The sequence below is a fragment of the Thioclava sp. IC9 genome, from assembly GCF_002213225.1.
GTDB classification, from domain to species: Bacteria; Pseudomonadota; Alphaproteobacteria; order Rhodobacterales; family Rhodobacteraceae; genus Thioclava; species Thioclava nitratireducens.
In genome coordinates this window covers 1-224,881 of record NZ_NBNX01000006.1, presented here as the reverse complement: position 1 = coordinate 224,881, position 224,881 = coordinate 1, and the positions used below count along the sequence as shown (strand labels likewise).

Below are 224,881 nucleotides of genomic sequence, written 5' to 3'. Positions count from 1 at the left end.
TTCAGGGAGGTCCCATTTGTTCTGGACGATGAAGAGCTCGCGACGTGCGCGCAGCATGTTTGCGAATAGCTCACCATGATTATGGAAATTGGTGAACGAAAGCGTAGTGGTCTGCATGTCTTCCTCCTGCAGGTTTAACACAGTACAGCCGTGCGGAGGGTCAACAACACTATAACAGGCGGAAATCCTTTGCGCGCTGAATAGCTTCGGCGGTCGTCCGAGCCATCAGTCTTGCGCGCGCAGAATTCAGCCGCGCCTTGAGCGCGCTTTCCGAAATTCCAAGTTTCGCGGCCGCCGCCGCGTGTCGGTCACCCCCAGCAACACAGCGCAGGGCTTCGATCTGAGCTCGCGTGAGTTCCTCAGGCGGTTGAGTCATATCGTGCATTTCACGCACGATAAGCTCGAAGGTCTCGATCTCGGTAAGGTCGAATTCCCGATCATCGCGCGCCATGCTTGCGATAGTACGGGACCGGATCGGGCCGCATGAGACTGTCGCCCCGTAAATAAGACCGTATTTCTTGGCCTCATCGAAGAGACGGAAAGGATCGGGTAGCCGCGGGTCGCTCCACCGGATTGCGCCGGTCTCGCTAAACCCCCAAGCAGTCATTGGGTCGCGGAGCACATAGCCGTTTGCGGTGTAATGATCGAGCCAAGCCTTGTCGTAAGTCTGGAACGTCATCAGCGGCGCCGTAAAACGAATATGCAGTCCAACAAAATAACCACCTGGAGCTAAACGATCCAAGTCACGGAGTTTCAAATCGATTCTGCTCTGTATCGACATATCTTTTTAGACAGTTTGGAATTAACCCGGTCAACTTAAAAGTGTTCGCGCCCTGCGGAGTTCGCTCCGACAGTGGCTTTACGTCCCCACTCGCCCTCGCGTTTACACTCGCGAAAGCTTCACACCTGCGCAATAACCTTTTGCGCGAGAATTGCGTGAAAATGCAGGCGGAAATAAGAAAATCCCGCCCAAAAGGCGGGATTTCCCAGTACTCGTTGATTTCGAAGGGAAATCATCTGCGAGGATCAATCCTCTGCAGCCTCTTCGGCTTCGACGCGTGCTTTATCTGCAGCACCTTTGGCGTCCAGATCGCGGTCGACGAATTCGATGATCGCCATCGGCGCCATGTCGCCGTAACGGAAACCGGCTTTCAAAATGCGAACGTAGCCGCCCTGACGCTCCTTGTAGCGCGGGCCGAGGATGTCGAACAGCTTCGCGACATACTGGTCCTGCTTGAGCTGCGAGGCCGCCTGACGGCGAGCGTGCAGATCGCCGCGCTTGGCGAGCGTGACCAGCTTCTCGATGACCGGGCGCAGTTCTTTCGCCTTCGGCAGGGTCGTCTTGATCTGCTCGTGCTCGATCAGCGAGCCAGCCATGTTGGCGAAGAGCGCCTTGCGGTGCTCATGGGTACGGTTGAGGCGGCGGTAGCCACGTGCGTGACGCATTGTCATTCTCCAATCTTGCGTTTTGCTTTGTCAGGCCGGCGATGCGTGTCACCGACTCACCTTGGGGTCTTGTGACCCAGATAGTCCCCGGCAGTCCGGGCATTGGAGGGGCGTTTAGCCAACGCCCCTCAATTCGTCAATCAGAACTGGTCTTCGAAACGCTTGGCCAGATCTTCGATGTTCTCCGGCGGCCAATCTTCGACTTCCATCCCGAGATGCAGGCCCATGCCCGAGAGCACTTCCTTGATCTCGTTCAGCGACTTGCGGCCGAAGTTCGGGGTGCGGAGCATCTCGGCTTCGGTTTTCTGGATCAGGTCGCCGATATAGACGATGTTGTCGTTCTTCAGGCAGTTCGCCGAACGCACGGACAGTTCCAGCTCGTCCACTTTCTTCAGCAGAAGCGGGTTGAACTCGAGACCGTCGTCCTGGTCCTGCTTGCCAGCCGATTCCGGCTCTTCGAAGTTGACGAAGATCGAAAGCTGGTCCTGCAGGATGCGGGCAGCGAAGGCCACCGCGTCCTCGGCCGACAGCGAACCGTCGGTCTCGACCTTCATGGTCAGCTTGTCATAGTCCAGAACCTGACCTTCACGGGTCGGCTGCACTTCGTAGGCGACTTTCTTGACCGGCGAATAGATCGCGTCGACGGGGATCAGGCCGATGGGCGCATCCTCGGGACGGTTCTTGTCGGCGGCGACGTAGCCCTTGCCGGTGTTAACGGTCAATTCCATGAACAGGTCGGCGCCATCGTCGAGGTGGCAGATCACGTGATCCTTGTTCAGGACCTCGATGCCCGCGGTCTCGGTAATGTCGCCAGCGGTCACGACGCCCGGGCCCTTGGCCGAGATCGAGAGGCGCTTCGGACCTTCAACGTCCATACGCAGAGCCACGCCCTTGAGGTTCAGGACGATATCGGTCACGTCTTCACGAACGCCCGCGACCGACGAGAACTCGTGCAGCACGTTGTCGATCTGGACGCTGGTGATCGCGGCGCCCTGAAGCGACGAGAGCAGTACGCGGCGCAGCGCGTTGCCGAGCGTCAGGCCAAAGCCACGCTCGAGCGGTTCGGCGACGATCGTCGCCTGACGCAGCGGGTCGTTGCCGGGCTTGATTTCAAGCTGCGTCGGCTTGATGAGTTCAGCCCAATTCTTGTGGATCATGCGTTTGCCTCCATACCTGTCCCAGACCCATGCCCAAAGTCGGGGACGCCCGAGGATAAAACCGAAAAATGCGGGCGGGCCGCACGGGAATCCCGCACGGCCCGACCGTCGTAATCTAGATTAGACGCGGCGACGCTTCGGCGGGCGGCAGCCGTTATGGGCGATCGGGGTCACGTCACGGATCGAGGTGACGGTCAGACCGACCGCAGCCAGCGCGCGCAGCGCCGATTCACGACCCGAACCCGGACCCTGAACTTCGACGTCCACGGTGCGCAGACCGTGTTCCTGAGCCTTCTTGGCCGCGTCTTCCGCAGCCATCTGAGCGGCGTAGGGGGTCGACTTGCGCGAGCCCTTGAAGCCCATCGTGCCAGCCGACGACCACGAGATCGCGTTGCCCTGCACGTCAGAGATCAGGATTTTGGTGTTGTTGAACGAGGAGTTCACATGAACGACGCCAGCGGCGATGTTCTTGCGTTCCTTGCGCTTAGCGCGAACCTTATCACGAGCCATTTGTCCTGCCTCCCCTTACTTCTTCTTGCCAGCGATGGGTTTCGCCGGGCCTTTGCGCGTGCGCGCATTCGTATGGGTGCGCTGACCGCGCACGGGCAGGTTGCGACGATGACGCAGGCCACGGTAGCAGCCGAGATCCATCAGGCGCTTGACGTTCATCTGAACTTCACGGCGCAGGTCGCCCTCGACGGTGTAGTTGGCGTCGATATGTTCGCGGATCGCGAGCACTTCGGAGTCCGAAAGCTCGTTGACGCGACGGGTCACGTCGATACCCGTGGCTTCGCAAATCTGCTTAGCCGAATGGGGACCGATCCCGGTGATGTAGGTAAGTGCGATCGGGACGCGTTTCCCGGTCGGAATGTTGACGCCAGCAATACGAGCCAAAGCGTGTATCCTTTCGTTGCGAGCCCGTAACCCCAGGCCCTTTTTTCACAACACGAGGCCCGAAACTGGCGCTTCGGACCCCACGATTAATCCCCGAGGGAATCTCTCCCTTTTCGGAAACGATTCTCATCGGAGACGCCGTGACCTAGAGGTAAACGCCCTCCGGGTCAAGGCTTCTTTTACGATTACCCTTGCTGGTCGAGAATCCGCGCGATCGAGGTCGCTACGGTCTCGATTTCGGCCAGCCCGTCGATCGTGAACAGATCGCCCGCGTGGTAGTAGTAGCCGATCAGTGGAGAGGTCTTCTTGTAATACTCCATCAACCGGGTGCGCAGGCTTTCTTCGTTGTCATCCGCACGACGCTTCACGTCGGTGCCGCCGCACTTCTCGCATTTGCCATCCGCGGGCCAGGGCTTGGTCTGATCATGATAGACCTCGCCGCAACCACCGCAGGTCGAGCGGCCGGTGATGCGGGCGACAAGCGCCTCGTCATCGACCTGCATCTCAATCACCGCGTCGAGCTTGGTGCCCATCTTGGCGAGCAGCTTGCCCAGGGCGTCGGCCTGGCCCAGCGTCCGCGGGAAGCCGTCGAAAATGAAGCCTTCGCCACCGGCGGCGAGCTTTTCCTCGATCAGACCGATGACGATCTCGTCGGTCACCAGCTGGCCTTTGGCCATCACCTCGGCGACGACATTGCCCATCTCGGTGCCGGAGTCCTTCGCCTCTCGCAGCATGTCGCCGGTCGAGAGCTGGACCATGCCGCGCTCTTCGACGAGACGGCGGGCCTGGGTGCCCTTGCCCGCGCCAGGCGGGCCGAGAAGAATAATATTTGCCATGTCGGCTCCCCCTGAAAACGCTTGGCGGATTTAGCGGCGCGCGGGCGGCTTGCGCGGCCCCTTCTTCTTCTTGCCCGAACGGCCGCGAAGCTGCGAACGCTCGATCAGACCCTCGTATTGGTGGGCCAGAAGATGCGACTGAATTTGGTTGATGGTGTCCATCGAAACGGTGACCACGATCAGAACCGAGGTGCCGCCGAAGTAGAACGGGATGGACAGCTGCGAACGCAGGATCTCGGGCAGAAGGCAGACCGCAGCGAGATAGGCAGAGCCGATCACCAGAACGCGGCTGACAACGTAGTCGAGATATTCCTCGGTCTTCTTGCCGGGACGGATGCCGGGCACGAAGCCGCCCTGATTTTTCAGGTTATCCGCGACCTCGTCCGATTTGAACGACACGTTCGCGGTGTAGAAATAGGCGAAGAACACGATCATCGCGACGTAGAACAGCAGATACAGCGGCTGCCCCGGGCCGAAATAGGCGAGGATCGTCGACATCACGGGACCGGTGTTCTGGCCCGAGAAAGTCGCGATGGTGGTCGGCAGCAGCAGGAGCGACGAGGCGAAGATCGCCGGGATGACGCCCGCCGGGTTCACCTTGATCGGCAGGTGGCTGGAGCCGCCGTCATAGACCTTCATCCCCACCTGACGGCGCGGATACTGGATATGGATCTTGCGCAGCGCGCGTTCCATGAAGACGACGAAGGTGATCACGATCGCGATCATCAGGATCACCCCGAGGATCACCGGAGTGGAGATCGCACCCGCACGCCCCTGCTCGAGGAAGCGGGCCAGAGCCGCCGGGATTTCCGCGACGATACCGACGAAGATGATGAGCGAGATGCCGTTGCCGATGCCGCGTGCGGTGATCTGCTCACCCAGCCACATCAGGAACATTGTGCCGCCGACGAGCGTGATGACCACGGCTGCGACGAAGAACAGGCCCGGATCGTGTGCCAGATCGCCCTTCTCGAGCGAGACGGCCAGCCCCCATGCCTGGAAGGTCGCCAGGGCCACGGTCGCATAGCGCGTGATCTGGTTGATCTTCTTGCGGCCCTGTTCGCCTTCCTTCTTCATCTGCTCGAGTGCGGGCACCAGAGCGGTCAGAAGCTGGATGATGATCGAGGCCGAGATATAGGGCATGATGCCGAGTGCGAAGACACCCATCCGACCGAGCGCGCCGCCCGTGAACATCGACAACACGCCGCCAAGGCCGGAGCCCGCGCTTTGCATGAATTCGCGCAGTGCCTGCGCGTCGATGCCCGGAACCGGAATATAGGTGCCAAGGCGGTAGATGATCAGCAAACCAATGGTGAAGAAGATGCGCTGGCGCAGCTCGGTGGCTTTGCCCAGGGCGTCCCAGCTGAGGTTCGCCGCCATTTGCTCTGCAGCAGATGCCATATGCTCGTCTCTTTCATGTAAAGCGCCGCCCAACCGGTTCCCGGTCGGCGGCGCCTAGAAAACCTTCGCCTATGTAATCGGGCCGGGGCCCGCTCACAACAGCTTATTCAGCGGCCTGCGCCACCGTGACCGAGCCGCCAGCCTTCTCGACAGCCTCGATGGCCGATTTCGAAGCGCCGGTGACCTTCAGAGCCACTTTCGACTTGATGTCGCCCTTGGCGAGAACACGCACGCCATCGAGCTTGCGGCGCACGACACCGGCCGCGACCAGAGCGTCTTCGGTGATGTCCGATTTCGCGTCGAGCTTGCCGGCTTCGATGAATTTCTCGATCTGGCCGAGGTTCACGACGTTGAACTTCTTCGCGTTCGGCTTGGTGAAGCCACGCTTCGGAAGACGACGATAGAGCGGCATCTGGCCGCCTTCGTAACCGTTCAGGGCCACACCCGAACGCGACTTCTGACCTTTGATACCACGGCCAGCCATCTTGCCCTTGCCCGAGCCGGGACCGCGGGCGACGCGCTTTTTCTTCTGGGCCGCGCCTTCGTTGTCGCGCAGTTCATTGAGTTTCATATCGCTTCTCCTTGCCGGAACACCTTCCCGAAGCGAGTGCGGAAGGGACACGGCTTTTTGCGTTGATTCTGATGCGGCCGTCGGGCCACCGGGGGCGTATAGTGCGTTTGCCCCGCGCACGCAACTCCCGCGTTCGCGCTTCGAGCAGTGGCTTGGGCTGCCGTTCCCCCTCGTCTGCCCGGGGACATTTTCTCCGCCTCGCTTGACCTTCCCACCCCCCTCTCGCTACTGCAGATGCAGTATTTGCGAGGGACATTCATGACGCGCATCCTGATCACCGGCACCGCGGGCTTCATCGGTTACCATCTGGCGAAGCTGCTGCTCGACGAAGGTTACCGGGTGCATGGCTATGACGGGATGACCGACTATTATGATGTCGCCCTCAAACAGCGCCGCCATGCGATGTTGCTGCAGAACCCGAATTTCTCCGCGACCGAGGGGATGCTCGAAGACCTCGAGACCTTCGACGCGATGGCGGATGAGTTCAAACCCGAGATCATCGTCCATCTCGCAGCTCAAGCCGGCGTGCGCTACAGCCTCGAACAGCCCCGCGCCTATATCGAGGCGAATATCGTGGGCACCTTCAACGTGATGGAGGCCGCGCGCCGCCACGAGGTTAAGCACCTGCTGATGGCCTCGACCTCGTCGGTCTACGGCGCGAACGAGGACATGCCCTATGCCGAGACCGACAAGGCAGACACGCAGCTGACGATCTATGCGGCGACGAAGAAGGCGACCGAGTCGATGGGCCATTCCTATGCTCATCTGTGGAACCTGCCGACGACCATGTTCCGCTTCTTCACGGTCTACGGGCCGTGGGGCCGTCCCGATATGGCGCTGTTCAAGTTCACCGATGCGATCCTGAACGACCGCCCGATCGACATCTATAACCATGGCGAGATGTATCGCGACTTCACCTATGTCGAAGACCTCGTGCGCGGCATCCGCCTGTTGATCGATGCAGTCCCCGAGCGCCCCGCCTCGCGCGACGAGATCGCCGAGGGCGACAGCCTTTCGCCCGTGGCCCCCTACCGGATCGTCAATATCGGCAATTCCGACAAGGTGAAGCTTCTGGATTTCGTCGATGCGCTGGAGACCGAGCTGGGCCGCCCCGCAAAGCGCAATTACATGGAGATGCAGAAAGGCGACGTGCCCGCGACATGGGCCGATGCCTCGCTTCTGCAAAGCCTTACCGGATACCGGCCGCAGACGAATGTCCGCGAGGGGATCGCGAAATTCGTGGCGTGGTTCCGCGACTATTACGGGAAATAACCGGGCCGCCCCTTGCCGCAGCGCAGCAATCGCCTAAGTCACGGGGCTGATACTCGCGCTACACGCCTATTTTCGGAGACTACCATGACGCTCGAACCCCGCCACGCGCGGGCCGTGATCCTGTCGCTGGCCCTTGGCACTTTCGGTATCGGCGTGATCGAATTCGCGTCCATGGGGCTGCTGCCCTATTACGCGGCCGATTTCGGGATCACCGAGGCGCGGGCCGGTCATGCGATCTCGGCCTATGCGCTTGGCGTCGTGATCGGCGCGCCGCTTCTGGCGGTGATCGGCGCGAAAATCCCGCGCAAGCAGTTCCTGATCGGGCTGATGGGGTTCTATGCGGTGGCGAACCTGCTGGCCGGGTTCGCACCGAATATGGATAGCTTCATGGCGGCGCGCTTCGCCTCGGGCCTGCCGCATGGGGCCTATTTCGGGATGGCGATGCTGTTCGCCGCTGACCTGATGCCCGTAGGCAAACGCGCGCAGGGCATCGCGATGGTGATCTCCGGCCTGACGATCGCGAATATCGTGGGCGTGCCGCTGGCGGGGGCGATCGGCCAGAATTTCGGCTGGCGCTGGGGCTTTGCCATCGTGGCGGTGATCTGCGCGGCTTCGGCCCTGATGATCGCGCGCGTCGCCCCTGCGACACCGCGCGATCCGAACGCCAGCCCGATGCGCGAGCTCGGTGCTCTGGCCAATCGCTCGGTCTGGCTGACGCTTCTTGTAGGCTCGATCGGCTTCGGCGGCATCTTCGCGGTCTATTCCTACTTGTCAGCGGCGATGATCGACACGCAGGCAGGCCCCGCCTGGACGATCCCTGTGGCACTGTCCGCCTTCGGGGTGGGCGGCACGCTGGGCAACTGGATTTCGGGCAAGCTCTCTGATTGGTCGCGCTTCGGCGCGGGGGTGATCCTGCTTTGCGGGATGATGGTGATGTCGATCCTCTACACCTTCACCATCGGCAACTGGGTCGCGATGTCGGTGGCGATGGTCGCGCTTGGCTCGACCGCCGGGATGGTGATCCCGATGCAGATGCGGCTGATGGAAGTCGCGGGCGAGGCTCAGACGCTCGCCGCTGCCCTCAATCACGCGGCCTTCAATCTCGCCAACGCGATCGGGCCGTTTCTTGCCGGGATCGCGCTGGCGGAAGGCTATGGCTGGACCGCCACAGGTTATGTCGGTGCGGGGCTGGCAGCGGCGGGGCTTGTCTTCCTTGCCATCGCGTGGATCGACAGCCGTCGCCCCGCCGCCGTTCCCGCTTAGGCTTTCTCGATACGCACCGGGACGCCCTTGGAGCCGGGCGTCTTCGACAGCTCGTCATTGAGCCCCACCGGCACCAGCACGTTGCACTCGGGGTAATAGCCCCCGACCGTGCCGCGCGGCAGCTCGAACGTGACGACCTTCAGCCCGGTCTTGCTGCGTGCGACCCCATCATCCATGTCGCCATGGACAACCACAGGGTCGCCGTGCTCGAGCCCCAGATCGGCCATGTCGATCTTGTTCATCAAGAGCACGTCACGCGTCCCCTCGATCCCGCGGAAGCGGTCCGAATAGCCGTAGATCGTGGTGTTGAACTGGTCGTTGGAGCGCATCGTGATCATCCGGTAGCGGCCCGGTTTGTCGTCGAACCCCAGCGCGTTGAGCTTGGACGGCGTCGTGAACTCCAGCTTGCCACTCTCGGTCTTCCAGATGCGATCATGCGCCGGATTGCCGCGCCAGAACCCGCCCGGCTCGTTCAGCCGCTCGTTGAAGCCGCGGAAATCGTCCGGGTAGGTCGCCTCGATCAGGTCGCGGACCTGGGAGTAGTCCTTCACCCACTCGTCCCATTTCAGCTTCGGGTTAGGCTCGCAGATCGCCTTCGCGATGCTACAGGTGATCGCCAGCTCGGATTTCAGCTTGTCCGACGCGGGCGCACCCTTGCCGAGAGAGCCATGGATCATCGAAAAGCTGTCCTCGACCGAGACGTATTGGTTACCCGTTTCCTGCTCGTCCTTTTCCGACCGGCTCAGACAGGGGAGGATATAAGCCACCTCGCCCGGATAGAGATGGGAACGGTTGAGCTTCGTCGAGATCATCACCGTGAGCTTCTGCTTCGGCCACGCTTCTTCTATCCGGTCGCTATCGGGTAGCGCGCGAACCAAGTTGCCGCCGAGCGAGAAGGTAGCCGAGACCTTGCCCTCCAGCATCGCCTGCGCGGCGTCGACGATGTGGAAACCGTCTTCCTGCGGCGGCTCGAAATCGTAGAGCTCGCGCAGCTTGTCCATCGGGATCAGCTTCGCCTTTTCGGCGATGCCCACCGTACGCTGGCCCTGAACGTTGGAGTGGCCGCGCACCGGGCAGCACCCCGCGCCCTTGCGCCCGATATTGCCGCGCAGCGCGAGGAAGTTCACCAGCATCCCTATATTGGTCGCCCCATGCGCGTGCTGAGTAAGCCCCATGCCATAGACGCCAATGACCTTCTGGGCGTGGATGTAGACATCCGCCGCCTGCCGCAGCTCGGCCTCGGACAGCCCGCATTCCTCGGTGATTTGTTCCCACGACGTCGTGCGGCAGAAGGTCAGGAACTCGTCGTAATTGATCGCGTGCTCTTTCAGGAACTCCCAGTCGACGACCTCTGGGCGACCCTGCGCCTGGGCTTTCTCGTCCTCTTCGAGCACCGCCTTGCACAGGCCAGTCAGCGCCGCGATGTCCGAGCCTGCCTTCAACTGGTGATACTGGTCGGAGATCTTGGTTTCGTGGCCCCGCGCCATATCGTAGAGGTTCTGCGGATCGACGAAGCTGACGAGCCCCTGTTCCTTCACCGGATTGAAAGTGACGATCTTCGCCCCACGATCCTTCGCCGCCTTCAGCGGATGCAGGAAACGCGGCGAGTTGGTGCCGGGGTTCTGACCGAAGAAGAAGAAGCAGTCGGTCTCTTCGAGATCTTCCCAGAGAATGGTGCCGACCGGCGAGCCGATCACCTTCTTGAGGCCGACCGAAGTCGTCTCGTGGCACATATTGGAGCTTTGCGGCAGGTTGTTGTTGCCGTAGGCGCGCGCCATCAGAGCCCAGAGATAGCTCGCTTCCAGCCCGGCATGGCCCGAGGAATAGAATACGACCTCTTTCTTCGGCAGCCCCTTCACGATCGAACCGATCTCTGAGAAAGCCTCGTCCCAGCTGACCTCGACATAGCGGTCGGAGGCGCGATCGTAGCGCATCGGCGCGGTCAGGCGGCCGGTCTTTTCCAGCTCGTGATCGGGCCAGTCCTTGAGTTCCGCAACCGTATGATCATCCCAGAACTCGGGCGTGTGGCGCGATTTCGTCATCTCCCAGAGCGTCGCCTTCGCCCCGTTTTCGCAGAATTCGAACGGGTGGTAATTGGCAGGTTTCGGGAAGGCGCAGGAGGCGCACATGAAGCCGCCCGGCTTGTTCTGCCGCTCGAGTTCGCGCAGCACGTCAGGCGAAGAAGGCCAGGATTCACCGAAGATCCGGGCGATACCCTTCAACGAGCCCCACCCGCCCGACGGGCCGCTTTCTTCGGGAAGTTTATCTAGCTTGTCAGACATGGCGCGCAGCTCCTCCGGTTTTGGTCCGCGCAGATACGAGCACGCGCGCCCCGAGGGACGCGCGTAGGCCGGACTTACCGGCTGAAGGCGACATATGGAAAACGTCGGGCATGAAATCTGTACGCGGGATATGGATCACGCAGACCCAACCAAGCGTCTGCGCCCCCGGTTCCAGCGGTTCTCGCGCTTCACTCAGTAGTGATGTTCATGCTCGGACGTCTTGCCGCGGAACACCCAGTAGGCATAGGCCGTATAAGCAAGGATGATCGGCAGGAAAATCGCCGCGCCGACGAGGATGAAGCCCTGCGACATCGCCGGTGTGGAGGCCTCGCGGATGGTGATTGAGGCGGGCACGATATAGGGGAAGATCGACAGTCCCAGTCCCGCGAAACACAGCACGAAGATAGCGATCCCCGACAGGTAGGCGACGACGCCTCGGTCCGAGCGGATCGCCGTCCAGTAGCCGAAGCCCGCCACGAGCAGCAGAAGCGGCACCACCGCGCTCCAGATCACGCCCGGCCATTGGAACCAGCGGTGATAATATTCCGGATGCAGGAACGGGGTGGCGAGCGAAGCGAGGCCGATGAACCCCAGCGTCGCGATCAGCGCGCGCTCCCCGATCCGGCGCGCCAGATCATAGAGCCCGTGCGAAGTCTTGATGACCAGCCAGGCCGCCCCCAGCATCACGTAGCCCGCCACCAGCGCCAGCGCGGTGCCGAGCGAGAAGAAGCTCACCCAGTCGAACGGGCCGCCGGTAAAGGTCCGGGCGGTCACTTCGGGGCCGCGCAGCAGCCCGCCGAGGATCGCGCCCTGCGCCAGCGTCGCGACGAGCGAGCCGCCGAAGAACGCCCGGTCCCACAGCCGCTGCCAGCGCCGGGTCTTGCCACGAAACTCGAAGGCCACACCCCGGAACGCGAGAGCGAGCAGCATTATGACGATGGGGATATAAAGCGCGTTCAGGATGATCCCGTAGGCCAGCGGAAAGACGGCAAGCAGACCGCCGCCGCCCATCACCAGCCATGTCTCGTTGCCGTCCCAGACCGGGGCGACCGAGTTCATCGCGCGGGTGCGGTTCTCCTCGGAGCCGAGGAACGGAAACAGGATGCCGATGCCGAGATCGAACCCGTCGAGCACCACGTAGGTCAGGATCGCGAAGGCGATGATCGCGGCCCAGATGTCGGGCAGGTAATGCGCAAAGCCGGTCATGCGTGGGCCCCCTCTTTCTCGGTCGTCACATCATTGGCGAGCATCGCGCCCGCCACGCCGCCTGCGCGCTGCGGCGTGTTCTCCACCGGCTCGGCACCTTCCGGTCCGCGCCGCATCAGCCGCAGCAGGTAGAAGGTGCCCGAACCGAAGAGGAAGGCATAGACCACGACGAACCCGATCAGCGCGGCCCAGGCCTGCCCCGCCGTCAGCGAGGACACGGACTCCGCCGTCGTGAAGTGACCGTAGATGGTGTAGGGCTGGCGGCCGAATTCGGTGGTGAACCAGCCCATGATGATCGCGAGGAAGCCGCCCGGCGCGAAGACCAGCGCCACCTTGTGGAACAGGCCCGGCTCGTGCAGGCGCTTGCGCCACATCAGCCAGCCGCCCCAGAGCCCGATCGCGGCGAAGGCGAAGCCGAGCCCCACCATGATCCGGAAGGTGAAGAAGACGATCGTCATCGGCGGGCGCTCATTCGGCGGGAAGTCCCCGAGGCCCGGCACCTCGCCATCGAGCGAGTGGGTCAGGATCAGCGAGGACGCATAGGGCACCTCGATCTTGTAATCGGTGCGCTCCTTGCTCGGGTTCGGGATGCCGAAGAGGATCAGCCCGGCACCCTTGCTGGTCTCCCAATGCCCTTCCATCGCCGCGATCTTGGCAGGCTGATGTTCGAGCGTATTGAGCCCGTGCTGGTCGCCGGCAAAGATCTGGATCGGTGCGGTCACGAGGATCATCCCGATCGCCATGCGGAACATGGTGCGCACGGCATCGTCCGCATTGCCCCGGATGTGATGCCACGCGCCGACACCCGCCACGACGAGCGCGGTCGTGAGATAGGCCGCCAGCACCATGTGAACGAAACGATAGGGCAGCGAGGGATTGAAGATCACCTCGAACCAGCTGGTCGGAATGAATTGGCCGACATCGTTGATCTTGAAGCCCTGCGGCGTCTGCATCCAGCTGTTCACAGAGAGAATCCAGAAGGCCGAGATCAAGGTGCCGACCGCGACCATCGTGACCGCGAACATGTAGATCCACTTGTTCACCCGGTTGCGGCCAAACAGCATGATCCCGAGGAAACCGGCCTCGAGGAAGAAGGCCGTCATCACCTCGTAGCCCATCAGCGGCCCGATCACCGGGCCCGCCTTGTCGGAAAAATGCGCGAAGTTCAGACCGAACTCGTAGGACATCACGACGCCCGAGACGACACCCATCCCGAAGACCACCGCGAAGATGTGTTTCCAGAACTCGAAAATTCGCTGGTAGACCTGTTTGCCGGTGATCATCCGCAGGGCTTCCAGCACCATCAGGTAGCTCGCCGTGCCGATCGAGAAGGCCGGGAAGACGATGTGTGCCGCGACGACGAAGGCGAATTGCGCCCGCGCCAGATCGAGTGTCGGTATGTCGAATATGCTCATGGTCGTCCGCGTTTCTGCACGTTACGTGATAAGAACTAGACTTACCCGAGGGTACGGCAACCGCCGGGCCATGGTTCAAACGTCGCAGCGTGGCGGGATGTCGCAGGCTCAATGAAAAAAGCCCGCGCGGAGTTCCGCACGGGCTTTATACAAAGTTGGCGTCACGTCTTTCACGCAACTTGCTTGAGGGCGCTTTCTTCCGGGATGAACTCCTCGTGGAGCGCCTTGATCACGGGTTTTAGATCGTCCCGTTCGAGGACGAATTGCACGTCCACATTCCGCGGCCCCTGGGTGGCGCCGAGGCTTTCCATATCCGCTTTCGCGATCGCCTGCAGGCCACGGGTCAGTACCGAGAGACCGCTCAGGTCACGCCCGATGACCGAGGCCATCGAGAGCATCCGGGCCGAGATTTCCGCCGAGGGATAAATCTCGCAGAGATCCTTCTCGACGCGCTGCAGCACACGGATCGGGGCATCGACGTAATGGGTGATCGTGTTCGCATTCGAGGCCTTGGACACGATACGAACGTCGTGGCGCGTCAGCACCTCGAGGATTTTGGCGTCGTAGCCCTTCACGCCGACCATGTCCTGTTCGAACACTTCGAGCGCGATGATATCGAGGCCGGTCACCATTTCGACCGCCGCTTCCTTGGCGGGCTTGTCGTCGATCAGCGTGCCCGGATCGCCCGGGTCGAACGCGTTGGTGACACGCAGCGGAACGTCCGCCTGGCGCAGGGTCTTGGCGGCCTTCGGGTGGATCGCCTCCATGCCCATGTTCGACATCTGGTCGGCCACGTCGTAGTTCGTGTGACCCAGCTTGCGCACCTTGCCCTCGCCCACCAGCTTCGGGTCGGCGGAAGACAGGTGGAATTCCTTGTGAATGATCGCCTCGCGCGCGCCGGTGAGGGCTGCGAGCTTGGAGAAGGTCACTTCGGAGTAGCCACGGTCGAATTCCCGCATCAGGCCTTCGGCACATTGCGCATAGCCCGTCACGATCGGAAGCTCGGATTTCGGATCGATGTCCTTCATCGCACCCATGATCCGGCCTTCTAGGTCGTGATCGGTCTCGTCGCGCCAACCGGACAGGTCGACGAGACGTGCGTTCACGCCGTTGCGCTGCAACAGGAGCGTCGTGACGAAAGCGGAGTGCGCCTCGCCCAGACCCGACAGCAATTCGCGGATCTGCAGCATATGCTGCGAGAGCCGGAAGTGCCCGTAGGAGCACAGACGCTGCAGGTCGATCAGGCAGTTGCGCGCGCCTTCGGTACGCTCGCGGACGAACTCGGTCGCCTGCGCGATGTCGCCGGGATGCTTGAGCACATTCTCATGGGCTTCGATCATCGCGGTGGACACGCGGCTCAGCGCCTCGTGCCAGCCATGTTCGCTGTCGGCCTTTGCGAATTGCGCATAGACACCCGCCTCGCCCGATTTCTTGTGTTCGAGCAGCAGATCGGTGATGCCACCGAACGCCGAGACGACGAAAATGCGGTTATAGAGATCGGCGCCCTTGCGGTCTCCGATGAACAGCGTGTCGAGCAACTCGTCCACGCGGCTCATGGAGGTGCCGCCAATCTTTTCGACCGTGTGATTCTGGTGGGTCAATTTGGCCCCCTTACGAATTTTCCAGTTCTTCGGCCGGCGCGTACGACCCGTCTTCACGGTGAACCTCGTTACCGGTCACCGGCGGGTTGAAGCAGCAAGCCATGACGAGGTCTTCGTCCCCCGCGACGAGGCGGTGATGGTCATGCAGGTTAAGCGCATACATCACGCCCGGTTTGATTTCGTGGCGCGTGCCGTTGTCGAGCTCGGTGATGTGGCCGTTGCCCGAGATGCAGTAGACGCTCTCGAAATGGTGCTTGTAGTGGAACGTGTGATCCGAACCGGCCTTCAGCGTGGTGATGTGAAAGCTGAAGCCCATCTTGTCGTCGGCCAGCAGCATGCGCACGCTGCTCCAGTCGGCATCGGACACGTCGCGGTCTGTGTTCTTGAGCTTGTTGAAATCACGAACGATCATGATCGTTTCTCCGTACTTGAATTTGTTGGATCGCCGGGGAGGGGGCGGATTATTCCGCCGCGATGTCCGTGCGTTCGCCGGTCACCTCGGTGGCGGCTTCACGCAGGATTTCCAGCCCCTTGCGGAATTGTTCCATCGGCGTGGTCAGCGGTGCGAGCACCTTCACGACCTGGTCGTCATTGCCCGAGGTTTCGATCACGAGACCCTTCTCGAAGCAGCGACCGCAGATCGCCGAGGCAAGCTCGCCAGTGCCGACATCGACACCCTGCATCAGGCCCCGGCCCTTGAGGAAGGCACCCGGCACGAGATCGGCCACGGCGGCCAGACCTTCACGCAGGACGTCCGATTTCACGGCCAGTTCCTTCTGGAACTTGTCGTCGGCCCAGAACTTCTCGATCGCCACGGTGGCGGTCACGAAGGCATGGGTGTTGCCGCGGAAGGTACCGTTATGCTCGGCCGGGCCGAACACGTCGTAGTCGGGACGCACCAGAACCAGCGCCATCGGCATGCCGAAGCCGGAGATCGACTTCGCTTGGGTCACGACGTCCGGCATCACGTCCATCTCCTCGAAGGAGAAGAAGGTGCCGGTGCGGCCGCAGCCTGCCTGAATGTCGTCGATGATGAACAGCGCACCGTGCTTGCGGGCGACTTGTTCGACGCCTTTCACGAATTCCGGGCTTGCGGCGTTGAGGCCGCCCTCGCCCTGAACCGTCTCCAGCATGATCGCCGCCGGAGCGTCGATCCCGCCCGAGGCGTCCGAGAGCATCTGGTCGAGCAACGCGACCGAATCGACGCCATCGGCATAGGCGTCATAGGGCATGCGGGTCACGCCATGCGTGTCCATACCGGCGCCGCCACGGTGATAACCGTTACCGGTCGCCGCCAGAGCGCCCATGGTCACGCCATGGAAGCCGTTGGTAAAGGTGATGATGTTGGTGCGGCCAGTCGCCTTGCGCGCGATCTTCATCGCGGCTTCGACGGCGTTCGCACCGGTCGGACCGACGAACATCAGCTTGTGGTCCATGCCGCGCGGCGCGAGGATATGCTCCTCGAAGGCGCGCAGGAACTTGCCCTTGCTGTCGGTGTGCAGGTCGAGCGCGTGGCCCATCTTGTTCTCGGTCAGGTGCTCGATCAGCGCCTGCTTCATGTCCGGGTCGTTGTGGCCGTAGTTCAGCGACGAGCAACCGGCGAGGAAGTCAATATAGGTGTTGCCCTCGGCGTCGGTCAGCTCCGAGCCTTGCGCGCTGGTGAAAACGGTATCGAAGCCGCGGCAGTAGGAGCGGGCTTCAGATTCGCGTTGGGTAAAGATCGTCTTATCCGTCGAATGAACGGTCATGGGGGACTCCGTAGAATTGGGGAAAGAGGAGGGTGCGCGGCCTGAGATCAGGCGGCAGCACGCGCCTCCTCGGGGAAGGTGATGGTGACCATATGTTCGGTCGAGGCGTGGCCGTCGAAATGGTCTTCTTCGTGGAAGTGCGCCTCATCGGTCAGCTCGCCGCCCATCGAACGGGCGAAGGAACGGAAGAGCGCCCAGCTGGCTTCGTTGCTCTTGGTGATGGTCGTCTTCAACTTGGTGCAGTCTTCGGCGACGTCGCGCTGGATGAGGTGGCGCAGCATACGCTTGCCAAGACCCAGCCCCCGCGCGTCGGGGGAAACAGCCACTTGCCACACGAAGAACGTGTCCGGCTCGGACGGGGCGATGTAGCCCGAAATCCAGCCGACGACCTCGCCTTCGCGCTCCACGAGGACACAGGTGTCCCCGAAGTGATCGCACTGCAGAAGGTTGCAATACATCGAATTTTCATCAAGCGGCTTGCAGCGGCGGATCAGCTTCCAGATTTCGCTGCCGTCTTCGGACTCCGGCTTACGGAAGACCAGTTCAGAACCCTTCTTGATCGACTCGACTTGCGGCACAGCTCTTTCCTCTCGTTTGCTTCGGTAGCCTAAGTAGTTCATGTAGTCGAAAATTTCAACCACCTAACTAATGGAACCCGGAAAAGTTCCGCTTACAGCCTTATATTCTTGCTTATAAGCCCTAAATACCGTTAGTATGACAAAGCAAATGAGTAGAAGCGAACGAAATAAGCTTAGCAAAGCCAAGCAATTGCAGAACACGGAACTCTCTGCGATACTGGGTCGTCTTGATAAAAAAGGGGCCCGCCGGCTGATGGAGCGTGTCGATACGAGCCTGATCGCTTTGCGTAGAATCCTGCGCGCGACCGAAATGTTCGGTCGCGACCTGGCGAAGGCTGCCGGACTGACGCCTGCGCAGTTCCGCGTGCTTCAGGTGATTTCCGAAAAAGGCTGGTCGACCCCCAAGGCCATCGCACAGCGCATGGGCGTGAGCCAGGCGACGATGACAGCGCTGATCGACAAGCTCGAGCGCAAGGGCATGGTGACCCGTCAGCGCTCCGAACGGGACCGCCGTCAGACCGACATCGTGATTACGGAGCTCGGCGCGAGTGCGATCGACGAGGCGCCCGACGCCCTGCAGCAAATCTTCGTCCGCCGATTCGAGGCACTGGAAGATTGGGAGCAGGCTCAGATCATCGCCTCGCTCGAGCGCGTCGCCTCGATGCTCGACGCGCATGAGATCGACGCCGCCCCCGTTCTGGATTGGGGCGACATTTCCGGCAAGCCGAACTGATCAGGCCCGGATCCACGTCCCGTCCGGGGCGCGGATGAACCTCTCGTTCTCGATCGGCTCGAAGCTCATGTCCCGCGCCCCGTAAAGCGTGATCGACAGAGCGTCGCGCCCCCCTTCGATCACGTTGAACGTATTCGGCTCGCCGCGCAGGCGCGAGGACAGGCCCGTCCCCGCCTGCACGAACAGTATGCCCGGCACAGCCGAGAAGGGGGCCACCAACCCGGTGTGCAGATGCCCCGACAGCACGAGATCCGCACCGCATTCCGACATGCCCTGCAGCGCGTCCCCTGCCCCCTCCATGAGAGCCTTGTCGACCTCGGGGCCGTGTTCGAGCGGATGGTGCATCACTGCGACTCGCAATCTCTCGCCCGCTTCTTCGAATTCCTGACACAGACGGGAGATCGTGCGGTCGGGCACCTTCCCGCGCTGCCACGCGAAGCGGTTGACCGTGTTCACGCCCACCACCTTGAAGCCGTCGGTCTCGTAGACTGGTTCGAGATCGTGATTGATAGCGGATTTGTAGCGCCCGAAGGGCTTGAGCATCCGAAGAACGATATTGTCGAGTGGCGTGTCGTGATTGCCGGGCACCGATAGCGTCTCACTCTCGATCTGCTCGAGGAACATCCGAGCTTGCATGAACTGACCGCGCCGGGCGCGCTGCGTGAAATCCCCCGAGATCACCGTCAGATCGGGTTCGAGCTGGTTCAGTGCCGTAAGAAGCGGCATCTCGAGTTCGGGCAGGCTGCGCCCGAAATGCAGGTCGGAAAGGTGAACGATACGTGTCATGCAGTTGCGTCTTGGGGTTCGGTCTCGCCATGCGTCGCGGGCAGCACGATCCAGAGCGGCTCGTCGGACATCTTGAAGCGGAATGGGCTCTCAGCGCGGCATTTCTCACCGTCATAGGCCAGAAGGCCTCGCCGGCGCGCGGTTTCGATCTCGAAGGACTTCGCCCGGATCAACTCGTAATCCTCGCCCTGCTTTGTCTTGCGGCGCACAAGGCGCATGGAGAGACGGAAGAGATCCCGGCGGGTCTGCGCCTTTGCCACGAGCACCGCGAAGGCGTCGTCGCTGATCACGGTCGCCCCGTCGAGCCCGAAGAAATCGAGCTGATAGGCGGAGCGGGCGATGAAGACGAGCGCCGTGCGTCGACTCAGCTTTTTTCCGTCAGCCGTAATCTTCAGCTGCATCGGGCGCTGGAACCGAAGGAAGGTCTTGAACACCGACCAATGCGCGACGATCCGGCGGCGCCCCCAGCGCGCATAGATGTCCTCGCGCGCCTTCAAGATCGACGGGTAGATGCCGAGCGAGGCATTGTTCAGAAACACCTGCCCGTTCACTTCGCCGACGCGGATCGAGTGCGCTTTGCCTTCGCGGATCGCGCGCGCCGCCTCTTCCGGATCCTCGGAGAGACGCAGGCCTCGGGCGAAGAAGTTGAAGGTGCCGAGCGGCAGTACGGCCATCGGCACATCCTGCCCTAACAGCGCACCCGCGACAGCCATCGCGGTGCCGTCACCACCCGCCGCCACGATCATCTCCGCGCCCTCGTCGAGCGCTTTACGCACGGTCGCCACGATGTCGCTTTCCGGCGACCATCGATAAAGCGACGCACCGTCACCAAGCGCCTCCATCGCGCGGCTGATCGCTTCCTCGTCCTTGGCATTGCCCCCCGAAGAGGGGTTCGCAATCAGCGCGACCGCTTCGCGACGCAGCGCGGCGCTCGGCTGCGGCGGGGCACCGGAATCGGGGTCAGCATCGGAATTTCCGACGTTTTTCCCGTGACTTATACCGGACGGAAGCGCGGAATCCGCACCGGGGGTCACTGTGGCGGAAAACCCCGTGTTATTCTCCGACGAAACGGAGTCCTTGGGCTCGGTTGTCATGCTTTCACCTCTTCGTGCGGCTGTAACGCCGCACGGAGCCGGAAAGGTCCGTGAAAAGGTTGCGCGCCTCGACTTGGTTATTTACGACATAGAAGTGTCGGAATTTGGCAAGTCCTGCGCGCGTTCTCACGTGAGCGTGACTTCATGAGGATTCCAACCCGGGAAAATCCGGGACTTATCGCGACCGGTATCACGGCGGCAGCCCGCGCGGATCGCTTCAAATCAAAGCTGCCACAACAGGAGGACCTGTATGAACAAGAAAGCGCTTGCCGCGCTACTGACGGCGCTGCCGCTGGCGACCTTCTCGGCGCCTGCCTTCGCCGCCGACGGCGAATGTGGTTCCGTCACCGAAGCGGAAATGAACTGGGCTTCGGCCGGTGTCGCCGCTTGGGTCGACAAGATCATTCTCGAAAACGGCTACGGCTGTGACGTGACGCTGGTGACCGGCGACACGATGCCCACCTTCACCTCGATGAACGAGAAGGGCGAGCCCGATATCGCGCCCGAGCTTTGGGTGAACGCGGTGAAGGTCGCGCTCGACAAGGCCGTCAGCGAGGACCGCCTCGTGATCGCCGCCGAAATCCTCAAGGATGGCGGCGAAGAAGGCTGGTGGATTCCGAAATACGTCGCCGACGAGCACCCCGAGATCAAGACGGTCGACGATGCGCTGAAGCATCCCGAGCTGTTCCCCGATCCCGAAGAGCCGTCGATCGGTGGCGTCTACAACTGCCCGTCGGGATGGAACTGCCAGATCTCGACCGCGAACCGCTTCAAGGCCCACAAGGCCGAAGAGAAGGGCTTCAAGCTGGTCGACACCGGTTCGGCTGCGGGCCTCGACGGCTCGATCGCCAATGCCTACGAGTCCAAAAAGGGCTGGCTGGGTTACTACTGGGCACCGACGGCGATCCTCGGCAAATACCCGATGGTCAAGCTCGACGCAGGTGTTCCGAACGACAAGAAAGCCTGGGACGAGTGCAACTCGCAGGCCGATTGCGTCGATCCCAAGCCCAACGCCTACCCGACCTCGGACGTGTTTACGGTCGTGACCAAGGAGTTCGCCCAGAACAACGCGGTGGCCATGGACTACCTTGGCAAGCGTGAATGGTCGAACAAGATCGTGGGCGAGTTCCTCGCTTGGCAGGCCGACAACCAAGGCACCAATGAGGACACCGCTTACTACTTCCTCGAGAACTATCCGGATGTCTGGAAAGCGTGGCTTTCCGACGACGTGATCAAGAAGGTCGAGGACGCGCTCTGAGCGGGCGAACCGAGATTTTGGCGCGCGTAAGGGGAGCCTTGCGCGCGCTTTCTTTTAACCGGCGCAAATAATCGACCGGAGGACATAACAAGATGGCATCTTCATGCTGGGGCTTGCCGGAACTGCTCTGTGAGTTCCCTTCCCTTCCCAACTCCACCCTGCGCCACATGCGCATGGGCATCGACGACGGGTTCCGCGGCATCGTCCGCGCCTATTCCGATCAAATCGACGCGGCCACGCGGCCGCTTCAATGGTTTCTCAACACTCTCGAACACGCCTTCGTGGACACGCCGTGGTTCATCATCTTCGCGCTGATCCTCGTCGTGGTGTGGTTCGCCTCGCGCAATCCGAAGATCGTGATGGGCTCGGCCATGGGCCTTGCCTTCATCGGCATTTTCGGCCTGTGGGAGGACACCATGACCACCCTCGCGATGGTCACCGTGGCGACGCTGATCGCGATCATCCTCGGACTGCCGATCGGCATCCTGATGGCACGCTCGGACCGGATGCAGCAAATCCTGACGCCGGTGCTCGACGTCATGCAGACCATGCCATCCTTCGTCTATCTGATCCCGGTCGTCGTGATCTTCGGGATCGGCAAGGTGCCCGGCGTGATCGCGGTGGTGATCTACGCGATCCCGCCGATGATCCGTCTGACCAATCTGGGCATCCGCCTCGTGGACAAGGAAGTCATCGAAGCCGCGGACGCCTTCGGCGCCAACCCGCGTCAGAAACTCTGGGGCGTCCAGCTTCCGCTGTCGCTGCCGACGATCATGGCGGGCGTCAACCAGACCATCATGATGGCGCTGGCGATGGTCGTCGTGGCCTCGATGGTCGGTGTCGGCGGCCTCGGTAAAAACGTGCTGCAGGCGATCAACAACCAGTTCTTCACCATCGGCTTCCTGAACGGCTTCGCGCTCGTCGCGATCGCGATCATCTTCGACCGCGCAAGCCAGGCGTTCGGCAAGCGGCTGCAGAAACATTCGGAGGCTGGCCATGACTGATGCGACGACAAACGCAGCGGACGAGACCCGCTCGGGCATCGAAATCCGCAATCTCTACAAGATCTTCGGGGCGCGACCCAAAGATTACGTGGAGGTCGTGCAGGGCGGCATGGGCAAGGAAGAGCTCAACGACAAGCACAACCATGTGCTCGGTCTGCAGAACATCAACCTCGACCTGCCGCCGGGCAAGATCTCGGTGATCATGGGCCTCTCGGGCTCGGGCAAGTCGACGCTCATCCGCCATATCAACGGGCTGATCATGCCCACGGCCGGGGAAATCCTCTATAATGGCCGCGATGTGGTAAAGATGAACGAAGAGGAGCTTCGTGAATTCCGCCGTCACGAGACCGCGATGGTGTTCCAGAAATTCGCGCTTCTGCCGCACCGGACCGTGCTGGAAAACACCTGCTACGGCCTCGATATCCAGGGCATCGACCGCAAGGAGTCCGAGCCGATCGCGAAGAAATGGATCGCGCGCGTTGGTCTTGCGGGCTACGAGGACAACTACCCGAACCAACTCTCGGGCGGCATGCAACAGCGGGTGGGTCTAGCCCGCGCGCTGGCCAACGATGCCGACATCCTGTTGATGGATGAGGCGTTCTCCGCGCTCGATCCGTTGATCCGGATGGACATGCAGAAGGTGCTTCTTGACCTGCAGGCGGAGCTGAAGAAGACGATCGTCTTCATCACCCACGACCTCGACGAGGCGCTGCGGCTGGGAGACAAGATCGCGATCCTGCGCGACGGTGCGCTAAATCAGGTGGGCACTGGGCAGGAAATCGTGCTGCGCCCGGCGAATGAATACATCGCCGAGTTCGTCCGCGAGGTGAACCGGGGTCGCGTGATCCGGGCGGAGACCATCGCGATGCCATTGCCGGAAGGCGAGCTGCCGAAGATGAAGGTAAAAGCCAGCTCGGTGCTCGAGAAGATCGCGCGCCGGATGGCCGATGCCGAGGTGCGCATGGCGACTGTTGTCGACAAGGCGAACAAGCCGATCGGCGTGGTCGACATGCCGACGATCCTGACGGCCATGGTCACGCCCGCAAGCGTCGAAGAAGGCGATGACGCGGTCGAGGAAGACAGCGCCGCCTGAAGACTACGGGGCCGCCGCGCCAGCGTGGCGGCCCTGCCCGGCTCAACCCATCAGAACCAGCTGGGTCCGCGGCGCGACAATCGTATCATGTTGGCGCTGGTGTGGTTTCCGATCTGCGTCATCGAAGCCGAAATCGCCCGATCTGCCGTCTGTCCGCGCATCAGCGCGAAAGCTGCAGCCTCTGCCGCCGCCGCAACCGCCACTGGCTTTTCCTGCATCATCTGGAACGATTCGAGCGGGGAAACATCCCAAAGCCCCATCATCCCCGCGACTCGCATCGAGATCACCGCTTGCGCCTCGACGCCGATCCGCGCGGCCTCGAAACCGATGCGCAAAAAAGAAAGGGGATCCATGCAAACTCCTAGAACCAGACACCGCTGCAAAGCGACGCGGGGCCGTCAGGATCGCAGGTACAAGTAAAGATAATGCACGTTTCTTGGCGGTCGAGGCGGAAAAAATCAGATTTCCGCGATCTTGACGTTACAAAACGCCAAGTATTGCTTGGCCGCACCGGTTTTCCACCTTGCCTTCACGGCACTGTGACCCATCCTTTTAGCGTCGCTCGCGTATTGACAGGGCGCAGACGTGAACCAAATGGTTCAAAAATCGCGCGCGGGTCGGTCGGCGGGGCCGAAACCATGCGCAAACAGGGATTTTGACGGGACATCCAAATGATCAAACGCCTCCTCATCGCTCTCGTCGCCCTCATCCTCGTGGTGGGTGGCGTCGTCGGCTACAATCTTTTCCGCTCCAAGATGATCGCGCAGTTCTTCGCGAATATGAAGCAGCCCCCCGTGGCGGTTTCGGTCAGCGAGGTGAAGCCCATCACCTGGGAGCCGGGCCTCGAGGCGATCGGGACCGCCGCCGCCGTGCAAGGGACCGAACTTGCCGTCGAAATGGGCGGCACGGTGCAGGCGATTCATTTCGAAGCGAACGACAAGGTCGAGAAGGGCGAGGTGCTCTTGCAGATCGACGACAGCTCCGAGCGCGCCGATCTGGCCTCGGCCAAGGCCGCTCAGGACCTCGCCGAGACCAATCTCAAGCGCGCGCGTCAGCTTGCCGACCGGGGCGTGTCCGCCACCTCCAATCTCGATCAGGCCGAAGCAAGCGCACAGGAAGCGCGCGCAAGCGTCGCGAAGCTCCAGGCCTTGCTCGAGAAGAAGCGCCTGACAGCGCCGTTTGCGGGCATCATCGGCATTCCGCGGGTGGAGGTCGGCCAATATGTCGGAACCGGCACCACTTATGCGACGCTGCAGGATCGCGATCATATGCGGGTCGACTTCACACTGTCCGAGCAGCAGGCGCGGCTGGCCGAAGCGGGTCAGACCGTCAAGGTGCAAACCGAGGACGGCTCCGTCGACCTGAAAGGCGAGATCACCGGGATCGAGCCCAAGATCGACCCGAATTCGCGCCTCGTGACGCTGCGCGCCGAGGTTCCCAATGGCGAAGGCAAGCTGACGCCCGGCCAGTTCGTGCATGTCACTGTCGTGCTGCCCGCAGAGGATAACGTGATCGCCCTGCCGCAGACCGTGGTCAGCTCCAACCTCTACGGCGATTCCGTCTACGTGGTGCGCAAGGAGACCCCCGAAGGCGCGGATAAGCCGCAGTTGGTCGCCAAGCAGGTCTTCATCACGCTCGGACGCCGCTCCGGCCAACTTATCGAAGTCACCAAGGGTCTCAAAGCGGGCGACATGGTCGTCAACGCGGGTCAGAACAAGCTGAACTCCGGCGCGACGGTGAGCATCGACAACGCGATTTCGCCCGATCCCGATGCGCCCTCGACCGAAGAGGTGATGAAAGCCCTCGGCATGGAGGGCAACGCCGCGGCAAACTCCGAGACGTCTTCGGACGGCAACTCGAGCGCCAGCGCGGAGGGGGACTCGGACACCACGTCGGACGCCTCATCGGACACGACCTCAGACGGCGCGAAGGCGCAGTAAGGCCAAGCCCATGAATATCTCCGAGATCTTCATCCGCCGCCCCGTCCTCTCGATGGTTCTGGGCGCGTTCATGCTCCTGCTGGGGGCGCAGGCCTATTTTAACCTGCCCGTCCGCCAATATCCGGAAGTCGAGGAAACGGTGGTCACCATCACCACCGCCTATCCCGGCGCCTCGCCCGAACTGATCCAGGGCTTCATCACCTCGCCGCTCGCTGCTGCCGTGGCGACCACTGAAAACGTCGATTACGTCACCACCCAGTCGCGGCCGTCGGCCTCGGTTATCTCGGTGCATATGAAGCTCGGGTCCAATTCCGACGCGGCGATGACCGAGGTGCTCTCGAAAGTGCAGCAGGTGAAGGGCCAACTGCCCTCGGCCGCGAAGGACCCGGTAATCCAGAAGGGCACCGGCCAGACCTTCGCGCTGATGTATCTCGCGGCGCTCAACCCCAACATGACCCCCGAGCAGCTGACCGAATATCTGCGCCGGGTGATCCGTCCGCGCATGTCCACGATTCCGGGCGTCGCGCAGACCCAGATCATCGGCGCCTCCGATTACGCGATGCGGGTCTGGATCGATCCGGACAAGCTGGCTGCGCGCGGCGTCACGGCGTCGGAAGTGGTGGGCGCCATTCAGGCGTCGAACTTCCTCTCGGCCCCGGGCAAGACGAAAAACGAATACGTCGCCCAGTCGATCACGTTGCAATCCACGCTGCAGACGCCCGAAGCCTTCGGCAAGCTGCCGATCACCGGCAAGGGCGATGACGTGGTGCGCCTCCGCGATGTCGCGAAGATCGAGCTCGCCAAGGCCTCCGAGAACGAGATCGTCACCTTCGAAGGCAAGGAGGGCACGTTCCTCGGCGTCTACCCGACGCCGGCTGCCAACCCGCTCGATACGGCGGCGGCGGTGCGCAAGGCGCTGCCCGATATCAACGCAACGCTTCCCGAAGGCATGAAGATCGAGCTGGTCTACGACTCGACCGAGACGATCTCGGCCTCGATCCACGAGGTGTTCAAGACCATCGGCGAGGCGGTCGCGATCGTGACCGTGGTGATCCTTCTGTTCCTCGGCTCGCTGCGCTCCGTGGCGATGCCCATCGTGACCATTCCGCTCTCGCTGATCGGGGTGCTCGCAGTGCTTCTGGCGCTGGGATACTCGATCAACCTTCTCACACTGCTGGCAATGGTGCTGGCGATCGGCCTCGTCGTCGATGACGCGATCGTGGTGGTGGAGAATATCCACCGACATATCGAAGAGGGGATGAAACCGATCCCCGCCGCCGTGCGGGGCATGAAGGAGATCACCGGGCCGGTCATCGCGATGACGATCACGCTGGCCGCAGTGCTCGCGCCTCTGGGCTTCACCGGCGGGTTGACCGGACAGCTGTTCCGTGAATTCGCCTTCGCACTCGCGGGGTCGGTGATCCTGTCAGGGATCATCGCGCTGACGATCACGCCGATGATGTCGGGCCGCCTGCTGAAACATGGCGAGTCCAAGGGCTTCCAGGCGTTCGTCGACCGCAATTTCGATCGGCTCTCGGGCTGGTACGGGCGGCGTGTCGACGGCTCGCTCGACCTGCGCGGGATCACGCTGCTCATCGTCGTTTCGCTCGTGGGCGTGACCGGGTTCATGCTGATGAACACCAATTCCGAGCTTGCCCCGGACGAGGATAACGGCGCGCTCTTCGCGATCCTGAACGGGCCACGCTACGCGACCAGCGACTACACGCAGAAATATATCGACCAGGTCGGACGCGACACCGCCGACATCCCCGAAGTGCGCACCGATTTCTCGATCGCGGGCTTCGGCGGCGACAGCTCTCAGGGTATCTATATCTGGGCGCTCAAGGACTGGGCGGATCGCACCCGCAGCCAGAAGGAAATCCAGCAGGAGATCCAGAGCGATCTGGGCAAATCGACCGGCCTGAAGGGCTTCGCTTTTGCGCCGCCGTCGCTGCCGGGCACCGGGGGCGGCCTGCCGATATCGGTGGTGATCCAGTCGATCCACTCCGCAAAACGCGTCGCCGAGGTGGCCGAGGAGATCAAGAACAAGGCGCAGGCCACGGGCAAGTTCATCGTCGTACAGAACTCACTCAACTTCGACAGCCCGCAGGTCAATGTCACGATCGACCGCGACCGGGCGGCGGCGCTGAACGTGCCGGTCTCGGATATCGGTTCGACGCTGGGGCTGTTGGTCGGCGAAGCGTCGGTGGCGCAGTTCGACCGCGACTCCAACAGCTACGACATCATCCCGCAGGTGCCTCAGGAATTCCGCGCGAATCCCGAGGAGCTGGGCCGCTACTTCGTCCGCTCCGCCTCGGGTGCGATGATCCCGCTGTCATCGCTCGTGAAGATCGACACCGGCGTGAACGCCGCCTCGATCGAACAGTTCGACCAGTTGAACGCGGCGACGATCACGGCGCTCCCCCTGCCCGGCGGCTCCACCGGCGAGGGCGTGCAGACGATCGTGGACATCGCCAATCAGGTGATGCCCGACGGCTTCTTCGTGAACTATTCGGGCCAATCTCGGATCGAGACTCAGCAAGGCAATACCATCGTGATCGCCTTCGCGGCGGCCGTGCTGGTGATCTATCTGGTGCTCGCCGCCCAGTTCGAGAGCTTCCGCGACCCCTTCATCATCATGATGACGGTGCCGCTGACGATCTTCGGCGCGGTGCTGCCGCTGAACCTCGGCTTGGGCACGCTCAACATCTATTCCGAGGTGGGGCTGATCACGCTGGTGGGGCTGATCACGAAACACGGGATCCTGATGGTCGAGTTTGCCAACCAGCAGCGCGAGCAATCGGGCCTCACCCGCCGGCAGGCGATCGTGAAGGCCGCGCAGACCCGTCTTCGTCCGATCCTGATGACCACCGCCGCAATGGCGCTGGCGGTGGTGCCGCTGATCCTCGCGCAAGGCGCGGGCGCAGAGGCACGCAAGGCGATGGGCCTCGTGATCTTTTCGGGGATCCTGATCGGGACGATGTTCACGCTGTTCGTGGTGCCGATGTTCTACACTTTCATCGCGCCTTCGGACAAAGCCTACAAAGCGGCCGAGGAAAAACGTCTGGCCGCCGGCTGAGACGGAAGGCAAAGTCTGGGGGCTTCGCGCCCCCAGCCCCCCGCGGAAAATGTGTGCCAAGGCGAAGGCTTACCTCTTTCGCCTTGGCGTAAATATCCCGGGGTGAATTTCCGAAGGACAGAGGGGGCGGCGCCCCTTTTTTATTGCGACCTCAGAGGCCCCCGCGCCTGTCAGAGATGCGCGAGGTAGCTCGTTACCGCGGGGCGCACAGTGGATTGCCCTGCATTGCGCGCCTGCTGGATCACCTGCCGCAGTTCCCCCAGATCGGCGCGGCGGATCAGATGTTTGACCGGACCGATCGAAGCGGGTCGCATCGAAAGCGTACGAATGCCGAGCGCCGCGAAGGTCAGCGCCTCGATCGGGCGCCCCGCATCCTCGCCGCAGAAGCTGAGGCTCGTGTTCGAAACCGCGCAGCGTGCGATGATCCGCTCAAGGAAGTTCAGGAAGGACCCGTCGAGCGTATCGTAGCGGCGACGCACCCGTTCGTTCTCGCGGTCGGCGGCGAAGAAGAACTGCTTCAGATCGTTGCCGCCGATCGAGATGAAATCGCAATCGCGATAGAAGCTGTCCGGCGCGAAGCCGAGGCTCGGGGTTTCCAGCATCGCGCCGATGCGCAACTCTTCGGGCACGGTGCGGCCCAACTGGGCCTCGCGATCGCGGACCCGCAGCAAGGTATCGCGCGCGGCGTAGAATTCCTCGGGGAGCGCGATGAAGGGAAACATGATCGACGTCGGGCGTCCGTCGGCTGCGCGCAAGAGCGCCTGCAGCTGCATTCGCAGGATACCCGGCTTGTCGAGCCCCACCCGCAGCGCGCGCCAGCCCATCGCCGGGTTCGGCTCGTCCTGCGGTTTCATGTAGGGAACCACCTTGTCGGAGCCGATATCAAGCGTGCGGAAATTCACCCGTCGGCCGTCGGCCGCGTCCATCACCCGCTTGTAGAGCTGAACCAACTCGTCGCGGCGTGGCACCTTTGTGCGGGTCAGGAATTGCAGTTCGGTGCGGAACAGCCCCACCCCATCAGCGCCGGAGCCCTTCAGGGAGGGCAGATCCGCCATCAGCCCAGCATTCATCATCAGCGAGACAATCTGGCCCGATCGATCGACCGCAGGTTGGTCGCGCAGCGAGGCATAGCGTTTCTGCGCCTCGGCCTGCATCGCGATCTTGTCGCGGAATGCATGCGCTACACTTTCCTCTGGCCGCAGGTGCACCACACCCTGATCGCCGTCGACGAGGATCGGGTCACCGTTCAGTGCCTCCGCCGTAATCCGGCCCGCATGGATCACCAGCGGAATCGAGAGCGCGCGGGTGACGATCGCGGCATGCGAGCCGACGGAACCTTCCTCCAGCACCACGCCCTTGAGTTTGCGATCATAGTCGAGAAGTTCCGCCGGGCCGATATTGCGCGCCACGAGCACCGGGTTTTCGGGCATCTCGGCACCGGTATCGCTGCCCTGCCCCGTCAGCTGCCGCAGCAGGCGGTTCGACAGGTCGTCGAGATCGTTGAGCCGTTCGCGCAGGTACGGATCGGGCGCCTTGCGCATCCGGTCGCGCGCGGCGTTCTGCTCCTTCTCGACCGCAGCTTCGGCAGAGAGGCCCGCTGCGATGTCTTCGAGCATCCGCCGCTTCCAGCCCTTGGAGGCGGCGAGCATCTTGAAGGTTTCCAGCACCTGCCGCTGATCCTTGTCGATCAGGGTCGGGCTGGCGAGCATCTCGTCGATCTTGCCGCGCAGTTCGGTGATGGCCTCCTCGAGGCGCGCGGCCTCGGCCTCGGGATCTTCGGCGACCGGGTTCGTCACGACGACGCGCGGCTCGTGCAGCCAGACGCGCCCCTCGGCGGCGCCTTCCTGACCGGTCGCACCGCGGAACATGACCGGGAAGCGGTGAGTCGCACCGATCTCGGAATTCTCGCCGCCGGTGAAAGCGCCAAGCTCGGTCATTTCGGCCAGCACCATCGCGACCACCTCGAGCCCATAAAGTTCGTCATCCGAGAAGCTGCGCTCGTCCTTCGACTGCACGACCAGAACGCCCAGCTTTTCGCCCACGCGCTGGATCGGCACGCCGACGAAGCTGGAGTAAATCTCTTCGCCTGTCTCCGGCATGTAGCGGAAGCCCGGCTCGGAGGGCGCATCGGCGGAGTTGATCGGGCGGCCCGACCGCGCCACGCGCCCCACGAGACCTTCGCCCAGACGCATCCGCGTGTGGTGGACAGCCTCTGCCTTCAGACCTTCGGTTGCGCAAAGCTCTAGCGTTTCGGGATCGCGGAACAGATAGATGGAGCACACTTCGGTGCCCATCGAATCCGCGATGATCTGGGTGATGTGGTTGAGCCGGTCCTGCCCGTCGCCCTCCGTGGCCAGCGTATCGCGCAGGCGTCGCAACAGCGTGCGACTATCACTTTCGCTCAGTTCCACCATCCGCGCAGGTCGTCCCTGTTGCTGCGGCCCTTCGGGTTACTCAGGCCTTGTCGAGTTCGAAGGCATCATGCAGGGCCTGAACCGCCAGTTCCAGATATTTGCGGTCGACCAGCACCGAAATCTTGATTTCCGACGTGGAGATAACCTTGATGTTGACGTTTTCGGCGGCCAGCGCCTTGAACATCTTCGCGGCGACCCCCGCGTGGGAACGCATGCCGATCCCGACGACGGAGATTTTCGCCACGTCCTCGTCTGCGACCAGCTCGTCGAACTGGATCAGACCGGCGTCGCGAGCGTCTTCCATCGCCTTGCGGGCGCGGGCCACCTGATTGACCGGGCAGGAGAAGGTCATGTCGGTGACCTTGACCTCATGCTCGGCCTGACGCTCGGAGATGTTCTGGACGATCATGTCGACATTCACACCGGCATCCGCGAGCGGCCCGAAGATCGCGCTGGCGATACCGGGGCGGTCTTCGACCGTCACGAGGGTCATTTTCGCTTCGTCGCGGGAAAAGGCGACGCCGGAGACAACTTTCGATTCCATGATTTTATCCTCGTCGCAGACCAGAGTGCCCGAATTCTCCGTGGTTTCCTCGAAGGAGCTTAGCACGCGCAGCGGCACCTTGTAGCGCATCGCGAGCTCGACCGAGCGGGTTTGCAGAACCTTCGCCCCGAGGCTCGCGAGTTCCAGCATCTCCTCGAAGGCGATGCGGTCGAGCTTGCGCGCCTTCGAGGAGACGCGCGGGTCGGTGGTGTAAATGCCGTCGACATCGGTGTAGATGTCGCATCGCTCCGCGCCGAACGCAGCGGCGAAAGCCACAGCGGTCGTGTCCGAGCCGCCCCGGCCGAGCGTCGTGATCCGGTTCTCCGGCGACAGCCCCTGGAAGCCGGCGATTACCGCGACCTTGAAGCCTTCGGAGAATTTCTGGTCAAGATTTTCGCGCGGGATCGACACGAAGCGCGCCGCGCCATGCGCAGAGGTCGTGTTGATCGGCACCTGCCAGCCCTGCCAGCTGCGCGCGGAGACGCCCATCTCCTGCAGGCGCAGCGACATCAGGCCGGCGGTGATATTCTCACCCGAGGAGACCACAGCGTCGTATTCGCGCGCATCGTAGAGCGGCGACGTGGTCTCGACCCAGTTGACGAGTTCGTTGGTCTTGCCCGACATCGCGGAGACGATCACGATGACATCGTAACCGCGCTCGACTTCACGCTTCACCTTTTCGGCGGCGTTTGCGATCCGGTCGAGATCGGCGACGGAAGTGCCGCCGAATTTCATCACCAGAATGGGCATGGAAATCCCCCTTGGGCAGAGTCGCGCCTCTGCTAGCTCAAGCCGTTGGGGCACGCAAGAGATTTGGCGTTTCCGGGCCTGCAGATCGGCTCGGGGGCGCTGCCCCTCTTCGCGTTCGCGAACTCACCCCGGGATATTTGGAAAGAGCGAAAAGGGTCAGTTCGTCTTGCGAGTCGACAGGAAGGGCAGCGGCAGAACCGGGAGCCCGTCCTCGAGCATCTTGCGCGCGTCGTCGAGTTTCGCTTCTCCGTGGATCGCGCGTTTCTTGGCGGTGCCCTCGTGCATCGCGCGCGCTTCGGTAGCGAAGTTCATGCCGACGTAATCGGAGTTCTTCTCGATCTCGCGACGCATCGCGGCAAGAGCCTGCTCGGCCTCGGAATGCGGCTGCGAGAGGGGGCGTTCAGGCACGCCCTCCTGCGTTTTGCGTGTCTGCGCGACGGGCGGCGCCATCAGCGATTTCTCGACGTTTTTCGAGCCGCAAACTGCACATTCCAGCTGGCCTGCCGATTTGAGCGCCTCGAACCCGGAGGCCGAGGGAAACCAACTGTCGAAGCGGTGCTCATTCTCGCATTGCAGCGTATAACGGATCATCTCTGCATCTCCCGAATGGGTAAGCAAATAGGCTATTTAACCCGCGATGCAAGCATATTGGCGCAGGTCATAGACGCGCGATGAGCGCGGTTGCGATGCTTTCGACATCGGCTGGCGGCCCAAGCGCCGCCCGCGCGGCGCGCGCCATTTCCGCCTGTTCGTCGGCGTCGAGCGTGGCGAACGCAGCGGCGAGATCCGACTCGGTCGCGCAAAGCCGCGCGCCGCCTGCCGCGTCGAGTGCGGCATAGGCTGCGGCGAAATTCGCGACATCCGGACCATGCAGCAAAGCGCAGTCGAAGCTCGCCGGTTCATAGGGGGTATGACCGCCCTTTTCGACAAGCGAGCCGCCCACGAAGCACAGGCCCGCGCTCGCATACCAGCGGCCCATTTCGCCCAGCGTATCGGCCAGATAGACCTCCGCGGTCGGGGGTCCGTCCTTCGAGCGGGTGGTATGACGCAGCCCGGCCTTGGCGATCAGAGCTGCGATCTGGGGCGCACGGCGGGGATGGCGCGGAGCGAGGATCAGGCGCAGGCCCGGTCGGTGCGTGCGCGCCTTCGCAAAGGCGGCGAGGATCGTCGCGTCTTCCCCCTCATGGGTCGACGCGGCCAACACCGTGTCGCTGCGCGGCCAGTCGAGCGGCACGCCCGGTGCGACGGTTATCGAGGTCTTGAGGTTGGCGGGGGGCATCAGCCGCTCTTGCGGCAGGCCAAGGTCGAGGAACCGCGCCTCGGACCCCGCATCCTGCGCCGAGAGCGCGGTGATCTGCGACATCATCGGCTGCGCGATGCCAATCTTCGCCCAGCGCGCCGCCGAGCGGGCCGACATCCGGGCACCGATCACAAAGATCGAACGCTGTGCATCGGCCATCAGCGCCATGCGGTTCGGCCACAGCTCGTTCTCGATCACGACCAGCGCGCGGGGGGCATGGCGCGACAGGAACCGCCGCAGCACCGCACGATGGTCGAGCGGCGCCATACGGATCGCGATGCGGGCATCGTTCCAGCCCTGCCCCAGCGCGCGCGCCGTCACCGTGTTCACCGTCACCAACAGCCGCAACGCAGGATCGGCGGCCAGCAGCGCTTCGATCAAAGGCTTGGCGGAGGTCAGTTCACCATTCGAGGCCGCGTGCAGCCACAATCGCCCCGGCGCGGCCTCCCCACCGCCCAACCGCTCCAACAAAGCGACCCGGCTTTCGCGTCCGCGCAGAACGCGCCAGAGCAACGCCGCCAGAACAGGCAGGCTCGCGATACTGACGAGAAGGCGGTAAAGGACCATGAAAGGCTCCGGCGAGATTTGCGCCATAGAACGGATCACCCCCCTCACAGGCAAGCCCCTCCTTGCGTTTTCGCAAAGCGACTTTGCGCGAATGAACGGTCCATGGCCTTGTTTCCCGGACGGCAGCTTGCGAAAGTCCTGCCCGGAGGCGCAGTTCGGGAGGGGCTTATGGAGCAATACGATTACATCGTGGTCGGGGGCGGCAGCGCAGGCTGCGTTCTGGCCAACCGACTGTCGGAGAACCCCAAGCACAAGGTGCTGCTGCTGGAGGCCGGCGGGCGTGACAACTACCACTGGGTCCACATCCCCGTCGGTTATCTCTATTGCATCGGCAACCCGCGCACCGACTGGGGTTTCAAGTCGAAAGCCGAAGCCGGACTGAACGGGCGCGAACTGCTCTATCCACGCGGGCGCATCCTCGGCGGCTGCTCCTCGATCAACGGCATGATCTACATGCGCGGCCAGGCCCGCGATTACGACATGTGGGCGCAGGCGGGTAATCCCGGCTGGGGCTGGGACGACGTGCTGCCGCTGTTCAAGAAGCAGGAAGATTTCTATCGCGGCGAGAGCGACCTGCATGGCGCTGGCGGCGAATTGCGGGTCGAAGAGGCCCGCGTGCGCTGGGAGATGCTCGATACTTTTCTCGAGGCCGCCGAAGAGGCCGGGTTCCCACGCACCGACGATTTCAACACCGGCACCAATGAGGGCGGCGGCTATTTCCACGTCACTCAGAAATCCGGCTGGCGCTGGAGCGCGGTGAAAGCCTTCCTGAAACCCGCGATGCAACGCCAGAACCTGCGGATCGAGACCAACGCGCAGGTCGAGAAGCTCCTGATCGAAGAGGGGCGCGTAATCGGCATCCGCTACAACCAGAACGGACAGAGCCACGATGTGAAGGCGGGCGAGACGGTGCTCTCGGCGGGCTCGATCGGCTCGGTCCAGATCCTCGAGCTCTCGGGAATCGGGCGCGGCGACGTGCTGTCTCAGCACGGCATCACCCCGGTGGCCGAAGTGAACGGTGTGGGCGAGAACCTGCAGGACCACCTGCAACTGCGCGTGATCTACAAGGTCTCGGGCGTCAAGAGTCTCAACACCATGGCCTCGACCCTCTGGGGCAAGGCGAAGATCGGGATGGAATATGCGCTGTTCCGCTCGGGGCCGATGTCGATGTCGCCGTCGCAGGTGGGCATCTTCACCCGCAGCTTCCCCGAGAAGGAGACGCCCGATCTGGAGTATCACGTCCAGCCGGTCAGCCTCGACAAGTTCGGCGACGCGGTCCACGCTTTCCCCGGCATGACGGCGAGCGTGTGCAACCTGCGCCCCGAGAGCCGCGGCCATGTGCATATCACCTCGCCCGATTTCCGCGCCCATCCCGAAATCGCGCCGAATTACCTCTCGACCGAGGGCGACCGCCGCGTCGCCGCCGAAGCGATCCGGCAGGTCCGCCGTGTCGCCTCGCAACCGGCCTTCGCGAAATACAAGCCCGAGGAATATAAGCCCGGCCCGGACTATCAGACCGAAGCTGAGCTGGTGAAAGCCGCGGGCGATATCGGCACCACGATCTTCCATCCCGTCGGCACTTGCCGGATGGGGCCTGATGACGGTGCCGTGGTCGATCCGCGGCTACGGCTGAAAGCGCTGAAAGGGCTGCGCATCGCGGATGCCTCGGTGATGCCGACGATCACCTCGGGCAACACCAACGCACCGACGATGATGATCGCCGAAAAGGCGGCGCAGATGATCCTGGAGGACGCGAAGGGCTGAGAAGCTGCTCTCGCCTAGTGGTACGTAGGGGGGCGCTGCCCCCGCTCCTTCGGAGCCCCCCGGGATATTTTCGACAAGAGGAAGCGAAGCTACCTTCCTCTTGGTCTAAATATCCCCGCCGGAGGCATTCGACGGAAAACAGGGGCGCGGCGTCGCGATCACTTGGCGATGCGGGCGACAAGCTCCTCGCGCAGAACGCCCTCATCGGTGCCGGTGTCCCGGGCAAGGCGCTTCAGCCCAAAATGGACGCGGGCGATTTCCTGATAATAGCTGGTGAAGGCGTAATTCACCGCAGCGCCCGCGACTGCGCCCAGAAGCGGCGCGGCCTGGGCGGCGAGTTTCTGACCCAGCACGATCGACAGGCGAGGCGCGACCTTTGCGATCAGCGACTTCATGCTCGACCCGGTGATCGTCGCGCGCGCGGCGAGGAAGCTCAGATCCATCCCGTCATCATCCTCGAGCGGCCCGGCAGATGCGAAGACCCGCAGACATTCGAGCCGCACTTCCTCGGAGGCCGGGTCAAAGCCGTGTTCGGCGGCGATGCCCTGTATGGCGCGCAGTAGCATCGTGACCGTGAAGGGCAACTCGGCGAGCGAACTGCCCAGACCGCCGACGCCGCCTGCGGCCCCCATTGCGGTGGTCAGCGTGCGGTTCATCCAGTCGGGCCGGTCCGCGACGATTCCGCGCGAGCGCTCGGCGGCTGTCATCGCGCCCGAAAGCGCGCGCTCGGTCGCCCCATCCAGACCGTTGCGCACGGGCCCCGGCAATTTGCTCAGAAGCCCTTCGGCGGAACCTCCGACATAGCCGATCAGCTGCATCACCACGCCGCCCGCTGCGCGGTGGCGTTTCGCGAGGGTGTCGAGCTGGCCCAGAATCGCAGGGTCGCTTACGGGGGGAAGAATATCTGCCATCATCGCCTCCTTGCCTTTTCCAGATATGGGGCGGCGGGAGCGCTTCGGCAATCAGTCGTCTTTCTCGACCTGACCGTGCACGCCCTCCCAGGCACCGGGCACCAGTTCGAGCCCCAGAACGCGGTCGGGATTGGTTGGCGGCGGCATCTCGACTTCGTCGAGCTTTGAAAAGCCAAAGCGCTGGTAATAGGGCGCGTCGCCCACCAGCAGCACACGCTCCCAGCCGAGATCGGCGGCGCGCGAGAGGCTTTCGTGCATCAGAATTCCGCCCAGGCCTTCGCCCTGCCGCGTCGGGTGGACCGCGATCGGCCCGAGCAGCAGGACGCGCTTGTAGCCGACCCGCACCGGCCAGTAGCGGATTACGGCGGCAAGGATGCCGTCCTGACGCAGCGTGAGGCAAAGCTCCCGGACCGGTTCGACGCCGTCGCGAAGGCGATAGGAGGACAGCGCCGTGCGGCCCGGCGCGAAGCAGAGGTCGTAGAGCGCCTCGACCTCCCACCAGTCCTCTGCCGTCTCTTGCGCGAGCTCGTGCATCGCTGCCCCTTTCAGGCTGCCCCTTTCCTGCGCGGTAGCATGCGCTAAGTTCGGGATCAAACAGGAGAAAGCATGTTCTATCGCACCTCGGATGGCCACCCGCTCGCGCATAACCCGTTCAACTCCATCGTCGCCCCACGCCCGATCGGCTGGATTTCGACGCGCAGCGAGATGGGCGACAATCTCGCGCCCTATTCCTTCTTCAACGCGGTCGCCTACACGCCGCCGCAGGTGATCTTCGCCTCGACCGGGGTGAAGCCCGATCGCGACGGCACGAAGGACAGCGTCTCGCAACTGCGCGAGGCGGGGGTGTTCTGCGCCAATCTCGTGACCTATGCGCTGAAGGACCAGATGAACGCCTCCTGCGCCAACTATCCCGCGGGCACCGACGAATTCGCCGAATGCGGGATCGAGAAAGCGGAATGCGAGACCATCGACTGCCCGCGCGTGGCGGCGGCGCCCGCCTCGCTCGAATGTCGCGTCGTGCAGGTCATCAAGCTCTTGGGCGAGGGTAATTACCTCGTTCATGGCGAAGTGACCGGCATCCATATCGCCGATGATTGCCTGAAGGACGGGCTCTATTCGCCGCCCGACCGTCTGGTGCGGCTCGGCAATCGCGGCGATTACGCGGCCGTGTCGGAAACCTTCGAGATGCTGCGGCCTAAGCTCTGACCCGCGCGCGGATCCGGCTGCGGCGGCCTTCGACCAACGTGTAGAGGCCGCTCGCCACGATCAGCGCCGCGCCGAAGATCATGGCGGTGTCAGGCCGCTCGCCGAACACGACCGCCCCGAGGATCAGCGCGAAGATCAGGCGGGTGTAGCGGAAGGGCGTGATGACCGAAACCTCGCCCATACGCATCGCTTTCGTCAGCGACCAATAGGCGAGGCTGCCGAAGGCCACCGCGCCGGCCACATCGCGCAGCGAAACAAGATCGGGCGTCGTGACGCCGCCGAAGATCAGAAGGATCAGTACGCCGGTCGGGATCAGCATCATGAAGCCGTAGAAGCTGAGCTGGAAATTCGACAGGACCGGCGGGCAGGCGCGCGTCGCCAGATCGCGCCCCGCAAAGCCCAGCATGCCCAGAACGGTCCAAAGGGCAGCCGGAACGAAACCGTCGAGGCCGGGGCGCAGCACGATCAGCACGCCGATGAACCCGATCCCCACCGCGACCCAGCGCCGGATGCCGACACGCTCGGAAAACACCACCGCCGCGCCCGCGACGACGACGAGCGGTGTCGCCTGCAGGATGGCGGAGGCGTTCGAGAGCGGCGTCAGCGCGATCCCCAGCGTATAGCCGAGACGCCCGATCACTTCGAGCGCGAGCTTGATCAGCAGCGGCTTCGAGGCGAGCGCCGGGTGCAGCAGCCGCTGACCGCGCGCGGTGATAAGTACGCCGAAGACCGCCATCCCGCCGAGGCCGAACAGCATCAGCACCACGCCCACCGCGAGATGGGTCGAGGCGGATTTGACGAACATGTCTTCCATCGCGAAGGCCGCCATCGCTATGACCATCAGCACCGAGCCGCGCAGGTTTTCCATAAATTCTCTCCCGTGAGGGCTCCCATTTCCCTCGCTCATCGGCGATAGACCGCGCGGCAAGTGGCTGCAATCCCTCTTTCCTCCCGCGCGCCCGGGCCTTAGGCTCGCTGCGACGCGGAAAAGACAGGCGGAGGATGCGCGGAATGGACAGGATGATCGGGGTGATCGGCGGCTCGGGCGTCTATCAGATCAACGGACTGGAGGCGGCCGAGTGGGTCACCGTCGAGACACCTTTCGGCGCGCCCTCCGATCAGGTACTGACCGGCAGCCTCGATGGCGTGAAGATGGCTTTCCTGCCCCGCCACGGCCGCGGCCATGTCGAGACGCCGACCACCGTCCCCTACCGCGCCAATATCGCCGCGATGAAACAGCTGGGCGTGACCGATCTCGTCGCCGTCTCCGCCGTGGGTTCGCTGAAAGAGGCCTATGCGCCGGGCGATTTCCTGATCGTGGACCAGTATATCGACCGCACCTTCGCCCGCGAAAAGACCTTCTTCGGTCCCGGCATGGTCGGTCATGTCTCGGTGGCCCATCCCGTCTGTGCGGAGCTTTCGACCGCCTGCGCCGAGGCCGCGCGCAAGACCGGCGTCACCGTCCACGAGGGGGGCACCTATGTCGCGATGGAAGGCCCGCAATTCTCCACCAAAGCCGAGAGCGAGCTTTACCGCCAATGGGGCGCTGATGTGATCGGCATGACCGGCATGCCCGAGGCCAAGCTCGCCCGCGAGGCGGAACTGCATTACGCCTGCGTCGCGATGATCACCGATTACGACTGCTGGCACCCCGATCACGATGCCGTGGACGTAGCGCAGGTCGTTGCCGTCGCGATGAAAAATGCCGATAAGGCGCGCGCTCTGGTCGCGGCCCTCCCGGGTCTGCTGAACGGGGCCGCGGGCGATTGCGCCACCGGCTGTACCCGTGCCCTCGACAGCGCAATCATGACCGCCCCCGACAAGCGCGACCCCGAGATGGCGCGCAAACTGAAGACCATCGCGGGCCGCGTGCTCGAGCTCTGAGGATCCCATGAACGTCAAAGACTATATCCGCACCATCGCCGACTTCCCGCATGAAGGGATCATGTTCCGCGATGTGACCACGCTTTTCGCCGATCCGCGCGGCTTCCGCATGGCGATCGACCAGATGCTTCACCCGTGGGCGGGCCAGCAGATCGACAAGGTCGTGGGGCTGGAGGCGCGCGGCTTCATCATCGGCGGCGCGATCGCGCATCAGCTGTCGAAAGGCTTCGTGCCGATCCGCAAGAAGGGCAAGCTGCCCGGCCAGACGATTTCGCAGGCTTACCAGCTGGAATATGGCGAGGCGGTGATGGAGATGCATGAGGATGCGATCAAGCCCGGCGAGAAGGTTCTGGTCGTCGACGACCTTCTGGCCACCGGCGGCACGGCGCAAGCGGGCATCCAGCTGATCGAACGCGTGGGCGGCGAGATCGTGGGCCTCTCCTTCATCGTCGACCTGCCGGAACTGGGCGGGCGCAAACTGCTCGAAGACCGCGGCATGAATGTAAGCGTGCTCTGCGAATTCGAGGGGGCGTGAGCCCCCGTCCGGTCCCCGCCATTCTCGCCGTCGTGATCCGCGACGGACAGGCCCTGCTGGTGCAACGGGCCAACCCGCCCGATGCCGGGCTATGGGGCTTTCCCGGCGGCAAGGTCGAGCTTGGCGAAACGCTTCTCGCGGCGGCAGAGCGCGAATTGCTGGAGGAAACCGGCGTGCAGGCGCGGGCCACCCATGCCTTCAATGCGCTCGATGTGCTTGCCCATGACGATGCGGGCGCGCTGGAGCATCACTTCGTGCTGATCGCGGTCGAATGTCAGTGGCAGACCGGAGAGCCGATCGCCGCCGATGACGCTCTGGATGCGCGCTGGGTCGATGTCGACCGGATGGAGAACGACTTTCCCCTAAGCCGTGATGTAGCACGGATCGCGCGGCAGGCCGCCGCGCTGGGGCCGCGTTAACGTCTTTCTTACGCAAATCGACCTAACCTGACCGGGCCAGATGGTTCGGCTGCTTGCAATGACACGTGAACCAGAACGCCGCGCTCCGCCTGCTCTCCTGGCGGCGCGTTTCTCTTGGCCCTCAGCGCTCCGCCAGCACCGCGCCGGGGTTCAGGATGCCCTTGGGATCAAGCGCCGCCTTGATCGCGCGCATCGCGGCCAGCTTGCCCGGATCGCCGTAGCGCTCCAGATCGCCCACCTTGAGCCGCCCGATCCCATGCTCGGCCGAGATCGAGCCGCCGAAACGGTCGACCAGATCGTAGACCGTCTCGGGGATCGCACGGCGCAGGTTCTCGTATTCCTTGCGGTCGCGCCCCTCGGCGGGGAAGGCGTTGAAATGCAGATTGCCGTCGCCGACATGGCCGAAGCAGTTGATCCGGATATTGCCGAGGTCGAGAAGAGCGCCACGCGCCTCTTCGATGAAAGCGGCCAGCTTCGGCAGCGGCAGCGAGATGTCGTGGCTCGATATCGACCCGATCCGCTTGTTCGCTTCCGGCAGGCTCTCGCGCAGCGACCACATCTGGGCGCGCTGGCTCTCGGAGCTTGCGATCACCCCGTCGCTGACCAGCCCCTCGGCGGCCTCGAACAGCTCCGCAAGCGCCTCTTCCGGGGTGAGCCCCTCGGGCAGACCGATCTCGATCAGCACCGACCAGTCGGGGCGCACCTCGAAAGGTTGATGTACCTCCGGTCCGACCTCGTCGAGGAAACGCAGCCCCTGCCCCGAGATCAACTCGAAGGCCGAGACACAGCCCGGCATCCGGGCCTCGGCCAGTTCCAGAAGTTCCAGCGCTGCGGCGGGGCTTTCAACAGCCATCATCGCCGTGCCGACCGCCGCCGGGCGCGGGAAGAGCCGCAGCGTCGCGGCCGTGATCATCCCGAGCGTGCCCTCGGACCCGATCAGCAGGTCCTTCAGATCGTAGCCGGTATTGTCCTTGCGCAGATGCTTGAGGCCGGAGATCACCGTGCCATCGGCCAGCACCGCCTCGACGCCCAGACACAGCTCGCGCGCGTTGCCATAGCGCAGTACGTTCACCCCGCCCGCATTGGTCGCCAGCACACCGCCGATCCGGGCGGAGCCCTGGCTCGCGATGGTCAGCGGAAACAGCCGCTCCACGCCTTCCGCCGCCTGCTGCGCCTCAAGCAGTGTCGCGCCTGCTTCGATCTCCAGCACATGGCCGCTGACCGCGCGAACCGCGTTCATTTTCTCGAGGCTCAGGATCACCGGCGCGGGGCCGTCCTCGGTGATCTGGCCGCCGACCAGCCCGGTGCCGCCGCCATAGGGCATCACAGCGACGCCCGCCGCGTGGCAGTGCCTCAGCACCGCCGCGACCTCTTCGGTCGACGTCGGCTTCACCAGCACCCCGCCGATACCGTGATAGCGCCCGCGCGGCTCTTCGAGAAAGGACGCCCCCGGCGCGCCGAGGCTCAGGCCCGGCACCGCTTCCCGCAGCGTCTCGACGAAACTTTCATCAGCGGCGGTACGCATCTCTGACTCCTTCGGCTTGGCTTAAGTATCCCGGGGGGCTGGCTGCGCCAGCGGGGGCAGCGCCCCCTCTGCCGTTCGCCCCGCAACATGTCGCGCGAGCGCAGGCGCCCCTATCGGACATCCGTCCGTCCCCGGCGATCCGAGCGCAGGTTGGAATAGAGGACGTGATTGCGCCAGCGCCCGTTGATCTGCAGGTAGCTCTGCGCGACTCCCTCGTATTTGAAACCGGATTTCTCCAGAACCCCGCGCGAGGCCGCATTCTCGGGCAGGCAGGCCGCCTCGATCCGGCTGAGGTCGAGCTTGGTGAAGGCGTAATGCACGACGGCCTCGATCGCCTCGCGCATGTAACCCTGACGCGCGTGACGCTGGCCGATCCAATAGCCCAGCGTGCCCGCCTGCGCCGGTCCGCGCCGGATATTGTCGAGCGTGATCGCCCCGAGGAACGTCTCGTCGCGGCGCGAGAACAGGAAGACGGGGACCGCGGTGCCATTCGCGATCGCGCGCGCGGCCCAGTAGACCCGGTTGGAGAAGGCCTTGCGCCCGAGATGGTCGGAGGACCAGCTCGGCTCCCACGGGGTCAGGAAGGCGCGGCTGTCCTCACGCAGGCTGGCCCACGGGCGATAATCCCCATGCTGCGGCGGACGAAGGATCATCCGATCCGTATCGATCCGCAGCTGACGACGGCGCGCGAACATCAGGCGGCGAGCCTTTCCCGCAATGCGCCCAGTTCGGGAGCATCCTTGACCGGACCGTAAAGCGCCATCGCGGTGCGACCACCGATCGCGAGCCGTTCCCCGAAATCGCGCACCGCGTCACGGGTGACGCTGTCGATCCGGGCCGAGGCCTCGTCGATCCCGGGCACCCGGCCCCAGATATAGAGGCTGCGCGCCATGCGTTCTGCGCGCGCCGAAGCGCTTTCCAGCCCCATCAGCAGCCCCGCCTTGATCTGGGCGCGGGCGCGGGCGATCTCGACCTCGGTCATGTCTTCGGCCGCGCGTTTCAACTCGTCGATGGTCAGCTCGGCCAGACCGCGAATCTCGTCGCCCGACGTGCCCGCGTAGACGGTGAACATGCCGGTGTCCTCGTAGGCGCCGGCCTGCGAGAAGATCGTGTAGCACAGGCCCCGTTCTTCGCGGATCTTCTGGAACAGGCGCGAGGACATGCCTCCCCCCATCGCGACCGAATAGACTTGCGCGGTATATAGATCGGCGTCGCGATAGCTGGGCGCTTCGATGCCAAGCGCGAAATGCGCCTGTTCGAGCTGTTTGATCTCGCGCCGCTCGTTGCCAACCCATTTCGCCGGATAAGGCGCGGGGTTCAGCGCGGGGCGCAGGTCACCGAAGATATCCTCGGCGCGTTTCACGATCTCCGCGTGATCGACATTACCGGCCGCCGAGAGGATCATCTGATCCGGGCCGTAATGCTCGGACACGAAGCCGGACAGATCGTCGCGCGCGAAGCTGCGGACCTTCTCCGCCGGGCCGAGGATGGTGCGGCCCATCGGCTGATCAGGGTAAGCTGCCTCTTGCAGCCAGTCGAAAATCACGTCGTCGGGCGTGTCGAGCGATTGGCCGATCTCTTGCAGGATCACGCCGCGCTCCACCTCGATCTCACGCTGATCGAAGACCGGGTTAAGCAGTATGTCCGAAATAACGTCGAGTGCGAGCGGCACGTCTTCGGCCAGCACGCGGGCGTAATAGGCGGTCATCTCGCGCGAAGTATAGGCGTTGATATAGCCGCCCACATCCTCGATCGCTTCCGCGATCTGCAGCGCCGAGCGGGTCTTGGTGCCCTTGAACGCCATATGTTCGAGGAAATGTGCGATGCCGTTCTGCTCGGGGCGTTCGTGGCGGCCACCGGCAGTGATCCAGACGCCGATCGCGGCGGAGGCAAGGCCCGGCATCGTCTCGGTGATGATACGCAAGCCGTTCTTCAGGGTGGTCATTTCGATCATGTGCGGCGACGCTCCCGGATCAGCGCTTCAAGGTCGGCGAGGTCGTTCGGCACCCGGGTCACACGCTCCTCGCGGGTGAACAGGTCGGCCATGCGCGGCGGCAGATCGGGGCGGATGCCCGTCGCCTCTTCTACGGCATCGGGGAACTTCGCGGGATGCGCGGTCGCGAGCGTGATCATCGGCGTGGCCGGGTCACGCGCGACGGCAGCTTTGCCCACGTTCACGCCGACCGCCGAATGCGGGCAAAGCAATTCGCCGGTTTCCTTGAGCGTATCGCCGATCTCTTCCATCGTGCGCGCCTCGCCGACCGAGCCGCTGTCGTAGATATCGCGCAGCGCACCGATGGCGTTTTCGGAGACGGTGAAGGAGCCTTCGGTTTTCAGCTCGTCCATCAGCTTCTCGATCGCGGCCCCGTCCTTGCCGTAGGCCCAGAACAGTGCGCGCTCGAAGTTCGAACTCACCTCGATATCCATCGACGGCGAGATCGAGGGCGTGACGCCCTGCTTGGTGTAATCGCCCTTCTCGAGGCAGCGATGCAGGATGTCGTTCTGGTTCGTCGCGATCACCAGACGCTCGACCGGCAAACCCATTTCCTTTGCGAGAAAGCCCGCGAAGATATCACCGAAATTGCCGGTGGGCACGGTGAAGGACACCTTGCGGTGCGGCGCACCGAGCGCCACGGCCGAGGAGAAGAAATACACGATCTGCGCCAGCACGCGGGCGAAGTTGATCGAGTTCACGCCCGCCAGACCGACCTCGTCGCGGAAGTCGAAGTCGTTGAACATGTCCTTCAGGTTCGCCTGACAATCGTCGAAATCGCCATCGAGCGCGAGCGCGTGGACGTTGCCCTCGACGGGCGTCGTCATCTGGCGGCGCTGCACTTCGGACACCCGGCCATGCGGGAAGAGGATGAACACGTCGACATTGTCGAGCCCGCGGAACGCCTCGATCGCGGCCGAGCCGGTATCGCCCGAGGTGGCGCCGACGATGGTGATCTTCTGATTGCGCTTTTGCAGTTCGATCTGGAACAGCTGTCCGATCACCTGCATCGCGAAATCCTTGAACGCGAGCGTGGGGCCGTGGAACAGCTCCAGCAGGAAATGGTTCGGCGCCAGCTGCACCATCGGCGCGCGGGCGACATGGCCGAAGCCGGAATAGGCGCGGGAAATGGCGCCGCGCAGCTCCTCGTCCGAGAAGGTCTCGGAGACGAAGGGCTTCATCACGCGGAAGGCGATTTCCTCGTAGGGCTGCCCTGCGAGCGCGGCGATCTCGTCGGCGGAAAACTGCGGCACGGTCTCGGGCACGTAGAGCCCGCCGTCACGGGCAAGCCCCGTCAGCATCGCATCGCCGAAATTCAGAACCGGGGCTTTGCCCCGAGTGGAAACATAACGCATCGTCAATCCTCAGGCCTGTTGCCGCCTGATACGCCAGAGAAGAAAGATTGTCATCCCGGCCCAGACGATTGCGAGCAAAAACCAGGTGATCGCGTAGCCGAGGTGATCGTTGGGGATGCCGGTGATCGTGACGGGGACCGGCGTTATGCCCTGCGCCGCGCCTTGGACGGTGCGGGCGACGATCAGGATCGGCTCGGTGCCGAGCTTCGCGGCCATCGCAGGCACGTCGCGGGCGAACCAGATGCCAGACTTCGCGTCGGGCTTGGGCGTGTAGCTGTCGGCTTCTTCGGGCCAGTGCAGGTTTCCGGTGACGGTCAGATCCGTTGCGGGGCGGTCGGTGCCTTTCTCGCCCTCAGGGATGAAGCCGCGATCGAGCAGGATCTTGCGGCCCTTATCGGTCTCGAAAGCGTCGATGACCCGGTAGCCCGCGCCGACGCCCTTCTGGCCCGAAAGCACGAGAATCTCCTGCCCCGTCGTGCGCCCGCTTACCGTGACGGGTTCGTATTTCAGCGGCTTGGTGTCGGTGCCTTCAGGCGGCAGCGCCTGCGGCTGGCCTTCGATCTTGGCGGAAATCTCGGCCAGCATCGCCTCTTTCCAGCCAAGGCGCTGCACCTGCCAGATGCCGAGCGAGATCAGGATCGCGCAGCCGACGACGCCCAGCAGCAGCGGAAAGATAAAGCGTTTCATCAAGCCTCCAAGAAAGCGGCGCGAGGGTCGCCCCCCGCGCCGATCTGCGCATTTTGCGTGTGATGGCCGGGGGCGCTTACGCGCTGCCCCAGATATAGATCGACGCGAACAGGAAGAGCCAGACAACATCGACGAAGTGCCAGTACCAGGCGGCGGCCTCGAAACCGACATGCTCGTTCTGGGTCATCTGGCCGCGCACGATACGCAGCAGGCAGACCAGCAGGAAGATCGTCCCGATGATCACGTGCGCGCCGTGGAAGCCCGTCGCCATGAAGAAGTTGGCGCCATAGATATTGCCCGCCAAACCGAAGGCCGCGTGGCTGTATTCGTAGGCCTGCAGCACCGTGAAGGACGCGCCGAGGATCACCGTGAGGATCAGCCCCTGCTTGACCTGGCTGCGGTCGTTCTCATGGACCAGAGCGTGGTGCGCCCAGGTTAGCGTCACGCCCGAAAGCAGCAGGATTACGGTGTTGATCAGCGGCAGGTGCCACGGATCGAAGGTAACGATGCCCTCGGGCGGCCAGACGCCATCCTTGAGCGGGCTCATCGGGCCCATCGGGTACATGGCGTGCTTGAAGAAGCTCCAGAACCAGGCCGCGAAGAACATCACTTCGGACATGATGAACAGGATGAATCCATAGCGCAGGCCGATCCGGACGACGGGCGTGTGATCGCCGGTCTCGCCTTCGTGGACTACGTCCGACCACCAGCCATACATGGTATAAAGCACCACGAGCAAGCCGCCGAAGAAGACGTAATGGGTGATGCTCTGCATCCAGAGCACCGCCCCGAAGAGCATGATGAAGCCACCAACGGCACCGAGGAAGGGCCAGATCGAGGGCGGTAGGATGTGGTAGTCGTGGTTCTTTGCGTGGGCCATGCGTCTCCCTCCGATGGCTAGTTGACCGTCTCCGTCTCCCTTTGACGGACCGAGGCGGTGTCTTCCGGCTCGGGAAGGTCGGTTTGATAGAAAGTGTAGCTCAACGTGATCGCGTGAATCCGCTTCGCATCCGCATCATCGACGATGCCGGGATCGACGAAGAAGCTCACCGGCATCTGTACCCTCTCCCCGGGTTGCAGCACCTGTTCGGTGAAGCAGAAGCACTGGATCTTGTCGAAATAGTAGCCGGCCACATCGGGCGAGACGTTGTAGCTCGCCGTGCCCGCGATGACGTGATCGGTCGGGTTGTAGGCCTCGTAGAAGGCCAGCCCGTTCTGGCCGATCTTCAGCTTCATCTCGGTCTGGACCGGCTTGAATTTCCACGGCATGCCCGGTGCCACGTTGGCGTCGAAACGCACGAGAATCTCGCGGTCGAGAACCTTGTCGGGCAGCACCTCGGCAGTGTTGGTCGTGCCGCCATATCCGGTGGTCTTGCAGAACCAGTTGTAGAACGGCACCGCAGCCCAAGCCCCTGCCCCCATCACGACGATCACCGCGAGCAGCGAGAGCAGCACGCGCGTATTCGACCGATCTGTGGGGCGCTGGGTCATTTCGAGGCGCCCTCCGCCGGCAGCACCGAGGCGCGCGGCTGGTGGTCGTAGGCTTCCATCTTCGAGCCGTTCTCGACCTTGACCACGGTCAGGCCGAAGACGATCGCGACGAACCCGAGAAGAACCGCTCCAAGCCCCACATTGCGGGTGAACCGGCGGATATGGAGGTCACTGTCCCGGGTGATTGCCATCGCTTACCAAGCTCCCAAACCGATATAGCTCAGCCCCGCTTCGGCCAGCAAAGCCGCGAAATGCGCGAAGAGGTAGATGAGCGAGAAATAGAAGAAGCGCTTTTCGACCGCGTATTTGTCGGCCTCCGCCTGCGCCTCGGTGCGGGCGTGAATCTCGATCGCGCCCTTGATGAAGAGCGCATTCATGATCAGCGCCGTCGCGAAATAGACCGGGCCGCCGATCGAGGTGAAACCGATGCCGACAGCGATGGGGGCGAGAATGAAGGCGTAGAACAGGATGTTCTTGCGCGTCACCACCCGACCGTGGGTCGAGGTCAGCATCGGCACTTTCGCCTCGTCGTAATCGGACTTCATGAACAGCGCGAGCGACCAGAAATGCGGCGGCGTCCAGAGGAAGACCAGCAGGAACATCGCCACGGATTCGATCGAGATGCCACCCGTCGACACGGCCCAGCCGATCATCGGAGGGAAGGCGCCCGCAGCGCCACCGATCACGATGTTCTGCGGCGTCGCGCGCTTCAGCCACATCGTGTAGACGACGACATAGAAGAAGATGGTGAAAGCAAGGAACAGGCCCGAGAAGATATTCGTGGCCAGCGCCAGCATCACGCAGGAGATGCCCGAGAGCGCCAGCCCGAAGCCCAGCGCCTCGCGCTCAGAGATGCGGCCCGCCGGGATGGGACGACCGCGAGTGCGGCGCATGATCCGGTCGATATCCGCGTCATACCACATATTCAGCGCGCCCGAGGCGCCACCGCCCAGCGCGATGAACAGGATCGCGACGAAGCCCACGAAGGGATGCACCGGATTCGGCGCCACCACGAGACCGACGAAAGCGGTGAAGACCACCAGCGACATCACGCGCGGCTTCAGAAGCGCGATGTAGTCGCCGAGCCGCGCCTCGTTGTCCTGTTGGCGAATATAGCTGATGTCACTCATGAAAGCGTTCCTCGGGTGTTATCGCACGATGTATTCAGTTCTGTGCGACCCGAACCGCCCCATCCGTCTCGACCGAGGCGAAGTCATTCTTCGCACGCTCGAGCCAGTTAGCGTAAACTTCCGGTGAGACAACTTTGACCACAATGGGCATGTAAGCGTGGTTGGTGCCGCAAAGCTCCGAACACTGGCCGAAATACACACCTTCTTGATCGGCCTTAAACCACAATTGCGCGATCCGGCCCGGCACGGCGTCCTGCTTCACCGCGAAGGCCGGCACGGTCCAGCTGTGAATCACGTCCGCGCCAGTGACTTGCACGACGATCGTCTTGCCTTTCGGCACCACCATCGCGTTGTCAGCTGCCAGCAGGTATTCGTCAGGTGCATAGCCATGCTCTTCGAGGTCTTCCTTCGCGAGCAGAAGCGAATCGAACGAAATGCCCTCATCGGGGTATTCGTAGCCCCAGTACCACTGGTAACCGGTCACCTTCACGGTGATGTCGCCCTCGGGAATTTCCTGCTGGTTCCACAGCGCGGGCAACGAGAAGGCCCCGATCGCCACGAGGATCACGATCGGCACGAAGGTCCAGGTGATCTCGAGAGGCGTGTTATGGGTGAAGCTGCGCGGCGTCGGGTTGGCGCGGCTGTTGAAGCGCAGCAGCGAATAGATGATCAGGGCGAAGACCAGAACGCAGATCGCGGCGATGATGACCAAAAGCATATGGTCGAGCCATTGCTGGTCTTCCGCGAGGTTGGACGACGCTGGCTGGAACCCCGTCCCGCCCAGATGCGGCTTACCGATTACCGGCAGCCCCTTGATCATGTCCTGAGCCGAGGCCTGCCCGGCGACGAGCGTCGACAGAACAGCCGACGTGACAGCGGCCGCGATACCGCGGCCCTTGCTTGCAAAGCGCATAAGTCCCATGTCTCCCTTTTGGCGGCGTTTCTCCCTGCCGCCCGACGGCGTCCGGCTCTCCCAAACCGTTCACCGTTGCGTGTTCTCACTTTAAAATCATATTGGGAGGATGGCGCAAGCAAAAGCTGCGACATTTTGGCAATTTTGATCGCTATCCGAGGAGAGACGATGACCCAGCCCGACCGTTTCGCGCCATTCGAGGACAAGCTCGACAAGGACCGCGCCCTGCAATTGCTGCGCGAGGCGACCGCGGGGGCCGAGGATGGCGAGTTGTTTCTCGAACAGCGTCGGTCCGAGGCGCTCGTGTTCGATGACGGGCGGGTCAAGACCGCCTCTTACGACGCCTCCGAAGGATTCGGCCTGCGGGCGGTGAAGGGCGATGTCGCGGGCTATGCCCATTCGACCGAGATTTCCGAAGCCGCGCTGAAACGGGCGACCGAAACTGCGCGGCTGGCCGTGGGCGACGGCGGCGGCACGATGGCGCCCCCGCCCAAAGGCACGAACCTGCATCTATATAGTGATACCGATCCGGTCTCCGACACGCCCTTCGCGGCGAAGATCGACATACTGCGCGAGATCGACGCCTTCGCCCGCGACCTCGACCCGCGCGTCGTGCAGGTCTCGGCCTCGATGGCGGCGAGCCTGCAGGAGGTCTTCATTCTTCGGCCCGAGGGCGGGTTGGTCTCGGATATCCGCCCGATGGCGCGGATCAACATCTCGGTGATCGTGGAAGAGAACGGGCGGCGCGAGTCCGGCGGTCATGGTGGCGGCGGACGCTTCGGACTGTCGGGCCTGATCGAACCCGCGCATTGGCAACCCGTCGCGCGTGAGGCGCTGCGGATTGCGCTGGTGAACCTGCGCGCAGAACCAGCGCCAGCGGGCGTTATGGATGTGGTGCTTGGCCCGGGCTGGCCGGGTGTGCTGTTGCACGAAGCAGTCGGGCACGGGTTGGAAGGCGACTTCAACCGCAAGAAATCTTCGGCCTTCGCCGGGCTGATGGGCCAGCAGGTCGCCGCGAAAGGTGTCACCGTGCTTGATGACGGCACGATCCCCGATCGGCGCGGTTCGATCACGATCGACGACGAGGGCACGCCCTCGGGCAAGAACGTGCTGATCGAGGACGGCGTGCTCGTAGGCTACATGCAGGACCGCCAGAACGCGCGGCTGATGGGCGTCGAGGCCACCGGCAACGGGCGGCGCGAGAGCTTCGCCCATGCCCCGATGCCGCGGATGACCAACACTTATATGCTCGGCGGCGATGCCGATCCGGGCGAGATCCTCGCCGATCTGAAGGACGGCATCTATGCGGTCGGCTTCGGCGGCGGTCAGGTCGACATCACCAATGGCAAGTTCGTCTTCAACTGCACCGAAGCCTATCGAGTGAAGAACGGTGTCGTAGGCGCACCAGTAAGAGGTGCGACGCTGATCGGCGACGGGCCGACCGCGATGCAGCATATCCGCGCCATCGGCAACGACCTCGCCCTCGACCCCGGCATCGGCAATTGCGGCAAGGCGGGGCAATGGGTACCGGTCGGCGTCGGCCAGCCGACCCTGATGATCGGCGGCCTCACGGTGGGCGGCTCGGCGGCGTAATCGTTTCCGACAAATACGGGCGGGACGGTCCATGAAGACCGCTTCGCCCGCGCGATCACCAGCTGCAAATCGGCGACGCCGAAAATTTGCAGTCAAAACGCAGAAAATTCCTTCCAAACGCCGCGCACACCGAGTTTTGGTAACAACTTATTAAGAATAACACGGCAAGAAGGGTGGGCGATTGAGGCGGAGGGCCGGATGGAAACAGATTTGTTTTCTTACCCCACCCCCTTCACCCCACCCACCACGGAAGAAGACGAACTATCTGCTCTTCGCCTCATTCGCTCCCGACGTGTCGGGCCCACAACTTTCCACAGATTGATCGGCGAACATGACTCCGCGACGGCAGCGCTCGCGGCCCTGCCAGAGGTCGCACGCGCGGCGGGCGTCACCGATTACACCCCTTTCCCCGAGAAACAGGCCCGCGCCGAGATCAAGGCGGGCAAGGCCGCAGGGGCGCTGCTCCTGATTCATGGAGGGCCTGACTATCCCCCCGCGCTTGCGCAGATCGACGATGCGCCACCCGTGCTCTGGGCGCTTGGCCAGCCGGAGCTGCTCGCCCGCCCGATGATCGCGCTAGTCGGTGCGCGCAACGCATCCTCGCTGGGGCTGCGCATGGCGAAGCGGTTGAGCGAAGGGCTGGGCGAGGCGGGCATCTGCGTGGTCTCCGGGCTGGCGCGCGGGATCGATGCCGCCGCCCATGAGGCCGCCCTGCCCACCGGGACGATCGCGGTGCAGGCGGGTGGAATCGACGTGATCTACCCGCAGGAGAACACGACGCTTGCCCGACAGATCGCGGAGACCGGGCTGCGGCTGACCGAAGCCCCGCCCGGCACGCAGCCGCAGGCGCGCCACTTCCCTGCGCGCAACCGGATTATCTCGGGGCTCAGCGCCGGTGTCGTCGTGGTCGAAGCGGCCCTGAAATCCGGCAGCCTGATCACTGCGCGCGATGCGCTCGATCAGGGGCGCGAGGTAATGGCCGTCCCGGGACACCCGATGGACGGGCGCGCGGGCGGCTGCAACGCGCTGCTCCGCGACGGCGCGACATTGGTGCGCGGGCCCGAGGACGTGCTGGCCGCGCTCAATGCGCGGAGAGCGACCGTTGCCCGGACCGCACCCGAACTCAGCCCCCGGCGTTCCTCCGGAAAGCCGGCTCCGGAACCCGCCGATCTGGGCACGAAGATCCTCGAACGGCTCGGCCCCTCCCCCACCGCCGAGGATCAGGTGATCCGCGATCTCGACGTGCCGGCGGCGGCCTTTTCACAGGCCCTCACCGCACTCGAAATCGAGGGCCGAATAGAGCGCCATCGCGGCGGGCTGATCAGCCGCCCGGTTTAAGGCCTGCGGGATTTCCTCAGCGCCAGGGTGCATTGACAATCCCCACCAAACCCCCACATGTTCCGCGCCCAGACCCTTTAGCGCTGAATAGTGAGGACCTTATGGCCGTTGTCGTCGTCGAATCCCCTGCCAAGGCCAAGACGATCAACAAGTATCTAGGGTCCGATTACACCGTTCTCGCCTCCTTCGGTCACGTCCGCGATCTGCCTCCGAAAGACGGTTCGGTCGATCCCGAGCACGATTTCGAGATGAAATGGGAAGTCGCGAGCGACTCGAAAAAGCACATCAAGGCGATCACCGACGCGCTGAAAGATGACGACACGCTGATCCTCGCAACCGACCCCGATCGCGAAGGCGAAGCCATCTCGTGGCACCTGCAGGAAGCGCTGGAGAAGAAGCTCAAGGGCAAGAACGTCTCCCGCGTCACCTTCAACGCGATCACCAAGACCGCAATCCAAGAAGCGATGAAGCATCCGCGCGATGTCGATGCCCCGCTGGTGGAGGCCTATCTCGCCCGCCGCGCACTCGATTACCTCGTGGGCTTCAACCTCTCGCCGGTTCTCTGGCGCAAGCTGCCTGGCGCGAAATCGGCGGGCCGTGTCCAGTCGGTTTGCCTGCGCCTCATCGTCGAGCGCGAGATGGAGATCGAAGCCTTCAAACCGCGCGAATACTGGACGGTGAAGGTGATCCTGACGACGCCGCGCGGTCAGGAATACGAAGCGCGCCTGTCGGTTCTCGGCGGCAAGAAGCTCGAGAAATATGACCTCGAGAACGAGACCGCAGCCGAGATGGCGGTGCAGGCGATCACCTCGCGCGATCTCAGCGTGACCTCGGTCGAGGCGAAGCCCGCCAACCGCAACCCCTACCCGCCCTTCATGACCTCGACGCTGCAGCAGGAAGCCAGCCGCAAGTTCGGCTTCGGTGCGCGCGCCACGATGTCGGCGGCGCAGCGTCTCTACGAGGCGGGGCACATCACCTATATGCGGACCGACGGCATCGACATGGCCCCCGAGGCGGTGATGCAGGCGCGCGATGCGATCAAGGACAAGTTCGGCGACAGCTACGTCCCGAAAAGCCCGCGCATGTACAAGAACAAGGCGAAGAACGCGCAGGAAGCGCACGAATGTATCCGCCCCACGGATATGTCGAAATCGCCCGACAAGCTGAAGCTCTCCGACGATCAGTGGAAGCTTTATGATCTGATCTGGAAACGCACGATCGCGTCGCAGATGGAAGCGGCCCGGTTCGAGCGGACGACCGTTCTCGTCGGCTCCGGCGACGAACAGGTGGAACTGCGCGCGACCGGCTCCGTCGTTGTGTTCGACGGCTTCCTGAAAGTCTACGATCAGGGCCGCGACGACGATGAGGGCGAGGACAGCAACCGTCTGCCGCAGATCCACGAGGGCGAAGAGGCGAAGAAGGGCGACATCACGCCCGAGCAGCACTTCACCCAACCGCCGCCGCGCTACACCGAGGCGACCTTGGTCAAGCGGATGGAAGAGCTCGGCATCGGGCGCCCCTCCACCTATGCCTCGATTGTCACGACGATTCAGGATCGCGGCTATGTCCGCAAGGACAAGAACCGCCTGATCCCGGAAGATACCGGGCGCTTGGTGACGGCCTTCCTGTCGAACTACTTCAAGCGCTACGTGGAATACGATTTCACCGCCGATCTGGAAGATCAGCTCGACGATATCTCCGCAGGCGATCGCGACTATAAGGAAGTGCTCAAGCGCTTCTGGCGCGATTTCTCGGCAGCGTTGGAAGAGACGTCGGAGCTGCGGATCTCGGAAGTGCTCGACAAGATCGACGAGGTTCTGGCGCCGCATCTCTATCCGCCGCGCCCCGACGGGTCGGACCCGCGCATCTGCCCGCTTTGCGGCAGTGGCAAGCTGCACCTGAAGACCGCGCGTTCCGGCGGGGCCTTCATCGGCTGCGGCAACTATCCCGAATGTCGTTTCACCCGGCCTCTGTCGGCGCCCGATGGCGACGATGAGGTTCAGGCGCTCGACGGCAAGGTGCTGGGCTATGACGAGGAGCAGGCGATCACGCTGCGTGTGGGTCGTTTCGGCCCTTACGTCCAGAAGGGCGAACCGACCGAGGATGTGCCGAAACCCCCTCGCGCTTCGCTGCCCAAGGGCTGGAAACCCGAGGAAATCGACCTCGAAAAGGCGCTGCTGCTCTTGAGCCTGCCGCGGGAGATCGGCCCGCACCCCGAGGACGGCGAGTTGGTCGAAGCCGGGATCGGCCGCTACGGGCCCTACGTCAAGAAGGGCCGGATCTACGCGAACCTGCCGGAAGTGGACGAGGTGTTCACCATCGGCATGAACCGCGCCGTGGAAGTGATCGCCCAGAAAGCCGCCAAAGGCGGGCGCGGTGCCGCCGCGAAACCTCTCAAGGAGCTGGGCGAACACCCCGAGGGCGGCCCGATCGCGGTCATGCCGGGGCGCTACGGGCCGTACGTCAAATGGGGCAAGATCAACGCGACCCTGCCGAAAGAGCTTGAACCGGAAGCCGTCACGCTTGAAGACGCGCTTCCGCTGATCGAGGCGAAGGCGGCCAAGAAGGGCGGCACGAAGAAGAAAGCCGCACCTAAAAAAACGACCGCGAAGAAGCCTGCGGCCAAGAAACCGACCGCCAAGAAGACCGCCGCGAAGAAACCCGCGGCGAAAAAGACGGCGGCCAAGAAGACTGACGAGGAGTGAGGCGCCCTCGCCCACGTCGTCTTGATGAAAATATCCCGGGGAAGCGCGACAGCGCGGGGGCAGAGCCCCCTCCCGGCGCGCTCGCGCGCGAAGTTGACCCCAACACACCACCCTCGCCGCATCGCAGCAATTGACTCCCCTCCGCCCCGGCGTCATCTTCACGCGCATATGAGCGGAGGATATCCATGAACAAGATTTACGGTTCCGCGAAGGAGGCTCTCGACGGGCTTCTCTTCGACGGAATGCTGATCGCGGCAGGCGGCTTCGGCCTCTGCGGCATCCCTGAAATGCTGATCGACGCGCTGGTCGAGAGCAAGGTCAAGGACATCACCGTCGCGTCGAACAATTGCGGCGTGGACGGGTTCGGCCTCGGCAAGCTGCTCGACACGAAGCAGATCAAGAAGATGATGTCGTCTTACGTGGGCGAGAACGCCGAGTTCATGCGCCAGTATCTGAGCGGCGAACTCGAGCTGGAATTCAACCCGCAGGGCACTCTGGCAGAGCGCATGCGCGCCGCCGGCCACGGCATCCCCGGCTTCTACACCAAGACCGGCTACGGCACCCAGATCGCCGAAGGCAAAGAGGTGAAGGTGTTCAACGGCGAGCACTACATCCTCGAAGAGGGCATCTTCGCTGACGTCTCCATTGTGAAGGCGTGGAAAGCGGATGAGACTGGCAACGCTGTGTTCCGCAAGACGGCCCGCAACTTCAACCCACCGGCGGCGATGTGCGGCAAGGTCTGCGTGATGGAAGTCGAAGAGATCGTGCCCGTGGGCTCGCTCGACCCTGACTGCATCCACCTGCCCGGCATCTACGTGCACCGCCTGATCCAGGGGGAACATGAGAAGCGCATCGAGAAAGTCACCACCCGCGAAAAGAAGGAGGCCTGACCCATGGCATGGGATAGAAATCAGATGGCCGCCCGCGCGGCGCAGGAGCTTGAAGACGGCACCTATGTGAACCTCGGCATCGGCATCCCGACGCTGGTCCCGAACTTCATCCCCGAGGGCGTGCACGTCACGCTGCAATCGGAGAACGGCATGCTGGGCATGGGCCCCTTCCCCTATGAGGGCGAAGAGGATCCCGACCTGATCAACGCTGGCAAGCAGACGATCACCGAACTGCCCAACACGGTCTATTTCGACAGCGCGATGAGCTTTGGGATGATCCGTGGCGGCAAGATCGCGATGGCGATCCTCGGCGCGATGGAAGTGGCCGAGAATGGCGATCTGGCGAACTGGATGATCCCCGGCAAGCTGGTGAAGGGCATGGGCGGCGCGATGGACCTCGTGGCGGGCGTGAAGCGCGTCATCGTCGTAATGGATCACACCAACAAGCATGGCGACAGCAAACTGCTGAAGGAATGCACCCTGCCGCTGACCGGCACCGGCGTCGTCAACCGCATCATCACCAATCTCGGTGTCCTCGATGTGGTCGAGGGCGGGCTGAAGATCGTCGAATGCGCCGAGGGCGTCACCGAGGACGAGATCCGCGAAGCGACCGAGGCGACGATCGTCAACTGATCGCCTCCATAGGTTAGTTACGGAAAGAGCGGCCTTCAGGGGCCGCTCTTTGCCATTTGGGTGACCCGGAAAACGCAACCGTCGCTCACCAGCTGCGGGCGCGTCGCACAGAGCCCCCGCGCCACGTTCCACGCCGCCAGCACCTTGGGCACGTAGTCGCGCGTCTCCGCATAGGGCGGCACGCCGTCATTGCGCTTCACCGCGTTCTCGCCCGCGTTGTAGGCGGCGATGACCATCAGCGGATCGCGGTCGAATTCCTTCATCAGCCAGTCGAGATAGCTCACCCCGCCCGCGATGTTCTGCGCCGGGTCCTTGCTGTCTTCGACTTCGAACCGCTCTGCGGTCGCTGGGATCAGCTGCATCAGCCCCACGGCCCCTGCATGGCTTTGCGCGTCATGCCGCCCGCCCGATTCCACCGCGATCATCGCCAGCACCAGCGCTGGCGAGACCTCGGTCCCGATGGTCGAACGCAGGATATCGGTGCCATGCGCCCGTGCGATCTTCGCCAGATCGTTGAGCCGCGGCTCGCGCACCCGCGTACCTTTCGGCCCTTGCGACAGAGCGGAAATCGCCTGATCGAACCGCCCCGCTCGCTCGCCCAGACGCGGCGAGACCTTGTTCCAGTACCACGCGTAATGCGCGGGCACGCGCGGCGTCGGCGTAGAGGCCGGAGCCTCGCCCGTTGCGCTGTCGTCCGCGGGAGGCGCCGTTTCCGGCTCCCAGGGCTGCTTCGCCATCGCGGCAAGCTGGCGCTTCTGTTCCTCAGGGTCGATCTGGATGGTGATGAAGCGTTTGGTGCCCGGCGCGGGCGGTTTGACCGTCTTGGGCTTCACGCTCTTGAAGAGGGGGGCTGCGGGCTCGGCCCCCACGGGCGCGACCACGGCCACCATCGCACTGCAGAGAATCCCTGCGAAAACCTTGCGCATCTGCGCCACCTGCTCACTGCCTCGCGCGGCTCTCGAGGGCCGCTTTGGCCCGACTATCCCTGAAAACCTGGAAAAATTCCAGAAAATCCGCCCCTTTCAGTCCCGCGAATCGCGGTGTGATGACCGGAATCCTGACGCAAAATGCAAATGTTCCAAAAAATTTGGATTTTTATTTCCTTATTTCACAATGGGTTAGATTTCGCGTCAGCCTGAATTTCCATTTTCGCGAAATCGCCTGCGATGCGCCCAAATCGCGCCACGTTCCGGAGGCCATATGTCCCCATACCGCGAGACGGAAACCGGCACGGACGCCAACCGGGACCGCGGGGCAGAGACAAAACCTTAGGAGAGACACCATGATGAAATTCTTCAAGCTCAAGAAGTTCCACGACGAAGAAGACGGCGCTGTGACCGTTGACTGGGTTGTGCTGACCGCTGCCGTCGTCGGCCTTGGCGCCGCCGCGCTGGCCCTGGTCCGCACCCAGACCGCTGGCCTGTCGGATCGTATCGCCACCTACCTGAACGGCGCGCAGGTTGCAGACTCTTTCTCGACCGATGAGATCACCGCCGGCGCCACCAAGACGACCACTCCGTAAGCGAGTTTGAACGGCACACAATGTTAAGCCGCTCGAGAGAGCGGCTTAACATCTTAAAGCAAGCCTATTCGGCAAGGCGCTCCAACTTCTCTCGTTTCGGAGCCTTGCTTCGCGTCGCCCTCCGGCGATCGCCGGAAGAAAACGAGGATGCTTCATGTTCCGGAAAAAAATATTCGACATACTTGAAGCGGAAGATGGCGCTGTCACTGTCGACTGGGTTGTTCTCACCGCCTCGGTCGTTTCGCTCGGATTTATCGCAGCATCTTTCATCTGGGATGAAACTGGCGGAGCCTCGCGCAAAATTGCGAACTACATCAGAACGCAAGAGCTTGCCACGACATTCACAGATAGCGAGCTGGGCAAATAGAACCAGCTTTCAATCTTGGGCCCGACCCACGCCAACGTTTCGCCATCTTTGCCTGCAACAAAGCGACTCTCGCCGCAGCGTTGTCGTCGAAATGAAAACAGAAGGATGAACCAATGCGACTGATCTTCGTTCTCTTCCTTGTTGCTGGCGTCGGCCTCGCAGGCGTGGCGGTCATGATGGCGCAAGGTCAAATCGCGCAGTTCCAGGCCGAACGGGACCAGTTGGTCGCTATGCAGAAGGATGCACCGAAGCTCGCCGATGTCGTCGTTGTGCGGAAAGAGCTGAAATACGGTGAGCATTTTGGCCCCAAAGACCTCGCCACCATCAAGATGCAAGCCAACGCGGTGCCGAAAAACGCCTTTACTGTAATCACCGCGAAGCAAGGCACGCCGGAAGCCGCACGTGCTGCGTTCCTGGAGGGAGAAACCCGTGATCGGGCGTCGATGCGCGCGCTTACTCCCGGAGAAATGCTGCTCGCCTCGCGTGTCACCCAACCGGGCGAGAACGCGGGCATCATGGCGAGCCTCCCGGACGGTCGTCGCGCGTTCACGATCCAAGTTTCGTCGACTTCGGCAGTTTCGGGCTTCCTGCGTCCGGGAGATTTTGTCGATGTCTACTGGTCCGGCTCAATCAACGGGGAACCCGTCACGAAGCTGATCGACAGCAACCTGAAACTGATCGCGATCGACCAGAGCACCGATCCCGACCGCACCAGCGCGACCCAGATCGCGCGCTCGGTCACGGCAGAAGTCAGCCCCGAGCAGGTCGCGGCCCTGACGCTCGCACAGAACACCGGTCGCCTGACCCTTTCGCTCGTCGGTTTGGAGAACAGCGCGCAACTCGGCCAGATCGAAATCAACCGCGATGAGCTGCTTGGCATCAAGAGAGAAGAAGTCAAACAGGTCGAAAAAGCGCAGGTTTGCACGATCAAGACCCGCAAGGGCACGGAAGTCATCGAGACGCCGATCCCCTGCACGAATTAAATAAATGACAAATATCAGTCGCTTGCGCGGGGCTCTACGGGGCCCCGCTTTCATATGTGACACGTTTTCCACATCAAGAACGACGCTCAATCCATTGATTCTTGCAAAAAAACAGGTCTTGCCGCATTCTTTCCCGCAATAATGGACCATAACAGTCCCTAAGCAGGCAGAAGATTTGCGAGTGGCGTGATCGGAGAGGCAGGGTCACAGATGAAATTTAGAACTTTGATGCAGGCCTGCCTATGTGGCATGGCGTTGAGCATCGCGGCGATGGGCCCGGTGCAGGCAGACACGTTGCGGATCATGTCCGGCGCCACTCAAGCGCCGCTGACCGTTCCGCTCAACCGTGCGGTGGTCGTGGAAAGCGACACGCCGTTCTCGGAACTCTCGATCGCCAACCCTGGCATCGCGGACATCCAGACCCTTTCGGACCGCTCGATCTATGTGCTCGGCAAGGTTCCGGGCCGGACGACGCTGACGATCCTCGGCGCTGACGGCAAGCTGATCTCCAATGTCGACGTTCAGGTGACCCCGGACCTCGCGGAGTTCAAGGAACGCCTCAAGCAGATCCTGCCCGGCGAAAACATCCAGGTCCGCACCGCGAATGACGGTATCGTGCTGTCGGGCACTGTTTCCTCGGCACAGAAACTCAGCCGCGCGTTGGAACTGGCCAATCGCTACGCGCCCGACCGGGTGTCGAACCTGATGATGGTGGGCGGTACGCAGCAGGTGATGCTGAAAGTGCGCTTCGCAGAGATGCAGCGCTCGGTCGCGAAAAGCCTCAGCTCCTCGATCAATGCCAGCCTCGGTCCGAACGGAGGCTTGGGCGCGGGGGCTGGCTTCGGAGGCACCACAACGACTGCCTCGAACGCTGCCTCGCAGAGCTACGAGAACGGGATCGGCATCGGCCTGACCCGAGGGACCTTCCAGCTGGGCGTTCTCATCCAGGCGCTTGAGAACAAAGGCGTCGTTCGTACCCTCGCCGAACCGAACCTGACGGCGCTTTCCGGCCAGTCCGCAGACTTCCTCGCCGGTGGCGAATACCCGATCCCGGTGCTCAACAACGGTGACGTCTCGATCCAGTACAAGCCCTTCGGCGTCGAGATGTCCTTCACCCCGCGCGTCGTCGATGGTGACGTTATCAACCTCGAAATCGCCGCCTCTGTCTCCTCGATCGACACGGCGAACGGTTACACGAGCGGGACCTTCAACGTCAGCGCCTTCAAGAAGCGCTCGACCTCGACCACCGTCGAGATGCGTGATGGCGAGAGTTTCGCGATCGCGGGCCTGCTGCAGGACGACTTCAACGATTCCGTGGGGCAGATCCCGTGGCTCGGCGATGTGCCGGTGCTCGGCGCGCTGTTCCGTTCGACCGAGTTCGAACGCAAGCAGTCCGAACTGGTGATCATCGTCACGCCGCATCTGGTCTCGCCCGTGAAGGGCGACACGCTGGTGCTGCCTACGGATCGCCTGAAGCCGCCAACCGAGTCCGAGCTGTTCCTCAACGGCAGAACCTCGGGCGGTCGAGCACCGCAGAAGGGTCCTGCCGCGGAAGTCGCCAAGCAGGACTTCTCCGGGTCCTATGGCTATGTGATGGAGTGAGCGAGATGGCTGGGAACATGAAACTGCGCACCCTCGCGATCACCATCGGAACTCTGGCTCTGCTGGCGGGCTGTTCCGAAGGCACCAAGGTCTTCAACTCCGAGGTCGGCTCGACCACGGAAGGCTCCCTCGGATTCGGCTCCGCGATCGCGCAGAACCAGGCGATGATGAGCGGCAATCAAAGCTACGTCATCAACATGACACGCAAATTCGCCGCCGACGTGCCGAACACAGTGCATTTCGCCTTCAACTCCTCGGTGCTCGATGCGCAGGCGCGCAATGCGCTGCTGATGCAGGCGAACTGGATCCGACAGAACCCGGAAGTACGCTTCCGGGTCTATGGGCATACCGACCTCGTAGGCTCCGACGCCTATAACAAGGCCTTGGGGATGCGGCGCGCCCGCGCCGTGGTGAATTTCCTCGTGTCGCAAGGCATATCCCGCGCGCGGCTGGAGGCGGTCGTTTCCTTCGGCGAAACGCATCCGCTTGTCTACACGCAGGCTCCGAACGCGCAGAATCGCCGCACCGTCACCGAGGTCTCCGGCTTCGTGACCAAGGGCCGGCCTATGCTGCTCGACGGAAAATACGCGGCGGTAATCTATCGCGACTATATCGCCTCGGCGACAGCCGGCGGCGGCAACAACAATAGCGGCGGCGGCAACTAAGCCACTGAATTCGCTAACCTTGTCGCAACATTTCGGCAAATGAGACCCATAGACGGCGGGCGCTTTCAACAAAGCCCGCCGTTTTTCTTTATCGTCTCTCAATATCCCACAATTGAAACAGTCTGGCCCCAATGTCGCCCAGATTAGAAACGAGATTGAGCCTCGACGGAATAGGCGCGTCCAGCGAGTCGCGTCCGGTCCGCGGCGTATGAACAGAGTTAACCGAACCGCGCCACGGGTCACGAAAAAGAGGACAGAGGCAATGACTGCAGCAGCTATCATGACTTCGGAGCCGGCCCCGATCCAGGCGTGCACCGTGTCCCGCGATGTGTCGAATTTCGATCTGCTGATCGAGGATATGGAAACCGAGCTCGGCGAAAGCTGGGGCGATCTGACCTTCGATGAAGCGGTCATCTTCCTCGGCCAGCCCGACGCGGAACAGCTCGAGTTCATCGCGATCGCCGTGAATGGCGAAGACGAGGACGAGCTGACCAAGATTTCCGGCATCATCACCGAGGCGAAGGACCGCAACATCCGCGTTATCCTGATCGCCGATGAGGTGAGCCCAATCGCGCTGCATCAACTGTTGCGGCTCGGCGCGGATGATTTCGTCCCCTACCCGCTTCCCGAAGGCGCGCTGCACGACGCGATCGAGCGTCTTGGCCAAGCCGCCCCGCCGGTCGAAGCCGCGCCCCCCGTCCACGCGCCGACCTTTGCGGCGACCGGCAACCACGATGGTGTCGTCCTCCCGGTTCACGGCCTGTCCGGTGGCGTCGGTGCAAGCACCTTCGCGGTGAACCTCGCCTGGGAAATGGCGACGATCCACGACGGTAAAAAGAAGAAGAAAGCCCCGTCGACCTCGCCGAAAGTCTGCCTGCTCGATCTCGACCTGCAATTCGGCGCCGCCGCGACCTATCTCGACCTGCCGCGCCGCGAGGTGATCTACGAAATGCTCGCCGATACCGAGCATATGGACAAAGAGACCTTCCGACAGGCGATGCTCAGCTTCAACGACAAGCTCGACGTGCTGACCGCGCCGACCGACATGCTGCCGCTGGACCTTCTGAGCGGCGACGATCTGGAGCGCCTGATCGACATGGCGCGGGCACATTACGATTTCGTCGTGATCGACATGCCCTCGACCGTGGTCAGCTGGACCGAGACGGTGCTGAACAAGGCCCATCTCTACTTCGCGCTGATCGAGCTGGACATGCGCTCGGCCCAGAACGTGCTGCGGATGCAGCGGGCGCTGAAGTCCGAGGGGCTGCCGACCGAGAAGCTGCGTTACGTGCTCAATCGCGCGCCGAAATTCACCGATCTCAACGGCAAGGCCCGCGTGAAGCGACTGGCCGAGAGCCTCGATATCTCGCTCGAGCTGCTGATGAGCGATGGCGGCAAGCAGATCACTCAGGCCAACGATCACGGGCTGCCACTGGCGCTCTCGGCACCGAAAGTGCCGCTACGCAAGGAATTCCAGAAGCTCGCCGGCTCGCTGGTGGAGCTGAACGAAGCCGTCGAAGCAGCCGCCTGACCCGAAAGGACACGTCCAGATGTTTTCGCGCTACAAGAAAGACGGGGCAAAGCCCACCAACGGCAAGGCCGCCCCCCCGCCGCCCGCGCCCGGTGCCGCCAAGCCGCCGCCGATCGACGCTGCGCCGAAGACGCAGGTGGTCCATCGCAAGATGGGCCCCGCGAAGGTTGCTGCCGACCCGGTGGCCGTCGACAAGGAAAAGAAACGCAAACAGCGCCTTCAGGAACTCAAGGTGGAGCTGCACAAGCGGCTGCTGGAGAACCTGAACCTCGCCGCACTTGAGCACGCCTCCGAACGCGAGCTGCGCGCCGAGATCGCCGACATCACCGCCGAGGCGATGACCGAGCTTTCGGTCGCGCTGAACGCGCAGGACCGCCAGGCGCTGCAACAAGAGCTTTACGATGAGGTCATGGGGCTCGGCCCGCTCGAGCCGCTTCTGAAGGACGACACCGTCAACGATATTCTCGTGAACGGCCCGCAGCAGATCTTCATCGAGCGCAATGGCAAGCTCGAACTGAGCGACATCACCTTCAAGGACGAACGCCACCTGCTGCGCATCATCGACAAGATCGTGTCGGCAGTGGGCCGTCGCGTCGATGAATCGAACCCTTATGTGGACGCGCGTCTCGCCGATGGCTCGCGCTTCAACGCGATGGTGCCGCCGATCGCGGTGGACGGCTCGCTCGTCTCCATTCGTAAGTTCAAGAAGGACAAGCTGGGGATTGACGATCTCGTTAGTTACGGCGCCTTCACCGAGGAAATCGCGGCCTATCTGCAAGCCGCCGTCGCGACCCGTCTCAACGTGATCGTCTCGGGCGGGACGGGTTCAGGTAAAACGACGACCCTGAACGCGCTTTCCTCATTCATCGACAACTCCGAGCGCATCCTGACGATCGAGGATACGGCGGAACTTCAGCTGCAACAGACCCATGTGGGCCGGATGGAAAGCCGCCCGCCGAACGTCGAAGGCAAGGGTGCGGTCACCCAGCGCGACTGTCTCAGGAACGCGCTGCGGATGCGTCCCGACCGGATCATCGTCGGCGAAACGCGCGGCGAGGAAGTCATCGACATGCTGCAGGCCATGAACACGGGCCACGACGGCTCGATGACCACAATTCACGCGAACTCCGCCCGCGATGGCGTGGCGCGTCTGGAGAACATGATCTCGATGTCGGGCATCGAGATGCCGATGAAGGCGATGCGCAGCCAGATCGCTTCGGCTGTGAACCTGATCGTGCAGGCCTCGCGTCTGCAGGACGGCTCGCGCCGCATGGTTTCGGTCACCGAAATCACCGGCATGGAAGGCGACGTGATCTCGATGCAGGAAGTCTTCCGCTACGAGCGTCTCGGGCTTGCCCCCGACGGCAAGATCATCGGCCGCTTCACCGCGACCGGCGTGCGCTCTCATTATTCCGATCGGTTCCGGCAATGGGGCTACGACCTGCCGGCGTCGATCTACGAACCCGTGCAGGACTAAGGACACTCCGCCATGGCGACCCCCATTATCTACCTGCTGATCTTCGTCGCGGTTCTGCTGCTCGTCGAAGGCGTCTACCTGCTGGTCTTCGGCAAATCGATCTCGCTCAACAAGCGGGTCAATCGCCGCCTCGAGATGCTCAACAAGGGCGAACGGCGCGAAGAGGTGCTGGAGCGTCTGCGCAAGGAAGCGTCGCAGCATAGCGACGCGCGCTCGATCCCGCTCTATTCGCTGCTGGCAGACAAGGCGCAGAAGGGCAACATCGCGTTCTCGCCGATGGCGCTGATCGGCATCATGGCCTTCGCCTGCTTCGCCGCTTTCATGGCACTCACGCTGAGCTCGGATGCCGGCATCTTCATCCGCATCTTCCTCGCGCTGTTCATGGGCGTGGGCGGCGTTTATTTCTGGGTCAACTCGAAGGCCAAGAAACGCATGGCCCTGATGGAGGAGCAGCTACCCGACGCGGTGGAACTGATGGTGCGCTCGCTTCGCGTCGGCCACCCCCTGCCCTCCGCGATCCAGGCGGTCGCGCGCGAGATCCCCGATCCGCTGGGCACCGAATTCGGCATCATCGCCGACGAGGCGGCCTACGGTCGCAACGTGGCCGAGGCGATCTCGGAAATGGCTGAACGGCTCGACATGCAGGATCTGCGCTTCCTCGCGGTCGCCGTGTCGATCCAGCAGACCTCGGGCGGGAACCTCGCAGAGGTTCTCGACGGTCTGTCCAAGGTGATCCGCTCACGCTTCCGGCTGTTCCGCAGGGTGAAAGCGATTACCGCGGAGCCGCGCTGGTCGGGCATCTTCCTCTCGGCCTTCCCCGTCGTGGTGATGGTGATCATTCAGGTCGTCTCGCCCGACTATTACGACGAGGTCAAAACGACCGCCGCCTTCATTCCGGCCGCGATCGTGGTGTTCCTGCTGCTCGGCGCCAACGTGATCTTCATGAAGGTCATGACAACCATCAAGGTCTGAGGAGAGCCCAATGGATTTCGCTGCCATCAACCAGATGCTGATCGATGCGCTCGGGCCGATGGGTCCGATGATGGCGCTCGCAGGACTTGGCGGGCTTCTCGTGCTCGCTGCAGTCCCCGCGCTCCTGAAGAAGCGCGAAGACCCCTTTGACAAGATCCGTGGCAATGCCCCGCGCCCGCCGCGTCAGGCACCCAGCACGAACAACGACAGCCCCAGCCAGAAGCTGCGCGACACGCAAAACGACAAACTGCAGAAATACGCGGCCTTCCTCGAACCGCAAAATGCCGAGGAACTGTCGGAGTCGCGCAAATGGCTGCAATCGGCCGGCTATCGCGGTCCGAATGCAGTGCGCACCTTCCACGCGGTTCAGTTCGCGGCTGGCATCGGCCTGCTCGCGCTCGGCTCGCTCTATGTCGTGCTCTACAACTCCAGCGCGCCCGAAGGGCAGGCGATGGGGATGCTGGGCACCGTGCTCTGGGTGCTCGGGCCCGGCGGCGTGGGCTATTACGGCCCGAAATACTGGGTAAACAAGCGCGTGGCAGCGCGCACCGACGAGATGCAGAACGGCTTCCCCGACGCACTCGACATGCTCCTCGTCTGCGTCGAGGCGGGCCAGTCCCTCGATCAGGGGATCATCCGCGTCTCGAAAGAGCTGAACAAATCCTACCCAGCACTGTCGGAAGAATTCGCGATGGTCGCGCACGAGATCAAGGCCGGTCTCGACAAGGCGACCGTGCTGCGCAATTTCGGCGAACGCTCGGGCGTGCCGGATATCGCGAGTTTTGTGACCGTGATGATTCAGTCGCAGCAATTCGGCACCTCGATCGCAGAGGCCCTGCGCCTCTATGCCGCCGACATGCGCGACAAGCGGATCATGCGTGCCGAGGAAGCCGCCAACAAGATTCCCACCAAGATGACGCTGGGCACAATGATGTTCACCGTGCCGCCGCTTCTGATCATTCTTGTCGGCCCGTCGATCCATGATATGCTTGAGACCTTCAAGAATATAGGCATTTGACGGCATGATCCCAAAGCGCCGCGACCTGATACTGGCCGCGCTTACCCTGAGCACATTGGCCGCCTGTAACCCGGGCGGCCTTTCGGCTGAGAAACGCGGCGCGTTCGCCCCCAGCACCAAACCCGGAGCGGAGGCGGTCGACGGGCTTCTGGTCGGCCATCGGCTGATGGAAGCGGGCGAATACGAGCTTGCCCTGAAAGCCTATTACCGCGCGGCAGGCCAGCATGGCGCCACGGCGGAAATCCTCTCGGGCGTGGGCTCGGCCGACCTGAAGCTCGGGCGTCTCAACCAGGCGGAACAGATGCTGCGCCGGGCGACCGAGGCCGATCGGACCTTCGTGCCGGCGTGGAACAACCTCGGCGTCGTTCTGATGGAGCGCGGCAAATACGCCGAAGCCGCCCGCGTCTTCAAACTGGCCTTCGCGCTGGACAGTGGCCAATCGGACGCGATCAAGCAAAACCTCACGCGGGCGCTCGCAAAAATCGAGGAGCCGGGTTACGCTGCGCCACAGGACAAGCAGTTCACGCTCGTCAGGAAAGGGGTCGGTGACTACCTGCTGCTGACGAAGCACTGAGGCTCGAGCAAAAAGGACGCAGGTAACATGCGCCACCCGATCTTTCTGGCAGCCTTGGCTGGCTGTGCGATGACTCTCTCTGGCTGTATGGGCAATAACAGCGACGCCGAAGTCGCACGCGCGATGAAAAGCGTGAATGCCGTCGACGAGACCAACCTCACCGACATCATGCTGACGGTCGCCGACCCGAACGAGGCCGTAACCTATTTCACCCGGCTGTCCAACGACAACCCCGACCGGATCGACGCCAAGCGCGGCCTCGCGAAATCGCTCGTGCGCGCTCAGAAGCCGGTGCAGGCCGTGAAGGTCTGGCAGGAGGTCATCGCCATGCCGGGCGCGACCAATGACGACCGCGTGTCGATGGCCGAGGCGCAGATCCGCTCCAATGACTGGTCCGGAGCGAAGGCGACGCTGGACACCGTGCCGCCGACCCACGAGACCTACGACCGCTACCGGCTTGAGGCGATGGTCGCCGATAGCGAGAAAAAGTGGAAGAAGGCCGACAGCTTCTACGAGACCGCGGCGGGCCTGACCACGAAGCCCGCGGGCATCTACAACAACTGGGGCTTTTCCAAGCTCAGCCGCGGCGATGCGGCGGGGGCCGAGAAACTGTTCAAGGAAGCGCTCACCTACGACCCGACGCGCTTCACCACGAAGAACAACCTCGTACTCGCCCGTGCGAGCCAAGGCAAATACGACCTGCCCGTGATCGACATGACCCAGACCGAGAGGGCGCAATTGCTCTATACGGCGGGTCTCGCGGCGGTGAAGCGCGGCGACGTCAATATCGGCAAGACGCTTCTGCAAGACGCGATCGACACCAATCCGCAATATTTCGCGGAGGCCGACCGGGCGCTGAAGGCGCTCGATCAGGGATCCTCGAGCGCGCTGAAGGGCTGACGGAATGCTCGGTCTTGCTCCGCCTCTGTCGGCGCTGATCTTTCTGGTGCTGATTACCCCGGTTTGCGCCTGGGTGGTCTTTACCGACCTCAAATACATGAAGATCCGCAACAAGGCGGTACTGGCGCTGCTGTTGATCTTTGCGGTGGCGGGGCCGCTCCTGCTGCCGCTCGACGTCTATGGATGGCGTTGGACCCATGCGCTCGTCGTCTTCGCGATCGGCTATATCCTGAACCAGATCGCGCATTTCGGCGCGGGAGACGCGAAATTCGCAGCCGTCGCCGCGCCATTCTTCTCGCATGACCTGTTCGACGTGCAACTGACGATGTTCCTGCTCTGCGCCTTCCTGTTGGCCGCCTTCGCTGCGCATCGCATCTTTCGTGCAATCCCGGCAGTGGTGAACGCGACCCCCGACTGGGTCAGCTGGAAGCGCAAGGACTTCCCGATGGGCTTGGCGCTGGTCGGCACGCTCTGGGCGTATCTGCTGCTCGCGGCCCTTGGCTGATTGTTCGGCCCGCCGACCAGGTATCGCGACGATTACCCTGTTTTTCCAACTTTTGGCCACAATCGCCAGCAAGATTGGCCCGGACCGATCTTCGCCCCGTTTTTGATCAGACGGGACGTATAGCCGAGAGGATGCGCCAGATGAACATGATGACCGCGAATGTCATCGCCCCTGTCCCGCCGCGCGCGCTGGAGGAAACGGGGCTAAATGTCGTGGTGATGCGCGACATCCTCCTGAAGACGATGTTCCGCACCAATACGGACACGGCCTCCGCGCTGTCGAAGCTGGTCTGCCTGCCGATTACCATGGTGCAGGAATTGATCGACATGTGCCGCAAGCACGGTCTGCTGGAGGCGATGGGCACGCTGCACGCCAATTCCGGCGGCGAGATGGGATTCCAGCTGTCCGATAGCGGCAAGGCCCGCGCGCTCGATGCGCTCGCACAGTCGGAATATTACGGCGCGATGCCTGTCCCGCTGACGATCTATCGCGAGCAGGTCAAGCGCCAGTCGATCCGCAACATCCAGCTGACCCGCCAGCAGCTTCTGGGCGCGATGGGCCACCTGATCCTGCCGCCCGACCTGATCGGCCAGCTTGGTCCGGCGGTCTCCTCGGGGCGCTCGATCCTGATGTACGGTCCGCCCGGCAATGGCAAATCCTCGATCTCGAACGGTATCCGCGACGCGATCGGCGACAATATCTTCATTCCTCGCGCCATCGAATATGCCGGTCAGATCATCACTGTCTACGACCCGATCGTACATACCCCCGTCCCCGTCGAGGAGGACGATCCCACCGCCCTGCGCAAGCGCGGGATGCAGTTCGATCAGCGCTACGTCTATTGCGAGCGCCCGACCGTGATCACCGGTGGTGAACTGTCGCTCGACATGCTCGATCTGAAATACAACGCGACCGCGCGCACCTATACCGCGCCGCTGCAGTTCAAATCGGCGGGCGGCGTCTTCATCGTGGACGACCTTGGCCGTCAGGCAGAGCCGCCGCAGAAGCTGGTGAACCGCTGGATCGTGCCGCTGGAAGAGAACCGCGATATCCTCTCGCTTCAGTCGGGCGAGAAGTTCGAGGTGCCCTTCGACACGCTGGTGATCTTCTCGACCAACTTCCACCCGAACGATATCTTCGACAAGGCGGCGCTGCGTCGTATCTTCTTCAAGATCAAGATCGACGGGCCGAACCAATCCGACTATCTCAAGATCTTCCAGATGGTGGCGAAGAAGCGGCAGATGCCACTGGATGAGAAAGCGCTGCTGCACTTGCTCAAGGTGAAATATCCCACCATCGACAATGTCTACGCCAATTATCAGCCGATCTTCTTGATCGACCAGATGATCTCGATCTGCGAATTCGAGGGCATCCCCTATCAGATGACACCGGAGCTAGTGGATCGCGCCTGGGACAACATGTTCGTGAAAGACGAGGTGATCGTCCACTGACGGCGCTACTGCGCGGCCATCCGCTCCGCTCCGGAAGGCGGGAAGCCCGCAGCCTCGACGCGCGGCTGGTAGGTGCGCGAGACAGGCACCTCTTCGCCGTCGGACATCTCCAGAAAGACCCGCCCCTTCTCCTTGCGCATCGCGCGCACCGCTTCGCGCGCCACCCAATGCGAGCGATGGACCTGCAGGCCTGGCGCGCCCTCGGTCTCGGCGATCGCATCGGCAAGCCGGATCAGCAGACTGGTCTGCCCGGCCTCGGTGACCACGTCGACATAGTGGTCATTCACCGCAAGCCGGATCAACGGCGCGCGCAAGTCCGGCTCGAGCCGATAGAGCAGACGTGGCGCGGGCCGTGTCAGAGCTTTCTCGGCGGACGGATCGGCCCCGCTCGGCGCTTCTGTCGTATAGGCAGCGGCATGGATCTCACGCGACCGCGTCCGGCGCCCCTGCTCGGGCGCCATCCAGTGCCGCAGGATCGATCCCGCCATCGAGAGGCCAAAGATATATGCGGCCATGTGGAATATCTCGAACCCGCCGAAATTCGGCTTCTCCGCAAGCAGCAGGACGAGCAGGTAAAGCGGCGCGGTCAGCACGAGAGCCGAGAGACCCGCGAGGGTCGGAGCCTCGTATCGGAAACAGCGTAAACCCAACTTGCGCCGCACGAAAATGCGGATTGCCGCGCCTATCAGAATGCCCACGGCGATACTGGTCGGCCAGAAAACCAAGCGTGCGCCGAAGGACATGGATTCGAGAGAGTTGAACGGACCGGCGGCGACGCCGAAAAGCGATGCGACGATCCAGATCACCGGCAGAGCCGGAATCTTCAACGCCCGCCAATATGTCTTCCAGAATCCTGCCATAGCCGCCACGCCTCAATTGACGCTTGGGTAACGCAAGCATCACAGGTCCGACAACGGCAAAGGCCGTTTTCTCCTGTCCAACCTGCGGAAATCCTTACCTACTTTCGTCAGGCAGTCAAACCCTCGGGTTCGGGCAGATTGTTCGCGCGGCAGCAGGCAGTGACCGTGTTGGCAAGCAGGCAGGCGATGGTCATCGGACCGACGCCGCCTGGCACCGGGGTGATCGCGCCGGCGACCTCCTTGGCGCTGTCGAAATCGACATCGCCGACCAGCCGCGTCTTGCCCTCGCCCTTCTCGGGCGCGTCGATCCGGTTTATGCCGACATCGATCACGGTCGCGCCGGGCTTCACCCAGTCGCCCGGGATCATGCGTGGACGGCCCACGGCCGCGACAAGGATATCGGCGCCGCGACAGACATCCGCGAGGTTCTTGGTGCGGCTATGGGCGATGGTGACGGTGCAGCTGTCGCGCAGCAGCAGTTGCGCCATCGGCTTGCCGACGATGTTGGAGCGCCCCACCACGACGGCGTTCAGCCCCGAGAGGCTACCCAGTTGATCGCGCAGCATCATCAGGCAGCCCAGCGGCGTGCAGGGTACCATCGATTTCTGCCCAGTGCCGAGAAGGCCCACATTGAGGATATGGAAGCCGTCGACATCCTTCGCGGGGGTGATCGAATTGATCACCTTCTCCTCGTCGATGTGATCGGGCAGCGGTAGCTGCACGAGGATGCCATGCACCGCCGGATCGGCGTTCAGCTTCTCGACCAGAGCCAGCAGATCGGCCTCGGAGGTCTCGACTGGCAGCTTGTGCTCGTAGGACTTCATCCCGGCTTCAAGGGTCTGCTTGCCCTTGTTTCGGACATAGACCTGACTGGCCGGGTCTTCGCCCACCAGAACCACTGCGAGGCCCGGCGTGATGCCGTGTTCCTCCTGCAGCCGAGTGACATGCTCGGCCACTTTCTCGCGCACGCTCGCTGCGAAGGCCTTCCCGTCGATGATCGTCGCCGTCATTTCATTCCTCCGTCACTCCGCCGCCGCGAAGGTCGCGCGGTAATGGTCCATCTGCATGCGGGTCGCGCGGACCGCGTTGTTCATCAGCGTAGAGACCGTGACCGGCCCCACCCCGCCAGGCACGGGCGTGATCCAGCCCGCCACCTCTGCGCAGCTGTCGAAATCGGCGTCGCCCACGGTGCGCCCCTCGACCCGGTTGATGCCGATATCGATCAGGGCCGCGCCGGGCTTGAGCATTTCGCCGTGCACCAGCCCCGGCTTGCCCACAGCGACGCAAACGGCGTCCGCGGCGCGCGAATGCACCGAGACCTGCCGCGTCATGTGGTGACACACGGTGACGGTGGCGCCGAGCCCCATCATCAGGAAGGCGATCGGCTTGCCGACGATCTCGGAGTGGCCGATCACGCAGACATTGAGCCCTTCGGTCTGGAGCGGCAGGGATTTCAGGATCTCCACCGCCGCGACGGCGGTACAGGGGCCGAGCTCCAGCTCGTTATAGACGATGTTGCCGATCGAGGACGGATGCATCCCCTCCACATCCTTGAGCGGATGCACCGCCTTTTGCAGCGCCTTGACCGGGATATGTGCGGGCAGCGGGCGCTGGATGATGATGCCGTTGACGCGCGGATCGGCGTTCAGCCCGGCCAGCACGCCCTGAAGCTGTTCGAGGCTGATCGTCTCGGGGTAGTTGCGCACCTCGAAGTCCACGCCAGCTTTCTCGGCATATTTCCTCTGGTTGCGCACATAGAGTTCGGCGGCGGCGACGTCACCTACCGAGATCGAGACGAGGCACGGCGCCCAGCCTGCCTCCGAGAGCCGCTGCGCCTCGGCATAGGTCTCGTCCAGCTTGCCCTGCGCAAACGCCTTGCCGTCAATGATCGTGGCGCTCATCGGGATCTCCCTTGCCCAGAACCTGTTCTTCCTGCCCGATGAAATGCTCGATCATCTCGCGCCAGAGGCGGTCGGCGAGATCGGGATCGAGCCCGGCAGGCTCCGCTGCGGCGCGCACCTTCGAGACCACGTCCTCGACCCGGTCGGGGATGCGTGCGGGCCAGCCATTTTCCTGTTTGAGTTCCGTCGCACGGGCGATCAGCCGGGTGCGCGCGGCGAGCATTTCGACCAGCTCCCGGTCGAGCGCATCGATCGCGACGCGCAGCTCTTCCATCGAGTGTAGTTCGGACGGGGTTTTCATCGACAAGGCTCCCGGAACACTTGCGCCCCCTATCGCAGCTTGGCCCAACAAGCTCAAGACCGCGCGCCTAGAACAAACCCGTGATGCGGCAGTCGGCATCGAGGCCGATCGTCTCCGCAGCCGGGTGCCGGGGGAGGCCCGGCATGGTCATGATTTCACCGCAGATCACCACGACGAACCCCGCCCCGGCCGAGAGCCTCACCTCGCGGATCGGCAGCGTATGGCCCGAGGGCGCCCCGCGCAGCGTCGGGTCCGCGCTGAACGAATACTGCGTCTTGGCCACGCAGATCGGCAGGTTTCCATAGCCCGCGGCTTCCCAATCACGCAGCTGGTTGAGAATCTTCTGATCGGCATAGACGTCGCTCGCGTGGTAGATGCGCGTGGCAATGGTCTCGATCTTCTCGATCAGCGGCATGTCATCGGGATAGAGCGGCGCGAATTGCGAAGGGCGCTCGGTAAGCGCGACGATCTTCTCGGCCAGCGCCTCGGCTCCGGCGCCGCCTTCCGACCAGTGTGTGCATAGAACCGCCTCCACGCCCTGCGCCTCGGCGGCGGCGCGCACCGCTGCGATCTCGTCCTCGGTATCGGCAGTGAAGCGGTTGATCGCGACCACGACCGGTACGCCGAATTTCTTCATATTCGCGATGTGACGGTTGAGATTAGCGCAGCCCGCCTCGACCGCGGCAACATCCTCCGCGCCAAGATCCGCTTTAGCGACACCGCCATTCATCTTCAGCGCTCTAACCGTCGCCACGACCACAGCAGCACTCGGCGTCAGTCCGGCCTTACGGCATTTGATGTCGAAGAATTTCTCAGCACCCAGATCGGCGCCGAACCCCGCTTCGGTCACGACGTAATCGGCCAGCTTCAGCGCGCTTTGCGTCGCGATCACCGAGTTGCAGCCATGCGCGATATTGGCGAAGGGCCCGCCATGGACGAAAGCGGGAGTGCCCTCCAGCGTCTGCACGAGATTGGGCTGCAGCGCGTCTTTCAGCAGCACCACCATCGCACCATCCGCGCCGATCTCGGCGCAGGTCACCGGCGAGCGGTCGCGCCGATAGGCCACGACGATTCGACCGAGCCTCTCTTGCAAATCCGTCAGGTCGCGGCTCAGGCAGAGGCAGGCCATGACCTCGGAGGCGACGGTGATGTCGAAGCCGGTCTGGCGTGGGAAGCCGTTCGCGACGCCGCCGAGGCTGACGACGATGTCGCGCAGCGCCCGGTCGTTCATGTCGAGCACACGCCGCCACGTGATCCGGCGCGCGTCGATCTCGAGCGCGTTGCCCCAATGGATGTGATTGTCGATCATCGCCGCGAGCAGGTTATGCGCCGCGCCGACCGCGTGGAAATCGCCAGTGAAATGGAGGTTCATCGACTCCATCGGCACGACCTGCGCGTAACCGCCCCCTGCGGCCCCACCCTTCATCCCGAAATTCGGGCCGAGCGAGGCTTCGCGCAGGCAGATCGCGGCGCGCTTTCCGATCCGGGACAGCCCGTCGCCCAAGCCCACGGTCGTCGTCGTCTTGCCCTCACCCGCGGGGGTCGGCGAGATCGCTGTGACGAGGATCAGCTTGCCGGTTTCGCGCCCATCCAGCCCAGCGACAAACTCCGCCTCCAGCTTCGCCTTGTCGCGACCATAGGGGATCAGGGCGTCTTCAGGAATGTCCAGTTTCGCTGCGATCTCCGGCATCGGGCGCAGCGTGGCGGCACGGGCAATATCGAGATCACTGGTCATCTGGTCCTCCTGCTGACGGAGGGTAACCATTTGACGACGCGGCGAAAGGGAAAGAAGCGACCGTTGCGGGAATAAATCGCCTCAGCGGACCTCGTCCATCAGCTCCCAGGCGCGCTGATCGGGGATGTGCAGCCGCAGCGTCTCACCGACCACCAGACGGCCCGGACGTTCGACCCATGCGGTGACGCCGCGCCGTCCGTGCGCTGCGGGTTTGTAGCGCTTGCCTTTATCTGGATAGTGCTCTTCGATCACCCGGCCCGGCAGGACGCAGGGGCGGTTTTCCATATCGACGACGAGGGTCAGCCCGGTCTCGTTCTGAAGCCGCGCCGAGGGCGGGATATGGGTCAGATCCGGCAAGCCGCGCAGCACGATCGTCGCGCCGACCCAGGACGGATCGATTTCCGGCACGCCCATCGCGAAAGAGGTCTCCGCGAGCTCCTCGGCCGACAGGATCGTCAGCTGGCGGACATTGGCGATCTCGGTGCCCTTGGGATGCTGATCTGTGACCCGCGAACAAGAGGGACGCGTGCGTCCGCCATGCAGTTCTCCCACGGGACCGTCGAAGGTGAATTCGATCTCTTCGACCGGGGTCGAGGTCAGCTGTCCCTCGGTGGTCACCAGCCCGAGCCAGACGACCTCCCCTTGATATTGCGTGGGTTTCAGCGCGGCCATCAGCCCCTCTTTGACAAGACGACAAACAGACGACGGAACGGGAAAAAGACGCTACCGTCGTCCCGCAAAGGATAAACCGTCTCCAGCGCGGTTTCATAGCGTTCGATGAGAACCTGCGCTTCAGTGTCGCCCAAGAGCCGCAGGAAAGGTCGCATCACCGTGCTTTCCGTAAAGCGGCGGACCGGATGCGCGCCCGGCGTGGGCTCCAGTTCCTGCAGATATTCGGTGTGCCAGATGTCGACCTCGCCGAGGGGGCTGAGCATTTTCGCGTAATCCACCGCCGGGGCCACGGGCGGCACCCAGCCAGCGAAGTTGAAGCGGTCGGGAAACATCTCCTGCGACAGGTCGCGCAGGATGCGATGCGACGGCGCGCCATGCTGGGCGGGCATCTGCACCGCCAGAACGCCGCCCTCGCGCAGCTCTCCGGCCAGACGCGGGAACAGCTTCGCGTGATCGGGCAGCCAATGCAGTGCAGCGTTGGAGAAGATCATCGCGGGTGGCTTGTTGGGCGTCCATTCGGAAATATCGACCAGATCGCAGCGATGATAGGCGCCGGTCGCCGCAGCGCGCTTGAGCATCGCCTCGGAATTGTCGACGCCCACAATCTTACGCTTGGGGTACTGGTGGTTCAGCGTCTCGCCCACCGCGCCATTGCCGCAGCCCAGATCGATGATCTTGCCGCGCTCTGGCAGATGCGGAACCCGCGCCAGAAGGTCGAGTGCCGGGCGCAGCCTCAGATTGCGGAACCGCGCATAAGCGTCGGGATCCCAATCGGCTGCGCCCGGCACTGAAGCGTCACGCGTGACCATTCTCGCGAACCTGCGCGATCAGGCCGAAGGCTCGGGGGTGGTTTCCGCCCCGCCGTCGCCCTGATCCTTTTTCTTGGACGTCTTGGGCAGCGCGGTCACCGACGGCAGGCTTCCCGAGGAGCTGTCATCGTCGTCACCGCCCAGCGGCTCTCCGGAGAGGACCTTCTTGATCTCGTCGCCCGTGAGGGTCTCGTATTCCAGAAGACCCTGCGCCAGACGTTCCCAATCCTCGATCCGCTCGGTGAGGATGCGTCGGGCCTCCTGATAGCCCTCTTCGATCAGGCCGCGCACCTCTTCCTCGATCAGCTCTTTCGTCTTGGTCGAGACCGAGAAGCCAGCGGTGTTGCCCTGATAGCCCTCATGCGCCTCGGCGTAGTCGATATTGCCGACCTTGTCGGACATGCCCCAGCGCATCACCATCGCGCGGGCGATGGCCGACGCCTGCTGAATGTCACCGGCCGGGCCGTTCGAGACATGTTCCTCGCCCCATTTGATGATCTCGGCAGCCTTGCCCGCCATCGTCATGGTGATTTTCTGCTTGGCCTCGTCCTTGTGGTAGTTGAGCTTGTCCATCTCGGGCAGCGAGACGACCATACCCAAGGCCTGACCGCGCGGAATGATCGTGGCCTTGTAGACCGGATCGCATTTCGGCAGCGACAGTCCGACGATGGCGTGACCGGCCTCGTGATAGGCGGTCATTTCCTTCTGCTCGGGGGTGAGGACCATCGAGCGGCGCTCGACACCCAGCATCACCTTGTCCTTCGCGTTCTCGAAATCTTCCATCGAGACGAAACGACGCCCGACGCGCGCCGCCATCAGAGCGGCCTCATTGACGAGGTTCATCAGGTCGGCGCCCGAGAAGCCCGGCGTGCCGCGCGCGATGGTGCGCAGGTCGACATCGGGCCCAACCGGCACTTTGCGCGAGTGAACCGTCAGGATCTTCTCGCGGCCCTTGATGTCGGGGTTCGGCACGTGGATCTGGCGATCGAAGCGGCCCGGACGCAGCAGCGCGGGGTCAAGCACGTCTTTCCGGTTCGTCGCCGCGATGATGATGATGCCTTCGTTTGCCTCGAACCCGTCCATCTCGACCAGCAGCTGGTTGAGGGTCTGTTCGCGCTCGTCATTGCCGCCGCCGATGCCGACGCCACGAGCACGGCCCACCGCGTCGATCTCGTCGATGAAGACGATACAGGGCGCGTTCTTCTTGGCCTGTTCGAACATGTCGCGGACACGCGATGCACCGACACCGACGAACATCTCGACGAAGTCGGAGCCCGAGATGGTGAAGAACGGCACACCCGCCTCGCCCGCAATCGCGCGGGCCAGAAGCGTCTTACCGGTGCCCGGAGGGCCCACCAGAAGCGCGCCTTTCGGGATCTTGCCGCCAAGGCGCGAGAATTTTTGCGGGTTGCGCAGGAATTCGACGATCTCTTCGAGTTCTTCCTTGGCCTCGTCGATGCCAGCCACGTCGTCGAAGGTCACGCGGCCATGTTTCTCGGTCAGCAGTTTCGCCTTGGACTTGCCGAAGCCCATCGCGCCGCCTTTGCCGCCGCCCTGCATCCGGTTCATGAAGAAGATCCAGATGCCGATCAGCACGAGGAACGGGAGCCAGACGCCCAGCAGCGACATGAAGCCGGATTGCTGTTGCTTGACGACGCTCACCGCGATGCCCTTGTCGATCAGCTTCTCTGCGATCTGATCTTCCAGAGGCTTGACGGTGGTGAAGCTCGTGCCGTCGGCGAGCTGGTAGCGCACCTCTTCGCCATCGAGGCGGACGTTCTTCACCTCGCCTTTGTTGACGGCGTCCATGAACTCCGAATAGGTCGCTTGGGACGAGTTCATCGAAGATTGCCCATCACCGAAAAGGTTGAACAGGGCCAAAATCAGCAGGAACAGCACCGCCCAAAAGGCCAGATTGCGCGCATTACCCAAGGAATATCCTCCAATCGTATCGGGCGGCTGACCTGCGGTCGCCGCCTCTTCCTCAGTGAAAATAGGCATTACGCGCCCGGGTTCAACGTCGAATTAGCCAAGTGTCGAATGCGTCGCGGCAAATCCGCGCCTGCCAGCCGGTCCCGAAGCCTGCGAGCGGTGCCGCGACAAGCGTTTCGCCCCGCCATATGGCCGGGCTTGCGGCAAGCGAGGCACGTGGAAGGCCCGTTTCGCGCCAATCGGGGCATTGGCGTAATCCCGCCTCCCCCAGCGCCGCGACTTCCGTGGCGTCCATGGCGGGCCCGGTGACCTCCCAGCGGTCCCAGGTCGCGGCGCCATCTTCGAGGGTCACGCGCAGATCGGCCACCGCCTGCGCCTCGCGGGTGATGCGTAGCGCGCCCTTGGCGGAGGTGATACGGCAACCGTGCAGGGTGCGGTCGCCTTGCCGGGGCAACTCCGCCAGCAGGGTCTGCACCTTCGCGGCGCGTGGCGCGTAATCCGCGCCAGAGATCCAGCGCAGCGCTGCCACGATCAGGCGACGTTGCAACTCCGGATCCATCACGGAAAAGCCCGTCGCGTCGATCAGCAGATCTCCCGATTGCTCGGAGACATGGCGCTCGACCTCCGCCATCAGCAGTCGATGCAGCGCAGCGTTGGCCGACGCAAGGTTTGTCGTCACCCCGGCAATCGCCTGCGCATCGACACCCAAAGATTTCAGCGTGCCAAGCGCCTGTCGCGCCTTCACCCGGTCGAAGCGTTCATTTTCGTTGGACGGATCGTCGACCCATGCGATGCCCTGCCTGCGCAGGTAATCGCGCAACGCCTCTCGTGTCTGGGCCAGAAACGGGCGGTGCCATGTCACCCCCTCGGCCTCGAAGCGTGGGCGCATGCCTGACAGCCCCTCCAGCCCCGCCTCGCGCGCGAGCCGCATCAGAAAGGTCTCTGCCTGATCGTCGGCAGTATGCCCAAGCGCGACATGACCGATCCCGGTCGAGCCCGCCCATGCGCCGATCAGCCCAAGGCGCGCCCGGCGCGCGGCGTCCATCAGGTTACCTTCGGCGCTGGCTCCGTCCCAGCGCAGGATCGTGTGCGGAATACCCCGATCTGCGCAGAACCGCCCGACAAATGCGGCTTCCTCGGCAGCCTCGGCGCGCAGCCCGTGATCCACCGTCACCGCGGCGACCTCGAAATGCGCAGCCAACAGCGCCAGCGTCGCCATCGAATCCGAGCCCCCGGAAACGGCAACCCCGACGCGCCGGGGCGCATCGGGGTCAAAACCGTGTCTTGCGATGTCGTCCAGCGTCACCGGAGAACGCTCACTGGCATCCCAGCGATTGCTGCGCGTTCTGCGCCTCGCCCGCCGCCGACGAACCCGGGAAGCGTGCGCTCACCTGACCCAGCGTAGTGCAGGCCTCGCTCTGCTGTCCGAGCTGCCCCAGCGCCTTGCCGAGCGACAACAGGTTGTCCGCGGCGCGCGAGCCTTTCGGGTCGGCGGAGAACCCGTCGAGCCATGCCCGCGCAGCGCCCGCCTCATCACCCTGCTTTTGCAGTGCAAGACCGCGATAATACATCGCGTCGCTGGTCAGCGGGGAACCGGGATAGGTCTGCCGGAAGGTCGTGAGAAGATCGGCCGCAGAGGCGTAATCGCCATCCTCATAGGCCTTCTTGCCCGCCTCGAAATCCGATTTCTCGTTGATCGCAAGATCGGGTCCGGGCGTGGAATCCGGAGCCGGACCCGTGACCGACGCACCGGTGTTCGGCGCTTCGCCTCCCAGCGGCTCTGTCTTGCCAAGCTTCGAAATGTCGCAATTCTCTTCCATCTCGCAGACCCGGAAGTTCAGATCGCCGATCCGCTTCGTGCCGTCGGCGACGACGCGGTTGATCTTGTTTTCCAGCTCCTCGACGCGGTCGGTCATATGCGACAGCGACAGCTCCATCGAATCCATCCGCTGCAGAGCGGAATCGCCGCCCGCCTTCTGCAGACCGGCTTGACCAGAGGATTTCAGTTCCTGGCGCAGGCTACCGATCTCGGTCTGAAGCTGTCCCAGTTCGGTCTTGATGTCAGCCAGCGTCTGGGCGCGGTTCGCGTCCTGAGCCAGCGCGGGCGCGGCTGCCAGAACAGCCGCACCGAGAAGCAAAGCTCTCAGCATCGCGATCAGCTCCCGACCGCCGATTGCGAGATCACCGTCACGGCGCGACGGTTCTTCTGGTAGCACTCTTCGGTCGAGCAGACTGCCAGCGGACGTTCTTTACCGTAGGAGACCGTGCGCAGACGGTTGCCGGCCACGCCTTGGCTGATCAGGTATTCCTGAACCGCAGAGGCACGACGCGCCCCAAGCGCGAGGTTATATTCGCGGGTGCCCTGCTCGTCGGCATGGCCTTCGATGATCGCGGTGTAGCTCGGGTGGCTCACCAGCCAGCTCGCCTGCTGGCTCAGGATGCCGCGCGCGGTGTCGGTCAGCGTCGACTGGTCGACCTGGAAATGCACCATGTCGCCGATGGTCTGGCTGAAATAGGCCGGCGAGTTCGGATCGTTGATCCCGCCTTGGCTGACGTCGCCCATGCCAGCGCCGCCCGGGCCGAGCGCGCCGCCGGGACCGGTCGCACCGGAGCCGTATTGATCGGGGTTCGAACAGGCCGCGAGGCCCAGCATCGAGATGGCCAACACGGCCTTCACTGCAAATTTCATTGGTTCCGCCTTTGTTGATCTGCCCATTGCGGGCGAGCCTACCAGTTTCTCTAACGCTTGTTAATCCGCCCTCACGGCAGAAGCGGCGACCAGGCCGGGTCCGACGCGGCGCCCGGCGTGGAGACTTTCTTCAGGTTGCGCCCGGAGATGTCGACCGAATAGAGCGAGGCCGAGCCTTCGGCGCCGGGGCTCTCCCGGGTGAACATGATTACGCGGCCATTGGGCGACCAGGTTGGGCCCTCGTCGAGGAAGGACGAGGTCAGCAGCCGCTCTTCCGAGCCATCGGTGCGCATCACGCCGATATGGAACCGGCCTTGGTTCTGCTTGGTAAAGGCGATCATATCGCCGCGCGGCGACCAGACCGGCGTCGAATAGCGCCCGTCGCCAAAGCTGATCCGCGTCGCCTCGCCGCCGCCGACCGGCATGATGTAGAGCTGCTGGGTACCCGAGCGATCGGACTCGAACACGATCCGCGAGCCGTCGGGCGAGAAGCTGGGCGAAGTCTCGATCGCGGGCGAGGTCGTCAACCGTTGGGTCTGGCCCGTGCTGACATTCATCATCCAGAGGTCGGTATTGCCGTTCTGCTCCATCGAGTAGACGATCTTCTGCCCATCGGGCGAGAAGCGCGGCGCGAATGTCATCGTCCCGGGCACTTCAGGCAGCAGCCTCGCCGAGGCGGTCGCCACGTCGAGCATCTTGATGCGCGGGAAACCGGTCTCGAAGGTGGTGAAGAGCACTTTCGTCCCGTCGCGCGAGAAACGCGGTGCGAGCACGATGGTCGAGGCATCGGTGAGATAGGTCACATTCGCGCCATCGTAATCCATCACCGCGAGGCGCTTCTGGCGGTTGTCCTTCGGCCCGCTTTCCGAGACGAAAACAACGCGGCTGTCGAAATACGGCCCCTCGCCCGTGATGCGCGAATAGATCACGTCCGAGACCTTATGTGCCAGACGCCGCCAGCTTGCCGGCGAGGCCGCAAGTTGCTGCCCGTCGCCCATCTGCTGTCCGGAGAACACGTCGAACAGGCGGAACTTCACGACCACCTTGCCGCCCTGCATCCCGACCGATCCCACGACCAGCGCTTGTGCGTTGATCGCCTGCCAGTCGGAATATTTCACCGGCGTGTCGAAGCTCGACACGTTCTGGATATAGGCGGATTTCGGAATTTCGCGGAACAGCCCGGTCCCGGTCAGATCGCTCGAGATCACCTGCGTGATCTGGCTCGCCATTTGGCCAGCGTCGGGGGTCTCGGGGATGAAACCCGCGATTGCGAACGGCATCGGCTCGATCACACCATCGGTGATCTCGATATGCAGCGGCTCGGAATCCTGCGCGATTGCGGCGATGGGTGCCAGCATCACAGCGGCCAGCAAACTTAGAACGAAACGCATCATGTCACACACTCCCTTTCCGGGTCTTGCCCGGTTTGTAACGCGCTGCGGCACGATCGTGCATCACAACCCCATGACACCGCGCGGAAATTCGCCGATCAGCCATCATTTCATCCTCATTTTTTCGGGATTGAAGTCGATGGTGATCGTTTTCCAGCGGTCATATTTCTCCGGCGGCAGCGGGAACCCGTCCGAACCGCACAGAACGATGGCGCGTCGCCCGGCCTCGAAGGCCTGATCGACCGCGTTGCCGGTGCCGCCCGTCGCCCCGACCAGCTTGATCGAGGAGATGATCGGGTGGCCGTCGGGCTGCATGTCGACCGACAGCGTCACTGTGGTGCGCAGCGCATCCGAGCTGAGCGCGCCGGTGTTCCAGCACTGCTTGATATCGACGATCAGCGCGTCTTTCTCGCCCGCGGTGATCGGCGGACCCGTCGGCGCAGAGCCGGTGCCACCCGTGCCTTCACCGCCCAAGGCAGCCGCAAGCGCATCGTTGACCGAGGCGCTGTCGACTTTCTTCGGCTCGCTCGGCGCGGGCTTTTTCTCAGCCTGTTTCGGCTCAGCCGGTTTCTTCTCGGCGGGCTTGGGCGCTTCAGGCTTCTTCTCTGCCGGGGACGCAGCCGTCTGCGTCTCTTTCGGCGCGGGCGGTTTCGGCTTGGAGCTCGGCCGCGGCGAGGCCAGCGGCGCGGAGCTTTCCGGCTTGTCCTTGGTCTTGTTCGCCTCGGTCACGATTTCGGTGGAGGCTTCGGGCGGCGCCGTCGCCTCCTTCGGCTTCTCGGTGGGCTGATCGGGCGTGTCGGCGGGTTTGGGGGCCTCTTGCGGCTGAGCCTGCGGGTCGACCTTCGCCTCGGGCGGCGGCTCGGGCGCAGGCGTGGGAGCAACGCGCGGCGCCTGTTTCGGCTTCGGCACGGGCGAGATATCGGGCGTGACCGTCGGCGAAGGCTCCTCGACCGGCGGCACGATCTCCGGCGGCGTGTCGCTAACTTCGGCAGGCGGCGTCGGCTCTTGCAGGGCCGACACATCGGGCTGCGCATCCGGTACGGGGTCGGGCTGCTGCATCGCCTGCGGTTCCGGCTCGGGCTTGGCCTGCGGCTCCGGCGCGGGCGGCTTGGGCGGCGGGGCCGTCTCGGTTGGCGTATCGGGCGCCGTGGGCGCGACCGGATCCGGCGTGGGCTGCGGCGCGTCCTTCGGCGCCGAGGCCATCATCGTGTTGAAGTCCTTCTCGGACATCACCGCGACCTGAGAGATCACCACCGGCTTATTCGGTTTCGGGAAGAACCACTGGCCCCCGGCAATGACCCAGAAGAGCACGCCCAGATGCAGCGCGCCCGACAGGCCGTAACCGATCTTGTCCGCACGGTTCATGCGATGCCCCCTGGGCTCAGTTCCCCGCAGGCGCCGTCAATTGCGGCCCCCCGGTATCGGTGACGAGCGTGATGTTCGAGAACCCCGCGCCGTTGAGCGCGCCCATCACCTGCACCACCTGAGAATAGGAAATCTTGCCATCCGCACGCAGGAAGACCTTGTCGCTCTTGCGCTCGGCCGCGATCGCCTTGAGGCGGTCGATCAGCTGATCCTGCGGCACTTCCGAGTTCATCAGCGAGACCTTCCCGTCCGCCTGGATCGACACCGTCAGCGGCACTTCCTGCTCGGTCGGTACGGCCTTGGCCGCCGTCTTCGGCAACTCGAGCGGCACGCCCACCGTCATCATCGGCGCGGCGACCATGAAGATCACCAGCAGCACCAGCATCACGTCGACCATCGGCGTGACGTTGATCTCGCTCATCGCGGCGTGACGCCCGCGCCCGCTCCTGCGGCGCCGCGATCCGCCCGATCCGCGTTTTGCAACACCCGCCCCCATGATCAGCTATCCAACTGGCGCGACAGGATGGTCGAGAATTCGTCCGCGAAGGCCTCATAGTTGCCCGCAATGCGATCGGCATCGGACGACAGCTTGTTGTAGAAGATCACCGCCGGAATTGCCGCGAGAAGACCCAGCGCGGTCGCCACCAGCGCTTCCGAAATGCCGGGCGCCACGACGGCGAGCGAGGTATTCTGCGAGATCGCGATCTCCTCGAAGGCGACCTTGATCCCCCAGACCGTACCGAACAGGCCCACGAAGGGCGAGATCGAGCCCACGGTCGCAAGGAAGGTCAGCCCGTAATTGAGGTTTTCGGTCGCCTTCTGGATCGCGACATCCATCGAGCGTTCGATCCGCGCTTGCGCGCCGGTGATCAGCGCCCCGTCCTGACGATGCGACCGGCGCCATTCCAACATGCCGGCGGCGAAGATCTTCTGGCTCGCGCCTTCGGGCGCGGGGCCGATCTGGTCGAACAGCTCGTCGAGCGGCTCGCCGGACCAGAAGGCCCGGTCGAAGGCTTCCGCCTCGGAGCGCGCCGCGCGATAGGCGATGAATTTGCGGATGATGATCGCCCAGGACCAGAAGCTGGCCACGACGAGGATGATCATCACGAGTTTGACGGTCAGCGATGCGCGCAGAAAGAGCGCCAGCAGGGAGAAATCGATCTCCTGCGCCATCGCAAGCGAAGAATGGTCCATAGGTACTGCTCGCCGGTTGGGGCCACGTTATCGGGCCTCTGATTACCAGCGATTCTATATCAGCAGTAAGGGGAACGCCATAACAACAATGTAACCGGCGAAACCCCGCCGCTTTTCAATGCAGTTTCGGGGCCAGTTTCCGGCGAATATCGGCGGGAAGCCGCTGAGCCGCGCCCGCCTCGTTGAGACAGACGATGGTGACCTGCGCGGTGAACAGCACCTCGCCGTCGCGCTGCACGGTCTGCTCCATCACCAAGCGCGCGCCCGTTTCGGTGACGAGGTCGGTCGTCACCACCAGTTCGTCGTCGAATTTCGCGGGACGCAGGTAATCGGCCTCGACGCGGCGCACCGCGAAGACCACCCCGTAATCGGCCTTCATGGCGACCTGATCTACGCCCAGCGCGCGGACGAATTCAGACCGCCCGCGCTCGATGAACTTCAGGTAATTGGCGTAATAGACGATCCCCGCGAGGTCGGTATCCTCGTAATAGACCCGGATCGGAAACTCATGCGCCATGCTCGTTCTCCCGATCGTCCGGCTCCGCCTCGCCCACTTCGCGCGACAATTCCCGTACCGCCTCTGCGGCCTCGCCCTGACGCAGGCCGGCGCGGGCCGCGAGACGCAGCGCGTGGCTCGGATCTTTCGCCACAGCCGGCATCGTCGGGTCGTAGGCAGCTGCAATCACCGCAGCGATCTCGGGACGCAGCACGGTCACCCTGCGCGCCACCGCAAGCGGCGAGCGTTTCACGAAGGCCTTGTCGGACCAAAGCAGGATCATCTGCACCGCCTGGCTGAGCGCGATTACCTCGGCGGGCACCTCATCGAGCCCCGCATCCATCCGCACGAAGGCGAAACAGGCGCGGATCGCGCCCTCCTTGTCGAAGCGGAAGACGCGATACTGGTTCGCCCCCTGATCGTCGAGCCGGATCACCAGATCCTGCAACCCGTCGATCAGGTGATCGAGATTGGGCACCTCGAGCAATTCCTGCCAGTCGCGGAAGAAGAAGATCATCAGGTTCGCGCCCAGCTCGGGATCGGTCTCGGCCATCTTGTGCCCTGCAAGCGCCACCACCGCCTCGACCGCGCCCTTCACCGTCGCAAGCGTCGCCGCCTCGACCCCGAACACGACGGGAACGACGGGGCGCCCCCAACGTGCGAATAGATATTCGTCGGAAGAGCGCCGGAAGAGCTGCTCCACCATTTCGCCCGTGATTTCTGCCTGTTCCGCCATGCTGCCTCCCTCGCTTCGCCCCGACCCTAAGAGATCGCGACCGAGGGGGGAAGGGGGCCAGCCCGATCGGCCGCGCATCCCCGGCTTTTGCCTGCAACGACGTTTCGGCTTGGCACAAATATCCCGGGGGAGCGCCCGACCGGGCGTGGGGGCAGCGCCCCCTCCTCTTCGGCGATTGCGAACCCACGGTGACGGGCGGCAGCCCTCCCTGATCTGCGCTTGCCGCGCTTGCACCTCACGCCTATAAGGGCGGCATGTTCTTGCTGGCTGCATATCCGCGAATTATTTGCCCGGCGCTCTGACGCGTCAGGGTAGCCGGGATATTGCGCCAAGCCTCGCGGCGTGCGCGCGCACGCCCTTCCCTTTCCCAAGGACGACCTATCCATGAGTTCCGACCAGACCACCGAGACGACCGCCCCCGACTATCGCGGCACCGTCTTCCTGCCGAAAACCGATTTTCCGATGCGCGCGGGCCTGCCTGCGCGTGAGCCCGACTGGCTGGCGCGCTGGGAGAAGATCGGCGTCTACGATCGCCTGCGCGAGAAGGCCGCGAAGGAGACGCGCCCCGGCTTCGTGCTCCATGACGGCCCTCCCTATGCGAACGGCCATCTCCATATCGGTCACGCGCTCAACAAGATCCTGAAGGATTTCATCACTCGCTCTCAGCAGATGATGGGCCGCGATGCGCGCTACGTGCCTGGCTGGGACTGCCACGGCCTTCCGATCGAGTGGAAGATCGAAGAGCAGTACCGCGCCAAGGGTCTCGACAAGGACGCTGTCGACGTGGTGGCGTTCCGCCGCGAATGCCGCGCCTTTGCCGAGAACTGGGTCGACATCCAGCGCGAGGAATTCAAGCGTCTGGGTGTCTATGGCAACTGGGCCGATCCCTATCTGACGATGAACTACCATGCCGAGGCGGTGATCGCCGAGGAGTTCATGAAGTTCCTGATGAACGGCACGCTCTACCAAGGCTCCAAGCCCGTGATGTGGTCGCCGGTCGAGAAGACCGCGCTGGCCGAGGCAGAGGTCGAGTATCACGACCACACCAGCCACACGATCTGGGTGCGCTTCAAGGTCCGCCGGGGCGGCAATGCCGACATGCCGACCGAGGATGCGGTCGAATATGACGCCGCGGATCAGGCGCTGCTGGCCGATCAGCTGCACGCGGCGAGCGTCGTGATCTGGACCACGACCCCGTGGACGATCCCGCAAAACCGCGCCGTATCCTTCAATCCGGGCATCGCCTACGGGCTCTACCGCGTCGACACGCTGGGCGAGAAATCGACCGCCGAGGAAGGCGAACTGCTGCTGATGGCCGATGCGCTGGTGCAATCGGTGATGGATCAGGCGAAAGTCGAGAGCTTCACCCGCGTGCGCAATGTCAGCGCGGCAGAGCTTGAGGGGCTGACGCTCTCGCATCCCTATGCCGGCGTCGAGGGCGCGAATGGCGAGTGGGATTACGACGTCCCGGTCCTGCCCGGCGACCACGTCACCGACGAGGCCGGGACGGGCTTCGTTCACACCGCACCGAGCCACGGCGACGACGACTATCAGATGGGCCTGAAATACGGGCTGCAGATGACCTATAACGTCGAGCCCGACGGCAGCTACCGCAAGGACCTGCCGCTGTTCGGCGGCGAGGCGATCGTCTCGGCTGATGGCAAGGACGGGCCGGCAAATGTGTCGAACATCAAGCAACTGGCCTGGGCCGGGGCGCTTCTCGCCAAGGGCAAGATCAAGCACTCCTATCCGCATAGCTGGCGTTCCAAGGCCCCGCTGATCTATCGCAACACGCCGCAATGGTTCGCCGCGATCGACCACACGCTGAGTGACGGCATGAACGAGTATGGCGACACGATCCGCGCCCGCGCGCTGACCTCGATCGAGGAGCTGGTGACCTTCACGCCCGAGAAGGGCAAGAACCGCCTGCATTCGATGATCGAGAACCGTCCCGACTGGGTGCTGAGCCGTCAGCGCGCCTGGGGCGTGCCGCTCACCTGCTTCGTCAAGAAAGGCGCCAAGCCCACCGACGAAGACTTCCTGCTGCGCAACGCCGAGGTCAACGCGCGCATCACCGCCGCCTTCGAGACCGAGGGCGCGGACGCGTGGTACGAGGACGGCTTCAAGGCGAAGGTTCTGGAAGGCGTCGTGAACCCCGACGAGTACGAGCAGATCTTCGACGTGCTCGACGTCTGGTTCGATTCCGGCTCCACCCACGCCTTCGTGCTGCGCGACCGCGCGGACGGGACAGAGGACGGCATCGCCGATGTCTACCTCGAGGGGACCGACCAGCACCGCGGCTGGTTCCACTCCTCGTTGCTGCAGGCCTGCGCCACAAAGGGCCGCGCGCCCTACCGCAACGTGGTGACGCATGGCTTCACGCTCGACGAGAAGGGCATGAAGATGTCCAAATCGCTCGGCAACACCGTCGCGCCGCAGGAGGTGATCGAGCAATACGGCGCCGATATCCTGCGGCTCTGGGTTGCGCAGTCGGACTTCACGGCCGATCTGCGCATCGGCAAGGAGATCCTGAAAGGCACCGCCGACAGCTATCGTCGTCTGCGCAACACGCTGCGTTTCATGCTGGGCAATCTCGATGGGTTCTCCGACGCCGAGCGCGTCGATCCGACCGAGATGCCGGAGCTGGAGCGCTGGGTACTGCATCGTCTGGCACAGCTCGATACCGAGGTGCGCAAGGGCTATGACGCCTTCGATTTCCAGGGCGTTTTCCAGCAGCTGTTCAACTTCTGCACGGTGGACCTGTCGGCCTTCTATTTCGACGTCCGCAAGGATGCGCTCTATTGCGACCCCGAGGACAGCCTGCGCCGCCGTTCGGCGCGCACGGTGCTGGATCTGCTGTTCCATCGCCTGACGACCTGGCTCGCGCCGATCCTCGTTTTCACCATGGAAGACGTGTGGCTGTCGCGCTTCCCGGGCGACGATGCCTCGGTTCACCTGCAGGACATCCCCGAGACGCCCGAAGCCTGGGCCGACGCGAGCCTTGCGGCGAAATGGGATGGCATCCGCCGCGCACGTCGCGTGGTGACGGCAGCGCTGGAGGTGCAGCGTTCGGCCAAGGTGATCGGAGCCTCGCTAGAGGCCGCACCAGTCGTACATGTCGAGGATGCGGACGTTCTGGCGGCGCTGAAATCGGTGCCCTTCGAGGATCTCTGCATCACCTCGGGCATCGCGCTGACCGCCGATCCGGCTCCGCAGGAAGCGTACCGCCTGCCCGAAGTTTCGGGCATCTCGGTGGTCTTCGAGAAGGCCGACGGTCAGAAATGCGAGCGCTGCTGGAAGATTCTGCCCGATGTCGGCACGCATGAGCATCCCGGCACCTGCAAACGGTGCGATGCGGCGCTCGACTGAGCGGCGCGTATCCGGTGACGGAATGAAGGGCACCCGCTTGGGTGCCCTTTTATGTCAGGTCAGGACGGCATCTGGTGCGGCGGCAGCGGCGGCGGCCCGAAACGGTTACCGCGCGGCGAGCCGCGCTGGACGGTGAAGAAGAGCAGGACCAGCGTCCCGATCAGCGGGATCAGCATGATCAAGGCCCACCAGCCGGTTCGGTCGAGGTCGTGCAGCCGCCGCACCAGCACCGCGAGCGACGGCAGGAACACGACGAGCGAGAAGATCGCCCCCAGCAGCGACGCTTCGCCGCCCCGCATCATCATCGGACCGAAGAGGATGCGATCCAGCAAGCCGAAGACGATGTTCCCGAGAAAGACGAAGAGCACGAACCACCAGAATTCGGGCCGGGCCGCGCGGCCGGTGAAAGTCACGTAGTTCGAGAAACATTTTCGGATCGCTTCGCTGAACTCCATCGGGCGTCTCCCTTCGTGGATGAGCTGTCGAGGAAGCTTAGCCTCAGGACGACGCGTCACGCCAGCGTGAATCCGGCGGGGCAGGTGCGGTGGGCGCGTGATGCGTCAACGCGCGACGTGCATTCTTCTTATTTGCGTCAAGATTCGCGGCTAACCTCGCGGAATGACCCAAAGTGAAAGCCATCCGTCCGCCCCGCTTCGCCCCCTGTTTCGCAGTTGGGGCTTCTGGGCGTTGCTGGCGGGCGCGGCCGCGTTGGTTCTCGTTTTCGTGCAGATCTCGGGTATTGCGAACGGGCCTCAGCCCTCTGCCGGAAGTCAGATTGGCGAGATCGCTGGCGAGATCAAACGCTCGGCTTGGCGGTCCTTCTTCGGCCTTGCGCCGAAGCCGGTGGAGCCGCAACCACTCCCGGCTTCCAGCTACCTCGGCCTCGCGGCGCCGGTCCTCGGGATCCTAGCGATCGTGCTCGCGGGGATCGCAGCGGCACTCCGCGAAAACTGGCGACTGCCGAGCTATGCGGTGAGCCTCGGAATCGCGGCGATCGTCTTCCAATATGTCTGGTGGATCGCGCTGCTCGTTGCGGGCGTTGTCCTGCTCGTCACGATCATCGCCAATCTCGGCGAGATTTTCAGCTTCTGACCGCATCCCTGTCGCGCAGCCAGCGCTGCAGCGTGCGCTCCTCGGCCTGTGCCTGCTCGCGCTTTGCCAGCTCCGCCGCGCGTTCGGCGCGGGCACGGTCGAGAAGCGTGTCATAGGTCTTCGCCTCTCGGAACAGCTCTCGCATCCGGTCTTCGAGCGGCACGCGGCGTTCGTTCAGCGTGCCGATCTCCTGATCGAGCCACGAGACCGTCTCGCGCACCGCCTCGCGGAATCCGGCGGCGTAAGGCGCGGTCTCAGGCGAGGTGACGTGAAGCTCGGCGCGGGCGCGCGCTGTCAGCGTATCGCGCTCGCTTTCCAGCCGCGCGACCTGCGCATTCAGCTTCGATAGCTCGCCGGCCTGCTCTTCGAGCTCACGCCGCCGCAGCCGCCCGATCACCTCCAGGGCCGCGATCCGGTTGCGGGCCATGGCGCGGTTACGCCGTCTGCGGCAGGTCTTTCTGCGCCTGCTCGACGGCGTAGAAATCCGGCTGATGCGCGGTTGGGATGCTGCCGCGCCCGATCTCGACGCAGATATTCGGCGGGTGGTCGCTCACAAGCGCAACGAAGATGTCGCGGATCACCGCATAGAACGCGGAATCTTCTTCCTCGATCTGGCGCAGACGGCCAGACATCGGCTGCACGAAGCAATAAGCAAGGAACACGCCGAGGAAGGTGCCGACAAGCGCGCCGCCGATCATACCACCCAGGATCTCCGGCGGCTGGTCGATCGCACCCATGGTTTTGATCACGCCCAGAACGGCGGCGATGATGCCGATGGCAGGCAAGGCGTCGGACACGGTCTGGAGCGCTGAGGCGGGGGCCAGAACCTCGCGGTGATGCTTCTTCAGTTTGCGGTTGATGACGTCCTCGGTCTGGTACTTGTCGTCGAAATTCATCGCCAGCATCCGGAAGCTGTCGGTAATCAGCTGGATCGCGAAATGATCCTTCAGGATACGCGGATAGCGGCTGAAGATCTCGCTCTCTTCCGGGGCTTCGACATGAGGATCGAGCGCGATGATACCCTTGTTGCGATAGAGCCGCGACAGCTCGTAGAGCAGGTTCAAGAGGTCGGTGTAATCCGCCGTCTTCCACTTGCTGCCCTTGAGCACCTTTACGAGCCCCCGGCCCGATTGCTTGATCATCCCGAACGAGTTGGCGATCAGGAACGACCCGAGCGCGGCGCCACCGATCATCATCCCTTCGAACGGCAAGGCATGAATCAGAACGTCCATGCTGCCGCCGGACAGGAGGAAGCCGCCGAACACGAGGCCCACGACGGCCAACAGGCCAAGGATGATCGTCATTATACTTTGTCCGTATGCTTCGCGCCCCCAGTCTTTCACCGGCAGGCGCAGTTTCCCCAAAATCTCGAGCAAATCTCCGGTGACGCTCTCGTTAAGTCAAGTATAAATGCCAAAATCATTAACAAGAATAAGCACAGAACACACCATGTCATCTATAGACAAGGAAACTTGACCGATTATTCATGAATAGATAGGATAATTCCAACACTGATCTTGGATTCAGGGCATCGAATGAGCGCCAGTGCGGAAGCCATAGCCTTTCTGCTCGAAGAGCAGGATCTGCGCCATCTGTTCCAGCAATGGCCGCAGCACATGTGTCTGGCCGTCGGCCTCGACCCGGAAGGCGGCTGCGCGATGCTGGTCTTCCACGCGAGCGAGGCCGAGCGCGTACTGCCCCGACTCGCGCGGTCGATGAACTGGCGCGCGGATGAGTTCAGCGTCATTCCAAAGATCGACGGCTACCAGACACGGCGGATGCTGTTCTCCGACGAGCAGAAGATTCTGTCGCTCGTGCAGGACACCGACAACCTTCCGGAGATCGCCCGCGATTACGCGATCAATTTCGCCTATGCCGCCGACGAGGGGCTCGACCCGGAAGCGCTGACCGATGCGAAATCCGCCTCGGTGTCGCCCGCGTTGCGCGAGGTCGAGCGGCTCCTGTCGGAGTTGAGCCCGACAAACTCCGCGACATCGAGCGCTCCGCCGACGAGCAGGAACGCGGCCTCTGTGCCTACCGATCGATCGGAAACAACGGCCCCGGTGAGCGCGGATGGCGGCCCGCCCGGCTTCCGGCGGCTGAGCGATACGCACCGGGCCGAGGCGCTGATGGCGACTTGCGAATTGAGCCTCGATGCCGACACCGTCCGGATCACCATCGACGAGGCCGGCGCCGATGCGCAAAGCTTCGGGGTGCGAGACGTCTATTTCCGCGACGATCTTCGCAGCTTCGCCATCCCGGTGGAGGAACTCGCGCGTCAGGGGGCAACCGCCCTGCCCGGCCAGATCCACGCCGCGGCGGATCACTTCCCGGCCCCGCTTCTCGCGACCTTGCGGCAGGCGCCGCTGACGGCACGACTGACCGCGCTCGACCACTACATCTTCATCGCCCCCGAAGCCGCAAAACCGCGCGCCGCTGCCCTGTCTGCCCCGGCGCGCGCGGAGCCAGGCAAGTTTCCAGCAAAGCGCGAGGGCGCGAAGCCGCAGATGCGCACGATGTTGGGCGGCGCCGCGTTGATCTTCTTCTCGGCGCTGGCGCTGCAACTTGGCCTGACGCCTGCGCTCAGCCATGGCGAGGCGCGGAAGGTCTCGCTCGATACGATCCGGGAATCCGTCTTCCAGTCGCTTGCGGATGAACAAAGCGGCAAGGAGCGCTGAGCCATGGATTGCGCAATCATCACCCCGATCGGCCCCGGCCATCGCCAGTTGTTCGAAGAAAGCTGCGCGCCCTCCGTCGAGACCGCGATCGGCTTTTCCAAGGGGCCGTTCGACCATGTCCATCACTACGCGATGGATGACATGCAAGGGCTGCACGGCCGGTCTGCACGTCGCAATACCGCGATCCGGCAAGCGCAGGAGGCGGGCATCGAATGGATTTTCTTCCTCGATGCGGACGACGTGCTGACCCCTAACGCGTTCGAGGCTTTCGGCGCGCGACTTGCCGATGAGCCCACGCTCGATGCGCTTTGGGGGCTGATCTGCGAATTCGACGCGGCGGGCGAGCCGCAACTGCGCGACGGTCAGCCGGCAGAGCTTTCCAGCTATGCAGAGTTTCTCGCCGCAGCACCCTTCTTCGCGGTTCAGATCGGCGCCTTCATCCGCACCGAACTCGCGGCGCGCTTCGGCTTCGATGAGGCGATGGATACGGGCGAGGATTACAAGCTTTACCTGCAACTCTGGCAGAACGGGCACTGCGCGAAACGCCCGGAGATCTTCTTCATCAACCGCCGCGATCAGCACTCCACCGGGCCGCGCTCTGCGACCGGAGCCGATTGGGCCCGACAGGTCGAGCGGATGTGGGCCGACGCGGTCGAGCGCGATCCGCTCTGGGCGCTGCTCGAACATCGGGGCGTGGCGGCGAAGATGCAAATCACCAATCCGCTCGACATCATCCAGAACACCCACCTTCAGGGGAGGTTCTTCGAGGATAGCTCGCTCGAGAAGCTGCGCGATTTGATCGGCGTGAAGCACCCGCATATCGTCGAGGTCGGCGCGAATATCGGCAACCACGTCGTCTGGTACGCACAGCATCTGAACCCGGCGCGCATCTATCCGGTGGAGCCGAACCCCGCGGCGCTGACCCTTCTGGAAGGCAATATCGCCGCGAACGGGATCGACGGCCTGATCGACCGGCGCGGCATGGGCTTCGGCGTGGGCCGCGCGGAGGGCAGCTTCCGCGCAGAGACGACGCAGGAAAACAACCTCGGGGCCACGACACTGATCGCTGACGAAGCGGGCGAGTTGAAGGTCGTGACGCTGGATGCGCTGATGGCCGACGCCCGCGCCGACTTTCTCAAGATCGACGCTGAAGGGATGGAGCTGGACGTGCTCGCCGGGGCCGAGGGGCTGATCGCGCGCGACCGCCCGCTGATCTGGGTCGAGACCCGCCGCGACAACCTCCTCGCCTTCGCGCAGGAATGGTGCCGCGCGCATGACTACGTGCTGGTCGACAGCGTGTTCTACGTCCATTCGATCGACTACTTCGCCATTCCGAGGGAACGCGCATGACCCAGACCACCCTCTCACGCAAGGACCGGCGCGCCCGCGCCGCGAAAGCCGCGAAGTATTACGGTATCGCGGACAGCGCAGCGGCGCTGACGATGCACGAAGCCTATGAGGCGCTCGCTGCGGCTGACGGCCCGCACGCGGCGCGGCTGGCGCATGAGGTCAGCCAGGCGCATCCGGCGAACCGTCACCCGTGGCTCGTGCTGGGCACCGTGGCGCTCGACCGCCGCGAGGCCGAAGCCGCGACGAAGTTCTTCGAACGCGCCCTGCTGATCGCGCCCACCGATCCGATGGGGCTTGCAGGGCTGGGTAAGGCGCGGGTTCTCAAGGCCGACATCTTCGCGGCCATCGATCTGTTTGCGCAGGCAATCGAGCGTGGCAGCGAAGACGTTCCGATGGCCCGCCTCTATGCCGATCTGATGGGGCGGCTCGACCGGTCGACCACGGCCGGACGAAATCTGCGCAAGATTGCTGAGCGCATGAAGACGGCCGAGATCTGGTTCATCACGGCCGACGCCTTCGCCACAGGCGAAAGCAATGCCGAAGCCGCGCCCGCCTACGAGGAAGCCGCGCGACTTTCGCCGGCGCCGATCGCGCACCGCATCGGCTTGCTCAAGGCGAAACTCTTCCGCCAGAACTACAGGGGCCTCATCGTCGGCGCCGATGCCTTGCTGGCCGAGGCCGATCTGCCCCCCACGCATCGCGACGAAATCGTAACCCTTCGGATGGCGGCTCTACGTGCGTGCGGCGAGACCGAGCGCGCCCTCGAAACCCTCTCGCATCGCTTCGAAGATCCCGCGCAGTTCCAGCGGGTTTTGGGATTTTCCGGCAATTGCCACCTCGACCGGGAAGACTTTCGCGCGGCGCGGATCGCGTTTCGCGAAGCCCTTCACCTCGTTGACGGGGGCGGGCTCTGGGTGCGGCGCGCCTACGGCACCTTCCTGATGGGCGAAGGCGATTTCGCGGCGGGAGCCCCCTATTACGCAGGCCGCCAGCCCGACGCGAACCGCCGCCGCATTCCCTATGAAAATTCCGAGCCCGAGCGGCTCGCCACCCGCGATCGCCTCTTTCTCGTCGACGAGCAGGGGATCGGCGACCAGCTTGCGCTGCTGCCCATCATCGGGCGCGCTCCCCTGCCCGCCGGCGCAAAGGTGACCTTCGTCGGCGAGGCCCGGATGAAGCCCTTGATCGAGCGTTCCGGCCTTGGGATCGCCTTCGCGGAGACCACCGAGGTCGACAAGATGGGCGTCGCTCCGGAGGAAATGATCTTCGTCGGTGACCTCGTGCGCTATCTCAGCGTCGAGGCGCTCGCGGCGCGACCGCTTGGCGGGTATCTGAACGCCGATCCGGTGCAGGTCGAGATGACCCGGGCCCGCTATCGCGAGATGGCGCAGGGGCGACCAATCGTCGGCGTCGCATGGCACAGCAGCGACGCGATCACCGGAGCGCATCGCTCGCTCGCGCTCGAAACGATGCTGAGGGCCCTGCCCGAAGGTGCCTTGGTGGTGAACCTGCAATATGGCGACCGCGAGGCGGAGCTGGCGCAAGCCGCCCGCCGCCGTCCAGACCTGACTCTTTTCCACGATGCCGCAATCGACCAACTTGCCGATCTCGACGGGTTCGCGGCGCAGATCATGGCGCTCGACCGGGTGGTGAGCATCGACAACACCACCGCCCATCTCTGCGGTGCGCTGGGGCATCCCGACACCCATGTGCTGATCCCGAAAGGGGCGGCGTGCATGTGGTATTGGGGCCGTCAAGGAAGCCCGGATCGTTGGTATGGAAACCTGCAACTTCATCGCCAGGCGCAGCTCGGCGACTGGAGCGGCCCACTGTCGGAAATCGCCGCGCTTTAAGAGGCGCTCGGGACCGCGGGCTTACGCGCCCTCGCCATCTACCTCTTCGGGAAGCGGCACGTCGAAACCCGCTTCCAGTAGCAGCCTGTAGGTTTCCGCGAAGGCCCGCATCGATCCAAGCTGCTCCGATTTCCGCTGCGACAGGAAAACCGTTGCGCTTTGGTGGAAGCGGATCGCCGCATCTGTGTCGGGATCGGCGCCGGGACGGTAAGCGCCCACCCGGATCAGGTCTTCCATATCGGCATATTTCCCCAGCGCGCGCCGGGCCGCCTGCATGATGCGATACTCGGCATCGGTATGGCAGTCGGGGAGCATCCGCGAGATGCTTTTCTGCACGTTCACCGCCGGGTAGCGGTCCTGCTCGGCAATGTGACGGTCGAGCACGATATGCCCGTCCACGATCCCGCGCACGGTATCGGCAATGGGCTCGTTCATGTCGTCGCCGTCCACCAGCACCGTGTAGAGCCCGGTGATATCGCCCGTCCCTTCGACGCCGGGTCCCGCCCGTTCCAGCAGATGCGGCAGTTCCGCGAATACGGTGGGCGGGTAGCCCCGGGTCGTCGGCGGCTCGCCCCCGGAGAGGCCGATCTCCCGCTGCGCCATCGCGAAGCGGGTAACGGAATCGATCAGCAGCAGCACCTGCTTGCCCTGATCGCGGAAATGCTCGGCCACCGCCGTCGCGGTCCAGGCCGCCTGACGACGCAGCAGAGGTGGCTCATCACCCGTCGCCACCACGACCACCGCGCGCGCCATCCCCTCTGGGCCGAGGTCGTTCTGGATGAAGTCCTGCACCTCCCGGCCACGCTCGCCCACCAGCCCGATCACGATCACATCCGTATCGGTATTGCGCGCGAGCATCGCCATCAATGTCGATTTCCCGACGCCGGAGCCCGCGAAGACACCCATGCGCTGGCCACGGCAGATCGGGGTAAAGATGTCGAATACTTTGATTTGCGTCTCGAGCTTCGCGCCGACCCGCTTTCGGTCGAAGGCGCGCGGCGGGGCGGCCTTGAGGTCGCGCGCCATCTCCCCCGGGGTCCAGCCAGTGCCGCTGCGCACAGGCCGGCCCAGCGCATCCACGACCTGACCGATCCAGCTTTCATCGGGGTGGATCAGATCGCCGTGCTGGTCGAGTTCGACCCGATCCCCCACCGAGACGCCATCCCAGCTGCCGAACGGCAGAACGCGGGTTCCAGCCTCGTTCAAACCGACCGCCTCGGCGAGAACCGGACCGCGCCGCCCGTGCACGATGCAGCGCTGGCCGATTCCCATCGCGCGTTCGAGCCCGACGACAGTCAGCGACAGGCCCGTGACCGAATGGACATGACCGACAATTCTTGCCTCATCGGCCTCGTCAACCGCATAATTCAAGGAAGAAAAAATCGTATTCACAAGGATAAACCCTACCAATCCATTCTCACACCAGTATACTATCCATGAAAACGGAGCGATCCAACGTGAAACTTGATACGATATCCTTTTTTAACCTCGCCTCGGATCGGATGCAGTGGCTTGCGGCCCGCCAGAAGGTGCTGGCCGAGAACATCGCCAATGCCGACACGCCGAATTACCGCGCGCGGGACGTCACCGACTTCCAGAGCTTCCTCGAGAAGAGCGACGCGGCGCGCGCAACCGGCGGCCCGTCGCACGAAACCACCGTCGAGACGGTGAATGCCAGCGGCGCATGGGACAGCAGTCTCGACGGCAACGACGTGGCGCTGGAGCAACAATCCGTGATCGCGAGCGAGAATGCGGACCAATATAGGTTGGCGGCGAACCTCTATCGAAAGGCCTACCAGCTTATCAACGCCGCCAGCGGCAAAGAGTAACGTGCGGAGCAGACTATGAGCATGGACCCTCTGAAATCAATCGGTGCGATCGCGGCAAGCGGGCTGCGCGCGCAGGGCGAGCGACTGAAGGTCGTCTCGGAAAACGTGGCCAACGCGGATTCGACCGGCTCGACGCCGGGCGCGGATCCCTATCGCCGCAAGACCATCTCCTTCGGCGAAATGGTCGATGACGCGACAGGCGCCTCGATGGTCGATGTCACCGAAGTCGGTCGCGACACCTCTGATTTCGTGTTGAAATACGACCCGGCTCATCCGGCGGCGAATGCCGAGGGTTTCGTGAAACTGCCGAACGTCAACCCGATCATCGAGATGAGCAACATGCGCGAAGCGGCGCGCAGCTACGAGGCCAACCTGAACATGCTCGAGACCGGTCGCCAGATGCGCCGCGAGATGATCGACCTTCTGAAATAGGTGACGCATGAGCGATCCAGTCCTCTCCAACGCAGCGATCCGGGGCGCCTATGGCGCCTCGCGCAACCTGAGTGGCGGTCCTGCTTCCGCGCAGGAGGCCAAATCCGCGGGACAAAGCTTCGGCGACATGCTCAAGAGCGCCGCCGAAGACGCGGTCCAGACCATGCGTGCGGCCGATACCACCGCGCAGGCGGGTCTGACGGGACAGGCCAGCACGCAGCAGGTCGTCGAAGCGACGATGGCGCTGGAATCCACCGTGAAGGTCACCGTGGCGATGCGCGACAAGCTGGTCGAGGCCTACCAGGAAATCATGCGGATGCCGATCTGAGGCAGGCGGGGGCGTCATGGAAGAAGCCGATGTCTATGCGATCATGTCGGACACGATCTGGACGATCCTGCTCGGGGCCGGCCCGATCCTCGCGCTCGCGCTGCTTGTCGGCCTTGGCATCGCGATCTTCCAGGCACTGACGCAGGTGCAGGAGATGACGCTGACCTTCGTGCCGAAGATCGTCGCGATCTTCGTGGGCCTCGTGCTCGCCCTGCCCTTCATCTACGCGACGCTCTCGCACCTGTCGGATACCGTCTTCGATCTCATCATGAACGGGCCCACCTGATGGCGCGGGCGGGGTGGTTTCGCGCCTTGGCGGCGCTTGCAATCGCGAGCTTCGCCGCGACAGGCCCCGCGCGGGCCGAGGGCTGGGCGGGGTTCTACACCTCCAGCCGCTCCGTGCCCGAGGCAACCACAGTCGTCCCCTCCAAGTTCGGCAATGACCAGCAATGCCTGCGCCAGATTTTCGCGGCGCAGGACCGCTACGGCATCCCCGACAACCTGCTGCTCGCGATCGGGCTGCAGGAGGCGGGGTTTCGCAATGAAGGTCGCTTGACCGTCTGGCCGTGGAGCGTGAATGCCGCGGGCGAAGGGCGCGTGTTCGACAGCCGCGAAGCGGCGATGGCTTGGGTCCACCAGAAGCAAGCAGCGGGCGTCACCTCGATCGATACGGGCTGCATGCAGGTGAACCGCAAATGGCATCCGGACGCGTTTGACTCGCTGGCCCAGTCCTTCGATCCGGCGGCGAATGTGGATTACGCGGCGCGGTTTCTGGTCGATCTGCATCGGCGGACGGGGGATTGGTGGCTCGCCGCAGGCTCGTATCACTCCTTCACCCCGGAGGCGCGCCAGACCTATCTGACCGCGCTCAGGCGCAATCTCGCGGTGGCGCAGAAACGGGGCGACTATTTCGTACGGCTCGCAGGCGCCGCCTCCGTGGACGCGCCCACCATGACCGCCTCGCCACGCCCCACGCGCCGCAAGCTGCCCGTCTTCTGGTCGGCCGATCTGACGGCGGATCAGGACATGCGGCTTTCGATCTATTCGACGAACGACCTGCAACCCGTGCTTCCCAATTTCATGCGAACGAATTGAGCGCGCAATGAGCCAAAAACAAACCAGTCTAGGCCAGAACCTCGTGGGGCTCGGCTTCAAGAACCGCGATATCGGCTTCGCGATCGGCGTGACGCTGATCCTCGGGATGCTGTTCGTCCCGCTGCCACCGATCATCCTGGATTTCGGCCTCGCGATCTCGCTGTCGGTCTCGGTGCTGATCCTGATGGTGGCGCTGTGGATCCCGAAGCCGCTGGAGTTCAACTCCTTCCCGACACTGCTGCTCGTGGTGACGATGCTGCGGCTGTCGCTCAACATCTCCTCGACGCGGCTCATTCTCAGCCAGGGCCATACCGGCCCCGGCGCGGCGGGCGGCGTCATCGAGGGGTTCTCGCGCTTCATCGTGGGCGGGGATTTCGTGATCGGTATCGTGATCTTCGCGATTCTCGTGGTGATCAACTTCGTCGTCATCACCAAGGGCTCGACCCGGATCGCCGAGGTTTCCGCGCGCTTCTCGCTCGATGCGATGCCGGGCAAGCAGATGGCGATCGACGCCGATCTGGGCGCAGGACTGATCGACGAGGTGGAGGCCAAGCGCCGCCGCAAGGAGCTGGAGGACGAGAGCGGCTTCTTCGGCGCGATGGACGGTGCGTCGAAATTCGTGCGCGGCGACGCGGTGGCAGGGATCATCATCACGCTTATCAACGTTGTCGGCGGCATCCTGATCGGCGTCGTCCAGCACGGGCTGAGCGTCTCTCAGGCGGCGGGCAACTACACCGTTCTGACGATTGGCGACGGGCTGGTGACGCAGATCCCGGCGCTGGTGGTGTCGCTGGCAGCGGGCCTGATCGTCACGAAAGGCGGCACCGAGGGCGCGGCGAACGAGGCGGTCCTCGGGCAGCTGTCGAACTTCCCGAAAGCGCTCTACATGGCGGCGGTGCTTCTTGGCGGGATCGGCCTGCTGCCCGGCTTCCCGATCGTGGTGTTTTTCGCGCTGGCCGGGCTGCTCGCCGGGCTGGGCTATGTGATGCAGGAGCAGGCCGCACTGCGCGCCAGCGACGAGGCGGCAGCAGAAGCCCGCGCGGCGCAAATGGAAGAGACCTCGGCCGAGACGACGCAGCAGCAACTCAAGCTCGACGAGCTGCGCCTCAGCCTCGGTGCGGGGCTGGTGCCGCTGATCTCGAGCATGGATGCCGCCCTGCCCGGCAAGGTCAAAAGCCTGCGTAATCTCTTCATGAAGGATTACGGCTTCGTCCTGCCCTCGGTGCGCATCAAGGACGACCCGATGCTGCCGACGAACAGCTATTCGATCCTCGTGCAGGGCGTCGAAGCGGCGAAAGGCGAGCTGCGCCCCAACCTCGTGATGGTGATCGACCCGTCCGGCGATCAGGTGAAGCTGCCCGGCGAGCGGATCAAGGAGCCCACCTTCGGGCTGAGCGCGGTCTGGATCGACCCGGCGCGCGCGTCCGAGGCCGAACAGCAGGGCCATACGGTCGTGGACCCCGAGAGCGTGATTACCACCCATCTCACCGAGATCATCAAGGAGCATATGTCCGAACTGCTCACCTATGGCGCGGTGAAGAAGCTTCTGGCCGAGCTGGACCGGGACTACCAGAAACTCGCGAGCGACATCTCCAACCCCGCCCCGGAAATCCTGCTGCAGCAGGTGCTGCAATCGCTGCTGGCCGAGCGCATCTCGATCCGCAACCTGCCGCTTATCATCGAGGCGGTGGCCGAGGCCGCGCCATCGAGCACCAACCCTGCCGTGATCACCGAGCGGGTCCGCGCCCGCCTTGCGAACCAGATCTGCCGCGCGCTGGCGGATGGTTCGGGCTTCGTGCCGGTGCTGACAATGTCGGGTGCGTGGGAGCATGAATTCGGCGAAGCGGTGAAGATCAACGGCAAGGAGCGGACCTTCCTGATGTCGCCGCAGCGCGTGCAGGAATTCGTGCTGGAGGCGCGTCAGGAAATCCAGCGCCACGCCGCACGCGACGAATGGCCCGCGCTGATGGTTGCGCCGGAAGTGCGCGGCTATGTCCGCTCGATGCTCGAACGCGTGAGCCCGATGACTCAGGTGATCTCGCATAACGAGGTGCACCGAAAGGCCGCCATGAAGACGGTCGGGACGATCGGGGCCTGAGGGGTGAGCGGGCTGAGCACATTTCTCGACGCGCAGCTATTCGGCTATCTCATAGTCTTCGCCCGGCTGGGCAGCGCTATGATGTTCATGCCGGGCTTCGGCGAGATGCAGGTGCCGACCCGCAGCCGTCTGGCGATGGCAGTGGTGTTCAGCCTCGCGCTTTATCCCGCGACGCCAGTATTGCCGATGCAGCCCGACAATCTCGTTACTTTCGCGATCTATCTCGGGTTTGAGGTGACGACGGGTCTCTGGATCGGGCTGACTGCACGGGTGCTGTTCAGCGCGCTGCAATTTGCGGGACATCAGGCCGGGCAGGTCTCGGGTCTCGCCAATGCTTTCGCGCCGAGCCTCGGGTCGTTCGAGGGCTCCACGATGATCGCGAGCTTCCTGCTGATCTCGGGCGTCGCGCTGATTTTCGTCACGAACACGCATCACGTGATCATCCGCGCGTTGCTCTATTCCTACGACGTCTTTCCGCCGGGCACCCTGCTGCTGGGCGACATGGCGAAGCAGATCGTGAAGGCCGCGTCGGCCAGCCTCTATATCGGGGCGGCTATCGCGGCGCCGTTCTTCGTCATGGGGCTGATCTTCAATCTCGGGATGGGGCTTGCAAACCGGATGATGCCCGCGCTGCCTGTCTTCTTCGTCGCAGCACCCGCGCTGATCGCGTCGGGCCTGCTGATCCTTGCGGCGGCGTCGCCCAGCATGCTGCATGTCTTCCTCGGCCGGTTCACCGACTGGCTCGGCACTTTCGTCATACCCTAAGGAGCGCGCTGTGGCCGAAGGCGACGAACAGGATAAATCCTCCAAGACCGAAGAGCCGACAGACAAGCGGCTGAAATCGGCGCGCGAGAAAGGCGACGTGCCCTCCTCGCGCGAGACCGGCAACATGATGTCGGTCTTCTCGCTGCTGACGATCGTGATGTTCATCCTGCCACTGGTGGCGGGCCGGGCGATGACCTCGCTTGGTCAGGTCTTCGCCGGGGCGGGCCAGGTTAAGATTGGCCAAGGGTCGGCAGGCGCGCGCGATATTGGCGACATCCTCAGCATGCTCTTCGGCGAGATAGCGGGATGGGCCGCCCCGATCTTCGGCGTGATGCTTCTGGCCGCGCTGTTCGGCGTGTTGATCCAGGGCGAAACCGTGGTCTCGTCGGAGCGGATGAAGCCGAAACTGTCGAAGCTCTCGCCGCTCGGCGGGCTGAAGAAGATGTTCTCGCCCGGCGCACTGGTCGAGTTCGCCAAGAGCGTCACCAAGGTTCTCGTCATCGGCGTGCTCGCGCTGTGGGTGGCGAAACGCGCGGTCACCGGGATCTGGCAGGGCGAGAATTTCCTGCCCGAGAACATTCCGAGCTACGCCGCCCATTGGGCCGGATGGCTGCTGAGCGCAGCGATGGTGTTCCTCGTGCCGATCACCATCGGCGACATCATCTGGAAACGGTTCGAGTGGCGGCGCAAACTGCGCATGTCTCTCAAGGAAATCCGCGACGAGATGAAGGACTCCGAGGGCGATCCGCAGATCAAGGGCCGCCGTGCGGAGATCGCACGCAGGCGCGCCCGCCAGCGCATGGCGCAGGCCGTGCCGACCGCCAGCGTGATCGTGACGAACCCGACGCATTATGCCGTGGCGCTGAAATACGAACAGGGCAGCGACGCCGCACCGGTCTGCGTCGCCAAGGGGGCCGATGCCGTGGCCGCCCGCATCCGGCAGATCGCGCGCGAGAACGAGGTGCCGATCGTCGAGAATAAGCCCCTCGCGCGTACGCTGCACGCGACGATCGAAGTGGATGACACCGTGCCGGTCGAGCATTGGCAGGCGGTTGCGGAGATCATTGGCTATGTCATGGATCTGCGTCGCAACATCCGGCGCGCGCCACCGAAAGGGTCGGTCCTGCGGGTTGACGAGGAATGAGAAAAGGGGCTGAACGTCCCTTTTCCCAAACCGGATGCAAATTCAGGTAACTGCGCGGGCCGGAACGCCCGCGCTTTTCAGTTGAGCTTGACGTTGACCAGCTTCTGGTCGCCCGGCAGCTTCGAACGTTCGAGAATGATCTTGGAGACGGCCCGCGCGCGCACCGGGGTCATCGCGGCCATAATCGGGGCGACGTCGCGCTCATTCATCGTGGCCAGCACCATGACCGTCACCTCTATATCGAGGTCGTTCATGATCGAAGCCGCCGCCGCCGGCTTCATGTTCTTGTAGATCGACACGAGGCGATCGACGTCGGCGGTATGCGATTTGTCGACCTGGTCGAGCAGCTTGGTCACCTTGTCCTTCAACTCGGTGAGATGCTGCGACTGGGTGTCGAGCCCCTGCTTGGCAAGCTCGATCTCGGCGCTGCGGGCGTCGAGCTTCTTCTTCTGTTCCGCAAGAAGGTCGCGCTCCTGCCGCACGGACATCAAAAGCTCCTCCGGCGTCGGGGGGCAGCTGCTCTTGGCATCGCCGGGAGCGTCCGCCGACGAAGCCTTTGCCGCGGTCGGCTTTTCCGCCCCGCTTGCGAGAGCCGCTTGCAAAAGCGAGTCCGGGAACGGGATCATGTCCGAGGGAAGACTGGTCGCGAGCTTCGCGCCGCCCGAAAGCAGCAGCACACCGACGAGAACCTGCAGGGGGCGGCTCTTCACCATTGCCCCTGCGCCTCCCGGCGCACGCGGGTCTGCTCGAAGAAGCTTTTCACCAGCTCGGCCTTGCCGGTCACACGGGTCAGCCCCATCGGCGCTTTCGGCGCGGCGCGGCGCGAGTTGAAGGTCAGGGCGGGCGCAGCCTCTTGCGCGGGCGCCGGTTCGGGCGCGGGCGCTTTCTGCGCCTCGGCGACCGCGTCCTTCATCTCCTCGACGGAGAGCTGCGATTTGTCCACGGCCGCGGAGAAAGCGGCGACGAGCGGCTCCATTTCCTCGAGCACGAGCATCAGCTTCTTGACCCGTCGCGTGATCACCACGCCATAGGCCATCAGCCCCACAAGAGACACGAGAATAATCGCGTTAATCAGCATCGACATCATTGCTCCACTCGTCCTTTCCCATGAGGTTCGCGGTCACCTTCAGCGCCATCGACCCGTTCTGCTTCTTGCCCATTTCGCCTTCGAGAACCGGACTCCCGGCACAGAGCAGAAGGACCGGCTGGGTGTCGTCGATCCCGAGGTCGAGCGTGTCGCCCACTTTCCAGTCCAGAATCTCGCGCATCGGTACCACAAGCTCGTGCAGCTGGGCGGTCAGCGCCACCGACGACCCTTCGATCTTCTGTTTCAGCTGCGTACGCCACGAGCTGTCCGCGCCCAGCCGATCCCCGAAGAATATCTTGGTGAGCAGCGGGCGCACCGGCTCCAGCGTCGAGTAAGGCAGGATCAGATGAACCTCGCCGTGGTAGCCTTCGAGGCTGACCTTGAGCGGTACGCGGACCGTGGGACTGTTGGGCTGAGCGATGTTCGCGAATTGCGGATTGCTCTCCATCCGGTCGACCTGGAATGAGACCTCGCAAATCTGACGGAAGCCCACCGCCATGTCGGCGAGGATGCGTTCGGCGACCTGCTCTCCCATCCTGCGCTCGATCGTCGTGAAGCCGTTCTTGGCATCCTTCGCCCGCCCCGTCGGCTGCCCGCCCAGCATCAGTTCGAGCGCAGAGAACAGGAAGACCGGATCCTGCGAAAGGATAAACTGGTCATCCCAAGGATCGGCCTGCGCGACCGCGATCAAACCATGCTTGGGCAGGCTTTTCATCGCGTCGGCGAAGGGCAGGTATTCGACGTCGCCCAGCGTCACGTCCAGCACCGAACCCGTCAGCGACTTGAGCGAGCTGGAGAAGGACAGAACGAAGCGCTCGAAGATCACGTCCAGCATCGGCAGACGCTCGTAATTGAGCATCGACATGCGGATGATCTCGTCCTCGACCTCCGCCGTCGTCGTCGCCGCCATCGCCATGTCCGCCTGCTCCGCCATCGTCACTGCACCACCAGATCGCTGATGAGAACCTCGCTCGGCGTATTGTCCCCGACGACCGCGCGGGCGCGCTTGAGCAGCTCCGCCTTGAGCTTGATGAGACCGATGCTGCCGCGCAGATCCTCGACCGTCATCTGCCGGAGGAACCCGGTGAAGGTATCGCGGATGAAGGGTTTCTTCTCGGCCATCGCGGCTTCGGCTTCTGGCGATTCGGGATAGACCAGCGCTAGGTGAATCTTGAGGTAGCGCGCGGCGGAGGCGCCGTCCGCGGTCGTCCCGGTGATGTTCACCACGATGTCGTCGAAATCCAGTAGCGCGTCCCCGCCAGCCGCGGCACCCGCGCCCGTACCGCCATGGCCTGCCGACTCTGCGGGTTTGCCCCCGGTGAGGGCAGAGACGCCACCGAAAGCGACGAATCCACCGCAGAACATGGCCACGACCGCGAGGGCGCCCGCCGCCATCACGAGACGCTTGTGGTCACGCAAGACACGCCAGCGCCCGGCAGGCGCTTCGGCAAGCTCTTCTCCATCAACCGCCGCATCTGTCATCGGCTACCGCGCCTCTCTTCGTCGAACTTAAAGATAAAACCCGATCTTCATTAGATGTCGTGAAGTATATACATCCGTACTTTACTTGCAATACAAAGATAGAATAGATTCTATTGCGTAGATGAAGAATAACTGGTGTTCGCCGTGCAGCAATTCTTGCGGAATCTTCAATCCTTGGGACGGCGCAAGCTGCTGATGCTTGGGACCGTCGGCGTCGTCAGCGTGTTCGCGCTGGTCTTCGGCCTATCCGTCGTGACCGCCCCGAACTACAAGCTGCTCTACAGCCAGCTTTCGCCCTCCAGCGCAGCCGGAATCGTCGACGCGCTCGAACAGGCAGGGTTCAAGACGCAACTGTCTGCAGACGGCAGCGCGGTGTCGGTGCCGGAGGGAGACATGGCCCGCGCCCGCATGGCGCTGGCCGAAAAGAACCTGCCAGTGGATGGCGAACCCGGTTGGGAGCTGTTCGACAACGCAAGCGGCTTCGGAATGAACACCTTCATGCAGCATGTGAACCGTCTGCGCGCGATGGAGGGCGAGTTGGCGCGCTCGATCCAGACCATCGACGGGGTGCGCAGCGCCCGCGTCCATCTGGTTCTGCCCGAACGCGAAGCCTTCTCGCGCACCAGCCCCGATCCGAGCGCCAGCGTCATCGTGCGCGCCGCCTCCACCCGCGGCATCAGCCGCAAGGAGGCGCTGGCGATTCGCAACCTGATCGCGGCGGCAGTGCCCAATCTCGACGGCAACCGGGTGACGGTGCTCTCGGCCAGCGGCGAGACGATCCTCGCGGAGAATTCCGACGCCGCCGGGCAAGCGACACTCCAGTCGAACAAGGCCGCGACCGAAGACCGGATGGCGCGCTCGATCGAGCAGATCCTGACGGCGCGTGTCGGTGCGGGGAATGCCCGCGTGCAGGTCAATGTCGACCTGTCCAACCAGCGTGAAGTCGTGGTGCAGCAAAGCTTCAACCCCGATCAGCAAGTCGTGCGCTCCACCCAGAACAACGCCGAGCAGCAAAAGGGTGTGCAGAATGGCGATGCGGGTGTGAACACCGGGAACAACATCCCTGGCGCGCTTGGCGGCCCCGGCGCGAGCAGCACGACCGACAGCCGCAGCAAGAACGGCGAGTCGGTGCAATACGAAATCGGCAACACCCGGCGCGAGACCACGACCGAAGCGGGTGCAGTCAAGCGCGTGTCGGTCGCCGTGCTGGTCAACGGCATATACAACGTGCAGGACGACGGCTCGCTGAAATACGAACAGCGCTCGCCCGAGGAAATCGCGCGTCTCACCGCACTGGTGAAATCGGCGATCGGCTACGACCAGAATCGCGGCGATACAGTCTCGGTCGATAGCCTGCGCTTCATCGATTACTCGATGGAAGTCGGCGGCCCGGTCGGCCCGACGCTGATGCAGCGGCTCTCCGACAATATCGTGTCGATCCTGCGCTGGGTCTTTGCCCTTCTGATCGTGGTCGCGGTGCTTGTCTTCGGTCTGCGCCCGTTGCTGAACCGGGCCGACCGCGAACGCGCGCGGCTGAGCGAGGCGACCGGCGCCGGGGCGCTCGCAGCCCCCGAGGGCGAGGCGGAAGCAGCGGCACCCGCGGGCAACAACCTGCCCGCAGCGCCCGCCAGTGCCGTCGCGCCCCGAACGCAGGAGGCCGCCGAGCCCGCAGCGCCCGTCCAACGTGCGGAGCGCTACGACCCCGCCAGGGACGAGGAGCTCGTCACCAACTTCGCGATCAGCGGCGCGATCCTGAAGCGCAAGGTCTCGGCAATCCAGAAGATCGCCGAAGAAGAACCGCAAGAGGCCCTCAAGGTCCTGCGCGGCTGGCTGCTCAACGAGGCATGACATGACGGTTTTCCAGCGAGACTTCGATGAAGAGATGCAGGCGGAAGACGCCCGCCGCGCCGCCGAACGCCTGAAGGTCTTCACTCAGGCCGATCTCGATGCCGCGGCGGCGGCCGCGCGCGCCCAAGGGTTTGAGGCGGGCCGTGCGCAAGGCCGCAACGAGGCTACCACCGAGATCACGAGCTCGCTCGAGGCACGCCAGACCGAGGCGCTGGAAAAGCTCTCGCCGGAGCTCACCGCACTTCTGGGCAACCAGCTCGCTCATCAAGCGGCGCTGGAGCGACACCTTTGCGGCTTCGCGCTGCGCGTTTGCGAGAAGGTTTTCCCCGAATTCATCGAGAGCTGCTCGACCGCGCGGGTCGAGACCCAGATCCGTCGGGCCATGGAAATCGCGCTGCGCAAACCAAGCCTCACGATCCGCCTCTCCCCCGCCAATGTCGCGGGGCTGACGCCGGTGATCGAGGCCAGCGCCGGGCCGAACAGCCCCGCCCTGAACATCGTCGCGGACCCGGCGCTTGCCGATGGCGACATCCATGCCGACTGGGAAGACGGCGTGATGGATTACAGCTTCGAGACGGTCTGCCGCAGCATCCTCATCGCCCTGCGGCAGACGATCTCTCCCCAAGCCACACCAATCAGGAAAGCCGTGTAAATGTCCGACAACGATATGCCCGAATCCACGCAGCCGCCTGAGACGCCGGAAACCGGAACCCAGCCGACGCAGGACGAAGCCCGCGCCGCTGCAGCCGAGACCCTGCTGCATACGCTCGCCAGCAAAAAGGCCGAGAGCGATGCCGACGGGCAGAACGTCAACGCGATGCTCAATGTCGGGCTCTCGGTGCAGATCGTGCTGGGTCAGAGCCGTATCCCGATCTCGCAGCTTCTGAACCTGAGTCGCGGCTCGGTCATCGAGCTGGAGAAAAAGATTGGCGAGCCGGTCGACGTGGTGATCAACGACCGGCTGGTGGCGCGGGGCGATCTGGTGAAAGTGGGCGACAACCGGCTCGGCGTCACGCTCACCGAGATCGTCAAAGACTACGTCCCGAAACGATGATCCACCTCACGAAGCGATTTCTGACGGCGCAACCCGGCCTGCCACTTGTCGCCCTGACGCTCGTAGCGTCGCTCGCTTTCAGCAGCGGCGCAGAGGCGCAGGAGGCGGGCGGGTTGCTGAGCGACCTAGCGCAGGGGCTGAACAATGCCGCGCCAGGCAGCGATGCATCGGCCAGCCTGAGCGGGCGGATCATTCAGCTGATCGCGCTGATGACCGTGCTCAGCATCGCGCCGGGCGTCCTTGTCGTCATGACCAGCTTCACCCGCTTCGTGATCGTCTTCTCGATGCTGCGCTCAGCGCTGGGGCTGAACCAGACGCCGCCGAACATGGTGCTGAGCGCGATGGCGCTGTTCATGACCTTCTTCGTGATGCAGCCGGTCTTCGACGATGCCTGGACCGGGGGGCTGCGGCCGCTTCTGAACAACACGGTGACCGAGGAACAGGCGCTCGTCGGGATCGGCGCGCCGTTCAAGGCCTTCATGTTCGCCAATACGCGCCCAAAGGATCTGAAGCTCTTCGCCGATCTCGTCCGCGACAACGAAGCGGGGCAAAACGCCGAACCCGCGCCCGAGACGCCCGCGCCTGCCACGGCGGAGGAGGCGAACTGGCGCACCCTCGTCCCCGCCTTCATGATCTCCGAGCTGCGGCGCGCCTTCACGATCGGCTTCCTGATCTATCTGCCTTTCATCGCGATCGACCTCATCGTCGCATCGGTGCTGATGAGTGCGGGCATGATGATGTTGCCGCCGGTGATGATCTCGTTGCCTTTCAAGGTCATCTTCTTCGTGCTGATCGACGGCTGGTACATGCTCGCAGGGAGCATGATGCAATCTTACGTCGCCTATGGCGGGGGTGGCTAAGCCTCTGCGCCGCCCCTATCCTTAGAAAACACATCACTACAAAGAATAGCGCGCGATCTTGATTGAGAATACAAGGATAGACTGCTATCCTTGCCGAGACCTCAGAACAGATCGAGCGCCGACGATGAGAACCTCCCGGGATTACAAGAAACTGCGTGGCCCAGAGAAGGCAGCGATTCTTTTCCTCTGCCTCGGGGAGAAACACGGCGCAGGGCTCATGCAGCGGCTCGACGATTACGACATCCATTCGATCACCCATGCGATCTCGTCCCTTGGTACGATCCCCGCCGATATCGTCGAAGAGGTGATGAGCGAGTTCATGGAAACCGCAGGCGATGGCGGCGGCCTCGTGGGCTCGATGGAGATGGCGGAGAGCATGCTCAAGGGGTTCCTCCCCGACGAGCGCGTCTCCGACATCATGAACGAGATTCAGGGCCCACTGGTAGGACGCAATATCTGGGAAAACTTCTCGGCGCTTAACGAGCAGATCATCGCAAATTATCTCAAGGAAGAGCACGACCAGACGGTCGCGGCGATCCTGAGCAAGGTGAAACCCGAGGTCGCCTCGAAAGTGCTGCCGCTTCTGGGCGAAGAGCGCATGATGGAAGTGCTGGAGCGGATGATCGGCATCGAGACCGTTCCCCGTTACGTCTTCCAGAACATCGAAGAAACGTTGCAGAAAGAGTTCATGAGCTCGGCGACGCGCAATACCGGGCCGGACCCGCAGCAGCGCATGGCCGATCTCTTCAACAAACTCGATAGCAAGCTGTTCGACGACATCACCCAGCGTCTGGAAAAGCGTATTCCCGAGGCGTTCGGTGCGATCAAGGCGAAGATGTTCACCTTCGACGATCTGTGCAAGCTCGACCAGCAGAGCCTCGTCAAAGTCATGCGCGGGGTCGAAGGGCAAACGCTTCCGCTCGCCTTGCGCGGGGCCAAGAAGGAGGTACGCGACTACTTCCTGAGCGCCCTGCCCGCCCGCTCGCGCGACATGCTGAACGAGGAAATGACCGCGATGGGCCCGGTGCGCGGGCGCGAGGTGCAAGAAGCGCAATCCGCGCTTGTGGACTATGCGCTCGAGCTGTCGCGCGAGGACGAAATCCGCATTCCGCTCGACGATGATGACGTGATTATCGACTGAAGCCGTCCGTGACCGGCGACCAGCTTACCGGTAGCGCGAAGCCGAGAAGGTAGCGATCGCAGTCAAATCGAAGGTCGCGGGCACGAATTGGCCCGAGCCCCCCTGCACCGCGCCTTGCATCAGCGTCACCGCAGCATTCCCCGCCGCCCCTCCGATTGAGAAGTTATTCGCATCGGACACAGCGACGAAACGGGAGACCAAATCATCGACCTCTTTCGGGTCTTTGAGTTTCGCAAGATCGAACTTGTCCTCGAAAATCTGTCTCTGCCGCTCGACATCGAGCTTCACCACGTCATTCGGGATCCCCAAAGCGGTGCGCATGAACTGCGCCATATTCTTGTCTTTCAGGACCGAATACCATGTTTTGACGCCGCCGAGCTTCTGCCGGAATTCGAGCACAGACCCGACGGTCTCGTTCTGGTCGCGCTCACCATTGATGAACTGCTGGCTGACATATTGATCGACGATCTTGTCCTGCCACGAGGCCGAGGAGGTATTCGCGTTTGCAGTGCCGCCATTGGTGAACCCGAGCGCATCGTAGAGCTTGCGAAACCGCGGATCGGTGAGCCTGTTGACGAGGGAACTTTTGTCATTGGGATCGCTCGACAGGATTTCGCGCATCATCGCCTTGCCGAACATCTGGTCTTCCAGATCGAAGGCCTTCATCACGAAACTATAGGCGTCGTAATCCTTCACCAAGTCGGCCGCGGTATGGATATCCCCGATCTTCTCGCGGAAACGGCTGATCGCGCGCGCATGCTGCGGCTCTTGCGCCAGTTGATCGAGTTGCTTGGCCTGCGTCCGATCGATCAGGCTCAGCGCGAGCCGACTGCTCATGCCCGAAATCGTCAGCATTCTTCGCCCTCCAGCGCCGCCGTCGCGCTCGTGTTTGCCGACAGGCGGGCGAACAGTTCTTCTTCGCGACGCATAACCGGGCGCAGCGCGCTCAACGCTTTGTAATAATCACCCTGAGACACCCAGTTCGCGGCTTCGAAAACACCGCCAACCACGGCGGCACTGAAGATCGTGGCAAGATCGGCGAGCTTTTCCTGAATGACCGGCACCAGCGTGTCGCGCGTGTCGGCGCGGATCAGCGCGGTCTGGATCAGGAAATAGGCCTGCTTCACCGGGGTCGGCTCGCAGTTTTCATCCAACAGATCCTCCGCCCGGATCACGTCGGCAGTGTTCTCGATCTGCAGCGTCTGTCGGCGGTTGGCATTCCGGATGACGCATCCATTGACCACGATCCGCTCGTTCGGTTTCAACGTCAGTCGTAATGCCATGACCCGCGCCCCTCTTTATTCCGCAGCCACCGGCTCGCCCGCGTCGCCGCTGAGCCCACGGATGATGTTGCGGTTCACCTCGACCAGCGGCGCAACCGCGCCGCCGCCGCCCATCACCATCTGCGTCTGCCGCTCGACCCAGAGCGCGAGCGAGATCAGCCCGGCCTTCAACTCGGCGGGAAACTGGTTCGCAGGCTCCGCGAGGTCATCGCGCAATGCCGTCCAGATGCGTTCGTTTTCCCAGAGCGCGGTGCGCAGCCCCTGCGCGAGGATCGCCCCCCGTCCGGCCCGTGGCGCCTCGTCATAATCGACGAGAAAGGCCTCAAGCTCGCCAGTGACGCGCGACAGGATACGACGCTCGATCTGCCGCGGAGACTCGGTTTCGGAAATGGTTCGCTTATACGCGGCGACGCTCATGCAAGCTCTCCTCTCGATATTCTTTTGTTCTCTTTGCCCGAACTTAGCACAACCCGGTTAAAGGCGTTTTTAAACTTTGGGAGAAAAGAAAACTCAGACGCGACAAAAGAAAAGGCCCCGCACTGCACGGGGCCTTTCCATTCAGTTCATCGCCACCGATTAGCGGAACAGGCTCAGAAGGTTCTGAGGACCCTGGTTCGCGATCGAGAGCGACTGCGTCGCGAGCTGCTGCTGAACCTGGTAGGACTGCAGGCGAGCCGCCTCCTGCTCCATGTCCGCATCGACCATGTTGCCGACACCGGTGTCGAGTTTGTCGGTCAGCTTGCCAAGGAAGTTCTGCTGAGCTTCCAGCGACTTCTCCGCAACGCCCAGCGAGGTCGCGTTGTCGATCGCCGTCGAGAGAGCGCTTTGTGCGCTCGTCAGCGCGCTGGTCAGAACCGCCGCCGAACCACCAGAGATGTCGATCCCGCTCAGCGTCGCCTGAAGCGATGAGAGATCGACCGCCTGGAAGGTCATCGACGTCGTTGCGAAGGAACCGCTTGCGCGGCTGATCCCGGTGACGACCGTCACGTTGGCCGAACCGTCGACGAGGCTGTCACCGTTGAAGGTTGCCTGGCTGATCGTGGTGCCGATCTGATCAACGATGCTGCGCAGTTCCTTTTGAACCGCAGCATGATCCACCGCATCGCCTTGCGCGAACGAAACACGCTCGACGAACTGCTGGGCGAGATCCTTTACCGACTCTGCGCCGAGACGTGCGGTCGAAACCGAGTTCTTGGTCAGGGTCAGGCCTTCGTTGATCGACTTGTACATGCCGCTGTCGCTGTTCATCGATTCCGAGATCGAGAAATACGCGGCGTTGTCTTTCGCCGAGTTGATCTTCTTGCCGGTCGAGATGCGGTTTTGCGTGTCTTCGAGACCTTTGTTCACCGAACGCAGGGTCGCAAGAGCATTCATCGCGGAGGTATTGGTAAGAATGGACGACATTTCTGGTCACTCCTCATTCTGAAAGATATTTTGTTTTCGTCTTCTGACAGAAAAACGGCGCGAGCCGTGGAGAGGAATTTTGGACCGAAGATTAAGCGCGGGTTAACGTTTGGCCGAAACCTAGAATTCCTTATCGATGTGCATCTGTGGACCATCCTGTCCTGTGACCGGTTTGCCACTCTTTCCATAGAGACCGTCGAGGCTGTGCCGGTTCCGGATTTTCTCGATCTCGCGCACGATGTCCCGGGTCGCGTCGGACATCCGCGACAACAGAACGCTATTGTCCTGCACGGCGACCTTCAGCTGGCGGAGCTTCTCGCGAAGTGTGGGCGCGGCATGCTCAGACGCCTCCAGAAACGGCTCGATCACAGGGATCTTCAGCTCGATCCGCTTCAGAAGGTCCGCCTTGCGATCATAAAGCTCCGTGACGCGGTCGAGATGCCCCGCACCGACCGCCGCGATTTCCTCATGCAACAGATCGAGCGTCGCATCGATATTCGCCTCGAAAGCGGCGAGGTTGGCGTCGTCCTCCTCGGTCAGGACGGGCCCGTCGGCGGAGATATCGTCGCGCCGGGCTTGCATCCGCTTGCGAAAACGCGACGGGGTTTCTTCAGCCATGATCTTCTCCGTTCGAAGTATAGGCGCCGATCATCCGCTCGACGCTTTGCGCGATTCCGGTCCGGCCCGAGGCGGCGATCTCATCCGCGATGCCGCGCGCGAGGAAGGACTTCCACATCTCCTCGGCGTGGCCGCCATCCAGCCCGCCCATCTTCACGGTCTTCATCATCTCACCCACGGCCTGCTGCAGGAAGGTCGCCTCGAAATTCTTGGCGATCTCCTTCGCGTTCTGCGACTTCGCACCGGAGGCGGCAGGCGCCTTGAGCGACGCAGCCGAGAGAAATGGCTTCGACGGACCGAGCGGGTTCATCAGATAATCTCCAGATCGGCATGAAGCGCGCCGGCGGCTTTGATCGCCTGCAGTATCGAGATGGTTTGCCGCGCGCCGACACCGATCGCATTGAGACCGTCGACGAGGTCCTGAAGGCTGACATCACCCCCTTGGAGCACGCTGAACTGAGTGTTGCGCTCTTCGACCTGCACATCCGTTTCGGGCACCACGACCGTCTGCCCGATGGAGATAGGCTTCGGCTGGCTGACCGCGTAGCTTTCCTTGACCTTCACGGTCAGCCCGCCCTGGCTGATCGCGACCTGATCGATCCGCACATTGGCGCCGATCACGATCGTTCCGGACTTCTCGTCGACCACTACTTTCGCCACGGAGTCGGGCGTGACGGGGAGGTTCTCGATCATCGCCAGAAGCTCCGGTACACCATATTTGCCCTTCGCCTGCACTTCGATCGTGGAGGGGTCGAGCATCTGCGCGGTGTTGTGGCCGAGCTTGTCATTGATCACCCCTGCGACCCGGGAGGCCGTCGTGAAATCCGGCTCGCGCAGGGAGAGACGCACCGAGTTCATGGAGTTCAATTCGAAATCGATCTCTTTCTCGACGATTGCGCCATTCTCCATGCGCGCGACCGTGGGCACACCGTCCACGATGCTCGCCGCGTTGCCCTTCGCGCTGTAGCCTGCAACCGAGATCGGCCCCTGCCCCACGGCGTAGATCTCACCGTCGGCGCCGACGAGCGGCGTCACGATCAGCGTGCCCCCCCGCAGGCTGTCCGCATTGCCGAGCGAGGAGATCGTCACGTCGATCGTCGAACCACGGCGGGCGAAGGGCGGCAGCTTGGCAGTCACCATCACCGCGGCCGTATTCTTCGTCTTGATCGCATCGCCGGAGAGATTGCCGACCCCGAGCCGCTCGAGCATCCCCTCGATCGACTTCTTCGTGAACGGGCTGCCGTTGAGGGTGTCGCCAGTCCCGTTCAGGCCAACGACGAGACCGTAGCCCACGAGCTGGTTCTCGCGCACGCCTTCGAAACTGGCGATGTCCTTGATCCGGACCTGTGCGGTGGCCGGGATCGCGCTGAGCACCCCCGCAAAGACGGAGAGCGCGACGAGCGCTCCGCGAAACCCGGCGCAAGAAAGCGACGCCCGACGACTTTTTCGGCACAAGGCAGCAAGCATAGTTTCCTCACGTCACCGACACATTTCATTAAATTAAAGTAAAACGCGAATAGTGTCCAATATAAATCGGTACTATTCTTGACTAATCCTTTGTGGCAACTTAGCGTGAGCTTGCCGCTTGTGCGAGAAACTTGCCCGGGATGGAGACCTGTATGAATATTTACGTCTTTGAGCCTCGCGATGGCCGTGTTCGCGGCCTGCTCGGCGAGCTGGAGAGCGTTGGGTTGCAGCCCGTCCTCATCCCTGCGTCCTTCTTCGCGTCCGATCTCAGCACGCTAAACCAGAAGGGGGTCGACACGCGGGCGATCCTGATCGGCGACTGCCCCGAAGTGACCGATTACATCCGGGCCATCCGCAGCTGCGGCTGCCGCAACCCGGTACTGGTGATGCGGGACTTCAAGAACTCGCGCGACGCCTCCGAGGCGCTCGATGCCGGGGCAGACGATGTCATGGTCAGCCCGATCAAGGGGATCGAGGCGCTGTCGCGGATCAACTCGATCATCCGGCGTTCCTATGGCCACGCCGCCGAGAGCATCAGCGTCGGCGAAATCACCGCCTTCTTCGACGGGCGCGACCCGCTTGTCTCCGGTGTGCGGCTGAAACTGTCGAACCGCGAACACGCGATCTTCCAGCACTTGGCACTGAACGCGAACAAGGTGATCGCAAAGGGCGCGATCTATGACGCGGTCTACGGGATGAGCGACGACCAGCCCTTCGACAAGGTGATCGACGTCTATATCTGCAAGCTGCGCAAGAAGATCGCCGACGCGGCCGAAAGCGGCCACCAGTATATCGAGACGGTCTACGGTCGCGGCTACAAGTTCAGCGAACTGGACAGCACGAGCGACGTGAAAATCGCCGCTTACGAGCAGACCGACTCGCGCCGCACGGTGGCCGCGCGATAAACGCGCGGCTCAGAGATAATTCAGGATCGACAGTTTCGACATCTGCGCGGCAACGCTGTAGCTCGCGTTGAGCTGCGTCTGGAGTGCCGTCATCCGCGTCGCGGCCTCATATGGATCGACCGAGACATAATCCGACAGCCGACTGTTGAGCACCGCATCCATCGATTGCTGCTGCGTCAGCTTGATGTCGAGCCGCTTCTGCTTCGCACCCAGGGCGGTCTCGGAATTGCGCAGCCCCTCTACCCCATCGCTCAATGCTTTGACCCCGGCCGCCACCCAGCTTTTATAGGCATCCCGATCCGTGATCTTCGAGACGTCGGTCGAGGCGAAGAGTGCGAGCCCCTTGATGATGTTGCGGAATTCGGGATCGTTCGCCTGCATCCCGTAATCAAGCGTCTCGCCATCCCCGATCAACGCCGACTTGCGCGCCGCTCCGCTCGTCGCGTCGCCCTTGAAGAAGGTAGAACTGAAGCGCTTGGCCGGATCGGCATTGCTGTCGTCGAACACGCTGTCGATCTGCGACAGCATCGCCGCCGCCTGGGTCGCATCCGCTGGGCCACCACCGACGATGCCCGCCAGGACATCCTTTGCCGACAGGCCCGTCGCACCATTCGCCACGTCATAGCCCCGCAGCGCGGGCTTGTCCGACGCGACGCCGGAGAACAGGTGCTCGCCGTCGAGCGAGATGTTCAGGCTCGTCATGATGGTATCGAGCGCCGCGCGGGCGCTTTGCTGCAGGGTCGCCGCCGCGGCGCCGGGTTGCTCGAGGTTACCGACGGCGAGCCCGAGCACATCCTGCGCGGCCCCGCGCGCCGTCGACGCGCTCGATGCAATCATATCGAGCTTGCTTCCGAGGAGCTTGTTCGAGGTGACGTAATTCGAATTTGTGGTCGCGCGATCTTCCAGAGCGAGGACGAAGGCCGATTTCGCCCCCATATCCGCGTAGACATCGGATTTGCGCCCGGTCGCGACCTCGTCGCTCGTGCGTTGCAGCTCTGCCGTGGTGCGGTCGACCGAGCGGCGCGAGATGATGCTCATCTGCAGGGTCGACAGCGAATTCCGGATCAGGGGGATCATCGTTCAGTCTCCTCAGACGGCGGCGAGCAGCGTGTCCATCATCTTCATGACGGCGGTCATCATTTTCGAATTGGCGGCGTAGCTTTGCTGAATCGTGATCAGCTTTTGCATCTCGTCATCGATATTCACGCCCTGAATGCTCTGACGCGTACCGTTCACGGTTTCAGCGGCGGTGCGGGCGGCAGCGAAACGCTCCTGCGCGCGGGTGCCCTCGAACTCCTGCGCGGAGATCATGCTGCTGCCGTAGTCGCGCAACGACAGGGACGCCGCCAGCCCGGTGTCCGGATTCGCCGAAAGCGGGGCGTCGAACATCGACACAAAGGCCTCGATCTGGGTCGAATCCCCGGCCGCGCCCGGCGTGGTCGCACCGATCCCGTCGCGCAGTCGCGACAACTGCCCGCCCTGCGCAGGGTCCACGGCTGCGCTCACGGCGATCCGTCCGGCAAGCCCGTCGAGCTTCGCGGGATCGTAAGCCGCACCAGCGTCAGTAAAGAGACCCGCCTGCCCCGGAGCGAGCGAGGCATCCGCCCCCTCGAACCCTTGCACGAGGCCGCGCGCCATCTCGTCGAGCTGAAGCTGGAAGCGCGGCAGAACATCCTTCTTCACCGCGAACAGCCCGGCAATGCTGCCATTCTGGAAGCCGCGCGCGTCAGTTGTTTCCGGGGTGATCTCCGTCTTGCCCGCGAACAGCTTTCCGGCCACCTTGTCATAGGTGACGTAATTTGCCTGATCGCCATCGACGAGCGGCGTGCCCCCCGCGGTGTAGAGCGTGGCCCGCCCATCGGTGGAGCGGCGCACCTGCATATCGATCAACTTCGACGCCTTTTCCACCAGAACGTCCATCTGGTCGCCGAGATCGGCCGCGCCGAGCGAGCCGGGCTGCGCATCCGAGATCTGCTTGTTGAGCGAGGTGATCTTATGCAACGTCTCGTTGAAATCGGAGACGTCGTACTTGATCTCCATATCAACCTCGCCACCGATCCGCGCGAGCATGTCGCTGCTCTGGTTGAGCGACGTCACCATCTCCTGCGCGGCGGAGGCCACTCCGTTCTGCGCCGCGTTGTTGCCAGGATTGTTCGCCAGCGCGATCATCGAGCTGCGCAGGTCGGTCAGCCGATCCGCGGGCGACAGCCCATCGCCCGGCTGGCCGAGGGTCGCGGTATATTCGCCCACCGCCTCGAAGATCGCCTGCTCGCGCGCCATGGCAGAAGAATGCTGCCGATACATGCGGTTGAGCGAGGCGTCGACGTCGCGCCGCGCCTCGCCGGTCTGCACGAGGCCGCCCGAGATAGTGACCTGCGGCAGTTCCTTGCGCACATAGCCCTCGGTGCTCGCATTCGCGATATTGCGCGAGGTCGCTTCCGACTGCATCTGCGCCGCGCGCAGACCGCTCGTGCTCGCTTGGAGGGCGCCCGTCAGGCTCATGGGTTTACTCCGTTCTCAGCGTGACGATCAACGTTTGAGACGCGTGGTCTCGTCGAGCATCTCGTCCATCGTGGTGACGATCTTGGCGTTGGTGGAATAGGCCCGCTGGGTGCGGATCAGATCGCTCAGTTCCTGCGCGATATCGACATTCGACCCTTCGAGCGCACCCGAACTGATCGTGCCCACCGGACCCTCGTTCGCCTTGTGGATCGTGTAGGCGCCGCTGTCGCGGGTCAGACGATAGGCGTCGCCGTCGATCTCCTGCATGCCGTTGGGGTTCTCCACATGGGCGAGCGGAATCTTGTAGAGCGGCTGGCGCTGCCCGTTGTCGAAGATTCCGTACATCGTGCCGGTATCGTCGACTTCGATCCGGGTCAGCGCGCCGGACGAGGAGCCGTCTGCAGTGAACTTCTGGGGCGTGAAATCGCCAGCGAACTGGGTGATCCCGTCGAAGCTGTTCAATGCGCCGAGCCCGATCTCGATCGGCTGCGTGGTGCCGCCGTCATTCATCGTCAGGCTCATCACGCCCGTGGTCGTGTCCATCGAGAAAGCGCCGGGGGCCGTGGCGAGGTTGGTCACTCCGGAATAGCTGATCGGCGCGCCGGCATTGGCACCGCCGGGGGCGAAATCGACCGTCACCTGACCATAGGGCACGCCGTCACCATCGGAGACAGTGATGTCCCATTGGTTCGGCGTCGAGGTCGGCTGCCACGAATATTCGAGCCGCTTCACCGCCCCGAGCGGCGTATAATATTGCGACGAGGAGGTGAAAGGCGCGCCCGGCGTCGCGTTGCCGGTTTCCTGCGAGGGAAGATTGCCCTGCACCCCGATAGAGGTGGTCGCCTTCGCGCTCAGCGTGGCGTCCGTGACGTTCACCGTCTTCAGACCGTTGAAGCTGTTGCCGTCGATCGTGGCAAGTTTGACGTCCGTGTAAGGATAGCCGGACAGGAAGTAGCCCGCCGAATTGACGAGGTTGCCGTTCTCGTCGGGCTGGAACGAGCCGGCGCGCGTCATGACGTAATCGGATTGCACGCTGGTATTGGCGTTGCTGGACACGACGAAGAACCCGTTCCCGTTCACCGCGAAATCGGTGGGCGAGTTGGTAGGGATCACCGCACCGCCATTCTGCAGATCAGAGGAGACGACGGCATTGACCCCGGATGGCGCGTTGAGCCCGCCGGTCGGCGTCATGGTCACCATCTGGGCAAAGCTGCGCTTGTAGCCCGTGGTGTTCGCATTCGCGATATTCTCGGAAATCTCGCCAACGGCGACGGAGTTCGCATTCAGGCCGCTCACACCGGTCTGCATTGCGCTCGAAATACTCATGGTTTTATCCTCTCATGTCCGAAGAGAAAGGGGTCCTATCCAGGAGATAGACGAGTGATGTTTCACTGAAGTTAAAAATATCCGCCGTTTTTCTTTGGACTCGCGTCAGGGGCCAATGCATAGCAAAGATACCTAGCCTCCTGCCCGCTTCGCCTCCGCCCCGACCATCTCGATCGCGTCACCGGCGTTGCGCAGCCGATCCCGCGCTGCGGCGTCCATAAGCGGGGTCAGTTTGGCGGGCTCGGCCAGCAGGCTTGCGACGAGCTTGTTCAGGTCCTCCCGCCCCGCGAGACGGGGGAAAACCTCTGCGACGCTGCGGGCCGTGGTCAGGTCGCCGGACCGGTAGGCAGCCAGCAGCAATTGGACCGCATCGGTCTCCGAAAAATCACCAGAGGCCGTCTTCCACAATGCGCGATAGGACCGCGTCGCCGCTGACCAGTCGCCCTTCTTCCAATGGAGCTGCGCCTGCAACCGAAGATGGTCGATCGATTGCGCGGTGACCTTGGTGTCCAGGGCCGCATCGGTCTTTCCGGCCTCGGCCAGAACGCGGGCCTGCAGCGCGTTGAACTGGTTCAGCTCCTGCGCGTCGGCGGGACGCTCGGAGGCCTCCAACACCTTGGCGGCACGCGCGAATTGCCCGCCACGGGCAAGCGCTTCCGCCTCGCGAAGCGCAAGATAGGCCATCCGGTCCTGCGACACCGCCTCGGGGTTATCTTTGCGCTGCACGCTGAGAGCCTCTCGAATCTTGCGATATTCCGACGAGGCTTGCGTCGTGGCGCCCAGCTCCAGCAGACGATCCGCGAATTGCTCGGCATAGGCCTGGAAATCGGCGCGAGCCTCGTAATAGGGCTCCAAGCGCTGATGGCCTGCGGTGAAGGCGGTGAGCGAGATCTTCCCCGCCGCGCCTTTCGCATAGAACGCCTTGAGCAACCGATCCGCCGCCTCTGCGGCCGTCCGCGCCTGCGGGCGGTCCGGGAAACGGGTCAGGATCTCGCCATAGGCGATCAGCGCCTCCACATCGCGACCGCTCTTTTCCCCCAGATGCGCGCGCTGTTCGAGGGCCTGAAGATCGAACCGGTCGCCGCGCCACGCAAGATTGGCCTCGGCGAGCATGGATAAACCTTGGTCCGTCGTGAGCGCACCCTTCGCAAGGCCGAGATCGACCAAAGCGAGCCGCGCCCGCTGAGCGTATCGATCCCGCCCCTTCGCTGCTTCACGATAGGCGGCATAGGCCTTCTCCGGATGATGCGATTGCTCTGCCACCCGCCCGATGAGGAAGCTGTAAACCGGTTGGGCCTTCAACTCGGGATAGCTGTCGAAATCCCGGCTCAGTCGCTCGGCCAGCGCCCATTGCTTGACCGCGATCGCGCCTTCCAGAAGCGCGGGCAGGCAGGCCTCCACGAAAACGGGCGGATAGGCGGGCAGCCGGTCCGCCGCACCCGCGAGGTTCCCCTCGAGCTCCTCCGCGTCGCCCTGCGTGATCGCATTCAGCGCCGCCCAGAGGTGATAATCCTGCCAGTTCGCCCAATCCGCATTGGGCAAGAGTGTGCCAGACGGCACCCCCACCCCTTCCATGATATCGAACCCAGCGGCGATCGCGCGCCAGTGGGCCTGTTCGGCGGGGATCAGACCGTCAGGCATCTCGTCGCCCAGCACCGACCGCCCCTCGGGCAACATGACATGCGCGAGATAGAATTCAGCCAGATTGAGCCGCGCGACCGCGCGCGACGGCCCGGGCTCGGCCGCGGCGAAACCTGCGGTGAGCACATCGCGGTCCGCAAGGAAGCCCGCCTGAGTGTATTGCGCGAAATCGAATGGTGGCGGCGCAGGTATGGCCTCCGCCGCGGCGGGGCCGCACAGAAGACAGAGCGCCAAAACGCCGCCCATCAAGGGGAAACCGCCTCGCAATTCCATCACCTCTTGCCCAAACGCGCCATAATTCCTTCCCTCTTTAAAGAATAGTATTGATTATTCCAAGAAGAGCAAACATTATTGACCGGAAATCGGCAGCAGTCCAAGCAAAGCCACAAGTTCTATTCGCGCGGGCGGACATTCATGGATAGCTCAAATTACGTCTCCCTATCCCTCGCCTCGACGCTGTGGCGCAGTCTCGACATCTCCGCCAACAACATGGCCAATGCCAACACGGCCGGCTTCAAGGCGGAGCGCTCGCTGACCGAGAGCTTCGAGTCGAAGGGCAATGCCGGGGCCGAGGATGACGTGAGCTACGTGCTCGACAAGGGCTCCTATCTCGACGACCGGCAGGGATCCCTCACGAAAACCTCGAACCCGCTCGATGTGGCGCTGAACGGCGATGGCTGGTTCGCCTACCAGACGCCGGCGGGCCAGACCGCTTTCGGGCGCGACGGCCGGCTGACCGTCGACCCGCGAGGCAATCTCGTGACGCTGTCGGGCAATCGGATACTCGACCGGGGCGGCGCGCCGATCGCGATCCCGCCGGGCGAGGAGATCACCATTTCCCGCGACGGCACGATTTCGGGGCCGAATAGCGGCACGATCGGCACGCTGGGCATGTTCGCCGTACCCGACATCCAGAGCTACAGCCGGCTGGGTGGAGGCCTCTTTGCCGCGCCCGGCGGCGCCGTACCCGCCTTTACGCCATCCGAAACGACGCAGGTCGCTCAGGGCTTCATCGAGGAGAGCAATGTCCAACCGGTGGTCGAGATGACCCGGATGATGGACATCCAGCGCTCCTATGAGCGCGCGGTGAAGTTGATGGATGAACAGAACAACCTTCGTCAGGAAACGTTGCGCAGGCTTGGCAAAGTCTGACCGGCGCGAAAAGGAGCTGAACCATGAGAGCACTTGGAATTGCCGCGACGGGGATGCTGGCCCAGCAGACCAATGTGGACGTGATCTCGAACAACATCGCGAACGCGAACACCACCGGCTACAAGAGCACCCGCGCCGCATTTCAGGATCTGGTCTACCAATCGCTGCAACGCGAAGGCTCGCTGACCTCTGCCGACGGGACAGCGCGCCCTGTGGGCGTGGATATCGGCCTCGGTGTACAAAGCGCGGGCGTGGTGCGGCTCAACACCCAGGGCGGGCTCGTCCAGACCGAGAACCAGCTCGACCTTGCAATCGACGGCGGCGGCTATTTCACCCTCAACATGCCCGATGGCAGCCAGGCCTATACGCGGGCGGGTACATTCCAGCTGAGCCCCGAGGGACAGATCGTGTCCCTCGACGGCTACGAGGTCGCGCCCGGGATCAACGTCCCGGCGAACACCACGAATGTCGAGATCAACCAGCAGGGCCTCGTGATGGCTTATGTCGGCAAGGACCCGACCCCGGTCCAGATCGGCCAGCTGACGATGGCGACCTTCGTCAACGAGGCGGGGATGAAACCGCTGGGCAACAATCTCCTGCAGGCGACGACCGCGTCGGGCGATCCGACCGAGGCGCTTCCGGGCGATCCGGGCGTGGGCATCCTGCGTCAGGGTTATCTCGAAAGCTCGAACGTCAACATCATCCAGCAGATCACCGATCTGATCTCGGCGCAGCGCGCTTACGAGATGAACTCGAAGGCCATCGAGACGGCCGACCAGATGATGTCCACCTCGAACCAGATCAAGTGATGCCATGAGCCCGAAATTCGCCTCTGCGACTGCCGTTCTCGCCACGCTCTTCGCCGCGCTTCTCGTCGCCCCCGCGAGCGCCGAATCCGTGCGCGTGCTGATCGCCGAGAAGGCAGCGCAGTCCTGGGGCCTCGAGATGCCGCCGAGCGGTCATTTCGAGATCACGCTGCAAGACAGCGCCCCCGGCGACGCGGAGATGATCAGCGATTTCTGGATGGATCGCTCCACGGGGCAGTTTCTCGCGAATGTGGTCGAGGCCTCGGGCGACGTGCGCCGCCTCGGGGGGCTTGCACTGCTGAACGTGCCCGTTCCGGTGCCGACGCAGCAGATCCTCCCCGGCGCCATCCTGTCGGGCGATGATTTCCAGATGGTCGACCTGCCCTATGGCCAAGTCGGCGCCTATGCCGTGACACAGCTCGACCATCTAGCCGGGATGCAGGTGCGGCGGGTCTTGGCGCGCGGGCGTCCGGTGATGAGCCAGTCGATCATCGAGCCGGTCATCATCTCGCGCGGCGACCCGGTCTCGATCGAATATTCGAAAGGCGCCATGTCCCTGACCGCACCCGGCAAGGCGATCTCCGACGCCCATGCCGACCAGTCAGTGCGCGTGGTCAATCTCGTGAGCAACAAGATTGTCGAAGGCATCGCCAAGCCCGACGGCAAAGTGGAGATTCAGAAGTGAGACATCCGTTCTACATCCTGCCGATGCTCGCACTGGCCGCCTGCGGTTCCGGCACGGCCTTTGAGCGCGACCCGAAAGTGAGCGACATGGTGGTCGATGGCGACACGATCCCCGAGGTGAACCGGGTGAGCGTGCCGATGCCGCCGCTCGAGCCCACGCGCATTCCGCAGCGGGCCGAGGCCGCGTCGCTCTGGCAGACCGGCTCCACCGGCTTTTTCGGCGATCAGCGTGCCGACAAGGTGGGCGATTTGCTGACGGTGGATATCAACATCAAGGACGAGGCGCAGCTTCAGAACGCGTCCCAGCGGAGCCGCGACGGCAGCCAGAGCGTCGGTTTTCCGACCTTCCTTGGCTATGGCGGCAAGATCGCCAAGATCCTGCCCGGCGTCAGCGCGAAGGACTTGCCCACCGGCAGCAACATCGTCGATCTCAGCTCGCAATCGACCTCCAACGGCAGCGGCTCGATCAAGCGCAACGAGACCATCAGCCTGAAGGTCGCGGCCCTCGTGATCCAGAAGCTTCAGAACGGGAATTTCGTGATCGCGGGACGCCAGGAGGTGAAGGTCAATCACGAGCTGCGCGAATTGCGTGTGGCCGGGATCATCCGTCCGGAAGACATCCGGATGGACAACACCATCCCCTACGAGAAGATCGCCGAGGCGCGCATTTCCTATGGCGGGCGCGGCCAGATCAGCAAGGTGCAACAACCCCGCTACGGGGAAGACGCGCTCGACGTCGTCCTCCCCTACTGATCGTCTCCGATGCCGCGCTGGAGAACACTCGTACTGCTTGTCGTGGTGGTGCCGATCGTCGCGGCGGGGCTGGGCTATCTGGGCGGAAGCCAGATCGCACCGCGACCTGCTGCCCCAGAAGCGCCGCCCGAACCCGCGCCGCGTGACGTCGCCTTGGGGCCTGTCACGGTGCCGGTCTACCGGGCGGGTACGATCAGCTATTTGAGCGTCGACGCAACACTGGTGCTGAAGGGACACGGGCTTCCCGATGGCCCCGCGCTGGTGCCGAAGCTGCGCGACGAGACACTCGACCTTTTGAGCAAGCTCGCGGATAACCGGATGTTCGATCCCGATATGGTCAAACCCGAGGACCTCGCCACCCTGCTAGAGCGCGGCCTCGCGGACCGAGTACCCGGCCTGCAAGCGGCCAAGGTGAACAGCGCCGAGCCGTTCAAGCAGGGATAGGAAGCCTCCCATCACGGATCGCGCCCGGTGCAGGCGTTTCAGCCCGACACCGCGACGATGAGCGAACTCGGCACTTCCTCGCCATTGCGAAGAACCAGCGATTGCCCCTGCGAAGAGAAGCGCACCTGCTCCACCTGCGTGCTGGGATAGGTGTCATACGAGACCGCATTGCCATCGGCGTCCTGCGCGTCGATCTCGACCCGGAACGTGTCATCCGGCACCGGCAATCCCGCAGAATCGCGCCCGTCCCATTTCAGCGCGATCTTCTCGCCCGCCCGTCCGGGCAGGCCAGTAATCCGGCGCAGTTCGGTCCCGTCTTCCGTCTTGATGACCGCGGTCACCTTGTCGGCGGGTGCGGCAAGCTCGTAGCTGGTGCTGGCCTGACCGTCGCGCAACTCGATCCGGTCGGAGGCGAGCGACACTGTCTTGCCCATTAGGGCCACATCCGACATCGCACCCATTGCGCTCAGCTTGGCATCGATGGTCTTGAGGTTGGTATTGGTCTGCACCGTTTGCTCGACCTGACTCAGCTGCGCCAGTTGCGAAACGAATTGCGTGGAATCCATCGGCTTCAGCGGATCCTGATTTCGGATCTGCGCCGTCAGAAGCTGCAAGAAGCTGTTGTAATCCGCCGAGATCTTGGACTGCGCCGGGTTCGCCTTGGCGTCGGCCGCGGTCGCAGCGGGATTGGTGCTTGTCGGAGAGATGCTCATCGGTGGCTCCTCAGGTCCTGATATCCAGTTGTCCGTCGAGAATGGTGGGCTGCCAGTCGGCGCCCAGCACGGGGATGTCTTCATCTGCGGCAACATGCGCGCCGGAGGCGCGCTCATCGCCCCGTTCGCCGTGACCGCCGAACTGCTCGAAATCGAGCGCGCCGCTATCCATCTGCAGTCCCTGCCCGGCGAGGATCGCCGCCAAGGTCTCGCGATCGCCGCGCAACGCACTCAGCACCGCCGGGCTCTCGGCGCGCACGACCACGTTGACCTGACCACGCTTGTCGCGCTCCACGTCGATCTCGATATCGCCGAGCCCGCGCGGGGTCAGCGCCACGCGGGTGCGTCCTTCCTGCAGATCCGCGCGCCGAAGCTGCGTCGCGACGAAGGCCGCGAAGCGCGGCGAGGGTTGGGCCGCCGTCTGCGCCGATTGAGCAGCAGCGTCGCCGCGCGCAACGTGACTGGCGTCATGCTGCGTGAGCCGCGCCACCGCGGTTTCGGGCAAGACGCCTGCACGGGCGGCCTCGGCAAGAAACTGGGCGGGCTTGGGGTCGCCCTTGCTCTGCGCTGCAGGCAGAACCGCGGCTTGCGCCTCGACCTTGCCGGTGTTCGTGGCGCCGTTGGCGGCAGCTTCCAGCACGGCGCGCACCCGCGGGTCCATGTCGCTCTGCTGAATCTCCGCCGTGAGCGGCGCTGGAATCACCCCGGCAAGCCCCTGCGGAACGGCGATGATCGCCTGCGCCTGCGACTGCGTCTGCGTTGCCTCAAGCTTCGGCTGTGCCGCCGGAGAGGATAGATTGCCAGCAGAGTGCGCGGGCATGCGCCCCGCTACCGACGGGATCTGCGCACCACCCGTTTGCGGCGATGCCGTCCCAGATGGCTTCGCTTGCAGACCGAGCGAGACCAGAAGGCTCGCGAAGACCGCGTCGATCGTGTCGCTTTTGTCGCTCGCATGATCCGAGGCGGGCTTTGCCCCCGCGCCGTCAGTTTGCAGCCGCATACCTTCAAGTGCCCGCATCAAACCTTGCTGCAGCTTCGTGCCATGCGCCGCGTCAAACTCCGCGAGGACCGTAGCCAGCGACGCGCCCAGCTTTTCGAGCACCTCGCTCATCGACTTGCCCTGCGCCAGCTCTGCCAGCGCGCCGTCGCGAACCGTTTGCAGCTTGCTGGCCAGCTCGGCCTGAAGCGCTGGATTGTCGGTCAAGGCGGACGCTGCGCCTGCGCCAGCCTCCGGCGTCGCGGCCGCCGTGGCAGCCCCCACGCCCGAAGCTGCAAGCCCATCCGCCGGCACGCCCTGCACGAGCGATCCGAAACCGGTCCCCTCTGTCGCGGATTTGCGCCCGGTGCCTGCGGCCGACGCCGTTACCTTCAACAATGTCGCGGCTATCGCGTCCATCTCATCACCCTCGTCACACGAAACTCATACGCTTGCTCCGGGGCCTCGAGGCCGCCTGCCACGCCATGAACGGCGCGAACCAGTCGCGATCCTTTTCGTAGCCCAACTGCTCGAGCAGGTCGAACAGCACCGGGAAGCGCGAGAATTGATCGAAAATCCGCGCCCGATGCTCTTCGTCGAGCCACTTCGCACGCGCCTTTTCCACCGGGCGCACACCGTTGAGCGGGCCTTGCAACTCCTCGGGAATTTCGGCGGCGCCGAAATCGGAAAAATGCCCTTCGAATTGCAGACCGAGCGCATCGCGCAACTTCTGCTGAATCCTGTCGGGATCATTAACAAGGTCTTCGTATTTCAGGAGGAATACACCCTGCGGGAAAACGCCGGATCTCAGCACGGTCCCGATCGCCTCGTGAATCTGCAGCAACCCCGGCATCACCGGCGCGGGCGCATCCGGACCGCCGATGAAATACATCGCGTCCGCAGATATGAAATAATCGTCCGGCACCGCCGAATGACGGCTCACGAGGATGTCGCGCGGGTCGCGCAGCGGCACGATCAGATCGATCCGCTTGCTACGGACGTTCGCCCGCGCGACATTCGCGACCTGGAAAATATCGAGCGGCCGCTTGCTGACCCAGTCGCCCGGCTGCCCGATCGTGGAAAGCGCGCTGGTCTCGCGCGGCGGGATTTCGAAACCTTTGAGAGTCTCGCGCAGCATGTTGTAAAATAGCGTGGTGCCTGCGCGCCCGTGCCCTGCGATCATAAGATGACGTGCCATCGTCCTCTCCTTCAGTTCAGCATCGCGGGGCTGAACCCGCGCTTTTCAAGGCAGCGCTTGAGCCGGATGAGCGCGCGCTTTTCGACCTGCCGGGCGCGCTCCCGGCTCATCCCGAGATCGCGGGCCAGATCGTCGAGCGATTCCGGCGGCGTCTGCAATTTGCGCCGCAAAACGATCTCGCGATCCGGCGCGTCCAGATCATCCAGCGCACTGCTCAGCACCTCATGTGCAGCCTGCGCGGCGGAGGACGCCAGCGTCTGTTCCTCGGGTGTGAGATCGGGGCTGGGCATCATCTCCATCAGGTCGGCGTCACTGTCATCGAAGGATTTGGCGTCCAAAGCGACGAGACCGGTCAGAAGCTGGCTCGCCTCGGGATTGTCGAGCCGCCCCATCCGCGCATCGAGATAGACCCGCGCCGGCACGTCGATCACCGTTTTGATCCGGGCGAGGGCGTTCAGCACGCAAGTCATCACCCACCAATGCGAGTAGGTCGAGAACCGGACATCCTGCGTCAGATCGAACCGTTCGGCGGCGCGCATCAGACCGATGATCCCTTCGGCCACGAGGTCTTCGAGCTCGACCGGATTGGACGCCCAGCGACGCGCCTGCGCGTAGGCCTGCCGGACATGCGACCGCAGCAGAATTTCAAGCGAGTTCTGATCTCCGTATTCCTGCCACCGGGAGATCGCCTGCCGCTCTTCTTCGACATCGAGAAACGGCGCATCAAGTGCAGCACGAAAGCTCAATGCAAACATTACCCGCCTCTATTCACTCTATTCTTGCTGAACAGAAGACCACGGCGCCCTGTTTGGAGAAAGCTTTACTTGATTAAAGGCGAGTTAATCGCAGTGTTTTCTGGTTAACCCTAGATTAACACCCCAAAAGGCAGCGCCGCCCCAAGGGCGGCGCTTCGTATTTCCAACGATGTCGCGACTGCACGGCCCACCCGCCGAGCAGCGCGTTCATACCGGGCTTTCGGCACTGTACTCACGTTCAGAGATAGCCGCCCATCGCGGTTGCGCTGCAATCGCGCGCATCTTCGTGCACCGAGAACTCGCTCCGGGGCCGCGACGCCATGGCCGGCAGGCGGAGGTTGATCGCGCGGTCCCCAAAACCATGCTTCACCTCCGCGGCATTCGCTGGCTCGATGACCACGAGGCTTCCATAAGGCACCTCGATACCCAGCTCTTCCACGAGCACGTCGCCAAGCGAAATACCCGGCAGAAGCTCTTCCGACTCGGGCAGCACGAGCAGACTTGCTTCCTTGTGTGTCGAACGCAGCACCACGGTCTGCGCAGGCAGAAGCGCAGCCGCCACCAAACTTCCCTGAGAACCTGCTCCGGCTGACACTTGCTTCACCGAGCCTTCCCAAATTTGCGCTAACAAATTGTTACTTTTCATGGACATCCCTAATCCCCAAGTCCCCCAAAGTCAGTGGCTGCAGATTACCAGCGATTCCCTTTCCCGTAAGGTTAAGGATTGTTAAAACTGTAAGGCGAATAAGGATAGTTCCTGCCCAAAAGAACAACTTGCCGCCGCGCCGAGTTATCCTCAGGCGAACCTCGAAAGAAGCGTCGATGACCCAATTTTTCATGGCCTCTTACGCTACAAGTTGTGGCTACAACTTCAATCGTCCACAGCTTGTCGACGGTTCCGCTACAAATTGTGTGCTCACGATCAATCGCTGAGATGTTAACAATTCAGCGCTTGACAGGCACTCTCTCGAAACCAGTTTCGGAGGGTCGACGAATCAACCTTAGGTTGCAAAGTCTGAGGGCTTTCGCAGGGGAACTTCATAGAACGAGTATCCGGCGGATCGCACCGTTTCGACGACATATCGGTCGCCGAACGCATCGCGCAGCTTCTTGCGGATCTTGGTGATGTGAACGTCGAACTTCCGGTCGCCATAGACCCACATAGTGTTGTCGATCCGCCGCGAGAGCGCGTCGCGTGTCACGATCCGACCGCCGCTGCGGATAAGCTCGCACATGATCTCCCGCTCCATGGGAGTCAGCTGGACAGCTTCAGTCGCGTCCGGGCCCGTCAGCCGGTTTTCCTCGTCTATCTTGAGGCGCGCGACCCGCTTCTCTTCTCCCGGGAAAGTGATGGGCAATCTGCTCCCCGCCCGAAGCCAGAGTCGCGCCGTCAACTCCCTGTCGGAATAGGGCTCCCGGAGCACGTCATCGGCGCCAGCGAGGATCATCTCGGCGGCGAACACTCCGTCGCTCGAGGGATCGACGAAAAGGATGAGGCTCTCGGGCGTACTGACACGCGAGGTGCGGATCAAATCCGCTGCGCCCTCGGGCTGCGCAAGACTGATCATCAACAGGCACGGATTGCCATGCAGCAGGATATACTGCTCCGCCTCCACCGCCGTCGCGAACGGTAAGGAACCCCAACCACAGCACGCAAGAAAGAAGGCAGCCAACTTGGCTTGCTTCGCGTTTTCTTCCGCTACGACGATAACGTTCTGTCTCCGCATGGCGCTCGAGCCAAACAAAAGGCAACTCCCCGTATCTCTCTGCGCGTCGACGCGAACCTTAGGTTTCGCGCCGCCCCCATCGCGCAGCCCTTTTTTTGAATAACGCAGCGCCAAGCTGAAGGAGAGAGCGTAAATCCGCCTGCCCCGGCATGTTCGCGTTTTCAAATTTTTTTACCTGCATTATGCAACTAATTTACGTGTTTACACCTGACAAGCCCGACCAGTCATTTGACATGGACCGCGCCTTCGTGACGTCTCGTGGGAAAAGTTGATTTCTTTGACCTAACTTTAAGAATTCCTTCAATCTTTCTCCCGTAGGACAAAAACATGTGAGGATAGACATGACGCAACATTCCCCGGACCGGTCCGGCGAGCCTGCGACGTCCCGCGTCCCTGCGGTGCCAATCTCGGAGAGCGTCCTACCAGACCGACTGATCTGTCTGGAAACGGGCCGCCCAATCAAGATGTTGAAGCGTCACCTCCAAAACCTACTCGGAATGACCTTCGAGGAATATCGCGCGAAATGGGGGCTTCCGCCGGATTATCCGACGACCGCGCCGAACTACCAATACGCCAAGCAGCGATGGCGCACAAAAGGCAAGCTCCATTGAGCAGCCACAGGACAGGCGAAGCACTCAGCGAAACAATCCTGTGCAGAAACAGTGTTTTCTCCGGAAACCCAAACACAGATTCACGCGTTCATTGACAGAAACGCGCCTCGCACGTAACTTTCTCTACTAATCCGGGGAGAGTGCAACTTTAAGCATTGGAGAGACCAGATGTCGAAGGACCGGCCCACGGATGCAGCAAACATTATCGCGACAGTTGCTGCGGCCTATGCCGCGCGTTCGGATGTGACGGCGGATCAGGTGGTCGACCTCGTGGCGAAACTCTCCGCGCAGTTCGGCGAGGATCTGTACAACGCGGCCGCCAATCACGCGGCAGAGCCGCCAACGGCTAGCTCCAGTCCCGCGCGGCCGCAACCGGCGCTGCCCGTGAAAGAGGCCGTCACCGAAGACAAGGTTTTCTGCCTGTGCTGCGGACGCGGCTTCAAGATGCTCAAGCGCCACCTGGGCTCGGAACACGGGCTGAGCGAAGACGAATATCGCGCCCTGTTCAATCTGCCTGCTGACATGCCCCTCGTCGCACCGAGCTACTCGGCCCGCAAAGCGGCCTATGCCAAGAAAGTCGGATTGGGCAAACACAGCCGCGACGACTACGAAGCATCGCTCCACGACGCCTGAGGAAGGGTCGGCGGGCACGAGTTCCGCCGCTCTGGGCAGGATGCCAAAGCGGCCGGCCAGCATCTTTGTTTCCAGATCATGAACGATTATCGCCCTTTTTTGGCCCATTTTTAAGCCGACAACCCACACTCAAGGGCTGCAGAAAACGCATGCCCAGAGAAGACTGCTGGCTCCTGCCAGCGAGGTGGGAAAGGGCAACTCATGGCACGGTCGAATCAGGCGCCGATCATCGTGAAGCGGAGCGATGACGATCACGAATCCGAGCATCACGGCGGAGCGTGGAAAGTCGCCTATGCCGATTTCATGACCGCGATGATGGCCTTCTTCCTGCTGATGTGGATTCTCTCCGTTTCGGACGAGAACCAGCTCACCGGGATCGCCGATTACTTCGCCCCTGCGAAAGTCTCGATGCAGGCCCCCGGCGGCACCGGCCCCCTCGCCGGCGAGACGATCGGGCCGAAAGGGGTGCTGAACGCCTCGCGCGCCGACGACACGATTCCCGCCAATCCCGGCGTCGGGAGCGAGACAGCCCCCTCGACCGAGCTGGCCAACGCCTCCGGCAGCTCCAAGGAGGCCACGCCGGACGCGACGACGAATAAAGTCGCCGACTCAGTGCAGGCGACGGCAGAGGCAGGCGACACAACCGGCGCGAAGACTGCTGCAGCCACACCGCATGCCGTCGACGACGCCCGCTTCCAGACACTTCAGACCCGGATCACGCAGGCGATCCAGCGCGTTCCGGACCTGCGTCCGCTGCAGCAGAACGTCCTATTCCGCCGCACGCCGGACGGGCTGAATATCGAAGTCGTGGATCAGGCGGGCAAAGCCATGTTCGCCTCGGGCAGCGCGAAGCTCGATGGGCCCACGCTGGCGCTGATGGATCAGCTCGGCCGCGCCCTCTCCGATCTGCCCAATGACGTGCTGATCGCGGGGCACACCGACTCGGTCCCCTATCAGAAAGCGGGCGGTACCTATGGGAACTGGGAACTGTCCTCGGACCGCGCCAACGCGACGCGCCGGGCGCTCGTGGCCGCCGGTGTCGCCCCGGAACGGGTCACCCGCGTCTCGGGCCTGTCGGATACCGATCCGCTGAAGCCGGCCGATCCGCGCGATCCGTCGAACCGTCGGATCACCGTCACCCTCGCCTATATTCAGCCCGAGGCCGACACGAAAACGCCGACCGAGGCAACGAGGCCGCGTCTCGAAGCGAATGCCGAGCAGACCCCGCCGGCCCCTGCGGTCGAGCAAGCGGCGCCCGAACTCGTCACCCCCGCGGCGGCCACCCCGTCGGATCAGCCTCAGAAATACAGCTCGATCGCGATGGATGACCTGCGCAGCGCTCTGCAGTAAGCTTCTGGACGCAAAAAACGCCGGCGCGAACCCTATCGCGCCGGCGTTTTCTTATTCGGTGGAGGCGAAACTCAGATCAGACCGGCATGGACCATTGCCGCGTCGATCGCGGTCTTCGTCTCGGGCAGCAACTCGGTCAGAGGCAGACGCACCTCGGCCGAGCACATGCCCAGCTTCGACATCGCGTATTTCGCACCCGCCACGCCCGGCTCGAGGAAGATCGCCATGTGCAGCGGCATCAGCTTGTCCTGATAGCTCAGCGCCTTGGCGTAATCGCCGGCAAGCGTCGCCTCCTGGAATTCCGCGCAAAGCTTGGGCGCGACGTTCGCCGTCACCGAGATACAGCCCACGCCGCCATGCGCATTGAAGCCGAGCGCCGTCGCGTCCTCGCCCGAGAGCTGGATGAAATCGGGCCCGCAGGTCGCGCGCTGCATCGAGACGCGCTCCAGTTTGCCGGTCGCATCCTTCACGCCGACGATACGCGGCAGCTTCGCCAGTTCGCCCATCGTCTCGGGGATCATGTCGACCACCGAGCGGCCCGGAATGTTGTAGATCACGATCGGCAGTTCGCAGGCATCGTGCAGCGCGCGGTAATGCTCGATCATGCCGCGCTGCGTCGGCTTGTTGTAGTAGGGCGTCACGACGAGCGCCGCATCGGCCCCGGTCTTGCCGGCGTGCTGGATCAGCCGCACACCTTCCGCCGTCGAGTTCGAGCCTGCGCCCGCGATGATCGGAATGCGGCCCTTCGCGGCTTTCACGACCTCAGTGATGACCGTCATGTGCTCGGCATGGCTCAGCGTCGGGCTCTCACCGGTCGTGCCGACCGGCACGAGGCCGTGGCTGCCCTGATCGATATGCCACTCGACAAGTTTCTTGAGCGTGTCCAGATCCAGCTCGCCGTCCTTGAACGGCGTGACCAGTGCGGGAAGAGACCCTTTGAACATGACACGCTCCTTTTTTGGTTGGGCCGGGGGGTTGAGTCGTCCCGGCGGAAATCGGCCGGGTTATAGGCGGTTGCGCGGCTGTTGCCAACTTGTGATTCATCCCCATCTGTGAGAGGCCCGTAGCAAAGGGACAAACCCGCGACCACGAGCAGCCATGATGATCCGACGCCAGTTCCTCGCCGCGCTTGCGGCTTCGAGTTTCGCGCTCTCGCCGGCCGCGCTTCGCGCTGCGAGTTCCGCGCTGTCCGATGCCTTCGCGGCGGCCAATTCCGGCGATTGGGACGAGGCCGAAAATCTCGCGCGTCGCGTGGGCCCCCTCGGCTTCGATGTCATCGAGTGGAAGCGCCTGCGCGATGGCGAGGGCGACTTCGCCGACTATCTCGATTTCGCCACACGTCGCGCCGATTGGCCCGGCATGCCGTGGCTGCGCGAGAAAGGCGAGGCCAAGCTCGACGGCATCCCGCCGCGCGAGGTGATCGCCTATTTCAAGCTCGGCCCTCCGCAGACCGGCACCGGCGCGCTGGCGCTGATTGGTGCGCATCTCGCCCTGGGGCAGAAGGCGCAGGCGGCCGAGGTCGCCAAGACCGCCTGGCGCCAACTGCCAATGGAGGAAGACGAGCAGGCGAAGTTTCTGGCCGACTATCCCTCGCTTATCTCCGCCGATCATGGCGGGCGGATGCAGAACATGCTCGATCGCGGTCACCTGTCGGATGCGCGCCGGATGATCGATCTGGTCACGCCCGGCACCAAGGCCGTCGCCGAGGCGCGGATCGCCCTGCAGGCGCGCGAGCAGGGCGTGGACGATCTCGTGGCCGCCGTCCCCGGCTACATGGTCGAGCGGTCCGCAGGGCTTGCCCGCGACCGCGCGATGTGGCGCTGGCGCGCCGGGCTGGAAGACGGCGCGGCAGAGCTGATCCTCGAGCGGTCGAAATCCGCGACCGATCTGGAAGATCCCGACCTTTGGGCCACGCTGCGCGGCTATCAGTCGCGCTGGGACCTGCGCGCGGGCAATACCCAGCGCGCCTATGATCTGGCTTCCTCGCACCACTTGGAACGGGGCGGGGCAGATTACGCCGATCTCGAATGGGTGGCGGGCTATGCCGCCTTGAAACTGGGCCGTGCCGACACGGCGCTCGGCCATTTTCACAATCTCGAGAAAGCGGTGGACGGGCCGATCTCGTCGTCGCGCGCGTGGTATTGGCAAGGCCGCGCGCTCGAGGTTCTGGGCCGCAGCGACGAAGCCAAGGCCGCATGGCGCAAAGGCGCGGAAAATCAGGACGCCTATTACGGGCTTCTGTCGGCCGAGCGGCTGAACCTGCCCTTGCCAGCGAATTTCGCCAAGGGCCCCGACCTGCCCGACTGGCGACGCTACAAGCTGCGCCATTCTTCCGTCTTCAAGGCCGCGCAACTGCTTTACGAGGCGGGCGAAAACGAGCTGGGCGCGCGCTTCGTGCTGCACCTCGAGGAGAGCCTCGGCCCGGGCAATTTCGGCGCCCTGACCCAATACGCGTTGGAAGAGGATGACACCTATCTCGCGCTGATCATCGGCAAACGTGCCGCACTGAAGGGCGAGATCATTGCGCAGGCGCTCTGGCCGATCCCGGGCCTGACGAGCCATGACCTGGGTGTGCCGGAGGAACTGGTCCTCGCCGTCGCCCGCCGTGAAAGCCAGTTCGCGGTCGGCGTTGGCTCTCCGGTCGGCGCGCAGGGCCTGATGCAGCTGATGCCCGGCACCGCGAAGATGATGGCGGAGAAAACCGGCCTGCCCTACGAGAAGGCGCGGCTGACGACGGATGCGACCTACAACCTCAGGTTGGGCGGCGCCTATCTCGCGGAACTGCGTGACGAGTTCGGCGCATCCTCGGTGCTTGTCGCCTCGGGCTACAATGCCGGTCCGGGCCGCCCGCGAAGCTGGATAGAGGATCGCGGTGACCCCCGCGTTGGGACTGTCGACGTGATCGACTGGGTCGAGATGATCCCCTTCACCGAGACCCGCAACTACGTCATGCGCGTCTCCGAGGCGATCCCGCCCTACCGCGCGCGGCTGGGCAAGGAGGAGGTGAAATTCACCGACATCCTGCGCGGTGACGTGAAAGATTGAGGCGCACTTCCCCTCGGCCTCACGGCCTCCCCCGGCATATTTGAACCGAAGCGAAAGAGGCGGTTAAGCCTCTTGGGCCACGCGCGCGCGCCAGAGGGTGAAGAGCCCCGCGCTGACCACGACCCCAGCCCCGATCACCACGTTCCATTCCAGGGCCTCGCCGAAGACGACGACGCCCAGGGTCGAGGCGAAGACCAGCTGGAGATAGGCGAAGGGCTGGATCGCGGAGGCCTCGGCCACCTCATAGGCCTTGATCAGCAGGAAATGCCCGGTCGCGGCAGTGAAGCACAGCACGATCATCCACGCCCAATCGGATGGGATCATGTTTTCCCAATGCCATATGCCCACCACGGTGATTACCACGGCGCCGATCACACCGGTGTAGAAGAAGGACACCGAAGCCGGATCGACCCGACCCACGTAGCGCGTCATCAGCGAGTAGAGCGCGAACAGTGTCGCCGCCGCCAGCGGGATCAGCGCATAGGGGGAGAAAACACCGAAACCGGGCTTGAGGATGATAAGCACCCCGATGAAGCCCACCCCGATCGCCGCCACGCGCCGCCAGCCGACCTTCTCGCCCAGCACCGGCCCGGAGAGACCCGCGACCAGAAGCGGGTAGCAGGCGAATACCGCATGAGAATGGACGAGCCCGAGATAGACGAAGGCCTGCACCATCACGATCACCTCGGTGATCAGGACGACCGAGCGGAAGACCTGCGCCCAAGGCAGGCCCGAGCGCGTCGCCCGCTTGATGCCGCCCGGGCTGCGCGCCGCGATCGCAAGCACGAAGGCGGCGAAGAACCAGAACCGCACCATCAGCGCCATGTAGACGTTGTAGGTCTCGGCCAGGTGGCGCGAGATGCCGTCCTGGATCGCGAAGATGAAGGTCACCGCGACCATCAGCGCAATGCCGCGGCGGGTCGATTGTTCAACCATGTTTCACCCCGAGCGACATATGGCGTTTGCGCCCGAAACCCGGGCCACGGCTGACCTCGAAACCGGCGGCCTCGAGCGCGCGGCGCACGAAGCCCGCCGCCGTATAGGTCGCGAATGTGCCGCCCGGCACCGTATGCGCGCCGACCTCGGCCATCAGACCCTCGCCCCAAAGCTCGGGGTTTTTCGCGGGCGAGAACCCGTCAAGGAACCAAGCATCGGCAGCGCCGTCCCAAGCGGGAAGCGCCGTGCGCGCGTCACCTTCGATGATCTCCACCGCCACCGGACCGAGTTGAAACTGACGCTGTCCCGCAGCCCAGGCGTGCAGATAAGGACCGGCGACGGGCGCGACTTCCGGAAATGCATCCAGCGCCCGTGCGATCTCGTCCGCCTCCATCGGATAGGCCTCGAAGGAGGTGAAGCGGATCGGGCAGCCCTCGGGACAGGCCAGCCGCAACGCAAGCAGGTTCAGCCCCGTGCCGAAGCCCAGTTCTGCGATATGGAAGCCAGGCTGCAGCCGCGCAGGCAGATCGTTGCCTGCCAGAAAAACGTGCCGCGTCTCGTCCAGACCGCCTGCAAGGCTGAAATAGGGATCGTCGAACCGCCGCGAGACCGGCACAAGGTCATCGCGCCAATCGAGATCGGCTTTGCTCTGGTCAGGGGCGTTCATCGGGGATAGTCCACAGTCTCCGGCCCAGCCTTGAAGCAGGAGGCGCGAAATGACAAGCGGCAGACACGACATAACCGTGCGCGGCGGCGGCATCTTCGGCCTCGCGATCGCCTTCGTCGCGGCGAAGCGCGGCGCGAAGGTGCGGCTCATCGAACGCAGCCGCATCGGCGCGGGCAGCTCGGGTGGCCATGTCGGCGCGCTCGCCCCGCATGTGCCGGAGAACTGGAACCCCAAGAAACAGTTTCAATTCGAGAGTCTCCGAATGGCCGAGGATTTCTGGGGCGAGGTGCAACGCATCGGTGGCGGCGATCCGGGCTATGCGCGTCTCGGGCGGCTGCAGCCGCTGGCGGATGAGGCGCAGATCGCACGCGCCAAGGACCGCGCGGCGGGGGCGGCCGAGCTGTGGCAGGGCTTCGCCACATGGCGCGTGGCCGAGACTGCGGAGTTCGGCGCCTTCGCGCCCCCCTCGCCCACCGGGCTCGTGATCCATGACACGCTCACGGCGCGCGCCAATCCGCGCGCCGCCGGGGCCGCGCTGGTCGCGGCGCTCGAAGCGATGGGTGCGGAGATCGTGATCGGCGAGGCCGACGAGGTTGGTCCGGTCATCCACGCGACCGGCGCCGAAGGTCTGGCCGAGCTGAACGCGGTGGTCGGCAAGACCATCGGCAGCGGCGTGAAGGGCCAATCGGCGCTCTTGAGATACGCGGCTGGCGACGTGCCTCAGCTTTTCGCTGAAAGCCTCCACATCATCCCGCATTCCGACGGAACGGTCGCGATCGGGTCGACCTCCGAGCGCGAATTCGACGCCCCAGACACGACCGATGCGCAGCTCGACGCGCTGATCGAGAAAGCCCGCGCGCTTTGCGCGCCCCTCGCCGAGGCCCCGGTGATCGACCGTTGGGCCGGGGTGCGCCCGCGCGCCAAATCGCGCGCGCCGATGCTGGGTGACTGGCCCGACCGTCCGGGCCATTTCATCGCCAATGGCGGCTTCAAGATCGGCTTCGGCATAGCGCCGAAAGTGGCCGAGGTGATGGTCGATCTGGTGCTGGAGGGGCGCGACACGATCCCCGAAGGCTTCCGCGTGACTGACAACCTGTAAGGGGCTCCGCCCCCGGCTTGCGGCCTCCCCCGGGATATTTCAGCAAGCCCGAAGAGGCAGACCGCGCGCTTTTTCGGGCTTGTCCAAATATCCCGGGGGGCGCGCGTCAGCGCGCGGGGGCAGCGCCCCCTCCGACATGACCCGCCCGCGAGACTTCGGCCTCGGTGATCCCGAAGCGCGGCGCGAATTTCTCCCGTGCCGCGATCAGGCGCGGATCATCGGGGCGCAGGCCGAGGGTCCGGATGAACTCGACGCGGCTTTGGGTCTTGAGCTGATCGCGCGAAATCGCGGTGCCCATCAGCCGGTCGATCACCTCGCCCCCTGCCGTGACGTGGAACCATTTCGAGAAGTCGCGGAAATGGTGCTGGTTGTGCAGCGTCGAGACATGCCGCTCGATCGCGGTCTTCTTCACCGTCACATGAGCGGTGGTGTGGAACCATTCATAAGCGAGGAAGGTGGCGGCTCCACCCAGCGGCACGACGGCCACGGCGATGTCGAACGCATGGGGCGCGCCGATCAGCGCCAGCACCGCCCAGAGAAGCGCGGTATTGCCCACGAGCACCGGCACGATCACCGAGAGCGGCGCAAACAGAAGCGGCCAACAGGTCGGGAATTCGTGGTGTCCGTAATGCACCCGGTAGAGCCAGTTGAAGGCCCATTGCCGTTTCGGGGGCGTCATGTGGAAGATGTAGCGATGAAGCCCGTATTCGTTGAGCATCTGCGCCGGGATCCCGAGCAGCGCGACCGCCCAGAGCCACCACGGTCCCTGCGCGGTCCAGTAGAGCGCCGCAGCGACGACTGCGATCATCACCCAGATCGACAGATGGGACAGCATCAGTCGCATCCGCATCGCAAAAGTCTCCCGAAATCTCCTCCGGAGATCAGCCTGCCACGGCTGACGCCCACGTCAAAGCATTTCGCGGCGTCAGGGCGTCAGTCGTTCTCGTGCGGGATGTTCTTTTCCCGCTCGACCGCCAGCTCGCCTTTCGAGGTATCGGCATCGGCGGTATGCACCGCCCAGTCGCCCTCGCCGGCGGGTTTCGGCAGTTTCTCGGGCGGCCAATCGCGGAAGATATTCGCCTTCGAGATGAAATGCGCCGTGATCGGGGCCGTCAGGAAGATGAAGATGGTGACCATCAGCTCGTGCAGGGTCACGTGGCCCTGCTTCACCGCGAACCAGACCATCGAGGCGATCAGGATCGCGCCCACGCCCAGCGTCGCGGCCTTGGTGGGCGCATGCAGCCGGGTCATCGGGTCGGGCAGTTTGACCAGCCCGAAGCTGCCGACGAGGCCAAAGATGCCACCGATCACGAGCAGCGCTGAAATCAGGATATTCCAGAACAGTTCCATCACGCCCTCACTCGATAATGTCGCCGCGCAGGATGAACTTGGCGAAGGAAACCGTCGCCACGAAGCCCGTCATCGCGTAGAGGATCGACGCCTCGAAGAAGAGCGCGGTCCCCTCCCATATGCCGAAGAGCACGATCATCGCGATCGCGTTGATCGCCATCGTGTCGAGCGCCAGAACCCGGTCGGTCACGCCGGGCGCCTTGACGACCCGGAAGAGGTTGAACAGAAGCGCCATCGAATAGCAGGCGATGGCGAAGATCAGGGCATAGGTGATCATTCGAAAATCTCCTTCAGGCGGGCCTCGTAGCGGGACTTGATCTCGTCGCGCACCTCATCGGCATCCGGCGCATGCAGCGCGTGGACCAGCAGCGAGTGACCGTCGGCGGCCAGTTCCGCCGTCAGCGTTCCGGGCGTCATCGTGATCGTGCCCGCCAGCACCGTCACCGCCTCGGGCGTGACAATGTCGAGCGGCACGGAGACCCAGGCGGGGTGCAGCTTGGAATTGGGCATGAAGAGGACGATCTTCGCCACCGTGATATTCGCGACGATGATATCCCAGATCACGATGAAGATGTACTCGATGATCTTCAGCGGCTTCGCGAAACTCGGGCGCGCGGGCCAGTAGGGTGCGGTGATCCACGGGATCACGAGCCCCACGAGGATCGCGAAGACCAGCGAGTTGAGCGTGTAGCTATTGGCCAGCATCAGCCAGACCATCACCAGCGTGACGGTCAGGTAGGGGTGGGGAAGGATCTTGCGGATCATATCTTTGCTCCCCTCAATGCGCCGCGGCGGGGGCATCCTGCCCCGTCTCGGTGTGGGTGTCGGTCTGACCGGCCGGTTGACCGTCGGCAGCGTGCGGGTCCGCGACACCGGTGTCGCCACGATGCCCGTCCTCCGCCTGCATCTCCTCGCTCACCTCCATATGGCCATGCTCATGCGCGCCGACCTTCGCCGCCTCCTGCGCGCGTTCTTCGGCGCCCGCGAGAACCGCGTCGATATATTGCGACGGCGTGAAGAGTTGCGCGGCGGTGCCCTGCAGCCAGTTGCTCGCAGGTCCGGCCAGCACGGTCAGCGCCACGGAGCCCGCCAGCAGGATACCGGTCGCGGTGAAGGCGAGGCCCGGCGCGCTCGCATCCTTAGGCCCGGCCGGCAGCTCGTCCTCCTCGGCCTCGACGGCGTAGGAACGCCAGAACACCTGGCTACCCGCCCGGGCATAGCCCACGATGGCGATCAGCGAGGTCACGAGAACCGTGGCCCAGAGCGCCCATTGGCCGCGCGTCGCGTCGAGGATCATCAGCTTGCCAAGGAAGCCCGACAGCGGCGGCATCCCCGCCATCGCGATCGCGCCCACGAAGAACATCCCGGCCATCAGCCCGTGGTTCTTCATCAGAGGCGCATCGGTATAGCCGAGCCCCCAACGGCCGCGCCGCTCGCGCACGAGATCGGCGATCAGGAACATCGCCGCGGCCACCAACGTAGAGTGAACCATGTAGTAGAGACCGGCCGAGGTCGCCCCTTGGGTGAACTGCGCGAAGCCCAGCATCATCGTGCCGACCGAACCGATCACCGCATAGGCGACCGTGCGACCCAGATCGCGCGCCCCGAAAATACCGATCATCCCGATCGCCAGCGTCAGGAACGCGGCGGGCAGCAGGATGTCATGCGCAAGCGTGCCGGTGGTGCCGGTGATCGGAAAGATCAGCGTGTAGACGCGAACGATCGCGTAGGTGCCCACCTTGGTCATGATCGCGAACAACGCCGCCACCGGGCCGGGCGCGTTGGTATAGGTCGCGGGCAGCCAGAATTGCAGCGGCACCAGCGCCGCCTTGACCGCGAAGACCACCATCAGCAGCGCCGCGCCGACCTTGATCAGCGCCGTCTGCTCGACCGGCATCTGCGCGACCTTCACCGCGAGATCCGCCATGTTGAGCGTGCCCGCCGTCGCGTAGATCGTACCCAGCGCGAACAGGAACAGCGTCGAGCCCGCGAGGTTATAGACGACATATTGCACGCCCGATTTCAGCCGCGCGCGCCCGCCTCCATGGATCATCAGACCGTAGGAGGCAATCAGCAGAACCTCGAAGAAGACGAACAGGTTGAACGCGTCGCCCGTCAGGAAGGCACCGTTGATCCCCATCATCTGGAACTGCATCAGCGAGTGGAAATGCCAGCCGCGCTTGTCCCAGCCCGAGCCTATCGCATAGAGCACGATCACGAGGCCGAGGATCGAGGTCAGCAGCAGCATCAGCGCCGACAGCCGGTCGAGGACCAGCACGATGCCGTAGGGCGGCTCCCAGTTACCGAGGCGGTAGACCTCGGGCGGGTTCATCGAAGCCGAGGTCATGAGCACGATCGCCAGCACGACCAGCGCGGACATGCCGAGGATCGAGGCCACGCGCTGTGTGACCAGATCGTAGCGCATCCACAGCACGATCAGCGGTGCGAGCATCGCCGGGATCAGGACAGGCGCGATGATCCAATGTTCCATCATCGGCCGTCCTCCTCTTGCTCGAGGTCGATGCGGTCATTGCCCGCCTCGATGAAGGCGCCAAGCGCGAGCATAACGACCACCGCCGTCATCCCGAAGGAGATCACGATCGCGGTCAGCACCAGCGCCTGCGGGATCGGGTCGGTATAGGAAGTCACGCCCTCGCGCAGGATCGGCGGCTGGTTGATCACCAGACGACCGGTGGCGAACAGGAAGACGTTCACCGCGTAGGACAGCAGCGACATGCCCACCACCACGGGGAAGGTGCGCAGACGCAGGATCATGTAGATGCCGGCGGCGGTCAGCACGCCGATGGCCGATGCAACGAGCACTTCCATCAGTGATCGCCCCCGTGGTTCTTCTTGTTCTCGTGCACGATGTCACGTTCGTGCTGGGTGGCTTCGCGCGCGGCGCGGGCGGTCTTCCACCAACGGCGGGGCACTTTGGCGTCTGGTGGATATGGCCCGGCCGAGAGTGGCGCGAGCACGCGGGCTTCAGGTTTCTCGGCGGCGATATGCGCACCGTCCTCGCCGCCTTCCTCACCCATAGCGGCACGGCGTGCGAGGCGCGACAAACCGCCAAGCGCCAGCATCACCGAGCCCACGACGCCAAGGAAGACGCCAAGGTCGAAGCCCGCCGCCGTGGCCAGCTCAAACTTGTCGAGGCCGGGCAGTTTCACGTAGCCGAAATCGGAGGTCAGGAAGGGCATGTCGTTGAAGAAGGCCCCTGCCCCGGTGATCCCCGCGACCAGCACGCCGGACGCGATCAGCACGTGGTAATAGACCTTTTGGCGCGCCTGCGTCCACGCAAAGCCCGAGGCCATGTATTGCGTGACCAGCGCGATCGCGATCACCAGACCGGCGATGAAGCCACCACCGGGCGCGTTATGGCCGCGCAGGAAGATATACAGGCCCACGACCAGCGCGATCGGCATCATCACCCGCGTCACGATCAGCAGCATCAGCGGGTGCTTGTCGCCGCCGCGCGGCACGTCGGGCCGCCATGCGATCAGCTTGCGCGACGAGGCGCCCTGCAGCAGCGCCTCGGTCAGCGCGAAGATCACCAGCGCGGCGATGCCGAGCACCGTGATCTCGCCAAACGTATCGTAGCCACGGAAGTCCACGAGGATCACGTTCACCACGTTATCCCCGCCCGCGAGGTTATAGCTGTTGTCGAGCATGTAGCCGGACATCGTCGGGAAGGCGAAATCGCGGGTCAGCAGCGCGTAGATCAGTCCCGAAACCGCGACGCCCGCCACGACCGAGAGCACCACATCGAAGCTGATCTTCATCCGGCTCGACTCGATCGAGGTGATCTTCGGCAGGAAGTTCAGCGCCAGAAGCATCAGCACGGTCGTCACGACCTCCACCGAGATCTGCGTCAGCGCGAGATCGGGCGCGGACAGGAAGATGAAGGAGACCGAGACGGTCAGGCCGACGATCCCGATCAGCACCAGCGCGAGGATGCGGTTGTGATGGAAGGCGACGATGCACATCGTCGCGGTCAGCAACAGCAGCCACGAGGTTACCGCAGCTCCGTTCACCGGCGTCAGCGCCCGCGTCTGGGGGCCCAGCGTGCCGCTCGTGAAGGCGTAAAGACCGACGCCGACCGAGGTGATCGTGAACAGCATCAGGTAACGCGCCATCGCACCGTTATGCAGCGCCTGCGTGATCCAGCCCGCCAGACCCTGCGCGCGCGCAATCACCCAGTCGAACATCGCCTTGGCCTCGGGACGCGGCGTGGTGTCCCAGAGGCGCTGGAAGGGACGATGCGCAGCAAGCAACGCGATACCGCCGGCGACCGCGATGGCCGACATGATCAACGCCGGCGTGACGCCATGCCAGATCTTCAGCTCGTGCATGTGATAGCCGCCACCGACGACCGCATTGGTCGCCATCTGGACATAGCCGCCCGCCACCGCCATCGGAAACAGGCCGATCGCGATCACAAGAAAGGACAGGAAGGCAGGGCTGATCCACATGCCGAAAGGCGGATCATGCGGGGTCTTCGGCAGATCCTGCGGCGGCGGGCCGAAGAAGCCGTGGCTGATGAAGCGGAAGGCATAGGTGGCCGAGAACAGCGCCGCGACGGTCGCCAGAACCGGGATCAGCCAGACATTTTCGAGCCATTTGGTATGGGCGGCGGCTTCCAGCATCATCTCTTTCGACAAGAAGCCGTTGAACAGCGGAATCCCGGCCATGGACAGCGCGGCGATGGTCGCGATCACGAAGGTGATCGGCATCAGCTTGCGCAGCCCCGAGACGCGGGTCAGGTCGCGCGTGCCCGCCTCGTGATCGACGATGCCCGCCGACATGAAAAGCGCCGCCTTGAAGGTTGCGTGGTTGATGATGTGGAAGACGGCGGCCAGCGCACCGGCCTCGGTCCCCAGCCCCAGCATGAAGGTGATCAGACCAAGATGCGAGACGGTCGAGAAAGCCAGCAACGCCTTCATGTCATGTTTGAAGATCGCGATCTTGGCGGCGATCAGCATGGTGATCAGGCCCACGCTCGCCACGATGTAGAACCATTCCGGCGTGCCCGAGAGCACCGGCCACATCCGCGCCATCAGGAACAGCCCCGCCTTCACCATCGTCGCAGAATGTAGATAGGCCGAGACCGGCGTCGGCGCGGCCATCGCGTGCGGCAGCCAGAAATGGAACGGAAATTGCGCGGATTTGGTGAACGCACCGCCGAGGATCAGGAGCAGGGCCGGGATGTAATAGGGGCTCGCCTGAATCGCGTCCTTGTGCTTCAGGATCTCGGAGATGTCGTAGCTGCCCGCGATATTTCCGAGGATCAGCATCCCCGCGATCATCGAGAGCCCGCCCAAGCCGGTCACGGTCAGCGCCATGCGCGCGCCCTGACGGCCCGCGGGCAGGTGCTTCCAATAGCCGATGAGCAGGAAGGAGCTAAGCGAGGTCAGCTCCCAGAAGATCAGCAGCAGCAGGATGTTGTCGGACAGCACGATCCCCACCATCGCGCCCTGGAACAGAAGCAGGTAAGTGTAGAACTGGCCAACCGGGTCCCTGTTCGACAGGTAGAACCGCGCGTAGAGGATGATCAGCAACCCGATCCCGAGGATCAGTGTCGCGAAGAGCATCCCCAGACCGTCGATCCAGAAATTCACGTTCAGGCCCAGCCAAGGCAGCCAGTCGATCTTCGTCTCGACGACACCCCCCGCCATCACGGTCGGCAGGTTGAGCAACAACCCAAGCAGCGCAAGCCCCGTGAAAAGGGCCGAAACCGCTGCGGCATTGGTGCGTCCGGTGCGGATCAGGATCGACGGCATGGCTGCGCCCAGGAAGGGCAAAGCGGCGATCAGGGCAGGCGACATCTTCTCTCCGGTCCGTTCTCTGGCGGGCCTTGGGGCGATGGATGCGACCGCACTCTCCCCCCGCGCAAGCTTTACTTTACCTGCGCACAGGGGACATGGCTGTCAAGCTTCACGAAGACGTTTCCTGACCAGAATCGCAAGGCATTGTGCCGGTGCCGCCCGAATGCGACAGCGACCCGCCCGCGCGGCGCCCTTTGCAGGCGCAGCAATCTGCGGCGGAAATGTCGCGGAATCGGCGGGAAATTGCGCTTTTCGATGCATGGATGGGCGGTGTTATGCGAGAATCGCATGGCTCGGCCCTGTCCGCCCCAGCGGCCTCGCTTCGCCTCTTGCAGTTTTTCAAGTCATGTGGATATGCAAATTGCAGCACGGCCCTTGTGAGGCCGTGCGAAGCGACTGTAATCGCAGGGAAACAGATGTCTCATTCCCGCACTGTGCAAGTGCCCCGCCTTTCCCGCCGTCAGCTCCTCGCCGCCGGTTCCGCTTTTGGCGCGCTCGGCGCGACGGGAGGCTGGCCGAACCATGCGCTCGCGCAAGATAGCGCCGCCCCGGCCGAGCCCTCGACCGCCCCTGCCCCGGCTCCCGCCGCACCGCAGCAATCGCCGTTTTCCTTCGACGATCTCGCGGCGCGGATGCAGAAAGCCGCCAAGGGCGAAGCTGTCCCGCCGGAAACCAGCTCGGCCGATTTCCTGAGCAAGCTGGATTACGACAGCTACCGGATGATCCGCTTCGACCCGGACAAGTCGCGCTTCGAGAATATCGAGGACACGCGTTTCGAGTTGCAGGCCTTCCATCTGGGCTGGCTCTTCAAGGAGCCGGTGCATCTCTCCAGCGTCGAGAACGGGCAAGCGCGCCCGATGACCTTCTCGACCGACGATTTCATCTATCAAAGCAAAGCGCGCAAGATCGTCCCCGAACATGCCGATCTGCCGGGCATCGCGGGCTTCCGGCTGAATACGCCGATCAACCGCCCCGATGTCATGGACGAGTTGATCGCGTTTCAGGGCGCATCCTATTTCCGCGCGCTCGGGCGCGGCTCGGCCTACGGGCTCTCCGCGCGCGGGCTGGCGGTGAATACCGGCGTCTCGGTCGCCGAGGAATTCCCGCGCTTCACTCAGTTCTGGGTCGAGACGCCGACCTCGGGCGCGAACTCGATCACCGTCTTCGCAGAGATGCATTCGGCCTCGCTGACGGGGGCCTACAAGTTCGTCATCACGCCCGGCGAGGCGACCGCGGTCGACGTGACCGCACGCCTCTTCATCCGCGAGGATATCCAGCAGCTCGGCGTGGCGCCGTTGACCTCGATGTTCCTCTACGGACCGCGCAACCGGCACGATTTCGACGATTACCGCCCGCGCGTGCATGACAGCGACGGGCTGGCGATCGAGCAGGCCGATGGCGACAAGCTGTGGCGGCCGCTGCAGAATCCCGACACGCTCGCCTCCTCCTATTTCGCGGAGAGCGCGCCGAAAAGCTTCGGTCTCTATCAGCGCGAGCGCGAGTTCGATCACTATCAGGACGCTTCGGCCCGTTACGAGCGTCGCCCCTCGGTCCGCGTCACGCCGCAGGGCGACTGGGGCAAGGGCATGGTTCGCCTGGTCGAGATTCCCTCGAAACTCGAGGTGAACGACAATATCGTCGCGTTCTGGGTGCCCGAAGCTCCGGCAAAAGCAGGCGATGCGCTGGAATTCGCCTATCGCCTCGAATGGGGCGACCTTCCCCCCGATCCGAGCGATCAACGCGCCTATGTCGACCAGACATGGGCCGGAACCGGCGGCGTGTCGGGCGTCGAGAACACCAAGGGAACTCGGAAATTCGTCATTGATTTCAAAGGCGGAGAGATTTCGCGCCTCCCCGCATCGGCTGTCGACGAGATCAAGCCGGTCACCCACGCGAACAAGGGCAAGATCGTGACTCAAGCCCTGTCGAAGGTCGAGCAGGACAATGTCTGGCGTCTCGTTCTGGATATTTCCGCCGATGGCGAAGCGCCGGTGGAACTCTCTGCGACACTAGCCGGTTTTGGACGGAACCTATCCGAGACTTGGCTCTATCAGTGGACCAAAGCATGAAATCACACCTGAAGCTGCCGGCTGTGCCGGCGCTGTCCGACCAGCCGAGCGCCCTGCGCCGACTGTCCCCCGAAGACCTCGTTGAGGGGCCCGCCGCGCTGCCGGTCGCCCCGATGTCCATGCCTGCGCAACAGATCGAACCCGATCTTCGGCTGAGTACCCGGCTCGCCCGGATGCTGACCCGCCGCCCGGTCGGGGAAGGCACCTGACATGTCCGCGCTAGCGCGCCCCCGTGGCGCATTGCTGATCGGCCTGCGCGCTCTGGCGCTCGGGCTTGCAGCGCTTGCGGGCATCGGCGCCTTCGTACTGTTCATCCAGTTCGGGCAGGCCGATGGGCTGCAAACGCTCGACGTGGTGCGCGCGCTGCTGATCCTGATCTCGACGCTCTGGCTCGCCTGGGGCGCTGTGCAGGCACTGATCGGCCTCACTTCGCGTGCAGAACCACCGCCGCGGGTGGCCCCCCATGCGCGGATCCAAGGGCGCACGGTCGTGCTGGTGCCGGTCTATAACGAAGACCCGGTCTCCACCTTCTCGCGCGTGGCCGCGATGGATGCCTCGCTCGCCGCGACCGACGACGACGCGGAGGTCCATTTCGCGATCCTCTCGGACACCCGCAAGGACGACATCGCCCATCGCGAACTGCAGGTCTTCGCCCATCTCGTGGAAGAGCGCGACGCGCTTGGCCGGTTCTTCTATCGCCGCCGCACCAACAACGTGGGCAAGAAGGCGGGCAATATCGAGGATTTCATTACCCGTTCCGGCGCGGCCTATGATTTCGCGCTGATCCTCGATGCCGACAGCCTGATGGAAGGCGAGACGATCCTGCAGATGATCCGTCGGATCGAGGCCGAGCCCCGCCTTGGCCTGCTGCAGACCCTGCCGAAAGTCGTGCGGGGGCGCTCACGCTTCGCTCGGGCGATGCAATTCTCGGCCAGCTTCTTCTCACCCGTCTTCGCGCGTGGCCTGGCGATGCTGCAGGGCAAGACCGGCCCGTTCTGGGGCCACAACGCCATCGTGCGCACCCGCGCTTTCGCCGAAAGCTGCGGCCTGCCCGCGCTGAGGGGGCAACCGCCCTTCGGCGGGCATGTGATGAGCCACGACTATGTCGAGGCGGCACTTCTGGCGCGCAACGGCTGGCTTGTACGGCTCGACGACGATCTGGAGGGCTCCTTCGAGGAAGGCCCCGAAAACATCGTCGACCACGCCAAGCGCGACCGCCGCTGGTGTCAGGGCAACCTGCAACATGCGCGCATCATCGGCGCGCCGGGGCTGCGTGGCTGGTCGCGGTTCGTCTTTGCGCAGGGCATCATGGCCTATATCGCGCCGCTGTTCTGGCTGGGCTTTCTCGTGGCCTCCATCGCGGCACCGCTGTTCGTGCCGCCGCCGGATTACTTCCCCGAGCCCTATTGGCCCTTCCCCTATTTCCCGCCGTCGGAGGCCTCGAAGGCGATCGGCCTCGCCATCGGCATCTTCGGCCTGCTGCTGGTGCCGAAACTGTTGATCGCCGCGCGCGCCGCGATGAACGGCACGGCGCGCGGCTTCGGCGGCGGCAACCTCGCCTTCGCCTCGACGCTGAGCGAGTTGTTCTTCTCCTCGCTCACGGCCCCGGTGCTGCTGGCCTTCGCCACGCGCTCGGTCTTTCAGGTACTGTTCGGTGCGGATGGAGGCTGGCCCACCAACAACCGCGGCGACGGACGGCTGAGCGTGGCCGACGGGTTCAACGCGGCGTGGTGGATCGTCGCGATCGGTGCTGCGGGCCTCGCCGTCACGTGGTGGCTCGCGCCCGGCCTGCTGTTCTGGCTGCTGCCGGTCGGTCTGCCGATGATCGCCGCGCCGTGGCTGATTTCGTGGTCGTCGCAACCCTCGGCCTCGCAGCTGATGCTGGTGCCTAGCGAGATCGACACGCCGCGCATCCTGCGTCTGCACGACGCGATCTTCACCCGCTGGGAAAACGCTTTCCCGGCCCCCGAGGGCGACCGCGCCGGTTTCGCGGACGCCCCTCACCGGAGCCCCGCACATGCGTAACATCGCGCTGATGAAACCCGGGCGCGACCTGCGGATCGACCTGTTCCGCGGCCTCGCGCTGGTGATGATCTATATCGATCACATCCCGGGCAATCTCTACGAGAACTTCACCTCCCGCAATCTGGGCTTCTCGGATGCGGCGGAGGGTTTCGTCTTCATGTCCGGCCTTGCCGCCGCGCTGGCTTACGGTCCGGCGCTGGCCAAGGGGCTGAGCTGGGAAGGCACGTCGCGGCTCTGGGGCCGGGCGTGGCTCCTCTATCTCGTGCATATCCTGACCGCCGTCTGGGCGATCGCCATCGTCTCGGCCGCCGTGCAGTTCTGGGGCAACGAGGCGATGCTGTCCAAGAACGCGATGAAGATCTACGGCACCGACCCGTTTGGCTTCCTGATCGGGATCGCGACGCTGGGTCACCAGCTCGGCTATGTGAACATCCTGCCGATGTATATGGCGCTTCTCTTGATGGCGCCCGCGCTGATCCGGATCGGTCAGCGCAGCAAATTGGCGCTGCTGGCGACCTCGGTCGGGCTTTGGGCGGCGACGGGGCTGTTCCGGCTGAACCTGCCGAACTACCCGATGGAAGGCGGCTGGTTCTTCAACCCGCTGGCGTGGCAACTGGTGTTCAGCCTCGGCATCCTGACGGGCCTTTCGCTGCGCCAAGGCAAGCGGCTCGTGCCTGTGAAAGGCTGGATCATCGCGCTTGCGGCGGGCTGGCTGGCACTGACCTTCGTGTGGATTCACAACGACTGGATGCTTAAGAATTTTGGCCACGCGGTCTGGCAGTTGCGCCAGTGGAACGTGCCCTTCTTCATCGCGGGCTTCGACAAGACATTCGTGTCGCTGCCGCGCCTGTCGCACCTGCTGGCGCTCGCCTACATCCTGTCGCTGCCGGGGATCGTCCCGCGCATCGCCGAGGCGCGCGTGCTGGAGCCGATCCGGATGCTGGGCCGCCACTCGCTGCCGATCTTCGCGCTCGGCACGGTGCTGGCGATCGCGGGCCAGACGGTGAAGCAGGTACATCCGGGCGGGATCTGGCAGGACAGCATTCTGATCTTCGGCGGGCTCGCGCTGCAATTCGCCTTTGCCTACGGGCGCGACAATTTCGGCGCGAAGGCTGTGGCCCGGCGCCGGAAGGCCCGCGACGAGACAGAGCCTGCGCCCGCTCCGGTCCGGCGGCTGCACGCCGCAGAATAGCTCAGTTCAGGATCAGACCGTCCGAGCGCGCCGCCTGTTCCTTGATCGCCTTCACGGCGGCCTGAACCTTCGGCGTCCGGTGCAGATCGACATGGGTCACCAGCCACAGGTTGGTGTCCCAGGTATCATAGGGCTTCACCACCTCTTCGAGCGTCGGATCGGCGCGACCCATCGGCACGGTCAGGAAGCCCAAGCCCAGACCCGCCTTGATCGCATCGACCTGGCTCTCGTGCTCATTCGCGCGGAACACGACCTGCTCGTCGGGGACGTTGTCGCGCAGCCAGCGGTAGAACGGCGCGCGGCTGTCGCGGTTGTCGTTCGACACGAAGCGATGCTTTGCGAGTTCTTCCTTCGAGCGCGGAATCCCGAAGCGCTCGACATAGGCGTGGCTCGCATAGAGCGCATTCTGCATCCGGCCCAGCGACTGCACGACGTTGTCGGGCTCGGTCGGGCGGTTGCCGGCGCGGATCGCGACATGCGCCTCGCCATATTCCAGCCGGAACACGCGCTGATCGGTCAGATAGCGCAGCCGCAGCCCGGGATATTCGCCCAGAAGCTTTTCCATCGCGGGCAGCACCAGCACCGAAACCGCGGTCAGCGACGTCACGATCAGCTCGCCCGTGACTTCGTCGCCCGCGCCCGCGATCCGGGCAGCGAGTTGGCTGAACTGGTCCTCGGTCGCCTGCCCCACGGAGAGCAGTTGCTGCCCCGCTTCGGTCGGCGTGTAGCCGCGCGGATGGCGCTGGAACAGCTTCGTGCCCAGCTTGTCTTCCAACGCGTCGACATGGCGGATCACCGTCGCGTGGTGAACGCCCAAAACCTCCGCTGCACCCGAAACGGTGCCGATCCGCGCCACGTGAAACGCGGTACGGATTTCATCCCAACTGTCAAAGCTCATGCTGTGCGCCCGTGAACATAATCTGCTCGATCATGCCCGTTGCGTTCTGGATTGCAAGGGACAAGTAAGGCGCAGAACGAAAATCACGACCCCACATCGAACACGTTTTACGGAGTCCTCCCCATGACCAAGACCCTTCGTATCGACAGCTCCATCAAAGGCGACGCGTCGATCTCCAAACGCCTCACGGACAAGATCGTCGAGCGGATCGGCGGCGACGTCACCGCCCGCGACGCGACCGCCATTCCCGCCATCGACGGTGCATGGATCGGCGCAGCCTATACCCCGGCCGACCAGCGCAGCGACGAGCAGAAAGAACTGCTCGCCCTGTCCGACGAGCTGATCGCCGAACTCAAGGCCGCCGACACGATCGTCATTGGCTGCGGCGTCTACAATTTCGGCGTCACCGGCCCGCTCAAGCACTGGATCGACATGGTCTGCCGCGTGGGCGAGACCTTCCGCTACACCGATGCCGGCCCCGAAGGCCTCGCCGGCCCGAAGCGCGTCATCATCGCCTACTCCTCGGGCGGCGTGCCGCAGGGCTCCGCCTTCGATTTCGCGACGCCCTACATCAAGCAGGTTCTGGGCTTCATCGGCATCACCGACGTGACCGTGGTCGCAGCCGAAGGCGTGAACCTCGACGAGGCGGCGGCGATCGCCAAGGCAGAGACCCAGATCATCGAGCTGGCAGCCTGATCCCCCAGCCTGCAAAGACGTTCCCTACCTCCCCCGAATGGCCCCGTGGTTGACTCCGCGGGGCCTTTGTCATAGTTCACGCGAGATTTCCCCGGAGGACGAATCCCTCCGGTCCCGGCATGAGGTCGGGATCGCCACCAGTCAGCGCGTTGCGCCCACTGGTGCGCTTGTCGTTTGTCCCGGCCCCAATCACAGGAGGGTGGCCCATGTTCGAAAGTCTATCCGAGCGCCTAGGCGGCGTCTTCGACCGGCTGACCAAACAAGGTGCGCTTTCCGCCGATGACGTGAAAACGGCCATGCGCGAAGTGCGCGTCGCGCTTCTCGAAGCTGACGTTTCTCTGCCGGTCGCCCGTCAGTTCATCAAATCGGTCGAGGGCAAGGCCACCGGCGCCGCGGTCACCAAATCGGTCACGCCGGGCCAGCAGGTCGTCAAGATCGTTCATGACGAGCTGATCAAGATGCTCGCGGGCGAAGAGCCCGCCGATGCGCTGAAGATCGACAACCCGCCCGCGCCGATCCTGATGGTCGGTCTGCAGGGCTCTGGTAAGACCACCACCACCGCCAAGCTCGCCAAGCGTCTCAAGGACCGCGAGCACAAGCGCGTGCTGATGGCGTCGCTCGACACCAACCGCCCGGCGGCAATGGAGCAGCTGCAGATCCTCGGCACCCAGATCGGTGTCGACACGCTGCCGATCGTGAAGGGCGAAAGCGCCGTGCAGATCGCCAAGCGCGCCAAGCAGCAAGCGACGCTCGGCGGCTATGACGTCTACATGCTCGACACGGCGGGCCGTCTGCATATCGACGAAGTGCTGATGGACGAGGTTCAGGCGGTGCGCGATGTCGCAAACCCGCGTGAGACGCTCCTCGTCGTCGATGGCCTGACCGGTCAGGATGCCGTGAACGTCGCGACCGAGTTCGACGAGAAGGTCGGCGTCTCGGGCGTCGTGCTGACCCGGATGGACGGCGACGGTCGTGGTGGTGCGGCGCTCTCGATGCGCGCGGTCACCGGCAAGCCGATCCGCTTCGTGGGTCTGGGCGAGAAAATGGACGCGCTCGAGACCTTCGAGGCCGAGCGTATCGCGGGCCGCATCCTCGGCATGGGCGACATCGTCGCCCTCGTGGAGCGCGCGCAGGAAACGCTGGAACAGGAACAGGCGGAGCGCATGGCCAAGCGCTTCCAGAAGGGCCTGTTCAACATGAACGACATGAAGAACCAGCTTGAGCAGATGATCAAGATGGGCGGGATGCAGGGCGTCATGGGCATGATGCCGGGCATGTCGAAATACGCCAAGCAGGCGGAAGACGCCGGGCTGAATGACAAGACGATCAGCCACCAGATCGCGCTCATCAACTCGATGACCAAGAAGGAGCGCGCCAACCCGCAGATCCTTCAGGCGAGCCGCAAGAAGAGGATCGCGGCGGGCGCGGGCCTCGAAGTGTCCGATCTCAACAAGCTGCTGAAGATGCATCGACAGATGTCCGACTCGATGAAGAAGCTCTCGAAGATGGGCAAGGGCGGCATGATGAAACAGGCGATGAAGATGATGGGCGGCAAAGGCGGCGGCGCGCCGGATCTGGCAAACATGAATCCGTCCGAGGTCGAAGCCGCCGCCAAGGCGATGGGCGGCAAGATGCCAAAGGGCGGCATGCCCGGTCTGGGCGGCGCGTTGCCGCCGGGCCTGTCGGGCTTCGGCAAGAAGAAGTGATCGAGATGACCGTCGCGCTGTCCTCCACGCCTGTTCTCGAGACCGAGCGTCTCGTGCTCCGCGCCCCGAAGGCTGCGGATTGGGCGGCATGGCGCGATTTCTACATGTCCGAGCGCAGCCACTGGTTTCGTCCGGTGAAAGAGCCGACCCCCGAAGCCGCATGGCGCAGCTTCGCGGCGATCGCCGGCCATTGGGTCCTGCGCGGCTGGGGCATGTTCGTGATGACCGAGCGCGGCTCGGATCAGGGTTTCGGGGCGCTCGGCCCCTGGATGCCAGAGAGCTGGCCCGAGGCCGAGATCGCTTGGTCGGTCTGGTCGCAGGAGGCCGAGGGCAAGGGCTACGTGGCCGAGGCTGCGCGCGCGGTGATCGCTCATGCGTTCCGCGACCTGAAATGGTCCACCGCTGTCAGCTATATCGACCCGAACAACACCCGTTCGACCGCGCTGGCCGAGCGTCTGGGCGCGCGCCCCGACCCGCAGGCCGCCTATCCCGGGGAGCCGCCGATCGTCGTCTGGCGCCACCCCGCCCCGAAGGAGGCCGCCGCATGAGAGATGCAACCACCCGTGCCGCTGAGTTGCTGAAAGAACATCGCGACAGCATCGACCGCCTCGATGCGGTGATGATCTACACGCTTGCCGAACGCTTTGCCCAGACGCAGGCCGTCGGCAAGCTGAAGGCAGAGCACGACCTTCCGCCCTCCGATCCCGATCGGGAGGCCAAGCAGATCGCCCGGCTCGAAAAGCTGGCGAGCGATTCCGGGCTCGACCCGGAATTCGCGAAGAAGTTCCTCAATTTCGTGATTTCGGAAGTGATCCGGCATCACGAGAAATTCCAGAAATGACGGGCCATCAGGCCCATCACCAGCCATCCAAAGGAGACAACTGACATGGCTATGAAAATCCGCCTCGCCCGTGGGGGCTCCAAGAAGCGTCCGTTCTATTCGATCGTCGCTACCGACTCGCGCATGCCGCGTGACGGCCGCTTCCTCGAGAAGCTGGGCACCTACAACCCGCTGCTCCCGAAGGACAGCGAAGACCGCGTAAAAATGAACATCGAGCGCGTGAAGTACTGGCTCGATCAGGGCGCACAGCCGACCGACCGCATCGCGCGCTTCCTCGAAGCCGCTGGCGAGCGCAGCAAGGCGACCCGCGCCAACATGAAGAAAGCCGTTCCCGGCAAGAAAGCCCAGGAGCGCGCCGAACAGCGTGCCGCCAAGGCCGCCGAGGCGAACGCCGAAGAAGCACCCGCCGAAGAATAATCGGCAGCTATGGATGGCTGGTGGGCCGGGCGCGATATGTGCCCGGCCCCTGCCCCATCCGATCTAGCACAGAGGATCGCATCATGACCCAACCCGAACGCGTCTGCGTGGGTGCCATTGCCGGAGCTTTCGGCGTGCAGGGCGAAGTGCGCCTCAAGAGTTTCTGCGCCGAACCCGAGGATATCGCAGGCTATGCCCCGCTTTATACCGAAGACGGCGCACGCCAGTTCGACGTGACGCTGACGCGGGGACTGAAGAACGGGCTTGGCGCACGGCTGTCGGGCGTGGCCACGAAGGAAGAGGCCGATGCGCTGCGGGGCACGACCCTCTGGGCCGACCGCGACAAGCTGCCCTCGCTTCCTGACGACGAATTCTATCATGCCGACCTGATCGGGCTGACGGTGGTGGACACCGGCGGCGCCAAGATCGGCACCGTGCGCGCGGTCCACAATCACGGCGCGGGTGACATTCTCGAAATCTACGCGCCCGGGCGCAAACAGGCGCTGCTACTGCCCTTCACCAAGGCCATCGTGCCGACCGTGGATCTCGCCGCGCAGCGTATCGTCGTCGATCCGCCCGAGGATCTGTAATCGGATGCGTGTGATCGTCCATCCGGGCTTTCACAAGACCGGCACCTCCACGATCCAGACCGGACTGCGCGAAGTCAGCGCCCATCTGCCCGATTGGGTAATTGCGCAGCGCGAAGACATTCCCGACGCGGCCGCCGCCGCCCGTGCCTATTCGCTGACGCAGGACCCGTTCGAGTTGGGGCTCTATCAGGCCGCGCTCGCCAGTTGGGCCGATGCCCTCCCCGAAGACACCAGGCAAGCCGTGATCTCGATCGAAGGGCTCGCAGGCCACATGCCGGGGCGCGATGGCGTGCTGGACTATTCCGCAACGCCAGCCCTGATGGGCGCGCTGGCCGAGATGTTCCGCGCGAAATACGAAGACGCGTTGGAGTTGCAGCTGTTTCTGACCACCCGCGAGAAGACCGCATGGATCGACAGCCTGCATTGGCAGCACGTGCGCAGCGGCATGCTGACGGACTCGCTCGACACCTTCCGCACCCGACTGTCGGGCTTCGATCTCGCCCCTGTTCTGCGTGAGATCGTAAGCGCCGTGGCACCTTTCCCGGTGAACTGGGTCATGCTCGACGAAGCCCGCGATAATCCTCACGGCCCGCTGACGCCGCTTCTTGATCTGATGGGCGTGCCCCCCGAAATTCGCGCGTCGCTTGGCGTCGGGACCACGGCCAACGCGCGCCCGCGGCGGGTGGATCGGGCGGCGCTGGCCGACCAACTCGCCGCGATCAACGCCGAAGGGTTGCCGCGCGATGCCACAAAAGAGAAAAAGCGCGCCATATTGCGAGCGGCATGGCGCGAAGAGGCAGAGGCGAAATCCGATGAGTGACGACAAACCCAAGCTCGCGACCAAGTCGCATGGCCGCCTGACGATCTCGCCGACGCGCAAGCCCAGCTCGCTGATGGACGAGCCGCTGCGGCTGAAAGGCGCGTGGACCGCGAAGATCGTCACGCTCTTCCCCGAAGCCTTCCCCGGCACGCTGGGTCTGAGCCTTCTGGGCCGCGCCCGCGATCTGGGTCTCTGGGCGCTTGAGACGATCGACCTACGCCCCTTCGGCATCGGCAAGCACCGCAACGTCGACGACACGCCCGCCGGCGGCGGCGCTGGGATGGTGCTGCGCGCCGATGTGGTGGGCGAGGCGCTCAAGCAGGCCGCCCGCGGCACGCCGCCCGACCGCGCGCGCTGGCCGGTCGTCTATCTCTCGCCGCGCGGCAAGCCGCTGACGCAGGAGATGGCGCGCCGCTTCGCAGAGGCCGACGGCATGACGCTTCTCTGCGGTCGCTTCGAGGGCGTGGACGAGCGCGTGCTTGAACATTTCGGCGTCGAGGAAGTCTCGATCGGCGATTTCGTCCTGACGGGTGGCGAGGTGGCCGCCCAAGTGCTGATCGACGCCACCGTGCGGCTGCTGCCGGGCGTTCTGGGCAATGCCGAGAGCGCGGTGGAGGAAAGCCATTCCAGCGGATTGCTGGAGCACCCCCAATACACCCGCCCCGCCGAATGGGAAGGCCGCTCGATCCCCGAAGTGCTGACCTCGGGCAACCACAAGAAGATCGAAGACTGGCGCCGCGAAATGAGCGAGAAACTCACGCAGGAACGACGGCCGGATTTGTGGGAGAAGCGTGGGGAGTGAGGGCCAGTTGAAGGCCAAGGCGCACCTAGAAGCCTCGCACCCCTTGGCTCAACACTTTGAATCTAGACCTAAATACAGACATTATCGGTCCGGCTTTGTGTAATCCGAAGTGTAGATTTTTTCCCGATTTCCTGACATTTCAACTCCGCCGCCTCTGGCGTCATTAGATCACCGGTGGCTGTCGAGCCTATTATCACAGGGCCGGAATTCAGGGATGGCGTACAACCGACCGCTGCGATTGGTAGCACGCATACAAGCAAGATAAGTCCTTTTGGTTGCACTGTATGTTCCTCCCGGCTTTTGTTTGCTTTCCAATCAGATTTTCGCAGGCGCCTAGGTCCGTCGAACCTCAGGTTCTCAAATGATACCAGATGTTCGCCTCGTCCGCATAGCGAACCTCGCCACCCCCACTTCCCCCTTGATCCGTTACCCATTTCCCCGTAATACGCGCGGGTCCGGAGCCGGAATCGGCCCTCGGACCCTTTTGCTGTCGCCAAGCGGAGCCTTCTTCGGTCCGCGTCACGGCACCGGCGAAGGGCGCAAAAAGCGAAAGACGACCTGAAATCTCCCGCGGGCGCGACCCTGAAAAGGCGAGCGGACCCGATGAAGACGCGGAGCTCTGAGGCGGCGAAACCTTCACGGGACAAACCGTGAGCATGTGAAAGGACGTTGCGATGAACCTGATCGCACAGCTCGAGGCGGAACAAATCGCCGAGCTCAACAAGACCATCCCGGATTTCAAAGCCGGTGACACCATTCGCGTCGGCTACAAAGTGACCGAAGGCACCCGTTCGCGCGTGCAGGCCTATGAAGGCGTCTGCATCTCGCGCAAGGGCGGCGACACGCTGGCGGCTTCGTTCACCGTGCGCAAGATCTCCTTCGGCGAGGGCGTGGAGCGTGTGTTCCCGCTGTATTCGACCAACATCGACTCGATCGAAGTGGTCCGCCGTGGCCGCGTGCGTCGCGCCAAGCTGTACTACCTGCGCGCCCGTCGCGGTAAGTCGGCTCGTATCGCCGAAGACACCCACTACAAGCCCAAAGCTGCGAAATAAGGAGCGGGACGATGAAAGCCGAAACCCATCCCGACTACCACACGATCACCGTCAAGATGACCGACGGGACCGAATACCAGACCCGCTCGACCTGGGGCTCCGAGGGCGACACCCTCACCCTCGACATCGACCCGACCTCGCACCCGGCGTGGAACGGCGGTTCGTCGCGCCTCATGGACACCGGTGGCCGCGTGTCGAAGTTCAAGAACAAGTATGCCGGCCTCGGCTTCTAAGCCTGAGCTGCATGACTGTTACGGAAAAGGGCGCCTCGCGGGCGCCCTTTTTCATGTGTGTCGTCATGTGCATAGCCGCGAGGGTCACCGCCCCCCGCGATAGACCTTGCGCAGTTCCGGTACGGCGATGACGATCAGCAGCGCCGCCGCCAGCGCGAAGACCATCGGGCCGATCCGCTCATATCCCAGCACGCCTGCGATGCCGCCCGCGAAGAAGGAACACAGCGTCGCGACATGCAGCAGGAGCCGCGATCGCAGCACCTGCCTGGTTTCCGCATCGCGCGCGCCCGGCAATAGCGCCGCAAGCTCCAGCCCCAGATCGGTCGCGATGCCGGACACATGGCTTGTGCGCACCCGCCCGTCCGAGATTTTCGTGCTCGCCGCGTTCTGCAGCCCCATCAGGAAGCTGAGGCCGATCATCATCAGATGCTCGCTCATCGCCGCGGCCCAGACCATGTCCAGGATCGTCAGCACGATCAGCAGTCCAGCTTCCAGAAGGATCGACAGCGCGTAGATCCCGTGCAACCGCCGGCGCTGCCCCACGTCGATCAGCACGCCAGACGCAAAGGCGCCGAAGACGAAAGCCAGAAGCAGCAGCAGGAACCAGATCGCCGTGCCGAACCGCCCCAGCGCGAGCAGGTCGGTCGCGGTCGAGACATTCCCGGTCATGTTGGCCGAGAAATAGCCGAGCGCCCGGAACCCGGCCGCATTCACCGCACCCGCGACCAGCGACAGCCAGACCGCCAGCGCGAGGTCGATCGAAACGCTCCGATCGTCTCCGGCATGTATCAGCACCGCCTGCCCCCCACGCTTTTGCACTCTCGCCCCGACTATCGACGCCACCCGCGCAAAAGCAAGTCTTGGACGCGCGCGCCCTCTTTGCACTCGCCTTTTATCAGCGCGCCGGCACCGAGACATGGCGCGAAACCGATGGCGCAATCGGCAAGGTCTACACCCTCGACTGATCGCAAGGCCGCAAGCGGGCGCGTCTCGGCGCTCCCCCCTAGCCCTTCGCATGATTCCCTAGTAAACCCGCGCCCAAACGCTCCACAGCAAGAGGGTCCTACATGGCGCGCCATCTCATTACCTCGGCCATTCCCTATATCAACGGCATCAAGCACCTCGGCAATCTCGTGGGCTCGCAGCTGCCGGCTGATCTCTTCGCCCGCTACCAGCGCGCGCGAGGCAACGAGGTGATGTTCATCTGCGCCACCGACGAGCACGGCACCCCCGCCGAACTGGCCGCAGCGAAAGCGGGCAAGCCGGTCGCCGAGTATTGCGCCGAGATGCACGAGGTGCAGGCGAAGATCGCGGAAGGCTTCCGCCTCAGCTTCGATCACTTCGGGCGCTCGTCGAGCCCGCAGAACCATCGCCTGACGCAGCATTTCGCCGTGAAGCTGGCCGAGGCCGGGCTGATCCGTGAAGTCTCGGAAACCCAGATGTATTCCAAGGCCGACGGGCGCTTCCTGCCGGATCGCTATATCGAGGGCACCTGCCCCAATTGCGGCTTCGAGAGCGCGCGCGGCGACCAATGCGACAACTGCACCAAGCAGCTCGATCCGGTCGACCTGATCAACCCGCATTCGACGATCTCGGGTTCGACCGATCTGGAGATGCGCGAGACCAAGCACCTCTTCCTGCGCCAGTCGGCGATGAAAGATCAGCTCGATGCGTGGATCGACAGCAAGACCGACTGGCCGGTGCTGACCACCTCGATCGCGAAGAAATGGCTCCATGACGGCGATGGGCTGCAGGATCGCGGCATCACTCGCGATCTCAGCTGGGGCGTGCCCGCGCAATTCCAAGGCGCGCCGTGGTCGGGCATGGAAGGCAAGGTCTTCTACGTCTGGTTCGACGCGCCGATCGAATATATCGCCGCGACCGAGGAATGGACCGAGAAGACGGGCGGCGATTGGGAGCGCTGGTGGCGCACCGACAAGGGTGCGGAGGACGTGACCTACACCCAGTTCATGGGCAAGGATAACGTGCCCTTCCACACGCTCTCGTTCCCCGCGACGATCCTCGGCTCGGGCGAGCCGTGGAAGCTCGTCGATTACATCAAGTCGTTCAATTACCTGAACTACGATGGCGGCCAGTTCTCGACCTCGCGCGGTCGCGGCGTCTTCATGGATCAGGCGCTGGAACTTTTGCCCGCCGATTACTGGCGCTGGTGGCTTCTGTCCCACGCGCCCGAAAGCGCGGATGCCGAATTCACCTGGGAGAATTTCCAGGTCTCGGCGAACAAGGACCTTGCCGACGTGCTGGGCAACTTCGTCAGCCGTATCACCAAGTTCACCCGCTCGAAATTCGGCGAAGCGATCCCCGAAGGCGGCAGCTGGGGCGAGCAGGAAGCGGCGCTGATCGAGGAGCTGACCACCCGCATCCGCGCCTACGAGACGCATATGGAAGAGAAGGATATCCGCAAGGCGGCGATGGAGCTGCGCGGGATCTGGGTCGCGGGCAACGAATACCTGCAGGCGTCGGCACCGTGGTCGGTGTTCAAGACCGATCCCGATCAGGCGGCAGCCATCGCAAGGCTCGCGCTGAACCTTATCCCGATCTACGCGGTGCTCTCGGCGCCCTTCATTCCCGATGCGGCGAAGATCATGCTCGAGGCGATGGGCGACGAGGATCGCGACTGGCCGGGCGATGTGAAGACCGCGCTAGAGGCGCTGCCCGCGGGCCATGCCTACACCACGCCCGAGGTGCTCTTCCGTAAGATTACGGATGAAGAGCGCGAAGAGTGGCAGGAGCGGTTCGCGGGCACCCGCGACTGAGGCCATCAGGGGCGCTGCCCCTCTAAGCTTTCGCGAATTCATCCCGGGATCTTTGGGCAAAAGCGAAGACGGACACCGCGCTCGTCTTCGCTCGTTCGAAATATCCCGGGGGAGGTCCCGCTGGGCGCGGGGGCAGCGCCCCCTATCCGTTCTGTTTCTCGCCAGACCGCCACGCCGAAAGCGCCGCGTTTTCCTCATCCGGAGGAGTCGCGAGCTCTGCGGGAGGCACCGCCGGCACCTTCTTCATCCGGAAATAATGCGCCTCGCGCGCGCCGAAATAGAAACTGACCACCGCGCCCAAAAGCCACCAAAGCGGCTCGGGTACGTAGCCTAGGCCCACCATCCGTTGCGCGAAGCCGACCGGGTCGAGCATCGCATAGACGAAGAGCCCCACGATCCCGAAAGCGAGCACCGGGCGCGGCAGACGGTTGAGGCCGTTCACGATGCGATCGAAGCGACCGGGTCGGATATATTCGAACTCGGCGCCGTGTTCCTGCAGCGCCGCAAGGTAGGCGGCCTGCGCAGCCTCGAGCTTCTTCGTGGCATTGGGCACGAAGACCTCCGCCACCGAACTGGCGGCCTCGCCTGCTGCCATCACCGTGCCCGCACCGCCGAGCAGTTTTTCGATCACACCCATTTCGCCACCCGCTTGCGATGCTCGCCCTCGGTTAGGTGAAAGCGTGGGGAAATGAATTCCTCGGCGCGGCGGATCCAGCCGCCCTTCGCGCCCGCTCGTGTCGTGGCGTATTTGCGGCTGGCGGGGCGCGCATCGGCGAGCCGGTAGTAGTAATTGCGCCGCGCGATCCCGTAGGCATCGGCGAAATAGCCGGGCGCGGCCGCATCTGCGAGTTCGGCGGCCGCGATGGTCTGCGGGCCGATGATCCCGTCGACCACGACACGCTGACCCATGTCGCCCAGCAGACGCTGCAGGATCACCACCGCATTGCCGCCTGCATTCACATACATGTCGAAGACCGAGGCCTGCACCGAGGGTGGCAGCCGGTCGATACGCGGACCCTTGTAGTAATGCTCGATGAAAATCTCGGCAGCCTGCGCGGGGTCGAGCGCGCGGACATCCATCTCGTCCACCCGGCCATCGCCGGTCAGATCGCGCCCCAACCGGCGCAGGGTTCCGAGCGTGACGCCGTGCTTGGTCGCACCGCCCGGATCGTCCGGATCATCGACGTAACCGCCTTCGCGCGCGACGATCTCCGCCGCGATCTGGGTGACCGATTTCATGGCCTGCCTCCGTTGATGACAACGTCAGGCAGGCTCGGGCCGTGCGGTTAACAGTGCTGCAAGCGAGCGTTCGCCGGGGTGGGGATCAGGAGGACGGGCCCTCGTAGACGCCCTGCTCCTTCAGCGCGTCGACGACTTCCTTGGGCATGTAGTTCTCGTCATGCTTGGCGAGGATTTCCGAGGCCACGAACGTATCCCCTTCCATCTTCCCTGTGCCGATCATGCCCTGTCCCTCTTTGAAGAGGTCCGGCAGGACGCCCGCGAATTTCACCGGGACGGTCGCGCCGCCATCGGTGACCTTGAATTCGATGACCTCGCCCTGACCGCGCTTGAGCGAGCCTTTCTCGACCAGCCCGCCGAGACGGAAGACTTCCCCGGGCTGCGGCGGTTCGGTGGCAAGCTGCGAAGGTGCACGGAAGAAGTTGATGCCGCTCCGCATCGAGTACCCGATCGTGCCGGTCGCGATCACCAAGGCCAGCGCAGCCACGCTGAGCACCTGGATACGACGTTTCTTCTTCAGACTCTTCATCTCTTCGCCTCCTGAGATGCCGTTTCGTCTACCTCACCGCGCCGGCCTTGCCATTGACGCGGATCAAGGGAAGACGGGGGCGAGCATCAGCCCTTCGCTTTCCTCCAGCCCGAGCATCAGGTTCGCGTTCTGGATCGCCTGTCCCGACGACCCCTTGCAGAGGTTGTCGATCGCGACGACCACGAGCGCGCGCCCGGGAATTCTGTCTCCTGATACACCAATATGGGCATAATTGGAGCCAGTTACAGACCTGGTGGACGGAACTGCGCCGAAAGGTAGCATTTCGATGAAGGTTTCTTCCGCATAGCGGTCGGCCAGCGCCTTGTAGACGGCCTCGGGCTCGCCCTTCACATAGGCGGAGGCAAGGATGCCGCGATTGAACGGCGCCAGATGCGGGGTGAACTGCACCAACACGGGGCGGCCCGCCAAGGCGCTGAATTCCTGATCGAATTCACCCAAGTGACGGTGCTTGCCGCCCTGCGAATAGGGCGCGACACCGCCCGACAGCTCTGCGTGCAGCAGGTTTTCCTTCAGCGACCGGCCCGCACCGGAGACACCGTTCTTCAGATCGAGGATGATGTCGTCGAGATCGATCACGCCAGCTTCGATCAGCGGACGGATCGCAAATTGGCCCGCAGCGGCATTGCAGCCCGTGCCCGCCACCAGTCGCGCTTCGCGAATCGCATCGCGGTAGAACTCGGTCAGCCCGTAGACCGCCTCTTTTTGCAGCTCGACCGCAGCATGAGGCTTGCCGTACCACTTCTCGTATTCCGCAGGATCGCGCAGCCGGAAATCGGCCGAGAGGTCGACGATCTTCAGATCGCGCGGCAGCTCCTTGATGACTGCCTGCGAAGTCGCATGCGGCAGTGCGCAGAAGGCCAGATCGACATTCGAGAAGTCGATCTCTTCGATTTTCACCAGATCCGGCAGGCCCAGATGGCGCAGATGCGGGAACACGTCACCCATTGCCATGCCCGCCTTACGCTCGCCCGAGAGGGCCACGATGTCCATGTTCGGATGGGTGGCGATCAGCCGGACGAGTTCGGCGCCGGTATAGCCCGACGCGCCCAGAATCGCGATTTTCTTGGTCATTTGGTCCTCCGCGCTTGTCGCTCGGCTCTCCCTTACCCTAAGCTCACACTCAAATAAACTCCGTGTGAGACGGGTCGACGACCGACAGTGAACGAGGCAGGCCGTGGCAGAGCAGTGGTATTACGCCGATGGGAAGGATCCCGTCGGCCCGTTCCCCCCGGAACATATGATGGATATGGTGCGGGGAGGTCGTATCAAGCCCGAAACTATGGTTTGGCAAGACGGAATGGAGGGATGGGAGCCTGCGGGCGATCACTTCTTCCGGCGGCCGCCCGACACCTCGGCAACCGGCACCGATCCGCATAGCGGCGCGACGAATTACGCCGCCCGCATCGCACAGCGCCATCAGCAGGAGGGCAAGCTTTCCTCCGCCGATCCGCGTGCCTATGCCGACGCCTCGATCGAACGCGACCGGACGCAGCGCGGGATCGGCTCGGACGGGCTTTACGAGGGGGCCCCCTCGCGCAGCTTCGTCGAGGCGATCAAGGTCTGTTTCCGGAAATACGCGACCTTCAAGGGTCGGGCGAGCCGTTCGGAATACTGGTGGTTCGCGCTCTTCGTCATGCTGGCGAGCATCATCGGCGCCATGGCCGAAGGCTCGATGGGCGAGGACGGCACGGCGATCAGCGCAGTGATTTCCATCGCGACGTTCCTTCCATCGATCTCGGCGCAGGTTCGACGCCTGCACGACACCGACCGCTCGGGCTGGTGGGTCGGCGGCTACCTTCTAGCGAGCGTGTTCGGCGGCATCGTGATCGGGCTGACGGTCATGTCCTACGGCGTGCAGGACCCGGCAGCCATGGCGGGCATGTCCGCAGCGCTTCTCGCGATCTGGGGGATCGTGATGCTGGTCTGGGGCATCGCGCTCTTCGTGTTCATGGTACAGCGCGGTACGCGCGGGCCGAACCGGTTCGGCTGAGGGCCACGACGATCAGGCGCCTCAGGCGGCCTCGAAGCGGATCGCGTAGCGCAGGAATTGCGTCGCGTGGCTCGAGACCGAGGCCGGATCGCCGGTGGTCAGGAATTTCGATTCCGTCCCCGAACCTTTGAACTCGGGTCGACGCTCCAGATAATCCGCGAGGCTCTCGGCCACGAGGTTGGCCTGGCTGTAGACGTCGACGTTCGGCCCCAGTGCTTCCTGGAAGGTCTTTTGCATCAGCGGGTAATGGGTGCAGCCGAGGATCGCTGCCTCGGGTTTCGGCATCCGACGCTTGAGCGCTTCGACATGGGATTTCACCAGCGCCTCGGCGAGGATTTCGTCGCCAGTCTCGATCGCATCGACCACGCCGCCGCAGGGCTGCGCCTCGACATCCACGCCGATCGCGCGGAAGGCCAGTTCGCGCTGGAAAGCGCGCGAGGCCACCGTCGCGGGCGTCGCGAACAGTGCCACGTGCTTCACCGCAACTTCGCGCGGCGGGGAGTTGTCGCCCCATTTGCGTTCGGTCAACGCTTCGATCATCGGCACGAAGACGCCCAGCACGCGCTTGCCCTCGGGGATCCAGGTCTCCTGCATCCGCTTGAGCGCGGCGGCCGAAGCCGTGTTACAGGCGAGGATCACCAGATCGCAGCCCTCTTCCCACAAACGCTCCACGCCCGCGCAGGTCAGGTTGAAGATGTCATCGGCATCGCGCACGCCGTAAGGCGCATGGGCGTTATCGCCGTAATAGCAAAAGGCCATATCCGGCAGCCGCCTGGCGCAGGCATCATAGACCGTCAGTCCGCCCAGACCTGAATCGAAAACGCCTACCGCCATGCTCGCGCCCCTTGCCCGTCCGGGCCGCACACGGACACCGGTCAGTTTCTGTATTTCGCCTCGAACTCGAAGCCATAGCCGTAGGACTTCAAGGGAGTCGGCGACAAGTCATACGTCGCACGGCGCAGGAAATCCATCATCTGTTTCGGACGCTCACGCAGCGGTGCGAGATCGGCCTGCGGGACCGGCTCACCCACGCAGAGCCGCACTGGACGATTGGCGTGACGTTTGAACTCGCGGATCATCAGCCCCATGCGCAGGCTGTAATGCAGATGGCTCGCCAGCTGGAACAGGCGACTGTTATGGCCCTCGAAGAAGACCGGCACCACGGTCGCATCGGATTTCGCGATCATCTTGGCGGTGAAATTGCGCCAGCCCGGATCCATCGGCGCCCCGAAGGGCTTAGCGGCGGTCGAGACCGTGCCGCCCGGAAACACACCGATCGCGCCACCGTCGCCGAGGTAGCGCAGCGCCTCGGCGCGGGTGCGCAGGTTGGCCCTCGCGGCCTCTTTGGTTTCGGAGAAGTCCACCGGCAGGATGACCCGGTCGATCTCTTCGGCACGCTTGAAGACGTTATGGGCGAGGATACGGAAATCGCCGCGAATGCGCGACAGCAGCAGGCCCATGATCAGCCCGTCGAGAATGCCGTAAGGGTGGTTCGCGATCAGCACCAACGGCCCGGTCTGCGGGATATTGGCGAGCGCGCCGCGGGTCACCTCGACCTGCAGCCCGTAGCGCTCGGCCATCACCTGCCAGAAATCCGCACCTTGCGCGATGTCATGCTCGTAGCCGCGTGCTCGCCGGATCAACCCGATCCGCCCGGTCGCGTTCTCCATCGCGCGGATCAGCACCCGCGCGCCTTTCGAGCGCGCGGACCAAGCATATGAGATTTCCTGTGTGGCGTGGCGGACAGGCATCCGGGGGGCCATCGGGGTGGCGGTCATCTCGTACCTCCGCAACATGGGCTGGCTTCACTCTGCCAGCGCCATGTCACGAAGGTACGACACTCAGATGACAGCCCTCACTCGGCGGCCATTTTCTGCGGAGCGCCACCTGCGCGGAAAGCGGCGAGCAGTTCCTCGCGCCGCTTCGCCGCCATTTGCTCGGCCTGCGCCTTGACCGGGCCGAAGCCGCGGATCGTCAGCGGCAATTCGGCCAGTTCGCGCGCGATCTCCATCGTGTCTGGCGTGACCTTGGGTAGCACTTCGGCCATGTCGGCCTCGTATTGCTTGATCAGCGCCCGCTCCATCTTGCGCTCCTCGGCATAGCCGAAAGGATCGAACGGCGTACCGCGCAGCCCTTTCAGCTTCGCCAGAAGACGGAAGCCACGCTCCATGCCGGGGCCGAATTCACGCTTCTTCGGACGTCCGTCCGGACCTTCCTTGGACAGGATCGGCGGGGAGAGATGGAAATGCATCTCGAAATCGCCCTCGAACTCGGCCCGCGCCTTTTCTGCCGTCGACAGATGCAGACGCGCGACCTCGTATTCGTCCTTGTAGGCCAGGAGCTTGTGATAGCCCTTCGCGACGGCCTCACGCAGCTCCGACGGCGCCTCGTCCACCAGCTTGCGGAAACGCTTGGCGAGCCGCTTGTTCTGGTAGTCGACGAGATGGTTGGCCCGGAACTCGACCGGATCGACCGGGGCCTGCACGACCTCCGCCGCCATCGCCTTCGCAGCCTCCTCCGGATAGGCCATCGCCCAGCGCCCCAGATTGAAGGCGCGCTTGTTCTCCTCGGGCTTTGCGCCGTTCAACTCGATCGCCCGGAAGATCGCCTCGAGGGTCAGCGGCACGTAGCCTTGCTGCCACGCAGCACCCAGCACGACCATGTTCGAATAGATCGAGTCGCCCAGCATATGCCGCGCCAGTTCCGACGTGTCGGCAAAGGCCACCCGGTCCTTCAGCCGCGCCTCGAGGCTCAGCCGAAGCTGTTCGCCCGGCAGGCGGAAGTCGCGGTTGCGGGTGAACTCGCCGGTGACGATCTCATGGCTGTTGATCACGGCGCCGGTGCGGCCCGTCGTCATGAGCCCCAGCGTCTTGGCACCGGCGGAGACCACCAGATCGCCCCCGATCACGCAATCGGCCTCGCCCACGGCGACGCGGATCGCCGAGATATCCTCGGGCTTGTTCGCGATGCGCAGGTGGATATGCACCGCCCCGCCCTTCTGGGCGAGACCGGCCATCTCCATCATGCCTGCGCCCTTGCCGTCGATATGGGCGGCCATCGCCAGCACCGCGCCGATGGTCACGACGCCCGTGCCGCCGACGCCGGTGATCACCACGTTATGGGTGCCGTCGATCGCGGGCAGCGTGGGCTCCGGCAGGTCCGGCAGGTCGAGCGCCTGCGCTTCCGCCTTCTTCACCTTCGCGCCGTGCAGCGTCACGAAGCTCGGGCAGAACCCGTCGAGGCAGCGGAAGTCCTTGTTGCAGGACGACTGGTCGATCGCGCGTTTGGTGCCCAGTTCGGTCTCTTCCGGCACGATGGAGACGCAGTTCGACTGAACCCCGCAATCGCCGCAGCCTTCGCAGACGTCGGTGTTGATGAAGACACGCTTGTCCGGATCCGGGAACTTGCCGCGCTTGCGGCGGCGGCGTTTCTCGGCGGCGCAGGTCTGGACATAGATCAGCGCCGAGACGCCTTTCGTCTTCGCCAGCCGCTTCTGGACGTTCATCAGCTCGGCCCGTTCGACCTTCTCGACGCCAGCGGGGAAGGTGGACAGGTCCAGCTCTTCCTTCTCGTCATAGACCACCACGACCGGCTTCACGCCCATCGCCACGATTTCCGCCGCGATCTGCTGCGAGGTCAGGTCGCCCTCGTTCTCCTGCCCCCCGGTCATCGCGACCGCATCGTTGAACAGGATCTTGTAGGTGATGTTGGTGCCGGCTGCCAAAGCCGCCCGGATCGCCTGCGCGCCCGAGTGGTTGTAGGTGCCGTCGCCAAGGTTCTGGAACATATGCTCACGCGTCGAGAACGGGGCCTCGCCGACCCAGTTCACGCCCTCGCCGCCCATATGGGTGAAACCTTCCGTGTTCCTGCCCATCCACTGCACCATGTAGTGACAGCCGATCCCGGCATAGGCGCGCTCGCCCTCGGGCACCTTGGTCGAACTGTTATGCGGGCAGCCCGAGCAATACCATGGCGTACGGGTCGCGATCTCAGGGGCGTTGTCGGCGCGTTGGGCGGCTTCGATCTTGGCGATACCCGCCTTGATCGCGTCGGTCCCGCGGCCTTCCTCAATGAAGATATCGCCCAGCTTGCGCGCGATCATCACCGGGTCGAGCGCGTAGCGCGTCGGGAACAGCTCCACCTGGCGGCCGTTCTTCCATGTGTCGCCCTTGTGCCAGCCATAGACGCGACGGCCACGACGGTCGTCGAAGATCGCTTCCTTGACCTGCACCTCGATCAGCTTGCGCTTTTCCTCGACGACGATGATCAGCTCCAGCCCCTCGGCCCATTCGTGGAAGCTCTCCATGTCGAGCGGGAAGGTCTGGCCGATCTTGTAGGTGGTAATGCCGAGCCGTTCGGCCTCTGCCTCGTCGATCCCCAGCAGCGAGAGCGCATGGGTCAAGTCGAGCCAATTCTTGCCCGCAGCGACCAGACCGATCTTCGCGCCGGGCTTGCCCCAGACGCGGTTGTCGATGCGGTTGGCGCGCGCGAAAGCCTCTGCCGCGTAGCGCTTGAAGTCGATCATCCGCGCTTCCTGAGCCACCGGAGTGTCGCCCAAGCGAATGTTCAGCCCGCCTTCGGGCATCTTGAACTCGGGGATCACGAAGTGTTGACGGAAGGGATCGCCATCGACGACTGCAGTCGCCTCGACCGTATCCTTCATCGTTTTCAGACCGACCCAGACCCCGGCAAAACGGCTCAATGCATAGCCATAGAGCCCGAAATCGAGGATTTCCTGCACGCCCGCGGGCGACAGCACCGGCATGTAGGCATCGACCATCGCCCAGTCGGACTGATGCAGCACGGTCGATGATTCACCGGTATGGTCGTCGCCCATCGCCATGAGGACGCCGCCGTGTTTCGACGTGCCCGCCATATTGGCGTGACGCATCACGTCGCCCGAGCGATCTACGCCCGGACCTTTTCCGTACCAGAGGCCGAAAACGCCGTCATACTTGCCTTCGCCACGCAATTCCGCCTGCTGCGAGCCCCACAGCGCGGTGGCCGCGAGGTCTTCGTTCAGGCCCGGCTGGAAGCGAACGTCGCTCTCTTCGAGCACGGTCTTGGCGCGCGCCATCTGCAAATCGACAGCGCCCAGCGGCGAGCCGCGATAGCCTGTCACATAGCCGGCCGTATGCAGCCCCGCCGCCTTGTCGCGTGCGGCCTGAGCCAGAACCAGACGCACCAAAGCCTGCGTCCCGTTCAGCAAAACCGGAGATTTCGTTAGGTCGAACCGATCCGCTAGGGATATTTCTTGCCTTCCCATTAAGCACCTCCCCTTGCTAACTGGGCATGAAGACATGGTAGGTCATAATATCTGACCTAGAAAGCGGAAAATTGTTACTTAGCGGTTTCGTAAATCCTCGAGATTAATGTAAAGAAACTTGCGCGGAACAGCAGATGATACAGCGAAAGTGACCTTGATGGATTGGGACAAGCTCAGAATCTTCCACGCAGTGGCCGATGCGGGGTCTTTGACTCATGCTGGCGATGCGCTGCACCTGTCTCAATCTGCCGTGAGCAGGCAGATCCGGGCGCTCGAAGAGGCGCTTGGAACGACTCTGTTTCACCGTCACGCCCGCGGACTGATTCTCACCGAGCAGGGGGAGCTGCTGTTCGAGGCCACCTCCTCGATGGCGAAAAAGCTCGACAGCGCCTCCGCACGCATCCGTGACAGCGAAGAAGAAGTCTTCGGCGAGCTGCGCGTGACGACCACGACGGGCTTCGGCACGCTCTGGCTCGCGCCGCGCCTGACGAAGCTTTACGAGAAATATCCCGATCTGAAGATCGACCTCATGCTGGAGGAGCGGGTGCTCGACCTGCCGATGCGCGAGGCCGACGTCGCCGTTCGCATGAAAGAGCCCGCGCAGGCCGACCTGATCCGCAAGCGCCTGCTGAACATCCGTATGCGGCTTTACGCGACCTCCGAGTATCTCGCGAAATGGGGTGCCCCCGAGAAGATCGAAGATCTTCGCAAGCATCGCCTGATCTGCCAGACCCCCCGCACACCGCAGGTACAGGCCGGTGCCCAGCTTGCGCGGCAGGTGCTGGCCTTCGATCAAAGCTCGACGCTAACGGTGAACAACTACTTCGGCGTATTGCAGGCCGTGCTGAACCATATCGGCATCGGCATCCTCCCCGACTACCTGACCGCAGATTTCAACGATCTGCAGCGCGTGCTGCCTGATCTGGAATCGGTCGAGATTCCGATCTTCCTCGCCTACCCGGAAGAGCTGCGCTCCTCGCGCCGCGTGACCGCGTTCCGCGACTTCATTCAGGAAGAGATCACCAACTATCGGCGCTTCCAGGCAGGCGATTCAGCCTAGGGTTGCAGCGCGACTTTACCGCAACGCATACCGGCCATGATGCATTCGCAGCATGTTTTCCCTTGATGCGTTAACAAACTGCCCATAAATGAGGCTCAGAAGGGTTGGCCGTGCCGAAAGGCGCAGCACCTTCTACCTCCCTGTTGGACTTTGGCCGAGCTTTGCTCGGCCTTTTTTTTGCCCGACGCCTAGATGCGGTTTTCACGCACGGCGCGAGAGCCCCCCGACACCAGCCTCGGTCTCACGAAATTTCACGCTGACGCGACTGCGCACGCCCCGCGCTACGCACAGCTATCCCCTTCGGTTCATTTAAAAATCCGCGATGTCACTCACAATTATTTCAGTGAACTTTCGACGATTCCACCCCGTTTCCTCCCCGACGCCGACAACGGCGCAGGATTTGGTAACCAGTTGAAAGGATACTGATATGACCACGACGAAAAACATCTTTGCCGCTTCGACCGCTCTTCTGGGTGCGATGACCATCGCAGGCTCGGCTTCGGCCCTCGACCTGACGAAGATCCCGTCCACCAACAACAACGACGGCCAGTATTACGGTATCGCCGATTATCGCACCGGCACCGTTCCGGGAGAGACTTCGTCGATGGGCACCCCGCCCGCCGTCACCTCGTCGAACACCTACGCATCGACCGATCAATACGGCATCACCGACGTGAAGACCGGCACCGCCGAGTTCGCGAACACCTCGATGGGGTCGGACATGATTCCCGCGCAGCGCCAGCTGACCGATCAAGCCGGCATCACCGGCCTGAAGACCGCGGCCAACGCGGAGGACAAGGCGATGAGCGCCGATGGTAACGTGATCGGCATGATCGAGAAGGTCGAGTCGCATGACGGCTACGACACCATCTATGTCCGCACCTCGCCGAAGCTCGACACCACCGTGTCGCTCTTCAAGGTCAACGTGCCGAAGGACGCCGCTGCGAACGGCGAGGTCAAGCTCGGCTGGACCGTCTCGGAACTGCTTACCAACCTCGAGACGCAAGTGGACATGCGCTCGTAAGCCGGACGTACCACAACAAGACGCATCGCTACGCGGGGCCTTCGGGCCTCGCGTTTTTTCTTTCCGCAACGTCCGGCCTCTCTTTTCCCCCTGCACATATTGGCCTAATAGGGGCGGCGAAGCCGATGCCGGAGGATCCTCATGAACGAGCCGCAGATCACGCCTGATCTCATCGCAGCCCATGGCCTGAAACCCGACGAGTACGACCGGATCCTCGAGATCATCGGACGCGAGCCGACTTTCACCGAACTCGGGATCTTCTCGGCGATGTGGAACGAGCATTGCTCCTACAAGTCGTCGAAGAAATGGCTGCGCACGCTGCACACCAAGGGCGATCAGGTCATCTGTGGTCCGGGCGAGAATGCGGGTGTCGTCGATATTGGCGACGGGCAGGCCGTGGTCTTCAAAATGGAGAGCCACAACCACCCCTCCTACATCGAACCGCACCAAGGCGCCGCGACTGGCGTCGGCGGCATCCTGCGCGATGTGTTCACCATGGGCGCGCGTCCGGTGGCCGCAATGGACAGCCTGAGCTTCGGTATGCCCGACCACCCGAAAACCTCCCATGTCGTCAAAGGCGTGGTCGAGGGCGTGGGCAGCTACGGTAACTGCTTCGGCGTTCCGAATGTGGGCGGCGAAGTGCGTTTCCATCCCTCCTATAACGGCAACTGCCTCGTGAACGCCTTCGCGGCGGGCTTGGCCGATGCTGACAAGATCTTCTACTCCGCCGCGTCCGGCATCGGCATGCCGGTCGTCTACCTCGGTGCGAAGACGGGTCGCGACGGCGTCGGCGGCGCGACGATGGCCTCGGCCGAGTTCGACGACACGATCGAGGAAAAGCGCCCCACCGTTCAGGTCGGCGACCCCTTTACCGAGAAATGCCTGCTGGAGGCCTGCCTCGAGCTGATGCAGACCGGCGCGGTGATCTCGATTCAGGACATGGGGGCCGCGGGCCTGACCTGTTCTGCGGTCGAGATGGGCGACAAGGGCGGCCTCGGTGTACAGCTCAACCTCGACGCGGTGCCGCAGCGCGAAGCCGCGATGACCGCCTACGAGATGATGCTGTCGGAGAGCCAGGAGCGGATGCTTATGGTCCTCAACCCCGAGAAGGAAGACATCGCCCGCGAGATCTTCGAGAAGTGGGATCTCGATTTCGCCATCGTCGGCGAGACCATCGCGGAAGACCGGTTCCTGATCGTGCATGGCAACGAGGTGAAAGCCGACGTGCCGCTGTCGAAACTGTCCTCGGAAGCGCCCGAATACGATCGTCCCTGGGTCGAGACGCCCGTCGCGACCGCGGGCGAAGCGCTGCCCGAGATCGGTGCTATCGATGCGCTCAAGAAACTGATCGGCTCGCCGAACTACGCGCACAAGTCTTGGGTCTATGAGCAATACGACACGCAGGTGATGGGCGACACGGTGCGCCGCCCGGGTCTCGGCGCAGGCGTCGTGCGCGTGCACGGCACCGACAAGGCGCTGGCCTTCACCGCCGACGTGACCCCACGCTACGTAAAGGCGAACCCGTTCGAGGGCGGCAAGCAGGCGGTGGCCGAAGCCTACCGCAACCTGACGGCCGTGGGCGCGAAACCCCTCGCCTCGACCGACAACCTGAACTTCGGCAACCCGGAGAAGCCGGAGATCATGGGCCAGTTCGTGGGTGCGATCAAAGGCATCGACGCCGCCGTACGCGCACTCGACATGCCGATCGTGTCGGGCAACGTCTCACTTTACAACGAGACCGACGGCACCGGCATCCTGCCAACCCCGACCATCGGCGCGGTCGGTCTGCTGAGCTCGCTCGACGAGTTGATCGCGGGCCTACCGACGGCGGGCGACGTGGCGATGGTGATCGGCGAAACCAAGGGCCATCTCGATCAATCCGCGCTCGCCTTCGAAGCCTTCGGGATCGAGTCGGGTGACGCGCCGGCAGTCGACCTCGACGTGGAGAAGCGCAATGGCGAGTTCCTCCGCGAGAACCGCGCGCTGGTCAAAGGCGCAAGCGATCTCTCGGACGGAGGCCTCGCGCTCGCGGCTTTCGAGATGGCGGAGGAAGCCGGTCTGGGTGTCACGCTTGAGGCTGGCGACATCGCGACGCTCTTCGGCGAGGATCAGGGGCGTTACCTCGTGGCCTGCTCCTTCGATCAGGCCGAGGCGCTGATGGTCGCCGCCCGCCGCGCCGAGGTGCCGCTTTACACCGTGGGTCGTTTCGGCGGGGACACGGTTAGCTTCGGCTCGGAGAGCGCCCCGCTGGAGGAGCTGTCGACCCTCTATCGCAGCGCGTTCAAAGCGGCGATCGACGCCTGAGTTCTGTGATCTGACGCAGAGCGGACATGCACGCCGGGCGGTTTCTTGCCGCCTGCGCACAGACTAGTATCGCCGCGACACACCGATTTCAGGTTCCCGCTTTGACCAGTTCCACCCTTGCCTATGCCGCCCGGCTGTTCCTCGCCGCGACGCTCGCCCTGACCGTTGCGCGGTTGCTCGGGCTGACCAATGTCTACTGGGCGGCGATGCCGGTCTGGGTGGTAATCCAGCCCCATCGCGAAGACATGGCGCTGCGCGCGGTGCTGCGGGTTGTGGGCACCTTGGTGGGGGCAGCAATCGGGATCGCCGCGCTTCGCTGGCTGCCAGTGCCGGGAATCGCGCTGACCGTGGCGCTGACGGCGGCCGTGGGCGTGGGGATCGCCTACCGGATCGGGACGCATTGGGCCTATGGCTTCACGCTGATGGCGATCACGGTCGGCGTTGTGGTGATGCCCGCGCTCGGTATGGGGGCGGAGGCAATCCCGCTCGCACTCGACCGGGTCGCCTGCACGCTTCTGGGCGTCATCTCGGTGACGGCGGTGAACTGGCTCTTCACGCCCGCCCGTCGCGCGCCGATGCCGCCGCGCCCGAACCCGCATTTTATCCAGCAGCTTTGGCTGCGCATGGCGGCGGTGGCGGCGCTCACGGGCGCGGCCACGCTGATCGACGCCCATTTCACCCACCCCGCTGCGACGGCAGCTGCATTGTCGGTGATCGTCTTCTCCTCGGTGCTGGGCTCCATGCCGAATCCGCGCCCCGCCGTGCGCTTCCTGGTGCCCGGCGTCGCGCTTGGCGTCCTCGCCGCCATCGCCTATCGCGGGCTGACCCACCTGTCGGGCGGCGATCAGACCGAGTTCCTGATACTCGCCTTCGCCTTCATCGCGGGCGGTGCGCTACTGCGCGCCCATCCCCGGACCACGCTGTTGGGGATCGACATCAACATGTGTTTCCTACTGGCCGGAGAAGTCGGCGCGCCGGGTCATTCCCTGCAAGTGACCGCCGCCGGAGCCGCCGCGATGTTCACCGGCAGCGTCGTCATCGCGGCGCTCATGTTCTACCTGTCGCGGCTGCACCCGCCAGCGGCCACCGCATAAGCTCGCACCGCCCCGCGCATCCCCTTGCAGCCAGCCGCCGCGCCACTTAAGTTTGCGGCAAAGGACGAGGAGCCCTATTTATGGCAATGGAAGCCCATGACATCGAAGCCCTGATCCGGGCCGAATTCCCCGATGCCAAGATCACGATCACTGATCTCGCCGGGGATGGAAATCATTGGGCAGCGGAGGTCATTGACGAGAGCTTCCGCGGCAAGAACCGAGTCCAGCAACAGCGCGCAGTCTATGCCGCGCTCAAAGGGGCGATGGACGGGCCGAACGGGGTGCTGCACGCGCTCGCACTGACCACCAAGGCGCCCGAGTGATTTCACACGCGTCCCGAGCCGGGACGGAGAAAGGATTAAGCGATGAACGCGCAAGACCAGATCGCCCAGCAAATCTCCGAGAATGACGTCGTTCTCTTCATGAAGGGCACCAAGGACATGCCGCAATGCGGGTTTTCGAGCCGCGTCGCGGGCGTGCTCAACTTCATGGGCGTGACCTACAAGGACGTCAACGTGCTGGCGGATCAGGACATCCGTCAGGGCATCAAGGACTATTCGGACTGGCCGACCATCCCGCAGCTCTACGTCAAAGGCGAGTTTGTCGGCGGCTGCGACATCATCACCGAGATGACCCTCTCGGGTGAACTGGATCAGCTCTTCGAGACCAAGGGCGTGAGCTTCAACAAGGAAGCTGCCGAGCAAATCCGCGCCGCCAACGCCTGAGCGCGGATCAAAGACCTATCGAAAGCCCCGCCAGTGGCGGGGCTTTCGCGTTTCAGCATCGGTCTGAGTTGGGTGCCGCCCGGCGGCCCTGAAACTCCGTCTCACTTGCGTCCGATGAAGCGGTCGAACCAACCCTTCGCACCTTCCTCGGCATCGTCCCAGGCTTCGCCCGCCTCCTCGAAAAGCGGATCGATCGAGCGCTGACGGAACTGCCGCCACATCGCGCGGATCGTCAGGACGATGATGACGAGCAGCGTCAGGATGATGATATTCGTCCAAGGGATAATGCGCGTATCGGGAGCGGGCACGACCTTCAGTCCGACCGCATTCGGAAAGATCGTCAGCCAGCGCGAGCGCCAGCCATAGCGCGTGACCGACACCCAGATCGGATCGGCCGAGGTCGAGATCAGCGACTCGGCCTGTGCCTGCAAATCCGAACTGTCGAGCTTGAAATAGGGCGGCCACCCCCAACCGGTATCCTCGTTGCGAAAGACCAGCGTCTTGCCGTTCGGGCGCACCGTGTTGATGAAGCGCACATCGCGGCTCGTGGCGTTCGCAGTGCCTACATCGGGCGCGGCCCAGAAGATCGAGTTCTCGCCGAAGTCGATCCGGCGCACCTCGGTGCCGACGATCCGCACGATGTCATGGCGTGGCAGGTTGTAATGCAGGAACACCGCGGCGAAGCCGATCACAACCAGCCAGAAGCCCCATTTCACGTAACGCATCGCACCCTCACCTGTAATTCATCAGATAGACAATCAGCCCGACCACGACGATCGGCAGGACATAGACCAGCCAGATCAGCTTGCGCAGCAGACTTTTCTCGTAGTCTCGCATCCCGGCCTCGACGTAAGCCTCGCGTGTGGTCTCGGCCCGACCCTCGGCTGCGGCCTCGTTCCAATCCTCTTCCAGCGCCTCGCGCCGGACCGACCGGGCATAGAGACGCACCAGCCAGAACAGGACCGTCAGTACGATCAGGCCGAATATCGCCAGTCGGATGAAGGCCAGCATCGCGCGCCCTCCTTGCCCCTCGCTGTCGCAAGCCTAGGCCGCAGCGGCGGGCTTGACCAGATCAGCCTTTGCGGCGCGCCATGCCGATCCGGATCAGCTTGATCACGATCGCGGAGGCCGCGACCGGGATCAGCGCCATCACGTAGGTCGCGGCGAACATCTGCCGCGGCACGTAGCCGTTCGAGCAGCTCGCCGTGTCAGAGAAGAAATGCAGCACGAAGCCCGCGCCGCAGGCGGTGCCGGTCATGTAGAAGGCAGGCACGATCATCGCCACAGGCACCAACGCCAGAAGCTTCGCCCAGTCGTATTTCGACAGCCACCCTCCGACCGCGATGCAGAGCACAAGCGCGAAGGCCAAGAACAGGTTCATCCGGTCCCTCCGTAGGATTTTGTCCCGCAATAGCGCGCGCCGTCCGCGAAAGCCACGTGTTTTCAGTCCAGCTGTTTTCGCTTGGCCCGCCGCGTCGAGCGGCGCTAGCCTTGGGTATGGACCTTGCCACTCGCCTCAAGACCGCCATCGATGCCCGCCGCGACGCGTTGATCGCGCTGACGCAGGCCTTGATCCGTATCCCGACGCTGAACCCGCCGGGGCGCAATTACCGCGAAATCTGCGGATATCTTGCCGAGCGTCTCTCCGAACGCGGGTTTGCGACCGAGATGATCCGCGCCCGTGGCGCGCCCGGCGACAGCGAGCCCTATCCGCGCTGGAACCTCGTCGCCCGCTTCGAGGGCGCGCGCCCCGGCGACTGCGTGCATTTCAATTCACATCACGACGTGGTCGAGATCGGCCATGGCTGGACCCGCGATCCGTTCGGCGCCGAGATCGACGGCGACCGCATCTACGGCCGCGGCGCCTGCGACATGAAGGGCGGGCTGGCGGCCTCGGTGATCGCTGCAGAGGCCTTCCTCGACACCTGCCCCGACTTCAGGGGCAGCATCGAGATTTCCGTCACTGCCGACGAGGAATCGGGCGGCTATGGCGGCGTGGCCTATCTGGCCGAGCAGGGCCGCTTCGATCCCGCCCGCGTGCAGCATGTCATCATCCCCGAGCCGCTGCACAAGGACCAGATCTGCCTCGGCCATCGCGGCGTCTGGTGGGCCGAAATCGAAACCCATGGCCGCATCGCGCATGGCTCGATGCCGTTTCTGGGCGACAGCGCGATCCGCCATATGAGCGCTGTTCTGAGCGAGATGGAGGAGACGCTCTACGCGCTCCTTCTGGGCAAGCAGACCGAGATGCCCGTGATCCCCGAAGGCGCGCGGGCCTCGACGCTGAACGTCAATTCGATCCATGGCGGCGCGCCGGAAGAGGAGGCCGATTACACCGGCCTGCCCACGCCTTGTGTCGCCGACCGCTGCCGAATCGTAATCGACCGCCGCTTTCTGATCGAGGAAGACCTTGCCGAGGTAAAGGCCGAGATTGCGGACCTGATGGAACGCGTGAGGGCGCAGCGTCCGAGCTTCCGATACGAAATCCGCGACCTGTTCGAGGTGCAGCCCACGATGACCGACAAGGGCGCGCCCATCGTGCGCTCCACCGCCGCTGCGATCGAGGCCGTGCTGGGCCGCGAGGCGGCGTATGTCGTCTCGCCCGGTACCTATGACCAGAAACACATCGACCGCATCGGCCGGCTGCAGAATTGCATCGCCTACGGGCCGGGCCTTCTGGAACTCGCCCATCAGCCCGACGAATGGGTCGGCATCGAGGATATGACCGACAGCGCGAAGGTCATGGCGCTGGTTCTGGCGGAACTGCTGGGTTCTTAGGGGCGCTGCCCCTCGGCGCGTGCCGCGCCTCACCCCGGGATATTTCAACCAAGGCGAAGCAGGATCACCCGGCCTTCGGGCTTGTCCAAGTATCCCGGGGGGCGACGTCGTCGCGGGGGCAGCGCCCCCTCGAGATATCAGACCGCGATATTGTCGATCAGACGCACATCGCCGAGCCAGATCGCGGCCAGCATCCGCGTCGGTTGCGACAGATCCGCCGCGGGCTTCAGCCCGTCGACCGTGCGCAGCTCGAGGTAATCGAGTTCCCCAAAGCCCGCTTCCTTCAACTCGGCTTTCGCATCGTTGAGCGCGCCTTCGACCGGCACGCCGTCGCGGATCTTCGCGGCCGCCTCCTGCATCACCTTATGCAGACGCGGCGCCAGTGCTCGCTCCCGAGCCGTCAGCCGCACATTGCGCGAGGACATTGCCAGACCGTCCTCTTCGCGGATGGTCGGGCAGCCGATGATGCGTATCGGCATGTTGAGATCGCGGGTAAGCTGCTGGACCACCTGCAATTGCTGCCAATCCTTCTCGCCGAAGAATGCGCGCCCCGCCTGCGTCATGCCGAAGAGCTTCGAGCAGACCGTCGCCACGCCATCGAAATGGCCCGGCCGGAAGGCGCCCTCGAGCGGCTCGGTGATACCCGACACGGACACGGTGGTAGAGAACCCGTCGGGATAGACCTCGTCCACACCGGGCGCGAAGAGCACGTCGACCCCTTCCGTTTCCAGAAGCGCCAGATCCTGTGCCTCGTCGCGCGGGTATTTGTCGAGATCCGAGGCATTGTTGAACTGCATCGGGTTCACGAAGACCGTCACGATCACGCGGTCCGATTGCTTGCGCGCGGCGCGGGCGAGACTGAGGTGGCCGTCATGCAGCGCGCCCATCGTCGGCACCACGCCGACCAGCATCCCCGAGCGTTTCCACGCCGCCACCTTGTCGCGCAGTTCAGCGGCCTTGCGGATCACCTGCGTCATTTTTTCACCTCATCGGCGAAGCTGTGCTCGGCTGCCGGGAAGCTGCGATCACGTACTTCGGCTGCGTAATCGGCGACGGCGGCTTCGGCTTCCTGACCGAGCTGGCCAAAACGCTTGACGAATTTCGGTTTGAAATCGGTGAAGAGGCCCAGCATGTCATCGACCACCAGCACCTGCCCGTCGCAGCCGGCACCCGCGCCGATGCCGACGGTGGGGATAGCGACCATCGCGGTGATCTCATCGGCCAGCCCCTGCGGCACTTTTTCCAGCACCACCGAGAATGCCCCCGCGTCGGCAACCGCCTTCGCATCCTTGACCAGACGCGCCCGGCTGTCGCCGCGGCCCTGCACCTTGTAGCCACCCAGCGTGTTCACCGATTGCGGGGTCAGCCCGATATGGGCCTGCACCGGGATACCGCGCGCGGTCAGGAAAGCGATGGTCTCGGCCATATGCGCGCCGCCTTCGAGTTTCACTGCCCCCGCGCCGGTCTCGGCCATCAGCCGCGACGCGTTGCGGAACGCCTGCGCCGGGCTTTCCTCGTAGGAGCCGAAGGGCATGTCGATCACCATCAGCGCGTTAGACAGACCGCGCGCCACGGCCTTGCCGTGGAGGATCATCATTTCCATGGTGACGCCCAGCGTCGAAGGGAGTCCGTGGAGCACCATGCCCACCGAGTCGCCGACCAGCACGAGATCGCAATGGCTGTCGACCAGCTTCGCAATCGGCGTGGTGTAGGCGGTCAGGCAAACGATCGGCGCGCCGCCCTTCATCGCGAGAATATCTGCGGGCATCTTCTGCCGCGTGGTTCCGGTGACGCTCATGGCATCCTCCTGATCTGCTTGCGCGCGAGTCCTAGCGTCACCCGGCCCGCAAGGAAAGACGTGAACGCGCAAACGCTGCGACATCGGGCGCGTCGCGCATGATTTTGCCCCGCTCGCAAAAAGACCGAGCCCCCATGAAAAACGGCGCGAGGTTGCCCCACGCGCCGCAAATTTCTTGTCCAAGATCGGTTCGATCAGTTGTTGCTATCGACACAGGTGCCGGTGCCGGAATAGCCGCAATCGACAGTGGAGTTGGCATTCTCTCCCGAGCCGCCGACCTCTTGGGCCATCGCGACCGAAGCCTGGTGCTGTTCCTCTTCGACTTTCTTCTGATCGGGAATCCGGCCCGCTTTCCACGCGGCCTCGTCTTCGTTGATCGCCACCTGATTATAGGCGGAGACCACGTAGCCCGAATGCAGCTGCACCACGGGCCCTTCCATCTCGAGGCTTTCGGCGCGGCTGCGAACCTTCACCGGCGTGCCCTTCGGCACTTTCGAGAACAGGTCGATGATGTCCTGGTTGAAGAGGCGGATACAGCCGGCCGAGGTGGCACGACCGATCGAGGACGGGTCCATCGTGCCGTGAATCCGGTAATAGGTATCGCGGTTGCCCTGGTAAAGATAAAGCGCGCGCGCCCCCAGCGGGTTGTCCAGACCGCCCGGCAGACCGTCTTTCAGCGGCCCGTAGAGGTCGGGATCTTCCTGGATCATGTTCTGGGTCGGCGTCCAGCTCGGATATTCCTGCTTGCGCTCGATCGTGGCGCTGCCCGAGAAAGTCTTGCCATCGCGGCCCACGGCGATGCCGTAGCGCTCTGCCTTGCCCGGCTCGGTGATGTAGTAGAGGAAGCGCGCATAAGGATCGACGACGATCGTCCCGACGGCCTCGGGCCCGTGATAGGGCACGATCTGACGGCGGTTGCGCTCAACCAAATACTTCGGGTTGATCGCCGGGATGGTTTTCCCGTCATCTTCGCGCGCCTGATATTCCGAGGGCACGGCCTTCGTCGACTGGGTCGGTTGCGCGTAGCGCTGTTCCGGCGCACTCGCGCAGGCAGCCAAGATGCCAGCCAGCCCGAAGAGCATGGCCGGTCGGATCGCGCGTTTGAGCGTCGAATAACTCGCGGTCACTTGCAATATTCCTGTCTCTTTTTCGGTGGGCCTTGTGCCCGGTTCCGTCATTCAAGGGGCTAAATAGGGGAAAGTTCCCTCCACTCACACTCACATGAATGTGATCAGGGCGACTCCGGCAGATTCCTGCCCCCTTGATTTTCCGCGCGTGCAAGCGGAGCGTGCTGCGAAATCGCGTGACAAGAGGAGGTGCCGCGCATGAGTTTGCCGCTTTGGTTCGATCCCGAGGAGATACTGATCGGAGGCGTCTGGCACAAGACCAATGCGCGCCTGCAAGTGGAATGCCCGTCCGATGGGCGCGAAATCGCGCAGATCGCCCGCGGCGGCTCGGAGGAGATCGACGCGGCGGTCGAGGCCGCGCAGGCCGCGCTTGCGGGCGAATGGGGGCAGTTGAGCGCGGCGGAACGCGGGCGGTTCCTGCTGAAGATGTCGGGGCTCGTGCTGGCCCATGCCGAGGATCTCGCGGTGATCGAGGCGCTCGATGTCGGCAAACCACTGACGCAGGCACGGGCCGATGTGGCGGCGCTCGCGCGCTATCTCGAATTCTACGGCGGCGCCGCCGACAAGGTGATGGGCGAGACGATCCCCTATCTCAACGGCTACACCGCCTACACGCTGCGCGAGCCGCATGGTGTGACTGCGCATATCGTGCCGTGGAACTACCCGATGCAGATCATCGGCCGCTCGGTCGGGGCCGCGCTGGCGATGGGCAACGCGGCGGTCGTGAAACCCGCCGAGGAAGCCTCGCTCACCGCGCTGGCCTTCGGACGGATCGCGCAAGAAGCCGGAATGCCAGCCGGGGCGCTCAATATCGTGCCCGGTCTGGGCGAAGAAGCCGGCGCCGCGCTCTCGGCCCATCCGGGGATCGACCACATCTCCTTCACCGGATCGGTCGCGGTGGGCCAGCGCATCCAAGCTGCGGCGGCCACCAATGTCGTGCCCGTCACGCTGGAACTCGGTGGCAAATCCCCGCAGCTCGTCTTCGCCGATGCCGATCTCGACCGCGCGCTGCCCTTCCTCGTGAATGCTGGCATCCAGAACGCGGGCCAGACCTGCTCGGCCTCGTCGCGCATCCTCGTACAGCGCAGCCGCTACGACGAGGTTCTGGAAATGATGGCCGCACGCTATCGAAGCCTCGTCGCGGGACCCGCGCTTGGCGATCACGACCTCGGCCCGCTGATCTCGGCGCGGCAGAAGGAGATCGTCGAGGGCTACCTCGCGCTCGCGTCCGACCTCACCATCGCGGCCCGAGGCCGGATCGCCGAGGACGCCCCGGCGAGCGGCCATTACGTCGCGCCGACCCTGATCGGTGGCGGCCACGGCGCACATCGGCTTGCGCAGGAGGAAATCTTCGGCCCGACGCAGATCGTCATCCCCTTCGAGGACGAGGAAGAGGCCGTCGCCATCGCGAACGGCACAGAATACGGGCTCGTCGCCTCGGTCTGGTCGGAGAATGGCGGGCGGACGATGCGGCTCGCCCGCCGCCTGCGCGCGGGACAGGTCTTCCTGAACAATTATGGCGCAGGTGGCGGCGTGGAGCTTCCCTTCGGTGGCGTCGGCAAATCCGGCCACGGGCGCGAGAAAGGGTTCGAGGCGCTCTATGGCTTCTCCGTCCTGAAAACCGTCGCCGCCTGGCATGGCTGAGGGTTTCGGCTTGGCGGAAATACCCCGGGGGGTGAGGCGGGATCAGCGGCCTTCCGGTGGAAGGACGCCCCGACGAACGCCCGAAGCGCAAGCGAAGGGCCGGAACCGGGGCAGAGCCCCCTTGCACCCGATGTGTCCTGCGACAACAGTAGGCCCCGAGGAGGAGGAGAGATGAGACTGGAAGGCAAAAGCGCGATCGTCACCGGCGCGGGCTCGGGCTTCGGGGCGGGGATCGCGCGCCGCTTCGCCGCCGAGGGCGCGCGTGTACTGGTCGCGGATCTCAACGCGGAGGCCGCACAGGCCATTGCGGACGAAACCGGCGGCGTGGCCTGCACCGTGGATGTCAGCCGCGATGCGGATGTTGCTGCCATGGCGGAGGCCGCACGCGAGGCCTTCGGTCAGACCGACATTCTGGTGAACAACGCCGGGACCACTCATCTGCCGAAGCCGATGGAGGACGTGAGCGAGGAAGAATTCGATCGCATCCTGAGGGTGAACGCGAAATCGGTCTACCTGACGGCGCGCCATATCGTGCCGGAGATGAAGGCGCGCGGCGCGGGCGCGATCCTGAACGTGGCCTCCACCGCCGGCGTCAGTCCGCGGCCCAATCTAAGTTGGTACAACGCCTCGAAGGGCTGGATGATCACAGCCACCCGCGCGATGGCGGTCGAGCTGGCGCCGTCCGGCGTGCGGGTCAACGCGATCAACCCGGTCGCCGGAGAGACCCCGCTCCTGAAGAGCTTCATGGGTGAGGACACACCGGAGATTCGTGCGAAGTTTCTCTCCACCATCCCGCTCGGGCGGTTTTCGACCCCCGAAGATATGGCGAATGCAGCGCTGTTCCTGTGCTCGGACGAGGCGAGCATGATCACCGGCGTCGCGCTGGAAGTGGATGGCGGGCGCTGTATCTGAGAACAGCGGTTTGACTTGGGGGCGTTGCCCCCAAAACCCCAGGATATTTGGACCAAGAGGAAGATGAAGGCAGGGCCGAACAATCTGATCACCGATATCGCCGGGCTGCGCGTGGGCAATGCCGAAGATGCGGGCCTGCGCTCGGGCGTGAGCGTTCTGGTCGGCGAGCGCCCCTTCACGGCGGCGGTGCAGGTGATGGGCGGCGCCCCCGGGACGCGGGAGACCGATCTTCTTGCGCCGGACAAGCTGGTGCAGGAGGTCGATGCGCTTGTGCTCTCGGGCGGTTCGGCCTTCGGGCTTGGTGCCTGCGATGGGGTGATGGCGGGGCTGCGCGCGCAAGGCCGCGGTTTCGCGGTGGGCGATCAGCGCGTTCCGATCGTGCCCGGCGCGATCCTGTTCGATCTGCTCAATGGTGGCGACAAGAGTTGGGTCGACACGCCCTATCCCGGGCTCGGGCGCGCGGCGCTCCAGGCGGCTTCTGAGCGGTTCGAGATCGGCAGCGCCGGGGCGGGCTTCGGGGCGATGACCGGCACGGTGAAGGGCGGACTTGGCTCTGCCTCGGCCGTGCTGGAGAGCGGCTTCACGGTGGGGGCACTCGTAGCAGTGAATGCGCTCGGCTCGGCGACCGTCGGCGAGGGGCCGCATTTCTGGGCCGCGCCTTGGGAAATCGCGGGCGAATTCGGCGGGCTCGGTCCAGCGCCCCGGCACGATCCCGCCACCGAGCCCGAACCGACGAAACGCCAGGGCGAGGCCACCACCATCGCCATCGTCGCGACCGATGGAGCCCTCAGCCAAGCGCAGGCGCAGCGCATGGCCACCGCGGCCCATGACGGCATGGCGCGGGCCATCGTGCCCTCGCACACGCCGATGGACGGCGATCTGATCTTCGCCGCCGCGACCGGCGAGAAGCCCCTGCACGACCCGGTCCGCGACCCGTACCAGCTTGGCCATGCGGCGTCTTGCGTGCTTGCCCGGGCCATCGCCCGCGCCATCTATGAGGCCAAAGAACACCCCGGCGATCTGCAGCCCTGCTGGCGCAGCCGTTACGGAACATCCCACACCCCGGCGCATTGACCGGACGACCCATCCAGCCCTTCGGAGGACATCATGCTCGACGACAAGACCGACCTCAAATCCATCCTCAAGGATCCCTCGCTTCTGGTGACCAAGGCCCTCGTCGCGGGCGAATGGGTCGATGCCGATGACGGCACCACCTTCGAGGTGACCAACCCGGCGCGCGGCGACGTGATCTGCACCGTGCCCGATCTGGGCCGCGCCGAAACCGCCCGCGCCATCGCTGCCGCCGACGAGGCGATGAAGGACTGGGCGGCGCGCACCGGCAAGGAACGCGCGCAGATCATGCGCAAATGGTACGACCTGATGATGGAGAACCAGGACGATCTCGGCGCGATCCTCACCGCCGAGATGGGCAAGCCGCTGGCCGAGGCGAAGGGCGAGATCGCCTATGGCGCAGGCTTCATCGAGTGGTTCGGCGAAGAGGCCAAGCGCGTCTACGGCGAGACGATCCCGGGCCATCAGCGCGACAAGCGGATCACCGTGATCAAGCAGCCGATCGGGGTCGCCGCCTCGATCACGCCGTGGAACTTTCCCAACGCGATGATCGCGCGCAAGGCGGGCCCGGCGCTTGCCGTGGGCTGCGGCTTCGTCTGCCGCCCGGCCTCGGAGACGCCGCTCTCGGCGCTGGCGATGGCGGTGCTGGGCGAACGGGCGGGCCTGCCCAAAGGCATACTCTCGGTCATCACCTCCGCGAAAGCCTCCGATATCGGCAAGGAATTCTGCGAGAACCACACCGTGCGCAAGCTGACCTTCACCGGCTCGACCGAGGTGGGCCGTATCCTGCTGCGTCAAGCGGCGGATCAGGTGATGAAATGCTCGATGGAGCTGGGCGGCAACGCGCCCTTCATCGTGTTCGACGACGCAGATCTCGATGCGGCGGTCGAAGGCGCGATGGCGTCGAAATTCCGCAATAACGGTCAGACCTGCGTCTGCGCCAACCGCATCTACGTCCAGTCCGGGGTCTATGACGCTTTCGCCGAGAAGCTGGCCAAGGCGGTCGAGAAGCTCAAGGTGGGCGATGGCCTGAAGGAAGGTGTCGAGGCCGGCCCGCTGATCAACGAGGACGCGGTCAAGAAGGTGCAGGAGCACATTCAGGACGTGCTCGACCACGGCGGCTCGATCGTCACCGGCGGCGCGCGTCACGAGATGGGAGGTACCTTCTTCCAGCCGACCGTGCTGACCGGGGTCACGCAGGAGGCCAAGGTATCGCATGAGGAGACCTTCGGCCCGGTCGCCCCGCTCTTCAAGTTCGAGACCGAGCAGGAGGCGATCGCCAAAGCCAATGACACGATCTTCGGCCTCGCGAGCTATTTCTACGCCCGCGATGTGGGCCGCATCACCCGCGTGCAGGAGGGTCTGGAATACGGGATCGTCGGCGTGAACACCGGCCTGATCTCGACCGAAGTCGCGCCCTTCGGCGGCGTGAAGCAATCCGGTCTGGGCCGCGAGGGGTCGCATCACGGCGTCGAGGACTATCTCGAGATGAAATATATCTGCCTCGCGGTCTGAGACCGAGCCGAGGCGGAAGGACAGTTCAGAGGGCGGGCCGCGTGTCCGCCCTCTCTTTCATTAATACTCACCGCTGCTTATCTTGTTCGTGAACGAGGACGAGGGGCAGGCTTTGGGCATTTCCGACATTGCGGACGGCATCACGCGCGGGATCGAAGGCATGGGCCAATCGGTCTCGGAAGCGCTGTTCGAACCGGTGATCCGGCTCGGCGTGACGGGGCTGTCGCGCGCCGGCAAGACCGTGTTCATCACTTCGCTGGTCGCGAACCTGCTGGACCGAGGGCGGATGCCTGCGCTGGGGTCCGCCTCCGACATCACCGCCGCCTATCTGCAGCCGCAGCCGGACGACACCGTGCCGCGCTTCGACTACGAGAGCCACCTTGCCGCGCTGACTGGCCCGTCACCGCATTGGCCGGACGGCACGCGCGCGGTCTCGGAGCTGCGCCTGTCCTTCCGCATCCAGCCGCGCGGGATACTGGGCGCGGTGCGCGGGCCGCGCGTCGTGCATCTCGACATCGTGGATTATCCCGGCGAATGGCTGCTCGATCTCGGGCTGATGGACAAGAGCTATGCCGAGTGGTCGGCCGAGGCGCTGGCGCGTCTGCCGAACCGTCCGCAAGGCGCGGAGTATCTGGCGCAGTCCGAAGCGACGGATGGCACGGCGGAGTTCACCGAGCCGCAGGCCAAGGCGCTGGCGGCGGGCTTCACCCGGTATCTGGTCGCGGCGCGCGATGCGGGGTTCTCCGATTGCACGCCGGGGCGCTTCCTGCTGCCCGGAGAGATGGCCGGATCGCCCGCGCTGACCTTCGCGCCGCTGCCCGCGGGCGACGCCCCACGCGGCTCGCTCCGGCGAGAGATGGAGCGGCGCTACGACGCCTATAAGCGTGAAGTGGTCCGCCCCTTCTTCCGCGACCATTTCGCCAAGATCGACCGGCAGGTGGTGCTGGTCGACGTACTGGGCGCGATCCATTCAGGGCCCGCCGCGCTCGACGATCTGCGGCAGGCGATGGCGGATATCCTGGCGGCCTTCCGCCCGGGGCGCGCGAGCTGGCTGACCTCGCTGATCGGCGGCAAACGGGTGGAGAGAATCCTCTTCGCCGCCACCAAGGCCGATCACCTGCATCACACCCAACACGCTCGCCTGACCGCGATCACCGGCGCACTGCTGCGCGAGGCCAGGGACCGCGCCGATTTCGCGGGAGCGAAGACGCTGGCCCTGTCGATCGCGGCCCTGCGCAGCACGACGGAAGAAACCCTCTCGCATGACGGGGCGGAGTTGCAGGCCGTGCGCGGCCGCTTGGAGAGCGGTAAATCGGTCGCGCTCTATCCCGGCGAATTGCCCGCCGACCCGGCGCAGCTTCTCTCGCCCGCCGCCCAAGGGGCCAGCGCATGGCTTGACGAAGACTATTCGATCATGAACTTCGCCCCGGCCCCGGTGATCCTGAGGCCCGGCGAAGGCCCGCCGCATATCCGGCTCGACCGCGCGGCCGATTTCCTGATCGGGGACAAGCTATGAAAAAACCGGTGATGATCGAGATCGAGGACGCGCCCTCGCCCGCCGAGGCCGCGCCGATCGAGGATATGCCGAGCGCGACCGAGGAACGGCTGGAAGGCCGCGCCATGCAGATCGCGACCCGCCTGGGGGCACGCCGCGCCTCGCCCATCGTGCGATTCTTCTGGCGCGCGACAGTGGCGCTGGTCGGTTTCCTGATTTCCGTCGCGCTCTGGCGCTTCATCGACGGGCTGTTCGCCACCCATCCGATCCTCGGCTGGATTGGCACCGCGCTGGTAGCGGCCTTCGCGCTTGGCGCGCTGCTGATCACGGCGCGCGAAATCGCCGCCTTCTCGCGGCTGGCGCGGCTCGACAAGGTCCACAAGGAAGTCTCGGAAGCGTTGAGCGCCGACGACCTAAGCCGCGCCCGCAAGGTGACGGCCCATGTCTCTGACCTCTATGCCGCGCGGCCCGAAATGGATTGGGCGCGCAAACGACTGGCCGAGCAAACGGGCGAAGTGCTCGACACCGACACGCTGATGGGGCTGGCAGAGACCGAGCTGATGGGACCGCTCGACGCCGCGGCCCGGCTGGAGATCGAGGCCGCGTCGCGCACCGTCGCCACGGTGACCGCCGTCGTGCCGCTTGCGCTGGCCGATGTGTTCACCGCGCTTACCGCAAACCTGCGGATGATCCGGCGCATCGCGGAAATCTATGGCGGGCGCTCGGGCACACTCGGCTCGGTTCGGCTGGCGCGGACTGTGATGACCCATCTCGTCGCGACCGGCGCGGTAGCGGCGGGCGACGATCTGATCGAGACCGTCACCGGCGGTCATCTGGTCTCGAAACTTTCGCGCCGCTTCGGCGAAGGCGTGATCAACGGCGCGCTGACCGCCCGCGTCGGCATCGCCGCGCTGGAGGTCTGCCGCCCGATGCCCTTCCGCAAACTGCAAAAGCCGCGCGTGACCAACCTGATCGGCCGGTCGCTGACGGGCGTGTTCGGGAAGAAAGGGGACTGATCCTCTTCCTCTTGACTTAAATATCCCGGGGGCTGGCGGTGCCAGCGGGGGCAGAGCCCCCATTGTCATTTCAGTTTCGGAATACCGCCCGGAAGCGTCTCGCGTTCGACCACGCCCTGGCGCAGGCTCATGCCAATGCGATGGGCGAGCGCTGACCAACCTTTCGCCTGTTCAGGCGAGAGCTCCTCGCGCAGCACCTTGTCGAATTCTGCAAGCCAGGTCGAAAACATGCCCGGGCGCACGTTGCCCGCCGCCCGGTGGACCTGCATGGGCGAGCCGTCATAGACCGGTTTGCGCAGGATCGCGTTCTTCCAGAACCGTGCGACCTTGTCCTCATGTGTCGGCCAGTCGGTGACATGCACCGCAAAGACCGGGCCCAGCATCGCATGTTCCCGGACGCGCTCGTAGAAGCGCGCGACGACGCGGTCGATTTCGGCCTCGGTGATCTCGAAACGTGCCAGGGGATTAGCCATCGCCGAACAGGTCCGTCTGCGGGGTTGCAGGTTTCGGAGCTTCCAGCCCCAGATGCCGCCACGCCCGCACGCCCAGCATCCGCCCGCGCGGGGTGCGGCTGATCAGGCCCTGTTGCAGCAGGTAAGGTTCGATGACTTCCTCGATCGCGTCGCGGCTTTCCGAGAGCGCGGCCGAAAGCGTCTCCACCCCCACCGGGCCGCCGCCGTAATGATCGGCCATCAGCATCATGTAGCGCCGGTCCGCGCCGTCGAGACCGAGATTGTCGACGCCCAGCCGCGTCAACGCCCGGTCCGCGATCTCGCGAGTCAGCCGCCCGTCGCCTTCGACCAGCGCGAAATCGACGACTCGGCGCAGCAGGCGGCCGGCGATGCGCGGGGTGCCGCGGGCGCGCTTGGCAATCTCGCGGGTGCCTTCGGGATCGGACGGGATACCCAGCAGCCGCGACCCGCGCGTCACGATCAGGTCCAGCTCATCCTCGGTGTAGAATTGCAGTCGGGTCGGGATGCCGAACCGGTCGCGCAGCGGCGTCGTCAGCAAACCGAGCCGCGTCGTCGCGCCGACCAGCGTGAAAGGCTGCAATTCGATACGCACAGTGCGCGCGGCGGGGCCTTCCCCGATCACGAGGTCAAGCTCGAAATCCTCCATCGCGGGATAGAGCACTTCCTCGACCGCTGGATTCATCCTGTGAATCTCGTCGATGAACAGCACGTCGCGCGCTTCGAGATTGGTCAGGATCGCAGCAAGATCACCCGCCTTGGCCAGAACCGGCCCCGAGGTCATCTTGAAATTCACGCCCAGCTCGCGCGCCATGATCTGCGCGAGCGTCGTCTTGCCCAGACCGGGCGGGCCGTGGAACAGCGTGTGATCCATCGCCTGGCTGCGCATCTTCGCGCTCTCGATGAAGACCCGCAGATTGGCGCGGGCCTCGGCCTGACCGGTGAATTCTTCCAGCGCCTGAGGCCGCAGAGCGCGGTCGGCGTCTTCGGGCAAGCGGTCGGGCCGCAACGTGGGATCGGGTTCGCTCATCGTCATCTACTGTCGCGCCTTTGGCGGAGGGGAGCAAGCGGGGCCCTGCCCCGCACCCCGGGATATTTAGATCAAGAAGAAGATCAATCCTTCGGGGCCAGGAGCCGAAGTGCCGCGCGGATCAGCTTGGCGGTATCGGTGACCTCCGGATCGTCATTGGCCTGCGCCACAGCCCCTGCTGCGTCCGAGGGCGCGTAGCCCAAATTGGTGAGCGCAGAGATCGCCTCGGCGGTGAAGTTCACCTTCGGCGTGGCGGCGGGCGCGGCTTTCTTCGCGGTCTTTTTCGCGGGCGCATCCTCGATCACCTCGGGAGAGGCGTCGACGGTCAATTCCGCGCCCATTGCCATGACGGAAGGTGCTTTCTCTTTCAGTTCCAGCACCACACGTTGCGCGAGTTTCGGACCGACGCCGGGGGCCGATTTCACCGCTGACCAATCGCCCAGCGCGATCGCCCGGCCCAGCCCTTCCGCGCCGAGCGTGCCGAGGATCGCGAGCGAGGCTTTCGCACCGATCCCCTGTACCGAGGTCAGCAGCCGGTGCCATTCCTTCTCCAGCAGCGTCGGGAAGCCGAAGAGTTGCAAAAGGTCTTCGCGCACCAGAAGGTCGGTATAGAGCGCGCAGGCCTGGCCTACGGGCGGCAGAGATTGTGCAGTGCGCTGGCTGACATGGACGACATAGCCCACCCCGCGCACGTCGATCATGACGTGGTCGAGCGCGCGGTGGATGATGACGCCTGCGATGCGACCGATCATGCGCGCCTCCGTTGCGTCGTGCCGAGGGCCTCGCGGGAGAGCCGCGCCGCGTTCATCCGGGCCGCCGATTGCAGGTGGAAGGCGTGGCAGATCGCGATGGCGAGCGCATCGGCGGCATCCGGGCCTTCGAGCTGCACGCCGGGCAGTTGGTGGCGCACCATGTGCTGCACCTGCGTCTTGTCGGCATGACCGACGCCGACGACGGTTTTCTTGATCGCGTTCGGGGCGTATTCGCCGACCTCCAGCCCGGCCTGCGCTGGCGCCAGAAGCGCGATGCCGCGCGCCTGCCCCAGTTTCAGCGTCGCAACGGCGTCCTTGTTGACGAAGGTCTGCTCCACCGCCGCGGCCTCGGGCGCGTGAGTCGCGATGACCGCGCTCAGCCCTTCGTGCAGCACCAGCAGGCGCTTTGCCAAATCCTTACCTTCGGAGTGGAGAATACCGTTCGCGACGTGCCTGAGCCGCGATCCGTCCATCTCGATCACGCCCCATCCGAGATTGCGCAACCCCGGATCGATCCCGATCACCCGCATCTGCCCTGCCTCGTTCTCGTGTTGTTTCGCAAGGACTAGCACGAAAAGGGAACATCGGCCAGAGGCGATGCAGAAACAGGCCTTCTATCACATGCGATTCCTGCATGGCGGGGCTGCCAAAACTGAGATTGTTTTCGCGCTCTGCCAGTCTTATCTGCGCCTCAGAAGATGGAATGCCCGAAACTTGAGCAGTTTGTGAACGAAGGATCCTCCCCATGGCTTCGATGGATATCAACACCCGCATGAGCCGCAGCGCCCGACCGAGCGTCATCACCTCGCTGATCGCCGCCCTGCACGACTGGAACGACGCACGCGTCACCCGCAAGGCTCTGATGAAGCTCAGCGACCGCGCGCTGGACGATATCGGCCTGACCCGGCTCGACGTGGCGCGTCTGCGCTAAGTCGACCGAAAGGTCATGCGAAAAGGGCTGCCCCGGCAACGGCGCAGCCCTTTCTTTTTGGGATACAGGCTTGGGTACCTAGCCGATGAACGGTGCGAGCCAGCCGGCGATTTTCCGGGTAATCGGATCGGCATGCATGATCCAGGCCCCCACCCGTTCGAATTGCGAACCACCGGCGAGGCTTGCGACACGCGCCTCGTAGCTAGCCTGCCCAACCTGGGCGAGCATGGCGCCCTTCACCAGCAGAATACCGGCGAAGATCAGCGCCACACCGCGCAACGGAAAATGGCGCCGCACCTTGGGACGCATGGAGTCGAAATAGCTGCGGCCCAAGGCACCGGACGCCTCGAATGCGCCGCCAGCCTGATGAATCTGGTCGATCCGATGCAGCCGCTTTTCAAAGGACTCTATTTGTGGATCGCGCATGGCAAACCCCGTTGACTGCGATGCCCCGAAGGCAATTTCTCAAAACAGGGTAAAGCAATCCTTACGACAATCAGAGCGGATTTGTGGCGGATTAGGCGCGCTGCATGACCAATGTCGTCCATTCGCCGAATTCCTTACGCGAATGGGAAACAAAGCCCTGCGCCTGATAGGCGGCGACGACTTCATCGGCCTGTTCGTTGAGAATCCCGCTGAGGATCACAAAGCCCGATTCGGCGCAGTTGCGGCCCATTTCGGGGGCAAGCGCGACGAGCGGGCCTTTCAGGATATTGGCGAAGATCAGATCGAAGGGGGCGGCCTCTTTCAGACGCGCGTCGCCGAAGCCCGCAGCTTCGATGCAGATCACGCGGCCCTCAAGATCATTCACCGCGACATTCGCCGCTGCCGTTTCCACCGCGACTGGATCGATATCGGAGGCCAGAACGGGTTCGGGCCAGAGCTTCGCCGCTGCCATCGCCAGAACGGCGGTGCCGCAGCCTATATCGGCGACGTTGTGGAAGGTGTGACCCTCGTTCGCCAGATCGTCGAGCGCCGTCAGGCAGCCCGAGGTGGTCCCGTGATGGCCCGTCCCGAAGGCCATCGCCGCGTCGATCCGCAACGCAATCGCATCGGCCGGGATCTTGTCCTCGTCATGGCTGCCGTAGAGGAAGAAACGGCCCGCGCGCACCGGGGCCAGTTCACGGCGCACATGGGCGACCCAATCGGTCTCAGGGATTTCCGAAACGACGAAAGGCTGCGCCCCGTGCGAGATCGCCAGCAGGTCGAGCGCCACGTCGTCAGGTGCCTCGAGGAAATAGCCCGAGACCTCATAGCGGCCCGACCCGTCCTCGATCTCGAACACGCCCGTGCCATAGGGGCCGGGATCGAGCTCTTCGAGACGTTCGGACAGCGCCTCGGCGGCCTCGCGATCGGCCAGCGTGGTAAAGGCGGTGAAGGTGGTCATGGGGCGCGCTCCTCGGGATGGTTGCGCCCGGGCTTAGGGCCGCGGGCGCGAACCGTCAAGCGGCCCGCGCGCCCATCGGATCACGCGTTCAGCCCGATCGGGCAGGTCACGCCGGTCCCCCCGATGCCGCAATAGCCGCCGGGGTTCTTCTCCAGATATTGCTGGTGATAATCTTCGGCATAGTAGAAGGGCGGCGCGTCCATGATCTCGGTGGTGATAGTTCCGTAGCCCGCCGCACTCAGGCGCTCTGCATATGCTTCGCGCGAGGCTTCGGCCGCCTCTTTCTGCGCGGCGGTATAGGTGTAAATGCCCGAGCGATACTGGGTGCCGCGATCATTGCCCTGACGCATGCCCTGGGTCGGATCGTGGTTTTCCCAGAAGATGCGGAGCAGATCGTCGTAACTGACCTTGGCCGGATCGTAGATCACGCGGACCACCTCGTTATGGCCGGTCATGCCGGTGCAGACCTCGCGATAGGTCGGGTTGGGCGTCGGCCCGCCCGCGTAACCGACCATGGTCAGCCAGACGCCGTCGGTGTTCCAGAAGATACGCTCGACGCCCCAGAAGCAGCCCATGCCGAACATCGCCTCTTCCATGCCTTCGGGCACCGGCGAGCGCAGGTCGCGACCCCAGAGGAAATGCGGCTCTGCCAGAGGCATCGCCTCGTCGCGGCCCGGCAGGGCCTCGGCCTTGGTGGGAATGGTGGCGGGTTTTCCGAACAGCATTGTGAGTCTCCCTTTCGCGCCCCTCTCAGATAGGCGCGGCTCGACGAAATTTCCAGTTCACGCCGGAACCGGGCCAAGCCCCTGCAGCACGGTCTCGTAGCCTTTCGAGGGGTGACGCGGCACCAGCAGCGCGAGTCCCAGCGAGATCACCGCCATCGAGGCCGCCAGCCCGAAAACCGCGCCGGGCGAGACCATCCAGAGATAGCCCAGCGTCACCGGCAGGAAGACGGCGGCGATATGGTTGATCGTGAAGGCGACGGCGGCGGTGGGCGCGATATCCTCGGGGTCGCAGATCTTCTGAAAATAGGTCTTCTGCGCGAAAGCCAGCGCGAACAGCAGATGATCGACGACATAGAGCGCGCAGGCGAGCCAGATGCCCCAGCCGAACCAGTAGATCCCGCCATAAGAAAGAAACAGCAGCGTCAGCCCGACATATTCGAAGATCAGCGCGCGGCGCTCGCCGAAGCGATGCACGAAGCGGCCCATCGCCGGCGCGGCGGCCATGTTGACCGCGAAATTGATCAGGAAGAGCGCGGTGATCTCGTCCACCCGCAGCCCGAAGCGCTCGACCATCATGAAGGCGGCGAAGACCACGAAGATCTGCCGACGCGCACCCGCCATGAACGTGATCGCGTAATAGAGCCAGTAGCGGCGACGCAGCACGAATTTCTTCGATTGCGGCTCGCGGGTGTGGAACTGCGGATAAATCAGCGCGGCGGCCGCCATCATCACCATCGTCGCGATCCCGGCGGTGGCGTAGACGAACTCGTAGCTGAGATTGAAGGTCTTCCATGTCAGCACCAGCACCGCGTAGGCGGCGAGCGACGCGCCTGAGCCGATGGCCACGATCCGCCCCAGCGTCTGTGGCGCCTTTGCCTTGTCGATCCACTGCAATTGCAGCGACTGGTTCACCGTCTGGAAATAGTGAAACCCGATCGACGAGAGCAGCGTCACGATGATGAGCCCGGCGAAGCTCGGGAAAAGGGCGGTCACCGCCGTCGCCCCGCCCAGAAGCAGCAGCGACAGGATGGCCAGCGTCTGCTCGCGCATTACCCAGAGCACGACGATCACCCCGATCGCGAGGAACCCCGGCACTTCGCGGAAGCTTTGCAGCCAGCCGATATCGACGCCGTCGAAATTCACCACGTCGATGACGAAGTTGTTCAGGAGCGCCGACCAGGTGGCGAAGGAGATCGGCATGGCAGCGGCCATGACGTAAAGCAGCGCTTCGGGTCTGCGCCAGCGGGGCAGCTCGTGGGCTTCGTCGAGCGGGACGGAACGGAACTTCATCATGCTTTCCTTAGACGCGACGGCAGCGTCCACGGCAAGTCTGCAAAAGGTGCGACCTGACTCAGATCAATGTGCGTTTCTGCGGTTTCTGGCAAAACCCGTGCGCGAACGGGAGATCTGACTATGGACATCATCGCACTCATCGAGCGGATCGGCGAAGGCCCCACGGCGGCGCTTTTTGGGGTCATCACCGGGCTCATCTTCGGCGTGGCCGCGCAGAAATCGAACTTCTGCCTGCGGGCTGCGACCGTGGAATTCGCGCGGGGCAAGCTGGGCGGCAAGGTCGCGGTCTGGTTTCTGACCTTCTCGACCGCGCTGGTCTGGGTGCAGAGCGCGCAGTTGCTCGACCTGTTCCGGCAGGCCGACAGCCGGATGATGTCGGTGCCGGGCTCATGGTCGGGCGCGATCATCGGCGGCCTCATTTTCGGCGTCGGCATGGTGCTGTCGCGCGGATGTTCGGGGCGGCTTCTCGTGCTCGCGGCGACGGGCAACCTGCGCTCGGTCGTCTCGGGGCTGATCTTCGCCGTGACCGCCACGATGAGCCTCAAGGGCATCCTCGCACCGCTGCGCGATAGACTCGCCGGCCTCTGGATTACCGGGGCGCAGAACGTGAATATCCTCGACGCGCTGCATCTGCCGGACTGGACCGGGCTCGCCGTCGGCATCGTTTTCGCCATCGCAGGCATGTATCTGGCCAAGCGCAACGAGATTGGTGTGAAGACGTGGATCTTCGCCTCCGGCGTCGGCTTCGCGGTCGCGGTGGGCTGGGTGCTGACCTTCATGCTGAGCCAGGTCGCATTCGATCCGGTGCCGGTCAATTCCGTCACCTTCTCGGGCCCCTCGGCCAATACGCTGATGTTCTTCCTCGACCGCCATTCGGTGCTGGAATTCGACGTCGGCCTCGTGCCGGGCGTGGTGCTCGGCGCGTTCCTGAGCTCGCTCCTCTCGCGCCAATTCGCATGGCAGGGCTTCGACTCGGTGCCGGTGATGCGGCGCTCGATGATCGGGGCTGTCTTCATGGGCTTTGGCGCGATGCTCGCCGGCGGTTGCGCCATCGGCAACGGGGTGACGGGCACCTCGGTTCTCGCGGGCACCGCGTGGCTGGCGCTGTTCTGCATGTGGATCGGTGCGATGGTGACCGACTTCCTTCTGGACCAGCGCAGCATGACACCTGCCACAGCCTGCTAAGCGCGCTCTTGCGCTTGCGAATAGCGCGTCCCGAGAGTCTCGGGGCGCCTACGCGCCTTCCTGCCGAAGCGCGAAGCTGCGCGAATCCTCACCTTACGGCACCCGTAAAAAAGCGTTAGATATTTCAGGGAAGAACCGCCGTGGAACTCGCGAAACGCCAGTTCTCGGCGCTGCATTTAGCAAGCACCACAGCTGCCGTACGAAATACCTTGCAAAAAATCGCTTTCGGGGAAAATCGTGATCGCTGTCATGTCTTATGACACTGGGCGCAACGGATTTATCTGAGCATAGGTGGAATATGAAAGCCTGCGCATGAAAACCACTGCACCGCCCTCACCCTCATCCGACCCCGCGCCCCGGTCCCGACTCACCGATCCGGCGCGCCTTCGGGCATTACGCGAGACCGGACTGCTGGAGAGCGCTCCCGCGGACATCTTCGCGCGTGCGACGCGTCTCGCGACGCGGGTGACCGGCGTGCCTATCTCGCTGGTTTCGATCGTCGACGAGAACCGTCAGGTCTTCGTAGCGCAAAGCGGGCTGGATCGCTTCGACGCCCATTCTCCATCGGAGACGCCGCTCACCCATTCCTTTTGCCGCTATGTCGTGGAAACCGATGCGCCGCTGCGTGTGTCCGACGCGCGCGAGGATGCGGTGCTGGGCGAGAATGGCCCGGTGCGCGATCTGGGCGTGATCGCCTATCTCGGTGTGCCGTTGCGCACGATCGAGGGGCAACCGCTCGGCGCGTTCTGCCTGATCGACCGCGAGGCGCGGCAATGGACCGAGGAAGAGTACGAAGCTCTGTCCGACATCGCCGCGGGCGTCGAGGCGGAAATCCGGCTACGCCACCAGATCAACGTCGCCCACCGCGAAGAAAACCGCTACCGCGCCATTCTCGATCAGATGCCGGTCGGCGTGGGCGTGGCCGAGCTGGGCACCGGGCGGCTCCTCGATCTGAACGCGACCGCGATCGAGATGTTCGGCGTGAAGAACGGCGAGGTGGGCAAGCAGCTCGCCTTCGACGCTTATACGCCGGAAGGCCGCAAGCTCAGCCTCAGCGAATTTCCGATCGTGCGCGCCGCACGCCACGGCGAAAAGATCAACCATATGGAGCTGCGCTGCGTGCGCCGCGACGGAAGCGAAAGCAACCTGCTGATCTCGGCGCAACCGATCGAGAGCGAGCCGCCGGTGGCCGTGGCCACCGCGCTCGACATTTCCGAACTGAACGAGGCGCGCGAACGTGCGGCCGACATTGACCGGCGTCTCGCAAATTTCCACGAAATCACCTCCGACGCGATCATCGAAATCGACCGCGACGACAATATCCGCTTCGCCAATTCTGTCATGCGCGCACGCATCCGTGCCGCTGTCGGGGCCGCTACCGAGTCGCAGGCGATCGGGCGATCGCTCTGGGAAACCGTGCCGCATCTGCGCGAGAGCAAACTGGCGGAGGCGCTGGCAGAAGCCCGGCGCACAGGCACGCCGACCGTCGCCGATCAGATCGGGCGCGACGGGCGCATTCTGGAAGCTCGCATCTATCCCGAGAGCGGCGCGATCCTCGCCTATCTGCGCGACGTGACAGAGGAGCGCCAGCTCGCGCAGGCACGCGACACGCTGACGCGCGAGCTCAATCACCGGGTCAAGAACGCCTTCGCGATGATGTCGGGGCTGGTCGGCATGACCGCCCGCCACGCGACGACGCCGGACGAGATGGCGCGGGGCCTGCGCGAACGGATCGGCGCGCTCGCCCGCGCCCATGAGCTGATCAATCCGACCGCCACACCCGAGCGCGATTTCCGCGGCATGGTCGAACTGCGCGAATTGTTGCTGGGGGTGCTCTCGCCCTATACCGGCATCGACGATCCACGGCTGACCCTCGGCGGTCCCGCCCTCGCGCTGAACCATGCGGGGTCCACCAACCTCGCGCTGGTAATCCACGAACTGGCCACTAACGCTGTGAAATACGGCGCACTTTCGCACGATGCGGGGCGTCTGGTGCTGACGTGGCGCGAGATCTCCGGCCAGCTCGAGCTTGATTGGCGGGAAAGCGGCCACCCCGGGAAACTGGTGCCACCAAGCAACAGCGGCTTCGGGTCGCGCTTGATAGACCTGACGATTCAGGGCCAATTGCGGGGAACCTATGGAACCGAATGGGTTCCCGACGGGTTCCAAGCTCGCATGACCGTGCCAATGGACCTGATAAAAGGGTAGTATAGCCCATGCTACAGAGCAGTATTTCTTGCCTCGAGGGCAGCAATGTCCTCGTCGTCGAAGATGAATTATTCATCGCCTATGACATCGCCTTCTCGGTCGAAGAAGCAGGCGGTCAGGTTGCGGGACCGTTCGCGACCCTGGCACGTGCGCGTGCAACGCTTACGGATGACTCGGTCTCCGTAGATGGCGCGATCCTCGACATGAATCTGCTGGACGGATCGGCGGAAGCCCTGATCGTCGAGCTGTGGAAGCGCGAAGTGCCTCTGGTGGTGAACACGGCCGAGCAGCTGCCGCTTGCCTTCCAATCGATCATGCCGGAAATCCCGGTCTTCTCGAAGCCGACGAACCCGTGGGAACTGGCCGAGGCGTTGGGACGCCAGCTGCGCAACTGAGGTTGGCTGTCGCGCAGTTCCGAACTCCCCTGCCCGCCTCAAAGCGGCATCTTGTATTCCTTGGCGATGGCCCAGATCTCGGCATTGATTGCTTGCATTTCGGCAAGCGCGGCTTCCAGTTCGGTAAGCGTCGCGCTGTCCAGAACGCTTTCCTCTCCAATCCGCAGACTGGTCTTGCGATCCGCGATACGCATCTGGATCGCGCGCACCGGACCTCCGCCCTCGTCGAAAGCGTAGAGGCAATGGTTGAAGTGATTGCGCAGCCCCGACACTTTCTTCATCCGTGCCGACACCGCCAGCACCCGTTCGCAGGCCCGCGGCGCGCAGGGACAGTCGTCGCGCTTGGCCAGCCGATCCACGAGATCGAGCCGCGCACGCGTGGTGTTCAATGTCAGATGGATGATCGTCGCGACGCTCTTGTCGGTCCCGGCGAGCCCGGCGATCAGATGGATCAACAGGCTCTCGGTATTGGTCCAGGCATAATTGATGCGTCCGATCAGCATCAGGAACCGATCGAAATCCGGCGGACGCACCTCCGCGGGCGCGGGCGGATCCTTAGGCACCTCGGATACGGTGATACCAGATCGCCGCCTCGGTGCGGTTGGTGACGCCTAGCTTCCCGATGATGCGGTGGATATGCAGCTTAACCGTATGTTCGGACAGGTTCAGCTTGCCCGCGATGATCTTGTTCGGCTGGCCCGAGGCGAGCATCTCCAGAACCTCGGTTTCGCGCGGCGTCAGCCCCGACAGGCAGATTGCATTGGCAGACTCCGTCGCGGTGGCGCCGTTCAGCATCGGCATCGGCAGCTCTGACGGACGGCAGTGCAGAAGCGCGGGCGGGATGTAGTGCCCCCCCGAGACGATCATCCGCAGGATCAGAAGCCAAGTCGTCAGATTCACGTTCATCGGCAGCAGACTGATGTGATGCGTCAGGATCGCAGAGCCGTGGCGCGCCATCAGATCCTGCGCGTACGCCTCGTCCTCGATCGCGATGATCAGTTTCACGCGCGACAGGAACGGCTCGCGACGTTCCGCGAGCGCGACCAGACCATCGGCGTGATCCTCGTCCACGATCAGCGAACACAGCGTGCCGCTATGATCGATCCGTCCGTCGGACTGCAATTCCTCGAGCAGCGTCTCGAAATCGTTCAGACGCAGGCACGTCGCCGGCGTCACTTCGGCATCTACGGTTCGCAAAACAGTATCGGAAAAAACATGCGATGCGCCAAGAAAGCAGATCGCTGCGTCTTGTTTGCGGCAGGACGGCATCACGCGCGCCCCCGCAGGTTCACTCTTATGCAACGCATTCATGGTGGCCCCCTCGTCCTACCCTGAACTCAAATGTTCGGGCGACTAACCCCACGTCATATCGCCCGCATCCACCATATCACGGACCAGTGAGATCAGCGTTACCCGAAGTGTTTACCCAACGGTAAGGATTCTCTTACGCGACGTAAGTCTAAGCGAATCGCGTCCGGAATCACGTTTTTTCGCTCAACGCCGCTTGGGACGCGTCACAAATGGTAGGTTGTGATCAAGTCGCCACTACACCTTGTTCAGCTTTGGGCATTTGCGACAACTTCGTGAAAATTTCTCCGATGGTCCGGGATTCCGCAGGCCACAGCGCGGAGCGCATCGGAAAACGGCTGATTTTCAGTTGGTTAAAACGGTGCCCGGCCGGCTAGACCCATTTGCTAGCTAGGTCCACCGGATCACGGGGCGCAGGATGTTGGTGTCGCAGCTGGGGGCTGTGACTCGTCTGTTTCCACATTCCGCCCGGAAAGGGTGACCCACCTGCGAATCGCTCGATTCGGGGATCGGGACCGGGGTGCCGAGCGGTTGGGGAAGCGGACATTCATCGGGGCGAAAGCCCTGCATAGCAATGGTCCGAACCATATCCGTTTTAGACAGAGTGACGGATCCCGGACCGATCAACTGGGAGAAATGAAATGGCGAACAATCGGCACAATTGGGTCCAAGGCGACTGGAAGAACCACATGGAGAACGACGACGATCACGACTCGGACCCGTCGGATAATCACTCGACGCCCGATCCGCAGCAGCAACAGCAGCATCAGAAAACGGTTTCGGATTCGGATTCGCGTGCGAATGCCGATGCAGACTCGCGTGCGAATGCCGATGCGGATGCTTCCTCGGCGGCGCGTGCCTATGGTGAAGGCGGCGACGCGACCAACACCAACCGCCTCGACGACACGAACCACAACCGTGTCGATACCGACACGACGTCAAACTCGAAAGCGGTCAACAGCAACGACATCACGATCGATTTCCCGGATGAGGGCATCTTCGGCGAAGACAACGACTTCGCGGATATCGACAACTCGGACGTGGGCGACATGGTCTTTGCCGATGGCGATATGACCTATACCTACGACTACGATCCGGGTGACGACATCAACCTCAGCGACATGCTCAACGGCATGGGTAATGACGTGATGATGGTCAACACGCAGGCCAACACGCTCACCGACAACGACACGCTCAGTGATCCTGACGTGACCAATGCCGCGCAGTTCAACTCGACCCCCACGATCAACGGTGGCACCGCGCATTCCGACGACGGGATCGACGCATCCTCCGAAGGCGGCAACGGCGCCGAGGATGTCGGTTCGTCGGGCGGCATGGCGCTCGCGGGTGGCGGTATCGCCCTCTCGGGCGGCGGCGTTTCGCTCGCAGCCTCGCAAACCGAGGGTGAAGGCGACGATGGCGGCGACGGTGGCGACGGCTTCGGTATGGGCCTCGGCATGGGCGGCGGCATGGCGGGTGCTGGAGCGGACGAAGGCGGCGCAATCGCAAACGCCGGCGACGGCGGCGGCGGCATGCCGATGATGATGAAGCATCACCATCCGCAGATGGGCGGCGACGGTGGCAATGCAAGCGCGACCGATTCCGGCCAGGCAATGGCTGATGCACGGGCGACCGGCACTGGTACTGGCACCGGCACGGGTTACGGCGGCGACGGCGGTAACGGCGGCGATGGTAGCGCCTGGGCCACGACCAGCTCGAGCGCCACGGGCGGCGGCTCCTGGGCGACCGGCGGCTATGCCGGCGGCGGTAACGGTGGCGGCGACGTCACCGCAGGCGGCGGCGGCAATGGCGGCAGCCTCGGCAATTGGGGGTCGGGCAATGGCGACGATGGTATCGTCACCGGCCAGTCCTATGCCGATGCGAGCGCGGCCATCGACACCACCGCGTTCAACCAGTCGATCGTGATGGGCGCCAACATCCTCGGCAATGCCGTGGATACCACCGTGGTCGGCGGCAACCTGTCGTCCTCCTATATCGGCGACGACGACGCATCGTAAGCAAACACGCGGCGTGCCTCCACGAGAGGCGCGCCGCATTCCGTTCGGGCCGTTTCGCATCGCATCACGCCCGGACCTTGCCCGCGGCGGAGTTCACCCCGCCGGATGCGATGAACCGACAGTCTGACGCCCCGCATCCAAGCGCGGGTTTTCAGCGTCATGAAGGGGGGAAGGAAGATGCTTGACCGGCAGACCGAAATCATCGCCCATTTCATCGGTGCCTTCAATCAGACGACCGAGACCAATGTCGCCCGACAGGAATACGACGCCTTTCGCGCGCTGCAGGCTTCCGCGCCCTCGCCGGGGGACCTGCTCTCCGTCAATGTCAGCGTCAATTCGGATTACCTGCTCGAGGATTTCGATCCGTCGCTGCAGCTGAAGCTCCCGCTCGTGCCTCCGCCAGAGGCGCCGTGGCTTCCCTTCGTCGACGATTACCAGCTGCGCGATATCGCACCGCCCGGGTTGCCGTCCGGCCAGCTCGCAATCCCGCCCTATGATTTTCCGCCCGTTCCGGTACCGCTCCAGATGTTTCTCGGAATGGCGCCACCTTCCTCGGTGCTCCACATCACTTCGCAGATCAACACGCTGAGCGATCATGACGCGCTCTACGATAAGCCCTTCATGATGCCGGCAGAGCTGATGGACGAGTACGGCCCGGCGGCCACCTCGTCGAAGCTGATGGCATTGGCCGAATATGCAGATGCGCTGACGGTGAGTGCCGCACCCGTCGGCATGACCGTCGAAGCCCAGGCGGAGGCGCTGATGGCGCAGATCGACGCGCTCGATCCCGATTCCGTGCCCGACGGCGTGACGGCCGCGATGTTCCGCAGCGAGACGATCTTCGCCGCGCCGACCGACCCGGAAGAGGACGACGGTCTCGAGGAGGGCGCAACCGACCCGGAGGCCATGACCGAGCTGCAAAGCGAAAGCCTCGACGGTGAAGAGGCGGCGGCCTCCCTCCTGCCACCCGCGTTTTCGGGCGCGGTCGTGTTCGACGGGCAGCTCATGGACGAATTGCCCGAGACATTGAAACTTCGGCTGGAAGCACGCGACCCCTCGGACGACGAGTCGGAGGATACACCGCTCGACGCGGGTGTGATCGAGGTGGAGACCGACGGTATCGGCGGAGATGGCGAAGGGGCGGCCGGAACGGTCCAAGGCCCCGATATGCCCGTCGATCCCGCGGGCATGGCACTGGAAATCGCGCAGAGCCTCAGCACCGGCAACAACCTTCTGCTGAACCAGTCACAGGTGGTGCATGACTGGCTCGATGCGCCGGTGATCGCGGTCGGCGGATCGGTGACCTCGCTCTCGGTGATCTCGCAGGTGAACGTGCTGCGCGACGCGGATATGAAGCCCGGTCTCGGCCACCACGGCACAGGCAGCAGCGCGGGCGGGCAAGGCTTGGGTAATGGTGACAGCGCCGACCCGCTCGCCTCGCTAGGCCACAACGTCGCGGTCTACACGCAAGAGGCCAATCCCGCGAACTTCCTTAACCTGGTGATGCCGCCCGGCGGCAGCCTGATCGCGATGACGGAAATTCGCGGTGACCTGATTGTCGACAACCACATGACGCAGGTGAACGCGGTCTCCGATGGGGATCTGGTGAGCTTCGAATTCGGCTCCTATTCCGCCGAGATCGTGATGGGCGACAACTCGACCGTCAACCTGCAGCTCCTGCTGGAAGCGGGCGCGCAGTTCGACCTGATCATGATCGGCGGCAACATGTACGAGATCGCCCAGCTCGAGCAGATCAACGTATTGCTCGACGACGATCTGGTGATGAGCGGCGCGGGCGGCATCGGACACGGCGGCGTGGGCCATGTCTCAAGCGAGGATAACCTGCTGTGGAATGAGGCGCATCTGACCAAAGTGGGCATCGACACGCAGTTGGAGATGGACCCGCAATATCAGAACGTCCTCGACCAGCTGGCGGAAATCTACAGCGGCCTCGATCCGAACCCGGGCGAAGGCTATTCGATGCCGCCGGGCGCGGCCTACGACGCGGTCGAAGGGCTGCTGGGCGACGAGCTTTTGGGCGGCCAGATGGCACTGCGGGTACTCTATATCGAGGGAGACCTGATCGTTCGCGACAACCTCACCCAGATCAACATTCTCGAAGATGCCGACCTGATATCGGTCGACGGTCCGGGCGAATTCGACGTCGATGCGGGCGGCAACACGCTCGCCAACGTCTCGTCGCTGACTGTCGCGGGCGTCGACAGCACGATCATGGCCGCCGATGGCGTCTATTCCGACGCGGTGATCTGGCAGGCGGGGATGATGGACGATGGCAGCGGCGGTCCCCTCGGCCCGACGAGCCCCAGCGAAGGGGCGCTTGCCTCGGAGGCGGTGGCGTTCCTCGCGGACGGGATGATCGAGAACGCGCCGACTTACGACGATGACGAATTCCAGGTGCATCCGGGCTCCCACGGGGGAAGCGGGTCGCTCGATGCATTGCACACGGTTCTGGCCTGACGGAGGGGCGGAACTTCATTCACTAGGGGAACTTCGATGAAAGACAGGACTGACGACGCCGCCGGGGGGCAGGCGACCCGCCAAGATGGTCATGACGCGATGGCTCGGAACGTGGATCCGCCGCAGGCCGATCCGACAGACAAACGGCAGGCGCAAACCGCGACGGGCGACGGTCCCGGGGCGAAAGCGCGCGCCGACGAAACCGGCGCGGAGGGGACTGTCGAGACAGTCGCCGCCCGGACGGAGGGTGGTGCTGACGCCCGAAAGGAGGCGGGTCGTGTCCCCGCGCAAAATGCCTCCGGCTCCCCACCGGCGCCACCCTCCACCCCAGCCTTTCACAAGCGCCTCGGCCCGGTGGATTTCACCCGCACGCTGCATGACATGAAAAAGCGGCTGCGCGTGAACATGGCCTTCGTCGTGCTGATGACCTGCGCCACGAATATCCTGATCCTCGCGGTGCCGATCTACCTGTTCCAGATTTCCGATCGGGTCTTCACCTCGCGCTCGACCGACACGCTGGTGATGCTGACCATCGTGATTGCCGGGGCGATCGTCGTGCAGACGCTGCTCGACGCGGTACGCCGGCTGGTACTGATGCGCTCGGCGGTGGATGTGGCCGCGCGGCTCGGCGCACCGGTCCTGTCGGCTGCAGCGCAGGCTTCGCTGCATTCCAACGGGCGCGAATATCAGGTTCTGGGCGATCTCAACGCGCTGCGGAGCTTCCTTGTCTCCGGCACGCTGCTGTCCTTCCTGGACGTGCCCTTCGCGCCGATCTTCGTGCTTGCGGTCTTCCTGATCCACCCGCATCTCGGCACGATCGTGGTCGTGACCGCATTGATCCTTATGCTGTTTGCCTGGATCAACCAGAAGATCACTTCGGACGGCTTCAGCCGTGCCAATATCGCGCAGACCCGGGCGAACCTTCACCTTGAGTCGATGTCGCGCAACAGCCAGATCATCAACGCGATGGCGATGATCCCCGAAGCCGTGTCGATCTGGGGTCGCGATACCGCCGCCTCCCTGCGCGCGCAGACGGAGGCGCAGGATCGCAACGTCTTCACCGCCTCCGCGTCGCGGATGTTCCGCCTGTTCACCCAGATCGGGATGCTGGGCTGGGGCGCCTATCTCGCGCTCGATGGGCAGATCACCGGCGGCATGGTGATCGCTGCCTCGATCGTCGCGGGCCGTGCGCTCGCGCCGATCGAAGGCGCGATCGAGGGATGGAACTCCTTCCTGCTGGCACGCGGCGCCTATGATCGGGTCGGCCAGCTTCTGGCCTCCGCCAAGACCCGCAACGACAAGCTGCGCCTGCCCAAGGTGGAAGGACGGCTCGATATCGAGCGTCTCCTCTATGTTCCGCAAGGCACCAAGCATGTCGTGCTGAATGCGCTGACCTTCTCGCTCGCGCCCGGCGACCAACTGGCGATCATCGGCAATTCGGGCGCCGGCAAGACGACGCTCGGCAAGATGCTGGTGGGATCGGTGCTGCCGACCTCGGGAGCTGTGCGGCTCGACCTGATGGACATCCGCAACTGGGACCCGCGGCAATTCGGCGAAAGCATCGGCTACCTGCCGCAGGACGTGCAGCTCTTCCCGGGCACCATCAAGCAGAACATCGCCCGGATGCGGGAGGATGCGAGCGACGCCGCGATCCATCGCGCCGCCGCGCTCGCCGATGTGCACGAGATGATCGCCTCGCTGCCGCAGGGTTACGAGACGGTCGTCAGCTCCGACGGCTCGCCGCTATCGGGCGGACAGAAACAGCGGATCGGTCTGGCGCGCGCCTTCTTCGGCGATCCGAAGTTCGTGGTGCTGGACGAGCCGAACTCGAACCTAGACACGCAAGGCGACGCGGCCCTCGTGCGCGCGCTCGGTCATGCCAAGGCCAACGGGATCACGGTGGTCGTGGTCACGCAGAAACCCTCTCTGCTCAGCGCGGTCGACAAGATCATGCTGCTCAACGACGGCAATATCGCGATGTTCGGCTGGCGCGACCAGATGCTCGCAGAGCTGGAGCGGCGCAAGCAGGCCAAGGCCCAGCAGGTGCAGCAACAACGCGCAGCGGCGCAGAACGTCGCCGCGACCGCCCCGATGCAAGGAGCCCCGGCATGACACTCCTTCTGACCAACCCGCTCAACTCCCACGAGACCCCCGACTGGTCGACCGAGGTCCCGCGCAGCATCAAGACGCTGGTCATCGTCGGGCTGACGATCTTCGCGATGGCCTTTGGCGGCTTCGGCGTCTGGGCCTTCAGCGCCCCGCTCGCCGCCGCCGTCATGGCACCGGGCTCTTTCGTGGCCACGGGCCGCAACAAGATGATCCAGCACCTCGAAGGCGGGATCATCAAGGAGATCAATGTCTCCGAGGGCGATTTCGTCACCGCGGGGCAACCGCTCCTGCGCCTCGACGAGACCTCGGCGCTCGCCAATGAACGCGCGCTATTCCTGCGCCGCGCGCGACTGGAATCGATGGAGGCCCGGATACAGGCCGAATATGACGGCTGGCGCGAACTGGTCTTCCCGAAATGGCTGCAGGACGCCCGGCGCGACGTGGAAATCGCCGCGATGATGGATTCCCAACGCCTCGCCTTTGATGTGACGAAAGCGAAAGTGCAAAGCGAGTTGGACCTGCTGGCGCGCAACATCGCCGCGATGGAGAGCCGTTCGGAAGGCTACCGCGCGCAGCTGATCGCCGCGGAGGCCCAGCGTGACCTGCTGGCCGAGGACCATGAGAGCAAGGCGAAACTCTTCGAGAGCGGGCTGATCCGGCGAACCGAGCTGAACGCGCTACTGCGCGCTCTGGCCGATGCGGAAGGGCAGATCGGCCGCCTCAAGGCGGAGATCGGCGAGAGCGAGGAGATGCGCGCGAAATACCAGGCGCAGACCAAGCAGACGATCGAGACCCACAAGCAGGCCGCGCTCGACGAGTTGGAGACCGTGCAGGCGGAACTCGATTCCGTACGCGAGCAAGAGCGCAAGGCGACCTCCATCCTGAAGCGCGTGGTGATCGAAAGCCCGGTTTCCGGTACCGTGGTGCGGCTGAACTATTCCGGCGCGGGCGGCGTGATCGAGGCGGGCAAGGTCATCGCCGAGATCCTGCCCTCGGAAGCCCCGCTCATCATCGAGACGATGATCGCGCGCACCGATATCGACGCGATCAAGGTCGGACAGGAAGCGTCGGTGCGGCTCTCGGCGCTCAACCAGCGCACGACGCCGATCCTGATTGGGGAGGTCTATTACATCTCCGCCGACGCGATCGTGGAGCGCTCGGGCGAACATCCCCGCGAGGTCTATATCGCCCGCATCCGCCTGCCCGCCTCGGAGCTGCGCCGGGTACCGGGCTTCGCGCCGATGCCCGGGATGCCGGTGGAAGTGATGATCCAGACCGCGTCGCGGACCTTCGCCCAATACATCGCGAAACCAGTGGTGGATTCGATGAACCGTGCTTTCCGCGAGCATTGAGAGGTCGATCCGACGGAAAACCGGCGTGAAGGCGTCGCTCTCGAGGGCGCGGCGCCTTTCTCCTTCAGCCTAACGAATTCATGGGCTTACGCCACAGTTTAGACTCCTTCTAAATTCCTGAGTAAAATAATCGATCACGAAGGCGGGAAAATACCAGACTTCATTTGTCAGAGATCAATTTCCAGACTATCTCCTGACGATAGGAAGCGAAGACCGACTCGCGACCCATCACGGAGGTGCCCTCATGAAGGCCAGCCCTATCGAGAACGAAACCTGCAAATGCGCACTGCCGCTTGGCCAGTGCCGTCGCGGGTTCCGGGGCACTCTGGTCTCTGTCTGCCCGCTGGCCGGAAAGGATGGCTATGACGCGGACGAGCTGGAACTGCGCCTGCTGGAGCTTGGCTTCATCGAGGGCGCGTCGGTCCACATCCTTCACGAAGGTCCGTTCGGTCGCGATCCTATCGCGGTGCGCGTGAACGACACCACCGTCGCTCTGCGGCGTGCCGAGGCGATGGCCATCCTCGCGGAATGACGTCGGCTCCTGCCATAAACCAGCCCAAAGCCCCGCAGACCGATCCCGACGCCCAGCCGATCGAGGCCGCGCTGGTCGGAGCGCCGAATTGCGGCAAGACGGCGCTGTTCAACGCGATGACCGGTGCGACGCAGAAGGTTGGCAATTATTCCGGCGTGACCGTGGAGCGCAAAGTCGGCGTGGCGACCACGCCTGCGGGGCGCAAGTTCGCGCTGATCGACCTGCCCGGCACCCATAGCTTGCGCGCCCGTTCTCCGGACGAGGAAGTGACCCGCGACGTGCTGCTGGGCCAGCGCCCGGGAGAGCGCGTCCCCGACATGATCCTCGCGGTGGGCGATGCGACCAACCTGCGTGGCGCGCTGCGTCTGGTCTCGGAACTGAAGAAGATCGGCCTGCCGATCGTGATGATCCTCAACATGATCGACATCGCGCGCCATCGCGGCTTGCAGATCGACCATGTCGCGCTGAGCGAGGAACTGGGCATCCCGGTGATCCCGGCCACTGCCGTCCGCCGCGGCGGGCTCGACGAGTTGTGGTCCAAGGTGGATCCGATGCTGGAAGCCGGCCTCGACGACCCGCAACCTTCGAGCTGGGCGGTTCCGAGTACGCATGACATGCGGGTCTCGATGCGCGAGGCGGAACGGCTGGTGAAGACCCACGTCATCCGCCCGCCCGAGCCGGACACGATTTCCGCCAAGATCGACCGCGTGGTGCTGAACCCGATCGCGGGGCCGATCATCCTTCTGGCGATCCTCTTCGTGATGTTTCAGGCCGTCTTTTCCTGGGCCGCGCCCTTCATGGATGCGATCGACTGGGCGTTCAGTTCGCTGGGCGCGCTGGTGACGCAAGTGATGCCCGAAGGGCTGGTGCAAAGCTTCATCTCGGACGGTTTGATCGCGGGCATCGGCTCGGTCATCATCTTTCTTCCGCAGATCCTGTTCACCTTCCTCTTCATCCTGCTGCTGGAAGATTTCGGCTACATGGCGCGGGCGGCCTTCCTGATGGACCGGATCATGGGCCGCGCCGGGCTGAACGGGCGCGCTTTCATCCCGCTTCTGTCGAGCTTCGCCTGCGCGATCCCCGGCATCATGGCCGCGCGGGTGATCGACAATAAACGCGACCGGCTGACGACGATCCTCGTCGCGCCGCTGATGACCTGCTCGGCGCGCATTCCCGTCTACACGCTGATCATCGCCGCCTTCATCCCCAACACGAAAGTGCTCGGCGGGCTGAGCCTGCAGGGGCTGGTCATGTTCGGTCTTTATGCGGCTGGCGTGTTCTCGGTTCTCACAGTGGCCTTCGTCGCGCGACATCTCTTCGCACGCGAAGAGCGTTCGGCGCCACTGATGCTCGACCTGCCCGACTACAAGATGCCGATCCTGCGCAATATTGCGCTGGGGCTCTACCAGCGCGCACGGGTCTTCCTGCGCCGGGCCGGCACGGTGATTTTCTGGGCGATGGTGGTGATCTGGTTCCTGTCGACCTTCCCGATGGCCCCCGAGGGCGCTACGCAACCGGCGATCAACTATTCCTTCGCCGCGATGATCGGCCACTTCGTCGCGCCGATCCTCGCGCCTTTGGGCTTCAACTGGCAGATCGCCGTGGCGCTGGTGCCGGGCATGGCCGCCCGCGAAGTCGCGGTCGCAGGGCTAGCCACGGTCTACGCGGTGGGCGGCGAGAACGGCCTGATCCACACGCTTACCGATCAGTGGAGCCTCGGCACCGCGCTGGCGTTGCTCGCATGGTATATCTTCGCACCGCAATGCATCTCCACGCTGGCGGTTATCCGGCGCGAGGCGGGTTCGGCGAAGTGGATGTGGGTCGCGGTGGTCTACATGTTCGCGCTGGCCTATCTCGCGGCTTTCGCGACCTACCAGATCTCGGCCCTCCTCGGCGCGGGCTGAGCCCTCGCGCAACCTTCAATCGATGGTGAGACGCGGTGAACGCTTTGCCGCCTTGAGTTTCGCGCGACGATCCGGAAGATGCCGCTCGACAGTCACGGGACAGAGAGCCTCCGCATGATCCATCGCCGCCTTGCCGTCCTCTTGGGCCTCGTCGCCCTGATGCTGCCGCAGGTGGCCGCCGCCCACATCACCGCGACCGGCTCGGGCGGTTTCACCGCAGGGTTCGAGCATCCGCTCTCGGGCTATGACCATTTCCTCGCGATGTTCGCGGTGGGCCTCTGGGGCGCGCAGATGGGTGGACGTCAGGTCTGGCAATTGCCGGTGACCTTCCCGCTGATCATGGTCGTAGGTGGCGTGATCGGCATTCTCGGCCTGCCGCTGCCCGGCATCGAGATCGGGATCGCGCTGTCGATCGTAGTTCTCGGCCTCGCGATCGCCACCGCATGGAAGCCCTACGAATGGATAGCGCTCGCGATCATCTCGGTCTTCGCGCTTTACCACGGTTACGCACATGGGGCAGAGCTGCCGATGGCCGCCGACCCGGCAGATTTCGCGATCGGCTTCGTGCTGGCGACCGGGATGATCCACGTGATCGGGGTCGGCGTGGGTCTCGTCCTCGACCCGATCCGGGGTGGTCAGCTCTCGCGCGGGCTGGGCGCTATCATCGCTGTGGTCGGGCTCGGCTTCCTTGCGCTGGCACTGGGTTACCTGCAATCTCAGCTCGGGTTCCTGCAAGGTGGGCTGAGCCTCTTTGGCCATTGACGTATCGCATAACCGTTCCGGCCTTAGCTGGCTGCGTCACCTCTGGGTGCTGGCCGGGCTGACCGCTCTGATTGTGCTGGCGCTGATCCCGCCTGCGGACCGCGGCGAGACCGGGGCGTGGCTGATACGCGACGCGCTCGCGATCGAGCGGCTGTTCCCGCTATTCGGCTTCGGGATCGCGCTGGCCTTGGTCGGGCGGCGCGCTGCACTGATCGCGGCGCTGCTCTGGGCCGTCGGGATCGCGCTCGGCTTCACCTTCCGCATCGAGCTGATGGCCACGTTGCAACAACTCCCCGGCGCGATCACGCATCACTTCCTGACCATGCCGATCTCGGCCATCGCCATCGGTGCCACGCTGGCGCTTGGGCGCTGGTCGCGGCCCGTGCTGATCGTGCCAGCGGGACTTGTTCTGGGGGTGATGTATGCGCTCTCGGTGAAATTGTCCGACCCGAGCTATGGCGGTGCGCCTTGGGTCTTCCTCGCCGGGATCGGCCTGGGCATCTGGCTGATCGGCGCGGTCTATCTGGTGCTGCGCAGCTGGCAGGCGCAATGGTTCGAGATAGCAGGCCGGATCGTCGGCAGCTGGCTGGTCGCGATCGGACTGCTTTACGGAGGCGCCGCACTGATGGGCGACAAGCTGAAGCCGAAGAATGCAGATCCTTCGACCGCCGCTTCGGAGAACGCGCCCGCGGCAGAAACCGCAGTGCCCGAGGCCGATGTTTTCCCCAGCTTCGGCGCGCCGCCGCCCGCCGCCCCGCCCGGCAGCAAGAAACCGGGTTTCCAACCATGATCCGCCGCACTGTTCTCACCCTCGCCGGTCTGATCGGGCTGCTGCCGGGGCTCGCGAAGGCCCACCCGGAAGACGAAATCCTGATCCGTCTGCTTGTCGGCATGGAGAGCGGCAAAGTCACCCATATCGGCGAGAGTTGGACCTTCGATCCGACCGTGTCCGACTGGCTGATCCAGAGTTTCGACAAAAATGGCGACGGGGCCTTCACCGGAGACGAGCTGGCGCCGCTGCAAGACGCGGCGAAGCAGAATTCGGAAGGCTCGTTCTTCTACACCCGGTTCTGGAAAGGGGCCGAGCAACTGCCCGATCCCCAGATCTACGGCTTTCAGGCGACGGTGAAGGATGGGGCCGTCACGATGGCCTTCGCGCTCGCCCTGCCCCAAGCCGAGAACCCGAACGATCTGCGCATCGAGATGTATGACCCCGAGAACCTGACTGGACTGGTGCCGGTGAAATCGGACCCGGTGGTGATCCGCGGCTTGGCCGACGGCGCGACCTGCGTGCCGAACGTCTCGGTCAACCAACCCGATGTGCATGGCGGGCCGGACAATATCCCGATCGCGCTGACGCTGGCTTGCAGCGGGTGAACTTGGAGGGGGCGCTGCCCCCGCGCTGATGGCCCTTCGCTTGCGCTTCGGGCGTTCGGCGGGGCGTCCTTCCACTGGAAGGCCGCTGATCCCGCCTCACCCCCCGGGATATTTCCACCAAGAGGAAGAGGCTAGTCGGCCTTTAATTTCGGAGCAGGTTTTGGTTCCGCCAAGGGCGTGTCCGAAAAACGGATCGGCGTGCGGATGCCGGGGATACCCTCGGCCTCGACCCGCATTCCGCGCGCCTCAACCTGCGGATCGGCGAAGACCTGATCGACGGAGTTGATCGGGCCCGCGGGAACGGTCGCCTTCTCGAGCGCCGCGAGCAGGTCGGCGCGCGGCCATTGCGCGAGCGCTGGCAGAAGCGTTTCGCGCATCGCCGCGCGATTGGCGACGCGGGCCTCGTTCGTGGCGAAGTCCGGGTTGGCCGCAAGGTCGAGGGCCAGAACCTCGCAAAGGCGCCGGAACTGCCCGTCATTACCAACCGCGAGGATCAGATCGCCATCCTTGGCGCTGACAACCTCATAGGGCGCGATATTGGGATGCGCGTTGCCTAAGCGATGCGGCGCATTGCCTGTGGCGAGAAAGTTCATCCCCTGATTGGCGAGCACGCCCACCGCGCAATCCAGAAGCGCCATATCGACCAACTGCCCGCGCCCGGTGCGCGCCCGTGCGGCCAGCGCCGCCTGAATGCCGATCACCGCGTAAAGCCCGGTGAAGATGTCCGCGAAGGCCACGCCCACCTTTTGCGGCTGGCCTTGCGGGTCGCCGGTCAGGTCCATCCAGCCAGCCATGCCCTGGATCAGGAAGTCATAGCCCGCACGGCTCGCGTAAGGGCCGTCCTGCCCGAAACCGGTGATCGAGCAATAGACGAGACGCGGATTGATCGCGGAAAGGCTCTCGTAATCGAGGCCGTATTTCTTCAGCCCACCGAGTTTGAAGTTCTCGATCACCACATCCGCGTCCTTGACCAGATCGCGCACGATCTTCTGGCCTTCTTCGGTACGGAAATCAGCCACGACCGAAATCTTCCCGCGATTGGTGGCGTGGAAATAGGCAGCCGATCGACCCTCCGGCCCGTCGCCTTCGCGCGCGATGAAGGGCGGGCCCCAGCGGCGGGTATCGTCGCCCTCGGGCGCTTCGACCTTAATCACCTCCGCGCCGAGATCGGCCAGCACCTGACCGGCCCAGGGACCGGCCAGAATCCGCGCCAGTTCGACGACTTTCACACCTTCCAGCGGGGCCATCAGAAGAAGGCCTGCAGGCCCGTCTGCGCACGACCCAGGATCAGCGCGTGCACGTCATGGGTGCCCTCGTAGGTGTTCACCGTCTCGAGGTTGACCATGTGGCGGATCACCTGAAACTCGCCCGAAATGCCGTTGCCGCCATGCATGTCGCGGGCCATCCGCGCGATATCCAGCGCCTTGCCGCAATTGTTGCGCTTGATGAGCGAGATCATCTCGGGGGCGGCATCGGCTGCGTCCATCAGGCGGCCCACCTGCAGCGCGGCGTGCAGGCCCAGCGTGATTTCGGTCTGCATGTCTGCGAGCTTCTTCTGGAACAGTTGCGTCTGCGCGAGAGGCTTGTTGAACTGTTTGCGATCGAGGCCGTATTGGCGCGCGGCGTGCCAGCAGAACTCGGCCGAGCCCATCACGCCCCAGGCAATACCGTAACGCGCACGGTTGAGGCAGCCGAACGGACCTTTCAGCCCCTCGACATGCGGCAGCAGCGCGTCTTCCCCGACCTCGACGCCGTCCATGACGATCTCGCCGGTGATCGACGCGCGAAGCGACAGCTTCTGCCCGACCTTCGGCGCGCTCAGCCCCTTCATGCCCTTCTCCAGCACGAAGCCGCGGATCTTGCCGCCATGGGCTTCGGACTTCGCCCAGACGACGAAGACATCGGCGATCGGCGAGTTGGTGATCCACATTTTCGAGCCGGTGAGGCGGTAGCCGCCCTCGGTCTTCTCGGCGCGGGTCTTCATACCCGCCGGGTCCGAGCCCGCATCGGGTTCGGTCAGGCCGAAACAGCCGATCCACTCGCCCGAGGCCAGCTTCGGCAGGTATTTCTGGCGCTGCTCCTCCGAGCCATAGGCGTAGATCGGATACATCACGAGGCTCGATTGCACCGACATCATCGAGCGGTAGCCGCTATCGACGCGCTCGATCTCGCGCGCGATCAGGCCGTAGGACACGTAGCCCGCGCCGATCCCGCCATATTCGTCGGGGATGGTCGCGCCCAAGAGGCCCATCTCACCCATCTCGCGGAAGATCGCGGGGTCGGTGGTCTCGTTCTCGAAGGCCTCGATCACGCGCGGTTGCAGCTTGTCCTGCGCATAGGCGCGGGCCGCATCGCGCAGCATCCGCTCCTCTTCGCTCAGCTGGGTTTCCAGACGCAGCGCGTCGTCCCAGGTGAACTTGCCCAGATCGGGGGCATCCTTGGCTTTGAGCGTGGGGCGGTCGGTCATGGCGGTCCTCGAGATCTGTCTTTCGTTGCGTCGAACTCTAGGCATCGAGCCGCGTGGCGCAAACGATTAAATTTGCGAAGATGATGAGTTTTGCGCATGATCCGGCAAGACACAGCGGAGCACCCTCGCGACCATGCGCAAAAGCTACACTCCTACGATCAACGAGCTGCAGGCCTTCGCAGCCTGCGCGCGCTTCGGCACGACGACGCGGGCGGCAGCGGAGTTGAACCTGACGCAATCGGCGGTGTCGCGCTCGCTCGGGACATTGGAGGAACGGCTGGGCGTGGCCCTGTTCGACCGGGTGCGCAAGCGGCTGTCTCTGTCGCCGGCAGGTCATGTTTTCCTTGCGCAGGCAGAAGAAATCCTTGGTCAGATCGACCGCGCCGCGATGGGGGCGATGGCCTTCGGCGGCGCGCGCGCGGTGCTGCGCATGGCCGTGCTGCCGAGCTTTGCGCGGTCGTGGCTGATCCCGCGATTGGCCGGGTTCGAGGCCGCGCAGCCGGAGGTGAGCCTCGATCTCAGTGCGCGACTGCTGCCGGTGGATTTCGCGCGGGAGCCATTCGACCTGGCAATCATGCGCTCCAGGCATGAACAGGCGGGGGCAGAGGTCGAAAATCTCGTTGCGGAGGAATTGATCGTCGTGGCCGCGCCGCACCTGATGACGGGGCGCGCGGAATTGGAGGACGACGCGCTGCTGGCGCTGCCCCTCTTGCAGCAGTCGACGCGCCCGACGCTCTGGCTCGACTGGTTCCGCGAGAGCGGGCGCGACGCGCGGCATATCCTCCGCGGCGCGCGGTTCGATCATTTCGACATGATCCTCGATGCGGCGAGCGCGGGCATGGGGCTGGGGCTGGTGCCCGCGATCATCGCGCAAGGGGCGCTGGCCTCGGGGCGACTGGTGCAGGCGACGCCGCGCCGGTTTGCCACCGGTGAGAATTACGCGCTGATCCTGCCCGAGCGCGCGCGGGAGGCGCCGCATGTCAGCGCCTTCCGCGATTGGTTGCGGGCCGAGATCGGCGCTTAGTCGAAGACGATGACCTGCCGGATCGCCTCGCCCGCGGCGAGCCGCTCGAAACCTTCGTTGATGTCTTCGAGCTTTAGGCGATGGGTCATCAGGTCCGGGATCGGCAGTTGCCCTTGCACCATCATCTGCGCGAAACGCGGGATGTCGCGGACCGGCACGCAGGAGCCCATGTAGGATCCCTTCAGCGCATGTTCGTTCGCCGTCAGCGACACGGCCGGGATCGTGAACTCCGCCTTCGGGTTCGGCAGGCCCGCCGTGACGGTCGTGCCGCCACGCCGGGTGATGGCATAGGCGAATTGCAGCGCCGGAGCCGCGCCAGCCAGCTCCACCGCGAGATCGACGCCGCCGCCGGTAAGGTCGCGCAGTTTCTGCACCGCGCCTTCCTCGGTCGGGTCGATGGCATGGGTCGCGCCAAGCTTGAGAGCGAGGTCGCGTTTGTCCTTGGCCAAATCGACCGCGACCAGTGTGCGCGCGCCTGCCGCGACCGCGCCAAGAAGCCCCGCGAGGCCGACGCCGCCAAGGCCGATGATCGCGCAGCTTTGCCCGGTCTTCAGCCCGCCCGAATTCAGCACCGCGCCGACGCCGGTCAGCACCGCGCAGCCCAGCAGCGCGGCTTGGTCGAGGGGGATCGATTTGTCGATCTTCACGCAGGACGCCTCGGAGACGACTGCGTAATCCGAGAAGGCCGACACGCCGATATGGTGGTTCACATGCTCGCCCGCGACCGAGATGCGTTTCGATCCGGTGATCAGGCTACCCTTACCCGCCGCGACCGCGGCCGGCTCGCAAAGCGCGGGCCGCCCCTCGGCGCAGGGCACGCAATGGCCACAGGACGGCGCGAAGACGAGGACCACGTGATCGCCGGGCGCGAAGCGCGTGACATGGGGACCGACGGCCTCGACAACGCCCGCCGCCTCGTGACCCAGCGCCACAGGCATGTCGCGCGGGCGGTCGCCGTTGATGACGGACAGGTCCGAGTGGCACAGGCCCGCCGCGGACATCTTGATCAGCAACTCGCCCGGGCCGGGATCGTCCAGCTCTGCCTCGACGATCTCCAGCGGCTGGCTGTCGGTATAGGGGCGCGCCTTGCCCATCTCGCGCAAAAGTGCGATCCGCGTTTTCATTCTTGCTCCTCCCCAAATCGATTTGGCGCAGATTGGGAAAGATCGGCGGAAGTGTCCATGCCTCTTTGACGATGCGTCACACGGTGACGGTGAAGGGAGCGTCCAGCGGATGTTCTTCGAGGTTCGCGGTTTCGCCAATCCGATCCACCACGGCGAAGAGACCGGGCGCTGCGAGCGGCGTCAGTACACCGTGCCACGTCCCGCGATGGAGGTTGATGCCCTGCGCGCCGTCGGTCAGGAAAGCACGCGGCGTGCCGGGCTTGCCGCCTGCGTCCGGTGCCACGATCACGAGGAACGGGTCCGCGCTCATCGGGAGGAAGGCCTGCGAGCCTTCGGGGTGCCGCTCCAGCAGGTCACAAAGATAGGGCAGCGTTCGCGGCTCCGCCTTGAAGATCGAGAGTCCGGCGCGCCCGCCGGACTCCGCCCCGAAATCAAGCTGTGCGCGATCATGGTAGCGCCCGCAGAGCCCGGCATTGATAAGCTTGTCGGGCGCGCCGGACGCCTCGAGCACATCCCCGAACGGGGCAAACGCCTCGGGTGTCAGCGGTTCGGCCTTGATCTGCATGGCGCCTCCGGGTTCGGGCGGAAGAAAGGGGCGCTGCCCCCTCACCCCCGGGATATTTCGACCAAGCCGAAAGGGTCAGCTCGAGATGGGCGAGCCGAGCTTCGGGTGGCGGTTCACGTCCTTGTAGAGCAGGTAGCGGAACGGACGGCGACCGGCGGCGTAGCAGGCCTGCGGGCAGAAGCTCCGCAGCCACATGAAGTCTCCCTCCTCGACCTCGATCCAGTCCTGGTTCAGCAGGTAGACTCCGCGGCCCTGCAGCACGTAGATGCCGTGCTCCATGACGTGGGTTTCCGCGAAGGGGATGGTGCCGCCCGGCATGAAGGTCACGATATTGACATGCATGTCGTGGCGCAGATCGTTCGGATCGACGAAGCGAGAGGTCGACCAGTAGCCCGAGGTGTTGGGCATCTCGAGCGGCGGCTTGTCCTGATCGGCGGTGACGAAGCTTTCCGGCGCGTCGATGCCGGGCACACGCTCGTAGCGTTTTCGGATCCAGACGAAGGTGCCGGGCGTGTCCTGATCGTTCGCGACCGACCATTGCGTGCCCGGGGCGAGATAGGCGTAGCCGCCGGCGTCCAGTTCGTGGCCGACGCCTTCGATCACGAGGCGGATGTGGCCAGCGAGCACGAAGATCACGCCCTGGCCCTCGGGATCGGGTTCGGGATTGTCCGAACCGCCGCCCGGCGCGACTTCGACGATCAGCTGCGCGAAGGTCTCGGCAAAGCCCGACAGCGGCCGCGCGAGCACCCAGGCGCGGGTGTTTTCCCAGCCCGGCATCAGCGAGATGGTGATGTCGGAGAGCACACCGCGCGGGATCACGGCGTAGGAGGTGTTGAATTGGGCGCGCTCGCGGGCGCGCTGGTTCTGATCGGGCAAACCGCCCGTCGGGGCGTAATAGGTGTATTCCATCAAAGGTCCATGGCGTTCAGGCGATGCCACGCGATCCGCTCGACCTGTTTGCAGGCCTCACGGAATTCCGTCTCGCGGCCCTGGTCAAGCCGGCGGCGGAAGGCGTGGAGGATTGACGCCTTGGTATTGTCTTTTACGGCGATGATGAAGGGGAAACCGAATTTTTCGGTATAGGCGGCGTTGAGCGCCTCGAACGTGGCGCGTTCCTCGTCGGTCAGCGCGTCGAGCCCGGCGCTCGCCTGTTCCGAGGTGCTTTCTGCGGTTAGACGTTTGGCCTGGGCGAGTTTTCCCGCGAGATCCGGGTGCGCGGTCAGCACGCCGAGACGCTCCGCCTCCGAAGCCGAGCGGAAGATGCGGACAAGCGCCGAGGCCATCCCTTCATGGCTGTCATGGGCCGGGCCCAGCTCCAGCTCGAAGGCCCGCTCGGCGATCCAGGGCGAATGTTCGTATATGCCGCCGAAGACTTCGACGAAACGGTCCCGGCTCATCTGGCTCGGGCGTTCGCGGCGCGTGTGGGGGTGGGTCGCGGCCCAATGCGCGGCGATCTCTCCACGGGTCGCGAACCAGACGCCCTCATGCGACAGCGCGTAATCGAGGAAGCGCTTCAGCCCCGCAACTTTTCCCGGTCGCCCGATCAGGCGGTTATGCAGGCCCACCGAGAACATCTTCGGCGCGCCGTCCATCCCTTCGGCATAGAGCGTGTCGAAACTGTCCTTGAGGTACTGGAAGAACTGCTCGCCCTCGATATAGCCGGGCGCCGTGGCAAAGCGCATATCGTTGGCTTCCAACGTGTAGGGGATCACGAGTTGGTCCCGCGCGCCCACTTCCAGCCAATAGGGCAGGTCGTCGTCATAAGTGTCGGAGATCCAGTCGAAGCCACCCTCTTCTGCGGTCAGCCGCACCGTGTTGGCCGAGCAGCGCCCGGTATACCATCCGCGCGGACGCTCTCCGACGACCTCTGTATGCAGGCGGATAGCCTCGGCGATCTGGCGGCGCTCTTCGTCTTCCGCCATATCTTTGTGCTCGACCCATTTCAGGCCGTGCGAGGCGATCTCCCAGCCCGCTTCCTTCATCGCAGCGACCTGTTCCGGCGCGCGCGCCAGCGCGGTCGCGACCCCGTAGATCGTGAGTGGTACGTTCAGCCTGGTGAACAACCGGTGCAGCCGCCAGAAGCCTGCGCGCGCACCGTATTCGTAGATCGACTCCATGTTCCAGTGTCGCTGGCCGGGCCATTGCGCGGCGCCTGCGATATCGGACAGGAACGCCTCCGACGCCGCATCGCCGTGCAGGATATTGTTCTCGCCGCCCTCCTCGAAGTTGAGCACCATCGAGATCGCTACGCGCGCCTTTCCCGGCCATTGCGGATCTGGGGGCGTGCGGCCGTAGCCGCGCAGGTCGCGGGGGTAGCGGGTCATCGAATGGCTCCTGTCTTCGGGTCGAACCGGGACAAGAAAGAGCAAAATACGCGAAAGGGAAAGGGGGGCTGACCCGTCGCCGCAGGTCAGACTGCCGCGATGGTGGCCTCGACCGCCTTTTTCCACGCGGCGTAGCGGGCTTCGCGTGTGGCCTCGTCCATCTGCGGGGCGAAGTTGCGATCGAGCGCCCAGCCTTTGGCGAACTCTT

At 63.9% G+C, this 224,881-nt stretch carries 223 protein-coding genes (1 of these 223 cut by a window edge); 103 read left to right on the top strand and 120 right to left on the bottom strand.

Features of this window, described 5'->3' with window-relative positions; genetic code table 11:
• The 9 genes from B6V76_RS16195 to rplO all read right to left on the bottom strand — a co-directional run.
• Window positions 1-117, bottom strand: partial view of an acyl-homoserine-lactone synthase gene (locus B6V76_RS16195; RefSeq protein WP_075775950.1) — the beginning only. Its footprint begins 474 nt before the window's first position; the window shows 117 of its 591 coding nt (coding positions 1-117); its start codon is at window positions 115-117; its stop codon lies beyond the left edge, outside the window.
• A 52-nt stretch (window positions 118-169) separates the two neighbouring features.
• Complete coding sequence (locus tag B6V76_RS16190; RefSeq protein WP_075775949.1) at window positions 170-781, bottom strand: autoinducer binding domain-containing protein; 612 nt, start codon at window positions 779-781, stop codon at window positions 170-172.
• A gap of 245 nt (window positions 782-1,026) precedes the next feature.
• Entirely contained in the window at window positions 1,027-1,446 is a 420-nt protein-coding gene (gene rplQ, locus B6V76_RS16185) for a 50S ribosomal protein L17 (RefSeq protein ID WP_075776021.1), read from the bottom strand.
• A gap of 140 nt (window positions 1,447-1,586) precedes the next feature.
• Window positions 1,587-2,603: a DNA-directed RNA polymerase subunit alpha gene (locus tag B6V76_RS16180; RefSeq protein WP_075775948.1), complete on the bottom strand. Its 1,017-nt coding sequence runs from the start codon at window positions 2,601-2,603 to the stop codon at window positions 1,587-1,589.
• Between the two features lie 120 nt (window positions 2,604-2,723).
• Window positions 2,724-3,113, bottom strand: a complete 390-nt coding sequence (rpsK, locus tag B6V76_RS16175) for a 30S ribosomal protein S11 (RefSeq protein WP_038076914.1) — start codon at window positions 3,111-3,113, stop codon at window positions 2,724-2,726.
• Between the two features lie 15 nt (window positions 3,114-3,128).
• Window positions 3,129-3,497 (bottom strand): 30S ribosomal protein S13, encoded by a 369-nt coding sequence (gene rpsM, locus B6V76_RS16170; protein WP_075775947.1) that lies wholly within the window; start codon window positions 3,495-3,497, stop codon window positions 3,129-3,131.
• A gap of 185 nt (window positions 3,498-3,682) precedes the next feature.
• Window positions 3,683-4,333: an adenylate kinase gene (locus B6V76_RS16165; protein ID WP_075775946.1), complete on the bottom strand. Its 651-nt coding sequence runs from the start codon at window positions 4,331-4,333 to the stop codon at window positions 3,683-3,685.
• A 30-nt stretch (window positions 4,334-4,363) separates the two neighbouring features.
• Window positions 4,364-5,734, bottom strand: coding sequence for a preprotein translocase subunit SecY (secY, locus tag B6V76_RS16160; RefSeq protein WP_075775945.1), 1,371 nt, complete (start codon window positions 5,732-5,734; stop codon window positions 4,364-4,366).
• A 103-nt stretch (window positions 5,735-5,837) separates the two neighbouring features.
• Window positions 5,838-6,305, bottom strand: a complete 468-nt coding sequence (rplO, locus tag B6V76_RS16155) for a 50S ribosomal protein L15 (RefSeq protein ID WP_075775944.1) — start codon at window positions 6,303-6,305, stop codon at window positions 5,838-5,840.
• A gap of 258 nt (window positions 6,306-6,563) precedes the next feature.
• Between rplO and B6V76_RS16150 the strand changes: the two genes are divergently transcribed.
• Both B6V76_RS16150 and B6V76_RS16145 read left to right on the top strand, forming a co-directional pair.
• A complete protein-coding gene (locus tag B6V76_RS16150) occupies window positions 6,564-7,577 on the top strand; it encodes an NAD-dependent epimerase/dehydratase family protein (protein ID WP_088722962.1) in 1,014 nt (337 codons plus the stop codon).
• 84 nt (window positions 7,578-7,661) lie between these two features.
• Window positions 7,662-8,840, top strand: coding sequence for an MFS transporter (locus B6V76_RS16145; protein ID WP_088722961.1), 1,179 nt, complete (start codon window positions 7,662-7,664; stop codon window positions 8,838-8,840).
• On the opposite strand, the gene B6V76_RS16140 is transcribed toward B6V76_RS16145, so the two are convergent.
• From B6V76_RS16140 to ectA, 7 genes are all read right to left on the bottom strand, one after another.
• The gene (locus tag B6V76_RS16140) at window positions 8,837-11,122 is read right to left on the bottom strand and encodes an FdhF/YdeP family oxidoreductase (protein WP_088727926.1); all 2,286 of its coding nucleotides are present in this window, start codon (window positions 11,120-11,122) and stop codon (window positions 8,837-8,839) included. The genes B6V76_RS16145 and B6V76_RS16140 overlap by 4 nt on opposite strands.
• Before the next feature lie 192 nt (window positions 11,123-11,314).
• Window positions 11,315-12,328, bottom strand: coding sequence for a cytochrome d ubiquinol oxidase subunit II (cydB, locus tag B6V76_RS16135; protein ID WP_088727925.1), 1,014 nt, complete (start codon window positions 12,326-12,328; stop codon window positions 11,315-11,317).
• Complete coding sequence (locus B6V76_RS16130; RefSeq protein WP_088727924.1) at window positions 12,325-13,743, bottom strand: cytochrome ubiquinol oxidase subunit I; 1,419 nt, start codon at window positions 13,741-13,743, stop codon at window positions 12,325-12,327. Before B6V76_RS16130 ends, cydB begins: the two co-directional genes overlap by 4 nt.
• A 170-nt stretch (window positions 13,744-13,913) precedes the next feature.
• Window positions 13,914-15,344: an aspartate kinase gene (locus B6V76_RS16125; RefSeq protein WP_075775938.1), complete on the bottom strand. Its 1,431-nt coding sequence runs from the start codon at window positions 15,342-15,344 to the stop codon at window positions 13,914-13,916.
• A 10-nt stretch (window positions 15,345-15,354) separates the two neighbouring features.
• Complete coding sequence (locus B6V76_RS16120) at window positions 15,355-15,756, bottom strand: ectoine synthase (RefSeq protein WP_075775937.1); 402 nt, start codon at window positions 15,754-15,756, stop codon at window positions 15,355-15,357.
• Between the two features lie 49 nt (window positions 15,757-15,805).
• Entirely contained in the window at window positions 15,806-17,092 is a 1,287-nt protein-coding gene (ectB, locus tag B6V76_RS16115) for a diaminobutyrate--2-oxoglutarate transaminase (protein WP_075775936.1), read from the bottom strand.
• A gap of 47 nt (window positions 17,093-17,139) precedes the next feature.
• Complete coding sequence (ectA, locus tag B6V76_RS16110; protein WP_075775935.1) at window positions 17,140-17,670, bottom strand: diaminobutyrate acetyltransferase; 531 nt, start codon at window positions 17,668-17,670, stop codon at window positions 17,140-17,142.
• A 253-nt stretch (window positions 17,671-17,923) separates the two neighbouring features.
• Between ectA and B6V76_RS16105 the strand changes: the two genes are divergently transcribed.
• Window positions 17,924-18,403, top strand: coding sequence for a MarR family transcriptional regulator (locus B6V76_RS16105; protein ID WP_075775934.1), 480 nt, complete (start codon window positions 17,924-17,926; stop codon window positions 18,401-18,403).
• Here B6V76_RS16105 and B6V76_RS16100 read toward each other — a convergent pair whose 3' ends face one another.
• Both B6V76_RS16100 and B6V76_RS16095 read right to left on the bottom strand, forming a co-directional pair.
• The gene (locus B6V76_RS16100) at window positions 18,404-19,189 is read right to left on the bottom strand and encodes a metallophosphoesterase family protein (protein WP_075775933.1); all 786 of its coding nucleotides are present in this window, start codon (window positions 19,187-19,189) and stop codon (window positions 18,404-18,406) included.
• The gene (locus tag B6V76_RS16095) at window positions 19,186-20,283 is read right to left on the bottom strand and encodes a diacylglycerol kinase family protein (RefSeq protein WP_088727923.1); all 1,098 of its coding nucleotides are present in this window, start codon (window positions 20,281-20,283) and stop codon (window positions 19,186-19,188) included. Before B6V76_RS16095 ends, B6V76_RS16100 begins: the two co-directional genes overlap by 4 nt.
• A gap of 250 nt (window positions 20,284-20,533) precedes the next feature.
• Here B6V76_RS16095 and B6V76_RS16090 point away from each other — a divergent pair, with 250 nt between their 5' ends.
• The 3 genes from B6V76_RS16090 to B6V76_RS16080 all read left to right on the top strand — a co-directional run bounded on the left by B6V76_RS16090 (window position 20,534) and on the right by B6V76_RS16080 (window position 23,638).
• Window positions 20,534-21,541 carry an ABC transporter substrate-binding protein gene (locus tag B6V76_RS16090; protein ID WP_075775932.1) on the top strand — a complete coding sequence of 336 codons (1,008 nt, stop codon included), beginning with the start codon at window positions 20,534-20,536 and terminating at the stop codon, window positions 21,539-21,541.
• Window positions 21,542-21,633: 92 nt separating this feature from the next.
• Window positions 21,634-22,545, top strand: a complete 912-nt coding sequence (locus B6V76_RS16085) for a proline/glycine betaine ABC transporter permease (protein ID WP_075775931.1) — start codon at window positions 21,634-21,636, stop codon at window positions 22,543-22,545.
• Window positions 22,538-23,638, top strand: coding sequence for a glycine betaine/L-proline ABC transporter ATP-binding protein (locus B6V76_RS16080; RefSeq protein ID WP_088720348.1), 1,101 nt, complete (start codon window positions 22,538-22,540; stop codon window positions 23,636-23,638). The genes B6V76_RS16085 and B6V76_RS16080 overlap by 8 nt, the downstream gene beginning before the upstream one ends.
• Window positions 23,639-23,688: 50 nt before the next feature.
• On the opposite strand, the gene B6V76_RS16075 is transcribed toward B6V76_RS16080, so the two are convergent.
• The gene (locus tag B6V76_RS16075) at window positions 23,689-23,991 is read right to left on the bottom strand and encodes a hypothetical protein (RefSeq protein WP_075775929.1); all 303 of its coding nucleotides are present in this window, start codon (window positions 23,989-23,991) and stop codon (window positions 23,689-23,691) included.
• A 318-nt stretch (window positions 23,992-24,309) separates the two neighbouring features.
• Here B6V76_RS16075 and B6V76_RS16070 point away from each other — a divergent pair, with 318 nt between their 5' ends.
• Window positions 24,310-25,578 (top strand): efflux RND transporter periplasmic adaptor subunit, encoded by a 1,269-nt coding sequence (locus B6V76_RS16070; protein ID WP_088727922.1) that lies wholly within the window; start codon window positions 24,310-24,312, stop codon window positions 25,576-25,578.
• 10 nt (window positions 25,579-25,588) lie between these two features.
• Window positions 25,589-28,657 carry an efflux RND transporter permease subunit gene (locus B6V76_RS16065; protein ID WP_075775927.1) on the top strand — a complete coding sequence of 1,023 codons (3,069 nt, stop codon included), beginning with the start codon at window positions 25,589-25,591 and terminating at the stop codon, window positions 28,655-28,657.
• Window positions 28,658-28,827: 170 nt separating this feature from the next.
• Here B6V76_RS16065 and ptsP read toward each other — a convergent pair whose 3' ends face one another.
• The 4 genes from ptsP to B6V76_RS16045 all read right to left on the bottom strand — a co-directional run bounded on the left by ptsP (window position 28,828) and on the right by B6V76_RS16045 (window position 34,232).
• Window positions 28,828-31,071 (bottom strand): phosphoenolpyruvate--protein phosphotransferase, encoded by a 2,244-nt coding sequence (gene ptsP / locus B6V76_RS16060; RefSeq protein WP_075775926.1) that lies wholly within the window; start codon window positions 31,069-31,071, stop codon window positions 28,828-28,830.
• A 40-nt stretch (window positions 31,072-31,111) separates the two neighbouring features.
• A complete protein-coding gene (locus B6V76_RS16055) occupies window positions 31,112-32,365 on the bottom strand; it encodes an aspartate kinase (RefSeq protein WP_075775925.1) in 1,254 nt (417 codons plus the stop codon).
• A 156-nt stretch (window positions 32,366-32,521) separates the two neighbouring features.
• A complete protein-coding gene (locus tag B6V76_RS16050; RefSeq protein WP_088727921.1) occupies window positions 32,522-32,956 on the bottom strand; it encodes a DUF1178 family protein in 435 nt (144 codons plus the stop codon).
• Window positions 32,957-33,023: 67 nt separating this feature from the next.
• Entirely contained in the window at window positions 33,024-34,232 is a 1,209-nt protein-coding gene (locus tag B6V76_RS16045) for a glycosyltransferase N-terminal domain-containing protein (protein ID WP_088727956.1), read from the bottom strand.
• Window positions 34,233-34,400: 168 nt separating this feature from the next.
• Between B6V76_RS16045 and B6V76_RS16040 the strand changes: the two genes are divergently transcribed.
• A complete protein-coding gene (locus tag B6V76_RS16040) occupies window positions 34,401-35,996 on the top strand; it encodes a GMC family oxidoreductase N-terminal domain-containing protein (RefSeq protein ID WP_088722953.1) in 1,596 nt (531 codons plus the stop codon).
• A 158-nt stretch (window positions 35,997-36,154) separates the two neighbouring features.
• Here B6V76_RS16040 and B6V76_RS16035 read toward each other — a convergent pair whose 3' ends face one another.
• Together B6V76_RS16035 and B6V76_RS16030 are read right to left on the bottom strand one after the other, a co-directional pair.
• Entirely contained in the window at window positions 36,155-36,910 is a 756-nt protein-coding gene (locus B6V76_RS16035; RefSeq protein WP_075775922.1) for an EcsC family protein, read from the bottom strand.
• 48 nt (window positions 36,911-36,958) lie between these two features.
• Window positions 36,959-37,441: an N-acetyltransferase gene (locus B6V76_RS16030; RefSeq protein WP_088727920.1), complete on the bottom strand. Its 483-nt coding sequence runs from the start codon at window positions 37,439-37,441 to the stop codon at window positions 36,959-36,961.
• Window positions 37,442-37,513: 72 nt separating this feature from the next.
• On the opposite strand from B6V76_RS16030, the gene B6V76_RS16025 reads away from it, so the two are divergent.
• The gene (locus B6V76_RS16025; RefSeq protein ID WP_075775920.1) at window positions 37,514-38,113 is read left to right on the top strand and encodes a flavin reductase family protein; all 600 of its coding nucleotides are present in this window, start codon (window positions 37,514-37,516) and stop codon (window positions 38,111-38,113) included.
• Here the strand turns inward: B6V76_RS16025 and B6V76_RS16020 are convergent.
• A complete protein-coding gene (locus tag B6V76_RS16020; protein ID WP_088722951.1) occupies window positions 38,103-38,981 on the bottom strand; it encodes a DMT family transporter in 879 nt (292 codons plus the stop codon). The two genes, B6V76_RS16025 and B6V76_RS16020, sit on opposite strands and share 11 nt — an antisense overlap.
• Before the next feature lie 143 nt (window positions 38,982-39,124).
• Between B6V76_RS16020 and B6V76_RS16015 the strand changes: the two genes are divergently transcribed.
• From B6V76_RS16015 to B6V76_RS16005, 3 genes are read left to right on the top strand one after another with little or no spacing between them, the layout of a single operon-like run.
• Window positions 39,125-39,997: an S-methyl-5'-thioadenosine phosphorylase gene (locus tag B6V76_RS16015; protein WP_088727919.1), complete on the top strand. Its 873-nt coding sequence runs from the start codon at window positions 39,125-39,127 to the stop codon at window positions 39,995-39,997.
• 7 nt (window positions 39,998-40,004) lie between these two features.
• On the top strand, window positions 40,005-40,532 hold the full coding sequence (locus tag B6V76_RS16010) for an adenine phosphoribosyltransferase (RefSeq protein ID WP_088720355.1): 528 nt from the start codon (window positions 40,005-40,007) through the stop codon (window positions 40,530-40,532).
• Window positions 40,529-40,951, top strand: coding sequence for an NUDIX hydrolase (locus B6V76_RS16005; RefSeq protein ID WP_088727918.1), 423 nt, complete (start codon window positions 40,529-40,531; stop codon window positions 40,949-40,951). The genes B6V76_RS16010 and B6V76_RS16005 overlap by 4 nt, the downstream gene beginning before the upstream one ends.
• A gap of 121 nt (window positions 40,952-41,072) precedes the next feature.
• On the opposite strand, the gene B6V76_RS16000 is transcribed toward B6V76_RS16005, so the two are convergent.
• From B6V76_RS16000 to coxB, 10 genes are all read right to left on the bottom strand, one after another.
• The gene (locus B6V76_RS16000; protein ID WP_088727917.1) at window positions 41,073-42,476 is read right to left on the bottom strand and encodes an FAD-binding oxidoreductase; all 1,404 of its coding nucleotides are present in this window, start codon (window positions 42,474-42,476) and stop codon (window positions 41,073-41,075) included.
• A gap of 110 nt (window positions 42,477-42,586) precedes the next feature.
• Entirely contained in the window at window positions 42,587-43,171 is a 585-nt protein-coding gene (locus B6V76_RS15995) for a GNAT family protein (protein WP_075775914.1), read from the bottom strand.
• Window positions 43,171-44,430, bottom strand: a complete 1,260-nt coding sequence (locus B6V76_RS15990; protein WP_075775913.1) for a pitrilysin family protein — start codon at window positions 44,428-44,430, stop codon at window positions 43,171-43,173. The genes B6V76_RS15995 and B6V76_RS15990 overlap by 1 nt, the downstream gene beginning before the upstream one ends.
• Window positions 44,427-45,824 carry a threonine synthase gene (gene thrC, locus B6V76_RS15985; RefSeq protein ID WP_088727916.1) on the bottom strand — a complete coding sequence of 466 codons (1,398 nt, stop codon included), beginning with the start codon at window positions 45,822-45,824 and terminating at the stop codon, window positions 44,427-44,429. Before thrC ends, B6V76_RS15990 begins: the two co-directional genes overlap by 4 nt.
• A gap of 9 nt (window positions 45,825-45,833) precedes the next feature.
• Window positions 45,834-46,514 (bottom strand): SURF1 family protein, encoded by a 681-nt coding sequence (locus tag B6V76_RS15980; RefSeq protein ID WP_166504615.1) that lies wholly within the window; start codon window positions 46,512-46,514, stop codon window positions 45,834-45,836.
• A 73-nt stretch (window positions 46,515-46,587) separates the two neighbouring features.
• Entirely contained in the window at window positions 46,588-47,391 is an 804-nt protein-coding gene (locus B6V76_RS15975) for a cytochrome c oxidase subunit 3 (RefSeq protein WP_088720361.1), read from the bottom strand.
• A 17-nt stretch (window positions 47,392-47,408) separates the two neighbouring features.
• Window positions 47,409-48,002 carry a cytochrome c oxidase assembly protein gene (locus B6V76_RS15970; RefSeq protein WP_075775909.1) on the bottom strand — a complete coding sequence of 198 codons (594 nt, stop codon included), beginning with the start codon at window positions 48,000-48,002 and terminating at the stop codon, window positions 47,409-47,411.
• Complete coding sequence (locus tag B6V76_RS15965; protein WP_075775908.1) at window positions 47,999-48,193, bottom strand: hypothetical protein; 195 nt, start codon at window positions 48,191-48,193, stop codon at window positions 47,999-48,001. The genes B6V76_RS15970 and B6V76_RS15965 overlap by 4 nt, the downstream gene beginning before the upstream one ends.
• 3 nt (window positions 48,194-48,196) lie before the next feature.
• A complete protein-coding gene (gene cyoE, locus B6V76_RS15960) occupies window positions 48,197-49,132 on the bottom strand; it encodes a heme o synthase (protein WP_088727914.1) in 936 nt (311 codons plus the stop codon).
• A gap of 34 nt (window positions 49,133-49,166) precedes the next feature.
• Window positions 49,167-49,952: a cytochrome c oxidase subunit II gene (gene coxB / locus B6V76_RS15955; RefSeq protein ID WP_233243109.1), complete on the bottom strand. Its 786-nt coding sequence runs from the start codon at window positions 49,950-49,952 to the stop codon at window positions 49,167-49,169.
• 261 nt (window positions 49,953-50,213) lie between these two features.
• Between coxB and tldD the strand changes: the two genes are divergently transcribed.
• The 5 genes from tldD to B6V76_RS15930 all read left to right on the top strand — a co-directional run bounded on the left by tldD (window position 50,214) and on the right by B6V76_RS15930 (window position 57,204).
• A complete protein-coding gene (gene tldD, locus B6V76_RS15950; RefSeq protein ID WP_075775905.1) occupies window positions 50,214-51,638 on the top strand; it encodes a metalloprotease TldD in 1,425 nt (474 codons plus the stop codon).
• Between the two features lie 198 nt (window positions 51,639-51,836).
• Window positions 51,837-52,976 carry a DNA-processing protein DprA gene (gene dprA, locus B6V76_RS15945; RefSeq protein WP_088727913.1) on the top strand — a complete coding sequence of 380 codons (1,140 nt, stop codon included), beginning with the start codon at window positions 51,837-51,839 and terminating at the stop codon, window positions 52,974-52,976.
• Between the two features lie 101 nt (window positions 52,977-53,077).
• Window positions 53,078-55,681 (top strand): type I DNA topoisomerase, encoded by a 2,604-nt coding sequence (gene topA, locus B6V76_RS15940; RefSeq protein WP_088727912.1) that lies wholly within the window; start codon window positions 53,078-53,080, stop codon window positions 55,679-55,681.
• A 185-nt stretch (window positions 55,682-55,866) separates the two neighbouring features.
• Window positions 55,867-56,571, top strand: coding sequence for a CoA transferase subunit A (locus B6V76_RS15935; RefSeq protein WP_088720366.1), 705 nt, complete (start codon window positions 55,867-55,869; stop codon window positions 56,569-56,571).
• 3 nt (window positions 56,572-56,574) lie between these two features.
• Complete coding sequence (locus B6V76_RS15930; protein WP_075775901.1) at window positions 56,575-57,204, top strand: CoA transferase subunit B; 630 nt, start codon at window positions 56,575-56,577, stop codon at window positions 57,202-57,204.
• 35 nt (window positions 57,205-57,239) lie between these two features.
• Here the strand turns inward: B6V76_RS15930 and B6V76_RS15925 are convergent, their stop codons facing one another.
• Window positions 57,240-58,130, bottom strand: a complete 891-nt coding sequence (locus B6V76_RS15925) for a lytic transglycosylase domain-containing protein (RefSeq protein ID WP_240497882.1) — start codon at window positions 58,128-58,130, stop codon at window positions 57,240-57,242.
• A gap of 356 nt (window positions 58,131-58,486) precedes the next feature.
• On the opposite strand from B6V76_RS15925, the gene B6V76_RS15920 reads away from it, so the two are divergent.
• The 13 genes from B6V76_RS15920 to B6V76_RS15860 all read left to right on the top strand — a co-directional run bounded on the left by B6V76_RS15920 (window position 58,487) and on the right by B6V76_RS15860 (window position 70,771).
• Window positions 58,487-58,726 (top strand): hypothetical protein, encoded by a 240-nt coding sequence (locus tag B6V76_RS15920; RefSeq protein ID WP_166504614.1) that lies wholly within the window; start codon window positions 58,487-58,489, stop codon window positions 58,724-58,726.
• A 154-nt stretch (window positions 58,727-58,880) separates the two neighbouring features.
• Window positions 58,881-59,093 (top strand): hypothetical protein, encoded by a 213-nt coding sequence (locus tag B6V76_RS15915; protein WP_088727911.1) that lies wholly within the window; start codon window positions 58,881-58,883, stop codon window positions 59,091-59,093.
• A gap of 113 nt (window positions 59,094-59,206) precedes the next feature.
• Window positions 59,207-60,076 carry a Flp pilus assembly protein CpaB gene (gene cpaB / locus B6V76_RS15910; protein ID WP_088727910.1) on the top strand — a complete coding sequence of 290 codons (870 nt, stop codon included), beginning with the start codon at window positions 59,207-59,209 and terminating at the stop codon, window positions 60,074-60,076.
• Between the two features lie 210 nt (window positions 60,077-60,286).
• A complete protein-coding gene (locus B6V76_RS15905; RefSeq protein WP_088720370.1) occupies window positions 60,287-61,678 on the top strand; it encodes a type II and III secretion system protein family protein in 1,392 nt (463 codons plus the stop codon).
• 17 nt (window positions 61,679-61,695) lie between these two features.
• Window positions 61,696-62,343 (top strand): OmpA family protein, encoded by a 648-nt coding sequence (locus tag B6V76_RS15900; protein WP_088727953.1) that lies wholly within the window; start codon window positions 61,696-61,698, stop codon window positions 62,341-62,343.
• Between the two features lie 262 nt (window positions 62,344-62,605).
• Complete coding sequence (locus B6V76_RS15895) at window positions 62,606-63,874, top strand: AAA family ATPase (protein WP_075775897.1); 1,269 nt, start codon at window positions 62,606-62,608, stop codon at window positions 63,872-63,874.
• 19 nt (window positions 63,875-63,893) lie between these two features.
• On the top strand, window positions 63,894-65,351 hold the full coding sequence (locus tag B6V76_RS15890; RefSeq protein WP_088727909.1) for a CpaF family protein: 1,458 nt from the start codon (window positions 63,894-63,896) through the stop codon (window positions 65,349-65,351).
• A gap of 12 nt (window positions 65,352-65,363) precedes the next feature.
• The gene (locus B6V76_RS15885) at window positions 65,364-66,323 is read left to right on the top strand and encodes a type II secretion system F family protein (protein WP_075775895.1); all 960 of its coding nucleotides are present in this window, start codon (window positions 65,364-65,366) and stop codon (window positions 66,321-66,323) included.
• 10 nt (window positions 66,324-66,333) lie between these two features.
• A complete protein-coding gene (locus tag B6V76_RS15880) occupies window positions 66,334-67,341 on the top strand; it encodes a type II secretion system F family protein (protein ID WP_088727908.1) in 1,008 nt (335 codons plus the stop codon).
• A gap of 4 nt (window positions 67,342-67,345) precedes the next feature.
• Window positions 67,346-67,915 carry a tetratricopeptide repeat protein gene (locus tag B6V76_RS15875; RefSeq protein WP_088727907.1) on the top strand — a complete coding sequence of 190 codons (570 nt, stop codon included), beginning with the start codon at window positions 67,346-67,348 and terminating at the stop codon, window positions 67,913-67,915.
• 27 nt (window positions 67,916-67,942) lie between these two features.
• Entirely contained in the window at window positions 67,943-68,815 is an 873-nt protein-coding gene (locus B6V76_RS15870; protein ID WP_088727906.1) for a hypothetical protein, read from the top strand.
• A gap of 4 nt (window positions 68,816-68,819) precedes the next feature.
• Window positions 68,820-69,320: a prepilin peptidase gene (locus B6V76_RS15865; protein WP_075775891.1), complete on the top strand. Its 501-nt coding sequence runs from the start codon at window positions 68,820-68,822 to the stop codon at window positions 69,318-69,320.
• A 140-nt stretch (window positions 69,321-69,460) separates the two neighbouring features.
• A complete protein-coding gene (locus B6V76_RS15860) occupies window positions 69,461-70,771 on the top strand; it encodes an ATPase (protein WP_088720479.1) in 1,311 nt (436 codons plus the stop codon).
• Between the two features lie 5 nt (window positions 70,772-70,776).
• On the opposite strand, the gene B6V76_RS15855 is transcribed toward B6V76_RS15860, so the two are convergent.
• The 17 genes from B6V76_RS15855 to B6V76_RS15775 all read right to left on the bottom strand — a co-directional run bounded on the left by B6V76_RS15855 (window position 70,777) and on the right by B6V76_RS15775 (window position 86,822).
• On the bottom strand, window positions 70,777-71,631 hold the full coding sequence (locus tag B6V76_RS15855) for a LytTR family DNA-binding domain-containing protein (RefSeq protein WP_088727905.1): 855 nt from the start codon (window positions 71,629-71,631) through the stop codon (window positions 70,777-70,779).
• Between the two features lie 107 nt (window positions 71,632-71,738).
• A complete protein-coding gene (gene folD, locus B6V76_RS15850) occupies window positions 71,739-72,641 on the bottom strand; it encodes a bifunctional methylenetetrahydrofolate dehydrogenase/methenyltetrahydrofolate cyclohydrolase FolD (RefSeq protein ID WP_088720378.1) in 903 nt (300 codons plus the stop codon).
• Window positions 72,642-72,653: 12 nt separating this feature from the next.
• Complete coding sequence (locus B6V76_RS15845; protein ID WP_088727904.1) at window positions 72,654-73,532, bottom strand: bifunctional 5,10-methylenetetrahydrofolate dehydrogenase/5,10-methenyltetrahydrofolate cyclohydrolase; 879 nt, start codon at window positions 73,530-73,532, stop codon at window positions 72,654-72,656.
• Window positions 73,513-73,833, bottom strand: coding sequence for a chorismate mutase (locus tag B6V76_RS15840; protein ID WP_088727903.1), 321 nt, complete (start codon window positions 73,831-73,833; stop codon window positions 73,513-73,515). The genes B6V76_RS15845 and B6V76_RS15840 overlap by 20 nt, the downstream gene beginning before the upstream one ends.
• Before the next feature lie 67 nt (window positions 73,834-73,900).
• Entirely contained in the window at window positions 73,901-75,568 is a 1,668-nt protein-coding gene (locus tag B6V76_RS15835; protein WP_088727902.1) for a formate--tetrahydrofolate ligase, read from the bottom strand.
• An 81-nt stretch (window positions 75,569-75,649) separates the two neighbouring features.
• Complete coding sequence (locus tag B6V76_RS15830) at window positions 75,650-76,240, bottom strand: sulfurase (RefSeq protein WP_088727901.1); 591 nt, start codon at window positions 76,238-76,240, stop codon at window positions 75,650-75,652.
• Window positions 76,240-77,049 (bottom strand): methyltransferase domain-containing protein, encoded by an 810-nt coding sequence (locus tag B6V76_RS15825; protein WP_088725610.1) that lies wholly within the window; start codon window positions 77,047-77,049, stop codon window positions 76,240-76,242. Before B6V76_RS15825 ends, B6V76_RS15830 begins: the two co-directional genes overlap by 1 nt.
• 18 nt (window positions 77,050-77,067) lie before the next feature.
• Window positions 77,068-78,981 (bottom strand): ATP-dependent zinc metalloprotease FtsH, encoded by a 1,914-nt coding sequence (gene ftsH, locus B6V76_RS15820; protein ID WP_075775881.1) that lies wholly within the window; start codon window positions 78,979-78,981, stop codon window positions 77,068-77,070.
• A gap of 82 nt (window positions 78,982-79,063) precedes the next feature.
• A complete protein-coding gene (gene tilS, locus B6V76_RS15815; RefSeq protein ID WP_240497881.1) occupies window positions 79,064-80,287 on the bottom strand; it encodes a tRNA lysidine(34) synthetase TilS in 1,224 nt (407 codons plus the stop codon).
• Window positions 80,288-80,297: 10 nt separating this feature from the next.
• Window positions 80,298-81,131, bottom strand: coding sequence for a tol-pal system protein YbgF (gene ybgF / locus B6V76_RS15810; protein WP_341865723.1), 834 nt, complete (start codon window positions 81,129-81,131; stop codon window positions 80,298-80,300).
• A 5-nt stretch (window positions 81,132-81,136) separates the two neighbouring features.
• On the bottom strand, window positions 81,137-81,670 hold the full coding sequence (gene pal, locus B6V76_RS15805; protein WP_088727900.1) for a peptidoglycan-associated lipoprotein Pal: 534 nt from the start codon (window positions 81,668-81,670) through the stop codon (window positions 81,137-81,139).
• Between the two features lie 71 nt (window positions 81,671-81,741).
• Entirely contained in the window at window positions 81,742-83,064 is a 1,323-nt protein-coding gene (gene tolB / locus B6V76_RS15800) for a Tol-Pal system beta propeller repeat protein TolB (RefSeq protein WP_075775878.1), read from the bottom strand.
• A 102-nt stretch (window positions 83,065-83,166) separates the two neighbouring features.
• The gene (locus tag B6V76_RS15795) at window positions 83,167-84,426 is read right to left on the bottom strand and encodes a hypothetical protein (protein ID WP_088727899.1); all 1,260 of its coding nucleotides are present in this window, start codon (window positions 84,424-84,426) and stop codon (window positions 83,167-83,169) included.
• Window positions 84,427-84,442: 16 nt separating this feature from the next.
• Window positions 84,443-84,922 (bottom strand): protein TolR, encoded by a 480-nt coding sequence (gene tolR, locus B6V76_RS15790; protein WP_075775876.1) that lies wholly within the window; start codon window positions 84,920-84,922, stop codon window positions 84,443-84,445.
• A gap of 2 nt (window positions 84,923-84,924) precedes the next feature.
• A complete protein-coding gene (tolQ, locus tag B6V76_RS15785) occupies window positions 84,925-85,620 on the bottom strand; it encodes a protein TolQ (RefSeq protein WP_088720384.1) in 696 nt (231 codons plus the stop codon).
• A gap of 115 nt (window positions 85,621-85,735) precedes the next feature.
• Window positions 85,736-86,137: a tol-pal system-associated acyl-CoA thioesterase gene (gene ybgC, locus B6V76_RS15780; protein ID WP_088720385.1), complete on the bottom strand. Its 402-nt coding sequence runs from the start codon at window positions 86,135-86,137 to the stop codon at window positions 85,736-85,738.
• On the bottom strand, window positions 86,127-86,822 hold the full coding sequence (locus B6V76_RS15775) for a hypothetical protein (protein ID WP_240497886.1): 696 nt from the start codon (window positions 86,820-86,822) through the stop codon (window positions 86,127-86,129). Before B6V76_RS15775 ends, ybgC begins: the two co-directional genes overlap by 11 nt.
• Window positions 86,823-87,236: 414 nt before the next feature.
• Here B6V76_RS15775 and ileS point away from each other — a divergent pair, with 414 nt between their 5' ends.
• A complete protein-coding gene (ileS, locus tag B6V76_RS15770; RefSeq protein WP_088727898.1) occupies window positions 87,237-90,221 on the top strand; it encodes an isoleucine--tRNA ligase in 2,985 nt (994 codons plus the stop codon).
• Between the two features lie 59 nt (window positions 90,222-90,280).
• Here ileS and B6V76_RS15765 read toward each other — a convergent pair whose 3' ends face one another.
• Entirely contained in the window at window positions 90,281-90,676 is a 396-nt protein-coding gene (locus B6V76_RS15765; protein WP_075775872.1) for a DUF805 domain-containing protein, read from the bottom strand.
• Between the two features lie 163 nt (window positions 90,677-90,839).
• On the opposite strand from B6V76_RS15765, the gene B6V76_RS15760 reads away from it, so the two are divergent.
• Window positions 90,840-91,313 (top strand): hypothetical protein, encoded by a 474-nt coding sequence (locus B6V76_RS15760; protein WP_088725607.1) that lies wholly within the window; start codon window positions 90,840-90,842, stop codon window positions 91,311-91,313.
• Here B6V76_RS15760 and B6V76_RS15755 read toward each other — a convergent pair.
• Together B6V76_RS15755 and motA are read right to left on the bottom strand one after the other, a co-directional pair.
• Window positions 91,303-91,740, bottom strand: coding sequence for a flagellar FliJ family protein (locus B6V76_RS15755; protein WP_088727897.1), 438 nt, complete (start codon window positions 91,738-91,740; stop codon window positions 91,303-91,305). The two genes, B6V76_RS15760 and B6V76_RS15755, sit on opposite strands and share 11 nt — an antisense overlap.
• 7 nt (window positions 91,741-91,747) lie before the next feature.
• Window positions 91,748-92,617, bottom strand: a complete 870-nt coding sequence (gene motA, locus B6V76_RS15750) for a flagellar motor stator protein MotA (protein ID WP_088727896.1) — start codon at window positions 92,615-92,617, stop codon at window positions 91,748-91,750.
• A gap of 231 nt (window positions 92,618-92,848) precedes the next feature.
• Between motA and B6V76_RS15745 the strand changes: the two genes are divergently transcribed.
• The 3 genes from B6V76_RS15745 to B6V76_RS15735 are packed head-to-tail and all read left to right on the top strand — an operon-like array spanning window position 92,849 to window position 97,194.
• On the top strand, window positions 92,849-93,991 hold the full coding sequence (locus tag B6V76_RS15745; RefSeq protein ID WP_088727895.1) for a hypothetical protein: 1,143 nt from the start codon (window positions 92,849-92,851) through the stop codon (window positions 93,989-93,991).
• A 3-nt stretch (window positions 93,992-93,994) separates the two neighbouring features.
• The gene (locus tag B6V76_RS15740; protein ID WP_088727894.1) at window positions 93,995-95,341 is read left to right on the top strand and encodes an FkbM family methyltransferase; all 1,347 of its coding nucleotides are present in this window, start codon (window positions 93,995-93,997) and stop codon (window positions 95,339-95,341) included.
• Window positions 95,338-97,194 (top strand): hypothetical protein, encoded by a 1,857-nt coding sequence (locus tag B6V76_RS15735; RefSeq protein WP_088727893.1) that lies wholly within the window; start codon window positions 95,338-95,340, stop codon window positions 97,192-97,194. The genes B6V76_RS15740 and B6V76_RS15735 overlap by 4 nt, the downstream gene beginning before the upstream one ends.
• Before the next feature lie 21 nt (window positions 97,195-97,215).
• Here B6V76_RS15735 and B6V76_RS15730 read toward each other — a convergent pair whose 3' ends face one another.
• Entirely contained in the window at window positions 97,216-98,565 is a 1,350-nt protein-coding gene (locus tag B6V76_RS15730; protein ID WP_199224671.1) for a FliI/YscN family ATPase, read from the bottom strand.
• Between the two features lie 86 nt (window positions 98,566-98,651).
• Between B6V76_RS15730 and B6V76_RS15725 the strand changes: the two genes are divergently transcribed.
• Genes B6V76_RS15725 through flhB form a run of 8 tightly spaced genes read left to right on the top strand, consistent with a single transcriptional unit; the run spans window position 98,652 to window position 104,885 of the window.
• On the top strand, window positions 98,652-99,023 hold the full coding sequence (locus B6V76_RS15725; protein WP_088720394.1) for a flagellar basal body protein: 372 nt from the start codon (window positions 98,652-98,654) through the stop codon (window positions 99,021-99,023).
• 21 nt (window positions 99,024-99,044) lie between these two features.
• Window positions 99,045-99,455, top strand: coding sequence for a flagellar basal body rod protein FlgC (gene flgC, locus B6V76_RS15720; protein WP_075775863.1), 411 nt, complete (start codon window positions 99,045-99,047; stop codon window positions 99,453-99,455).
• Between the two features lie 7 nt (window positions 99,456-99,462).
• Window positions 99,463-99,783 (top strand): flagellar hook-basal body complex protein FliE, encoded by a 321-nt coding sequence (locus tag B6V76_RS15715; RefSeq protein WP_088720395.1) that lies wholly within the window; start codon window positions 99,463-99,465, stop codon window positions 99,781-99,783.
• A gap of 16 nt (window positions 99,784-99,799) precedes the next feature.
• Window positions 99,800-100,069 carry a flagellar biosynthesis protein FliQ gene (gene fliQ / locus B6V76_RS15710; protein WP_075775861.1) on the top strand — a complete coding sequence of 90 codons (270 nt, stop codon included), beginning with the start codon at window positions 99,800-99,802 and terminating at the stop codon, window positions 100,067-100,069.
• A gap of 26 nt (window positions 100,070-100,095) precedes the next feature.
• Window positions 100,096-100,878, top strand: coding sequence for a lytic transglycosylase domain-containing protein (locus B6V76_RS15705; RefSeq protein WP_240497880.1), 783 nt, complete (start codon window positions 100,096-100,098; stop codon window positions 100,876-100,878).
• Window positions 100,879-100,885: 7 nt separating this feature from the next.
• Window positions 100,886-102,976 (top strand): flagellar biosynthesis protein FlhA, encoded by a 2,091-nt coding sequence (gene flhA, locus B6V76_RS15700; protein WP_088727891.1) that lies wholly within the window; start codon window positions 100,886-100,888, stop codon window positions 102,974-102,976.
• 3 nt (window positions 102,977-102,979) lie between these two features.
• On the top strand, window positions 102,980-103,741 hold the full coding sequence (locus tag B6V76_RS15695; protein ID WP_240497879.1) for a flagellar biosynthetic protein FliR: 762 nt from the start codon (window positions 102,980-102,982) through the stop codon (window positions 103,739-103,741).
• Window positions 103,742-103,751: 10 nt separating this feature from the next.
• Window positions 103,752-104,885, top strand: coding sequence for a flagellar biosynthesis protein FlhB (flhB, locus tag B6V76_RS15690; RefSeq protein ID WP_240497878.1), 1,134 nt, complete (start codon window positions 103,752-103,754; stop codon window positions 104,883-104,885).
• Window positions 104,886-104,962: 77 nt separating this feature from the next.
• On the opposite strand, the gene B6V76_RS15685 is transcribed toward flhB, so the two are convergent.
• From B6V76_RS15685 to B6V76_RS15670, 4 genes are read right to left on the bottom strand one after another with little or no spacing between them, the layout of a single operon-like run.
• Window positions 104,963-105,598, bottom strand: a complete 636-nt coding sequence (locus B6V76_RS15685) for a hypothetical protein (RefSeq protein ID WP_088727889.1) — start codon at window positions 105,596-105,598, stop codon at window positions 104,963-104,965.
• Window positions 105,592-105,969 carry a hypothetical protein gene (locus B6V76_RS15680; protein WP_077701087.1) on the bottom strand — a complete coding sequence of 126 codons (378 nt, stop codon included), beginning with the start codon at window positions 105,967-105,969 and terminating at the stop codon, window positions 105,592-105,594. The genes B6V76_RS15685 and B6V76_RS15680 overlap by 7 nt, the downstream gene beginning before the upstream one ends.
• Window positions 105,953-106,906, bottom strand: coding sequence for a FliM/FliN family flagellar motor switch protein (locus B6V76_RS15675; protein ID WP_075775855.1), 954 nt, complete (start codon window positions 106,904-106,906; stop codon window positions 105,953-105,955). The genes B6V76_RS15680 and B6V76_RS15675 overlap by 17 nt, the downstream gene beginning before the upstream one ends.
• A gap of 2 nt (window positions 106,907-106,908) precedes the next feature.
• Window positions 106,909-107,454 (bottom strand): flagellar basal body-associated FliL family protein, encoded by a 546-nt coding sequence (locus B6V76_RS15670; protein WP_075775854.1) that lies wholly within the window; start codon window positions 107,452-107,454, stop codon window positions 106,909-106,911.
• A gap of 195 nt (window positions 107,455-107,649) precedes the next feature.
• Here B6V76_RS15670 and fliF point away from each other — a divergent pair, with 195 nt between their 5' ends.
• The 5 genes from fliF (at window position 107,650) to B6V76_RS15645 (ending at window position 112,357) form a co-directional block, all read left to right on the top strand.
• Window positions 107,650-109,302 carry a flagellar basal-body MS-ring/collar protein FliF gene (gene fliF / locus B6V76_RS15665; RefSeq protein WP_240497877.1) on the top strand — a complete coding sequence of 551 codons (1,653 nt, stop codon included), beginning with the start codon at window positions 107,650-107,652 and terminating at the stop codon, window positions 109,300-109,302.
• 1 nt (window position 109,303) lies between these two features.
• Complete coding sequence (locus B6V76_RS15660) at window positions 109,304-109,954, top strand: FliH/SctL family protein (protein WP_088727888.1); 651 nt, start codon at window positions 109,304-109,306, stop codon at window positions 109,952-109,954.
• Entirely contained in the window at window positions 109,955-110,356 is a 402-nt protein-coding gene (locus B6V76_RS15655; RefSeq protein ID WP_088727887.1) for a FliM/FliN family flagellar motor switch protein, read from the top strand.
• Window positions 110,353-111,216 carry a flagellar type III secretion system pore protein FliP gene (gene fliP / locus B6V76_RS15650; RefSeq protein ID WP_088722925.1) on the top strand — a complete coding sequence of 288 codons (864 nt, stop codon included), beginning with the start codon at window positions 110,353-110,355 and terminating at the stop codon, window positions 111,214-111,216. The genes B6V76_RS15655 and fliP overlap by 4 nt, the downstream gene beginning before the upstream one ends.
• A gap of 124 nt (window positions 111,217-111,340) precedes the next feature.
• Complete coding sequence (locus B6V76_RS15645; protein ID WP_075775850.1) at window positions 111,341-112,357, top strand: flagellar motor switch protein FliG; 1,017 nt, start codon at window positions 111,341-111,343, stop codon at window positions 112,355-112,357.
• 24 nt (window positions 112,358-112,381) lie between these two features.
• Here B6V76_RS15645 and B6V76_RS15640 read toward each other — a convergent pair whose 3' ends face one another.
• The 7 genes from B6V76_RS15640 to B6V76_RS15610 all read right to left on the bottom strand — a co-directional run bounded on the left by B6V76_RS15640 (window position 112,382) and on the right by B6V76_RS15610 (window position 117,129).
• Window positions 112,382-113,212: a DUF1217 domain-containing protein gene (locus B6V76_RS15640; RefSeq protein WP_088727886.1), complete on the bottom strand. Its 831-nt coding sequence runs from the start codon at window positions 113,210-113,212 to the stop codon at window positions 112,382-112,384.
• The gene (locus B6V76_RS15635) at window positions 113,206-113,640 is read right to left on the bottom strand and encodes a flagellar biosynthesis repressor FlbT (RefSeq protein ID WP_088725594.1); all 435 of its coding nucleotides are present in this window, start codon (window positions 113,638-113,640) and stop codon (window positions 113,206-113,208) included. Before B6V76_RS15635 ends, B6V76_RS15640 begins: the two co-directional genes overlap by 7 nt.
• Window positions 113,641-113,655: 15 nt before the next feature.
• Window positions 113,656-114,057: a flagellar biosynthesis regulator FlaF gene (locus tag B6V76_RS15630; protein ID WP_075775847.1), complete on the bottom strand. Its 402-nt coding sequence runs from the start codon at window positions 114,055-114,057 to the stop codon at window positions 113,656-113,658.
• 159 nt (window positions 114,058-114,216) lie between these two features.
• A complete protein-coding gene (locus B6V76_RS15625; protein WP_088722923.1) occupies window positions 114,217-115,044 on the bottom strand; it encodes a flagellin in 828 nt (275 codons plus the stop codon).
• Window positions 115,045-115,164: 120 nt separating this feature from the next.
• Complete coding sequence (locus tag B6V76_RS15620; RefSeq protein WP_088727885.1) at window positions 115,165-115,662, bottom strand: hypothetical protein; 498 nt, start codon at window positions 115,660-115,662, stop codon at window positions 115,165-115,167.
• Window positions 115,655-115,972 carry a rod-binding protein gene (locus tag B6V76_RS15615; protein ID WP_075775845.1) on the bottom strand — a complete coding sequence of 106 codons (318 nt, stop codon included), beginning with the start codon at window positions 115,970-115,972 and terminating at the stop codon, window positions 115,655-115,657. The genes B6V76_RS15620 and B6V76_RS15615 overlap by 8 nt, the downstream gene beginning before the upstream one ends.
• Entirely contained in the window at window positions 115,972-117,129 is a 1,158-nt protein-coding gene (locus tag B6V76_RS15610) for a flagellar basal body P-ring protein FlgI (protein ID WP_077701085.1), read from the bottom strand. The genes B6V76_RS15615 and B6V76_RS15610 overlap by 1 nt, the downstream gene beginning before the upstream one ends.
• Before the next feature lie 152 nt (window positions 117,130-117,281).
• Between B6V76_RS15610 and B6V76_RS15605 the strand changes: the two genes are divergently transcribed.
• A complete protein-coding gene (locus B6V76_RS15605; protein WP_088720407.1) occupies window positions 117,282-118,034 on the top strand; it encodes a response regulator transcription factor in 753 nt (250 codons plus the stop codon).
• 9 nt (window positions 118,035-118,043) lie between these two features.
• On the opposite strand, the gene B6V76_RS15600 is transcribed toward B6V76_RS15605, so the two are convergent.
• The 4 genes from B6V76_RS15600 to B6V76_RS15585 form a co-directional block, all read right to left on the bottom strand.
• On the bottom strand, window positions 118,044-119,111 hold the full coding sequence (locus B6V76_RS15600) for a flagellin (protein ID WP_088727884.1): 1,068 nt from the start codon (window positions 119,109-119,111) through the stop codon (window positions 118,044-118,046).
• A 12-nt stretch (window positions 119,112-119,123) separates the two neighbouring features.
• Window positions 119,124-120,536, bottom strand: coding sequence for a flagellar hook-associated protein FlgK (gene flgK, locus B6V76_RS15595; RefSeq protein ID WP_088725591.1), 1,413 nt, complete (start codon window positions 120,534-120,536; stop codon window positions 119,124-119,126).
• A gap of 27 nt (window positions 120,537-120,563) precedes the next feature.
• Window positions 120,564-121,862: a flagellar hook protein FlgE gene (locus B6V76_RS15590; protein WP_075775841.1), complete on the bottom strand. Its 1,299-nt coding sequence runs from the start codon at window positions 121,860-121,862 to the stop codon at window positions 120,564-120,566.
• Between the two features lie 132 nt (window positions 121,863-121,994).
• Complete coding sequence (locus tag B6V76_RS15585) at window positions 121,995-123,776, bottom strand: hypothetical protein (RefSeq protein ID WP_088727883.1); 1,782 nt, start codon at window positions 123,774-123,776, stop codon at window positions 121,995-121,997.
• Window positions 123,777-123,917: 141 nt separating this feature from the next.
• Between B6V76_RS15585 and flgF the strand changes: the two genes are divergently transcribed.
• From flgF to B6V76_RS15560, 5 genes are read left to right on the top strand one after another with little or no spacing between them, the layout of a single operon-like run.
• Window positions 123,918-124,655: a flagellar basal-body rod protein FlgF gene (flgF, locus tag B6V76_RS15580; RefSeq protein WP_088727882.1), complete on the top strand. Its 738-nt coding sequence runs from the start codon at window positions 123,918-123,920 to the stop codon at window positions 124,653-124,655.
• 23 nt (window positions 124,656-124,678) lie between these two features.
• Window positions 124,679-125,464 carry a flagellar basal-body rod protein FlgG gene (gene flgG, locus B6V76_RS15575; RefSeq protein ID WP_075775839.1) on the top strand — a complete coding sequence of 262 codons (786 nt, stop codon included), beginning with the start codon at window positions 124,679-124,681 and terminating at the stop codon, window positions 125,462-125,464.
• Between the two features lie 4 nt (window positions 125,465-125,468).
• On the top strand, window positions 125,469-126,146 hold the full coding sequence (gene flgA / locus B6V76_RS15570; protein WP_088727881.1) for a flagellar basal body P-ring formation chaperone FlgA: 678 nt from the start codon (window positions 125,469-125,471) through the stop codon (window positions 126,144-126,146).
• A complete protein-coding gene (flgH, locus tag B6V76_RS15565) occupies window positions 126,143-126,898 on the top strand; it encodes a flagellar basal body L-ring protein FlgH (RefSeq protein WP_346426013.1) in 756 nt (251 codons plus the stop codon). Before flgA ends, flgH begins: the two co-directional genes overlap by 4 nt.
• Window positions 126,899-126,907: 9 nt before the next feature.
• Window positions 126,908-127,342, top strand: a complete 435-nt coding sequence (locus B6V76_RS15560) for a hypothetical protein (protein WP_141104933.1) — start codon at window positions 126,908-126,910, stop codon at window positions 127,340-127,342.
• Window positions 127,343-127,380: 38 nt separating this feature from the next.
• Here the strand turns inward: B6V76_RS15560 and B6V76_RS15555 are convergent, their stop codons facing one another.
• From B6V76_RS15555 to B6V76_RS15525, 6 genes are all read right to left on the bottom strand, one after another.
• Window positions 127,381-128,055 carry a flagellar hook assembly protein FlgD gene (locus tag B6V76_RS15555; RefSeq protein WP_166504613.1) on the bottom strand — a complete coding sequence of 225 codons (675 nt, stop codon included), beginning with the start codon at window positions 128,053-128,055 and terminating at the stop codon, window positions 127,381-127,383.
• A 10-nt stretch (window positions 128,056-128,065) separates the two neighbouring features.
• Window positions 128,066-129,451: a flagellar hook-length control protein FliK gene (locus B6V76_RS15550; RefSeq protein ID WP_088727878.1), complete on the bottom strand. Its 1,386-nt coding sequence runs from the start codon at window positions 129,449-129,451 to the stop codon at window positions 128,066-128,068.
• 13 nt (window positions 129,452-129,464) lie between these two features.
• Window positions 129,465-130,229, bottom strand: a complete 765-nt coding sequence (locus tag B6V76_RS15545) for a sulfotransferase domain-containing protein (RefSeq protein ID WP_088727877.1) — start codon at window positions 130,227-130,229, stop codon at window positions 129,465-129,467.
• Between the two features lie 11 nt (window positions 130,230-130,240).
• Window positions 130,241-130,984 carry a sigma-70 family RNA polymerase sigma factor gene (locus tag B6V76_RS15540; RefSeq protein WP_088727876.1) on the bottom strand — a complete coding sequence of 248 codons (744 nt, stop codon included), beginning with the start codon at window positions 130,982-130,984 and terminating at the stop codon, window positions 130,241-130,243.
• Between the two features lie 238 nt (window positions 130,985-131,222).
• Window positions 131,223-131,636: a hypothetical protein gene (locus tag B6V76_RS15535; RefSeq protein ID WP_141104932.1), complete on the bottom strand. Its 414-nt coding sequence runs from the start codon at window positions 131,634-131,636 to the stop codon at window positions 131,223-131,225.
• Window positions 131,637-131,985: 349 nt separating this feature from the next.
• Window positions 131,986-132,729 carry a response regulator transcription factor gene (locus tag B6V76_RS15525; RefSeq protein WP_088727874.1) on the bottom strand — a complete coding sequence of 248 codons (744 nt, stop codon included), beginning with the start codon at window positions 132,727-132,729 and terminating at the stop codon, window positions 131,986-131,988.
• 323 nt (window positions 132,730-133,052) lie between these two features.
• On the opposite strand from B6V76_RS15525, the gene B6V76_RS15520 reads away from it, so the two are divergent.
• The 3 genes from B6V76_RS15520 (at window position 133,053) to B6V76_RS20270 (ending at window position 135,305) form a co-directional block, all read left to right on the top strand.
• Entirely contained in the window at window positions 133,053-133,322 is a 270-nt protein-coding gene (locus B6V76_RS15520) for a MucR family transcriptional regulator (protein WP_075775830.1), read from the top strand.
• Between the two features lie 168 nt (window positions 133,323-133,490).
• Window positions 133,491-133,955, top strand: a complete 465-nt coding sequence (locus B6V76_RS15515) for a MucR family transcriptional regulator (RefSeq protein WP_088727873.1) — start codon at window positions 133,491-133,493, stop codon at window positions 133,953-133,955.
• Window positions 133,956-134,156: 201 nt separating this feature from the next.
• Window positions 134,157-135,305, top strand: a complete 1,149-nt coding sequence (locus B6V76_RS20270; RefSeq protein WP_088727872.1) for a flagellar motor protein MotB — start codon at window positions 134,157-134,159, stop codon at window positions 135,303-135,305.
• A gap of 71 nt (window positions 135,306-135,376) precedes the next feature.
• Here the strand turns inward: B6V76_RS20270 and dapA are convergent, their stop codons facing one another.
• Window positions 135,377-136,249, bottom strand: coding sequence for a 4-hydroxy-tetrahydrodipicolinate synthase (dapA, locus tag B6V76_RS15505; protein ID WP_088720420.1), 873 nt, complete (start codon window positions 136,247-136,249; stop codon window positions 135,377-135,379).
• 154 nt (window positions 136,250-136,403) lie between these two features.
• On the opposite strand from dapA, the gene B6V76_RS15500 reads away from it, so the two are divergent.
• A complete protein-coding gene (locus B6V76_RS15500) occupies window positions 136,404-138,350 on the top strand; it encodes a lytic transglycosylase domain-containing protein (protein ID WP_088727871.1) in 1,947 nt (648 codons plus the stop codon).
• Between the two features lie 63 nt (window positions 138,351-138,413).
• On the opposite strand, the gene B6V76_RS15495 is transcribed toward B6V76_RS15500, so the two are convergent.
• Together B6V76_RS15495 and mnmD are read right to left on the bottom strand one after the other, a co-directional pair.
• Complete coding sequence (locus B6V76_RS15495; RefSeq protein WP_088727870.1) at window positions 138,414-139,286, bottom strand: DMT family transporter; 873 nt, start codon at window positions 139,284-139,286, stop codon at window positions 138,414-138,416.
• A complete protein-coding gene (gene mnmD / locus B6V76_RS15490) occupies window positions 139,279-139,953 on the bottom strand; it encodes a tRNA (5-methylaminomethyl-2-thiouridine)(34)-methyltransferase MnmD (protein ID WP_088727869.1) in 675 nt (224 codons plus the stop codon). The genes B6V76_RS15495 and mnmD overlap by 8 nt, the downstream gene beginning before the upstream one ends.
• A 49-nt stretch (window positions 139,954-140,002) precedes the next feature.
• On the opposite strand from mnmD, the gene B6V76_RS15485 reads away from it, so the two are divergent.
• Window positions 140,003-141,052: an FAD-dependent oxidoreductase gene (locus B6V76_RS15485; protein ID WP_088727868.1), complete on the top strand. Its 1,050-nt coding sequence runs from the start codon at window positions 140,003-140,005 to the stop codon at window positions 141,050-141,052.
• Window positions 141,053-141,158: 106 nt separating this feature from the next.
• Here the strand turns inward: B6V76_RS15485 and B6V76_RS15480 are convergent, their stop codons facing one another.
• From B6V76_RS15480 to B6V76_RS15450, 7 genes are all read right to left on the bottom strand, one after another.
• Complete coding sequence (locus B6V76_RS15480) at window positions 141,159-141,902, bottom strand: sterol desaturase family protein (RefSeq protein WP_088720425.1); 744 nt, start codon at window positions 141,900-141,902, stop codon at window positions 141,159-141,161.
• A gap of 83 nt (window positions 141,903-141,985) precedes the next feature.
• Window positions 141,986-142,402, bottom strand: a complete 417-nt coding sequence (locus tag B6V76_RS15475) for a Na+/H+ antiporter subunit G (protein WP_088727867.1) — start codon at window positions 142,400-142,402, stop codon at window positions 141,986-141,988.
• Window positions 142,403-142,409: 7 nt separating this feature from the next.
• Entirely contained in the window at window positions 142,410-142,679 is a 270-nt protein-coding gene (locus tag B6V76_RS15470) for a K+/H+ antiporter subunit F (protein ID WP_075775821.1), read from the bottom strand.
• Complete coding sequence (locus tag B6V76_RS15465; RefSeq protein WP_075776007.1) at window positions 142,676-143,167, bottom strand: Na+/H+ antiporter subunit E; 492 nt, start codon at window positions 143,165-143,167, stop codon at window positions 142,676-142,678. Before B6V76_RS15465 ends, B6V76_RS15470 begins: the two co-directional genes overlap by 4 nt.
• A 13-nt stretch (window positions 143,168-143,180) precedes the next feature.
• Complete coding sequence (locus B6V76_RS15460; protein ID WP_088727948.1) at window positions 143,181-144,893, bottom strand: monovalent cation/H+ antiporter subunit D; 1,713 nt, start codon at window positions 144,891-144,893, stop codon at window positions 143,181-143,183.
• Complete coding sequence (locus B6V76_RS15455; RefSeq protein ID WP_075775819.1) at window positions 144,893-145,231, bottom strand: Na+/H+ antiporter subunit C; 339 nt, start codon at window positions 145,229-145,231, stop codon at window positions 144,893-144,895. Before B6V76_RS15455 ends, B6V76_RS15460 begins: the two co-directional genes overlap by 1 nt.
• A complete protein-coding gene (locus B6V76_RS15450; RefSeq protein WP_088725575.1) occupies window positions 145,231-148,227 on the bottom strand; it encodes a monovalent cation/H+ antiporter subunit A in 2,997 nt (998 codons plus the stop codon). Before B6V76_RS15450 ends, B6V76_RS15455 begins: the two co-directional genes overlap by 1 nt.
• Before the next feature lie 416 nt (window positions 148,228-148,643).
• Here B6V76_RS15450 and B6V76_RS15445 point away from each other — a divergent pair, with 416 nt between their 5' ends.
• Genes B6V76_RS15445 through B6V76_RS15430 form a run of 4 tightly spaced genes read left to right on the top strand, consistent with a single transcriptional unit; the run spans window position 148,644 to window position 153,513 of the window.
• Window positions 148,644-150,296 carry a glucan biosynthesis protein G gene (locus B6V76_RS15445; protein ID WP_088720427.1) on the top strand — a complete coding sequence of 551 codons (1,653 nt, stop codon included), beginning with the start codon at window positions 148,644-148,646 and terminating at the stop codon, window positions 150,294-150,296.
• Window positions 150,293-150,505 carry a hypothetical protein gene (locus B6V76_RS15440; RefSeq protein WP_088727866.1) on the top strand — a complete coding sequence of 71 codons (213 nt, stop codon included), beginning with the start codon at window positions 150,293-150,295 and terminating at the stop codon, window positions 150,503-150,505. The genes B6V76_RS15445 and B6V76_RS15440 overlap by 4 nt, the downstream gene beginning before the upstream one ends.
• A gap of 1 nt (window position 150,506) precedes the next feature.
• On the top strand, window positions 150,507-152,321 hold the full coding sequence (gene mdoH / locus B6V76_RS15435) for a glucans biosynthesis glucosyltransferase MdoH (protein ID WP_088727865.1): 1,815 nt from the start codon (window positions 150,507-150,509) through the stop codon (window positions 152,319-152,321).
• Window positions 152,314-153,513 carry an OpgC domain-containing protein gene (locus B6V76_RS15430; RefSeq protein ID WP_088727864.1) on the top strand — a complete coding sequence of 400 codons (1,200 nt, stop codon included), beginning with the start codon at window positions 152,314-152,316 and terminating at the stop codon, window positions 153,511-153,513. The genes mdoH and B6V76_RS15430 overlap by 8 nt, the downstream gene beginning before the upstream one ends.
• Before the next feature lies 1 nt (window position 153,514).
• Here B6V76_RS15430 and B6V76_RS15425 read toward each other — a convergent pair whose 3' ends face one another.
• The gene (locus tag B6V76_RS15425; protein ID WP_075775814.1) at window positions 153,515-154,411 is read right to left on the bottom strand and encodes a LysR family transcriptional regulator; all 897 of its coding nucleotides are present in this window, start codon (window positions 154,409-154,411) and stop codon (window positions 153,515-153,517) included.
• Window positions 154,412-154,534: 123 nt separating this feature from the next.
• Between B6V76_RS15425 and B6V76_RS15420 the strand changes: the two genes are divergently transcribed.
• From B6V76_RS15420 to rpmE, 10 genes are all read left to right on the top strand, one after another.
• Window positions 154,535-155,107 (top strand): NAD(P)H-dependent oxidoreductase, encoded by a 573-nt coding sequence (locus B6V76_RS15420; protein WP_075775813.1) that lies wholly within the window; start codon window positions 154,535-154,537, stop codon window positions 155,105-155,107.
• 206 nt (window positions 155,108-155,313) lie between these two features.
• Window positions 155,314-156,813 carry a signal recognition particle protein gene (ffh, locus tag B6V76_RS15415; protein WP_088727863.1) on the top strand — a complete coding sequence of 500 codons (1,500 nt, stop codon included), beginning with the start codon at window positions 155,314-155,316 and terminating at the stop codon, window positions 156,811-156,813.
• A 5-nt stretch (window positions 156,814-156,818) separates the two neighbouring features.
• Window positions 156,819-157,361, top strand: a complete 543-nt coding sequence (locus tag B6V76_RS15410) for a GNAT family N-acetyltransferase (protein ID WP_088725653.1) — start codon at window positions 156,819-156,821, stop codon at window positions 157,359-157,361.
• Window positions 157,358-157,654 (top strand): chorismate mutase, encoded by a 297-nt coding sequence (locus B6V76_RS15405; RefSeq protein WP_088727862.1) that lies wholly within the window; start codon window positions 157,358-157,360, stop codon window positions 157,652-157,654. Before B6V76_RS15410 ends, B6V76_RS15405 begins: the two co-directional genes overlap by 4 nt.
• A gap of 45 nt (window positions 157,655-157,699) precedes the next feature.
• Window positions 157,700-158,071 (top strand): 30S ribosomal protein S16, encoded by a 372-nt coding sequence (rpsP, locus tag B6V76_RS15400; protein ID WP_075775810.1) that lies wholly within the window; start codon window positions 157,700-157,702, stop codon window positions 158,069-158,071.
• Window positions 158,072-158,154: 83 nt separating this feature from the next.
• Window positions 158,155-158,661: a ribosome maturation factor RimM gene (gene rimM / locus B6V76_RS15395; protein WP_075775809.1), complete on the top strand. Its 507-nt coding sequence runs from the start codon at window positions 158,155-158,157 to the stop codon at window positions 158,659-158,661.
• Between the two features lie 4 nt (window positions 158,662-158,665).
• Window positions 158,666-159,481 (top strand): hypothetical protein, encoded by an 816-nt coding sequence (locus B6V76_RS15390; protein ID WP_088727861.1) that lies wholly within the window; start codon window positions 158,666-158,668, stop codon window positions 159,479-159,481.
• Window positions 159,474-160,283: a tRNA (guanosine(37)-N1)-methyltransferase TrmD gene (gene trmD, locus B6V76_RS15385; protein WP_088727860.1), complete on the top strand. Its 810-nt coding sequence runs from the start codon at window positions 159,474-159,476 to the stop codon at window positions 160,281-160,283. The genes B6V76_RS15390 and trmD overlap by 8 nt, the downstream gene beginning before the upstream one ends.
• A 674-nt stretch (window positions 160,284-160,957) precedes the next feature.
• Complete coding sequence (gene rplS, locus B6V76_RS15380; protein WP_075775806.1) at window positions 160,958-161,335, top strand: 50S ribosomal protein L19; 378 nt, start codon at window positions 160,958-160,960, stop codon at window positions 161,333-161,335.
• Between the two features lie 11 nt (window positions 161,336-161,346).
• A complete protein-coding gene (gene rpmE / locus B6V76_RS15375) occupies window positions 161,347-161,568 on the top strand; it encodes a 50S ribosomal protein L31 (protein WP_078522037.1) in 222 nt (73 codons plus the stop codon).
• 84 nt (window positions 161,569-161,652) lie between these two features.
• Here the strand turns inward: rpmE and B6V76_RS15370 are convergent, their stop codons facing one another.
• A complete protein-coding gene (locus B6V76_RS15370) occupies window positions 161,653-162,363 on the bottom strand; it encodes a YoaK family protein (RefSeq protein ID WP_075775804.1) in 711 nt (236 codons plus the stop codon).
• A gap of 272 nt (window positions 162,364-162,635) precedes the next feature.
• Here B6V76_RS15370 and metG point away from each other — a divergent pair, with 272 nt between their 5' ends.
• Window positions 162,636-164,345 carry a methionine--tRNA ligase gene (gene metG, locus B6V76_RS15365; RefSeq protein WP_088727858.1) on the top strand — a complete coding sequence of 570 codons (1,710 nt, stop codon included), beginning with the start codon at window positions 162,636-162,638 and terminating at the stop codon, window positions 164,343-164,345.
• Window positions 164,346-164,487: 142 nt separating this feature from the next.
• On the opposite strand, the gene B6V76_RS15360 is transcribed toward metG, so the two are convergent.
• The 4 genes from B6V76_RS15360 to argC form a co-directional block, all read right to left on the bottom strand.
• Window positions 164,488-164,982: a holin family protein gene (locus B6V76_RS15360; protein WP_088727857.1), complete on the bottom strand. Its 495-nt coding sequence runs from the start codon at window positions 164,980-164,982 to the stop codon at window positions 164,488-164,490.
• A complete protein-coding gene (locus B6V76_RS15355) occupies window positions 164,973-165,584 on the bottom strand; it encodes a holin-associated N-acetylmuramidase (protein WP_088727856.1) in 612 nt (203 codons plus the stop codon). The genes B6V76_RS15360 and B6V76_RS15355 overlap by 10 nt, the downstream gene beginning before the upstream one ends.
• A gap of 85 nt (window positions 165,585-165,669) precedes the next feature.
• Window positions 165,670-166,113, bottom strand: coding sequence for a cytochrome c maturation protein CcmE (gene ccmE, locus B6V76_RS15350; protein WP_078522044.1), 444 nt, complete (start codon window positions 166,111-166,113; stop codon window positions 165,670-165,672).
• Window positions 166,114-166,176: 63 nt separating this feature from the next.
• Entirely contained in the window at window positions 166,177-167,205 is a 1,029-nt protein-coding gene (gene argC / locus B6V76_RS15345; RefSeq protein ID WP_088725563.1) for an N-acetyl-gamma-glutamyl-phosphate reductase, read from the bottom strand.
• A 103-nt stretch (window positions 167,206-167,308) separates the two neighbouring features.
• On the opposite strand from argC, the gene B6V76_RS15340 reads away from it, so the two are divergent.
• Window positions 167,309-168,124, top strand: coding sequence for a DUF805 domain-containing protein (locus B6V76_RS15340; RefSeq protein ID WP_141104931.1), 816 nt, complete (start codon window positions 167,309-167,311; stop codon window positions 168,122-168,124).
• 21 nt (window positions 168,125-168,145) lie between these two features.
• On the opposite strand, the gene murI is transcribed toward B6V76_RS15340, so the two are convergent.
• The 3 genes from murI to B6V76_RS15325 form a co-directional block, all read right to left on the bottom strand.
• Window positions 168,146-168,958: a glutamate racemase gene (murI, locus tag B6V76_RS15335; RefSeq protein ID WP_088722898.1), complete on the bottom strand. Its 813-nt coding sequence runs from the start codon at window positions 168,956-168,958 to the stop codon at window positions 168,146-168,148.
• A 41-nt stretch (window positions 168,959-168,999) separates the two neighbouring features.
• Window positions 169,000-169,902, bottom strand: a complete 903-nt coding sequence (locus B6V76_RS15330) for a lysophospholipid acyltransferase family protein (RefSeq protein ID WP_088727855.1) — start codon at window positions 169,900-169,902, stop codon at window positions 169,000-169,002.
• 77 nt (window positions 169,903-169,979) lie between these two features.
• The gene (locus B6V76_RS15325; RefSeq protein WP_088727854.1) at window positions 169,980-173,390 is read right to left on the bottom strand and encodes an indolepyruvate ferredoxin oxidoreductase family protein; all 3,411 of its coding nucleotides are present in this window, start codon (window positions 173,388-173,390) and stop codon (window positions 169,980-169,982) included.
• 157 nt (window positions 173,391-173,547) lie between these two features.
• Here B6V76_RS15325 and B6V76_RS15320 point away from each other — a divergent pair, with 157 nt between their 5' ends.
• From B6V76_RS15320 to grxD, 6 genes are all read left to right on the top strand, one after another.
• Window positions 173,548-174,450, top strand: a complete 903-nt coding sequence (locus B6V76_RS15320) for a LysR family transcriptional regulator (RefSeq protein ID WP_075775795.1) — start codon at window positions 173,548-173,550, stop codon at window positions 174,448-174,450.
• Window positions 174,451-174,877: 427 nt separating this feature from the next.
• Entirely contained in the window at window positions 174,878-175,474 is a 597-nt protein-coding gene (locus B6V76_RS15315) for a hypothetical protein (RefSeq protein ID WP_075775794.1), read from the top strand.
• 141 nt (window positions 175,475-175,615) lie between these two features.
• Window positions 175,616-177,778 carry a phosphoribosylformylglycinamidine synthase subunit PurL gene (purL, locus tag B6V76_RS15310; RefSeq protein WP_088720444.1) on the top strand — a complete coding sequence of 721 codons (2,163 nt, stop codon included), beginning with the start codon at window positions 175,616-175,618 and terminating at the stop codon, window positions 177,776-177,778.
• A gap of 101 nt (window positions 177,779-177,879) precedes the next feature.
• Window positions 177,880-178,872 carry an FUSC family protein gene (locus B6V76_RS15305; RefSeq protein ID WP_166504612.1) on the top strand — a complete coding sequence of 331 codons (993 nt, stop codon included), beginning with the start codon at window positions 177,880-177,882 and terminating at the stop codon, window positions 178,870-178,872.
• 80 nt (window positions 178,873-178,952) lie between these two features.
• Window positions 178,953-179,195 carry a BolA family transcriptional regulator gene (locus B6V76_RS15300; RefSeq protein ID WP_075775791.1) on the top strand — a complete coding sequence of 81 codons (243 nt, stop codon included), beginning with the start codon at window positions 178,953-178,955 and terminating at the stop codon, window positions 179,193-179,195.
• A 42-nt stretch (window positions 179,196-179,237) separates the two neighbouring features.
• Entirely contained in the window at window positions 179,238-179,597 is a 360-nt protein-coding gene (gene grxD / locus B6V76_RS15295; RefSeq protein WP_075775790.1) for a Grx4 family monothiol glutaredoxin, read from the top strand.
• Window positions 179,598-179,698: 101 nt separating this feature from the next.
• On the opposite strand, the gene B6V76_RS15290 is transcribed toward grxD, so the two are convergent.
• The 3 genes from B6V76_RS15290 to B6V76_RS15280 form a co-directional block, all read right to left on the bottom strand.
• Window positions 179,699-180,322 (bottom strand): DUF1523 family protein, encoded by a 624-nt coding sequence (locus tag B6V76_RS15290; protein ID WP_088727852.1) that lies wholly within the window; start codon window positions 180,320-180,322, stop codon window positions 179,699-179,701.
• 7 nt (window positions 180,323-180,329) lie between these two features.
• Window positions 180,330-180,608: a hypothetical protein gene (locus B6V76_RS15285; protein ID WP_077701075.1), complete on the bottom strand. Its 279-nt coding sequence runs from the start codon at window positions 180,606-180,608 to the stop codon at window positions 180,330-180,332.
• A 61-nt stretch (window positions 180,609-180,669) separates the two neighbouring features.
• Window positions 180,670-180,978 carry a hypothetical protein gene (locus tag B6V76_RS15280; protein ID WP_075775788.1) on the bottom strand — a complete coding sequence of 103 codons (309 nt, stop codon included), beginning with the start codon at window positions 180,976-180,978 and terminating at the stop codon, window positions 180,670-180,672.
• Window positions 180,979-181,094: 116 nt separating this feature from the next.
• Between B6V76_RS15280 and B6V76_RS15275 the strand changes: the two genes are divergently transcribed.
• On the top strand, window positions 181,095-182,375 hold the full coding sequence (locus B6V76_RS15275) for an acetylornithine deacetylase/succinyl-diaminopimelate desuccinylase family protein (RefSeq protein ID WP_088727851.1): 1,281 nt from the start codon (window positions 181,095-181,097) through the stop codon (window positions 182,373-182,375).
• 137 nt (window positions 182,376-182,512) lie between these two features.
• Here B6V76_RS15275 and panC read toward each other — a convergent pair whose 3' ends face one another.
• From panC to B6V76_RS15260, 3 genes are all read right to left on the bottom strand, one after another.
• The gene (gene panC / locus B6V76_RS15270; protein WP_075775786.1) at window positions 182,513-183,352 is read right to left on the bottom strand and encodes a pantoate--beta-alanine ligase; all 840 of its coding nucleotides are present in this window, start codon (window positions 183,350-183,352) and stop codon (window positions 182,513-182,515) included.
• A complete protein-coding gene (gene panB, locus B6V76_RS15265) occupies window positions 183,349-184,173 on the bottom strand; it encodes a 3-methyl-2-oxobutanoate hydroxymethyltransferase (protein ID WP_075775785.1) in 825 nt (274 codons plus the stop codon). Before panB ends, panC begins: the two co-directional genes overlap by 4 nt.
• Before the next feature lie 194 nt (window positions 184,174-184,367).
• Window positions 184,368-185,300, bottom strand: a complete 933-nt coding sequence (locus B6V76_RS15260; RefSeq protein WP_341865719.1) for a L,D-transpeptidase — start codon at window positions 185,298-185,300, stop codon at window positions 184,368-184,370.
• A 198-nt stretch (window positions 185,301-185,498) separates the two neighbouring features.
• Between B6V76_RS15260 and B6V76_RS15255 the strand changes: the two genes are divergently transcribed.
• From B6V76_RS15255 to B6V76_RS15230, 6 genes are all read left to right on the top strand, one after another.
• On the top strand, window positions 185,499-186,944 hold the full coding sequence (locus tag B6V76_RS15255; protein ID WP_088727850.1) for an aldehyde dehydrogenase family protein: 1,446 nt from the start codon (window positions 185,499-185,501) through the stop codon (window positions 186,942-186,944).
• Window positions 186,945-187,115: 171 nt separating this feature from the next.
• A complete protein-coding gene (locus tag B6V76_RS15250) occupies window positions 187,116-187,856 on the top strand; it encodes an SDR family oxidoreductase (RefSeq protein WP_088727849.1) in 741 nt (246 codons plus the stop codon).
• Between the two features lie 63 nt (window positions 187,857-187,919).
• Window positions 187,920-188,930 (top strand): P1 family peptidase, encoded by a 1,011-nt coding sequence (locus tag B6V76_RS15245; protein ID WP_088727848.1) that lies wholly within the window; start codon window positions 187,920-187,922, stop codon window positions 188,928-188,930.
• Window positions 188,931-188,963: 33 nt separating this feature from the next.
• Window positions 188,964-190,442 carry an NAD-dependent succinate-semialdehyde dehydrogenase gene (locus B6V76_RS15240; protein WP_088720453.1) on the top strand — a complete coding sequence of 493 codons (1,479 nt, stop codon included), beginning with the start codon at window positions 188,964-188,966 and terminating at the stop codon, window positions 190,440-190,442.
• A 112-nt stretch (window positions 190,443-190,554) separates the two neighbouring features.
• Window positions 190,555-191,958 (top strand): YcjX family protein, encoded by a 1,404-nt coding sequence (locus B6V76_RS15235; protein WP_088727946.1) that lies wholly within the window; start codon window positions 190,555-190,557, stop codon window positions 191,956-191,958.
• Complete coding sequence (locus B6V76_RS15230; protein ID WP_240497876.1) at window positions 191,955-192,953, top strand: TIGR01620 family protein; 999 nt, start codon at window positions 191,955-191,957, stop codon at window positions 192,951-192,953. The genes B6V76_RS15235 and B6V76_RS15230 overlap by 4 nt, the downstream gene beginning before the upstream one ends.
• 65 nt (window positions 192,954-193,018) lie before the next feature.
• Here B6V76_RS15230 and B6V76_RS15225 read toward each other — a convergent pair whose 3' ends face one another.
• From B6V76_RS15225 to ruvC, 4 genes are all read right to left on the bottom strand, one after another.
• A complete protein-coding gene (locus B6V76_RS15225) occupies window positions 193,019-193,426 on the bottom strand; it encodes a group III truncated hemoglobin (protein WP_088720455.1) in 408 nt (135 codons plus the stop codon).
• Window positions 193,419-194,453, bottom strand: coding sequence for a Holliday junction branch migration DNA helicase RuvB (gene ruvB / locus B6V76_RS15220; RefSeq protein ID WP_075776001.1), 1,035 nt, complete (start codon window positions 194,451-194,453; stop codon window positions 193,419-193,421). Before ruvB ends, B6V76_RS15225 begins: the two co-directional genes overlap by 8 nt.
• An 83-nt stretch (window positions 194,454-194,536) precedes the next feature.
• A complete protein-coding gene (gene ruvA, locus B6V76_RS15215; protein ID WP_088727847.1) occupies window positions 194,537-195,205 on the bottom strand; it encodes a Holliday junction branch migration protein RuvA in 669 nt (222 codons plus the stop codon).
• The gene (gene ruvC / locus B6V76_RS15210) at window positions 195,202-195,735 is read right to left on the bottom strand and encodes a crossover junction endodeoxyribonuclease RuvC (protein ID WP_075775777.1); all 534 of its coding nucleotides are present in this window, start codon (window positions 195,733-195,735) and stop codon (window positions 195,202-195,204) included. Before ruvC ends, ruvA begins: the two co-directional genes overlap by 4 nt.
• A 215-nt stretch (window positions 195,736-195,950) precedes the next feature.
• On the opposite strand from ruvC, the gene B6V76_RS15205 reads away from it, so the two are divergent.
• Window positions 195,951-196,136, top strand: a complete 186-nt coding sequence (locus B6V76_RS15205) for a DUF1127 domain-containing protein (protein WP_075775776.1) — start codon at window positions 195,951-195,953, stop codon at window positions 196,134-196,136.
• A gap of 78 nt (window positions 196,137-196,214) precedes the next feature.
• Here B6V76_RS15205 and B6V76_RS15200 read toward each other — a convergent pair whose 3' ends face one another.
• The 4 genes from B6V76_RS15200 to B6V76_RS15185 form a co-directional block, all read right to left on the bottom strand.
• Window positions 196,215-196,562 (bottom strand): hypothetical protein, encoded by a 348-nt coding sequence (locus B6V76_RS15200; RefSeq protein ID WP_075775775.1) that lies wholly within the window; start codon window positions 196,560-196,562, stop codon window positions 196,215-196,217.
• Between the two features lie 91 nt (window positions 196,563-196,653).
• On the bottom strand, window positions 196,654-197,523 hold the full coding sequence (locus B6V76_RS15195; protein ID WP_088727846.1) for a 50S ribosomal protein L11 methyltransferase: 870 nt from the start codon (window positions 197,521-197,523) through the stop codon (window positions 196,654-196,656).
• A gap of 80 nt (window positions 197,524-197,603) precedes the next feature.
• Entirely contained in the window at window positions 197,604-198,248 is a 645-nt protein-coding gene (msrA, locus tag B6V76_RS15190; protein ID WP_088727845.1) for a peptide-methionine (S)-S-oxide reductase MsrA, read from the bottom strand.
• Window positions 198,249-198,305: 57 nt separating this feature from the next.
• Entirely contained in the window at window positions 198,306-199,538 is a 1,233-nt protein-coding gene (locus tag B6V76_RS15185; protein ID WP_075775772.1) for an MFS transporter, read from the bottom strand.
• 123 nt (window positions 199,539-199,661) lie between these two features.
• Here B6V76_RS15185 and B6V76_RS15180 point away from each other — a divergent pair, with 123 nt between their 5' ends.
• From B6V76_RS15180 to B6V76_RS15170, 3 genes are all read left to right on the top strand, one after another.
• Complete coding sequence (locus B6V76_RS15180) at window positions 199,662-200,726, top strand: YeeE/YedE family protein (RefSeq protein ID WP_075775771.1); 1,065 nt, start codon at window positions 199,662-199,664, stop codon at window positions 200,724-200,726.
• A 312-nt stretch (window positions 200,727-201,038) separates the two neighbouring features.
• Window positions 201,039-202,934, top strand: coding sequence for a PAS domain S-box protein (locus tag B6V76_RS15175; RefSeq protein ID WP_141104930.1), 1,896 nt, complete (start codon window positions 201,039-201,041; stop codon window positions 202,932-202,934).
• A gap of 8 nt (window positions 202,935-202,942) precedes the next feature.
• The gene (locus B6V76_RS15170; protein WP_088727843.1) at window positions 202,943-203,329 is read left to right on the top strand and encodes a response regulator; all 387 of its coding nucleotides are present in this window, start codon (window positions 202,943-202,945) and stop codon (window positions 203,327-203,329) included.
• 38 nt (window positions 203,330-203,367) lie between these two features.
• Here B6V76_RS15170 and B6V76_RS15165 read toward each other — a convergent pair whose 3' ends face one another.
• Entirely contained in the window at window positions 203,368-203,892 is a 525-nt protein-coding gene (locus B6V76_RS15165) for a hypothetical protein (RefSeq protein WP_233243104.1), read from the bottom strand.
• A complete protein-coding gene (locus B6V76_RS20190; protein WP_240497875.1) occupies window positions 203,885-204,505 on the bottom strand; it encodes a response regulator transcription factor in 621 nt (206 codons plus the stop codon). The genes B6V76_RS15165 and B6V76_RS20190 overlap by 8 nt, the downstream gene beginning before the upstream one ends.
• Before the next feature lie 773 nt (window positions 204,506-205,278).
• On the opposite strand from B6V76_RS20190, the gene B6V76_RS20010 reads away from it, so the two are divergent.
• The 9 genes from B6V76_RS20010 to B6V76_RS15120 all read left to right on the top strand — a co-directional run bounded on the left by B6V76_RS20010 (window position 205,279) and on the right by B6V76_RS15120 (window position 217,169).
• A complete protein-coding gene (locus B6V76_RS20010; protein ID WP_166504611.1) occupies window positions 205,279-206,655 on the top strand; it encodes a hypothetical protein in 1,377 nt (458 codons plus the stop codon).
• A gap of 177 nt (window positions 206,656-206,832) precedes the next feature.
• Window positions 206,833-209,133, top strand: coding sequence for a hypothetical protein (locus tag B6V76_RS15150; RefSeq protein ID WP_088727842.1), 2,301 nt, complete (start codon window positions 206,833-206,835; stop codon window positions 209,131-209,133).
• Window positions 209,134-209,169: 36 nt separating this feature from the next.
• Window positions 209,170-211,245 carry a type I secretion system permease/ATPase gene (locus B6V76_RS15145; protein WP_088720464.1) on the top strand — a complete coding sequence of 692 codons (2,076 nt, stop codon included), beginning with the start codon at window positions 209,170-209,172 and terminating at the stop codon, window positions 211,243-211,245.
• On the top strand, window positions 211,242-212,594 hold the full coding sequence (locus B6V76_RS15140; RefSeq protein ID WP_075775766.1) for an HlyD family type I secretion periplasmic adaptor subunit: 1,353 nt from the start codon (window positions 211,242-211,244) through the stop codon (window positions 212,592-212,594). Before B6V76_RS15145 ends, B6V76_RS15140 begins: the two co-directional genes overlap by 4 nt.
• Before the next feature lie 244 nt (window positions 212,595-212,838).
• Window positions 212,839-213,126: a FeoA family protein gene (locus tag B6V76_RS15135; protein WP_075775765.1), complete on the top strand. Its 288-nt coding sequence runs from the start codon at window positions 212,839-212,841 to the stop codon at window positions 213,124-213,126.
• Window positions 213,123-215,030 (top strand): ferrous iron transporter B, encoded by a 1,908-nt coding sequence (locus B6V76_RS15130; RefSeq protein WP_088720466.1) that lies wholly within the window; start codon window positions 213,123-213,125, stop codon window positions 215,028-215,030. Before B6V76_RS15135 ends, B6V76_RS15130 begins: the two co-directional genes overlap by 4 nt.
• 114 nt (window positions 215,031-215,144) lie before the next feature.
• Window positions 215,145-215,792: a HupE/UreJ family protein gene (locus B6V76_RS15125; protein ID WP_088727841.1), complete on the top strand. Its 648-nt coding sequence runs from the start codon at window positions 215,145-215,147 to the stop codon at window positions 215,790-215,792.
• A complete protein-coding gene (locus tag B6V76_RS20005) occupies window positions 215,782-216,582 on the top strand; it encodes a hypothetical protein (RefSeq protein WP_166504610.1) in 801 nt (266 codons plus the stop codon). Before B6V76_RS15125 ends, B6V76_RS20005 begins: the two co-directional genes overlap by 11 nt.
• A complete protein-coding gene (locus tag B6V76_RS15120; protein WP_166504609.1) occupies window positions 216,579-217,169 on the top strand; it encodes a DUF1007 family protein in 591 nt (196 codons plus the stop codon). Before B6V76_RS20005 ends, B6V76_RS15120 begins: the two co-directional genes overlap by 4 nt.
• Window positions 217,170-217,300: 131 nt before the next feature.
• Here B6V76_RS15120 and B6V76_RS15115 read toward each other — a convergent pair whose 3' ends face one another.
• Together B6V76_RS15115 and B6V76_RS15110 are read right to left on the bottom strand one after the other, a co-directional pair.
• Complete coding sequence (locus tag B6V76_RS15115) at window positions 217,301-218,416, bottom strand: CaiB/BaiF CoA-transferase family protein (RefSeq protein ID WP_088727839.1); 1,116 nt, start codon at window positions 218,414-218,416, stop codon at window positions 217,301-217,303.
• Window positions 218,416-219,636 carry an acyl-CoA dehydrogenase gene (locus B6V76_RS15110; protein WP_088727838.1) on the bottom strand — a complete coding sequence of 407 codons (1,221 nt, stop codon included), beginning with the start codon at window positions 219,634-219,636 and terminating at the stop codon, window positions 218,416-218,418. The genes B6V76_RS15115 and B6V76_RS15110 overlap by 1 nt, the downstream gene beginning before the upstream one ends.
• Before the next feature lie 133 nt (window positions 219,637-219,769).
• Here B6V76_RS15110 and B6V76_RS15105 point away from each other — a divergent pair, with 133 nt between their 5' ends.
• Window positions 219,770-220,660 (top strand): LysR substrate-binding domain-containing protein, encoded by an 891-nt coding sequence (locus tag B6V76_RS15105; protein WP_075775759.1) that lies wholly within the window; start codon window positions 219,770-219,772, stop codon window positions 220,658-220,660.
• On the opposite strand, the gene B6V76_RS15100 is transcribed toward B6V76_RS15105, so the two are convergent.
• From B6V76_RS15100 to puuE, 4 genes are all read right to left on the bottom strand, one after another.
• The gene (locus B6V76_RS15100; protein ID WP_075775758.1) at window positions 220,657-221,784 is read right to left on the bottom strand and encodes a zinc-dependent alcohol dehydrogenase family protein; all 1,128 of its coding nucleotides are present in this window, start codon (window positions 221,782-221,784) and stop codon (window positions 220,657-220,659) included. The genes B6V76_RS15105 and B6V76_RS15100 overlap by 4 nt on opposite strands.
• Window positions 221,785-221,860: 76 nt before the next feature.
• The gene (locus B6V76_RS15095) at window positions 221,861-222,349 is read right to left on the bottom strand and encodes an ureidoglycolate lyase (RefSeq protein WP_088722874.1); all 489 of its coding nucleotides are present in this window, start codon (window positions 222,347-222,349) and stop codon (window positions 221,861-221,863) included.
• 75 nt (window positions 222,350-222,424) lie between these two features.
• The gene (locus B6V76_RS15090; protein ID WP_075775756.1) at window positions 222,425-223,258 is read right to left on the bottom strand and encodes a bifunctional allantoicase/(S)-ureidoglycine aminohydrolase; all 834 of its coding nucleotides are present in this window, start codon (window positions 223,256-223,258) and stop codon (window positions 222,425-222,427) included.
• On the bottom strand, window positions 223,258-224,673 hold the full coding sequence (puuE, locus tag B6V76_RS15085) for an allantoinase PuuE (protein WP_088727837.1): 1,416 nt from the start codon (window positions 224,671-224,673) through the stop codon (window positions 223,258-223,260). Before puuE ends, B6V76_RS15090 begins: the two co-directional genes overlap by 1 nt.
• Between the last annotated feature and the right edge of the window lie 208 nt (window positions 224,674-224,881).

Coding starts and splice junctions, on each gene's coding strand:
- grxD (WP_075775790.1), top strand. CDS start 179,238: ATGAACGCGCAAGACCAGATCGCCCAGCAAATCTCCGAGAATGACGTC.
- B6V76_RS15630 (WP_075775847.1), bottom strand. CDS start 114,057: ATGAGCGTCGCCGCGTATAAGCGAACCATTTCCGAAACCGAGTCTCCG.
- B6V76_RS15905 (WP_088720370.1), top strand. CDS start 60,287: ATGAAATTTAGAACTTTGATGCAGGCCTGCCTATGTGGCATGGCGTTG.
- B6V76_RS15645 (WP_075775850.1), top strand. CDS start 111,341: ATGAGAACCTCCCGGGATTACAAGAAACTGCGTGGCCCAGAGAAGGCA.
- B6V76_RS15935 (WP_088720366.1), top strand. CDS start 55,867: ATGAACAAGATTTACGGTTCCGCGAAGGAGGCTCTCGACGGGCTTCTC.
- B6V76_RS15555 (WP_166504613.1), bottom strand. CDS start 128,055: ATGAGCATCTCTCCGACAAGCACCAATCCCGCTGCGACCGCGGCCGAC.
- B6V76_RS15760 (WP_088725607.1), top strand. CDS start 90,840: ATGACCCAAAGTGAAAGCCATCCGTCCGCCCCGCTTCGCCCCCTGTTT.
- B6V76_RS16190 (WP_075775949.1), bottom strand. CDS start 781: ATGTCGATACAGAGCAGAATCGATTTGAAACTCCGTGACTTGGATCGT.
- rpsP (WP_075775810.1), top strand. CDS start 157,700: ATGGCTATGAAAATCCGCCTCGCCCGTGGGGGCTCCAAGAAGCGTCCG.
- B6V76_RS15145 (WP_088720464.1), top strand. CDS start 209,170: ATGAAAGACAGGACTGACGACGCCGCCGGGGGGCAGGCGACCCGCCAA.
- flgC (WP_075775863.1), top strand. CDS start 99,045: ATGGACCCTCTGAAATCAATCGGTGCGATCGCGGCAAGCGGGCTGCGC.
- B6V76_RS15175 (WP_141104930.1), top strand. CDS start 201,039: ATGAAAACCACTGCACCGCCCTCACCCTCATCCGACCCCGCGCCCCGG.
- B6V76_RS15865 (WP_075775891.1), top strand. CDS start 68,820: ATGCTCGGTCTTGCTCCGCCTCTGTCGGCGCTGATCTTTCTGGTGCTG.
- B6V76_RS16105 (WP_075775934.1), top strand. CDS start 17,924: ATGGAGCGTGTCGATACGAGCCTGATCGCTTTGCGTAGAATCCTGCGC.
- B6V76_RS15965 (WP_075775908.1), bottom strand. CDS start 48,193: ATGGCAATCACCCGGGACAGTGACCTCCATATCCGCCGGTTCACCCGC.
- B6V76_RS15825 (WP_088725610.1), bottom strand. CDS start 77,049: ATGGTCACGCGTGACGCTTCAGTGCCGGGCGCAGCCGATTGGGATCCC.
- B6V76_RS15660 (WP_088727888.1), top strand. CDS start 109,304: ATGACGGTTTTCCAGCGAGACTTCGATGAAGAGATGCAGGCGGAAGAC.
- B6V76_RS16030 (WP_088727920.1), bottom strand. CDS start 37,441: ATGCACGAGCTCGCGCAAGAGACGGCAGAGGACTGGTGGGAGGTCGAG.
- rimM (WP_075775809.1), top strand. CDS start 158,155: ATGACCCAACCCGAACGCGTCTGCGTGGGTGCCATTGCCGGAGCTTTC.
- B6V76_RS15275 (WP_088727851.1), top strand. CDS start 181,095: ATGGACCTTGCCACTCGCCTCAAGACCGCCATCGATGCCCGCCGCGAC.
- B6V76_RS15615 (WP_075775845.1), bottom strand. CDS start 115,972: ATGAACCCGCTCGGTCCGTCGAAGCCATTTCTCTCGGCTGCGTCGCTC.
- B6V76_RS15245 (WP_088727848.1), top strand. CDS start 187,920: ATGAAGGCAGGGCCGAACAATCTGATCACCGATATCGCCGGGCTGCGC.
- B6V76_RS15460 (WP_088727948.1), bottom strand. CDS start 144,893: ATGGAACATTGGATCATCGCGCCTGTCCTGATCCCGGCGATGCTCGCA.
- fliP (WP_088722925.1), top strand. CDS start 110,353: ATGATCCACCTCACGAAGCGATTTCTGACGGCGCAACCCGGCCTGCCA.
- dprA (WP_088727913.1), top strand. CDS start 51,837: ATGGAAACAGATTTGTTTTCTTACCCCACCCCCTTCACCCCACCCACC.
- B6V76_RS15840 (WP_088727903.1), bottom strand. CDS start 73,833: ATGAAAACCCCGTCCGAACTACACTCGATGGAAGAGCTGCGCGTCGCG.
- B6V76_RS16070 (WP_088727922.1), top strand. CDS start 24,310: ATGATCAAACGCCTCCTCATCGCTCTCGTCGCCCTCATCCTCGTGGTG.
- ectB (WP_075775936.1), bottom strand. CDS start 17,092: ATGACCGTTCATTCGACGGATAAGACGATCTTTACCCAACGCGAATCT.
- tolQ (WP_088720384.1), bottom strand. CDS start 85,620: ATGGACCATTCTTCGCTTGCGATGGCGCAGGAGATCGATTTCTCCCTG.
- B6V76_RS16035 (WP_075775922.1), bottom strand. CDS start 36,910: ATGATGGCAGATATTCTTCCCCCCGTAAGCGACCCTGCGATTCTGGGC.
- rpsK (WP_038076914.1), bottom strand. CDS start 3,113: ATGGCTCGTGATAAGGTTCGCGCTAAGCGCAAGGAACGCAAGAACATC.
- B6V76_RS15655 (WP_088727887.1), top strand. CDS start 109,955: ATGTCCGACAACGATATGCCCGAATCCACGCAGCCGCCTGAGACGCCG.
- B6V76_RS15975 (WP_088720361.1), bottom strand. CDS start 47,391: ATGGCCCACGCAAAGAACCACGACTACCACATCCTACCGCCCTCGATC.
- B6V76_RS16120 (WP_075775937.1), bottom strand. CDS start 15,756: ATGATCGTTCGTGATTTCAACAAGCTCAAGAACACAGACCGCGACGTG.
- B6V76_RS15590 (WP_075775841.1), bottom strand. CDS start 121,862: ATGAGTATTTCGAGCGCAATGCAGACCGGTGTGAGCGGCCTGAATGCG.
- B6V76_RS16145 (WP_088722961.1), top strand. CDS start 7,662: ATGACGCTCGAACCCCGCCACGCGCGGGCCGTGATCCTGTCGCTGGCC.
- ruvA (WP_088727847.1), bottom strand. CDS start 195,205: ATGATCGGTCGCATCGCAGGCGTCATCATCCACCGCGCGCTCGACCAC.
- ptsP (WP_075775926.1), bottom strand. CDS start 31,071: ATGGTGGAACTGAGCGAAAGTGATAGTCGCACGCTGTTGCGACGCCTG.
- B6V76_RS20010 (WP_166504611.1), top strand. CDS start 205,279: ATGGCGAACAATCGGCACAATTGGGTCCAAGGCGACTGGAAGAACCAC.
- B6V76_RS15315 (WP_075775794.1), top strand. CDS start 174,878: ATGACCACGACGAAAAACATCTTTGCCGCTTCGACCGCTCTTCTGGGT.
- B6V76_RS15880 (WP_088727908.1), top strand. CDS start 66,334: ATGGATTTCGCTGCCATCAACCAGATGCTGATCGATGCGCTCGGGCCG.
- murI (WP_088722898.1), bottom strand. CDS start 168,958: ATGGCGGTAGGCGTTTTCGATTCAGGTCTGGGCGGACTGACGGTCTAT.
- metG (WP_088727858.1), top strand. CDS start 162,636: ATGGCGCGCCATCTCATTACCTCGGCCATTCCCTATATCAACGGCATC.
- B6V76_RS15125 (WP_088727841.1), top strand. CDS start 215,145: ATGATCCATCGCCGCCTTGCCGTCCTCTTGGGCCTCGTCGCCCTGATG.
- B6V76_RS15110 (WP_088727838.1), bottom strand. CDS start 219,636: ATGACCGACCGCCCCACGCTCAAAGCCAAGGATGCCCCCGATCTGGGC.
- B6V76_RS15100 (WP_075775758.1), bottom strand. CDS start 221,784: ATGAAAACGCGGATCGCACTTTTGCGCGAGATGGGCAAGGCGCGCCCC.
- mnmD (WP_088727869.1), bottom strand. CDS start 139,953: ATGAACGCCCCTGACCAGAGCAAAGCCGATCTCGATTGGCGCGATGAC.
- flgG (WP_075775839.1), top strand. CDS start 124,679: ATGAGAGCACTTGGAATTGCCGCGACGGGGATGCTGGCCCAGCAGACC.
- B6V76_RS15135 (WP_075775765.1), top strand. CDS start 212,839: ATGAAGGCCAGCCCTATCGAGAACGAAACCTGCAAATGCGCACTGCCG.
- B6V76_RS15755 (WP_088727897.1), bottom strand. CDS start 91,740: ATGGCCCGCAACCGGATCGCGGCCCTGGAGGTGATCGGGCGGCTGCGG.
- B6V76_RS15105 (WP_075775759.1), top strand. CDS start 219,770: ATGCGCAAAAGCTACACTCCTACGATCAACGAGCTGCAGGCCTTCGCA.
- dapA (WP_088720420.1), bottom strand. CDS start 136,249: ATGTTCAAAGGGTCTCTTCCCGCACTGGTCACGCCGTTCAAGGACGGC.
- B6V76_RS15830 (WP_088727901.1), bottom strand. CDS start 76,240: ATGGCCGCGCTGAAACCCACGCAATATCAAGGGGAGGTCGTCTGGCTC.
- B6V76_RS15300 (WP_075775791.1), top strand. CDS start 178,953: ATGGCAATGGAAGCCCATGACATCGAAGCCCTGATCCGGGCCGAATTC.
- ccmE (WP_078522044.1), bottom strand. CDS start 166,113: ATGAAGAGTCTGAAGAAGAAACGTCGTATCCAGGTGCTCAGCGTGGCT.
- B6V76_RS20270 (WP_088727872.1), top strand. CDS start 134,157: ATGGCACGGTCGAATCAGGCGCCGATCATCGTGAAGCGGAGCGATGAC.
- B6V76_RS15130 (WP_088720466.1), top strand. CDS start 213,123: ATGACGTCGGCTCCTGCCATAAACCAGCCCAAAGCCCCGCAGACCGAT.
- B6V76_RS15675 (WP_075775855.1), bottom strand. CDS start 106,906: ATGGCGGAGCAGGCGGACATGGCGATGGCGGCGACGACGACGGCGGAG.
- B6V76_RS15625 (WP_088722923.1), bottom strand. CDS start 115,044: ATGTCGTCCATTCTTACCAATACCTCCGCGATGAATGCTCTTGCGACC.
- B6V76_RS15685 (WP_088727889.1), bottom strand. CDS start 105,598: ATGGTGAAGAGCCGCCCCCTGCAGGTTCTCGTCGGTGTGCTGCTGCTT.
- ffh (WP_088727863.1), top strand. CDS start 155,314: ATGTTCGAAAGTCTATCCGAGCGCCTAGGCGGCGTCTTCGACCGGCTG.
- B6V76_RS15095 (WP_088722874.1), bottom strand. CDS start 222,349: ATGCAGATCAAGGCCGAACCGCTGACACCCGAGGCGTTTGCCCCGTTC.
- B6V76_RS15445 (WP_088720427.1), top strand. CDS start 148,644: ATGTCTCATTCCCGCACTGTGCAAGTGCCCCGCCTTTCCCGCCGTCAG.
- ruvB (WP_075776001.1), bottom strand. CDS start 194,453: ATGAGCGAACCCGATCCCACGTTGCGGCCCGACCGCTTGCCCGAAGAC.
- B6V76_RS15745 (WP_088727895.1), top strand. CDS start 92,849: ATGAGCGCCAGTGCGGAAGCCATAGCCTTTCTGCTCGAAGAGCAGGAT.
- cydB (WP_088727925.1), bottom strand. CDS start 12,328: ATGACCGGCTTTGCGCATTACCTGCCCGACATCTGGGCCGCGATCATC.
- rplO (WP_075775944.1), bottom strand. CDS start 6,305: ATGAAACTCAATGAACTGCGCGACAACGAAGGCGCGGCCCAGAAGAAA.
- rplS (WP_075775806.1), top strand. CDS start 160,958: ATGAACCTGATCGCACAGCTCGAGGCGGAACAAATCGCCGAGCTCAAC.
- B6V76_RS15605 (WP_088720407.1), top strand. CDS start 117,282: ATGAATATTTACGTCTTTGAGCCTCGCGATGGCCGTGTTCGCGGCCTG.
- B6V76_RS15255 (WP_088727850.1), top strand. CDS start 185,499: ATGAGTTTGCCGCTTTGGTTCGATCCCGAGGAGATACTGATCGGAGGC.
- B6V76_RS16100 (WP_075775933.1), bottom strand. CDS start 19,189: ATGACACGTATCGTTCACCTTTCCGACCTGCATTTCGGGCGCAGCCTG.
- B6V76_RS15920 (WP_166504614.1), top strand. CDS start 58,487: ATGATGAAATTCTTCAAGCTCAAGAAGTTCCACGACGAAGAAGACGGC.
- B6V76_RS15325 (WP_088727854.1), bottom strand. CDS start 173,390: ATGGGAAGGCAAGAAATATCCCTAGCGGATCGGTTCGACCTAACGAAA.
- B6V76_RS16075 (WP_075775929.1), bottom strand. CDS start 23,991: ATGGATCCCCTTTCTTTTTTGCGCATCGGTTTCGAGGCCGCGCGGATC.
- B6V76_RS16090 (WP_075775932.1), top strand. CDS start 20,534: ATGAACAAGAAAGCGCTTGCCGCGCTACTGACGGCGCTGCCGCTGGCG.
- B6V76_RS16150 (WP_088722962.1), top strand. CDS start 6,564: ATGACGCGCATCCTGATCACCGGCACCGCGGGCTTCATCGGTTACCAT.
- pal (WP_088727900.1), bottom strand. CDS start 81,670: ATGAAATTTGCAGTGAAGGCCGTGTTGGCCATCTCGATGCTGGGCCTC.
- B6V76_RS15120 (WP_166504609.1), top strand. CDS start 216,579: ATGATCCGCCGCACTGTTCTCACCCTCGCCGGTCTGATCGGGCTGCTG.
- B6V76_RS15855 (WP_088727905.1), bottom strand. CDS start 71,631: ATGGCAGGATTCTGGAAGACATATTGGCGGGCGTTGAAGATTCCGGCT.
- B6V76_RS15990 (WP_075775913.1), bottom strand. CDS start 44,430: ATGATCGAAATGACCACCCTGAAGAACGGCTTGCGTATCATCACCGAG.
- tolR (WP_075775876.1), bottom strand. CDS start 84,922: ATGGGGGCGGGTGTTGCAAAACGCGGATCGGGCGGATCGCGGCGCCGC.
- B6V76_RS15550 (WP_088727878.1), bottom strand. CDS start 129,451: ATGGACGCGATAGCCGCGACATTGTTGAAGGTAACGGCGTCGGCCGCA.
- rpmE (WP_078522037.1), top strand. CDS start 161,347: ATGAAAGCCGAAACCCATCCCGACTACCACACGATCACCGTCAAGATG.
- panC (WP_075775786.1), bottom strand. CDS start 183,352: ATGACGCAGGTGATCCGCAAGGCCGCTGAACTGCGCGACAAGGTGGCG.
- B6V76_RS15860 (WP_088720479.1), top strand. CDS start 69,461: ATGAACATGATGACCGCGAATGTCATCGCCCCTGTCCCGCCGCGCGCG.
- B6V76_RS15115 (WP_088727839.1), bottom strand. CDS start 218,416: ATGGCCCCGCTGGAAGGTGTGAAAGTCGTCGAACTGGCGCGGATTCTG.
- B6V76_RS15225 (WP_088720455.1), bottom strand. CDS start 193,426: ATGGCTAATCCCCTGGCACGTTTCGAGATCACCGAGGCCGAAATCGAC.
- B6V76_RS15390 (WP_088727861.1), top strand. CDS start 158,666: ATGCGTGTGATCGTCCATCCGGGCTTTCACAAGACCGGCACCTCCACG.
- ybgF (WP_341865723.1), bottom strand. CDS start 81,131: ATGCTGAGAGCTTTGCTTCTCGGTGCGGCTGTTCTGGCAGCCGCGCCC.
- B6V76_RS15465 (WP_075776007.1), bottom strand. CDS start 143,167: ATGATCCGCAAGATCCTTCCCCACCCCTACCTGACCGTCACGCTGGTG.
- B6V76_RS15360 (WP_088727857.1), bottom strand. CDS start 164,982: ATGGGTGTGATCGAAAAACTGCTCGGCGGTGCGGGCACGGTGATGGCA.
- B6V76_RS15240 (WP_088720453.1), top strand. CDS start 188,964: ATGCTCGACGACAAGACCGACCTCAAATCCATCCTCAAGGATCCCTCG.
- tolB (WP_075775878.1), bottom strand. CDS start 83,064: ATGATGCGTTTCGTTCTAAGTTTGCTGGCCGCTGTGATGCTGGCACCC.
- B6V76_RS15185 (WP_075775772.1), bottom strand. CDS start 199,538: ATGAAGTTCCGTTCCGTCCCGCTCGACGAAGCCCACGAGCTGCCCCGC.
- B6V76_RS15500 (WP_088727871.1), top strand. CDS start 136,404: ATGATGATCCGACGCCAGTTCCTCGCCGCGCTTGCGGCTTCGAGTTTC.
- B6V76_RS15930 (WP_075775901.1), top strand. CDS start 56,575: ATGGCATGGGATAGAAATCAGATGGCCGCCCGCGCGGCGCAGGAGCTT.
- B6V76_RS15205 (WP_075775776.1), top strand. CDS start 195,951: ATGGCTTCGATGGATATCAACACCCGCATGAGCCGCAGCGCCCGACCG.
- B6V76_RS15450 (WP_088725575.1), bottom strand. CDS start 148,227: ATGTCGCCTGCCCTGATCGCCGCTTTGCCCTTCCTGGGCGCAGCCATG.
- thrC (WP_088727916.1), bottom strand. CDS start 45,824: ATGCGTTATGTTTCCACTCGGGGCAAAGCCCCGGTTCTGAATTTCGGC.
- B6V76_RS15875 (WP_088727907.1), top strand. CDS start 67,346: ATGATCCCAAAGCGCCGCGACCTGATACTGGCCGCGCTTACCCTGAGC.
- coxB (WP_233243109.1), bottom strand. CDS start 49,952: ATGATCAAGGGGCTGCCGGTAATCGGTAAGCCGCATCTGGGCGGGACG.
- B6V76_RS16000 (WP_088727917.1), bottom strand. CDS start 42,476: ATGCGTACCGCCGCTGATGAAAGTTTCGTCGAGACGCTGCGGGAAGCG.
- B6V76_RS15970 (WP_075775909.1), bottom strand. CDS start 48,002: ATGACCCAGCGCCCCACAGATCGGTCGAATACGCGCGTGCTGCTCTCG.
- B6V76_RS16045 (WP_088727956.1), bottom strand. CDS start 34,232: ATGGTCCTTTACCGCCTTCTCGTCAGTATCGCGAGCCTGCCTGTTCTG.
- B6V76_RS15600 (WP_088727884.1), bottom strand. CDS start 119,111: ATGATCCCCCTGATCCGGAATTCGCTGTCGACCCTGCAGATGAGCATC.
- B6V76_RS15430 (WP_088727864.1), top strand. CDS start 152,314: ATGCGTAACATCGCGCTGATGAAACCCGGGCGCGACCTGCGGATCGAC.
- B6V76_RS15925 (WP_240497882.1), bottom strand. CDS start 58,130: ATGCGCAAGGTTTTCGCAGGGATTCTCTGCAGTGCGATGGTGGCCGTG.
- secY (WP_075775945.1), bottom strand. CDS start 5,734: ATGGCATCTGCTGCAGAGCAAATGGCGGCGAACCTCAGCTGGGACGCC.
- B6V76_RS15250 (WP_088727849.1), top strand. CDS start 187,116: ATGAGACTGGAAGGCAAAAGCGCGATCGTCACCGGCGCGGGCTCGGGC.
- flgK (WP_088725591.1), bottom strand. CDS start 120,536: ATGAGCCTGACGGGCGCCCTCCAAGCGAGCACGAGCGGTCTGCGCGCG.
- B6V76_RS15895 (WP_075775897.1), top strand. CDS start 62,606: ATGACTGCAGCAGCTATCATGACTTCGGAGCCGGCCCCGATCCAGGCG.
- B6V76_RS15900 (WP_088727953.1), top strand. CDS start 61,696: ATGAAACTGCGCACCCTCGCGATCACCATCGGAACTCTGGCTCTGCTG.
- B6V76_RS15995 (WP_075775914.1), bottom strand. CDS start 43,171: ATGTTCGCGCGCCGTCGTCAGCTGCGGATCGATACGGATCGGATGATC.
- B6V76_RS15140 (WP_075775766.1), top strand. CDS start 211,242: ATGACACTCCTTCTGACCAACCCGCTCAACTCCCACGAGACCCCCGAC.
- trmD (WP_088727860.1), top strand. CDS start 159,474: ATGAGTGACGACAAACCCAAGCTCGCGACCAAGTCGCATGGCCGCCTG.
- B6V76_RS15640 (WP_088727886.1), bottom strand. CDS start 113,212: ATGCTGACGATTTCGGGCATGAGCAGTCGGCTCGCGCTGAGCCTGATC.
- B6V76_RS16010 (WP_088720355.1), top strand. CDS start 40,005: ATGAACGTCAAAGACTATATCCGCACCATCGCCGACTTCCCGCATGAA.
- B6V76_RS16065 (WP_075775927.1), top strand. CDS start 25,589: ATGAATATCTCCGAGATCTTCATCCGCCGCCCCGTCCTCTCGATGGTT.
- mdoH (WP_088727865.1), top strand. CDS start 150,507: ATGTCCGCGCTAGCGCGCCCCCGTGGCGCATTGCTGATCGGCCTGCGC.
- B6V76_RS16180 (WP_075775948.1), bottom strand. CDS start 2,603: ATGATCCACAAGAATTGGGCTGAACTCATCAAGCCGACGCAGCTTGAA.
- B6V76_RS15480 (WP_088720425.1), bottom strand. CDS start 141,902: ATGCGGATGCGACTGATGCTGTCCCATCTGTCGATCTGGGTGATGATC.
- B6V76_RS15915 (WP_088727911.1), top strand. CDS start 58,881: ATGTTCCGGAAAAAAATATTCGACATACTTGAAGCGGAAGATGGCGCT.
- B6V76_RS15280 (WP_075775788.1), bottom strand. CDS start 180,978: ATGAACCTGTTCTTGGCCTTCGCGCTTGTGCTCTGCATCGCGGTCGGA.
- B6V76_RS15420 (WP_075775813.1), top strand. CDS start 154,535: ATGACCAAGACCCTTCGTATCGACAGCTCCATCAAAGGCGACGCGTCG.
- B6V76_RS16080 (WP_088720348.1), top strand. CDS start 22,538: ATGACTGATGCGACGACAAACGCAGCGGACGAGACCCGCTCGGGCATC.
- flhA (WP_088727891.1), top strand. CDS start 100,886: ATGAGCCAAAAACAAACCAGTCTAGGCCAGAACCTCGTGGGGCTCGGC.
- B6V76_RS15890 (WP_088727909.1), top strand. CDS start 63,894: ATGTTTTCGCGCTACAAGAAAGACGGGGCAAAGCCCACCAACGGCAAG.
- B6V76_RS15495 (WP_088727870.1), bottom strand. CDS start 139,286: ATGGTTGAACAATCGACCCGCCGCGGCATTGCGCTGATGGTCGCGGTG.
- folD (WP_088720378.1), bottom strand. CDS start 72,641: ATGACGGCGACGATCATCGACGGGAAGGCCTTCGCAGCGAGCGTGCGC.
- B6V76_RS16025 (WP_075775920.1), top strand. CDS start 37,514: ATGTTCTATCGCACCTCGGATGGCCACCCGCTCGCGCATAACCCGTTC.
- cyoE (WP_088727914.1), bottom strand. CDS start 49,132: ATGAGTGACATCAGCTATATTCGCCAACAGGACAACGAGGCGCGGCTC.
- B6V76_RS16165 (WP_075775946.1), bottom strand. CDS start 4,333: ATGGCAAATATTATTCTTCTCGGCCCGCCTGGCGCGGGCAAGGGCACC.
- B6V76_RS15170 (WP_088727843.1), top strand. CDS start 202,943: ATGCTACAGAGCAGTATTTCTTGCCTCGAGGGCAGCAATGTCCTCGTC.
- B6V76_RS15885 (WP_075775895.1), top strand. CDS start 65,364: ATGGCGACCCCCATTATCTACCTGCTGATCTTCGTCGCGGTTCTGCTG.
- B6V76_RS15740 (WP_088727894.1), top strand. CDS start 93,995: ATGGATTGCGCAATCATCACCCCGATCGGCCCCGGCCATCGCCAGTTG.
- B6V76_RS16055 (WP_075775925.1), bottom strand. CDS start 32,365: ATGCCCATTCTGGTGATGAAATTCGGCGGCACTTCCGTCGCCGATCTC.
- puuE (WP_088727837.1), bottom strand. CDS start 224,673: ATGACCCGCTACCCCCGCGACCTGCGCGGCTACGGCCGCACGCCCCCA.
- B6V76_RS15775 (WP_240497886.1), bottom strand. CDS start 86,822: ATGGTGGAGCAGCTCTTCCGGCGCTCTTCCGACGAATATCTATTCGCA.
- B6V76_RS16050 (WP_088727921.1), bottom strand. CDS start 32,956: ATGATCCGTTATACGCTGCAATGCGAGAATGAGCACCGCTTCGACAGT.
- ruvC (WP_075775777.1), bottom strand. CDS start 195,735: ATGCGGGTGATCGGGATCGATCCGGGGTTGCGCAATCTCGGATGGGGC.
- B6V76_RS15585 (WP_088727883.1), bottom strand. CDS start 123,776: ATGGAATTGCGAGGCGGTTTCCCCTTGATGGGCGGCGTTTTGGCGCTC.
- argC (WP_088725563.1), bottom strand. CDS start 167,205: ATGACCAAGAAAATCGCGATTCTGGGCGCGTCGGGCTATACCGGCGCC.
- B6V76_RS15835 (WP_088727902.1), bottom strand. CDS start 75,568: ATGACCAGTGATCTCGATATTGCCCGTGCCGCCACGCTGCGCCCGATG.
- B6V76_RS15870 (WP_088727906.1), top strand. CDS start 67,943: ATGCGCCACCCGATCTTTCTGGCAGCCTTGGCTGGCTGTGCGATGACT.
- B6V76_RS15845 (WP_088727904.1), bottom strand. CDS start 73,532: ATGAGCGCCACGATCATTGACGGCAAGGCGTTTGCGCAGGGCAAGCTG.
- purL (WP_088720444.1), top strand. CDS start 175,616: ATGAACGAGCCGCAGATCACGCCTGATCTCATCGCAGCCCATGGCCTG.
- B6V76_RS15670 (WP_075775854.1), bottom strand. CDS start 107,454: ATGACAGATGCGGCGGTTGATGGAGAAGAGCTTGCCGAAGCGCCTGCC.
- topA (WP_088727912.1), top strand. CDS start 53,078: ATGGCCGTTGTCGTCGTCGAATCCCCTGCCAAGGCCAAGACGATCAAC.
- B6V76_RS15560 (WP_141104933.1), top strand. CDS start 126,908: ATGCCGCGCTGGAGAACACTCGTACTGCTTGTCGTGGTGGTGCCGATC.
- B6V76_RS15150 (WP_088727842.1), top strand. CDS start 206,833: ATGCTTGACCGGCAGACCGAAATCATCGCCCATTTCATCGGTGCCTTC.
- B6V76_RS15290 (WP_088727852.1), bottom strand. CDS start 180,322: ATGCGTTACGTGAAATGGGGCTTCTGGCTGGTTGTGATCGGCTTCGCC.
- B6V76_RS16085 (WP_075775931.1), top strand. CDS start 21,634: ATGGCATCTTCATGCTGGGGCTTGCCGGAACTGCTCTGTGAGTTCCCT.
- B6V76_RS15795 (WP_088727899.1), bottom strand. CDS start 84,426: ATGAACCGTGCGGACAAGATCGGTTACGGCCTGTCGGGCGCGCTGCAT.
- B6V76_RS15330 (WP_088727855.1), bottom strand. CDS start 169,902: ATGACCGCCACCCCGATGGCCCCCCGGATGCCTGTCCGCCACGCCACA.
- B6V76_RS15320 (WP_075775795.1), top strand. CDS start 173,548: ATGGATTGGGACAAGCTCAGAATCTTCCACGCAGTGGCCGATGCGGGG.
- B6V76_RS15195 (WP_088727846.1), bottom strand. CDS start 197,523: ATGACCACCTTCACCGCCTTTACCACGCTGGCCGATCGCGAGGCCGCC.
- B6V76_RS15440 (WP_088727866.1), top strand. CDS start 150,293: ATGAAATCACACCTGAAGCTGCCGGCTGTGCCGGCGCTGTCCGACCAG.
- B6V76_RS15535 (WP_141104932.1), bottom strand. CDS start 131,636: ATGTCCATGAAAAGTAACAATTTGTTAGCGCAAATTTGGGAAGGCTCG.
- fliF (WP_240497877.1), top strand. CDS start 107,650: ATGCTTGGGACCGTCGGCGTCGTCAGCGTGTTCGCGCTGGTCTTCGGC.
- B6V76_RS15680 (WP_077701087.1), bottom strand. CDS start 105,969: ATGTCGATGCTGATTAACGCGATTATTCTCGTGTCTCTTGTGGGGCTG.
- tldD (WP_075775905.1), top strand. CDS start 50,214: ATGACCCAGCCCGACCGTTTCGCGCCATTCGAGGACAAGCTCGACAAG.
- B6V76_RS15715 (WP_088720395.1), top strand. CDS start 99,463: ATGAGCGATCCAGTCCTCTCCAACGCAGCGATCCGGGGCGCCTATGGC.
- B6V76_RS15455 (WP_075775819.1), bottom strand. CDS start 145,231: ATGGAAGTGCTCGTTGCATCGGCCATCGGCGTGCTGACCGCCGCCGGC.
- B6V76_RS15540 (WP_088727876.1), bottom strand. CDS start 130,984: ATGTTTGCATTGAGCTTTCGTGCTGCACTTGATGCGCCGTTTCTCGAT.
- B6V76_RS15515 (WP_088727873.1), top strand. CDS start 133,491: ATGTCGAAGGACCGGCCCACGGATGCAGCAAACATTATCGCGACAGTT.
- B6V76_RS15355 (WP_088727856.1), bottom strand. CDS start 165,584: ATGAAATCGGTCACCCAGATCGCGGCGGAGATCGTCGCGCGCGAAGGC.
- B6V76_RS15475 (WP_088727867.1), bottom strand. CDS start 142,402: ATGGAACTGTTCTGGAATATCCTGATTTCAGCGCTGCTCGTGATCGGT.
- ybgC (WP_088720385.1), bottom strand. CDS start 86,137: ATGGCGCATGAGTTTCCGATCCGGGTCTATTACGAGGATACCGACCTC.
- B6V76_RS15485 (WP_088727868.1), top strand. CDS start 140,003: ATGACAAGCGGCAGACACGACATAACCGTGCGCGGCGGCGGCATCTTC.
- rplQ (WP_075776021.1), bottom strand. CDS start 1,446: ATGCGTCACGCACGTGGCTACCGCCGCCTCAACCGTACCCATGAGCAC.
- B6V76_RS16040 (WP_088722953.1), top strand. CDS start 34,401: ATGGAGCAATACGATTACATCGTGGTCGGGGGCGGCAGCGCAGGCTGC.
- B6V76_RS15545 (WP_088727877.1), bottom strand. CDS start 130,229: ATGGCACGTCATCTTATGATCGCAGGGCACGGGCGCGCAGGCACCACG.
- flgA (WP_088727881.1), top strand. CDS start 125,469: ATGAGCCCGAAATTCGCCTCTGCGACTGCCGTTCTCGCCACGCTCTTC.
- cpaB (WP_088727910.1), top strand. CDS start 59,207: ATGCGACTGATCTTCGTTCTCTTCCTTGTTGCTGGCGTCGGCCTCGCA.
- B6V76_RS16130 (WP_088727924.1), bottom strand. CDS start 13,743: ATGAGCATATTCGACATACCGACACTCGATCTGGCGCGGGCGCAATTC.
- B6V76_RS15180 (WP_075775771.1), top strand. CDS start 199,662: ATGGACATCATCGCACTCATCGAGCGGATCGGCGAAGGCCCCACGGCG.
- B6V76_RS15735 (WP_088727893.1), top strand. CDS start 95,338: ATGACCCAGACCACCCTCTCACGCAAGGACCGGCGCGCCCGCGCCGCG.
- B6V76_RS15635 (WP_088725594.1), bottom strand. CDS start 113,640: ATGGCATTACGACTGACGTTGAAACCGAACGAGCGGATCGTGGTCAAT.
- ileS (WP_088727898.1), top strand. CDS start 87,237: ATGAGTTCCGACCAGACCACCGAGACGACCGCCCCCGACTATCGCGGC.
- B6V76_RS15200 (WP_075775775.1), bottom strand. CDS start 196,562: ATGCGCGATCCACAAATAGAGTCCTTTGAAAAGCGGCTGCATCGGATC.
- B6V76_RS15470 (WP_075775821.1), bottom strand. CDS start 142,679: ATGATCACCTATGCCCTGATCTTCGCCATCGCCTGCTATTCGATGGCG.
- B6V76_RS15405 (WP_088727862.1), top strand. CDS start 157,358: ATGAGAGATGCAACCACCCGTGCCGCTGAGTTGCTGAAAGAACATCGC.
- motA (WP_088727896.1), bottom strand. CDS start 92,617: ATGACGATCATCCTTGGCCTGTTGGCCGTCGTGGGCCTCGTGTTCGGC.
- msrA (WP_088727845.1), bottom strand. CDS start 198,248: ATGCTGTTCGGAAAACCCGCCACCATTCCCACCAAGGCCGAGGCCCTG.
- fliQ (WP_075775861.1), top strand. CDS start 99,800: ATGGAAGAAGCCGATGTCTATGCGATCATGTCGGACACGATCTGGACG.
- B6V76_RS15620 (WP_088727885.1), bottom strand. CDS start 115,662: ATGGCTGAAGAAACCCCGTCGCGTTTTCGCAAGCGGATGCAAGCCCGG.
- flgF (WP_088727882.1), top strand. CDS start 123,918: ATGGATAGCTCAAATTACGTCTCCCTATCCCTCGCCTCGACGCTGTGG.
- B6V76_RS15610 (WP_077701085.1), bottom strand. CDS start 117,129: ATGCTTGCTGCCTTGTGCCGAAAAAGTCGTCGGGCGTCGCTTTCTTGC.
- B6V76_RS16015 (WP_088727919.1), top strand. CDS start 39,125: ATGGACAGGATGATCGGGGTGATCGGCGGCTCGGGCGTCTATCAGATC.
- B6V76_RS15765 (WP_075775872.1), bottom strand. CDS start 90,676: ATGGAGTTCAGCGAAGCGATCCGAAAATGTTTCTCGAACTACGTGACT.
- B6V76_RS16020 (WP_088722951.1), bottom strand. CDS start 38,981: ATGGAAAACCTGCGCGGCTCGGTGCTGATGGTCATAGCGATGGCGGCC.
- B6V76_RS15285 (WP_077701075.1), bottom strand. CDS start 180,608: ATGCTGGCCTTCATCCGACTGGCGATATTCGGCCTGATCGTACTGACG.
- B6V76_RS15090 (WP_075775756.1), bottom strand. CDS start 223,258: ATGGAATACACCTATTACGCCCCGACGGGCGGTTTGCCCGATCAGAAC.
- B6V76_RS15230 (WP_240497876.1), top strand. CDS start 191,955: ATGAAAAAACCGGTGATGATCGAGATCGAGGACGCGCCCTCGCCCGCC.
- B6V76_RS15410 (WP_088725653.1), top strand. CDS start 156,819: ATGACCGTCGCGCTGTCCTCCACGCCTGTTCTCGAGACCGAGCGTCTC.
- B6V76_RS15425 (WP_075775814.1), bottom strand. CDS start 154,411: ATGAGCTTTGACAGTTGGGATGAAATCCGTACCGCGTTTCACGTGGCG.
- B6V76_RS15520 (WP_075775830.1), top strand. CDS start 133,053: ATGACGCAACATTCCCCGGACCGGTCCGGCGAGCCTGCGACGTCCCGC.
- B6V76_RS16095 (WP_088727923.1), bottom strand. CDS start 20,283: ATGACAACCGAGCCCAAGGACTCCGTTTCGTCGGAGAATAACACGGGG.
- B6V76_RS16140 (WP_088727926.1), bottom strand. CDS start 11,122: ATGTCTGACAAGCTAGATAAACTTCCCGAAGAAAGCGGCCCGTCGGGC.
- panB (WP_075775785.1), bottom strand. CDS start 184,173: ATGAGCGTCACCGGAACCACGCGGCAGAAGATGCCCGCAGATATTCTC.